This is a genomic window from Pseudomonas sp. ASL4, from assembly GCF_056680395.1.
Genome location: NZ_CM155280.1, coordinates 4,399,997 through 4,630,682, shown reverse-complemented (window position 1 = coordinate 4,630,682; position 230,686 = coordinate 4,399,997). Strand labels below are relative to the sequence as shown.

Genomic DNA, 230,686 nt, shown 5'->3' with positions numbered 1-230,686 from the left:
CGCGCGGGTGATATCGTCCGGTTGCGGCTGGTAATTGTGCGGATTCGCCTCCGCGGGGATCAGCGCAACGACGTCCGCCCGATCACCGACGATGTTGGCCACGAAACTGTAGTAGGGGTGCAGCGTGACGCCGACCTTGAGCCTCTTGCCCACGGGGTGTTCCGGGCTGGCAAGTGCGATGGCGGGAATCAGCAACAGCAGCGCGAGGCAACGGCGCAACAGAGTGCGGTGTTTTACAAAGGCATTCATGGCTGGGTTCCTTTTACGCGTTCGATTTCGCTGGTGCCGTCGTAAGGGATGACCTGTCGCCAGCCGTCGCCGACCAGCGACTCGGCCTTGACGATGGCGGGGTAGGGTGCGCTCGGATTGGGGTGGATCCAGATCGTCGCCTGGTTGGCCCACATCACTCCGGCATGGGCGTGCCCGATGACAAGCAGGTAGGCGCTCTGGCCCGGCACTCTGCCGCCGGAGCCGTAGTAAACGGTGGCGCCCTGGCCCTGGGTGGCTTGCGACACTTCGCTGGGGGGGGGCGTTGGGACAGCGGCGTCGCCGGCATGCCCGTCGGTGTCGGAGTGCTTGTCGGCAGTCAGCGCATGGGACAAATGGGTGCCGGGCAAAATCAGCTGCCAGTGCACCTTGCCATTGGTCTTCCAGAACGCGTCCCGGTAAAAGGGCGGCAGCAGAAGCTCCTGGGCACGATCCAGGGTGATCCAGCCGCCGGTATCGTTGTTGTTCCAGATGATTTCCTCACCTGCGGGCAACAGCGCGCTATGGATGGCCTGATCGACCGTATTCAGGCCGTCGAAGGAGCGAACCTGCCAGCTCAAGGGGGGGGGTGGGCCGACCTTCTGAGGCCGTAGAATCATATAACCGGTCACGCTGGCGATGACTAACAGTGCTGCAAGCAGCATTGCCGCCGATTCCCAACGGCCAGAGCGCGGACGCACCACCTTGATTCCACTGTATGCATCATCGCTGGGCACACCTGTGCGCAATTTGCGACGCCGGACGGGCGATAGACGAGCCATCAGAGAAAAGCGATCCAGCGGCCGAGAACTACCACGCCTGCCCACAGTGCCAACGAACTGAATCCCGCGACACGCGCCTGGCTGGGAGGCGGTAGCGTCGTGTCCCATTCGGCAATCCGGTGAAAGACGCCCAAATGGAATATCCCCATGTTGAGGCCCGCCAGCAGCAACAGACCCATCTTGCACAAGAAAGCAGTGTTCTGCGCATAGGTCGTGCCATTGGCGGAGAACATGAGCAGCCCGGTTATCACGCAAATCCCGAATGCGACCCAGGTGAATGGCAACAGTTCTTGTATGAGTCGTTGCGCGCTTCGGCGATGGGAAGCAACGCCGAGCAGACGCAAATCCACGACGGCGATGGTGCCGAACACCAGCGCGATGCCGATTACATGCATCGATTCAAGGGTTGGAAAGGCAGAACCCGACTCTCTGATAAAGGTGGCGACAGAGGTGTCCTGGAGGGCTTGTAGTGTTGGTTGAATGTCCATGGCGAATACCTTAGGGCTTTCGTTGAAAACGCTCAGATCGTGTAGGCGATCCAGCGACCGCAGAAGATCACGACACACCACAAGCCGATTGACAGCCAGGCTGACGTCTTGACGAGACGGGACGCGTCACCACGTTGTGCATCGTCGGCAGGGCGCAGCAGGCGGCGCCGTAGAAGCGAGGTCAATGCAAACGCACTGATAACCAGCGCCATCTTCAGCCAGAAGGTCGTGTTGACGAGTACGCGATCAGGCTCGGCGATGATCATGATCAATCCCGTGAACAGCAAGACGAGGAGTGCATAGCGCATCCAGGGGTAGTAACGACGGATGACGCTACGCAAGGGTTCGTCCATGGCGAACATCCCCGCCAGTCGCAGATCGGAGATGACCGCAGAGCCGAAGAGCACAGTGATGGTTATGATATGAATGCTCTGGACGGTAGGTATGATCCAGAGAATGTCCCTGATGGAAGTACTCAAGGGTGTGGCGTAGATCCAGGCAATGACGAGTGATGATGACATCTGCTGTTCTTCCAGATTGGTTTAGAAGTCTTGAGGTTTTGCGATCGAGCGCATGGCCGCCGCATCTTCTGGCAGTAGGTACCCTTCCTTGATCGAGAGGGCTTTGGCGTCTTCGAATTTCTGTTCGTAGTTGCTGAAGCTTCCATAACGCTGGCGAAGCTCTTCCTTCGAGTAAGGCACTTTGGTGTCGTAGATCAGTCCGCAGCCGGTCTCCTGATCCGTGAGGTAGGTTGCACTGGGCACCTGGATCCACGGCGGGCGAACTCCCCCTTGCAGGTTGCCGGTAGCGGGGTCGCGCGCCGCGGTCTTGCCATCGCGGGCGACCCGCGGAGCATTCGGCATGGGTTTGCCTTGGCGCACCCATTGGTCCATGCGATCCAGCAGCGACGAGACGATCAGCTCCGCCGGTTCGTCGTACAGCGTCCGGCATCGTGGGTCGTCGCCCTTGCCGACGTCGGCAGCGAACAGTTCGGTATGCTCCGTACCGAGGTCGGCCAGCCGCAGATGCGGCATGCCGGTCACTTCGTAGTAGCGAATCTGCGGGCTGTCGGTGTCCGGCGGCAGGTCGATGCCTTCGATCACGTCATGCATCAGTTCGGACTGGCTGTAGACGGTTACGAACGGGACGCCGTCGGGCGTATGGCGCGGTAGCCGGATGACGTCGCCGCCCACCTCTCCATAGGCCATGCGGCCGGTCATGTAGGCATCGATCAGCGGCCTTGCGTCGGGCATGCGCCATTGCTGGTGCCGACCCTGGTCGAGGTAGTCCATCCAGACCTGCGCGGTCACGGCCCAGCTATTGACATAGACCCGTCGTACGTCGAGACCGGTCAGCGGGCTTTTCGCCGCATTGGTTTTCAGCAGCAACGCCAGTTGCGCCCCGATGCCCTGTGACTGTGGGGCGAACGGATCGGGCGCGGCACCGCGGGTGAAGTGTTCCGGGTCGTAATACGTGCCCAGCGGCGCGTAGCGTGCAAAGTCGAAGCGGCGCATGAACTCGAAGTTCACGATCCGACCGTACTGTGCGATCTGCTCGGCCTCAGCAGCCGGGGTGTCCGAGATGAACTTGGGATCGACTTGCGGCTTGTTCACATTCAGCGTGTAACCGACGTACGCGTAGCCGCGACGTAGTAAATAGTCGCGGGTCAGGATCCATCCCGCGGCGCGCTCGCCGAACCAGCTGAACGGCTCGATCACGACCGTGCCATTGAAGCGCGCGGGGTCAGCCGGTTTGCGTACCAGAATGCGTGTGGTGTAAGGCGCCTCCAGCAGGGTTTTGCCCGAGGCGGTAATGGCCGGGGCAACGCCTTGCAGGTAAAACTCCTCCTCGACGTAGCCGTACTTGTCGAGGTCGATGTGTTCGGTGCCCGGGCGTTTCGCCGACGAAAGCGGCAGCTGTCCGGAGGGTGGCACAGCGATCACCGTGGGCATGCGAGGCACTTCTGCGAACGCGGTCGACGTGACAAGCAGCGACAGCAGGACGCTTTTCAGCGTTGGTCGCAGGAGGCTGATTGTTGTCAGTCTTTCCATTTGGTCAGCTCCGATGGCGATTAATGGCGACTTCACTCGAGACTGAGGGATGCCTTGCCCTCTTTATCGATCACGATCTGATTGTTCTCGCAGACATACTCTTGAATGGTGTAGTTGGACCGTTTGTACTCGAACGTGAAGCGATACGGGACCTTGAGCACCTGTGAGTCCTCGATCACGACCTTGTTTTCCAGGTGGTCCGGCGCCGTCAGCCTGATGCGTTCCGTGATCTTCATGTCCGGACCGTGCGGAACGTCATAGAAGCGCACATCCGTTCGCACGCGCTGTGTCTCCACGACGAGCGTGTCGCCTTCCCAGTGGCCGCGTGAATGGCCTTGATATTTAGGATCCAGTTTTTCTTTTGGTGGCATCGCTTCGTTCAAGAGAATCCGGCGCACCTGCTGGAGATACTCGCCGAGGACGATCACTTGCTTGTCGTCGTGAATGATCTGGATCGGGAAAAGCGCCGCCATCAACGTTGGCATTCCCTCGGGCAGGCATCTCGAGCTCGTGGTGGCCAACGGCGTCCCGGCCTCGTTCGCCACGGCTTCTTTCTTCTTCAACTCGACGTATTCGTCGGCGTAGGGCGCCTTCAGGTCCATCGGTCCACCCGGGTGCACCGGATCGTCCGGGTTCTCACCGAACCAGTCGTCCGGGGTTCTTTCCCAAGTACCACTGATGTCGGGTCGTGTGCCGACGCTGTGTTTGTCGTGCAGAGGTTTCGACGGTGTGGCGCCGTTGCATATCCCGGCGACAGTCACGAGGGCGATGCCCAGGAAGATCATTGCCGTGTTCAGGGTTCTTGTCAGTTTCATTGAAACGCCTCCGTGCTGCTGGTCTGGTCTGTTCGGCTGGGTAGTCATGAAGCTGGGAGGGACTGCTTATCCACCGCCAGTGAGTACGACGTCACCGATCTTGATCTCCACGAGCAGTCCTCCTGGCTCACCGTTTTTCAACGGCTTGAAGGACACCTCGGCGTTGTCGCCAGCCTTGATCGACTCGGCGTTCCAGCCAGTGCGCTGTAACGCGTTGACACTGCCTGTCTCGATCTTGAATCGCTGGGCTGGGGGGCCGGGTGTATCGACGTAAATCGTGATGTGAGGGTTGGTCCAGGCGAAACGCTCGACGACACCCTTGATCGAGACCGTCTGGGTCTGGTCGAAAAGTGCGAACGAGTGGTGGGCACTGGCCACAGGCGCGAGGGCGCTGCAAGCGATGAGGGTCAGAAGGCAAAGCCCCTGACGTAACAGCGGGGGTGGTGAGATAGGGGTCATGACGGGTGCCTCGGTTCTTATGGTTCTTATGGGCCCAGCATAGGGGCGTAGCGTTCAGAGCCCATAGCCCAAAACGGCAACCATTCAAGGCATCGAAGATGTTTTGCAGCGGGGGGATATCGCGCAGGGGAGGGGCGGTTCGCCCCTTGAAAGTGCTGATTTGGGTTACCGCTCTCGCGACCCAAGCCGGAACACTCTTGGCTCGCCTCATAAATATAAAAACAGGAGAGACGTCATGCGCACCCTCAGCTACGCCCCGTTACTTTCGCTGGTTGCACTCTGCACATTTGAGCCGCAGGCACTCGCCTATCAGCTCTACAACGAAAATGATGGAGGAACTGTCCTTAACGCCGACATTTGGGCAGGGTATGGCTTGTTCGGCAGCAACAAAAACTACCTCGCCGACCCGCAGAGGGAGCCCGGCACAATGCGGTGGCAGGAAGGCTTCGCCAAATACGGCCTGAACGGCAAGACAGACAAAATCACTCCCGGCTCCATCTATGGCGGATTTAGCATGATCAGCACGGGGTCATGGGGCGATGGGGATGCGGGTGGGCTCACCGTCGGGGATGAAAGAAAAACGGCTGTGGAAGACGCTTTCCTGGGCTGGAAGTCGGGTGACCTGGTTCCTGCTCTGGGTGAGGACGGCGTTGATTTCTCCTTCGGCCGGCAGCTCGTCACGGTGGACGGCTTCCTGATCACCGATGACGGGTTCGCCCCCGGGAAGGGCTTCAATCCTATCCCAGGCGTCCAGGATGGCCGGTTCAATCGCGGCGGCGCCTTTTACCTTGGCCCGCGGTTGGCATTCGCGAACACGGCAGTCTTGAAACTGGGGGGGGCGGAGGGCCTTCACAGTAGCCTGATGTGGCTCAAATCCGGCAACCCCGGGCAGTCGAAGACTGAAGTGGCTGCCGCCACCCTCGACTACACAACGCCCATTGGCTCGATCGGTTCGACTTACGTGCACGGTCTGGATGTTGATGAGCGATATGCCTTTGGTGATCGGCTTGAGCGCAAGGGCATGGACGTCTATAGCATTCGTGGGCAGGGCAATGCCGGGATCGAGAATGCCGACTTTGCGTTCGAAGTGGTGCGTCAGGAAAAACGTTCAGGGTCGCAGCGGGCGATGTTCTTCGACGCCGGCTACACCTTCGCCGATACAAAATGGCAACCGACGGTGAGCTATCGATATTCGCGCTATTCCGAAGGTTACGACTTTCTGTTCCAGGGAGGTTTTCGCAAGCGATACCAAGGTGAAGTCGCCGCCAATTACGCAGGTTCAGTGACCTCGAACATGGCGATCAACGACGTGCTCCTCTCAGTCAAGCCGACCGAGACATTGACCCTTAACGCAATGGCCTTCAACTACCACCAGCTCTCCCGTACGCATGAGCAGGACTTCGCTGCACGTGAGGTCGACCTTTTTCTGGATTGGATGGTGACGGATAACGTCACACTCTCGCCTCTGGTCGGCTTCTACAAGCCCGAAAAGTGGCTCGGGGACGGTGGTCTGCAGAGCGGGAGCGCATCAACGAACACTTACTTCCAGTTCATCGTATGGGTGGCTTTCTGAACCGCCGCTCGCCCCGTAACAACTGAGTCTGCTGCAGGTATTTTGATCAGGGGCCTGGCGGCCCCTCCGGTCCGAGCCATGAGGCGTTGACGTCTTGCGTCAACGCCTCATCAAGTCACAGCATGCGGCGCAGGACGTCATTTCGAGGGTCCCGGTCGTAAAACCGGTGTTTAAGGGCACCTACGACATGCAACAGGATCAGTGCGAGCAGGGTATAGGCGAGTACTTTGTGCAGCCATTGGAAGACGACGAACCAATCGTCATTTTTCGAAAGAAGCTCCGGCAGGTTGACCCCAAAAAAGAAAACCCCGTCACTCATCGTGTAGGTGCTCGACATTGAGTACCCCATCAACGGCACGATCACGACGAGCGCATACATGACACGCTGCGTAAGCCTTGACAGGAACCTTTCATAGCTCGCCAGCGTTTCCAGCGGCTGCGGAAGCACGGGGGTCCGAAAACGCAGGGCGATCTGAGTCAGGACAACCAGAAACACCAACAGTCCAAAGGATTTGTGCCACGGGTAATAGAGCTCGTACTTGCTCGCCACTTCGTCATTCAGACCGGTCATATGCCAGCCTGCCCAGAGGAGGCCTGCGATGAGCACGGCGCGTACCCAGTGCAACATTCGCAGGGACGTCGGATACCGATCGGTTGTTTGTTGATCTATCGGGTTCATCGTAGTCTCTCCATTGATTATCAACGGCATCAGGGATGCACTTTTGAACGGTCACCCTCGCGGCACAGGGGCCGGAGGGTGATACGGTCAGGACAGGGATCGTGCTCAGGAAGGCAGCAGCACGGTGATGACTTTCTCCTCGGTGTAGGCCACCGCGCCGGCAAACCCGCCTTCACGGCCGATACCGCTGGTCTTCACGCCGCCCCAGGGCAGGTTGGCGTCCAGTGGACTCCAGCAGTTGATACCCACGGCACCGGCCTTCACCGCAGCGGCTACGCGGTGCGCTCGCACCAGGTCGGTCGTCCAGACCGTGGCCGCCAGGCCGTAGGAGGAGTCGTTGGCCAGTGCGATAGCTTCCTCTTCGCTGTCGAACGTGATCAGCGTGCCGACGGGCCCGAAGATTTCGTCTTGGGCGATCGCCATGGCGTTGTTCGCGTTGGTGAAGATAGTCGGCCGGACAAACCAGCCCCGCTCAGGAGTCGATACACCGCCGGCCAGAAGCGAGGCGCCTTGGTCAATACCCAGTTGGATGTATCGGTTAACGCGATCGAATTGCGCTTTCTTGGCCACCGGTCCCATCTGTACGCCGGGCTGGCGAGGGTCGCCCACGTTGACTGCCTGTGCGGCATCGGCCAGCTCTGCGCCGAAGCGATCTGCGATGCTGCGGTGCACCAGGATGCGCGAGCCGGCTGCACAGACCTGGCCCTGGTTTGCGAACAGGCCGAGCGCACACCCGCGCAGCGCGTCTTCGAAAGAGGCATCGTCGAAGACAATCTGTGGGCTCTTGCCGCCCAGTTCCAATGCCACGCGCTTGAACAGTACACCGGCGGTGCGCTGGATTTCGCGTCCGGCCTCGGGGCTGCCGGTGAAGCTGATCTTGGCAACGAGCGGGTGTTCGCACAAGGCGCGACCCACCTCGTTGCCGTAGCCGGTGACCACGTTGATCACGCCATCCGGAAAGCCCGCTTCCTGAGCCAGCACCGCCAGGTGCAGGGCAGACTGCGGCGTTTCTTCCGAAGGTTTGATGACCACGGTGCAGCCTGCCGCCAGCAAAGCGGCGAGCTTCCAGACGGTGATCATCAACGGCGAATTCCAGGGAACGATGGCGCCGACCACACCCACTGGCTCGCGTACCGTGTACGAAAGGGTCTTGGTGCCGAAGTAGCCACCGGTGGGAATGGTGCGTCCCTCAAGCTGGTTGGCCCAGCCGGCGGCGGCATGCAGGTTGGCGATCGCGTTGGGCAAGTCCATCCGGCGCGGTTCGATGGGTGAGCGACCGATGGCGTTGGCATCCATGTCGGCCAGCAATTCGGTGTCGCGTTCAACCAGGTCAGCGAGTTTCGATAGCAATTGACCGCGCTGGGCGCCGTCGAGCTGACTCCAGGCGCCACCCTCAAGTTGGCGATGCGCGGCCGCCACTGCGCGGTCCACGTCCTCAGTCGTGCCCTGTGCGGAGCTGCCGTACACCTGTTCTGTCACGGGGTTGACGAGGTTTATGCGACGGCCGTCGGAGGCTTCGAAGGACGCGCCTTTGATGAAGTGATTCAAGTGCTCAGTCATTTTGGGGTCCATGAGTGATGTGGAGTGGTCGGGTCACGCCTCGAGGGAGGCCAGGGCGTCGCCGAAGATGTCCAGTGCCTTGAAGAACAGCGAGCGTGAGATCGTCAGCGACGGCATGACTCGCATCACGTTGCTGTAGCGACCGCAGGGAATCATCAGCACGCCGTGGTTCAGCAGGTAGCCCATGAGCTGGCCGATTTTTTCGGGCGCCAGGGGAGCCTTGGTGGCTGGGTCTTCGACCAGTTCGATACCGATCATCAGGCCGCGGCCGCGTATTTCACCAACGAACGGGCTGTTGAAGCCACGGATACGTTCCTGCGCCTCCAACCCCAGAGTGTGCGCGCGGTTGAGCAGATCGAGCTCCGAGTCCTGCAGGATGCTGATATTGGTCAGCGCCACCGCCGCGGACAACGAGTTGGCAGCAAAGGTGTTGGGCATCGATCCGTCAGGAATCGCGGCCGCCAGGTCTGAACGCATGATCAGGCCCGCCATTGGCAGGTCGCTGCCGATGCCTTTGCCGAAAGTGAGCATGTCCGGCTTCACGCCCGAGTGCTCGACCGCCCACATCTTGCCGGTGCGCCCTGCGCCGGATTGCACTTCATCGACGATCAGCAGCGTGCCGCTACGGTCGCATGCCTTGCGCAACAGCTGCAGGAATTCTGGCGAGGGAGGCACGTAGCCGCCTTCGCCCTGCACCGGTTCCACGATGACGGCAGCCACGTCATCGGCGGCGGTGTAGGGGGTGTTCAACAGGTAGTCCACGTACTCGCCGGCGATCTGCTCGGCGCTTTTTTGAGTGGTGTCGAAAGGGAAACGGTAGGCATAAGGGTAGGGGGCGTGAATGACCCCACCCATCTGGGCACCGTAGCCCTTGCGGTAGGCCGTGCCTGTCGTCAGGGATCCCGAGGCGTTCCACACGCCGTGGTAGCCACCATGAAAGGCGATGATCTGGTGCCGCCCGGTGATGCGTTTGGCGAATTTGATGGCTGCTTCAAGCGCATCGCTGCCGCTTTGCGTGAAGAAGGTGATGCAGTCGCCACGCAAGCCGTCGGGCGCGATCTCGGAGAGCTTGGCCGCCAGTTCGGTGCGCCGGGTGCTGTTGATTTCCAGGGCATGCATCAGTACTTCGGACTGTTCGCGAATCGCCTGCACCACCTTCGGGTGGCAGCGGCCTACGCTGCTGACGCCCACGCCGGCGGACAGGTCGATGTAGGTGTTGCCATCGGGGTCCTTGAAAGTAGCGCCGAAGGCACGGTCCATGGCTATGGGCATGCGTCCACCGCCGCGTGCCATGGACTCGGTGCGCGCCGACAACGCCAGGGCCTCGCTGGTTTTGGGGCCGGGAAGTGCGCTGGATGTAATCCGCGGGGCATCCGCGAAGTGGAGGGATTCAAGTTTGGCTTCACTCATGACGTTCTCTCTGAATGTCGATTTAAGTGTGCTGATCATCTCCGCGACGTGTCTGTGGCCGGTAGCCCGAATTGGCACATGGATGGACCGCCCAGAGCGCACCTTCCAGTGAATTTAGAATTTCATAAATAATTGTGCATAATTCTCACTATGTGCGAATATCGCATAGGAAGGCGATCTAAAAACAAGAATATTGGCAGAGGCTTTCGACATCATGAAAAATCAAACTATCAGCCATTTCAGAGACGTCCATGTCCATGCGGCTACCGTCCAGGAGTGGAACCAGGACTACAGTCAGCTAACGGCAGGCTCGACCGAGAGTTCGCTGACGCAGTTGTCGACGGCGGGTGTCCACGTCTTTCTCGAGCAGATCAACCAGCGTGTCGTGCAGCACGGCGTGGCTCCCCGAGGCAAGATGTGCTTTGCCGTGCCGATCACCACCCCGGGTTCGATTCGGATGCAGGGACGGGAGGCGGACGATAGCAGCCTGTTCTTTCTTCACGGTGGCGAGGAGTTCATGTTCCATATGCCGATGGGTATGGAACTGCTGTCGATCACCTTTGAACGTGAATTGTTCGAGCAGGCGTTGGCGCAAACGGCTTCGGCGAAGGAGGTCAGCCTGTTGCTGCGTCAGCCGGTGATCAGGGTTTCCACCCCACGCTTTGCATACGCTCGTCGCCGATTGCTGGCGATGTTCTCCCAGGCCCTGGTGTACGAAGAACTCGACAGCACGCGAGACCGGGAACGGGAGCTGGCGCTGGAGCAGGCGATGCTCGGCGAGTTGCTGCAACTCATGACCGACCCGGCCTGCGACAAGCAACAACGCTCCGCAAGCTCCACGCGCAGCTTCATTGTCGAGAAATGCCACCGTCTGGCGACCGCGGAGATGATCGACGTGCCCAGCGTGATCGAGTTGTGCCAGCGACTCCAGGTCAGTCGGCGTACCGTGCAGAACAGCTTTCGCTCGGTTGCCGAGACGACGCCGCTGAATTACTTGCGCTCTGTGAGGCTCAACGGTGTACGCCGGACCTTGATGTCCACCCGCGCGTCGCATCTCTCGATCGGCGATGCCGCTGCCCAATGGGGCTTCTTTCACCTCAGCCATTTTGCGGCGGAGTACCAGGAGCTGTTCGCAGAGTTGCCGTCCCATACCCCCCGCGCTGCCATCACCGGTTGCGCTCATGCCTGAACACCCGCCCGCTGAAAGCAGGGTGTGGTGACCGTTGGCTTCACAAGGATGTAGAAAAAGATGAATAGCCTGCGCCGTCTGCTCATGGTCTTCGACCTGTTCCGCCCGGAACAACCGGTCATCGATGTAGACATCATTTGCCGGGAGCTAGGCTACACGTCCGCCACCGCCTATCGTTATCTGCGAGAACTCGGCGACGCGGGCTTTTTGAAGCGATTGCCGCGCGGTTACGCGCTCGGCCCGCGAATCGTCACGCTGGAGCATCAGATGGCGAACTACGACCCGTTGTTGGCATGCAGCCGGGACCTGGCCGACAAACTGGTCGCCGACACCGGCCTGGATGCGCTGGTTAGCGAGTGGCATGGCGACTCAGTGGTCAACGTACTGATCCATCGTGGCTCCGATGCCGGACCGGTCGGTGGCGACAAGGGGCGGCCGATCGATCTTTTTCACAGCGCGACCTCCCGCGTCGTACTGGCTTATCTGCTACCGCGTCAGATCCGACGCGTCTACGACGCTCACGTGAACCCATCCGAATTGCAGCATCTGGGGCTGGAGTGGAAGCCGTTCATCAAGAGCCTTCTCGCCATCCGCAAACAGGGCTACTGCATCAGCGAAAGTGAGCTGTACCCGGGACGCAGTGGCGTCGCGGCGCCGATCTTCGACGAAAAGCAGCGAGTCCTCGGGAGCATGACCCTGGTGGGGCGCAGTGAGCGGTTCGGTGCGTTTCAGCAGCGCTATCTGTGCGACCTGGTGACCGGCGCGGCGTCGGAACTGACGGCGCGTCTCGCTTCGCAGTGAGGTCCGGGTGGCGGATGGCGCTGTTCAGGTGATGGCGTAACAGGTTACCGATTTGGGATACCGGGGCGTTCATGGTGAGGCATAGGATCGAATCCAGCGTGCGACAAAAACGACAAGCTATATCGGTGACGGTGAACGGCTTGCTGCACCGATCCTACAGCGACTGCCTCATACAATAAGGTCAAGAACATGAGCGTATCTATCCCGATCAACAGTTCGACGGAGTTGAAGCGTGGTGCCTTGGGTGTTGGTTTCATCATCTTTTTCGTGGTGTCGGCGGCGAGCCCGTTAAGTGTCATCGCCGGTGGCTTCCCGATTGGCATCATGCTGGGCAATGGCGCCGGCACGCCGGCGTTGTTGATCCTGGCGTTGCTGGTGTTGCTGGCGTTTTCAGTGGGCTACACCACAATGTCCCGGCACCTAACCAATGCTGGCGGCTTTTATGCGTTCACCTCCCGTGGTTTGGGTGGCCTGGCAGGCGGGGCGGCGGGTGTGTTGGCGATGTTCGCCTACAACATTCTTCAGGTCGGGTTGTATGGCATGTTCGGCGGGGTCGTCAGCGGCACCATGGCAAGCATGTTCGGACTCTTGATGCCATGGTGGTCTTACTCACTGATGGCGATGGCGAGCATTGCGATTTTGGGGTATCGCAAGATAGACCTGTCGGCGCGGCTACTGTCGGTGATGGTGATCGCCGAGTACCTGGCGATCCTGATCCTGGATTTTGCCATCCTCAAATCCGGCGGCGACAGCGGCATCAACCTTGATGCGTTTGATCGCAGTTATGTGTTCAGCGGCACACCGTCAATTGGCTTGCTGTTCTGCTTCGCGGCATTTATCGGCTTCGAGGCGACGACTATTTACGGCGAAGAGGCCAAGAACCCGCAGCGTACTATCCCGATTGCCACCTACTGCTCGGTGTTGCTGATCGGTGGTTTCTACGCACTGTCGGTATGGTCGATGGTGGTGGGCGTGGGTGCGGACAAAATCGTGCCGATGCTGCAGGCCTTGCAGGACCCGACGACGTTTATCTACGGCATGTCCGACCACTTTGTCGGCCCCTGGCTGACTCAGATTATCCGGGTGCTGTTCATGGTCAGTATCTATGCCGGCCTGCTGGCGTTTCATAACGCCGCGGCCCGTTACTTCTACGCGATTGGGCGTGACGGCCTGTTGCCGCACCGCTTGGGTACTACCCATCGCGTGCACCAGAGTCCTCATATGGGATCGGCGTTGCAGAGCCTTATCTCGGCGGTGGTGGTACTGATTTTCGCCGCCATGGATGCCGATCCGATCCTGCAGCTGTTTGCCTGGCTGTCCAACTTGGCCACGCTGTGCGTGATTTTGTTGATGGCGCTCACTTCCGCAGCGGTAATCTTCTTTTTCCGGCGTCACCCCGAACTCAAGGTGGGGATCTGGCGTGGGCGGATTTTCCCCGGTTTCTCTTGTGTTGCCCTGTTGGCGGTCCTGGTACTCGCGGTGGTGCATTTCGATGTACTAACGGGCGCTAGCCTGGCCTTGTCATACAGTCTCTGCGCCATCATTCCCGCGGCCCTGCTGGGTGGCGTGTTCCTGGCGGCTCGACTTCGCAAGGCGTCGCCGGAGCGGTACCAGGCATTGGGTAGCCACAAGCTTTAAGGCCCCACGCAGAACCGTTCAACCAAATCTGCGCTTTGCTTACCAAGGATGGTCTGCGACCTCGCGCGGCTGCGCCTGTCTGCTCAACTTGACCAGCAGCGATGCGATCAACAGCAGGACTGCCGACGCTGTCAGCACGGCAACAAAGCCTGCATCGAACGCCGCACGGGCGAATGCGGTCAGCATCGCGCGGCCTTCGGGTGACAACGTCTCGGCGACGACCAGCGCGTCGTCGAGGCTATCGAATGTCGCGGGGTTTCGGGTCAGCCATGGCGGAATCATCAGGTCCGCCGAATACGCATAAATCGCCGATAACAGACTGCCTGCAAGCGTCACACCCACAGCACCGCCCAGTTCAAAGGACACTTCCTCGATGGAGGCGGCCATGCCGGCTTTATCGGCGGGCACGCTGAGCATGATGGCGCTGGACGAAACGGTCAGTGCGGCGCCAATCGTCAAGCCCAACAGGGCAAGGCTGGCGATTTGCAGGTAAACCGCAGCGTTGTACAGCAAGAGATAGCTCAGCATTGCGGCTGACGACAGCAGCAACGTCCAGAGCAGCATCCGCCGGTTTCCCAGGCGCGGCAGGTAGTAACCGGCAAGCGGCCCTGCGACGAAGGAACCCAGTGGGAGAGGAAGGATAAACAATGCCGCCTCCAGCGGCGACATGCCGAGCACCAGTTGCAGGCGCTGGCTGAACACCAGTTCCGTGCCGATCAACGCAGCGGCCGATACGACTGCTGAAATGACGGCATTTCTGAAGCCCGGTGCAGTGAACAGCGCCAGATCGAGCATCGGCTGTGCGGCACGACGTTGGCGTCGAATGAACAGCGTCAGGAATAGCACACCCAGCACGACCGCCACCAGCATGCTGTCGAAGGAGGGCGCCCGTTTACCGAGTTCCTTGACGGCATATGCCAGGCTGATCAGCCCTATCATGACCTGCAGCGAACCCAGCCAGTCCCATCGTTTTTTGGCATCCCCCGGGTGATTCGGGATCAACACGGCGCCGAGGACCAACGCCACCACCACAATAGGCACGTTGATCAGAAACACCGAGCCCCACCAGAAATGCTCCAGCAGCAGGCCGCCCACCACCGGGCCGAACGCAGCGCCCCCTGAAGCAACCGATGCCCAGATGCCGAATGCCATGGCCTGCTCGCGCGGGTCGGCGAACGTTACCCGGACGATGGCCAGCGTAGCCGGCATCATCATCGCCGCGCCGACAGCCAGAAAGCCGCGGGCGCCGATCAATACGCTGGCCGATGGCGAGAAGGCCGCGATCAGCGAGAACAGGCCAAACACGCTCAGTCCGCCGATAAACAGGCGTTTGTGCCCGAGGCGATCACCGAGTGTGCCCATGCCCAACAGCAGACCGGCAGCGATCAATGCATAGATGTTGATGATCCAGAGCTTTTGCGAGGCCGAGGCATCGAGCTCACGGGTCAGTGTCGGCAGTGCGGTGTACAACACCGTCATATCAATGACGATCAGCAGCAATGCGCTGGAAATAATGGCCAGGATCAGCCAGCGTCGCGGGGGAATCATGGGTGGTGCTCGATGAACGATGGTCGAAAGCCGGCAACTGTAACTCAGTCAAGACGTCAGCACCGGCAGGTAGCCTGTCGTGCTCCTTTACACGCGAAAATGGCCTACAAGCTGCTGTTGATGGTTGGCCATTTCATGGAGTGAGTCACTGGCCGTTGAGGCATCGCTCATCCGTTTGGTCAGTGTTTCGCTGATACTGCGAATGTCACTGACCCGATGGCTGATATCTTCCATGACCGTGCTTTGCTCCAGGGCTGCGCTGGCGATCTGCTGATTCATCTGTTCGATCACATCCACGGCCTGGGAAATATTCTCCAACGCCGCACGGGTCTGTTGCACCTGGATCACGCTGTTGCCGGCTTGCTCGCGGCTCAACTGGGTACTGTGAACCACTTCCTGGCTCAACTGCTGCAGCATCTCTATCACCGTGCGGACTTGTTCGACCGAGCTCTGGGTGTTGCTGGCCAGGTGCCTGACTTCATCGGCCACCACCGCGAAGCCGCGCCCCTGTTCGCCCGCTCTGGCCGCTTCGATGGCCGCATTCAACGCCAGCAAGTTGGTCTGTTGCGCGATGGTGCTGATGACGTCCAGCACCTGGCCGATCTGGGTGCTGCTATTGGCGAGGGCATGCACTTGCTTAAGGGTGGTGTCCAGTCGCTGATCGAGGCTTTCGATGCTGCTCTCGGCGATGGAGAACACCGCTTGACCTGATCGGCTCGCGCTTTCGGCGGCTGTCGCTGCGTCGGCGGCACCGTGGGAGTGGCGCGCCACTTCCTGGGCACTGGCACTCATTTCGTGCAGCGCGGTCGCGGCCAGCTCCACTTCGCGGTACTGGCGTTGCATCCCTGCGCTGACTTCCCGGGCAATCCCCGAGGAGGTATTGGCGCTGTTGCGGGTATCCAGGGAGGCGGTTTGAATGTCGCGAATAATCGGCTGCAACTTGTCCAGAAAACGGTTGAACCCATTGGCCAATTGGCCCAATTCGTCGCGCCGCCCGGCGGGCAGGCGTTGGGTGAGGTCACCATCACCATCGACGATGGCATCAAGCAGACCCGCCACCTTCAGCAGCGGGCGTGTCACCCCGTAGGCGGCCAGCCAGATCAGCAGCATGCCGAGACAGCTGGCCAGTACCCCCAAGCAAAGGTTGAGCCAGTTGGCCTGGTGGCTTTTGTCGTCCAGTTCGCTTTGCATTTGTCGAGCGGAAGCCTGCACCAGGTCTTGGGGAACCTTGATCTCCAGTTGCCAGAGTGGATTGCCCGGCACGGTTTGCAGAGCCTGGCGTATATCGAGGGTGGACCCGGAGACTTCGCCGCTGCGTCCTGCCACCTGGCCGGTGGGCGACACAATGGCGACTTCGCTGTTGCCCTGATACAGGTCCTGGCCGAGGTCGGCAGCCAGCTTTTGCAGAGTGTCGAGGCCAATGTCCATGCCGACCACGCCGAGGATCTTGCCGTTGGCGATCAGAGGGATAGAAACGCTGCTCATCAGGACTTTCTGGCCTTCCACCTCACTGGTGTAGGGCTCCACCACGCAAGTGCGTCTTTGAGCTTGAGGGCATGTGTACCAGACGTTTGTCGGTTCGCTGCCGGGTGGCGCAGTGTCGGTGAAGATTTGCGCTTCGGTGAGCACATCCTGGACCAGTTGTCCCGGCTGGCTCTGTGACCAATACAGCGCAAAGCGGCCTTTTTCGTTGCTCGCCAGTGCACGTTGCCCGACGAAATTGGCGTCTGCGCTCGCCAACGCGTCAGGCAGAAGTATGACGTACAGGCCGAGCACTTTTTCGCGTTTGAGCAGTGTCTGACGGGTCACGCTGATCAGCGCTTCGCGCAATTGCGCAGCCGTGAGGCGTCCATTGAGCGTTTGATCGCGCAGTTGCAAAACCTGTTGCGCGAACCCTTCGCCATACAGCGCCGTTTCGTTGAAAAAGCGTTCGACGTGTTGGCCATGGGCAACGGCCTGGGCTTGCAAGCGCTCCACGGCGGCTTGCCCGAGCAGGTGACTGCTTTGCTCCTTCAGCAATTTTGCACTTTGTTGGTTCTGGTACACCGAGGCGCCTACCAGCGCGCCGACGACAGCCAGCAGGCACAGTCCGCTCAGGAGTGTGATCCGCCATTGGATAGTGAGATGAGCTAAACGCATGACTGAGGCTTCCTGCAGAGGGCTTTGGCTGCGATGGGCTGTGGACCTGGCCCTCGCTTTTATTATCGGTGCCGGCATCTGGGTATAGAGCGGGTGACGCTAGCATGCGGGAGGGAACGGCCAGGCGGTTATCCCGAATCGGCAAGGACTGCCGGATTGCCGGTGCCGCATCGACCTGTTTTGGGGCGGCGCCTCGGATGCTACCGATTTGGGATAGCGAGCGGTTCAGGGGCGGGCATAGGATCGAATTCAGCGCGCGACTAAAACAAAACGCTAATCGGTGCCGATGGAATTCAATCGGGCCACCCCAACAGCGACTGCCTCATACAATAAGGTCAAGAACATGAGTGTACCTATCTCGATCAACAGCTCTACGGAGCTCAAGCGTGGCGCCCTGGGCGTCGGCTTCATCATCTTCTTCGTGGTGTCGGCGGCGAGCCCGTTAAGTGTCATCGCCGGTGGCTTCCCGATTGGCATCATGCTGGGCAATGGCGCCGGTACTCCGGCATTGCTGATCCTGGCGTTGCTGGTGTTGCTGGCGTTCTCGGTGGGTTACACCACCATGTCCCGGCACCTGACCAATGCCGGCGGTTTTTATGCGTTCACCTCACGTGGTTTGGGTGGCCTGGCAGGCGGGGCGGCCGGGGTGTTGGCGATGTTTGCCTATAACATTCTTCAGGTCGGGTTGTATGGCATGTTCGGCGGGGTGGTCAGTGGCACCATGGAAAGTATGTTCGGACTGGTGCTGCCGTGGTGGTCCTACTCGCTGATGGCGATGGCGAGCATTGCGATTCTGGGCTATCGCAAGATCGACTTGTCGGCGCGGGTGCTGTCGGTGGTGGTGATCGCCGAGTACCTGGCGATCCTGATCCTGGATTTTGCCATCCTCAAATCCGGCGGCGACAGCGGCATCAACCTTGATGCGTTCGACCGCACCCATGTGCTCGGCGGCACACCGTCCATCGGCCTACTGTTTTGCTTCGCGGCATTCATCGGCTTTGAGGCCACCACCATTTACGGTGAAGAAGCCATAAACCCTCAACGTACCATTCCGATTGCCACCTACAGTTCGGTGCTGCTGATCGGCGGGTTCTACGCACTGTCGGTATGGTCGATGGTGGTGGGCGTGGGCGCGGACAAAATCGTGCCGATGCTGCAGGCCTTGCAGGACCCGACGACGTTTATCTACGGCATGTCCGACCACTTTGTCGGCCCGTATCTGACTCAGATTATCCGGGTGCTGTTCATGGTCAGTATCTATGCCGGCCTGCTGGCGTTTCATAACGCCGCGGCGCGTTATTTTTACGCGATCGGCCGTGACGGCCTGTTGCACAGTCTGTTGGGCACCACTCACCGCGTGCATCAGAGCCCCCATATGGGCTCGGTGTTGCAGAGCCTGATTGCCGCAGTGGTGGTACTGATTTTCGCTGCATTGGATGCGGACCCGATCCTGCAACTGTTCGCCTGGTTCTCCAACCTCGCCACCCTCTGCGTGATTTTACTGATGGCGCTGACGTCGGTAGCGGTCTGCGTCTACTTTCAGCGTCATCCCGAGCTTAACGTCGGGATTTGGCGCGGGCGCATCCTGCCTGTTTTCTCCTCCCTGACATTAGTGCTCGTGCTGGTATTGGCAGTGGTGCATTTCGACGTGCTGACCGGGGCCAGTCAGCTGCTGTCCTACGGACTCTGCGCCATCATTCCCGTAGCCCTGATCATCGGCGTCATGCTCGCCGCGAGATTGCGAAAGATCGCCCCGCAACGGTTTCTCGCCTTGGGCAGCCACAAGCTTTAAGGCCTCACTCGTTACGGCTCGACTAACCAGACAATACCAGCCTGCCGTTGCTCGGCATGGCTCGTCAGTGTGAGAAAGGAAGGTTTCAAATGCACAACTACAAAATGCTCATCAATGGTGTTCAGGTTGCCGGTGATAAGGGCCAGTTTGACGTGATCAACCCGGCCACCGGTGCTGCATTCGCCCAATGCCCCGCTGGCTCGCTGGCGCAACTCGACCTGGCGGTCGACGCTGCACAGACGGCATTCAAAAGCTGGCGGCACAGCACCCATGCAGACCGTTGCGAGCGCCTGTTGGCGGTCGCGGCGGATATCGAGCGGGAGGCCGAGTCACTGGCCCGGCTGATTGTGCTGGAACAAGGCAAACCGCTGGAACTGGCATTTTCAGAAGTCATGGGTTCCGCCGCCTGGACCCGCTATGCGGCCGGTCAGGAGATTGCCGTGGAGCTGGTGGAAGAAACCCCCACTCAGCGGATCGAGTTGCATCGCAAGCCTTTGGGTGTGGTGGCGTCGATTACACCGTGGAACTGGCCGTTCATGATCGCTGTGTGGCACATCATGCCGGCGCTGCGAGCCGGTAACTGTGTGATCAGCAAACCGTCGAGCCTGACCCCACTGAGCACCTTGCGCCTGGTGGAGATCATCGCCCGCCATGTGCCTCACGGCGTGATCAATTGCCTGACGGGCGAGCAAGGTTTCGGTAGCGCAATCACTTCGCACACTGGCATTCAGAAGATTGTGTTCACCGGCTCGACCGCCACCGGACAAAGCGTCATGCGCGGCGCCGCCAACAACCTCAAGCGCCTGACCCTGGAGCTGGGCGGTAACGACGCGGCAATCGTTCTGCCAGGTACGCCGATTGAGGCGGTGGTCGAGGATATTTTCCAGGCGGCGTTTCTCAACATGGGCCAGACCTGCGCGGCCCTCAAGCGCCTGTATATCCACGAATCGCAGTACCAGGCCTTTGCTGATGCGCTGACCCTGATTGCGGCGCGCCAAGTGGTGGGCGATGGCCTGGAAGCTGGCGTCACCTTTGGCCCGGTGCAAAACCTTGAGCAATTAGCACATGTCGACGCGCTAGTCGCCGACGCACGGGCACAAGGCGCGCGCGTGCTGTGCGGCGGCGCGCGTCTGGATCGCCCCGGCTTCTTTTATCCACCCACCCTGGTCGCGGACGTGACAGATGGCCAGCGTCTGGTTGACGAGGAACAGTTCGGTCCTGTGTTGCCCTTGATCGCGTACCAGGATGTCGAGGATGTGCTGCGGCGCGCCAATGCCGGTGACATGGGGCTGGGCGGATCGGTCTGGGGGCCGGATGTCGAGCAGGCCCAGGCACTGGCCAGCCGCCTGGAAAGCGGCGTTGCCTGGGTCAACTGTCACGCGCAGATCCAGCCGAACACGCCGTTTGGCGGCAGCAAGATGTCCGGGTTTGGCGTCGAGTTCGGCCTTGAGGGGCTGCTGGAGTTCACTGGCCAGCAACTGCTGTTTGTCCGCAAACGTGATACCGAATAAGGAGCTTGAGCATGTACGAAAAATATAAGACCGCCGAGAAGAAATTCTGGCACCCCATGAGTTCCAGCGCCCCGGAGCAACGCTCCAAAACGTTGATCATCGCCCGTGGTGACGGCAACTACATCACCGACATCGACGGCCATCGCATGCTCGATGGTGTGGGCGGGCTGTGGAACGTCAACATTGGGCACAACCGCGCGAGCGTCAAGGCTGCAATCGCCGCGCAGCTGGACGAGCTGGCGTATTACCAGACCTTCGACGGCATTGCCCACCCTCGGGTATTTGATCTGGCCGAACGGTTGACCGCCATGTTTGCCCAGGAGCGCATGACACGGGTGCTGTTCAGTTCCGGCGGCTCCGATGCGGTGGAAACCGCGCTGAAAATGGCGCGTCAATACTGGATCGCCAGCGGCGATCCGGGGCGTACGCGTTTCCTGTCTCTGCGTAACGGTTATCACGGTGTGCACATGGGCGGCACATCGGTGGGAGGCAATGGCGTTTACCACTACAACCACGGCCAACTGTTGGCGGGCTGCCATTTGCTCGACACGCCCTGGTTGTATCGCAATCCCTGGGATTGCCGTGATCCCGAAGCGCTGACCGCGCACTGTATTCGTCAGCTGGAGGATCAGATCGCATTGCTGGGTGCGCAGACCATTGCGGCATTGATCGCTGAGCCGGTGCAAGGCGCAGGCGGGGTGATCGTACCGCCAGCCGATTACTGGCCACGCCTGCGTGAGGTGTGTGATCGCCACGGCATTTTGTTGATCGCCGACGAAGTGGTCACCGGCTTCGGCCGCTCGGGCTGCATGCTTGGCAGTCGCGGCTGGGGCGTCGCGCCGGACATCCTGTGTCTGGCCAAAGGCATCACTGCCGGTTATATCCCGCTGGGTGCCACGTTGTTCAACCAACGTATTGTCGATGGGATCGAGAACGGCCTTGGATTCAGCAGCATGATCATGCACGGCTACACCTACAGCGGGCACCCGACCGCGTGTGCAGCCGCCCTGGCGGTACTCGATATCGTCGAAGCCGAGGATCTGCCAGGCAACGCCGCCAGGGTCGGCGCGCAATTGCTTGAGCAACTCGTACCGTTGACCGAGCGTTATGACGTCGTGGGCGAAGTGCGCGGCAAGGGCTTGATGATTGCCTTGGACCTGGTCGCCGACAAAACCACGCGCCAACCGCTCAACCCCGCAGGCGGCCAGCCGTTGCGGATCGCTGACGAAGTGCGGCGTGCGGGCGTGCTGGTGCGTCCGATAGGCAACAAGATCATCCTCTCGCCGCCGTTGACCCTGACGTCCGACGAAGCTGGCCTGATCGTTTCTGCTCTCGAAGCGGCGCTTGCCACCTGCTGCTAGCCCCCGCGAAATCGGTGCCGCGCTGCCGCACCGATTTCTCGCCAATACCTAAGACAGCCTTTTAAAGGCGCACCACGAGGAGCTTGAGCCATGCGCAATCCATCACATCATCCCGTGCTTGGTAGCACGCTTGTGTGCACATTGGTGCTATGCGCCATCAATCAGGCCCAGGCCTATGAGTTGTACAGTGATCAGAGCCGGCACCTCAACGCAGACATGACCGCCGTATTCGGCCAGTTCAACAGTCGCAAGAACTACGACGGCACGCCCGGGGGATCTACCTGGCGTGAAGGCTTTATCAAATACGGCTTGAGTGGCGACCAGTCGCTGGCAGGCAATGGCACCGCGTATGGGGCGTTCGCCCTGGTCAGCTCCGCCACCTGGGGCGACGGCGACCCGGGCGGCAATTCCCTGGGGACCGAGCGCACAACAAAGATCGAAGACGCCTACCTGGGCTGGCGCTCCGGCGACCTGTTCCCCGCGTTGGGCAAGGAAGGGGTTGATATTTCCGGCGGGCGCCAGGTGGTCAAGCTGGGCCGAGGGTTCCTGATCAACGATGACGGACTGAACCTGGGCAAGGGCCCGGCCGATGGCAAGATGAACCGTGGAGGCGCTTACTACCTGGCTGCACGGCATGCGTTCGATCAAACCGCGCTTTTGCGCCTGGGTGGGCAAGATGGCCTGCACGGCAGCCTGGTGTGGCTCAAGTCTGATAACCGCGTCCAGGCCGAAACCGAACTGGCCGCCGGCACGCTGGATTACACCACCCAGCCGGGTACGATCGGGTTGACCTGGGTACACGGCATCGACGTGAGCGATCAATGGGCCAGCGACTTTCAGCGCCAGCGCAAAGGCATGAACGTCTACAGCGTTCGCGGTGAAGGCGATGCGGGCATCAAGAACGTCAGCCTGGCGTTCGAATACGCCTGGCAGGACAAGGACGCCGGGCCGGAGAAAGCCTGGTACGGCGAAGCGGGCTACACCTTCGCCGATACCGCCTGGGCGCCGAAGGTGACCTATCGCTATACCCGCTATTCACAGAAATGGGATCCGCTGTTCACTGGCTTGAGCATGGGCTACGGCACTTGGTTTCAGGGCGAAGTCGCCGGCAACTACGCCGGGCCGTTCAACAGCAATACCAGCATTCAGCACGTCGGACTGAAGGCAACGCCGCTGGAAAACCTGACCTTGGGCGCGCTGTACTTCGATTTCGACACGGTGCGTAAAAGTAATGCGCTGAACCTCAATGCCCGTGAGCTGGATATCTACGCCGAATGGGCAGTCAACCCGCACTTGATCATTACCCCGCTGATTGGCCTCTACAAACCCGATCAGGACTCAACCACTGGTGGCAATCAAGTCGGCGGCAATGGCACCAACGTGTACAGCCAATTGTCGGTGGCTGTTCCGTTCTGACCGCACATCCGCCGCGTCCACGGCAAGGGACCGGCGGCTTATCCATAGGCTAGGGTGCGGTGGTGTTTGACTGATTGCGCATGTTTTCGGCGATGCGCCGAGTGGTATCCATGACCATTTCGATCACTGTTTCCTGGCGCAGCAGCTTGAAACTCTGAGTGCTGCCAACGGCGGACAGGCTGCCAACCACTTCGTCGATGTCCGTCTGGATGATGGGCGCGGCGATGCCGGTCAAGCCCAGGTTGAGCTCATCATGGGTGAGGCAGTAACCGTCCTTGCGAATCTTTTTCGCAGCCTTGGAGAAGCTCGGCCAGTCATAAGGGCATTCCGGGTCGTTGGCCATGTGCTCGTCGAACAAGCGTTGCAAACGGCGACCTTTCTGAAAGGCGATCAACACCTTGGATTGCGCGCCGCGAAAGAACGGCAGTGGTTGCCCGCGCCCGAACGCAAAGAGGTAGGTGTCGGTGGGTTCGGCGATGTAGGTGTTGATGATGCGACCGTCATAAAAAACGCTCGCAAACACGGCCAGGCCGGTTTGCGCGGACAGCTCGTGCATCAACTCGCGCCCGGCAACGAGGATAGGGTCGTACTGACGCATCATCCAGTCCAGTTCGATGACACGCGGCCCCAAGCCATAACTGCCTGCGTCCACGCGGGTCAGCAGGCCGGCGTCGCACAAATCCTTGACGTAGCGGTACACGGTCGCGCGTGACAGGCCCATGCGCTCGGCAATGGTGTCGGGGTCGATCTTCAATGTCTGTGGACCGAACAGGTCCAGGACACTCAGCAATTTGCTCAGGCTGCTCATTTCGTTCCTAAAGACGGGGGGGAGGGCGCGTGCTTCGTTCCGGCGCAGACCAGAACATCCCGCAGGAGCGCCAAACGCTGGCGCAACACTACCTCAGTGAGAGAAAAACGCAATCTCGGCAGCCTTTCTAGTGCAAATAAAATCACATAAATCTCATAAAGCGAGACGATCATTAAATTAATGCTTGTTGCGCGAGTGTTTGTGTGTGATAAATCTCATCACTGCAAATGCTCAAGCAAGAGGGCTGAAAATGAATGGTGCGCAACTGATAGTGAATGCGGCAGCGGCAAGCGGTATCGAATACTGCTTCGCCAACCCCGGAACCACCGAAATTCCATTGGTGGCGGCCATGGCCAGCGCACCTGCACTGAAGCCGGTGTTGTCGTTGTTCGAAGGGGTGTGCACGGGGGCGGCGGATGGGTATGGCCGGATTGCCGGCAAGCCGGCGATGACCCTGACGCACCTGGGCCCCGGGTTTGCCAATGGCATCGCCAATCTGCACAACGCGCGTCGTGCCAATACCCCCATCGTCAACGTGATCGGCGATCACGCGTCATGGCATGTCAACTACGATCCGCCGCTGGCCAGTGACATCCAGGCCTTGGCCGGGACTGTCTCCGGTTGGGTGCGCACCTCGCGCACGGCGTCGAGTATCGGCGAAGATTTGCAGGAAGCGGTGCGGGCGGCCTGGCAGGCCAAAGGGCAGATCGCCAGCCTGATTTTGCCCATGGACCTGCAAGCCAGCGCGGTGACGCACAACGGTGTGTTCGCCCCGATGCGGGCTCCGGTTCGCCGGTTTGCCGGTGACCGGGTCGAGACGGTGGCGCAGGCCCTGCGTGACGGGCAGCGCCTGGTGTTTATTGTCGGGGATGAGGGGTTGTCGGTCGCGGGTCTGGAAGCAGCGGGGCGCCTGGCCCAACTGCCTGGCGTGCGCATGTTTGCCGAGACCTTTCCACGGCTAAGCTACCGTGGCGGTGGTTTGCCGGATCTGGATCGCCTGCCGTATTTCCCGGAAGTGGCCATTGAAATCCTCGAGCAGTACGACCAGGTCGTGTGTGCCGGGGTGCCGGAGCCCATCAGTTATTTCGGCTACGAAGGCATCCCGTCGCGCCTCGCCGAGCGTGAGCGTCTGCTGACGCTGGCCGATGTCGGTGACGATGTAGCCGGCGCGCTGACGGCGCTGGCCGATGCCCTCAATGCACCGGCTTACGTGCCGATACCGATGGGCATCGAACTGCCGCCGGGTCATGCCGAGCTCACACCTCAGTCCATCGGCCAGGTGTTGGCCGCATCGCTGCCGGACGACAGCATTGTCTCCGTGGAAGGCGGCACCTGCGGCTATCCATTTTTCACCGCTTCCGCTGGCGCCGCGCGACACAGGGTGTTGACCAATACCGGTGGCGCGATCGGCCAGGGCATTCCGGTGGGGTTTGGCGCCGCCTTGGCGGAGCGGGGCAATCGCGTGTTCTGCCTGCAATCCGACGGCAGTGCCCAGTACACCATTCAAACCCTGTGGAGCATCGCCCGCGAGCAGTTACCGGTCGTAATCCTGATTGCCGCCAACCATCGCTACGCCATTTTGCAGAACGAACTGCGCCGCTTCGGCATGACCGAAATGGGGCCGGAAGCGCTGCGCCTGACGGTGCTCGATAGCCCGCGGATTGACTGGAAGGCGCTGGCCAAGGGCTACGGCGTGCCGGCCTGCACGGTGCAAACCAATGCCGAACTGCAACGGGCGCTGGCCAATGCCAATGCCAACGGTGGTCCTTGCCTGATCGAAATGGCGCTGTGAAGGAGTCGATGATGAAACAGTTCGAAGTGCTACCTGCTGTGCAACATTTTCTGTCCCAGCCTGGTCGCCTGTTTATCGGTGGCAGTTGGCAAGACGCCGCCGCTGGCCGGCGGTTTGCCGTGGAAAACCCGGCGACTGAAGAAACCCTGACGGAAGTGGCCCAGGGCGACGCGCGTGACGTAGATGCGGCCGTTGCGGCAGCTCGCGCAGCGTTCAACGGCGTCTGGGCGCTGCAGTCTCCCGCTCAGCGCGGTCTGCTGCTGTTTCGACTGGCGGATCTGCTGGACCAGCACCGCGAGGAGCTGGCGCAGTTGATCACGCTGGAGAACGGCAAACCCATCTCAGCCGCTCGAGGTGAAGCGGCCAGCGCGGCGACCATCATTCGCTACTTCGCCGGCTGGCCGACCAAGATCGAAGGCAGCACGCTGCCCGTATCGCCGGCCAGCGGTGCGCCCATGCTCAACTACACCTTGCGTGAGCCGGTGGGTGTGTGCGCGCTGATCGTGCCGTGGAACTTCCCGTTGAACATGTGCGTGTGGAAGCTTGGCCCAGCGTTGGCGACGGGCTGTGTCGCGGTGCTCAAGCCCGCCGAACAAACGCCGCTGGTCGCGATTCGACTGGTGCAGTTGATCGAGGCCGCCGGGTTTCCACCGGGGGTGGTCAACCTGATCACCGGCCTTGGCGCGGAAACGGGCGGACCGCTGGCGCAGCATCCCGACGTGGACAAGATCGCCTTCACCGGCTCGACCCATGTCGGCCGGCTGATCGCTCAGGCGGCCACCAGCAACATGAAAAAGGTCTCGCTGGAACTGGGCGGCAAGTCGCCGAACATCATCTTGCCGGACGCCGATATCGTGCGCGCCGCCAAAGGCGCGGCCGACGGCATCTTCTACAACCAGGGCCAGGTGTGCACGGCTGCCTCGCGGTTATACGTGCATGCCAGCGTGCTTGATCAGGTGTTGGAAGAACTTGAGCGTCATGCCACCGCACACGTGCTCGGTAATGGTTTGGACCCGGCCACCAGCATGGGCCCACTCGTGTCGGGCCGCCAATTGAGTACGGTCAAAGGCTACCTGCAACGAGGCCAGGAGGAGGGCGCCGAACTGATCTGCGGTGGCGGCCGTCCCGACCACCTGGAGCGCGGCCACTTCATTGCGCCCAGCGTGTTCCTTGATCGCGCCGAGCGTGCCTGTGTCGCCCGCGAAGAGATCTTCGGTCCGGTGCTGACCGTCATGAGCTGGACCGAAATCGACGACCTGGTGCTGCGCGCCAACGATTCGCCTTATGGCCTCGCAGCGGGTCTGTGGACCCGCGACCTGCGCTCGGCGCACCGCGTGGCGGCGCAGCTCAAGGCGGGCTCGGTCTGGATCAACTGCTGGAATGTGGTCGACGCGGCTTCGCCGTTCGGCGGGTACAAGCAATCCGGCTGGGGCCGGGAAATGGGTAAAAACGTGATCGATGCCTACACCGAGACCAAGAGCGTCTTCGTCGATCTGGCCTGATTCGAACAATCAAAAGAGGAAATGCTATGGATCTGGAATTGAAAGGCCGCGTGGCCATCGTCACCGGCGGCGGTATGGGTATCGGCAAGGAAGTCGCACGTTTTCTGTCCGAAGAGGGCTGCAAGGTGGTGATCTGCGCGCGCCGCATGGAGTTTCTCCAACAGGCTGCCGAAGAGATCACGGCTCAGACCGGCAACGAAGTACTGCCGCTGTACTGTGACACCAATCAGATGTCGGCCGTGTCTGACATGGTCGAAGCTGCGCACAAACACTTCGGCCGCATCGACATCCTGGTCAACGGTGCAGCAGCGCCGTCCGGAGTGGTGCGCAATGACATCGAACATGCCGGCGACGATGAGTTGCTGTCGGATCTCAACACCAAGGTGATCGGCTACTTCCGTTGCGCCAAGGCTGTGACTCCGCACATGAAGGCCGGCGGTTTCGGTCGCATCATCAACATCGGCGGCCTCACCGGGCGCAGCAGCAAAGTCCTCTCGGGGATGCGCAACCTAGCGATCGCCCACATGACCAAAACCCTCTCCGACCAGTTGGGCCCTTCGGGCATCACGGTCAACCTGATCCACCCTGGCGTGGTGGACACCCCGCACATCCAGGAGCTGTACGAGCGCGAAGCGATCAAGCAAGGCAAGACTGCGGAACAGGTTGAGCAGGCCTACATCGACGCGACGCCGATTCGCCGCACCCTGGCACCGATGGAAATGGGCTGGCTGATTGGTTTCCTGGCGTCGCCCAAGGCGAGTGCAGTGACCGGCGAATCCATCGGCATTGACGGTGGACTGACCCGTGGCATCTTCATCTGAGGAGCAACAGCGATGAGTAACGGCACTCTTTTAGTTGCCACCGTAGGTCAAGCGGTAATCCGTAGCGCCGACGATGGCCGTACCTGGCATCGCCTGGGCCTGGGGCAGGACCTGGAGTTCGACGCGATCACCCGATCCTTGAGTGTGCACCCCGACGAGCCTGAGGTGATCTACGCCGGTACGGACGTAGGTTTGTGTGTCAGCCGCGACACTGGCGGCCATTGGCAGCGGGTCGATTCGCCGTTCAACGGTCAGACGGTCTGGAAAGTCGCCGTCGATCCGCAGGACGCGCAACGGATTTTCGTCGGCACTGGCGCACCTTCGCGCGCCGTACTGTGGCGGACCCTGGACGGTGGTCTCAGTTGGGATCGTGCGCCGGTGGAGATTCCGGAGTTCTGCGACGGGGTCAGCCGCCCACGGCTGCTGGCTTTCGCCTATGACCCGACCGACCGCAACCAGCTATGGTTCGGCCTTGAAGAGGGTGGGTTATTCCACTCCCGCGACGGTGGCGACAGCTGGACGCGCGTCGATGATCGGCTGCTGTGGGACTACAACTCGGATGTCCACAATATTCTGGTACTGCCCAATCACGGCCAGAAAGTCATCGTGGTGGTCTGCGTCAACGCCGTCTACCGCAGCCTGGATGAAGGGCTGACCTGGACCGGCATTATCGGTCGAGAAGTGTTCGGCCTGTATTACATGCGCGCCATGAACGCGCCGTTGGGCACGCAAAGCGACCTGTACCTGAGTATTTCCGATGGCACGCCCGGTACCACCAGCAAGATCCTGGTGTCCCGTGATGCTGCGCTCAGCTGGGAAGTGCTGCCCCTGCCGCAACAACCCAATTCCTGCGTTTGGGCCATTGCCTTCAACCCGAAAAATCCGCGACAGATCGTTGCGGGAACCAAGTATGGGCACTTGTTCACCTCCGGGAATGGCGGTGATGGCTGGCAGAAACAGTGGCGCGAATTCAGTGAGATCGCTGACGTGCTCTGGACCCCCGCAGTGGCGCAGATCAAGGCAGGGCATCAATCCGTGGTCAAAAAAAGCTGAGGTATCACGCGATGAAAGTCGAAATCCTTCGTACTCACTTATCGCTCTCGGTAAGTGATCCTGATGTGTCGGCACGCTGGTACGCCGACATCCTGGGCATGCATGAAAGTGCCCGAGGCGAAAGCTGGGTCATGATGGCGTTTGGCACCAAACATCACGACATCGCCTTGCTTCGTGCAGAGCCCGGCGCCCATCAGGGCGGGTTGGGGTTGCAACACTATGGATTGGAAATCGCCGGGGACATGACCACCTTGCGCCAGCTCTACGGCATGTTGCTGGGCAAGGGCGTCGAGGTGGTGAAGATCACCGATCACGAAATCGGCCATGGTGTGTATTTCAACGATCCTGACGGTAATCGCATGGAATTTTTCCTTGAGACCGAACACGACGATGCGCGCGGCAAGGCCCGGTTCAAGGCTGCTGGCGCGCCAAGCCGACATTTCAATCTAGATCCACTAGACCCACTAGACCCGCTTTGAGGCAACCCAGATGAAAACCGCGAATTTTGCTTCGTATCACATCCGCAAGTGGTACAGCTTTGTCGAAGAAACCCTGGCCAACGAAAGTGGCCAGTTGGCCGATGGCGAGCCGCTGTTCAAATATGCCGTCGCCGCCGTGATCGCCAACCCCTATGCCGGTCGCTACAGCGAGTCGCTGACAGAGCTGGTAGAACCGTCGCCGCTGCTGGGCGAAGAGTTCGGTCGTCGCATTCAGGCGCTGGCCGGCTCGCGGGATATTGTCAGCTACGGTAAAGCTTGCATGGTGGGCAGCCAGGGCGAATACGAACACGGCAATGCGTTCCTGACCAACCCGGCTGCCGATCCGGTGCGCCTGGCGCTGGGCGGGGGCAAATCCTGGGTGCCGTCCACCGGCAAACGGGGCGGCCCGGGTTCAACCATTGATGTGCCGTTGGCCCATAAGGATGCACTGTATGTACGCTCCCATTACGACAGCATTTCCCTGATGTTTGGCGACGGCCCCGCACCGGATGAGGTGATCGTGATCTGGGCTTTCGCCACGCGCGGGCGCTTGCATGCGCGGCTGGGCGGTCTGCAGGCGGCAGACGTCAAAGGTATTGATGGGCTGCACTGATTTCAGGCGCATGGCTTTAGCGGCGTCGGATTAAAAACACAACAAGAAAGCGGTGAATAGCGATGAAGCAGGAGAAGACCCAAGTTGTCATTGTCGGCGGCGGCCCTAACGGGATCACGGCCGCGCACTATATGGGGATGTACGGTATCGACTGCGTAGTCCTTGAACTTGCCGACGGCGTACTGCCTTACCCGCGCGCAGTGGGCATGGATGATGAAGCACTGCGCGTGTTGCAGGGGATCGGCATTGCCGAACTCGCTGTGCGCGACATGATCTGCGATGTACCGCTGCGCTATTACAATGCTCGCGGTGTGTGTTTCGCCGAGGTCAAGCCGAGTACCGCCCATTACGGCTGGCCAATGCGCAATATTTTCATGCAGCAGTTGCTGGAAGGCACGTTGCGCGAAACCCTGGAGCAGCGTACCAGCGTTGTGTTGCGCCAAGGCCATGAAATGCTCGAACTCGAGCAGGACGGGCAGGGCGTGACATTGCAGGTGCGCGATGCTCAGGGCGAGATTTATCAACTGCGGGCTGACTATGTAATCGGCGCCGATGGCGGACGCTCTACTGTGCGTAAAAAGCTCGGTATCGAGCTGTCTGGGCTGACACATGCGCGCAAATGGGTGGTGGTCGATACGGCCAATGACACCCTCGATGCACCCTACACCGCACTGCATGCCGACCCGGAACGGCCCTTCGTGTGCATCTATCTGCCGTACCAGCAACGCCGCTGGGAGTTCATGCTCCTGGAGGGCGAAGATGAGGCGAAGATGTGTGACGAGAGCACCATTCGCGACTTGATCCGTGGGCATATCGGCAACGCGGTCGATCAGTTGAACATCATCCGCATCCGAGCCTATACCCACCACTCCCGGGTCGCGGTGCGGTTTGTCGAAGGGCGTGTGGCGCTGGTGGGCGATGCCGCGCATATTTCTCCACCCTGGGCCGGGCAGGGCCTCAATTCCGGGCTGCGGGACGTGGCCAACGTGGCCTGGAAGCTGGCGGCGATCATCCAGGGCCGTGCCTCGCACTCGATCCTCGCCAGCTACGACCAGGAGCGCCGTGGGCATGCCACCGAGCTGGTGGCCCTGGCCGACAACATGGGTGCGGTACTGGGAATGACCAACCCGCTGATGGCCGGCGTGCGCGACTGGTTGTTCCAGGCGGTGAACACTGTCGACAACCTGCGCTCGCACCTGCTGGAGTTCAAATTCAAACCCAAGGCCACCATCACCAAGGGCCTGGTCTATCACGAGCGTGCCGAGTTGCGCGAGGACGATCTGGTCGGCCAGCTGTTTGTTCAGCCGTACGTCGAAGACGCCCAGGGCCAGCTTTGTCGCCTGGATGAGGTGCTTGGCAATTCCTATGCGGTGCTGGGTTATCGGGTGAACCCGCGCGAGCAACTCAGCGAGGAAATGGCCGCTTATTGGGCGCGCTGGGACACGCGTTTTATTCAGGTCAATCGTTCGCGCAGTGGCATCGGACGTGGCCAGCCGTTGACGGCCTCGGACGCCATCAGCGTGGAGGACGTGGATAATCGCCTGGGTGAATGGTTCTCCAAGGTACGTGACTGCATCGTAGTGGTGCGTCCGGACCGGTTTGTCGCCGCCATTACCACACCAGAGAGGCTTGAAGGTGTGCTGCGCAAACTGGCGGAGCAACTGTCATGAACAGCGGCAACGCGCTACTAAACCGGCTACATCAGGCGACGCGCACGGTGCTAGCCATTGCGCCACTGGTCCCCGAGGCGATAGATCGGTTTGCGGGTTATGCGCTGCAGCGTGAAGCGCTGGACCACCGCCAAGCCGCAGGCGAGCTACTGAGCGGGTGGAAGGTCGCCTTCGCCGGCAGCACCGTGCAAAAACGCTTTGGCCTTGACGAGCCGGTGTATGGCGGCCTGATGGATACCATGATCGTCGAGCCGGATACGGCAGTGGCGTTCTCGCGGTTGATCCAGCCCAAGCTGGAGATCGAATTGGCGTTTGTGATGGGGCGCACCCTGGTGCCGGGGGACTACCGTGACGAGGATATTCTGGCAGCCATCGGCGACGTGGCGCCCGCGTTCGAGATCGCCGACTGCCGTTGGCAGGGCTGGGATTTCGGAGTGGGTGCCTTTCTGGCCGATAACGCGGCGGCGGGGCTTTATTGTCTGGGACCGCGCATCCCTTTCGATCCTGTAGAGCATGTCAGCGTAGCGTATCGCCTGGAGTGCGACGGCGCGCTCTGCGGTAACGGTGATACGCGCGATCGGGAGGACAGCCCTCAGGCCAATCTATGCTGGCTGATTCGGCGTCTGTTGTCCGACGGTCAACGTGTGGAGGCTGGGCAGGTAGTGCTGTCCGGGGCGTTGTTGCCGCCGATGAATATCCAGCCCGCCACGTACTGCCTGCACATGTTTGGCATGGAACTGGCTTTGGTTTTCACGGCGGACGCCGCCCCTGTGTGAACGATAGCTGCCGTCACGGATGACTGAGTCCCTTTCAGGCCGAAAAAAAACGGGGCCACCGAGGAACGACGACCATGCTTGCTGAAGTTCGAACCTTCAATGACCCTCAACAACACGCTGGCTCCATTCAGGGCTGGCGGCAAGTGTATGACCAACTCGGCCGAGGCTGCCTGACCAGTGAGCTGCGGCAGTTGTCCTCTGACCGCTTTCAAATCTTCCAGGAAGTGCTGGACAAACGTGTGGTGCAGCGCGGCTATGCGCCGAAAGGTCGGCTTTGCGCGGCCATGTCGTTAGGCTGCGCACCGGTGGTGCAGGGGCAACAGGTGGGCACTCACAGCGTGGTGCTGTTGCGTGACGGCGAGGAGTTTGTGTTGCATGCACCTGAAGGCATGCACTTCTTCGCGCTCAACGTCGACACTGTACGCTTTGCCAAACTGGCGGCCTTCGAATTGTCTGACGATCAGCTCAAGCGCCTGAAGACCACGTCTCAACTCAGCGTTGATGACGCGTTACTGTTGCGAATACGCCAGCGTATTCACCCCCTGTTTCGTCACCTTTTGGAACAAACGGACGCTATCAATTCAACAGCTGAGAAAATGCTGGAGGAAGAACTTCTCGGCGCGTTCCTTGATTTGTTCAGCCACGCCACCGATGAGGTACGTTGTCGTCGCGGTAATTTCGCCGTGAGTGCTTACCTGGTGAAGCGTTGCCAAGAGCTGATCGATGCCAGTGGTGATACACCACTGAGCATTCTCGACCTGTGCGAACACCTACGGGTGAGTCGCCGGACCCTGCAGAACAGTTTTCAGGCAGTGACCGGAATGCGTCCGGTCGAATACCTGCGCAATCTGCGCCTCAACGCAGTGCGACGGCGCTTGATCACAACCTCTGCCTGCACTCACAACATCAGTGAGATCGCGGTGGCAATGGGCTTTTTTCATCTGAGCCACTTTGCCGCGTATTACCGGCAATTGTTTGGCGAGTCACCGTCCGAAACGCTCAGGGCAATGCGGTAAAGACCTCAACTGCAAACGCATTTTATAGTGACGGCCCAAGATGTGCGGCCGACGCTTTCCACCCGCCCGATTTCCTTTTCCAATCTGATATTCAAGCGCTCATGAAATTGTTGGTTTCGCTGCGCGAAGCTAGCAACTCGGCTCGCTGGAAGTGCCTTGTCGCATTCGAAGCACAGGGAATTACCGAGGGGCGATGAAGGGCAGGTTTCAGGAAAAAACGATAGAGGAGCGCGTTTGTTTTTGAATGGGAGGGTCAGGCGTAGTTGATCCGGTCGGTGTAGGCGTTCTGGGTCATTTTGCGTTGATAGTCGCAAGGCGTTGTACTGACCAGTTTCTTGAAGTCGCGCAGGAAGTGCGATTGATCGGAAAAGCCCAGGTCGAGGGCCAGCTCCGAAAACGATACATCGTGTTGGGTATTGAGGGTGTCCAGAGCTGCCTGGCAGCGGATGATTCGGCAAAAGGTCTTGGGTGACATGCCGGTGTCCTGGCTGAACTGTCGGTGCAGCGTGCGACTGGTGTACCCGCTGAGTTCTTCCAGTTGCTGAATACGAATATCACCGCGGTGGCGCATTGCCTGCTGAATGACCATGGCCGTGAGTGCTGACGTTCTACCCATCAGGCGGGGGGCGAGGTAGTCGTTGAACAGCCGCATCTGATCGCCCAGCAGCGGTGCTTGAACGATATTTTCGAAGATGCGCTGGGCGAACCCTGAGACCTCCAGCAGGTCGAGTTCCCGTTCGGTCAATTCTTCGGCCAGCACATTGATAAATCCGGGAATGACGCCCGGTGAAAAGCGCACGCCGAAGTAGTGATGGTTCTGGTGTAACTCGACCGCTTGGGCAGCCAGCGGCGTGCCACAGATCCGGGCGGTAGGGCGTGTTGCGTCACAGTCGAAAACAATATCCACGCAACCGTCCGGCACGGCCAGCAGGTTGGCTGATTGAGCCACATCGAAGGCATAGAAATGCGAGATCGCCGGGTGTTCGGAGGGCATGACCGAATACCGTGAAGAGTTGAGCACGAACCAGGGCTGTTCGTTCGCAGTGTGGTGCCTGGGAGGCGGCGCGCACTGTTTGATCATGGTTGCACCTTCGATGAGCAGCGATATGGAAGTTTTCACGCATTAAACGCGCCAACTATTGCGCGCCGGCCAATCGGGCATGTCCGAAATTTACAATACCGCCGAAAAACGCGCCCTGATACTCGAGGTCGACAGAGTGGAGCTGCGCCTACCGCAGCGATATCACCTTCAGCCCGAGAACAACTATGTCTACAAATACAAAAATTGACTTCATCTACCTCTCCGAGCAGGACATGATCCGCGCGGGCGTGACTGACATGCTGGCGTGCGTTAACACCATGGAGGAGATGTTCGGCCTGCTCTATGCCGGTGACTATCGCATGGCCGGTCCGAACAATGACTCCCACGGCGCGATGGTGATCTTCCCGCAGGATTCACCCTTCCCGAACATGCCCAAGCCCACGGCTGACCGACGCATGATGGCCATGCCTGCCTACCTGGGCGGCAGCTTTTGCACCGCAGGCGTGAAATGGTACGGCTCCAATATCGCCAACCGCGAAAAAGGCCTGCCGCGCTCGATTCTGATGTTTACCTTGAACGACCCCGACACCGGCGCACCACTGGCCCATATGTCGGCCAACCTGCTGTCCGCGTACCGCACCGGTGCGATTCCCGGCGTGGGCGCGCGTCACTTGGCACGCAAGGACTCGAAAGTCGTCGGCCTGCTCGGTCCAGGTGTAATGGGCAAGACCACACTGGCGGCATTCATCGCGGTATGTCCGCATATCGACACACTAAAGATCAAAGGTCGTGGCCAGAAGAGCCTCGATAACTTTATCGCCTGGGTCAAGGAAACCTATCCGCAGATAACCACGATCGAAGTGGTCGACACCCTTGAAGCGGTGGTTCGTGACTCCGACCTTGTTACTTATTGTAGCTCCGGTGAGGTGGGCGATCCCACAACCTACCCAATTGTGAAGCGCGAATGGGTCAAGCCAGGTGCCTTCCTGGCGATGCCTGCATCCTGCTCCCTTGACGACGGGATGGAACAGCGCGACGTACGCAAGGTGCTGGACAACACAGGTCTCTACCAAGCCTGGTTTGAAGAACTGCCCAAGCCTGCGCATCACTGCGTGCCGGTGATTGGTGTGCGCTTCATGGACATGATTGCCGAAGGCAAGATGCAGCTCGATGAAGTTGAGGACATCGGCAAGATCATTGCCGGGGCTGCGCAAGGCCGTAGGAACGATGAAGAAATCATCATCATGTCGGTGGGCGGCATGCCCGTGGAAGACGTGGCCTGGGGCACGGTGGTGTATCGCAACGCCATCGAAAAAGGCATCGGCGTCACCTTGAACCTGTGGGAAACCCCGGTTCTGCGTTAAGCCATCCATCACTTATTTTGAAGAGGCATTCCACATGACAAACATCATCAAGCTCAAGACCGGTTCCCCGTTTGAAGAACAGGCCAGCTATTCGCGCCTGGTGGTCGTGGACAACTGGATCTATGTGTCCAACACCGCAGGCCGCAACCCGCAGACCAAGCTGATTCCGGAAGATGTCATCGAGCAGACGCACCAGGTGTTTGCCAACATCGAGGCGGCCCTGGCGGCGGTCGATGCGAGCCTGGCGGACGTGGTGTGTTCGCGGGTGTTCATCCAGGACCCCAAGGATGTACCGGCCGTGATGACCCTGATCGGCGAAAAGTTTCGCGGCGTTGACCCGGCCAGCACCGTCACCTGTCCGCCCTTAGGGTCGACGGTCTACAAGGTTGAGCTGGAAGTGACGGCGTATCGCAATGCGTCGAAGGCGCAAGTTGAAGTCATTCGACTGTCGCAGTAACTGTCACGCGGCCACGCGTAGGCGTGGCTTACTTCATTCGCTTACCGAGTCTTGATCATGGCACCCACAATAGCGCCCGTGAAAACGTCTACCGTGTTTCCCTCCGCAACCTCTGTCGTCATCATTGGCGGCGGGATTATCGGCCTGACTGCTGCGTTGACATTGGCCGAACGCAATATCTCGGTGGTGGTGCTGGAAAAAGGCCATATCGCCGGTGAGCAGTCGTCACGCAACCTGGGCTGGGTACGCAAGACCAGCCGCCATGCGGCCGATATCCCCCTGGCCCTCGCCGCGGACCGCTTGTGGGCGAAGATGCCTGAGCGGGTAGGGGCGGATGTCGGGTATCGCCAGGAGGGCATCATGTTCGTGGGCCGAACCCCATCGCAGATGGCGATGCATGAGGGATGGCTAAAGTCGGTGGAGCATTTGTCACTGGATTCACGGCTGCTCAGCAAACGCGAAATTGGCGAGCTGGTGCCAGGTGGCGTGGGTGACTGGGCCGGCGGCATCTTTACGCCGTCCGATGCGCGTGCCGAACCGACACTGGCAAGCAGTGCTATCGCCAAGGCTGCCATGGCCTTGGGTGTGGTGATTATCGAGCAGTGCGCAGTGCGTACGCTGCAGATGTCCGCCGGCGGGGTCAGTGGCGTGGTCACAGAGAAAGGTGAGATTCGCTGTGATCATGTGCTGCTAGCAGGGGGGATGTGGTCACGGCGCTTTCTGGGCAACCTCGGTGTGTCGTTGCCGACCTTGCCCTTGACTTGCTCGGTGCTGCGTACCCATCCAATGGAGGGGCCGACGGACATTGCTGTCGGCGCACCTGACTTTTCGTTTCGCAAGCATAGGGACGGCGGCTTCATCATTACCCAGCGCGGCAAACTGGATGCCTTCCTGACACTCGATCACTTGTTGCTCGCCAAGCAATATATGCCGCAGTTCCGTGCGCAACGTAGCGTTCTGAACGTGTCGTTGGGCAAACCTTTTTTCAATGACCTGGCGCTTGCCCGGCGTTGGAAATCCGACAGCGTCAGCCCGTTCGAGCGCGTCAGGGTTCAGGACCCGGCCGCCAACCCGCGGCTCAATAACGACGCGATGAACAACCTCATGGCGGCCTGGCCGGTGTTTGAACAGGCGCGGATCGCCCAGGCCTGGGCAGGCACTATCGACGTCACGCCGGATTCGAATCCGGTCATAGGGCCGGTCGCGCAGATACCGGGGCTGACCGTGGCCACCGGATTCTCGGGGCACGGTTTCGGCACCTCGCCGGCTGCAGGCCACCTCGCGGCGGATCTCGTCAGCGGCCATGCGCCGATCATTGATCCAAGCCCTTATCGGTTCGATCGTTTCTAGGTCGACTGGCGCCATGCACTAAGGAAAAACCGATGTCATCTGAAAGCTGTTTCTTCACCAACCGCTCAGGCTTGCGCCTGCACTTTTTGCGCTGGGGTGAATCGACCGGCGTGCCCCTGGTGCTATTGCATGGCTTGCGGGCCTATGCACAAACCTGGGAATCGCTGGTGCAATCTCTGGGTGCGGACTACTGCATCTATGCCCTGGACCAGCGCGGTCGAGGACTGAGTGACTGGGCCTCGCCCGGCAGCTACCACACGCAGTCGTATGTCGAGGACCTCGAGGACTTTGCCACCCATGTTGGCTTGTCGCGTTTTGTATTGCTGGGGCACTCATTAGGGGGCGCCAACGCCCTTGAATATGCGCGGCAAAATCCGCGACGGTTGATTGGCTTGATGATTGAGGACATCGGTCCCGGCTCTTCAAGCCAGGGCGATGGTGCCGCGCGCATTCGCCGCGAGATGAGCCAGACGCCCTTGCAGTTCGATAGCTGGGAGGCGGCCCGCGCATTCTGGCAGGCTTCGCGCCCGGGCTTGTCGGAACAGGGCCTGGCGTCAAGGCTCGCTCATTCGATGAAAGAGAGCGAGGGCGTGATCACCTGGCGCCATGATCAACAGGGTATTGCCGAGGCGCGCCTGAGTATCGATCCGACAGACCTGTGGCCTGCGGTGCGCGCGCTGGATTGCCCGACCCTGTTCATTCGCGGCGGCCGCTCGGACTTTCTGCCGCCCTCGACGTTGCAGGCGATGAGCGCCAGTAATCCGCACGTGCGGACGGCGGAGGTCGCAGGCGCCAGTCACTATGTACATGACGATCAAGGCGAGGTGTTCAACGCGCTGGTCGCAGGCTTTCTCAAAAGCCTTGAACTCCCGGGTCAATGAAACCCACTGCACGTCTGATCGCACTGCTGGCATCGCTGACGGCCTTTGTGCCGTTTTCCATCGATACCTACCTGCCCAGCTTGCCGTAGATCGCCGCTGACCTGTCGAGCAGTACTTCCCAGGTGCAACACACGATCAGTGCCTTTCTCGCCGGGTTGTGCCTGGGCATGCTGTTCTATGGGCCACTGTCGGACCGCTATGGGCGTCGCCCACTGTTGCTGGGCAGTCTCATGCTGTATGGCCTGGCAACCCTTGGCTGCCTGATTGCCGACAGTATCGAACAACTGACTGCATGGCGATTTATCCAAGCCCTTGGCGGGGCCGGCGCACTGGTCCTGGCCAGGGCAATTGCCAGAGACCTGTTCGGTCTGGCACAAGCGGCCAAGGTGTTGTCCTGGATGCATCTACTGACAATGATGGCAACGTTGTTCGCACCCATGATCGGTACCTGGTTGGTGCTGATCGACGGCTGGCGCACCATATTCGCCGCGTTGTTCATCCTGTGCGGGCTGTGCCTGCTGATGGTGAGCGTGGGATTGAACGAGAGCCTGCCGACGCAGGCGCGCGGCACCTCGCTCAAGAGGGCGTTCGCGGCTTACCTGGGCATCGTCCGACAACCTCGGGCGGTGGCGCTGATCCTGTGCATGGCACTGGCCTTTGGCGGCATGTTCGCTTTCATCACCGCCTCACCCTTTGTGTACGTCGTGTACTTCGGTGTCTCGCCGCGTACCTTCAGTTGGCTGTTCGGCCTGAACATTCTAGGCATCATCGTGGTGACCTTTATCAATGCCGGTTGGGTCACTCGCTTCGGGCCACAGCGCATGCTGGGGGTGGGCGCCGTGCTAGCAGGCGTCGCAGGGCTGGCGCTGATGGTGGCGGGGTATACGCAGTGGGGCGGGCTGACGAGCATTGTGCTTTGCATGGTGCTGTACATGGGCGTCACGGGCTTGCTGGGAGCCAATTGCACGGCGAGCCTGATGAGTATGTTCCCGGGGCAGGCAGGGGCGAGTGTCGCCCTGGGTATTTCGGTGCAATTCGCCAGCGGGGCGCTGGCCAGTCTGTGGGTCAGTCGCCTGGCCGATGGCACCCCATGGCCCATGTGCCTGGTGGTGGGAAGCTGTGGGCTTGGCTGCCTGGTTGCGTACGGCATCGCCATCCGTGTGCCTATCAGCCCCCTTCCGGCGCAGGATGACGTGAGGGTGCCGTTTCAACCCTGACGCGGGTCATCGCGCACTCAGTTTTAGACGGTTGCTCGCCGAGCTGGGCCTTGTAGCAGGCGCCAAAATGCCTTAGATGAGTAAAGCCGAAATCGCTGTTCGATTTCTTTAGTGAAAACGACCCCGGAGCTCAAGCTTCAAAAATAAACTACAAGGCCATTGCCGGCGGTTCACCGTTCAACGTCGCCGTCGGGCTGCGGCGCCTGGGTATCGACGCGGCGCTGTTTGCCGGGTTGTCTACCGACTACCTGGGCCGGCGTTTACAGCAAGTATTGCGGGAGGAGGGCGTGCGCTTGGACTACCTTCAGAATTTGGACGCGCCGACCACCCTTGCTATGGTCGCCGTTAGTGCCGATGGCTCGCCGCATTACAGCTTTCGCGGTGAAGGCTGCGCTGATCGTCAGCTGTTGCCGGGGCATTTGCCTGAGTTGGGCGCTGAGGTGCGAGGGCTGCATATCGGCTCGTTCTCGTTGGTGGTGCAGCCGATTGCCGATACACTGCTGGCTCTGGTCTGCCGTGAAAGTGGCAAACGCCTGATCAGCCTTGACCCCAATGTGCGACTCAACCCAGAGCCGAATATCGAATTGTGGCGCGAACGTATCGGCGCTCTGGTCGAACATGCCGATCTGATCAAGGTCAGTGACGAAGACCTGAACCTACTCTACCCCGAGCGTGAGCCGCAGAGCGTGATCGAGGGGTGGCTGGAACATCGCTGCCAACTGGTATTCCTCACCCGTGGCGGTCAAGGGCGCGACAGTCTTCAGCCGCCGTCATGGCACTTGGTCGGTGCCGGCCCGTGTAGTGGTGATGGTCGATACCGTGGGCGCGGGCGACACCTTCCAGGCGGCATTGATCGCTTGGCTGACTGAGCAGCAACTGGATTCGGTGGAGGGCTTGCAACGCTTGAGCCGTGAACAGATCGACGCAATGCTCACCTTTGCCGTCAGCGCCGCTGCCCTGACCTGCGGTAGAACCGGGCCGGACTTACCTTTTCGGCATCAGTTGGATTGATATTTGGTCAGGATTTTGTCGTCGGCACGGCAGTCTTCATGGGCAAGTCGGGTCGTCCTTCAGCCGCTCCCACAGGAATACGCACATTTACTGTGGGAGATCAATTTTGTAGGAAAACCCTATAACTTCACGCCGATGGGTATTGGCAATGATTTTTCAAAAAGGCAAATGCCCCCCAGCAGATGTTCCGAACAAGGATCACCAAAGCCTGGGTTTCTAGAAGCATCTTCAAGCGTCCCGACTCGGCCGTCAGGCGAACTGCAGCACTCGCTGTAGTCCAGAGTGTCATAGTCATTGAAGAGTTTGAGTCACCAACCACCAACCATCAATCTGTTGCCGCTGACCGAAAACTGACCGCGGTACCGCAAGAATTGGTGATGATCTGCTTGATCTTCGCGATGGGGCGCGTCACGCCAGAGGAAGCAGTTGGCGGCCACTAAGAATGGCCCGTAATTTTTGACTCCTCAAACACGACGAGGCTCGCCCTGGACAATTTCGCGCATCAGACTCAGGTAACGACTCGCTCCCAGCCCCAGAGGTCGGTTCTTTACCCAGATGATATCGACCCATAACCGCATCTGACTCGGCATGTTGTCAAACACCACCTCCGTCAATGCGCCCGAAGTAATTAGAGGTTGTACCAGTGGTTGTGGAAGATAAGCCCAGCCCAATCCTTGCTGCACCAGATCCAGCGTTGCCAGATAACTGTCGCTGAGCCAAATCCGCCGCGACAGCACAACACGTGGGTCAGAATCTGTAGGTCCTCCAGTAGCTACTATGATCTGTCGAATGTTCACCAGTTGCTCTTCACCTAAAGGGCTTTTCTTGCCGGCGGCCGCAGGATGATCTGGAGATGCAACTGCTACTAACAACTGGCTTCCCGCTTCAAGAAACGTCTCCCGCTCGTCAAGCCCTGGTCGTTCAAATCCAAGTGCCAATTGCACACGCCCTTCATGGAGCATGCGAATCGCCTCCGGATGGGAAGCGGAGCGAATCTCGATTTCAAGCGTGGGAAACTCTCTGGCGATAATTGACAGCGGACGATTCCATACGCCTGTTTGCAGCTCCGGCGCCATCGCAAGGATCAAGCGCCCCTCCAGCCCCTGATGAAGCTGGAGGGCATGCGCGTCCAGCAGGTTTAACTGGCTCGCGACCTGTCTTGCCTGGGGCTCAAGTGCTTTGGCGGCTGCTGTAGGAATGGCTTTGCGGGTTGATCGGTCAAAAAGCAAGAGATCCAGCTCTGCTTCAAGCTGTGACACCGCCATGTTGATAGCGGAGGGAACCCGGCCTAATTTTCGCGCGGCGGCGGAAAAGGAGCCGCTGTCCACGACCGAGAGGAAAACTTTAAGTGACTCGCTGGTAAACGCCATTATGGATGTCAAATTTTCTGATAATGATCGTCTTTATTTATCAGATTTATTGGCCTAATTTCCACTCCTATTACAAATTAAGTACGTGGGGAACACCATGTTGGGTACGGAATTGAGGGGGCATGTGGCACTTGTCAGTGGTGCCGGAAGTGAAGCAGGTATTGGTATGGCGATCGCTCGCAGGCTAGGTGCATCTGGGGCGAAGTTGATCGTCACCGCCAGCAGCAACCGCATCGCGGATCGGGTTAAAGAGCTACGCCTCGAAGGGTTTGAAGTTGAAGGCCGGCCAACCGACCTCACCGATGAAAGTCAGGTGCGTGAATTCAGCATATGGGCAGAGTCAGTCTGGGGACGGGTCGATATTCTGGTGAATAATGCCGGTATGGCCATGCAAGGAAGCCCTGAGATTTTCTCGGAATTGGCAACTATGGAACTGCATGACTGGAATCTTTCACTGGCAAGAAACTTAACGACAGCTTTTCTTCTGACTCGGGCCGTTTTGCCCGGTATGAAGGCGCGAAATTACGGGCGCATTGTCAATATCAGTTCCACTACGGGCACTCGGTGCAGCAATCCGGGCGAAGCGGCTTATAGCGCCGCTAAGGCCGCGATGGTTGGCATGAGCATGGGGCTTGCACTTGAAGTGGCCAAGCAGGGGGTCACTGTAAACAGCGTTGCTCCCGGCTGGATCACGACGGGATCAACCTCACCCGCTGAAGCAGAGGCGGGGCGTTTCACCCCAATAGGGCGGGCGGGCAGTCCCCGCGAAGTGGCTGCGGCGGTTGCATTTCTGGCGTCGCCTGAATCCAGTTACATCACGGGTGAAGTCATCGTGGTGGATGGCGGGAACTGTCTGGTCGAGAACAAAGCCCCTCCAGCCTGAGGTCAGGACACGGGCGGTTTATTCTTTTTTGGGCGGAAGTAAAACAGAGCGTTTTAACTACTCAAGCCGGCTATTAAGTTTGAATACTCTCCAGCGCGATCAACGAATGATCCTGGGTGGGGCGGCGGCTATCACTGCGATATATTAAATCGCGATATATCACAGAGTTTGTAAGTTCGCTGAGCGGTATTCACCGATCATTTAGGAACTGATAGGAGAATGAATACAGCGATGGATTGTTTTCCTATCTGAACGGTAACGACTTTTAATTAATTTGATAATTAACATAGGGTTTTGATCATGTCGAAAAGTGGAATTTGTGAATCAGCGATTGCTGCCTTTACCGCCTCCGAGCGTGCCCTCTTCATTGAAAACAACCCAACGTCAATGGCGTTGGCCAAGCGTGCTAAGGCTAATCTGTTCAATGGTGTTCCCATGCACTGGATGAGCGATTGGTCGATGCCTTCACCGCTCTTCGTCCAGCGTGCCAAAGGTGCACGCTTCACAGATGTTGACGATCATGAGTACGTTGATTTTTGCCTGGGCGACACAGGCACTATGTTTGGCCATTCGCCGGACCCTATTGCCCGCGCCATCGCAGAGCAGGCGAATAACGGCTTAACGACGATGCTTCCTGGCGAAGATGCGGTGGTCTGCGGAGAGTTGCTGGCTCAGCGATTTGGGCTGCCTTATTGGCAGGTCACCGCCAATGCTACTGACGCCAATCGTTATGTGCTGCGCTGGGCGCGAGCTATCACCAAACGCAATGTGTTGCTGGTGTTCGACGGCTGTTATCACGGCACGGTGGATGACGTGATGGTACGGTGCCACGAGGGCAAAACAGTGCACCGTTCAGGTCTTGTGGGTCAAGCCTACGACTTGACCCAATACAGTCGATCTATCCCCTTCAACGATGTCGCCGCACTAGAGGCTGCTTTAGCCCTGGGCGATGTGTGCGCGCTGATGTGCGAGCCGGCGATGACGAACATAGGCATGGTCCTGCCCGATCCAGGATTCATGCAAAAGTGTCGAGAGTTGACCCTTAAATATGGCAGCCTGCTGGTCATTGATGAGACCCATACTATTTCTACCGGCATCGGTGGATGCACTCGCCAATGGGATTTGAAACCTGACTTTTTTGTGGTGGGTAAACCCATAGCAGGTGGCGTGCCCTGCGCTGTCTTTGGCGTTACCGAGCAAGTTGCGTTGGCAATGCACGACGCGCAGAAGACCGTTAGCGAAGAGAGCGGCGGGCATGGCCACAGTGGTATGGGAACGACGCTGTCCGCCAACGCGCTGGCGATGCGTTGCATGCGAGCCAATCTCGAAGAGGTCATGACAGAGTCTGCCTACCAGAACATGTTGCATTTCGCATCAGGGTTGGCTAAGGGATTTCGATACTTGTTCAAGCAGCACCAACTAAATTGGTCGGTAACAGAGTTGGGGGCTCGTTGTGAGTTTCAATTCTGTGCCACCCCGCCAAGAACAGGCGCACAAGCCGAGGCGGCTTTTCATGACAGCCTTCAAATGGCTCTGCACCTGTATCTAATCAATCGCGGAATCCTGATCACGCCTTTTCACAACATGACGCTGTGCTGTCCACAGACAAGTTCATCGGATATCGACAGGCTGCTCGTTGAGTTGGATAACGCGCTAACCACGCTGCTTGCCATACCTGGGGCTCGGGTCATACCTAAATAGTTGGTCAACTGAAGACTCCACCTTTCTCAAATATTGCCAAGGCGCTTTAATGAGTGCTAAGAGGATTGATATGCAATTTGCTGATAAAAAAGAGGCCGAAGATTATCTGGCCGCCCATCCTGAAGTTCTGAGCATCGAGTTGTTCCTTATCGATGCTAGCGGCGTTCCTCGGGGCAAACTGTTGCATCGCAACGAGCTACTGGCGATCTACGAAAATGGTCGGCCGCTGCCAAGTTCCATTCTCGCCTTGACCGTGCAGGGTGAAGACGTTGACGAGACAGGCTTGGTCTGGGATGTCGCTGACGCCGACTGCTGGACCTACCCTTTACCGGGAAGCCTGACCTTGCAACCTTGGCGCACCAATCCCACCGGCCAAGTGCAGGTGAGCATGCACCCGACCCAAGGTATTCCCGCCGCACCGGCCGACCCGCGACACGTACTGGTGCACACCATCGAGCGGCTGAAAGCCGATGGATTCCATCCGGTAATGGCCGTTGAGTTGGAATTTTACCTGCTGGACCAGCAACGCGACGTCAACGGTCGGCCGCAGCCGGCATTGCAGACCAATGGGGTACGCCCTGTTGCTCCACAGGTTTATGGCGTATACGAACTGGAGCAGCTTCAACCGTTTCTTGATGACCTCTACGCGGCTTGCGCCCTACAGGGGTTGCCCGTGCGTACGGCGATATCCGAGTATGCTCCAGGCCAGGTCGAGTTGACGCTGGAGCATCGTTTCGACGCACTCCAGGCCATTGATGAAGGCGTACGTTACAAACGCTTGGTCAAAGGTGTGGCCAACAAACATGGGCTGCAAGCGTGCTTCATGGCCAAGCCATTCAGCGATCAGGCGGGTAGCGGTATGCATTTGCACGTCAGCCTGGCGGACGAGCAGGGTCACAACCTGTATGCGAGCGAAGACCCACAGGGCACGCCGCTGTTGCGTCACTCCATTGGAGGGATGATGGAGACCTTGTTTGACTCGCTGGCGATATTTTGCCCCCATGCCAATTCATATCGACGGTTCCAGACCGGTAGTTACGCGCCGCTGGCCAAAAGTTGGGGAGTCAACAATCGTACTGTGTCGTTCCGCGTGCCCGGCGGCCCCGCGATAAGCCGGCACATCGAACACCGCATTTGCGGTGCCGATGCCAACCCCTATCTCGCCGCCGCCGCAGTACTTGCGGGCATTCACTACGGCATCACTCATCAAAGCGATCCCGGCGCGGCGATTGAAGGCAATGGCTATGAGCAGGCGACCGATTTTCTACCCACCGACTGGCTTACAGCGTTGCAGGCACTGCAACGTTCAACCTGGGCACATGAGGCGCTGGGAGCCGAATTCCTCAAGGTGTTTCTGGCGATCAAGTGGCGCGAGTACCGTAAATTTAACGCTGAAGTAGGGGAGCAGGACTGGCGCTGGTACCTCACTCACGCATGAGTGTTGGCCCGTCAGTGTTCCTTCATAATGGATTGCTGACGGCAACGACTCAAGCGGCTTAACAGTGATGCTGCCCGGTGTGTAGTCCCGTTTTCGCTGGGTTATCGTTCGTGCATTGAGGATGGCTGTTGGCGCTGATATCGAATTTACCCAGTTGCCGAGATTTTAATGTCAGTCTAGCGCCGGCAGGTGATTCAATTCGGCATCGGCGTCAACATACCGTACTTCCAGAGCGCCGTCGGTAACCTGTCTGAGAGCGCAGACCTTCAGGACGCATCAGCCTCGCCACACGATGCCGACCACAATCTTCAGCGACCTCGCGCAGATCGTCTTGGATTTTGTGATAGCCATAAACTCGGCCGCTCTCCAGGCACGAATGCTCGATCAAACCCAACAATCGCTGGTCGTCTTTGGCGGGTGCAGATTGCGGCTCAGACAACCAGGCGTAATAACAACTGGGATGGACTTTCAGCGTCTGGCAAAGCCTTCGAATGGAATACTCGACAGACTGCTGCTTGATAAAGGCGTACTTCAACAGCACTCCTGGCAAAGCCCGCGGCGACCTTTTCAAGATGTCTTGCTCTTCAGTGACCCGCTTGAGCTCCGCTCGCAGATGGGGCAGTTCAGCGTGCTGGTCATCGTCTTGCTGCCGTACTTCTTGAGGTTTCCTGTAGCGCTTTACACACACGACACGCCAAGTCGGTGCAGCTACATCAGAGACAGGCAGTTTCTTTTCGGTCACTTGATTGACCGCTTGGATTTTGAATTCTTCGGTATAACGTGGGCTGCTCATGTCACCTCCTGATTGGCCTCAGATTAAGGCCTGGAGGTGTCAACGAACCTTGGGGCGATTGGAAGGATGCTACTCAATGGCTAGCTGGTTTAGGCCGCTTTCAGGAGTTGCGCACTTGCCGGGTGGTGACACGCGACACCAGAGGAGGGTAGGTCCTCGCTGAACTGTCAAAGTAATTTTATTAAAGTAAATGTTTTATTGACTAAAAAACAATATCGGATAATTATTCCCCTGCATCTGCTCGCACGCAGAGTCATTTTCAGGGTCAATCCGATGAGTCAGAACACCGTGCCTTCACTGGCCAGTCTTTACATCGAGACTAATGGATCGTCATTCGACGCGCGTCAGGCGCCTTTGCTTATGCAGGGCTTCCCGGCAGAGCCGCAACGCCGCGTCACCTGGAACAATTGGATGCGCCCGCCGTTCAGTCAATGGGGTTTCCGTAATCTGGCGCGCCTGCGTCCCTCCATTGATGTGCAGGCGGGTTCCGGGCCGGTCAGTACGCTTCAAGAATTTCCACAAGCGTTGGATGGGCTGCACTTCGACAGTGAGTGTGGTCTGGGAATCAGCGTCATCGATCACCTGGTGGCCAGTCAGACCGATGCCTTTTTGGTGATGCAGGGCGACACCGTGCTGTTCGAGCGCTACTTCAACGGTCAGCGGCCCCGAGACCGGCACATCATGTTCTCGGTGACCAAGTCGCTGATCGGCACCCTAGGTGAGCAACTGGTTTGTGACGGTGTACTCAACCCAACGTTGCCCGCAGCGTATTACGTGCCTGAATTGGTGGGCAGCGCGTTTGGTGATGCCACCGTACGCCAGCTGTTCGACATGGCCGTGGGCATTGAGTACAGCGAAGTCTATGACGACCCCAACTCGGAGAGTTCGCAATACGGCTATGCCTGCGGTTTTCAGCCTGCACCTGCGCAATACGCCCAGTTCGAGTCGTTGTACCAATACCTGCCGTCTCTAAAAAAACGCGGCACCCACGGTGGCGTTTTTCATTACGTGACCGCCACTACCGAAGCCTTGGCCTGGGTCATGGAGCGCGCCTCGGGCAAGGCCTGCGATCAGTTACTGCAAGAAATCTGGAGCCAATTGGGGTGTGAGCGTGACGGCTACTTTATGGCCGACCCGTGGGGGCGCAGCGTCGCCGGTGCCGGTTTCAGCGCCACTTTGCGTGACATGGCGCGTTTCGGTCGCCTGCTGGCCAACGATGGTCGCCAGGATGGACTGCAACTGCTGTCGACCGAGACGGTCGCACGTCTCTTCGCCGGTGCCGATCCAGCGATCTACGCCAAAGACTCTGACTTCTCCAACTGGACCCCCGGCGCTTCCTACCGCAGCCAGTGGTACGTCTTCAACGACCACAGCCAGGCGATTATGGCCGGTGGTATTCACGGCCAATACCTGTTTGTCGACAAGCGGTCCGGTGTAGTGATCGTCAAGCAGTCATCGCTGACCGACGCCGTCAGCCAATTCGATGCTGACAGTGTGCGCATGCTGCGTGCCATTGCTGCGCACCTTAGCGACTGAAACGCCCCATAAATACAAGAAGTTTGCGTCCTATTCGCCTGGCTCGGCCAGGTGTTGGCGGCGTACTGCGCCGCCATTTCACTGCCCTGTAACAATAATAATCACGCAGGAGCTTCATATGGTTTCGATGACGCGTTTCTCTCGAGCGCTCTTAGCGTTCGGCTTACCCCTGACCACCCACGTTGCGTTGGCTGGCTACACCTTCGAGGACGGCAACCTCAAGGGTGAGGTCAATCTCAGCGCCGGAGGGGCGACTATTTCCACTCGCAACGTCAACTTTGGCAGCGGCCGCGTCGATATGCGCAGCGGCAAAAACGACGGCACGAAAATTGACTGGCAGGAGTTCTACGTAAAGCCAGGCATCAAGCTGGACTATTCGCTGCAGCCCGACTTCAGCCTGCTGGCTGGCGGCTCGCTCGTGGCGGCGACGACCTTGGGCGATGGCGATGCCGGCGGCTTTACGCGCAGCTCTGATGGTGATGTGGCCGCCGAAGAACTCTACGGTGGTTTCCGCTCCGGGGAATGGACGCTGACTGCCGGGCGCCAGAACTACATGATTGGTACTGGCTTCATCGTCATGGACGGCAACCTCGATCAGCTCAAGGACGGCGCCTACTGGCTTGGCCCCAGAACCGCCTTCAAGGATTCGGCCATCCTGGCCTGGGATCATGGGGCATTGAAGAGCCAGGCCTTCACCTTGCGAACCGACGACGATCTGGGTGACTTCCGCATGACGGGCGCCAACTTGGATTACAACCTCGACGATCAAGTGACATTGGGTGCCATGGCGATGAAGGTCAACGCCCTGGGGCCCAAAGGCAGTACGCTGCCAAGGCGTAGGGACGGCATGCTGGTGTACAACGTAAGAGCACTTAATGCCAAGGTGCCGGGAGCGCCCGCCCTGACGCTCAACGCCGAATATGCGCTGGAGAAAGGCAGTGGCGAGGGCGTCGATTACGATGCCAACGCTTGGTATGGCCAGGCAGACTACGCGTTCAATAGCTTGCCTCTGACGCCGGTCATCGGCTATCGCTACGCCAGTTTTTCCGGCGATGACAACCTCACCGACAATCGCCAGAAAGCTTGGGACCCTCTGAGCAAAGGCTTCATCGACTGGAGCACCTGGCTGGTAGGGGATGTCGTCGGTAACTACCTGTTGTTCAACAGCAACGAAAACGTTCAGCAGTTCTCACTCAAAACTCACCTGAACCCCACCCTGACCCTCGGTGCGATTCACTATCAGTTCTGGCTGGACGAGAAAAACTACATGGGCGCCCCCGTCAGCGATCGGCGCTTTGCCGATGAGAGCGTGGTTTTCCTCGACTGGACGCCGACTCCGTCGTTCTATACGTCACTGTCGTATAACTGGGTCAAGCCGCTGGCCGCTGCCAAGCAAGTATTCGGCGATGATCAGAAATTCAGCGCGCTGGAACTGTACTTCACCTACCGCTATTAAGTGTCGCGAGCCCCGCGGCCGCGTAGGAGTGTTTCACTATGAACAAGCATGTACGTAACACCCTGTTGTCCGTTGCGCTGTCGTTGCTGACGGCGGGCGTTTCCCTGGCTGAAGAGCGCACGGTGCGCATCTATAACTGGATCGAATACTTGCCACCGGAGATCCTCAAGAGTTTTCAGGAGGAAACCGGGATCCGTCCGATCTATGACGTGTTCGACAGCGTCGAGACCCTGGAGTCCAAGCTGCTCACCGGCAACTCTGGCTATGATGTTGTCTACCCCGGCAGCGCCAACCTGAGTCACTTGATCGCGGCGGGTGCTGTCCAGCCTCTGGACCGCAGCCAGTTGCCGAACTGGCAGCATCTGGACCCGGAGTTCATGAAAACCCTGGAGGCGGTGGGTGACACGGGCAACCGCTACGCTGCGCCCTACCTGTGGGGCACCACGCTGATCGGCTACAACGTCGACAAGGTTCAGCAGATTCTGGGCGCCAATGTGCAGATGAACACCTGGGACATGATCTTCAAGGAAGAGAACCTCAGCAAGCTGGCCAGTTGTGGCGTCGGTTTTCTCGATGCAGCCAACGAGATCTTGCCCATCGCCTTGCACTACAAGGGCCTCGATCCCAACAGCCAGAAACGCGAGGACTACCCGCAGGCTCAGGCGGCAATGATGAAGATTCGCCCTTACGTCACCTACTTCAACTCGTCGCGCTACGGCATGGACCTCGCCAACGGTGACATCTGCGTCGCCGTTGGCTGGTCGGGCGGCGTGGCGCTGGCCAAAAGCCTGGCCGATGCCGCGGGCAAGGGTGTGAGGGTGGAAATGGCGTTACCCAAGGAAGGCGCGCCGATGTGGTCAGACGTGATGATGGTGCCGGTTAACGCCCCCCACACCAAGGAGGCCCACGAGTTCATCAATTACATCCTGCGCCCGGATGTGATCGCCCGGATCAGCAACAAGATCGGATACCCCAACCCGAACAAGGATGCCACCGCGCTGGTGAACGCCGACATCCGTAACAACCCCAACATGTATGTGCCGGACGAAGCGCGCAAAACCCTGTTCGCTTTACAGCCCATGCCACCAGCCATGGAACGGATCCGCACTCGCACCTGGACCAGCATCAAGACCAATCTCTGATCATTGTGGCCCGGTGCTTTTGTGCCGGGCCACACAGGAGTGTTTGCCATGGCTGAACCATTGGAGTTGATGGGCGCTGCACCCAATCTGCAGCGGGTGCTGACCCTGTGCGTCGATATCGGCCCTGGGCTGATGTTGGGGGAGAGCGTCGAGGGAGTGCGTTGCAACTATCCTATTGTCGGGGGGGATTTCGAAGGGCTGGACTTCAAAGGTCAGGTGTTGGCCGGGGGCGAGGATATCTTCCTGCTGCGCCCTGACGGCGTCGGTCAACTGGACGCACGCTACAGCTTGCGTACCGACCAGGGGGAGTTGATCAACATCCGTAACATCGGCCTGCTGAACATGACCGAATTTGGTCGCCAACTAGAGCGACAAGGCCAGTGGCCGATTCCCGAAACGGAGTACCACTGCACCTGCACACCGGTGTTTCAAGTGCCTAAGGGGCGCCTGGACTGGCTCACCCGTGCAACCTTTATCGGTCAGGTGCATTACCCCAACGCAAGTCAGGTAGTGATTCGCTGCTACCGCTTCTATTGATGCCCGAGATTCACCTCTGCTGTTGAGCACGGCCTCTGTTAACCCTCTTCGCTGGCGCGCATCGCCGGTTGGACGCGTGTGGATGACAGGCAGTGCAGGGAGATGTGACGGGCTCTTTTTCTGATCGGCGACAGGCATGTCGCCATTTTTTTGTGTGGCCACTCGGCACAGGAGACTCGCCATGTTTGTCACTTTACGAGCCCGAATTATTCTACTGGTTGGGCTATGCCTGACACTGTTGGCCTTCGCCCTGATCGGCACCGCAATCAAGGAAATCAGTGGCTTGAGTCAGCGCGCCGAGGGGTTGACCTCTGCCAGCCTGACCCAGGCTATCGAGGAGCGCGTGGCCGAGTCCGTCGGTTTTCAGTCCTCTGGCGTCCAGGAGTTTTTCCGCGATGCCCTGCGCGTCGGTGAGGCTTCATCAGCGGAGGTCATGCGAATCATGTCGCTTAGCCGTAGTGGGGCGCTGACACCAGAGCACGCCAGGGCCTACATCACCGGGCAGTTGCAGGCCAGCTTGCAAGCCAATCCGATGTTTATCAGCACTTATGTCGCCTTCGAGCCCAACGCTTTCGACGGGCAGGACGCGCGCTTTGCCGGACAGAGCGAACTGGGTAGCAACGAGCTGGGGCGTTTTGCACCGGTCTGGTTTCGCCAGAGCGGCGGGAAGATGGAGCAAGTCACGGTGCAAGAAAAGAGCATTGTCGACGACACGCCCATGGCCGACGGCAAGGTGTCCCGCACCTGGTATGACTGCCCGCTACGAACGATGCAGCCTTGTCTGCTGAATCCCTATCTCGATGATGCCTCTGGCAGTCCGATTCTCATGACCTCGCTGACCCTGCCAGTGATCGATCACGGTCGCGTGGTGGCGGTGCTGGGTATCGACATTCAGTTAAGCCAGATTCAAGCCTTATCCCTGGCCGCCAAGGCAGGCTTGCCGGGGCAGGGTGGGGATGTGTGGATTGTCAGCGCCTCTGGACTGGTTGCTGGCAGTACGCTGGACAAGGATGCACTGGGCGGTCAATTCAAGGAACCTGGCGTGGAGTCTTCCGCATTATTGCCAGGACAATCACGGCCGCTGCAGGATTTGCTCGTCAGTCAGGCGTTCTCACCCATTCCAGGGGCCGAGCCTTGGCGCATAGTGGTCAAGGTACCCTCAGAGCAGATGTTCGCACCGCTGCTTAAGTTGCACGAAGCGATGAATGAGCACCTCCTAGCGGCAGTGCAAAAGGAGGTGCTGATGGGCTTGGCGCTGACGGTTTTTGGACTGGTGGTGATCTGGCTCGCGTCCCTGAGCATCGTACGACCACTGCGAGCAATGTCACTGATGGCCGACGATCTGGCCCGTGGCGAAGGCGATCTGGTCAAGCGCCTGGACTACGCCCGTGCCGACGAACTGGGCGGGGTGGCCAGCGGGCTAAACGCTTTTCTTGATGTGTTGCAGCCTATCGTCACCCGTCTCAAGGGCTCGATGACCGAGTTGCGGGCAGCGGCGGCCAGATCTGCCCAAGGCAGCACCGCCAACTTGCAAACCATGGAGCACCAGCGCCAGGACATCGATCAGGTCGCAACGGCTATGTACCAGATGAACCTTTCGGCGCAGGAGATTGCTCGCAATACCGCATCGGCGTCGGAAGCGACGGGGGCTATTTTGCAGGCCATCGACGACGGCACGGGGCTGATCGAAAGAACCACCCAAATAGTTGCCCGTCAGGGCGAGGACCTGGCCAACGCCAACCGTCAGGTCAACCAGCTGTCCGTCAAGAGTGAAAAGATCGGCAGCGTCCTCGACATCATCCGCGACATCGCCGAACAGACCAACCTGCTGGCGCTCAACGCAGCGATCGAGGCTGCACGGGCTGGTGAATATGGAAGAGGGTTTGCCGTGGTGGCCGATGAGGTGCGCAACCTGTCCAGCCGCATTCAGGACTCGATTCAGGAAACGCGCTTGATTATCGAAGACCTGCAGCAGGATACCGTCGTCGTCGTGCATTCGATGACGTTGAACCAGAGTCTGGGCCAAGAACTGGCGGCGCTGTTTGGTGCGTTAGTCGAGTCGCTGTACGGCGTCGGTGAAGGCATAGGTCGGGTGGCTCAGATGAACGTCCAGATTGCCAGCGCTGCCGAAGAACAGAGCGCGGTGTCGGAGCAGATCAACAGTTCGGTCGGTCGCATCCGCCGGCTAAGCGAGGACCTGACGGTCAGCGCACGTGAATCGGCGCAGGAGATTGCCGATGTCAGTGGACAGGCCACAGAGCAAGGACGTTTGCTGGAGCGTTTCAAGACCTAAGGTGAGGGGCACTGTGGCCGGTCATGCCAGCCACGTGCCTGGGCTATCGCGTACAGCCAGTCTCAAAGGAGACTGGCGAGGTCTAGTCGCTCAAGGGTTTGAGCATCCAGCCTCAGCTGCGTCGAACGCGCCAGGCTGTTTAGTTGCTCCAGGTTGGTGGCACTCGCAATGGCAGAGGTAATGCCGGGTTGGTGCATGACCCAGGCCAAGGCGATTTCCGCAGGTGAGACTTGCTGCTCCTGCGCCACCTGATGCAGAGCGTGCAAAATGCGCATGCCGCGCTCATCGAAGTACTTTTCCAGGTCCTCGCGGCGAGCACTATGCGTCAGATCATTAAGGCCTTTGTATTTGCCACTGAGGAAACCCGACGCGAGGCTGAAGTAAGTCAGGACCTCGCAGCCCTCGGCCAGGGCAAAAGCACGCAACTGCTGTTCGAAGTCATGGCGATCATAGAGGTTGTACTCCACCTGAAGGCAGGCGTAATGGGGCAGGGCGTGGCGATCGGCAGAGGATTTAGCGGCCTGTAGATCTTCGAGGGAGTAGTTGGATGCGCCGATCGATCGAACTTTTCCGCAGGCGATCAACGTGCTGTAAGTCTCCAGGGTTTCCTCGTGCGCTGTCGAGGCATCAGGGTAGTGGGAGAAGTACAAATCGATGTAATCGGTTCGCAGTCGACGCAGCGAATCATCCACGGCTTGCAGAATTCTGCCTTTCGAGAGCCCGTGCTGATCGAGCGAGAGTTCGGCCCCGACCTTGGTGATAATCTTCACTTCACTGCGTCGGTGGCTGTTCTGACTCAGCCATTTGCCAATGATGGCTTCCGACTCGCCGCCGCTATTACCACTGGCCCAGATGGAATAGGCGTCTGCGGTATCAAAGGTGTTGATGCCGAGTTCAAACGCTGCATCGAGTAGCTTCAGCGAATCTTGTTCGTTGACGGTCCAGCCAAAGACATTGCCGCCCAGCACCAGGCGTGAACTCTCCATCGTTGAACTGCCCGAATTATCTTTTTTCATACCGGTCCGCCGTTCGATTTAATAATCGGCCCTCTGGTGTTTGGCGTTCAGCCAAACACCCTGCGAGGTGGTTGCATCTGTGTGTTTTCTCAGGCCCGCATGCCGTAAAAGAGCAGCTCGGTGATATGCCTTACCTGAGCGGAGTGGGACTCGACATCCGGCGGTTCCTGGTTGACCAGCCTGAACAACTGCAGGTGTGAATAGTCGTTCAACAGGAAAGCGGCCAGGTCGACGTTGAGGTCAGCGCGTAGCTTGCCAGCCTGTTGCAGCTCTCTGAGCAATCCACTGATTTCAGCCCGGAGCGCATCGTTCATGGCGCGATAGCCTTCGGGCAGTCCGTTGTCGCCGCCAAACAGGATCAGTGGCAGCAGTTCACGCCAGAGGCTGGGGTGCATGACCTCCAGTGCGTAACCGGTCAGCCGCCGCTCCAGGTAACACATGGCATCGACTGGATCCTTAATGTCAGGCATCTGGCTGCGGGCGTCCTTGAGTGCTCGCTGGTCAGCGTCGTGCAGGATTTCCAGAATGATTTCCTGCTTGTTACCGAAGTACTTGAACACGGTGGGCGCCGACACCCCAGCCTGGTTGGCGATTTGTTCGATGGTGGTGTTCTGGAAACCCTGGCGCTCAAACAATTCGATCGCTGCCTTGCTGATGGCTTGGCGTCGTTCGACTTTCTGACGTTCACGTAGTCCGCTCACGGGAGGTCCCTGTCGCTATGAAAAAGGGGGGCGGATGTCGCCCAATCATCCATGCAAAATACTTAATCGAGTAAAACTTTTAAAGCGCTAATTTCTGTAGTGCGCTCTTTCGCGAGAAAGAAAGCCTTCGGAGGTGAAATGAGCTGTTACCTGGATACCGTTATTCACCCATTTTGGGGCGCACTGGGCCATTTCGTAGCACACGGCGAGTGTCACGCAGATCTAAAGATCACCAGTTTTTGAGTCGAAACTCCTTTCCAATTAAGAACTTGAGGCAGTTTTTAGCAGGCTGGCACGGTTTCTGCTTTTTTGAATCCGTGGATAATTGGATACAAAACTGCAAAAGGTGACTTTATGCAATTTGCTCCCACCTATATTGAACGTCAGCCCATGACTGCCGAGGAGGAGGCTTACAACTTTCTGCTGGAAGCGATCTGTGGCGGTCGTTACCGCAAAGGCGACCGTCTGATCGCTGAGGACATTGCCAGCGAAGTCGGCATGAGCCGGATGCCAGTGCGCGAAGCCTTTCGCCGTCTCGATGCTCAAGGCCTGGTCACCCTGCGGCCTAACCGCGGGGCCATAGTCAGTGGCCTGGATTTCGACGAATTGCACGAAGTCTTCGAGATGCGCAGTGCCCTGGAGGGGCTGGCCATCCGCGTGGCCGTTGCCAAGATCGGTGAACGTCAGCTGGCGGCTCTGGAACGCATGCTGGACGAGATGGATGACTACCGCGACGAAAGCGCCGAATGGGTCAGGCTTCATCGTGCCTTCCATGAATACCTGTGCAGCCTCAGCGGCCGTCCTCGGCTGATGAAGCAGATATCGGCGCTGTATTCGCTGATCGAGGCGCCAATGCGCCTGTGGCTGCAACACAGCGAAAAACCCTTGAGCGCTCGCCAGGAACACGCGGTGATCCTTGACGCCATTCGCTCAGGCGATGTCGACCGGGCGGAGGCAATAGTGCGCGAGCACATCGAGGGCACGGTGCCGGCGCTGATCCAGTTTCTGCAATCGGAAAAATAGAATCGGGCTTAAACCCGACAGTGTTTTGACTTTGAGTACTGCCCCGTTACTAAACAACTGGAGTGTCTCGTCATGCATAAACGCCATATGTTACTTGCGGCTGTATCCCTCGGGCTCTGTGCACAGTGGGCGGTTGCCGCGCCCCAAGTGCCGGAGCGACTGCAAAAGGCCGACAAACTCACTTATTGTTCGGGCATGGACTCACCGCCCTTGGTGTCTTTCGATGAGGCGCAAAAACCCAGGGGCCTGACGGTCGATCTGGGGCTGGAAATCGCCAAGCGCCTGGGAGACAAACCGGTGCAATGGCGGGTCATTCCTTTCTCCGGGTTGCTGCCTGCATTGCTCGCCCAGCAGTGCGACATGATCGTCGATCAGCTGTTCGACAAGCCCGAACGCAGGGAGGTGATCGACATCGTCAATTACATGTATTCCAGCCAGTCAGTGGTTGTTCCAAAAGGCAATCCCAAGGGCATCAAAACCCTGGATGGACTGTCTGGGCACAAGGTGGCAGTGCTCAATGGCTCCACGATCAAAACCTTGCTGGATACCGAGAACGAAAAGCTGACCAAAGCTGGCAAGACGCCGATGAAACTGGTGGTTTACAACACTGACACCGACGCCTTTCAGGCTCTGCGTATCAGTCAGGTAGATGCATACGGCACCACAGTGGAAACCGCCGGGTACTACGCCGCAATGGCGCCTGATCTTTTTGAGGAGGGCGTTCCGGCCTTCAGCCGTATTCTCACCGGCTTGGGAGTTCGCAAGGATGATCCGCAGCTCACTGCAGCGGTACAACAGATCATCAGTGACATGCGCAGCGACGGCAGTTACGTGCAGTTACTGAGCAAGTGGCATGTTTCCAGCGACACACTCGACTGAGGCGAACGCTCGATGAATTTCAATTGGGATGTGTTCTGGCAATACCTTTTGCAGCCCAGTGAGGTGTATCTCACCGGACTCTGGCTGACTTGCCTGATCAGTGTGCTGGCGATGGCATTGGGTTGTGTGTTGGGACTGGGGGCAGCGCTGTTGCGTCTGTCGCGCAATCCGTTACTCAATCTGCCGGTGCGGTTTTACGTGTGGCTGATGCGCGGCACGCCACTGTTGGTGCAGATCGTCTTTCTCTACACTGCATTGGCGGCCGGTGGGATCTTCCGTTTCGAGGATGTGAAGCTGTTGGGTTTGGTGGTGCCGGGCAACATCCAGGCAGCGATTATCGCCCTAGGTCTGAACGAAGGCGCTTACATGGCCGAGATCATCCGTGCGGGGATTGGCGCCGTGGACAAAGGGCAGTACGAGGCTGGGCGTTCGCTGGGCATGACCTTCGCCAAACTGATGCGGCGAATTGTTCTGCCTCAGGCGTTCCGGGTCATCGTTCCGCCATTGGGCAATGAATTCAACGTGATGCTCAAGAATACGACACTGGTCAGTGTGATTGGCGTGCAGGAGTTGCTGCTGAGCACGCAAATGGTCACGTCGGCGACCTTCCGGGTATTTGAGCTGTACCTGGTGGTGGCGATTTATTTCCTGCTGCTGACCACCCTCTGGGGCTTCTTCCAGCGTTGGCTGGAAGCGCGATTCGGACAGTCCGATCGACCCGCACCGCCAGCGGCTGGTAGTCGCATGTTCGGTCGCGGCACGCTCAAATTGCTGAGAGGGCGTTAAACATGGCGCACAAAAGTGAAGAACTGATCATCGAGGCTCTGGACATTCATAAGTCTTTCGGCGATCTGGAGATTCTCAAGGGGATTTCCTTGCAGGTGCGGCGCGGTGAAGTGGTGGTGTTGATCGGTGCATCGGGTTCGGGCAAGACCACCTTTATTCGCTGCATCAATCTGCTGGAAGACATTCAGGGCGGGCGCATTCGCGTCAACGGCCGTGCCATGGGTTACCGCGAGCGCGCCGACGGCAGCTTGGTGCGCGATTCCGAGCGTAACATCGCTCGCCAGCGTCGGGACATCGGCATGGTCTTCCAACGTTTCAATCTATTTCCCCACATGACCGCGCTGGAAAACATCATGGAGGCACCGATTCAGGTGCTTGGCGTGCCACGCTCAGAAGCGTTGGAACAGGCCCGGGCGTTGCTCGCCCGAGTCGGTCTGGCGGACAAGGCGATGCATTATCCGTCGATGTTGTCCGGTGGACAGCAGCAGCGCGTGGCGATTGCTCGGGCGCTGGCGATGAAGCCACAGGCCATGCTGTTTGACGAGCCCACCAGCGCCCTGGATCCCGAAACCGTGGGCGAGGTCCTGCAGGTGATGAAGCAGTTGGCCGATGACGGCATGACCATGGTGGTGGTCACCCATGAAATGGGTTTTGCGCGAGAAGTCGCTGACCGCGTGGTGGTCCTCGATCAGGGTGAACTGATCGAACAGGGGCCGCCGGAGCAGATCTTCAGTCGACCGACTCACCCGCGGACCCAGGCCTTTCTCAGTCGCGTGCTGTGATCTTTTCAGTCAGGTCTTTTATCACCGGGTAATGGAACCGGATCACCTCCGGCCAGTGAATCTTTGTTTGGAAGAACTTTTGCTATGTTGAAATTTTCTGCCCACGAATATCCCTATGCGTCGCAACGTCAGAGTGTGTTTGCCCGCCGTGGCATGGTCGCGGCTTCCCAGCCACTGGCTGCCGAGGCCGGCATCGAGATCATGCGCAATGGCGGCAATGCGATTGATGCCGCGATTGCCACGGCAGCAGCGCTTACTGTGGTTGAACCCACTGGCTGCGGCTTGGGCGGCGACGCCTTTGCCCTGGTCTGGAGCAAGAGCCAATTGCACGGGTTGAACGGCAACGGCCAGGCGCCGGCAGCGCTGACTATCGATGCAGTCAAGGCGTGTGGTCACGATCAGATGCCGCTTTATGGCTGGACGCCGGTCACTGTGCCGGGTTGCCCTTCGGCCTGGGCGGAGCTGTCCAAACGTTTCGGCAAGCTGCCCTTTGCCGAGTTGCTTCAGCCCGCCATCAGTCTGGCGAGGGATGGCTTTCCGCTGTCCCCGGTGGTCGCCCAGCAATGGCAGACTGCTCTGGATGAATTCAGCCCACATCGAGACCCAGTACTCGACGCCTGGTTCGACACGTTCCTGATTGATGGTCGTGCGCCAAAGGCCGGTGAATTATTCCGCAACCCGGCGCAAGCCCGAACGCTGGAGGAACTGGCGGACAGCTCTTGCGAAAGCATCTATCGCGGCGACCTGGCTCAGCGTCTGGATGCCCATTCCCGCGCCACCGGCGGCTATCTGCGAGCCAGCGACCTGCGGGACTATCGCGCTCAATGGGTAGATCCGATCAGCATCAACTACCGCGGCTACGATGTGTGGGAAATCCCCCCAAGCGGGCAGGGATTGGTGGCCCTGATGACCCTGAAAATCCTTGAGGGCTTTGACTTCGATCACCGAGACAGCCAGCAGACATGGCATCGTCAGTTGGAAGCCATGAAACTGGCCTACAGCGACGGCCTGCATTACATCACTGATCCGCTGCACATGCGTGTGGCCGTGGCTGACCTTCTCAGTGATGCCTATAGCAGACAACGTCGCGAACAAATCACTGATCAGGCGTGCGAACCCAATCCCGGCGATCCCCACGCTAGCGGCACGGTGTACCTGGCCACGGCGGATGCGGAGGGCAATATGGTGTCCTTCATCCAGAGCAACTACCACGGTTTTGGTTCCGGTGTGGTACTACCAGACAGCGGCATTGCCTTGCAGAACCGCGGACAGGAATTCAGTCTCGACCCCGACCATGCCAACTGCCTGGCACCGGGCAAAAAAACCTTTCACACCATCATTCCCGGTTTCATCAGTAAAGGTGACGCACCGGTGGGGCCGTTTGGCGTCATGGGCGGCTACATGCAGCCCCAAGGTCATGTGCAGGTGGTCATGAATCTGGTGGATTTCGGTCTCAACCCCCAAGCCGCGCTGGACGCCCCGCGGTGGCAATGGCTAGGGGATATGAAGGTCGGCATCGAACACGGGGCGTCTCGGGACTTGGCCGCTTCGCTGGCACGGCGTGGACACCAGATTCAGGTTGATTGCGACCTGATCAATTACGGCCGAGGGCAGATCATTATCCGTGACCCGGACACCGGTGTGCTATGCGGCGGCACCGAGCCGCGAGCCGATTCCCATATCGCCGTGTGGTAACCGGCCGCTGAAAACAAGAAAAGAGACCTCGGTCTCTTTTCTTGTTTTCAGCGGCAGGCGGCGCGGTCAGGGTTTGTCCGTGACTGGGGTTGCCGTCCTCAGTTCGGGCACAGTCTGCGGGGCCGATCGGACAATCACGCTGATGATGGCCAGTGCTGCAATCACCAACCCAGGTGAAGTTGCCAGTAACACCCCAGTGGTGCCGGCACCGGCCGCCAATATCTGCCCTGCGGCCAAAGGCCCGGCCACCGACCCCAGACGACCGATGGCTACCGCGGCGCCGACGCCGGTGGCACGTACCGAGGTCGGGTACGACGGTGGTGCCAGGGCGTAAAGCACCAGTTGCGCGGCCATCACAAACAAACCCGCGCAAAACCCGGCGATGGCCATGGGGACGATGCCCACCGACAAGCCGACCCCGGCCAGCGCTGCCAGCAATGCGGCGTATACGAACAGCACCACCTTGACGCCGTTGCAGCGATCCAGCAGTAACCCGCCAAGTAGCGAGCCGAGGGCGCCGCCGATGTTGAACAGCATCTGCACCAGGCCAGCCTCGGCTTTGCTGAAACCTTGTTCCAGCAGCAGTGATGGCAGCCAGTTGAGCAACATGTACATCACGGTCAGGGTGAAGAAGTAGCTGAGCCACAACGCCAGGGTGACGCGAGCCCGGTCTTCGCCGAATAACGCCTGGCCGGTTGAAGTGCGGGCCATGGTGACGGTGCCTTGTTGCTGGCGAAAGGCGCTGGACTCGGGCAGCAGCAGGATCATCAGCGGCACCACCAGCAAGGGCGCGAGCCCACCGATGATGAAGGTCGTCTGCCAATGCTCGGTGAAGAGCATGGCGACCACCGCCGCCAATGCACCGCCCAACGGCACACCGGCATACATGATGCTGATCGCGGTGCCGCGACGTTGCTCGCCCACGGCCTCGGCACACAGAGCGATCAGGTTGGGCAGGGCGGCGCCCAGGCCCAGGCCAGTCATGAAGCGAGCCAGTAGCAGGCCAGAGAAACTGCTGACGTAGGCGGTGCTGAGGGAGAACACACCGAACAGCAGCACCGCTGCGATGAGGATTTTCTTGCGGCCGATTCGATCGGCAATCCAGCCACCGAAAAAGGCGCCCGGCAGCAAACCGATAATTCCGGCGCTGAATACCCAGCCCATCGATTTCGGGTCCAGGGCAAAGGTCTGGCGCAGGCCCGCGGCGGCAGTACCGGCAGCTTGCAGGTCGAAACCTTCGATCAGTGCAACGATAAAACACAGGGCAATGGTCAGCGTCGTACGACGTGATGGGGTGTCCATGGCGAACCTCATTATTGTTTTTGTTGGTGTGCTGACGGATGAGCGCGAGCCTGTTCTCACGAGGCGATGACAGGTCTTAAATAAGATTAACAAAGATAACTAAAAAATGAATACTAAGAATTGTTTGCTGAAAAACAGAATTAAACCTATTTAAATCAATTAGATGACATCTCTATAAAGATAAATTCTGAAAATAGATAATAATATTAATGTTCGTTTATCGGTCACTTGCGGTTGACGCCATGCCAGGCTGTTTCCATTCTCTGGCCGCAGATCTCCGGGATAACCCCAACGATCCCGTTCAAAAAACAACAACAATAAGTGGACATCGAACATGCCAAACCTTCCTTGGGACGTCCTTGCGGCGGATTCAACCTTACCTGTTCGCGCACGCCACCTGGCCTTGCTGGGCCTGAGTTTGATTGCGCCATCGGCGCTGGCTGAAGGCTTCATCGATGACAGTCACGGCACCTTGACCTTGCGTAATTACTACCTGGATCGGGATTACAAGGACGACGGAGCGAAAACCGCGGCCCGGGAATGGGCTCAGGGTTTCATCATGAATGTGGAGTCGGGCTTTACCCCGGGGAGTGTCGGCTTCGGCCTGGACGTTCGTGGGTTGATGGGGGTCAAGCTGGATTCGGCGCCGGACCGCAGCGGCACCGAGTTGCTGCCGGTGTCCAGCAGCGACAAGCGCGCGGCGGACGACTATTCGCGCCTGGCCATGACTGCCAAGATGCGTGTTGCCCAGACCACGGTGAAAACCGGCGACGTGTCGATCTTCCTGCCATTCGCTTTCGCCAGCCCGTCGCGGCTGCTGCCGCAGACTTTTCGCGGCACCACGCTCAGCTCAAAGGACATCGACGGACTGATCTTTAACACCGGCTACATCGACCGCATCAACAAGCGTGATTCCACCGACTACCAGCCAATGAGCATCGCTTCGCCAAACCGGCGTTTCAACGGCGCGGCCACCTCATCGCACATGGCCTATGTCGGCGGCGATTACCAGGTGAACAAGGACCTCAGCCTGCGCGTGTATCACGCCGAAGTGGCGGACCTGTATCAGCAGAACACCCTGGCGTTGCTGCACACGCTGCAGGTGGGCGAGGGCACGCTGACCAGCGACCTGCGCAGTTTTTTCAGCGATGAAGACGGCAGCGCCAAGGCCGGCAAAGTGGACAACCGCAACCTCTCGGCGCTGTTCGGCTATCGCTTTGGCGGCCATCGTTTGAGCCTTGGCTATATGCACGCCAGTGGCGACACGGCGACGCCCTATGTGTCAGGCACCGAGTTGATGGGCATGAGCGAGCTGACCATGAGTTCGGATTTTCTCAATGCCAAGGAGCGAACCTGGCAGGCGATGTACGACTATGACTTCGCTGCCGCCGGGGTGCCCGGCCTGAAGAGTCGCCTGCGTTATGTGCGCGGTGACCATATCGAACTGGCGGCGTTGAATGCCGACGACCGCAAGGAGCGGGAGTTCCAGATGGAGCTGGGGTATGTGATCCAGAGTGGTCCGCTGAAGAATGTCGGGCTGATGGCGCGCAAGTCGATCTATCGCAATGACTTCCCCGCCGGCGCAGCGTTTCGCGATGAAAACCAGACGCGCTTTCTGGTGCTCTACACCGTGCCGATCTGGTAAGCCGTTTCACTTGTAATGAATCCGGCCGCTCCCCAGGAGCGCGCCGGCGTTCGCGTTTCAGGCCTGATAGACCTTTTTCAGCAACCTGAGCAGTTCTTCGCGTTCCTGGCTGTCGAGAGCGGACGTGGCATCCATGTCGCTCTCGGCGGCAATCAGCTTCAACTCCTTGAGTAGCGTCTCGCCGGTCTTGCTCAGGAATATCCCATAGGAGCGTTTGTCCGGTTTACAGCGTACCCGTACCGCGAGCGCGCGCTCTTCGAGTTTGTTAAGCAGCGGCACCACTTGGGGCGGTTCGATAGCCAGGGCTTTGGCCAGGTCGGACTGCATCAGCCCGGGGTTCTGCTCGATGATCGCCAGTGCCGAGAACTGCGCGGGCCGCAAGTCGTGGGCCGCAAGTCGGCTGATCAGATTCTGGAACAGTTTCAACTGGGCTCGGCGCATGGCGTAACCGATCAGTTCGTCCAATGCGGAGTCCATGGGCGCCTTAATTTCGACGTTGTCGGCCAGGGCTTCGGGGGCAGCGACATTTTTGGACGACTTGGCCATTGCGGGAAAATCCCTCGGGTTTCAGGTTAATAAAGGTATCTAGTTTGACGAGGTTGGACAGGAATAGCTACGTCAGGAGCCTAACACGGCGCCTTTCAATGGAGTTAGATGGCGAAAAATATTTGGTTAATTCAATTAATAGTTAATTGACATAACTAAAATGTCGGTTTAGTTTTTACTCATCGTCAAGCCAAGAACAAGAGAGCATCACCATGAGCAATTACGAAGGTCGCTGGACAACCGTCAAAGTGGAAATCGAGGAAGGCATCGCGTGGGTCATCCTCAACCGCCCGGAAAAACGCAACGCCATGAGCCCGACTCTGAATCGCGAGATGATCGACGTTCTGGAAACCCTGGAGCAGGATCCGGACGCGGGCGTACTGGTGCTGACCGGTGCGGGCGAAGCCTGGACCGCAGGCATGGACCTCAAGGAATACTTCCGTGAAGTGGACGCCGGCCCGGAAATCCTTCAGGAAAAAATCCGTCGCGAAGCCTCTCAATGGCAATGGAAACTGCTGCGCATGTACGCCAAGCCGACCATCGCCATGGTCAACGGCTGGTGCTTTGGTGGTGGTTTCAGCCCACTGGTGGCCTGTGACCTGGCGATCTGCGCCGATGAAGCCACCTTCGGCCTGTCGGAAATCAACTGGGGCATTCCGCCGGGCAACCTGGTGAGCAAGGCCATGGCCGACACCGTGGGCCATCGCCAGTCGCTGTACTACATCATGACCGGCAAGACCTTTGATGGGCAAAAAGCCGCCGAGATGGGCCTGGTCAACGAGAGCGTGCCCCTGGCGCAACTGCGTGACGTGACTATCGAACTGGCGCGTAATCTGTTGGAGAAGAATCCGGTGGTGCTGCGCGCGGCCAAGCATGGCTTCAAGCGTTGCCGCGAACTCACCTGGGAGCAGAACGAAGATTACCTGTACGCCAAGCTCGATCAGTCGCGCCTGCTGGACACCGAAGGTGGCCGCGAGCAGGGCATGAAGCAGTTCCTCGACGACAAGAGCATCAAGCCCGGTTTGCAGACTTACAAGCGCTGAATTTCAGCGTTGAAATCAAGGCGAGCTGGCCGGGCGATCGAGCGTCCGCCAGCTGTTCGCTTCGGCGCCTCGGCGCTACTGTGAACCCCTCGAACGTATTCCCGATAAAGACAATAAAGAGGAATCACCATGCTGGACGTGCCCCTGCTGATTGGCGGCCAGTCGTGCCCCGCCCGAGACGGTCGAACTTTCGAACGGCGTAATCCGGTGACCGGTGAAGTTGTGTCGCGCGTTGCCGCCGCCACCCTGGAAGATGCCGATGCTGCGGTCGCCGCGGCCAAAGCGGCATTCCCCGCCTGGGCGGCCCTGGCCCCCAACGAGCGACGTACCCGGTTGCTGCGCGCGGCTGAGCAGTTGCAGGCTCGCTGCGCGGAGTTCATCGCGGCGGCCGGCGAGACCGGTGCCATGGCCAACTGGTACGGTTTCAATGTGCACCTGGCGTCCAACATGCTGCGCGAAGCCGCGTGCATGACCACCCAGATCACCGGCGAAATCATTCCCTCCGATGTGCCCGGCAGCTTCGCCATGGCCTTGCGTCAACCCTGCGGCGTGGTGCTGGGCATCGCGCCCTGGAACGCGCCGGTGATCCTCGCCACTCGCGCTATCGCCATGCCGTTGGCCTGCGGCAACACCGTGGTGCTCAAGGCGTCGGAACTGAGCCCGGCGGTGCACCGGCTGATCGGTCAAGTGTTGCAAGACGCCGGCCTCGGTGATGGCGTGGTCAACGTCATCAGCAACGCGCCCCAGGATGCCGCGGCGATTGTTGAACGGCTGATCGCCAACCCGGCGGTGCGTCGGGTCAACTTCACCGGTTCGACCCATGTTGGGCGCATCGTCGGCGAACTGTCGGCGCGTCATCTCAAACCGGCGTTACTGGAGCTGGGAGGCAAGGCGCCGTTCCTGGTGCTGGAGGATGCCGACCTGGATGCAGCGGTGGAGGCGGCGGCCTTTGGCGCCTTCTTTAATCAGGGCCAGATTTGCATGTCCACCGAGCGCCTGATTGTCGATGCCAAAGTGGCCGATGACTTTGTCGCCAGGCTGGCGGCGAAGATCGCCACCTTGCCCGCGGGCAATCCCAATGCCGAAGGTTCGGTCCTCGGTTCTCTGGTGGACAGCAATGCCGGTGAACGCATCAAACTGTTGATCGACGATGCCCTCGATAAGGGCGCAACCCTGGTTGCGGGTGGTCAGCTGGAGGGCAGCATTCTGCAGCCGACCTTGCTCGACGGCGTCACCGATGCCATGCGTCTGTACCGCGAAGAATCCTTTGGCCCGGTGGCGGTGGTACTACGAGGCGAGGGTGATGAAGAACTATTGCGCCTGGCCAACGACTCCGAATTCGGCTTGTCGGCGGCGATCTTCAGTCGCGACACCAGCCGCGCTCTGGCCTTGGCTCAGCGGGTCGAATCGGGTATCTGCCATATCAACGGTCCGACTGTGCACGACGAGGCGCAGATGCCCTTCGGCGGAGTCAAGTCCAGCGGCTATGGCAGTTTTGGCGGCAAGGCGTCCATCGAGCACTTCACTCAGTTACGTTGGGTGACCTTGCAGAACGGACCGCGGCACTACCCGGTCTGAGCAGCCGTCGCACCTTTGGGCGACGAACGCTTGAGAGCGATCGTCGCCCGCGTGCAGGCCAGACATAACAATAACGAGGCTGCAGTCGCAGGCTGCCATGCCCCGGTGAACGCATTTGTGCGAGCCGTGGTGTGCCTTGATGGAGAACAAGCACGTGAGTTCCGAATTCAGATCGCCACCCCAGAACGAAGCCAGTGCGCCGCGCTATCGCCACGTATCCATCGGCCGTCCAGCGGTCGAGGTCAGCGAAGAGCAGGGCATTTTGCACATGCGCTCCCTGGAGCCTTTGGCTGAGTTGCCCGCACGCCTGCTCGATCGCCTGGTGCACTGGGCACAGGTGCGCCCGCAACAGACCTTTATCGCTGCTCGCCAGAGCGGCGGCGACTGGCGCCGGGTGAGTTACGCCGAGATGCTGACCAGCGTCCGCGCCATTGCCCAAAGCCTGCTCAGTTATGGGCTTTCGGCCGAACGACCGCTGGCGATCCTCTCGGGCAACGACATCGAGCATTTGCAAATTGCTCTGGGCGCCATGTACGCGGGCATTCCCTATAGCCCGGTCTCACCGGCCTATTCGTTGTTGTCTCAGGATTTCGCCAAGTTGCGGCATGTCTGCGACCTGCTACAACCGGGCCTGGTGTTTGTCAGCGACGCCTCGACCTATCAGCGGGCAATCGATGCGGTGGTGCCGTCTGACACGCCGCTGATCACCGTGCATGGCCAAATACCGGGCCGGAGTCAGATGAGCTTTGCCGGCCTGCTGGAGCAGCCCGGCGGTGCCGAGGCCGATTGCGCCTTCACGGCGACCGGGCCGGACAGCATCGCCAAGTTTCTGTTTACCTCCGGCTCCACCAAGCTGCCCAAGGCGGTGGTCACCACCCAGCGCATGCTCTGCGCCAACCAACAGATGCTGTTGCAGACCTTCCCGGTATTCGGCGAAGAACCACCGGTGCTGGTGGATTGGTTGCCGTGGAATCACACCTTCGGCGGCAGCCACAACGTTGGCATCGTACTGTACAACGGCGGCACCTTTTACCTGGACGATGGCAAGCCGACCGCCCAGGGTTTTGCCGAAACACTGCGCAACCTCAAAGAGGTATCGCCCACCGCCTACCTGACTGTGCCCAAGGGCTGGGAAGAACTGGTCAACGCCCTGGAGCAGGAAGGCGAGTTGCGTGAACGTTTTTTCTCGCGCATGAAGCTGTTCTTTTTCGCCGCTGCCGGCTTGTCCCAGAGGATTTGGGATCGCCTGGACCGGGTCGCCGAACAGCATTGCGGCGAACGCATTCGCATGATGGCAGGGCTCGGAATGACCGAGGCGGCACCGTCTTGCACCTTCACCACCGGGCCACTGTCCATGGCCGGTTATATCGGCCTGCCGGCTCCCGGTTGTGAAGTGCGGCTGGTGCCGGTGGATGGCAAGCTGGAGGGGCGTTTTCGCGGGCCGCACATCATGCCGGGTTACTGGCGCGCGCCGCAGCAGACCGCCGAGGTGTTCGACGAACAAGGTTTCTACTGTTCCGGCGACGCGCTGAAACTGGCCGATGCCCGTGATCCACAACTGGGGCTGATGTTCGACGGGCGCATTGCCGAGGACTTCAAACTGAGCTCCGGCGTGTTTGTCAGCGTTGGCCCGTTGCGCAATCGCGCGGTGCTCGAAGGTTCGCCTTATGTTCAGGATATGGTGGTGGCCGCGCCCGACCGCGAATGTCTGGGTGCGCTGGTCTTTCCTCGGCTGTACGAATGCCGACGTCTGGCCGGCTTGAGTCCGGACGCCAGCGATGCCGAGGTCCTGGCCAGCGTGCCGGTGCGTCAGTGGTTCGGTGATTGGCTGCAACGGCTCAACCGCGACGCCACCGGTAATGCCAGCCGCCTGGAATGGATCGCGCTGCTCGACGAGGCCGCGTCTATCGATCGCGGTGAAATCACCGACAAAGGCTCGATCAACCAGCGGGCGGTCTTGCAATGGCGTGCCGACAAGGTTGAGGCGCTGTATCGAGGCGAAGACCTCTCTATCCTGCGCGCCGGTCCACGGTCTTGAGTTACGCAGGGCAGTATTCGGCCTTCACCGATGTGGCGATTCTTGAGGCCGTGCGCACGCCCTGGATTGACATTGGCGGTGCGCTGGCCCAGGTATCGCCCATCGACCTGGGCATCAAGGTCGGTCGTGAAGTGCTGGCCCGTGCCGAGCTCGATCCAAGGACAGTCGACACTGTGCTGGCGGGCTCCATGGCCCAGGCCAGCTTCGATGCCTACATGCTGCCACGCCACATCGGTCTTTACAGCGGTGTGCCGCAACAGGTGCCGGCGCTGGCGGTGCAGCGCATCTGCGCCACCGGCTTCGAGCTGCTGCGCCAGGCCGGGGAGCAACTTCGCGACGGCGCAGAACTGGCGCTGTGTGTGGGCGCCGAATCCATGTCGCGCAATCCGATTGCTGCCTACACCCATCGAGGCGGATTTCGTCTCGGTGCGTCGGTGGATTTCAAGGATTTCCTCTGGGAAGCGCTATACGACCCGGCACCGGGACTGGACATGATTGCCACGGCGGAAAACCTTGCCAGGCGTCATGGCCTGAGTCGCGAAGCGGTGGATACCTATGCCCTCAACAGCCATGAGCAAGCGTTGCAAGCGCAGACCTCTGACTGGTTCGCCGATGAAATCGTCGCAGTGCGCAACGAGTCGTTCGAGCTGGACGGCTATCAGCCTAGGGGCATTACGCTGCCGCGTCAGGTAGACGCAGCCACCCTCGACAGCCATGTTCGGCGCACTGATTTCCTCGCGTTGGCGAAGTTGCGGGCTATTCATGCGGGGGGCGTGCAAACCGCCGGCAACAGCTGTGCAGTGGTGGATGGCGCGGCGGCGGTGCTGGTCGGTCGCGCATCGGCGGGTACGCGACCGGCACTGGCAAACCTGCTGGCGACGGCGGTGGTTGGCGTGGCCCCGGAGTTCATGGGGATCGGCCCGGTTCCGGCGATCCAGCTGCTGCTGCAACGCAGCGGGTTGGTGCAGGACGATATTGCCCTGTTTGAAATCAACGAGGCGCAGGGCGCGCAGGTGCTGGCAGTGGCCCAGGCGCTGGAGATGGACATCAATAAGCTCAACCGCCGAGGCGGTTCCATCGCCCTCGGCCATCCATTGGCCGCCACCGGACTGCGTCTGGTGATGACCCTGGCCCGACAGTTGTGCGAGCAGAATCTGCGCTACGGAATCGCCGCTGCCTGTGTCGGTGGCGGGCAGGGCATGGCCGTGCTGATCGAGAACCCGCAGTACCGCGACTGAGCCCTATAGCCTCTTGCGCGCTGGCAAACTGGAAACCGCGATCTTCTTTTTTGCGTATTTGCTGCTGTGCGAGTTGATCTCCAGCTTGTGCAAGGCTTGCGTTACTATGGCCGCCCACGTTTTCTGGAAGTTGCCTGGATGAGTAAGCCCGGTCAGTTGGTGCTGGTAGCGCTGCGCAAGATGATCGCCTCGGGCGAGCTGGCTGCTGGCGAACGACTGATGGAAATCCCCACGGCGGAGCTGTTCGGGGTGTCCCGGATGCCGGTGCGTATGGCTTTTCGGACCCTCGAACAGGAAGGGTTGCTGGTGCGGTTCGGCGGTCGAGGGTTTCAGGTGCGCTCGGTCAGTGCTGATGACATTGCCGGTGCCGTTGAAGTACGTGGAGTGCTCGAAGGCCTGGCGGCCCGTCAGACTGCCGAGCGCGGACTCTCGGCAGAGGGGCGCGCGATCCTGGAACTATGCCTGCTGCAAGGTGACGAGCTATTCGACAAGGGCTATGTCACAGAAGACGATCTGGAAGTCTACCATGACCTCAACATGCGCTTCCATCAGGTGATCGTCGAAGGCAGCCACAACCCGGCCATCGCCGATGCGCTGGTGCGCAATGACCACCTGCCGTTTGCTTCGGTGACCGCGCTGGCAGTGGATCGCAACGACATGGCCCGCGAGTATCGGCGTTTCAACTACGCCCACATGCAACATCATGCCGTCTTCGATGCCTTGATCAATCGCCAGGGTGCTCGCGCCGAAGCGATCATGCGCGAACACGCCAACGCTACCCTGCGCTATGCCGAGATATTTGGTTCTGCGACAGCCAATGAGCGGATGAAGGTCATTCACCGCTCTGAGTGAGGCTCGGCCTTTTCAGAGGTCCAGCACCAGCAGCGGTGATTTTGAGCGTGAGCAGCACGGTGTGAACTGATCATTAAGTGCCTGCTCATTTTCGGTGAGGAACAGGTCGCGGTGATCCGGCACTCCCTCCAGCACCCTGGTCAGGCACGTGCCGCAAATGCCTTGTTCGCAGGACATGGCGATATCGATGCCATGGCTTTCCAGTACTTGAACCACGGTCTTGTCGGCCGGGATTTCGAAGACCTGGCCGGTGCTACCAACCTTGACCGAAAAGCTCCCATCGTTACTGGTATCAGTGGGCGTGGCGGCAAAGTATTCGCGGTGCAGCGAGTCGTCCTGCCAGCCTTGAGCCCTGGCGCTGTCCAGCACGTGCTGCATAAAACCGCCCGGACCGCAAACATACAGATGAACGTTTTCTCCTGGCTGGGCCAATACCCTGGCCGCGTTCAGCGCTGTCTCGGGTTGCTCATCGAAATGCAGAAATACCCGGTCGGCGAAAGACGAGTTCTTGATTCGTTCGACAAAGGCTGCACGCTCGCTTGAGCGTGCGCAGTAATGCATTTCGAAGTCCGCATTGCTGTGGGCAAGACGTTCAGCCATGCACAGAATCGGCGTGATACCGATGCCGCCGGCAAACAACAGGCTGCGCGTGGCCCGGTGTGCCAGCGGGAACAGATTGCGTGGCTCGCTGATGCGCAGACGATCCCCGGTGTTGATCTGTTCGTGCAGGCATTGTGAGCCGCCACGCGAGGCCGGATCCTTGAGCACGCCGATCAGGTAACGGTGGCGCTCTTCGGGGTGATTACACAGGGAGTATTGACGGATCACTCCACCGGGCAGGTGCACATCAATGTGCGCGCCGGCACTGAAGCCGGGCAGTGCGCTGTCATCGACGCGGGCCAATTCATAGCTGCAGATGTCCTGAGCTTCGTTTTTGCGCGATACCACCACCACATCGATCATGCTTCATCCTCGGAGCGTTGCCACCACAGTGGTCACTTCTGGTTATTTTGAAATTGTGTTGCGCAAGGGGCGGGCACGGCATGGCGTGCCTTGACCAGGTTATTGTGCGGTGGCGATCAATTGCGGCTCGGAGGCTCGCTCGCTGGCGATGATTCGTTCCAGGACGCGGCGGGACTGCACGCCGCCCGCATCGATATTGAGCTTGAGCACGTTGCGCTGGGGGTGGTCCAGCAGGTTTTGCTGCTGGCGTTCGAGCATCTCCAGGTCTTCGCTGAAAATCTTCCCCTGACCCTCGCGAATGGTCGCGGTGAGTGCTTCATCCTGAGGATTGAAGTTGCGCGCCATGCCCCAGAAGTACCAGATGGAGGTGTCGGTTTCCGGGGTGATGAAGTCGACCACGATGCTTGAAGCTTTGAACTCAGCGTCGGCGTGATAGCCGCCTTTGCCGGCATGGGCGACACCCACTTCGATCAGTACGTGACTGGGTGGCGAGAAGCGGCAGATTTGCCAGCGGTCCACCGGCACATCGTCGGCCAGATTATTGCCGCGCAAGGCCATGCGCCAGAACGGCGGCGCCATGATGTTTTCCATGTGCCGTGCGGTGACCACTTCATCGCCCTCGACCGTCGTGGTCGGGGCGGCCTCATCGATTTCTTTCTGGCCGATGCTGGACGCATGTACGTAGGTCTCGTGCGTCAGATCCATGAGGTTGTCGATCATCAGGCGATAGTCGCAGCCGATGTGGAACAGACCGCCGCCGTACGCCCATTGATCGCTCACGGCCCACTCCAAGTGGTGGATCAGCGTCGGGTCGGCCTTGTCCTGTTCTCCAGGCCAGACCCAGATAAAATCGTAACGTTCGACCACCGCGAAAGTCTTGTTGCAAGGGAAGCCGCGCACTCGTTGTCCTGGCATTTCGACAGTTTTTCCGTCGCAACCCATGACCAGCCCGTGATAGCCGCACACCAGGTTGCCATTTTCTACATAGCCCAATGACAGCGGCGCGCCGCGGTGCGGGCAAAAGTCCTCGACCGCTGCGACCTGGTTTTCCTGGCCGCGATAGAAAACGATTTTTTCGCCGCAGATCTGCCGCCCGAGTGGTCCTTGTGCAATTTCATCCGGGGTGCAGGCGACGTACCACGTGTTTTTTGGGTACATGGAAATTCTCCAAGTCAGCGCTTGTTTTTGTTTTGATGGATCCATTAGGCGGCAATCGAATGCCGCAAGTCAACCTTGCTCGATGCCATTAATGCTAGTCATTAGGCTTTAATAGCATGTTTTATTTATATTGAGTTTGTTTTAATTATTTCTAATGGATCCATTGAATAATGTTCATGTACAAAAAAACCGCCAGTGGCGGTTTTTTTGTGGCTGATAGACGTGGATGGCTGTGCGCTTCAGGATGGCCGTTCTGTCGACGCCTGTTGGTACTTCTTCAGCCGATAGGCAAACTGCGCACGACTCAACCCCAGCAGTCGTGCAGCCGCAGCCAGATTGCCTTCGCTCTGTTGCAGCGCTTCGTCGATCAAGCGCGACTCCAGTCCTTCAATGGAGAAGCCTTGTTCCAGCCGGGTCAAGGTTTCCAGCAAGGCCGGGCGAGGCTGTGCGCTGGCGGGACTCTGGTCGATGGCCGCGAGGCTGCCCTTGTCGTCCAGAGAGTACAGCTCCTGTGGTATTGGCTCGTTGCGAAACAGGTGGACCAGGTCGATGGCTTGACCATCCTCGCTGGCGATCAGACCGCGCTCTACCAGGTTCTGCAGTTCCCGCACGTTGCCGGGGAAGTCGTAGCGTAGCAATGCTTTGAGTGCGCGCATGGTCAGCCCGGCGGGTTTGCGCGCGTAGTCCTGGCAGAAGCGCCGCAGGAACGCATTGACCAGTAACGGGATGTCGTCGCGTCGTTCACGCAGTGGCGGCAGGGTGATGGGGAAGACGTTCAAGCGGTAGAACAGGTCCTCACGAAAGTCTCCAGCCGCTACCGCTTTGCGCAAGTCGACGTTGGTTGCCGCCACCACCCGTACATCGACCTTGATTGGCTGACCACCACCGACTCGCTCTATCTCACGTTCCTGTAAGGCCCGCAGTAGCTTGCCTTGTCCGGGCAGGCTGAGGCTGGCGATCTCATCGAGAAACAGGGTGCCGCCGTGGGCCCGTTCGAAGCGCCCGGGGCGCGAATGGGTGGCACCGGTATAGGCGCCGCGTTCGACACCGAACAGCTCCGCCTCGATCAGATTGTCCGGAATCGCGGCACAGTTGAGCGCCACGAACGGTGCCAGATGGCGTGGGCTGCACTGATGCAACTGGCGGGCAAACAGCTCCTTGCCGACCCCTGACTCGCCGCTGAACAGCACCGTCGCCGGCGTTGGAGCCACGCGTTGCAAGGCGAGGGTGGCGGCATTGAAGGCGGCGCTGGCTCCGATAGGTTTTGGCCCTCCAGGCATTTTGCTCTCGTCATCGGGGGCGGGTGCTGGTGCTGGACGCTGCCTGGGAGCGACGCTTGATGGCGAGGCGGTGAGATAACTCAGGTCCTGTTCGACATCGCCCCATTGTTCGGCGGTCTTGCCGACCACTCGGCAGGTCTCGTGGCCCATGCCCCGGCATTCGGTTTCACGGAAGATCACCAGGCGGCCGAACAGCCCGCTGACATAACCGATGGCATAGCCCAGTTCGGTCCAGCACACCGGGTCCTGGCCGATCCCGTAGGCGGCGATATGTTCGTCGGCCTCGCAGGAGTGATGCCAGAGGAACTCGCCTTCGTAAAAGCCGGAGTCGGCGTCGAACTTGAAGTGCAGGGGTTCGACCTTGGTCATGCCCTCGAGGGTGTGCAGGCGAGTGCCAGCGGAGAAAATCGCTGCGGCATCGGCGTCCGGCCAACGCTCGCGGATCAGCCGTGCATCGCGTGCGCCTGACAGGTAGCCGGTGCGGGTAAACAGACCACGGGTCTGTTCCAGACCCTGGCGATCGATGATCTCGCGCCGCAGTGCGCCGAAGGATGAACTGTGCAATAGCAGCATGCGCTGATCGTTGAGCCAGATGCGTCCGTCGATCGGGGAAAAGAACAGGCATTCGGTCAACTCGGCCAGGGTCGGTGAGTTGCCCTCGGCCAGCTGGGTACTGTCCCCGCGGGGCGAGAAATGCTCCTCCCGTATCGCGAGACCGGGAAACAGCAAGTGGGGGTTATTCATTGTTATGCCCCTGAGCGCAATGACTGATCGAAATGAGTAACTTCAAAAATAGTTATTAAACATAACTTTATCATTTGAACAAGTGACCCGGTGCTGGCGGAGCGTCGAGACCATCGCCCGATCTTTGAGTACTCATCTTGAGCCCACAGGCCAGAGCCTTCGCCATCTAAATAATGGTGGCACGCAGGAAATCGGCACAGCCCTTGCTCTAGTGCTTTCACGACGCAGACGACTTCACCGCTTCAGCAAGGCGTCGTCGGGCGATGACAAACACAAGAGCCGGGAGGCCGAAATGTCGGTAAGTGAACCCTCTGATTTTCTGCGGGACGAGTTGTGGTGTGAACGCGTTTTCAATGGCGACTGGATACGTCCGTTGGGCGGCAGCAATACCGTACGTGAGCCGGCCACCGGCGAGGTGCTGACTGTCACCGGCCTGGCCGATGCTGCGGACATCGCGTTTGCCAGTCTCAACGCTGCCCGTGTCCAGCCGGGCTGGGCGGCATTGGGGCCGCGTGAGAGGGCGGAGATCTTTCGCAAAGCCGCAGCACTGGCCCAGCAACACTTTGCCGAGCTGGCGCTGTACATCGCTCGGGAAAGCGGCGGCAGTCTGTTCAAGGGTGAGCATGAGGTCCGTGAGGCGATCGTCTTGCTGCATCAGGCGGCCGGACTGCTGTCGCAACCCCATGGCCTGGTTCTTCCGAGCGAGGCGGGGCGTTTGTCCTATGCACGCCGGTTGCCCCATGGCGTGGTCGGAGTAATTTCTCCGTTCAACTTTCCTCTGGTGCTCTCCCTGCGCTCGGTAGCACCCGCGCTAGCGGCCGGCAACGCCGTGGTGCTAAAGCCCGATCCGCAGACCCCGGTCAGTGGTGGCTTCATCATCGCCCGGTTATTTGAGGCAGCCGGTCTGCCCAAGGGGTTGCTGCAGGTTTTGCCGGGCGCAGCGGTGGCCGGTGAGGCGCTGTGCCGCGACCCGCATGTGCGGATGATTGCGTTCACTGGCTCCACCGCAGCGGGACGCAAAGTCGCGGAGGTGGCCGGGCGTCATCTGAAAAAAGTGGCCCTGGAGTTGGGCGGCAAGAACTCGCTGATCGTGCTCGAAGACGCTGATCTCGACCTGGCGGCCAGCAACGCCGCCTGGGGGGCCTGGTTGCATCAGGGGCAAATATGCATGGCCACCGGACGCATCCTGGCCCATGAGTCGATCGCTGAAGAGCTGGTCCGCCGACTGGCAGAGAAAGCACGGGCGATCACCGTCGGCAATGCCGCTCGTGGCGAGGCGGTGCTGGGGCCTTTGATCAACAAACGACAGTTGCAACGTGTGCATGAAATCGTCACGGAGAGTGTAAGGGCCGGGGCAATTCTGGAAACCGGCGGCGAGTTTGAACAGCTCTTCTACCAACCTACGGTTCTTTCAGGCGTGCGTCCGGGCATGCGTGCGTTCGACGAGGAGATCTTTGGTCCGGTGGCCACGGTGGTGAGTTTTGCCAGCGACGAGGAGGCCATCGAGTTGGCCAATCGCACCGAGTATGGCCTGTCCGCGGGGATCATCTCGCCTTCGGTTGGGCGCGCGATGGCAATTGGCGAGCGACTCAATTGCGGTCTGCTGCACATCAACGATCAGACGGTGGCTGACGAATGCGTCAATCCATTCGGTGGGCGTGGCAGTTCAGGAAATGCCGGCAGCGTTGGCGGCCCGGCGGACTGGGACGAGTACACCCAATGGCAATGGGTGACGGTCAAGGATAAGGCGCCGCGCTACCCATTCTGATGGGGCCAGGGCCGACGAGGGTGGTCGGTGCACCGGGCGAGTACACAAAAACAATAAGAGGACACAACATGAAACTCGACAACAAGATTGTGCTGGTGACCGGGGTCTCCTCGGGTATCGGTGCAGCCACTTCAAGCCTGTTGCGCGGCCACGGCGCCCAGGTGATTGGCGTGGATCTGAAGGCCCCGCACATGACCCTGGACGGCTTTGTCCAGGGCGATCTGAGCAGTGCCGAGAGCATCGACCGGCTGTTGCCGCAGTTACCGGCACGGATCGACAGCCTGTGTAACATCGCCGGGGTCCCGGGCACTGCAAACCCGCAACTGCTGGCGCAAGTCAATTACCTGGGGTTGCGCCACCTGAGCAGTGCGCTACTGCCGCGCATCACGGCTGGCGGCAGCATCGTCAACATCGCCTCGATCCTTGGTGCCGAATGGCCGCAACGCCTGGACCTGCACAAGGCGCTGGCGCGCATCGACAGCTTCACCGCCGCGCAAGCCTGGCTGGCCGAACACCCGGTACCGGACGAGACCTGCTACCAGTATTTCAAGGAAGCCTTGATCGTTTGGAACTACCTGCAGGCCCAGCCCTGGTTTCTGGAACATTCGGTGCGCATGAACAGCGTGGCGCCAGGCCCGGTGTTCACGCCAATCCTCGGCGACTTCGTGAGCATGCTCGGTGAGGCCCGGACCCAGGCTGATGCTCATCGCATGAAGCGCCCCGGTTATGCCGATGAGGTGGCGGCGGTGATCGCTTTCCTGTGTGCCGACGAGTCGCGCTGGATCAACGGCGTCAACCTGGCGGTCGATGGCGGCCTGGCCTCCACCTACATCTGAAACGGACACCCGTAGACAGCGGCGCAGGCCGCTACCCGAGCGTGTTGGCTGGCGCCATGCGTGCAAAGCCATGCCAAAAATAAAAATAATGAGGAGCGTCCATGGACAACGTTAAACGTTGCTTTCGTTTCAAGCACTGCGCCCTGTTTCTGGCGTTATGCAGCGCAGGCGTGATGGTCGAAAGGGTCGAGGCCATGCAAATGGACCTCGGTGATTCCGACTGGAAACTGCGCTGGGACAACACCATCAAATACAGCCAGGCCTGGCGTCTACAGGGTCAGGACAGCCGTTTGGTCAACGCGCCGACCGCCAACGGCCTGTATCCCTCGATCCAGAGCCAGGGCGATAAAAACTTCAGTAGCGGTCTGGTCTCCAACCGTCTGGACCTGTTTTCCGAAATGGACCTCAGTCGGCAAAACTACGGGCTGCGTGTGAGTGGCGCAGCCTGGTACGACGATATCTACAACAAGGATACCGACAGCAGCGAGCAAACGCATTTCCTCAGCGAGACCCGTAAGCTTCATGGCCGCGACGGCGAAATCCTCGACGCCTTTGTGTTCCTGCGCGGAGACCTCGGCGAAGACTCCCAGGGCGTGGTGCGGCTGGGTCGGCACAGCTTGATCTACGGTGAAAGCCTGTTCTACGGCGGCAACGGGATTGCCAATGCCCAGGGCCCGACCGACGTGGTCAAGTTGCTCAGCGTGCCGGGGACCCAGTTCAAGGAGATCCTGCGTCCGGTCAATCAGATCTCCGGGCAGTTGCAGATCAACCCACAGTTGTCGGTGGGCGCTTACTACCAGTTCGAGTGGGAACGTTCCAACCTGCCCGGTGCCGGCAGCTACCTGAGCGATGCCGATGCCATCGGCTACGGCAGCGGTCCGCTGCGCGAGGTGTTTGGCAACGACACCGTGAATGGCGGCGATCTGAAACCAAGGAATTCGGGGCAGGGCGGTATGCAGATTCGCTTCAAACCGACCGGGACCGAGCTGGAGCTGGGTTTTTACGCCGCGCAGTATCACGACAAAACCCCGATTGGGCTGTACGCCTACCTCGACGGCGCAGCGGCGGCGGCCACCGGGTTGCCGATCCTGAGTTCTTATCGTCAGGTCTACGCCGAAGATATCAAGACGGCTGGCGTCAGCTTCTCCACCGCCTATGGCCCGTTCAACTTTGCCGGTGAAACCTCCGTGCGCTGGAATGCGCCGCTGGTGAGCAATCTGCAAGTGGTGACACCGGGCACGGATGCAGATGGCGGCGACAACTCGCTGTTTGCTCGGGGCAAAACCGCGCACGCCAACCTGTCGGCGATTTACCTGTTATCACCGACGGCTTTCTGGGACGGCGGCTCGGCACTGGCCGAACTGGCCTGGAACCGCACCCTGAGCGTCACCGAGAACGCCGCGGCGCTGGATTCCAACACGACCCGCGATGCGACGGCGTTACGCGTGTTGGTGGAGCCGGCGTACTTCCAGATTGTCGACGGGATCGACCTGACCGTGCCGATCGGAATGGGCGTGGTGCTCGACGGGCGCTCTTCGGCCGTCAACAAATCGGGCTTCGGCAATACCCATTCCGGCGACTGGAGTGTCGGGCTCAAGGCTACTTATCTGCAGCGCTGGGATGTTGGCCTCAACTACGTGAACTTCTTCGGTGCGCCAAAAGCCGGGCTGCGCGAGGACGGGAATTTCAGCTACGGGCAGTCGCTGGCCGACCGCGACTTCGTCTCGCTCTACGTGAAAACCTCATTCTAATAAGGTGGATTCGCCATGCAGAACAAAACATTTCTCAACACGTGTGTCCTCACCCTGGCTCTTGCCGGCATGAGCCTGACACAGGCAGCGGTGTCGCCTGAGCAGGCTGCACGCCTGACGTCCGGGCTGACGCCCCTTGGCGGTGAGCGGGCCGGCAACGCCGATGGCAGCATTCCGGCCTGGGACGGTGGTTACACCAAGGTCGCGCCGGGCTACAAGGCGGGCGATAAACGTCCCGATCCATTCGCCGGCGAGAAACCGTTGTACTCGATCAAGGCCTCGAACATGGAGCAGTACGCCAGCGAGCTGGCCGAAGGCACCAAGGTTCTGTTGAAGAAATACCCGGACTACCGGCTGGACGTTTACCCGACCCATCGCTCGGCAGCAGCCCCGCAATGGGTCTATGACAACACCGCCAAGAATGCCCTCCGCGCCACGCTGGACGTTGAGACCGAGAAAGTCGCCAGCGCCTACGGCGGCATCCCGTTCCCGATTCCGGACAACGGCGCGCAAGTACTGTGGAACTATCGGCTGTCCTGGCAGGGCGGCGATACCATCAGCTCGCCTTTCGACACCTGGCTGATGACGGCGGGCGGCAAGAAAGTCCAGGCGACCCGTGCCCAGTACACCTACCAGTTTCCCTACTACGTCGAAAACGGCAGCCCAGAAAATTTTTCCGGCAAATACCTGATTGGCAAACTGTTGACCGAACTGCCGTCGTCCAAGGCAGGCGAAGGCCTGATGACCCATTGGGACCTGGACCCGGCCAACCGTGCGGCCTGGCAGTACCTGGTTGGCCAGCGCCGGGTGCGTCGGGCGCCGAACATTGCCTACGACACCCCGGACTTCGTCACCTCCGGGGTCGGTCTGTTCGACGAAGCGTTCATGCTGTTCGGGCCGACCGATCGCTACGACCTCAAGCTGATGGGCAAGAAAGAACTGATCGTCGCCTACAACAACAACCGCGCCGGTCTGGCCAAGAGCGACGAGTTGGTCAAACAGAACTTCCTCAATCCCGATCTGGTGCGCTGGGAGAAGCATAGGGTCTGGGTGGTCGAGGCCACGCTTAAATCCGGTAAACGCCATGTGGTGCCGCGTCGGACTTACTACATCGACGAGGACTCCTGGCAGATCCTGTTGGCCGACGGGTATGACGCCCAGGGCAAACTGGGACGCCAGATGTATTCGCTGACGCTGCTGGCACCGGACCTGCCGGCGCTCACCGCACAGGTCATGTGGGGCAGCTACAACCTCGACACCGGCGCCTACTTCCTCAACTCCTCGAGCAATGATCTGGCGGTTCAGTACCAGAAAGTCGCGAAACCTTCGGCCTCCTACTTCACGCCGGATGCCATGGCCAACGAAAACATGCGTTGAACCCTGGGTGGCTGTGGCGGGCGAGAAGCTCGTCGCGGTCGCGAGCGATTTTCCAAGCGGGATAAAGACATGAACGTTGAAAAAATCTTTGCGAGTTTTCGCCTGCGATGGGGTGTCTGTGCCCTGGCGTTGTGTCTGTTGGCGAGCACGTCCATGGCTGCGCAGGCCGCGACGTTCGCGGTGCTGCAGCAGCCGGCATTGCTGACCGCCAAGGCCCCGCGCGCGGTATTGCTCGGGTTGGCCCGGGCCGGGGAGCGTTTGGTGGCGGTCGGAGAGCGGGGCATCGTGCTGCTCTCGGACGACTCGGGGAAAAGTTGGCGCCAGGCCAGTGTGCCGGTCAGCGTCAGCTTGACGGCGGTGCAATTCGTCGATGCCGAGCAGGGTTGGGCGGTCGGTCATCTGGGTGTGGTGTTGCACAGCGAGGACGGCGGTGAAACCTGGCACAAGCAACTCGACGGCGAAGGTGCTGCCAAGTTGGCAGTGCAGGCAGCGCAGCGTGATGCCGATCAGTCGGATGGCGCCAGCAACCTGGAACAGGCACGGCATCTGATGAGCGACGGACCGGACAAGCCGTTTCTCGACCTGTACTTCAGTGACCGGCTGCATGGCTACATCGTGGGTGCCTACAACCAGATCTACCGCACTGACGACGGCGGGCAAAACTGGCAACCCTGGATGCGACATGTGGACAATCCGCAGGGCCTCAACCTGTATGGCATCCGTGCCTCGGGCAATGACCTGCTGCTAGTGGGTGAGCGTGGTTTGCTGTTGCGTTCGACTGATGCCGGGCATTCGTTCCAGGCCTTGAAATCACCTTATGAAGGCAGCTTTTTCGGTTTGCTTGGCACCCGCAGCGGCGCCTTGATTGCCTATGGATTGCGCGGCAACGCCTGGTGGTCCGATGACCGTGGCAACCGTTGGCGGCGCCTCGACACCGGCGTCGACTCAACGCTGGCGACCGCCATCGAACTGCGTGACGGCAGCCTGCTGATGGTCAGCCAGAGCGGTGAACTTTTGTTCAGCCATGACCAGGGCCGCAGCTTCGACAAACGTCAGAGCCTCAGCAGTGCGACGGTCGCGGCCCTGCAGCAGGCGGCCGACGGCAGTCTGGCCAGCGTCGGTTTGAGTGGCGTGGCCGCTGACCAGGATCCGCGGGCGTCCGGCAAACCTTGAAACTTCACGGTGTAGCGCTATCGGGCCGAGGCCCGTGCAACAGGAGTCAGACTTGAAAGACGACAAAACCCAAACCGTGATCGGCCGCCTGGAAGACTTTGACCAGGCTTCGGGCAACTTCGCCGAGCGAGCGATCTTCAACCATCGACCGCTGGTGATCCTGCTGTGTCTGTTGGTGACTCTGCTGCTCGGTTGGCAAGCCACGCGCATCGGCATCAACGCCAGTTATGAGAAGACCATCCCGACCGGACACCCTTATGTCGCCAACTTCCTGGAAAATCGCAGCGAGTTGAGTGGCCTGGGCAACTTGTTGCGGATCGCCGTGGAGGTCAAGCAGGGCAACATATTCAGCAAGGACTACCTCGACACCCTGGCCAGGCTCAACGATGAGCTCTACCTGCTGCCGGGCGTCGATCGACCTTACATGAAGTCGTTATGGACCCCGACCACGCGCTGGACCGCGGTGACGGAGGAGGGCCTCGATGGCGGTACGGTGATCCCCGACGACTACGATGGTTCTGCCGCCAGCATCGAACAAGTGCGGACCAACGTCGCCCGTTCTGGCGAGGTCGGCCAGTTGGTGGCCGGCAACTTCAAGTCCAGTGTGATCTTCGTGCCCTTGCTCGAAATCAGTCCGCAGACCGGAAAAGCCCTGGACTACGGCGAGTTTTCCCGGCAACTGGAAGTCCTGCGGGACAAGTACCAGACCGATGATCTGCGGATTCACATCACCGGTTTCACCAAAATTGTCGGCGATCTGATCGAGGGGTTGACCCAGGTACTGCTGTTCTTCGTGGTGGCGGTACTGGTGACCGTGGTGGTGCTCTATGGCTACACCCGTTGCGCGCGCAGCACCTTGGTGGTGGTGACGTGCTCGCTGGTGGCGGTACTCTGGCAGCTCGGTCTGCTCGCCATCCTCGGTTATGAACTGGACCCTTATTCGGCACTGGTGCCGTTTCTGGTGTTCGCCATCGGCATGAGCCATGGCGCGCAAAAGATGAACGGCATCATGCAGGACGTCGGTCGCGGCACCCACCGAGTGGTGGCCGCGCGTTATACCTTCCGCCGACTGTTCGCCGCCGGCATGACCGCGTTGCTCTGCGATGCAGTGGGCTTCGCGGTGTTGCTGCTGATCAATATCCGAGTGATCCAGGATTTGGCGATCACCGCCAGCCTCGGCGTGGCCGTGCTGATTTTCACTAACCTTATCCTGCTGCCGATCTTGCTCAGTTATATCGGTGTCAGTCCGGCAGCGGCACAACGCAGCCTGAGTTCGGAAACCGCCGAGCTGCAGGCGCAGATCAAGCATCCGTTGTGGCGTTTTCTCGATCTGTTTACCCAGCGGCGCTGGGCCGTTGGCGCCATGCTGGGCGGCCTGCTGCTGGCCGCGTTCGGTTTTGCCGTGAGCCTGCACCTGAAGATCGGCGATCTCGATCCCGGCGCACCGGAGTTGCGGGCCGACTCGCGGTACAACCGCGACGCGCTGTTCATGACTCGCAACTACGCAGCCAGCTCGGATATTTTCGTGGTCATGATCAAAACCCCGGAAGATCAGTGCACGCGTTACGCGAGTCTGTCCGCGGTGGATGCGCTGGCCTGGCGGCTGGAGCAATTACGGGGAGTGGAGTCGACCACCTCCATGGCGGCGCTGAGCAAGATCGCCACGGCCGGTTACAACGAAGGTAACTTCAAATGGTATGAGCTGATCCCCAATGACGGCGCGTTGGGTGCGGTGCAGACCCGCGCGCCGCGAGAGCTTTTCAATCAGGGCTGTTCGATGCTGTCGCTGTACGTTTACCTGGCCGATCACAAGGCCGATACCCTGAACCGGGTAGTGGAGGCCAGCGAGAAATTTATCGCTGAGCATCAGGTGCCAGAGGTCAAATTCATGCTGGCCGCGGGCAGTGCCGGGATCGAAGCCGCGACCAATATCGTGGTGAAAAAATCCATGCACGAGATGTTGTTCTGGGTCTACGGTGCGGTCAGCCTGTTATGCCTGCTGACCTTCCGTAGTTGGCGCGCAACCCTCTGCGCGATGCTGCCGCTGATGCTCACCTCGATTCTTTGCGAGGCGCTGATGGTGAGTCTGGGGATGGGCGTGAAAGTGGCGACACTGCCGGTGATCGCACTTGGCGTGGGCATCGGCATCGACTACGCGCTCTATGTCTTGAGCGTGATCCTCGCTCGAATGCGCGCCGGTGACACCTTGGCTCAAGCCTATTATCAGGCGCTGCTGTTCACCGGCAAGGTGGTGTTGCTGACCGGCATGACACTGGCGGTCGCGGTGTCGACCTGGGCCTTCTCGCCGATCAAGTTCCAGGCCGACATGGGCATCCTGCTGGCTTTCATGTTCCTGGTGAACATGCTCGGCGCCTTGATCCTGTTGCCGGCATTGGCCTGGCTGCTGCTGCCGCAGAAGGTCTTCGCAAAAAAGCCTGAAACGAGTCTGCTTGCGCAGTTAGTCAAGGAGAGCTGAAGGGCTCGGCAAAGAGGCACACCGCGACAACGCCCCGGGTAAATCCGCAGCGTTGTCGCGGTCGGTGCCGCAGCGAGAACTGCCCCGACCCAGGCGCCAACGGCTGGCGAGTATGAGAACTTCGCTCCTTTGTAAAAGTGGCTCAGTGCGGCGGTTTCAGTCGCGCGGCGAAAGAGCTTTTCATCGCCCAGCCAGCCCTGAGTCGGCAGATCGCCAAGTTAGAAGAGCAGTTGCAGGTGGCACGGTTTATTCGGCATGGAAGGGGAGTGGAACTCACCGCCGCCGGCGCGCGCCTGCTCGAACGCGCGGACGTGATGCTGCGCTATATGGAAGAAACCGCCGACCATGTGCGCAACAGTGCGTTTGAAGAGCGTGGGAATCTGGCGGTTGGGTTGCCGCCTGCAATCGTTACCATCGTTGGGCCGCAGTTGATTCGGCGTTTTCACGAACGCTGGCCGAAGGCGTCATTGCATGTACTGGAAGGCTTGAGTACTTCGCTGCAGGAGTGGTTGCTGGATGGCCGGAGCCAGGTGGCGGTGGTGTACAACCAGCCGCTGCTTGAGGCTTTCGATGTGCGACCGATTTTCAGCGAGCGGATGGTATTGGTCGGACCACCAGGGGAGTCGCCAAAATCGGTGCGTATCATGGGCCTGGCGGATTTTCCGCTGATCCTTCCTGGTTTACCCCATAGCAACCGACGCCTGATCGAACAGGTAGCGGCGCAAAACGGATTCCAGTTGAATGTCGTATTCGACGTGGACAGCGTCAGTTTGACCAAACGCATGGTTGCCGAAGGCATGGGCTATTCGATTCTTGCCCACGCCGCAGTCCAGGAGGATATCGCCAATGGCATTCTGGTGGGGCATGCCATTGAGAGACCCGGCATCCGGTCTACCGTTTCGCTCACTACGCTCAGGTAGCGCAGAAACAGTCGCCTGGCGTTGAGTTGGGAAAAAATTCTGTTGGAAACTTTAGAAGAGCTTGTGACGGTTGGAGCCTGGAAGGAGGCTACTCTTTGGCTTGGTAGAGAGGGCGCGTGAGAGAGCATCACGTAAGCATCGTAGCGAAAATTCAGTGGATGGCGCACCGCTTGTTTCGCCCATTCTCCGAATGACGTGATGAGTTGTCCATAGGCGTTAATGGGAATAAGTTTTAATTGCGAATGGTTTTGTATAGCATGCACGGGTCTTTATTGGCGTTTTTACCCTGTGCATTGGCCTATTCGTAAAGGTTTTCCTCTCCATGCGTCGAACCCTGTTTTCCATTTGTGTACTGCAAGCGTTGTCGTCTTCCTCATGGGCTGAACAAACGGATGTAGCCCCCTCAACGCTTGAGCTGGACGCCACCGATGTTATCGGTACCGCGAGTTACGAAAGGGCGGACGGGCCGGTTCAGGGTTATCGGGCAACGCGCTCGGCCAGCGCCACGCGCACCGACACGTCGATCCATGAAACCCCGCAATCGATCAGTGTGGTCTCGAAGGACGCGGTCGAGGATCTCGGAGCGACCCGTTTGCAGGAAGCGCTGGACTACGCCGGGGGCGTGGGGCGGGCGAACAATTTTGGTGGGCAGGGCCTGACCACATTTACAGTTCGTGGCTTCACCACTGGCGAGTTTTACCGCAACGGTTTTCCGATCAATCGCGGCTACCCGAACATGCCGGATGCCAACTCTATCGAGCGCCTTGAAGTGCTGCGCGGCCCGGCAACCTTGCTCTACGGTCGAGGTGATCCTGGCGGGACGTTTAAGGTAGTTTCCAAACAGCCGCTACCCGAGCGCACCGTCATCTTGGGCAGTCAATTGAACGATCAGGGCATGAAGCGCGGCACGCTGGACGCTTCCGGCCCGCTCGACGAAGAAGGCCGCCTGGCTTATCGACTGAACGTAGTGGGCGAGGGCGGCGACACCTTCCGCGATCACGTCGAAACCGAACGCTACGGTATCACTCCTGTTCTGACGTGGCAGGCAACCGATGCGACCAAGCTCATTTTCGAAGGCGATTTCATGCGCAACAACGCGCCTCTGGATCGAGGCGTTACGCGTTACGCCAGACAGATTGGCACCGCCTCCCGCGACAGTTTTTTCGGCGAAAAAGACGTTGGCAAATTGCACAACGACAACAACATGGCGCAACTGCGTTTCGAACACATGCTCAATGACGACTGGACGCTGGGGGGCGGCTTCCAGTGGCTTGATGGTTCGCTCAAGGGCAACGCGGTCGAGGCCAACGGTATTGCCGATGACGGCTGCACCTTGGGGCGCAACTTCAACTATCGCAAACTGGAGTGGACCGACAAGGACACCCAACTCAATTTGACCGGCCATTTCGATACCGCTGGTTTGCAGCACACTTTGCTCACTGGTATCGAGTACGAAGATTACGACTACAAGTCGATCATTCAACGCTCCAGCGGTGCTGTCGGCGCGTACCCGATCGACATCTTCGATCCGGTGTACGGCCAGCCGCGTCCGGCGCTGACTCGAACGCCGACTCATGACAAGGAAAACCTCAAGACGTATGCCGCGTTCGTGCAGGATCAGGTGGCACTGACCGACAAACTGAAAGTGCTGGCAGGGGCGCGTTTCGAACGTTTCGAACATGACTACGAAACCTACGTGCCGGGCGGCAAGAGCTGGCAGGCCAGTGACAACGCGGTGACCCCGCGCATTGGCGTGACCTACGATTTGACCGAGACATTAGCGGTCTACGCCGACACCGCGCGATCGTTCAAGCCCAACACCGGCGCAAGCCGTCTCGGCGGTGGGTTTGCGCCGGAGAAGGGCAAGTCTTACGAAATGGGTATCAAGTGGGAAGCACTGGATGAGCAGTTGAGTGTCGATGCGGCGATCTATCAGATCGAGAAGCGTAACGTTTTGACCTCCGATCCCGTTGATTCGACCTTCAGCGTTGCTGCCGGTGAAGTGCGAAGCCGCGGTTTCGACGTCAACGTCGCCGGTAACCTCACCCCCGAATGGCGCGTGATCGGCGGCTACGCCTATGTTGATGCCGCGGTGACCAAAGACAACGTGCTGCGCTCTGGCACGCGCCTGCTGAACATCCCGAAAAACAGCTTCAGCCTTTTGAATATGTATGAGTTCCAGGACGGCACCCTCAAGGGACTCGGCCTGGGCACCGGACTCAAGTACGTCGACGAGCGCGCTGGGCAAACCGCCAACACGGCGTTTTCGATGGGCAGCTACACCGTCGTCGACTTGCTCAGCTTCTACAAGATCAATGACAAGGTGCGGCTCAATCTCGACGTGAAAAACCTGTTTGATCGCGATTACGAAGAAGGCGCGTTCGGCAACGTATACGCCTATCCGGGTGCGCCACGAACCGTGCAAGTCGGTATTTCCTACACCTTGTAACGCGCCTTGCTGGCGCACGCTGCGCTTGCTCGATGAGGTCGGATACGCCGCTCTCTATCTTCATTGGTATTCCGGTCCAGGTGTCTGGATCTGGCCCTGTCGAGCGATCAGTATGTCGAAATCAGACTTAAACATGTAGTGAGCAGGTTATACGGATTTAAGACGAGTCCCGTACGGTTGCGCATAAATTTGTCGCCGTGTGGTCGTACTCCCTGGAGCTGGGTGTTCGTGCCCCAGGCCGAAATAACCGATCGCTTTAGTGCGCCAGTTAAAGCTGGCGGCGGAAAGTCGATGAAAGTTCGATACTGGTAAGAAATGGCGAATCAACCAGACCCCGAGTCATGCATGTTGCACCGTGAGGTGCAGGGTGAAGCGTTGACAGGGGAAACCGATGGGCCAGCCATTGAGCCGCATAATCAGGAATCCAGGATGTCGATGCTGTTAAGCGAAACAGAAGGCAATTCGGAGCATGGCGTTAACCGGCCAGCAGATTGCCAGGTTTTCACACAGTCTGTACTGAGCGGCGTTTTTGTTTGCGCGTAGTTTGTTGGGCTGCGTCGAAAGAGAGATCACAACCTCTGTTTCCGTTCCGGCGCTTCCTGCGGAAGCTGCCTCTAAACCCGTTCTTCAGGCCTGTAGGTGTAGGCAAGAGACCATTCGAAAAGTTAGGCGCTGGTCGAAAAGCAATACTTCATCCAGGGTGTGGGCTGAAGTGTGGGCTGGCAGGTTTTTTCTAAAAGCCAGAAACGACAAAGCCCTGAAAAATCAGGGCTCTGTCGTATATAAGATGGCGGAGGCGATGACATCTCTTATTGTGTCTCAAGTCCACCAAATCATCCTGGCGTATCAAGATATCAATGAGCTTGTCGCCTAACAGGTTCCAACTGCGACCCGTTTCTGCTTCATGCGGTGCTCTACTGCGTTCCAGTCGTACCATTGGAAAAGTCCACTTACCGAAGGGCCCCTTTCGCGTGGATGACCACACTCGAATTTTCCATGGCGATTACTCGGTGGAAACCGGTAGCAACGCTCATTACTGAGTCTGCTCGCAGACTGAGGGTACACATAGAGGTAGAAAAATTTTCGACCTAAAAATTTCCCTTTATTTTCAATAACAATGAGAAAGGTTCGATTCCGGCTTCGGCACCATCTTAAATCAAGGGTTTGCGGGCGAAAGCTGATGCAAACCCTTGTTTGTTTCTGGGTCGCAAAAATAGACATGGGTCGCAACTCACTTGGTTGGCGACACTTTTTTGCTCTTGCCCGCCACATCAGAAAGAACACTCCAGTGGTTGTTGCTCGGACGGCTCGTGCTCCATGTCCGTTCACTTGACTCAAGTAACGGCCAACGTCGTTTGAGGATGTTAAAGCTGTTCCGGACAGGCGGGCTGAGCGTGCAGCGCTTTTTCGTTTCTGGTAGTCAGCAAAAAGCCTGGACGTTGCCAGGCTTCATTGGAAAATCACTCAGCGCGAATAAAGCTTCCTCACTTGCTCCGTGCGTTCGAGAGAGAATTTACTCTTTCGCCTTTGAACCCAACTCCAGAAGGCGTGTATGGGGTGAAGAAAGGCTGCAAGTACGCAAACCAGCATGATGATGAAGAGTGAAATCAGCGGGAAGCTTTCGTGCGAGAACATGGTGGGTTACTCCTGTATTCACTATGTCGGAATACTTGAGGGTAGTCAGCTAAGCCCATGTTTGCATGAACATTCTTTAAAGGTTTGTTCATTTTTAATGACTTGAAATATGCATCTTTAGCTGTTATTCGCGTAATTTTGCCACTCAGTCATGAGTCAATCGCCAGAGCTGATCCGGCTCGTGCTTGATTGGATCAGCATTACGTTATGGTCGATTCCTGCCTGTTACGTCTGACAGAAATCGACCAGAACGAGATTTACCTGACCGGGCAACCAAACCTGTGTTGGCGTAGGCCGCCATCACTCGCTCGAGCCCAACCAAATAGCTGGTTTTAGCGCTTGATCAGGGAAATCTTCGTGCCTTCGATGCTGACCCCGGCCATTAACCCTTGCTGGTCGAAGATGAACGCGTACGCGTCGTCTTTCAGCGTCGAGCTGGACAGGTTTTTCGAAATCCCTTCATCAACCACAACAACAGTTGGCCCTACACCGATTTCCCAACCTTTGGTCTCACTTACATATTTCACAGCTTTGTCGGTCATCAGAAAAACCACATAGCCGTACGACTGAGCGCCTGCCTGCAGCCCCCATGATCCGGTGACGGAGTTGTAATAACCCGCTACTTTCGAGCCTTTCAATAGTTCACCTTCGCCATAGCTGCCGCCGAACACAAGGCCCGCCTTGATGATATTGGGGAAGACAAGCACCGCTTTGGCTTTGTGCGAGATGGTTTCGGCGAAAGGAGTGGCTTTGTAGAGATTTTGCAACGCTTGCCGAGAGCTGGCATTCAGATCTTCGGCGGTGGCTGCACTTGCATTGTTCAGGAGGCTCGCCGATGCCAATGAGGCAGTCGCGAGGAAGAGCGATAGGAAGAACCGCATTGATTGAGTCATTTCCGTACTCCGATAAGGGAGCATTGGATGAGAGCAGTAGACAGCGCCTGCGTCAGGCAGGAACCAAATCTACTGAAAGTTACCCGGCGCACCCTAAAGTGTGTGAATCGCAAGCTTCGCTCTTGAAGGAAGCAGGCCAAAGGCTGCTGATCAGTCGCGATGCCGTCAATTGTATTGACCACTGTGTAACGGCCGGGTTCGTCGTCAGAAGTTGCTTTTGGCCAATAGCAGTGATTCCGGTGTTCAACTACGCATTGGTTTTTGTTGATTTTGTAATGCCTGGAAGGGAGTAGGTCGGAATTTTGCATTGCGATTACGCTGTGGAGAGCTGAGCGTGGGAATAGGCTGTTTGGCTGGCGGAGCGCCGGAGGCAGCAAGCCCTGCTTGGCATCGTAAGAAAGTGCCGGTTCAGTTCCGTCTTCGGGCACCCCTATATATCGAAGGCCTGCATGAGGTTTATCATGCAGGCCTTTGTCGTTTTCGTTTCGCTATTTTTGACAGCATGGAGCTTCAGTTTTGATTTCAGTGATGAAAAAAGCAGTATTTGTATTCGGCGCATTGTTGGGGCTGAGCTACATCCCGATCTCCGTGGCCGAGGTATTTACCGATCGAGAAATCGCCGTCAAGGTCATCGCGGGGCAGAGGGCTTGTTCCCACGTGTACCCTGCGGGCACCTATTCCTTTCAGAACTTCATGAATAACCCGGAAATGGAGCTGGCGGATGAGGTAAAAGCAGAAACACTCACTGCCGAAAAATCGGCGGACTATCAAGAAGAAATACGCTTGGCTCAGGAGGAGATGGAGAGTGACGTGACCGGTAGAGCGGCACTTTCCCTTCTTTGCTCGTACTACAAAGCGCTCAAAGGATTTAGTTTTTGGCGTGGGTAAGGTGGACTTTGTGCTGCAGGGTAAATACATCGGGCCGATCAGATCGGCCCGAGAATGAGGGTCTAGACGAATGCCTGGCCGCGAAATCCGCGCGGCAATCTTTGCCGCCCGGTCATGGCGGTCAGCCGCTGAACCCACTCCGCGCGCCAATCATTTGCAGTATGAGTAACCTTGGCTTTACGCGCCGCGCGTCGTGCAGCATTGCGCTCGTCTTTGCGCGCGTCCTTGAACGCATCGGTGTTGCGGCAGCTTCTGCATTTGACCTGGGTGAGTACGTTACTCGAAACCAGTTTGGTGCCTGTATGACCGCAGGCAAGATGCCCGCCAACTTTGAAGTGAGTGACCATTGGAACGTCTCCTTCGTGACGTGTGTTCGTTTGACCTCCCGCCGCCGGCGGCGTTCGTTAATGAAATTCAGGGCAAAAAAAAGCCCGCATGCGGGCGGGCCAAGGGATTCTTCAAAGGAGTAGGGCCACAGTAGGGCGTGCGTTGTGAACGCTGTGTGAAAGGAATGTCGCAAAAAAAAGCCCAGCACCAGGCCGGGTTGCGTTGTGGCAGGAGGCTATCAGGCAGGCAGGGTCTCGGTGACAAGATTGTCGCCGTTCATGCTTCCTGAATCAGGCCTGTCCTTGAGTCGGGGTGTCCGGTTTGAACTATCTGAACCGTGGCAGCGGCGGTTCGACAGGGCGCAGCGAAGACAGCGTGCTGCGAATCAGCGGTGCGTCTTTCTCGATGTCGTTCAGTCGGTCACGAATTTTCAGGGCCGTAGGGTGCCCGCCTTGATGATCGACCCAGTCGGCAATTTCCTTGCAAGCGGCCGCGAGGCGAGCCTGACGAGAGTCAAGCAGGGTGAGCAGGGTGGTGATGGACTCTTTTTCGGACATGGCAAACACCTCCTTCGAAGGAATCTGACAAGTGGCAGCAAAAAGCCCGCGGGTGCGAGCTCTCTGCTGATGGGGTCGCTGGTCCTTCAGCTGATTTCAGTATAGACCCGGTAAAAAATTATGAACTTTTTCAGCTTTGCCGAGCTGTCACTTGTGAGCGGGCATTGAGCTGGCGGCATTCACGTCGGGCATCTTCTTCAACATCGAAACCGTCACCGATGAAGCCGCGGGTGCGGGTGTCAGCGATGCGGTACCAGACGGCGGCATCGGGTGGCGCGTGGCTGACTTCTCCGGCTCGGCGGCCATGGATGATGATTTTGTTGCAACGCTTCACAACGAAAATGTCTTCCATGGCACCACCGCCGCTAATTCGTGTTCAGATCAACTATAGAAGCCCTTTGCAATCGTGCAAAAAATAGTCAGGTCAGTTCGTCGGCTGGCTGCCTGATGGATCGGCGACAGGTTGTAACTGCCAACCCTCTGGGTGCCAATTCAAAGTGTGGGTCGGTGCCAGCGCCGTGAGAAAGGCCTGATCGTGGGAAACCGCGATGATCGCGCCGGGAAAACTCCGTAAGGACTGTTCGAATGCCTCTATGGATTCAAGATCGAGATGATTGGTCGGCTCGTCGAGCAATAACAATTGCGCCGGTATTTTGCGCCAGAGCGCGATGGCGATGGCCGCTTTGAGCCGTTCGCCGCCACTGAGCGAGCCGCTCGGCCGGGTGACGCGGCGTGCATCCAGTTGCAACTGAGCCAGGTGACTGCGCAATGTACCCTCGGTCAACGGTGTGTCGAGCAGGCCCAGTTGCTCGACGATGGAGCGTTGATCGTCTACTAAGGCCAGTTGCTGATCAAGAAAAGCACTGGGGACATGGGTGATGCATTGCCCACTGCGGGGCGGATAGTCGCCGGCCAGCATGCGCAACAAGCTGGATTTGCCGCAGCCATTTGGGCCGCTGACGGCAATGCGCACAGGGCCTGCAAGTGACAATGTCAGGCGGGACGCAGACCAGGGCGGCTGTGCATCCACCAGCGTTATTACCTGTCGAGTTGTCGGTACCACGGTGCCTGGCAGACTCACCACCACGCATTCTTCTGGCAGCACCTTGGCATTGGCTTCCCGCACCTGTGCGTCGAGCCCGTTTTTACGGGTTTTATGCGCTTGACGCACCGGCCCCATGGCGTCCCTTGCCGAGCCTTTCATCTTGGCCCGCTCAAAGCCTGAGACATTGGCGATGTCAGCTTTTTTAAGTGTTCCAGCCGCGTGTCGCTGGATCGTGTCGTGCTCGCGTTGCAATCGGCTACGTTCGCGAATGCGTTCGGTTCTGGCCTGGTCGAGGACCATTCGAGCGGCGCTCTGGTCGATCTCCCGTTGTGCCCGAAACGCCGGGTAGTTACCGCCAAAGACCTTCGCGCCGTGCGGGGTCAGCTCGATGATTCGTTGCATGCGGTTCAACAGCTGCCGATCATGGCTGATCACGATCAAACCGCCGCGCCACTGTTCAAGCGTATGCATGAGCCAGCGGCGTCCGTCAGCGTCCAGATGGTTGGTGGGCTCATCCAGCACCAGCATCTGCGCGTCGCTGAGAAGAGCGCCGATCAAGGCGACACGAGCTTGCTGTCCTGCGCTAAGGGTGTGTGCCAGATGTTCGGGACCGATTTCGCCCAGGCCAGCCTCATCCAATAGCAGGCGCAAGCGTTCGGGCAGGTCCCAGCGGTCTGCCAGGGTGTCGAAATCTTCGCTGGTGGCATCGCCGAGATTCAGTCGGGCAAGAGCCTGGAACGCTGGTGCGCAACCGGTGGCGCTGGCGACGGTTTGCCCTTCGATGATCGGAAACGTTTGTGGCACATACGCAATGTGGCCCTGACAAGTCAGGCTTCCGGATGAAGGGGCGAGTTGCCCGGCAATCAACCGCGCAAGGACGCTCTTGCCAATGCCATTACGGCCGACGATCGCGGTGGGAACGCGGTCGAAACTCAGGCTCAGTGAATCGAAAACAGTTTCGCCGTTGGCGAACTGAAAACCCAATTGGTTCAGGGAAACGAGTGCAGGCAGACGCGTGACGTGAGTCATCGGCACCTCCAGAAAATGTCGAAAAACCAACAAGCGCCGTTGGCAGCTTGTCGCGAGAACATTTTGGAAGGCTTAGTTGTTCACGTTTGCGGTCGTCCTGAGAGATGAGCAGGCCGCAAGCCTAGTCGAGGAATCCAACTCGATCAAGGTCCCGCGTAGGAGCTGCCGAAGGCTGCGATCTTTTGACCCTGTTTTTAAAAGTCAAAGTCAAAAGATCGCAGCCTTCGGCAGCTCCTACGGGAAATGTGGCGTCTAAGGCGCGGCGCTGAGCATTTTCTCCAGGTACATCGCCAGTCCGACTTCTTCGGCCCGGAGCCCTTTTCGTACCCGCGGCCGAGGCAATTGGGCCAATGCGCCGAGCAGAAATCCATCCACCACCGCCGGGTGGATGTAGCATTTGCGGCACACCGCCGGAGTGTTGCCCAGCTGCTTGGCGACATTTTTGACCATCTCAACCACATGCCGCTTGGCGTCGGATTCCGGCTCCCATTGCAGTTCTCGCAATAGCGCCAACGCCAGAGCGCTGCCGGCCCAGGTGCGGTAGTCCTTGGCAGTGAAGTCGGCACCGGTGAGGGTTTGCAGGTAGGCGTTGACGTCGGAGGAGCTCACGGTGTGGCGCTCGCCGTTTTCGTCCAGGTACTGAAACAGGTTTTGCCCGGGGATTTCCAGGCAGTGCTTGACGATCCGCGCCAGGCGTCGGTCTTTCACGGTGATCTGATGTTCGACGCCGCTTTTGCCACGGAACTGGAACTTGATTGCACTGCCATTGACCTCGACATGCCGACTGCGCAGGGTGGTCAGGCCATAGGAGCGGTTGTCCCTGGCATATTGGGTGTTGCCGACGCGGATCAGCGTCGCATCGAGCAGCGTGATGACCGTGGCCATGACCTTGTCGCGGCTGAAGCCAGGCGCTGCCAGCAGGGCTTCCAGCTGTTTGCGCAGTTTCGGCAGGGCCAGGCCGAAATCCCTTAGGCGCGAGTACTTGTCGGCATCACGCACCTCGCGCCAGCGCACGTGATAACGGTATTGCTTGCGACCCCGGGCATCGCGGCCGGTGGCTTGCAGATGGCCGCGCGGGTCGGCGCTGATCCACACGTCGGTGTAGGCCGGCGGCACTGCCAGGGCGTTGATGCGTTTGATTTCGACAGGGTCGCTGATGCGTTGACCCGCCGGATCGAAGTAACAGAATTTGCCGCGCAGTTTTTTGCGGGTGATGCCGGGCTGAGTGTCATCGACGTAATGCAGGTCGGGCGGCAGCACATCGGTCAGCGCGGTATCGGGCATGGCGGTGGTCCTGGGCAGCAATTCGAGGGCTTGTACAGCCATTGACCGCGCGCTGTCGCCGTGGTGCCAACGAATTCAGGCCAGTACGGCCACCGCTTTGATCTGGGCCCAAAGTTGTTGGCCGGGATGGATGCCCAGTTGATCGCGGGAGTAGCGGGTGATTCGCGCCAACAGCGGTGTGCCGCCAGCCTCAAGGCGAATCAGCACGTGGGCCGCGTTGTCGGCGCCCAGTTCACTGACCACTGTGACCGGCAAGCGATTGAGGATACTGCTGTGTTCGACGCTGTGCAGGCTCAAGCTGACATCCCGCGCCTGCACTTTGCAGCGCAAGGCTTGCCCTTCGGTCATTGGCGAATGGGCGACCCGAATGCTCAGGGCGGTGTTCGGCAGTTGCAAGGTCAGCAGTTGATAGTCGGCATCGTAGGCACTGACGTGGCCCTCGATCACTACGCCGGCGTCGTCACCCATTGCCAGCGGCAGGTCGAGGCGGGCCAGGGTTTCGCCGATCGGGCCGCTGGCCAGGGCCTTGCCTTCACTGAGCAGGACAATGTGGTCAGCCAATCGCGCGACTTCATCCTGGGAATGGCTGACGTAGAGCACCGGAATATCCAGTTCATCGTGTAGCTGTTGCAGATACGGCAGGATTTCGTTTTTGCGTTGGCTATCCAGCGCCGCCAGCGGCTCATCCATCAGCAACAGTTTCGGGCTGGTGAGCAGGGCGCGAGCGATGCCGATGCGCTGGCGTTCGCCACCGGACAGGTGCTGCGGATGACGGTCCAGCAGATGGCTGATGCCCAGCAGTTCGGTGGCGTGCGCCATATCGACCCGGCGTTGCTGCTTGGGGATGCGTTTGAGGCCGAATTCCAGGTTGGCCAGCACCGACAGGTGCGGGAACAGGCTCGCCTCCTGGAAGACGTAACCGATTGCACGTTTGTGCGGCGGGACGAAAATCTTCTTGCTGCTGTCTTGCCAGACTTCATCGTTGACCTGGATGAAGCCTTCTTCGGCTTGCTCCAGACCAGCAATGCAGCGCAGGCAGGTGGTTTTGCCCGAGCCGGAGTGGCCAAACAACGCAGTGACGCCACGGCCAGGCAGTTGCAGATCCACATCCAGGGCAAACCCCGAATAGTGCAGTTTCAGGCGCGTTTGAATCATCGATCAGCTCCAGCCAGCTTTGGTTTTACGGCTGGAGTAGAGTGCCAGCAATACCAGGAAGGAGAACACCAGCATCGCCCCGGCCAGCCAATGGGCCTGGGCGTATTCCATGGCCTCGACATGATCGTAGATCTGCACCGACACCACACGAGTCTTGTCCGGAATATTGCCGCCGATCATCAGCACCACGCCGAACTCGCCGACCGTATGGGCGAAGCCGAGAATGGCGGCGGTGATGAAACCGGGGCGGGCCAGCGGCAGGATCACGCTGAAAAACGTGTCCCAAGGATTGGCGCGCAAGGTGGCGGCCACTTCCAGTGGGCGAGTACCGATGGCGGAAAAAGCGTTTTGCAGCGGTTGCACCACAAACGGCATCGAATACAACACCGAGCCGATCACCAACCCTGCAAAACTGAATGTGAGGGTGCCCAGCCCCAGTGACTGGGTGAACTGACCGACGAAGCCGTGAGGCCCGAGCGCCAGTAACAGATAAAAGCCAATCACCGTGGGCGGTAGGACCAGGGGCAGGGCGACGATCGCCCCGACCGGGCCGCGTAACCAGGAACGGGTGCGCGACAGCCATAACGCAATTGGAGTGCCGATAACCAAGAGGATGACGGTCGTCAGGGACGCCAGTTTCAGGGTCAGCCAGATGGCGGAAAAATCGGCACTCGATAGCGTCATTTAGAGTTGGTAACCGTAGGACTTGATGACAGCAGCGGCTTTCGGACCCTTGAGGTATTCAACCAGTGCCTTGGCGGCCGGGTTGTCTTTGCCTTTGTTGAGGATCACCGCGTCTTGTTTGATCGGGTCGTGCATGCTCGCCGGAACGATCCAGGCCGAACCGCTGGTGACTTTGCCGTCTTTGTAGATCTGCGACAAGGCCACGAAGCCCAGTTCGGCATTACCGGTGGAGACAAACTGGTAAGCCTGAGTGATGTTCTGACCTTCGACGATCTTGTCCTTGACCTTGTCGGTCAGGCCTTCTTTGGCGAGCACCTGAGTCGCAGCCAGGCCATAAGGCGCGGCTTTCGGGTTAGCGATGGACAGGTGCTGATATTCGTTTTTCTTCAGCACGTCGCCCTTGGCATCGACGTAACCTTCCTTGGCCGACCACAGCACCAGGGTGCCGATGGCGTAGGTGAAGCGCGAACCTTTGACGGTGTCGCCTTCGGTTTCGAGTTTTTGCGGGGTGGTGTCGTCTGCCGAGAGGAACACTTCGAACGGCGCGCCATTTTTGATCTGGGTGTAGAACTGACCGGTCGCGCCATAGGCCGCTACCAGTTTGTGCCCGGTGTCTTTTTCGAAATCGGCGGCGATCGCCTGGATCGGCGCGGTGAAGTTGGCAGCAACCGCCACCTGGACTTCATCCGCCTGGGCCGAGCCCAAAGCGAATACAGCGAGCAGGCTCGCCAGGCAAGTAGGGGCGAAACGTGAGGCACGAATGGTCATGAAACGGCTCCGTGGTAGGCAAGTGCAGTGGGCAGTTTTTATAGGGGGTGAACTGCGCCGATGCGAGGGGTGAAACGCTATATATCGGAATATATAGCGAAATGCCTGTAAACGGAACTTTGCCGGCGTGGCTGAATGTTGACGCTGCACCTGTGGCGAGGGAGCTTGCTCCCGCCGGAGCGCGAAGGGCCCCCGCTTGTTCCCGGAAAAGAAGGGGACTGCTGTGCAGTCCGACGGGAGCAAGCTCCCTCGCCACAATTTTTGTATTCGCGTTGGGAGATTTAGCGGCCAGTTAGTTTCGCCAGCGCTTCTTCAGCCAAATACTTTGTTAGCTCAGCCGTCGTCAGTTCAACGCCCAGAGTGAACGCCTGCCCAGCCCACAGATTGGCGAATTGCGCCGGTTCCTTGGCCCGCAACGGCATCAGTGCACCACCGGCCAGCGGAAAGGCTGGTGCCTTATCGCTCATCGGCCCCAGTTCACGCATCACCCGATTCAGAATCCCCCGCGCCGGGCGCCCGGTGAACAGGTTAGTGATTGCCGTCTCGCTGTCCTTGGCCGTGCGCAACGCCTTGTGGTGGGCCGCGCTGATCTTGGCTTCCGGGGTGAACAAATACGCTGTACCCACCAGCACCGCCGAGGCGCCCAGGTGAAACGCTGCGGCAATCCCTCGAGCGTCACCAATCCCGCCCGCGGCAATCACCGGGACTTTCACCGCGTCGACGATCTGCGGCACCAGTGCAAAAGTGCCCACCTGACTGCTTAAGTCTTTACTGAGAAACATCCCGCGATGACCGCCAGCCTCGTAACCCATGGCGATGATCGCGTCGCAACCGTGTTGCTCCAGCCAGATCGCTTCTTCAACATTCGTCGCCGATGACAGAATCTTTGCGCCGGTGGCTTTTACCCGATCCAGTAGCGACTTCTCTGGTAGCCCGAAGTGAAAACTCACGACCGTCGGACGAAATTCCTCGATGACTGCGCAAGCCGCGTCATCGAACGGCGCCCGATTGGATACCGGCGTCGGTGCGTCGAAATCGATGCCCAGTTCGCGATAGTACGGCTCCAGCAGATTTTTCCAGTCCCGGGCCTTTTGCTCATCGGCGGCTGGCGGTTGATGGCAGAAGAAGTTGACGTTGAACGGGTGCTGGCTGTGCTGGCGAATGGTTTTCAGCTCTTCGCGCAACTGCTCGATACTCAACATCGCGGCGGGCATTGAACCCAGCCCACCGGCGTTGCTCGCCGCAATTACCATCGATGAATCGGTCGCGCCGGCCATGGGCGCCTGAATAATCGGCAGTTCGATCCCGAGCAGGTCAAGAATGCGGGTGTCTGGCCATTGGCTCATTTGAAAGCTTCTCCGACGTCAAAACAGGGCAGGGACGGTAGTGCCGGTTTTGTATCAGCAATGATGGCTGCCAGGCCAGTTGGTTTTTCTGAATGGTCGGCGTCGGTTTTTCTGAAAGGCCTGAGTCGCAGCTTATGCCTTGGGCAGCCAAGGTGCAGCGAGTGCCAGCCCTCCAAGGCCGCCACGACGGACACAGGCCAGTACCGGCATCCACGCCAGATCGGTCAGACGAACCTGGGCACCAGGCACCACGCGCACTTCTCCGGAGGAACCACCCGCCGGGCCTGCATCGGGAATATAGACAGAGAACCAGTCGTGCTGTTGCTCAAGCACCAGGCAGAACAGGCAGAACAGGCAAACATCGGCAGCAGTTTGTGAATCGGTCCGCGCAACAGGCGCACGGCTTTTTCCAGCAGCAAAAAGATCAGCACCAGTGGCAGGATGCAGTCCCCCGGCCACTGTGGTTTTGATAAAACGAAACATGACTGCCCCTTTCAACGGTTATTCAACGGGATTTCAACGACGATGCAGTCCGCCGCCGCCGCCACCGCTAAACGAGCGATTCATGACCTGGGAAGAGTTGTGATAGTTGTTGAAGCGTTCGTTGCCGGCAGAGCGCGCCGCTGAATCGCGGTTGAGGTTCTGAACCTGTTGGGTATTTGCAGGATTGACCCGCGTCGCACCGCCCTTGACCATCGACTGCCAGCCGTCGTTGGTCTTTTTGTAGACGTTACCGTCATGCCCGGCGTAGACATTGTCGCCAATCTTGGCGGCGCTGCTATTGCGCCCTTGGACACCTTTGTACTGGGTGGTGTTGCCGGTGTTGGGGTTGTAGACCGCACCGCGGCTGGCAGTGACTTGAGTGCCATTGCGTACGTTGCCCGCCGTGACTTTCTGACCGGCAATGACCCCGCCGTTGGGACCTGCCGCGACCCCGCTGCGTCCCGCCGCATAGTTGCCGGTGTAGACGTTGTGCACTGCGCCGCGCTGGCCAGCCGTGGCGACACCTGTGCGTGAGTTGTAGGAAGAACCGACCTGGCCGGCCCAGCGATTGCCGGTCCAGGCGTTGTAGCCGGCACCGTAGTGGCTGACCGAGGCGCGATCACCCCATTGGCGGTAGATGTTGCCCGTGCTGCCGGCCCAACCCCCCGGACCCCAGGCCACCGCGCCGCCGTGATAACCATAGGCCGCGCCACCCCAAGGCATTGGCGCTGGATACAGGCGTGGTCCCCAAGCGTAACCCCAGCCGTAATTGCCCCACCAAGGGTAGGCGCCCCAGCCCCAGCCCATAGCCACGGTGCTGCCTCCCCAACTCCAGCCGAAACCGAAACCGAAGGTCCAGCCAGTCCAGGGCGTGTAGCGAATCGCGACGCCAAAACCGTAGGTCACTGGCGGCCCGTACCAAACGTTGCCGACCCAAGGTGTGTAAGGGTAACCGGTGCCATAGACCACCACACCGCTGGCCGGGTCCACCGTAGAGCCTTGGTACCCCGGCGTGTAACCCACCACCACGGTGTCGCCGTTGGCTTCATAGACTTTGACATAGGTGATGTAGTGCATCGGTGAACTGGGCGGAATCGAGTAAATCATCGCCGGCACCGAAGTCGCCACCGACCATGGCCCCAGAACCGAAGTGGCGCTGAACCAGATACCGTTCTCGACCGCATACCAGCTATTGGCATCGACCATGATGATCGGCGTTGGCGTGTTCACCACATATTGCAGCGGCGTACCGCTGATAGGCTTGAGTTGCGGTTGACCATCGAACTGCGGCGCGGTCATTTTCACCTGGCTTTTCTTTATTGCCGAGGTCTGCGGGATGGTTGCCGCAATCGCTGCTTCCCGGGCCTGAGGTGTGCCGGCCACCGAGGCTTTGACGTTCTCTTTGGCGCTGTCATCGGGGATGTTGGCGAAGTCGGCCGGTAATTTGTCCGCCGGGGCGAAGGTCCAGGGCCCTTTCAAGTCAGCCGCTTTGAACCAGCGTCCGGAGATCAGCACATAGCTGTCCTGATCGCCGACTTCCTTGAAGATATGCCCGGTGGTGTTGGTCACATAGAGCAGTTGGGTGCCCTGGATCGGCTGCCATTGAGGTGCGCCGTCGGTGACGATCAATTCAGTGGGCGCAGTTGCGATATGAATCTGTGGGATCGGTGGCTTGGCCAGTGTCGGAATTTTGTCCTTCGGGTCGCTCTGACCTGTTAGCAGATCCACCTGACGACTCTGGATTGCCGCTTTCTTGGCTTTTTCCAGATCGGCTGAAGGCGAGGGCAGTGGTGTGTACTGGCCGCCCAGTTCATCGGCCACCATCCAGCCATCGAACACATGCAGATAATGTTTGCCCTGGGCATCCTTGAGCAGCAACGGACGGGTGTTGATGACCCGCTGCAACGCAGTGCCGTCCACCGGCCGGTAAGCCGGCTCGCCATCGATGTACACCAGCAGCGCCGGGACGTCGGAAGTGATGATGGTCGGCGGGGTATTTTCAATGGGGTCGCTGCTGGATTTCTGCTCGGCAGCGAGTACGCCGACGGCGGCTTCGAGCTGATCCAGAGAAATGGTTTTCTTGCGGCTCGCCGCGTCTTTTTTCAGCGCGGCGACCCAGCTATCTGCCTGCGCTGCGCTGGATGGGAAGTCTGCTTTGGTGAGGGTGTATTGATCGAGAACGACCCAGCGTGTGGCCTTGTCCACCAGGGTGTGAGCGCTGAACTGCACAATGCCGTAGGTGGATTTGCCATCGGCCCCGGTGGCCTCGACCGCTGCCCGCGCCTGCAGGGTATAGCCGTCCCAACTGTCGAGTTGCGGCTGATAGATCGTCAGCTTGGTATCGCCGGCGGTCAGTACCTGCGGCCAGGTCGGGCTCGCGGGAGCCTGTGCGGCGGGAGTTGCCGAAGCGGCTGGCGGTGCGGCCTGGACGCTACCGAAAGCCATCAGGCAAAGCATCAGCAAAACGGTTAGCGAGCGAGGATAAGGCATTGTCAGCTCCATCGACGGGGCGGTTTTTCAGGTATTTCAGGGCCGCGAAAAAAGCATAGCCGCCGGTATCGGAAATGCTCGGTGGATTTAGGGATTGGATGAAAGTCGGGTAGGGCAATGTGTTGCTTTGTGTTATTTCAAGGACACCACACCTTCAACGAATCCATTGGAGACAGCGATGTTCAAAGGCATTTTGATCGACAAAGACGACAGCGGTTACCGGGCCACGCTGCAAGAGATCAGTGAGGATCAACTGCCCGAGGGCGACGTGACGGTGCGCGTGGCGTACAGCACGCTGAATTTCAAGGATGGCCTGGCGATCACTGGTAGCAGTCCGGTGGTGCGAAAATTCCCCATGGTGCCGGGGATTGATCTGGCAGGCAGCGTCGAAGTCAGTGAGCACCCGGACTACAAGGTCGGTGACCAGGTCCTGCTCAACGGCTGGGGAGTAGGCGAAGGACATTGGGGCGGACTGGCGCAGAAAGCGCGGCTCAATGGCGACTGGCTGATTCCACTGCCGAAGGCCTTCACGGCGGCTCAGGCCATGGCAATCGGCACGGCCGGTTACACGGCGATGCTCAGCATTCTGGCGCTTGAGCACAACGGTGTAACCCCGGAGCAAGGCGAAGTGCTGGTGACAGGCGCCAATGGTGGGGTCGGCAGTTTCGCTATCGCACTATTAAGCAAACTTGGCTATCGGGTGGTGGCGTCCACCGGCCGCACCTCGGAACACGACTACCTCAAACAGTTGGGCGCCAGTGAGATCATTGATCGCGCGGCCCTGTCCGAACCGGGGAAACCCTTGGCCAAGGAACGCTGGGCCGCCGTGATCGATTCGGTCGGCAGCCACACCTTGGCCAACGCCTGCGCCAGCACTAAGTCCAACGGCACCGTCGCCGCGTGTGGTCTGGCGCAAGGCATGGACTTTCCGGCCTCCGTTGCCCCGTTCATTTTGCGCGGTGTAACCCTCGCCGGGATCAACAGTGTGACCCAACCTAAAGCAAAACGAGTTCTGGCCTGGAATCGTCTGGCCGAGGATCTGGACTTCGCCTTGCTGCCACTGATTAGTCGCGAAATTGGCTTGAGCGAAGCCATCGAAGCCGCTCCGCGCTTGCTCGCGGGTCAGTTGCGAGGAAGGGTTGTCGTCGACGTCAATCGCTGACAATGTAGGCGCCGTTGCGGCTCGTCAGGGCCGCAAATCCCAATCAAAGGAGTGGCGCGGCAATGGAAGGCAAACAGGTTTACGTGCAGCCGTTCAGCGCTTCACGATCCAGCAACTGGCGCTTACGCTCCACGCCCCAGCGATAGCCCGACAGGTTGCCGTCGCTGCGTACCACTCGGTGACACGGGATCGCCACTGCAAGGCTGTTCGCACCGCAGGCCTGGGCCACGGCGCGCACCGCTTTTGGCGAGCCGATGCGCTGGGCGATGTCGGCGTAACTGGCGGTGCTGCCGACGGGAATCTCGCGCAAGGCTTGCCAGACACGCTCCTGAAACGCCGTACCACGCACGTCCAGTGGCAAGTCCAGGCCGATGGCCGGTGCTTCGATGAAACCGACAACCTGGGCGATCAATTGCTCAAATCCGTGATCGGCGCCAATCAGATTGGCCCGGCGAAACTTGTCCTGCAGATCGCACACCAATTGGTGTGGGTCGTCACCCAGAAGAATTGCGCAAACACCCCGATCACTTTGCGCCACCAGAATCGCTCCGAGCGAGCACTGGCCGACGGCAAAACGAATGTCGTTATTCTGGCCTTCGGCGCGGTAGTCGCCGGGCTTCATGCCCAGCAATTGATCGGCGGCTTCGTAGAAGCGGCTGTTGGAATTGAAGCCCGCGTCATACAAGGCATCAGTCACCGAGCCGCCATCGCTCAAACGCTCGCGAACCCGGCGTGAGCGGTGGGCGCTGGCATAGCCCTTGGGCGTCAGGCCGGTAACGGCTTTAAACACGCGATGGAAATGGAAACTGCTCAGGCCTGCGGCGTCGGCCAGTTCACTCAGCGCCGGCAGATTCTCGGCCGATTCGATCTGACGGCAGGCAGCTGCCACCGTGGCGGCATGTTGGGCGGCGAGGTCAGTTTGATCCTTTGCAGTGCGTTTGCTGGGGCGGTAACCCGCGGCCTGGGCCTGCTCGGCCGTCTCGAAAAATTCGACGTTCTGCGGTTTCGGCAAGCGCGCCAGGCTGCTGGGGCGGCAATAGATACCAGTGGTTTTCACCGCGTAGACAAACTGCCCGTCAGCCGACGGGTCGCGAGCTACAACGGCGGCCCAGCGTGGGTCGTTTTCGGTGGCGATCTGGTTCGAAGAGGTGGTCATGGCTTCATGTCCGTTGACGGGTTTCAAACAGATTAAGCAGTCGGTCGTGATGCAGCACTCCGTGTCTTGCGGTCAAACTCGACGATTTCATCCAGCAATACGAAACGTAAAGTTGATCCGTTGCTCGCCCAGTCGCGGATGCTGTCCGTCCTTGATTGGCAACACACCGTGGTAACGCAAACGATCGACACCGCCCCAGACCACGATGTCACCGTGAAACAACGGCACCCGCTGGCTCTTGTCGCTACGTTCGAAACCGCCAAACAAAAACATCGCAGGTAAGCCTAGCGACACTGAAACGATCGGCGCGGCGTAGGAACCTTCGTCTTTATCCTGATGCAATGACATCTTGGCCCCTGGGATGTAGCGGTTGATCAGGCAGGAATCAGGCACAAAGTCCTGAAATCCTGCTTCTTGCGCCGCCGTTTGCGCCAATTCGAAAAACACCTCGGGCATTTCGGGCCAGGGTTGCCCGGTTTGTGGATCGTTGCGGGTGTAGCGGTAGCCGCTGCGGTCGGTGGTCCAGCCTAGTGTGCCGCAACTGCTCAGCGCCACCGACATGGTAAAGCCGCCGGGCGTGACCATTTGCCGAAACGGCGCGGCCGCCAGAACCTGTGCCAGTGCCGGCAACAGTCGGTCGATCAGGGGCAGTGCAAAGCCTCTGAGGACGTAGGACTGTTCGCCGATCTGCTCGCGCCTGGGCGGCTGCTCGGGCTCGAGGTCGACGAATAAATCGAGGGTGATCGGGGTCATTGGGTCATAGCGCATCGTGAAAGATGATTCCAAGGGTATGCCGTTTTCCGCTGTGCAGGCGACTGACGCCGTGGCGCAGGGTCACGCGGTAATAACCGCGAACGCCTTTGACCGGGCGCTGGTTGACGGCAAAGATCAATCCGTCACCTTTCTTTAGTCCGATTACCTGAGGGCGCGACTGCATGCGCGGGCGCTGCTCGGTCAGCACGAACTCGCCGCCAGTAAAGTCTTCATCCGGTTCTGACAGCAGAATCGCCACTTGCAGTGGGAAAACGTGTTCGCCGTACAGGTCCTGATGCAAGCAGTTGTAGTCCTGAGGGCCGTATTGCAGCAACAACGGTGTCGGCCGCTCCTGACCGGCGGCATGGCAGCGTTCGAGAAACGCTTCGTGGTTGTCGGGGAAACGGGTCGGCAGGTCCATGTGCTCGTACCAGCGATTGGCGATGGGCACGAGACGAGGGTAGAGCGCACAGCGCAGCCGGGCGACCGTGTCCGGCAACGGGTATTTGAAGTACTTGTACTCCCCGCGCCCGAAACCGTGACGGGCCATCATCACCTGCGAGCGGAATGGCTCGTGCCGTGAGTAGAGTGCGCTCACTTCGTCGCAAGCCTCGTGGCTCAACAACGAGCGAATGATGGCGCAGCCGTCCTGGTCGAGTTGTTGTTCCAGCAAGGTCCAGTCTGGCGTAGAAAAGCCGTCGATAGAGTGAGCCGGGAAAGTAGACATGTTCTGACGCCTTAACCAAAGGTTGAGGCGGCCAGTCTGGCAGGCGGCGATTGAGCGAACACTCCGGCGCTTGCGGTCGAATATCAGGCGGGGGAGCAGACGTCCATGTTGCCGCTCCCGATCTCGTTACAGCGCTTTGCTGACGCTGATGTCGCTGATCACGTCTTCGCTTGAACCGTGAATCGCGTCCAGCGCGGCTTTGGCTTCTTCCTCAGTACCCTTTTCAAGCTGGGCAAATTCGAAGCGGCGTTCGCCGTTGAGTTTGTATTTGATGACGTACTTGGTCGTTTGGGCCACGGTCATGACTGCCTGTTCACGTGTATGGGCGTACTCAGCTCAGTTTTGTGCTGGAACGGCGGACGATTTTGATTGAGTGAGTCAGGGTCGGCTTGCGCGTCACGCTGATGGCCTTGCGGCTGTTGACCATGTCGATGGTGATGTTCCAGAAACCGGTGCTCGGTGCAGTAATTCGTGCCGGGAAGGTGTCGAACGCTCCGCCGTGATAAGTGTGGCGGCCGCCATTCTTGAAGCTGCGGAAGTTGGCGTCGTTCATCAAGCGGATGTTGCAGGTTTGGGAGCACTGGATGACGACAATGTCGTCCTCATTGAGGTGCTCGCGCTGGTGGATAAATTTCATGAGGCGCCTCCAGAAGGGCTTTTTCTACAAAATCAAAACGATAGCAGGGCAATGGGCGCAGTTTATCAGCCCGAACAGGTTATTATCTGGCTGTCGACGTCGTGTTTGACAATTAAAAACAGTTATTCGGAATTCTATGAGCGATAAAAGCAACGAGCCTCGGAGAAAAACAGCATTTACGCTGTCGGAGGGTCTTTATCGGAGGTTTTGTATGAAGTGGGGTGTTCTGGTCCTGCCTTTGGCGCTAGCGGTGAGTGGTTGTGCAAATGTCGCAGAAATCAACGAGTCGCTGCCGACCATGAGTGTGATCTCAGGCAAAAAGCCCCATGAGTACGCGCAGTGCCTGGTCGAGAAGCTGGCGTCCAGCCGTGGCGCCTTGCAGCTTGAGCCGCACAAGGACGGTGTGCGAGTGATCGTACCCGGCAAATTTTCCTCGGGTCCGGCGGCCGTTTTCGATATCGAAGAACGCTCCAGTGGCAGCAGCATCAAGTTGCATGAGCGCATGTCCAACGTGCCAGTACGTCCTAAGGATGTACAGGGCGCCGCCAACGCGTGCATTTCCGGCTGATGGACTATCGGCAGTCAGCCTGATGCCGCCAAAGCGTTGCTTTGGCGGCATTGTCATTTCTGGAGTCACGCATGAAGCGCGAGCAAATACGGGAACGCCATGCAGAGGGCCATATCTCTGCCACGCACGTTATTCAGAACCCGGCCAATTCCGGGGAATGGATCGTGTTTTTCAAGAAGAGCGCCGGGCGCAGCTATTTTCTGGTGGATGAAAACGATGAAGTTGAATCGTTCGCCCGCCTGGACGATTTGATCGAGACCGTGCGCGGCCTCGGGATCAAATTTGCCGAAATCCACATGTAGGGCAGGGCGCCCTACTTGCAGACCACCACTACGCTGCGGTTCTTGAAGTTGCCGACATCCACACCCAGGGTCTTGTCGCTTTCCTTGGTGGCGGGGCTGCCGTTGGTGCTGACGATTCGGTAGCCGGTGCCAGCACACGAGTCATCGGCTTTTTCGTAGCAGGTGGCCCAGGAGTTGGCTTCTCCGGAGCAGTCGATGCTCAGGCCCTGCTCGCCGTTTTTCAGGTAAGTGCTTTCTGATGTGGCGCAGCCAGTGAGCGCCAGTACCGCAATCAGTGCCAGAAATTTGTTCATGTCGTTGTCGTCGTCAAGGGAAGGGCTAAACGCTATGACAGCGCCGGAATTGAAAGGTTATGGCGAGTGGCCAGTCCTGCGAAAATAAACCATAAAAAAGCCCTGCTTCAAGGCAGGGCTGCGTTCGTGTCAGGAACCGTTCAGGATTTGTCCTTGCCGCGCCGCTTTGGGCCTGCAGGTTGATCCTGCAACACCGATGCCACTTCAATCGCCAACGCTTCGGTCGGGAAAGGTCCGGCGATATTCTCGCCAGCGACGCTGTCTACCCACCATTGGCCGTCTTTCGCCTGATTGATCAAGTACCCGTTGACGCTTTTTGCTACCGACATCTATCTGCCTCGTTGGCTGGTTCAATCGCGCCATGATACCGCCAAATGCACTCAACAGGTGCTGATGGGCGTATGGTGGTGCAGATTCTGCGCCTGGTTGAAGACGGTGCACAATGCCCGGTCTCTGCTATCTATTAATAGGCAACGGAACGACTTGCGGAACTATCCGCCAGAATATTTCTCTATGATGGCATCGGTTAGCCAGTGCGGGGCATTGTAAGGTGCACGCCGCCTGATTAGACTGCGCCGAAACTCGTACAACACAGCCCTTTCAAGGACTTATATGATCAAGAAATGCTTGTTCCCAGCAGCCGGTTACGGTACTCGCTTCCTGCCAGCGACTAAAGCCATGCCCAAAGAAATGCTGCCGGTGGTAAACAAGCCACTGATCCAGTACGGCGTCGAAGAAGCACTGGACGCAGGCTTGACCGAAATCTCCATCGTGACCGGTCGTGGCAAGCGCGCTCTGGAAGACCACTTCGATATCAGCTACGAGCTGGAAAACCAGATCAAAGGCACTGACAAGGAAAAGTACCTGGTCGGTATCCGCAAGTTGCTCGACAACTGCTCGTTCTCCTACACGCGCCAGACTGAAATGAAGGGCCTGGGTCACGCGATCCTGACCGGTCGTCCGCTGATCGGCGACGAACCGTTCGCTGTGGTGCTGGCGGATGACTTGTGCGTAAACCTCGAAGGCGACGGCGTACTGACCCAGATGGTCAAGCTGTACAAACAGTACCGCTGCTCGATCATCGCGATCCAGGAAGTCGACCCGCAGGAAACCAACAAGTACGGCGTCATCGCTGGCGACCTGATCGGTGACGATCTGTACCGCGTACGCAACATGGTTGAAAAACCAGCGCCTGAAGATGCACCGTCGAACCTGGCAATCATCGGTCGTTACATCCTGACGCCGGACATCTTCGACCTGATCAAGCAAACCGAGCCAGGCAAGGGCGGCGAGATCCAGATCACCGACGCCCTGATGAAGCAGGCGCAGAACGGTTGCGTGATCGCCTACAAGTTCAAAGGCAAGCGTTTTGACTGCGGTGGCGCTGAAGGCTACATCGAAGCGACCAACTTCTGCTTCGAGAACTTCTACAAGACTGGCAAGGCTTACTAATAGCGCCTGACCCGACTTGTACTGAGAAAGCCACCTTCGGGTGGCTTTTTCATTTTCCGGCCCCATATTGTTTGCAGTGCTTGCCCAGCGGGCGTCTGCGGGTATGCTGATGGCCTGCCGAGGAGATAGAAATGGCCTACGATTTTGACCTTTATGTGATTGGCGCCGGTTCTGGCGGCGTGCGGGCTGCGCGATTTGCAGCCGGTTTTGGCGCAAAAGTCGCCGTGGCTGAAAGCCGCTACTTGGGTGGCACCTGTGTGAACGTCGGCTGCGTGCCGAAAAAACTGCTGGTCTACGGCGCACACTTCGCCGAAGACTTCGAGCAGTCTTCCGGTTTCGGCTGGACGCCTGGCGAGGCGAAGTTCGATTGGGCGACGCTAATCGCCAACAAGGACCGCGAGATCAATCGCCTGAACGGCATCTATCGCAACCTGCTGGTCAACAGCGGCGTGACGTTGCATGAGGGGCACGCCAAGATCATCGACCCGCATACCGTCGAGATCAACGGCGAACGCCACACCGCCGAACACATCCTGATTGCTACCGGCGGCTGGCCGCAAATTCCGGAGATTCCGGGACACGAGCACGCAATCAGTTCCAATCAGGCGTTCTTCCTCAAGGAACTGCCGAAGCGCGTTCTGGTGGTGGGTGGCGGTTACATCGCGGTGGAATTCGCCGGGATCTTCCACGGCCTGGGTGCTGAGACCACGTTGTTGTATCGCGGCGATCTGTTCTTGCGCGGCTTCGATGGCGCGGTGCGCAAGCACTTGCAGGAAGAACTCACCAAGCGCGGCATGGACTTGCAGTTCAACGCGGACATCGAGCGCATCGAGAAGCAGGCCGACGGCAGCCTGAAAGCGACGCTCAAGGATGGTCGTGAACTGGAGGCTGATTGCGTGTTCTACGCCACGGGTCGACGTCCGATGCTGGACAACCTCGGGCTGGAGAATACCGGCGTCAAACTCGACAAGAAAGGTTTCGTCGAAGTGAATGAGCAGTATCAGACCGCCGAGCCGTCGATTCTGGCGTTGGGTGATGTGATCGGTCGCGTGCAACTGACTCCGGTGGCGCTGGCCGAAGGCATGGCTGTTGCGCGACGCTTGTTCAAGCCAGAGCAGTATCGCCCGGTGGATTACAAGATGATCCCGACGGCCGTGTTCAGCTTGCCGAACATCGGCACCGTCGGTCTGAGCGAAGAAGAAGCCCGGGAAGCCGGGCTCCATGTGGTGATCTATGAAAGCCGTTTCCGGCAGATGAAGCTGACCCTGACCGAATGTCAGGAGCGCACGCTGATGAAACTGGTGGTGGACGCCAAGACCGACAAGGTTCTGGGCTGCCACATGGTCGGCCCCGACGCCGGCGAGATCGTGCAGGGTCTGGCAATTGCCTTGAAGGCGGGTGCCACCAAGCGCGACTTCGACGAAACCATCGGCGTGCATCCAACGGCCGCCGAAGAGTTCGTCACCATGCGTACGCCGGTCGCGAGTTAATCGTCCTTCGCTGTGTCTGGCGCGGTCGCAACGACCGCCGCCAGACGCACGCTTTCATCCAGGCTGGCCTGGGTCTTCGCCAATTCGATTTCCAATGACTGATTGATCTGCGACTGCTCGTCGACGTTCTGCTTGAGCGCCTGACTTTCCAGCAGGGCAATGCGCAAGCGTTCCTGGAGGAGGGTGCGTTCACTGTCGACGCGGTTGGCTTGCTCCAGCAGTTGATCCTGCCGACTGTTGGCTTGCTTGAGTTGCTCCTGCAACAGGCTCAGCTCTCGCAGCGTTCCGCGGTTTTCGGTCAGCAAGCGTTCGTTGTCGCGGTGCAACTGCGTGATCTCATCCTGGCGGACGAGGGCGCTTTGCTGGGCCTGACGCAATTCCATCTGAATTTGTTGTACCTGGCCTTCGTGACGGCGCTGTTCCTGCTCGCGCTGTTCCTTGACGGCATTGCGATAGTGTTCAAGCGCATCGCGGGCGTGCAGGTGTTTTTCTTCGAGGGAGCGGATCTGCTCGTCCTTGTCTTTCAAGCGTAACTCGAAATCGGACAGCGCCTGATTCAGCCCCGCATTGCGGGTCTGCTCGGTCTGCAGCATCGAGCGGGTTTCCAACAGCGCATCGGATTCCTGCGTCAGTGCCAGGCTTTGAATCTCGTATTGCTGGTGCAGTTCGGTGTTCGCCTCGCGGGCTTCATCGAGCTGTGTTTCCAGCGCTTTTCGTTGGCGATCAAACTGCTCGCGCGCTTGGTCGATGGGTTCTTGCGCTTGCTCTTTCAGGCGTTGCGCTAGGCGCGAAACCAATCCTGCCAGCTCATCATCGATGGGTTCGGACGTCTCTTCAGCACGCTCCGGGCCGCCATCCAGCTCCTTTAGATAGCGATGAATTGTGGTTTTCGAGCCTGTATTGCCCATCTCGATCCGTACTGCGTCGATGCTTGGGTTTTCGCCACGGGCGAGGATCGCCAAACGTGCCGCTTGCACCACTGCTTTATTTACACCGCCACGAGCCATGAGTTCTCCTACGATTTCGTACTGTGGTACGTAACATCAATTATACAATGTACCATTCAACTTTAAAAGTTAAATCCTTTTAGTTCTTGACGCGGGATATACTGGTATTACCCCGTGTGATGAGCGTTGCGCACGGTTTTCACCCGCCAAAGCGGTACGTTTTCGAGAGCAGAGCCCATGACCGATCTGGATCGCTACCTGCAAGCCGCCACCCGCGACAACACTCGTCGTAGCTACCGGGCGGCCATCGAGCACTTCGAAGTCAGTTGGGGCGGGTTCCTGCCGGCGACCAGCGACAGCGTTGCGCGCTATCTCGTCGCGCATGCAGGCCTGTTGTCGATCAATACCCTGAAGCTGCGCCTCTCGGCATTGGCGCAATGGCACAACAGCCAGGGCTTTGCCGATCCGACCAAGGCGCCGGTGGTGCGTCAGGTGTTCAAGGGCATTCGCGCGTTGCACCCGGCGCAAGAGAAACAGGCCGAGCCGTTGCAGCTTCAACACTTGGAGCAAGTGGTGGCCTGGCTTGAGCAGGAAGCGCAAACCGCCCGTGCTGACGGTGATCAGCCCGGGTTGCTAAGAGCGAGGCGCGACATGGCGCTGATCCTGCTGGGCTTCTGGCGTGGCTTTCGCAGTGATGAGCTGTGCCGCTTGCAGATCGAACACGTGAAAGCCATCGCTCAGTCGGGTATCACGCTCTATCTGCCGCGCAGCAAGAGCGATCGGGAAAACCTCGGCAAGACTTTCCAGACCCCGGCGTTGCAGCGTTTGTGCCCGGTGCAGGCCTACATCGACTGGATCACCGAAGCCGCGTTGGTCCGTGGGCCGGTGTTCCGTGGCATTGACCGTTGGGGCAACTTGAGCGAGGAGGGCTTGCACGCCAACAGCGTGATTCCATTACTGCGCCAGGCGCTGGAGCGTGCCGGCATCCCCGCCGAGCACTACACCAGCCACTCCTTGCGGCGCGGCTTTGCGACCTGGGCTCACCAGAGCGGTTGGGATTTGAAGTCGTTGATGAGTTACGTGGGCTGGAAGGATATGAAGTCCGCCATGCGCTATGTTGAGGCCAGCCCGTTTCTCGGGATGACGCCACTCGCGGAAAAATCCATTGGCGCTGCTCAGTAAGTTTTCTTCTATTAATACGTTCCGCTAATAGCGAAAACCAATGAGCAGCATGAGGTTTGCCAATGAGCCATCCGGCCATCGGATGGGTAGGATTCACCCCATCAACTTCTTAACCAAACTTTTCAACCCTGACGGAGAGTCACCGATGCCTATCATCAACAGCCAAGTTAAACCGTTCAAAGCTACCGCCTACAAAAATGGCGACTTCGTACAAGTGTCGGATGCTGACCTGAAAGGCAAGTGGTCTGTCGTGTTCTTCTACCCAGCTGACTTCACCTTCGTTTGCCCGACCGAACTGGAAGACCTGGCTGACAACTACTCCGCGTTCCAGAAACTGGGCGTCGAGATCTACAGCGTTTCTACTGACACCCACTTTGCTCACGCTGCCTGGCACAACACTTCGCCAGCTATCGGCAAAATCCAGTACACCATGATCGGCGACCCGACCCACGCCATCTCCCGCAACTTCGATGTGCTGATCGAAGAAGTTGGTCTGGCTGACCGCGGCACCTTCGTGATCAACCCAGAAGGCCAGATCAAAATCGTCGAACTGAACGACGGCGGTGTTGGCCGCGACGCTTCCGAGCTGCTGCGCAAAATCAAGGCTGCTCAGTACGTTGCTGCTCACCCAGGCGAAGTGTGCCCAGCCAAATGGAAAGAAGGCGAGGCCACTCTGGCTCCGTCCCTGGACCTGGTCGGCAAGATCTAAGTCTGTGACACACGCATCACCGGGGCGGGTTTCCGCACCTCAGTAAGCTGCAACCGCCCAATAAAAACGCCCGGGCGAGATTCGCTCGGGCGTTTTTTTTCGCCTGCTTTTCATGAAACTGCATAAAGGAAATCGCCCGTATGTTGGACGCCAATCTTAAAGCCCAGTTGAAATCGTACCTGGAACGGGTCACCCAACCGATCGAGATCGTCGCCTCCCTCGACGACGGTGCGAAATCCCAGGAAATGCACGAACTGCTGAAAGAAGTTGCCAGTCTTTCTACTCAAATTACCTTGCTCGATAACGGTGACGATGCACGTAAGCCATCGTTCTCGATCAACCGCCCGGGTGCCGATATCAGCCTGCGTTTTGCCGGCATCCCGATGGGCCACGAATTCACCTCGTTGGTGTTGGCCTTGCTGCAAGTCGGCGGCCACCCTTCGAAAGCCAGCGTTGAAGTGATCGAACAGATCCGCTCGCTCAAAGGCCAGTTCAGCTTCGAGACTTACTTCTCGCTGTCCTGCCAGAACTGCCCGGACGTGGTCCAGGCGCTGAACCTGATGGCCGTGCTCAACCCGAACATCCACCACGTCGCCATCGACGGTGCGTTGTTCCAGGCCGAAGTCGACGATCGCAAGATCATGGCGGTGCCAAGTATCTACCTGAACGGCGAAATCTTCGGTCAGGGCCGCATGGGCCTGGAAGAAATCCTCGCCAAGATCGACACCAGCGGTGCCGAGCTTCAGGCCGAGAAGATCAGCGCCAAAGAAGCCTTTGACGTGTTGATCGTCGGCGGTGGCCCGGCCGGTGCTTCGGCTGCGATCTACGCTGCCCGTAAAGGCATTCGTACCGGCGTGGCCGCTGAGCGTTTTGGTGGGCAGGTGCTGGACACCATGGCCATCGAGAACTTCATCTCCGTGCAGGAAACCGAAGGGCCGAAACTGGCCAGCGCCCTGGAAGAACACGTCAAACAATACGACGTCGACATCATGAACCTGCAACGCGCTACTGCGCTGATCCCAGCGAAGAATGTCGGCGAGTTGCATGAAGTTCGCTTCGAAAGCGGTGCCAGCCTGAAAACCAAGGCGTTGATCCTTGCCACCGGCGCCCGCTGGCGCGAAATGGGTGTGCCGGGCGAGCAGCAATACAAAGCCAAAGGCGTTTGCTTCTGCCCACACTGCGACGGCCCGCTGTTCAAGGGCAAACGTGTGGCGGTGATTGGCGGCGGTAACTCCGGCGTTGAAGCGGCCATCGACCTGGCCGGCATCGTCAGCCACGTCACGCTGCTGGAATTCGACAGCAAGCTGCGCGCCGACGCTGTGCTGCAACGCAAACTGTACAGCCTGCCGAACGTCAACGTCATCACCAGCGCGCTGACCAGCGAAGTGAAAGGTGACGGGGAGAAAGTGACCGGTCTGGTCTACAAGGATCGCGATTCGGGTGAGTTCAACACGGTCGAGCTGGAAGGGATCTTTGTGCAGATCGGTTTGCTGCCTAACACCGACTGGCTTAAAGGCATCGTCGAGTTGTCGCCGCGTGGCGAGATCATCGTCGATGCTCGTGGTGAAACCTCATTGCCGGGCGTGTTCGCTGCCGGTGACGTGACCACCGTGCCGTACAAGCAGATCGTGATTGCAGTGGGCGAGGGTGCCAAGGCTTCCCTGAGCGCATTCGATCACCTGATCCGGACCTCGGCCCCGGCTTAAACGCCAGCGCTGAAAACACAAAACCCCATGAGTGATCATGGGGTTTTTTGTGTCTGGCGCGTCCCCAATGTGGGAGCGGGCTTGCTCGCGAAAGCGGTATGCCAGGCAACATTGATGTCGACTGACGCCCTCTATTCGCGAGCAAGCCCGCTCCCACAAGGGGATTTGTGCCGAGTCTTACATCGGCGCTGGCTGAATGATCTCAACCCAGTAAGCATCCGGGTCCTTGATAAACGCCAGGCTCTTCATCCGGCCATCGTTCAAACGCTTCTGGAAATCACAACCCAGTGCTTCAAAACGCTCGCATGCTGCACGAATGTCCGGCACTGAGATGCAGATATGACCGAAGCCACGCGGGTCGGTGTTGCCGTTGTGGTAGGCGAATTCCGGATCGTTCTCGGTGCCGTGGTTGTGGGTCAGCTCCAGAATGCCGGGAATCGACTTCATCCACTCGGTACGTGCTGCGGCGTCGGCCGGGATCTGGTTTTTATCGACCAGCGCGAGGAAGTACAGACTGAATTCGGCTTCCGGGAAGTCGCGCTTTTCAACCAGCGAGAAACCGAGGATGCGCGTGTAGAAATCCAGCGACTTGGTGATGTCCTTGACCCGCAGCATGGTGTGGTTGAAGACGAACTTCTGAGTGGCGGTGTCAGGTTGGGCAGTCACGCCCGGGAAGGTGTTCAATTCGTGCAGGCTCATGGGCCCTCCGGAAAATAAGTGGGGCTGGCGAATGGTCGCAATGATACGCAAGCGTCCGGGCATCGCCAAACCAAAACGGCCAGCTATTGCCTGGCGGCCGAGTGAGGCTCAGACTTTGTGGTTCAATCTGTGAGTACCCCTCGTAATGATCCGACCGTTCAAATCGCTGTTCGTTTTCATGGGTTTGTTTGCACTGGCCACTGCGGCGCAAGCAGACACCCCGAGCATTGCCTGGCCAAGTGGCTGGGAGGTGGAGGCCGTAGCGCCCAATGACACCACGCCGCAGGTATCCCGCCAACGCGCGGTGAAAAACGATGCCGATGGCAACCAGGTATTGGTGATGGAGCTGACGATGACCCAAGTCGAAAGCGGCCATCAGGTGAATTTACAGGGCGTGTTGCTGGAGATGCGCAAGTCGGTGCAGAAGGACTTCTTCCAGGGCGGCTATCAAAGTGTCTGCAACAAGATTCACCCGGCCACGTTGAGTCAACTGCCAGCACTTGAAACCACTTGTACGGTTACCCAGAACGGTCGACACGTGCTGTCGCAAACATTGGTCGCTGCGGTGGAGGCGGACAAGGCCTATGTTCTTTCCTATGCCGGGCAAGCTGAGGTTTATAAGGCAAGTCAGGACGAAATACAGGCTGCCCGTAACAGCTTGAAACTGTAGATGAAGAATTGAGTCGGCGATCGATTGCGCCAAGCCCCGGCCTCTTTAGATACCCAAAGGGATTAAGCACAAAGTTAGCCGGAAAGTATTGAGTTCTTGCAGCGGCGACATCCCCGTTAGAAGCAATTTCCAACTTTATCGACGACTATCGTTGCATTTGTTAGATGTCATCCACAAAAAAAGCCCTGCATTAGCAGGGCTTTTTTTGTTGTTGCAAAGGGTTAGCCGCGCAACCAGGAATCAACGGTAGCTGCACCGTACTGTTCCTTCCAGGCTTTCAGGCCACGGTGGTTACCGCCCTTGGTTTCAATCAGTTCACCTGTGTGCGGGTTGTGATAGACCTTGACCACACGGGCGCGACGGGTTTTAGGCGCGGCTTGTTGAAGCCCCGACTTTGACGGGTTCGGGTCGAGGATGGCGACGATGTCGCGCAGGCTCTTGCCGTAGGTTTTCATCAGCCCCTGGAGCTTTTCTTCGAATTCGATTTCTTTCTTGAGCCCGGCATCGTTCTTCAGGGACTCCAGCTGCTTGAGCTGTTCTTGAAGGGCCTTTTCAGCGGCACGAAATTCAGCGAGTCTGGACAATATCTTTACTCCAATAGTGTGTTTGGCTGATACCAACCGCAAACAAAGCTATAAGCCAAGAGCCTTGAAGCGACTCGGTGATAATGGCTCACCTGCCAATTTTGCACAGGTAAGAAAAATTGTAGTAGTTAATTGGCCAAGAGTAAATCCTGTCTTTTTCTTCATGTAACAACAGCAGTGTTTTGATGCAATTTGGTGCAAGATTTCGTTATTTGCCAAGCCGGTTAATGGTGACTTAATGCATTAATGAAGTCGGCGCCGGGCATTGGCCGGCCAAACAGGTAGCCTTGCAGAAAGTTCACGTGGTGCGCCGTCAGATAATCGCTTTGCGCCTCGGTTTCTACACCTTCGGCAACAATTCCCAAGTCTAGCTTGGCCGAGAGTTCGATAATGCTGTCCAGAATGTGCCCGGAAAGAGCATCGGCACCGATCATCGCAACGAAGCTCTGATCGATTTTCAGGAAATCCACATTGAACTGTCGCAGATAACCCAGGCTTGAATGGCCGGTACCAAAGTCATCGATCGCGATCATCACGCCCAACCCGTGAAGCTGCTCGAACAACTGATGAGTGATGTCTGTCGGCTCGATGAGTTCACGCTCGGTCAGTTCCAGCACCAGGCTGATGCTGCCCGGCACGAAGGCCCCGAGGAATTCGCGGCAGTCTTGCACCAATGCCAGGTCCTGACAGTGGCTGGCTGTGATGTTGATGCCGATGTGAAACGGCTTGTCGAACGATGCCGACACCGGCGCCAGCAGGGCGCAGGTTTGCTGCATCAAGGCGCGGGTCATCGGTACGATCAGCCCCGAGTGTTCTGCAAACGGGATAAACAGATCCGGCCGCACCAGGCCTTCCTTGGGATGATTCCAGCGCATCAGCACCTCGGTGCCACTCCACTTTTTGGTATCGCCATGCACCACCGGCTGAAAATATGGAATGAACTCCCCAGCCTCCAGCGCCCGCTGCAGCTCAACACTAGGTGATGAGGCACGTTTTTGCAGGACATGCCCAATCAAGCCCGACACCACGCCGAAAAAAATCAGCAGGCTGAACAGCGGCGGATACTCACTGCTCATGTAGCGCCAGGTTTCGCCCTCGGGAAAACCGGCGGCTACGGTAAAGGCATACGGCCCGGAAACCCGCGTGCTTTGCGCCACCGGCAAGGCGGGCAAGGCGCCTTCATGGACTTTTCCGTCGGCGGATAACCAGTTATTGCCCACTTGCAGCAACAGCGAAGTCCGGCGCCCGATCAGGCGCAGCACGTTGCTCAGGTGATAACCGTCGAGCGTGGTTAGCGCGCCTTTTTTGTCATCACTGAGGCGATACACCAGTAGCGCGGTGTTGGGCGTCACCGGGTTGCCGTTCATTAACCACAACTGCCCTCGGGTATAGTCGCCCGGGTTAACCTGCTGCTGATAGTCCCCAAATAACGAGCTGCAATAGAGGTTGTTGTCATACACCAGATTGGTCGAGCGCACGAAGGGGCGGCGCGTCACCTGCTCTCGCAGGGCCAGTTTGGCGTCGTTGCAACTGCCACCGGCGAGGGGCAGCAACACCTGCGCCGCCTCCGCTGTGTTGTCGAGCATCAGATTGAATTGGCGCAGGGCTTCGTCGGCGGTTTGCTCGGTGCTTTGTTTCAGTGCGCGTTCGGCTTGCATATAGAGGATGGCGAACCCCAACAGCACCGGCAGTACGCCGCTTAAAACGGTCACAGCAATCCGGATGCTGCGCTTGCGGCGGGACTTTACGGTCAGTGGCATCTGCGAAACCTGCGGCGATGGAATAAGGCTTTCAATGGCCATGATAGTTGGCTGTTTGCGCTTATGCCGCTCAGCGGTAGCTCAGGCTCGAAGCCAGTTTGATAAAGGCCAGCGTTGCCGGCGAAGACTGTCGTTGATCCAGCACCGCCAACCCGATTTGACGTTTGACCGACGGTGACAGCGGTATCTTCACATAGCGGCGGTCGTTGCCTTCCGGCAATGAGCTTTCGGCGACGACGGTCAGGGCATCGCCACGGCCTACGGTGTCCACGGTGCTGAGCAATTGCGAGCAGCGAAAGCGGATGTTCGGCGTCAATCGGGCGGCATTGAACAGGCGGCAAACCAGCTCCGAAGAGCCGGCCTCGGTCAGCACGAACGGGTCATGGCACAAATCGCTCAAACTCAGGCTGTCGCGCTTTGCCAAGGGATGATCGGCGGGCAGCAGCGCGACCATTTGGTCCTCCAGCAGCGCAAAGGTGTCGAAGCGTTCCTCGGGCAGCACTACAAAACCAATGTCGATGCGCCGCTCTTCCAGCCACTGAATCACCTGTCGATCCGGGCCTTCGTCTATATGCACTTCGATGCCGGGATGAGCCGCACGGTACTGCTTCAGGATCGTTGGCAGCAATTTTATCGATGATGTCGGACCGAACGAGCCGATGCGCAGTGTGCCGCGTTTCATCCCTCGAGCATCGGCGGCTTCCTGGCGCAAGGTGTTGGCCAGCCCGAGCATCGCCCGAGCGCGCAGCAACAGTTGCTGGCCGATGTCGCTGAGTTCGACCAACGACTGATGCCGGTGCAGCAACTCGACGCCCAACTCTTGTTCGAGTGACTTGAGGGCGTGAGAAACCGCCGATTGCGAGATCCCGAGGCGATTGGCCGCAGCCGTGAAGCCGCGCAGTTCAGCAACCAGCGAGAAGATTTCCAGTTGAGTCAGGGTCATGAGTGTTTACTCATTTTACGATGATCGAGCATTAGCCAGATGATACGGCATCTTTTCTTCTGGTGACTTATGAGTAGCTATGAGCGAAACCCGACAAAGCCGTCGGATGTGCCGGTTTACCTGAAGCTGGCAGCGGTGACCATGATCTGGGGCGGGACCTTTGTCGCCGGGCGCTTCCTGGCCGGCAGTCTCAGTCCGTTGTTTGCCGCCAGCCTGCGATTTTTGCTCGCCAGCATCGCGTTGTTGCTGTTTGTGTGGCTGGCCCAGGTGCCGCTGCTGCGACCAAGCCTGAGGCAATGGTTACAATTGGCATTGCTGGGATTTTTCGGCATCTTCTTCTACAACCTGTGCTTCTTTTACGGGCTGCATTACATCAACGCGTCACGGGCGTCGTTGATCGTGGCGTTGAATCCGGCGGTGATTGGCTTGGCGTCGTGGCTGCTGTTAAAGGAACGCTTGGGCCGGGCGAAAGTGGCTGGAATTGCGATCTGTATCGCCGGGGCCAGTATCGTGATCGTCAGCCGAAATCCGCAATTGCTGGCGACCAATGCCGATGCGTGGATCGGCGATCTGCTGATTTTCGGCTGCGTCCTGAGTTGGGGCGTTTACTCGCTGTTTTCCAGGGAACTGAATCAAACATTGGGGCCGGTGCAGACGGTGACCTACTCGATTTTGTTGGGCACGGCGATGCTCTGGGCGACCAGTGCGCTGCGGGGCGAACTGAGTGTGGATACGCTTGTCAGCCTCGGCCCGCAACAATGGCTGAGCCTGATGTACCTCGGCGTGCTCGGCTCGGCGCTGGCCTATATTGGCTACTACGACGGCATCCGCAAGATCGGCGCGACCCGCTCGGGCGTGTTCATTGCCCTGAATCCGCTGACCGCCGTGATCCTCGGCGCGTTGCTGTTGGGCGAGCAACTGACATTGACCATGTGCCTGGGCGGCGGGCTGATTTTGACGGGGATTTACCTGTGCAACAAACCGCTTGCGCCGTCCACGAAAAAGGGGATTTGATACAGAAGGCGGACAAACCGTTTTACGCTGTGTAGAATCGGTTTACGCATACAATAATAAACGTCTTCTGGCAGCAGAAGCCTCGCCCGCAAGAGCCTTGGGTCGACAATGAAGAGTTTTGGGTTTCAATTGATCTACGGTGACTTCCTCGCCCGCAGCGTTCGGGGCATCTCCTGCGCGCCACCCGCCAGTCTCAGCATTGCTAGCAACTAACGATCCGTTAATTCAGCCGTTAATTTTAAAAGCAGATGATGAGGCGCCAACCATGGCAGATTTATACGAAAACCCAATGGGCCTGATGGGCTTTGAATTCATTGAGTTTGCATCGCCGACCCCGAACACCCTGGAGCCGATCTTCGAGATCATGGGCTTCAGCAAGGTCGCGACCCACCGCTCCAAAGACGTGCACCTGTATCGCCAGGGCCAGATCAACCTGATCCTCAACAACGAACCTCACAGCGTTGCTTCGTATTTCGCGGCCGAGCACGGTCCGTCGGTGTGCGGCATGGCGTTCCGCGTCAAGAATGCCCAGCAGGCGTTTGCCCGTGCCTTGGAACTCGGCGCCCAGCCGATTCATATCGAAACCGGCCCGATGGAACTGAACCTGCCGGCGATCAAAGGCATCGGCGGCGCGCCGCTGTACCTGATCGACCGTTTCGGCGAAGGCAGCTCGATCTACGACATCGACTTCGTGTTCATCGAAGGCGTGGACCGCAACCCGGAAGGGGCTGGCCTGAAGATCATCGATCACCTGACTCACAACGTGTATCGCGGTCGCATGGCCTACTGGGCCAACTTCTACGAGAAGCTGTTCAACTTCCGCGAAATCCGTTACTTCGACATCAAGGGCGAATACACCGGCCTGACCTCCAAGGCGATGACCGCGCCGGATGGCATGATCCGCATCCCGTTGAACGAAGAATCGTCCAAGGGCGCCGGGCAGATCGAAGAGTTCCTGATGCAGTTCAACGGCGAAGGCATCCAGCACGTTGCGTTCCTCAGCGACAACTTGATCGACACCTGGGATCGCCTGAAGAAAATCGGCATGCGCTTCATGACCGCGCCGCCAGAAACCTACTACGAAATGCTCGAAGGCCGTTTGCCGAACCACGGTGAGCCGGTCGATCAACTGCAAATGCGCGGGATCCTGCTGGACGGTTCGTCCGAGTCGGGCGACAAGCGTCTGTTGCTGCAGATCTTCTCGGAAACCCTGATGGGGCCAGTGTTCTTCGAATTCATCCAGCGTAAAGGCGATGATGGCTTCGGCGAAGGCAACTTCAAGGCGTTGTTCGAATCGATTGAGCGGGACCAGGTGCGTCGCGGTGTGCTCGCTACCGAGTAAGCCGCTAGTGTTGTAAAAAATGTGGGAGCGAGCTTGCTCGCGATAGCGTCTTCAGATTCAACACGGATGTTGGCTGACAGACCGCTATCGCGAGCAAGCTCGCTCCCACTTTGTTTTTTGGGCGCCTAAGGTCTGCGGTTGCGCATCATGTGTTTGAACCCTTCAAACACCAGAACCACCACTGCCAACCAGATCGGAATGTAGGTCAGCCATTCGCCAGGCTTGATGCTTTCCCCCAGCAGCAACGCCACGCCGAGCAACAGCACCGGTTCAACATAGCTCAACAACCCGAACAGGCTGAACGGCAACAGTCGGCTGGCAATGATGTAGACCACCAGCGCCGAAGCACTGATCAACCCCAGTACAGGGATCAGCAGCGACAGCCACGGGTATTGATCGAATACGCCGAAACCTTGTTCACCGCCCCAGACGAACCAGAACGCCACCGGCAGCATCAAGGTCATGTCCAGCCACAAACCGCCGAGGTTGTCGGTCTTCAGCCACTTGCGCAGCACGAAGTAGGTGGGATAACCGACCACCACCAGCAACGTCGCCCAAGAAAAACCGCCAACCTGGTACAGCTCGTTGAGCACGCCGAGGGAGGCAAAAAACACCGCGACTTTTTGCAGGTAGGACAAACGCTCGCCGTAGGCAATCCGCCCGGTCAGCACCATCGACAATGGCAGCAGGAAATAGCCCAACGAGACGTCGAGGCTGTAGCCGTTGAGCGGCGCCCACATAAACAGCCAGAGTTGCAGGCCCAGCAGCGTCGCAGACACGATCAGGGCAGCGAGCAGTTTCGGTTTGCCGGTCAGGCGCTTGAGGATCTCGACCGAGCGCCGCCATTCGCCGGACACCACCATGAACACTGTCATGCAGGGCACGGTCAGCAACATCCGCCAGCCGAAGATTTCTACGCCGCTCAACGGGGTGAGCAACGAGGTGTAGTAATACATGACGGCAAACAGCACCGAGGCTGTGACCGATAAAGCGATACCTTTAGACAAACTGTCCTCGCGGGGTTGAACGTGAAACGGGGTGCGGAGGATACGTGGTTTTAGCGTAGAACATTGTCCGATTGATCAAGAACGAACATGGATTCTGCATTCAACACAAAACCCTGTGGGAGCGGGCTTGCTCGCGAAGGCGGCGGGTCAGTCAATATTGATGCCGGCTGATCCACCGCTTTCGCGAGCAAGCCCGCTCCCACATTTGATCCCGGTCATCTACAGATTTGCCGAACGACACAATCCCCCCGTAGGAGCGAAGCTTGCTCGCGAAGGCAGTTTCACATCCAACATTGATGTTGGCTGGAAGTCCGCTTTCGCGAGCAAGCTTCGCTCCTACAGGATGTATGTCTTCAGGTATTGCGGGGTTTACGGCCGGACACGAAGTGGCTCACGTCATTGAATCCCGGTGTCGAGGAGTGCCCAGGCGTTACCAGCGAATCGATAAACGCCTCATCTTCTGCCGTGATCTTCACCGCTTGGGCCTTGGTGTATGCGTCCCATTGTTCCTCAGTGCGCGGCCCGACGATGGCCGAGGTCACGGCGCTGTTGTTCAACACCCAGGCGATGGCGAATTCGACGATGCCTACGTCACGCCCCTGGGTGTATTGCTGGATTTGCTGGGCAATGCGCAGCGATTCAACGCGCCATTCGGTTTCGAGGATGCGTTTGTCCTGACGCCCGGCGCGGCTGTTGGCGTCCGGCTTCACGTCCGGTGCGTATTTGCCGCTGAGCACGCCGCGGGCCAGTGGACTGTAAGGCACAACACCCAAGCCATAGGCGTGAGCCGCAGTAATCTGCTCGGTCTCAGCCTGGCGATTGACGATGTTGTACAGCGGTTGGCTGATCACCGGCCGATCGACGCCGAGTTTGTCGGCCACGCGGATCACTTCGGCGATGCGCCAGCCACGGTAGTTGGACAGGCCCCAGTAGCGGATCTTGCCTTGGCGAATCAGGTCGCCGATGGCCGAGATCGTCACTTCCAGCGGCGTGCTGTGGTCTTCGCGGTGCAGGTAATAGATGTCGACATAGTCGGTGCCCAGACGCGTCAGGCTGGCGTCGATGCCGTTGAACAGGTGCTTGCGGCTCAGGCCGCTGCGGTTCGGCACGCCGTCCACCGGGCCGAAACCGACCTTGGTGGCGAGTACCCATTCGTGACGGTTGCCGGCAATGGCTTCACCGACGATTTCTTCAGAGCGGCCGCCGGTATAGACGTCGGCGGTGTCGATGAAATTGATGCCCTGGTCCCAGGCCTTGTCGATGATCCGCAGGGAATCTTCGGTGCTGGTCTGTTCGCCGAACATCATGGTGCCCAGGGTCAGGGTGGACACCTGCAACCCCGAATGACCCAGTGTGCGGTAACTCATGACGAAATCCTTTTGCCGATGGGAAAGGCGTCAATCAAATACCAGAACGGCCGCTTGGATCAAACTGATTTATCGAACAGCGCGAATCAAATGTGGGAGCGGGCTTGCTCGCGAAGAGGTCATGTCAGTCGACATCTATACTGCCTGACACACCGCATTCGCGAGCAAGCCCGCTCCCACATTGGTCCGCGCAATATCAGGCGCGAAGGGTTCGCGTCATCCGCAACGCCAACACACTCCCGCACACGATCACACCCGCCAACAGATACAACGCCGCATCCGTCGACCCGGTACTGTCCTTGACCCAACCAACAAGGTACGGGCTCAGGAAGCCCGCCATCTGCCCCATCGAGTTGATCAACGCCAAACCACCCGCCGCCGCGCCCGCGCTCAGCAGCGCTGTCGGCACCGGCCAGAACATTGGCAGGCCGGTGAGGGCGCCCATGGTCGCAATGGTCAAGCCGAGAATCGCAATCGCCGGCGTAGTGGCGAAGTTCACCGCGATCAACAAGCCCACTGCGCCCATCAGCATCGGCACCACCAGGTGCCAGCGACGCTCTTTGCGCAGGTCCGCCGAACGACCGACCAGCAACATAAACACTGCCGCCAGCAGGTACGGAATCGCGCTCAACCAGCCGATTACCAGGTTATCGCTGAAACCGAGGTTCTTGATGATCGACGGCAGCCAGAAGTTGATCGCGTAAACGCCGCTCTGGATGCAGAAGTAGATCAGACCGAACGCCCAGATCGCCGGGTTCTTGAACACCGCCGCCAACGAGTCCGTGGTGGTTTTCGGCTTGCTGGCCAAGTCTTCAGCGTGGTCGGCTTCCAGCACGGAACGCTCGTGCGGGGTCAGCCACTTGGCATTAGCGTAACTGTCACTGAGCAGGAAGTAGGCGAGGACGCCGAGGATTACCGTCGGAATGCCTTGCAGCAAAAACATCCACTGCCAGCCCGCCAAACCTGCGTGGCCGGCGCCGAAGTGGTTAAGAATCCAGCCAGAGAACGGGCTGCCAAGCAGGCCGGACACCGGGATCGCCGACATGAATAGCGCCATGATGCGGCCACGGCGGAAGGTCGGGAACCACTGCGAAAGATAGAGCACCACGCCCGGGAAGAACCCGGCTTCGGCCGCGCCGGTGAACAAGCGCAAGGTGTAGAACTCGGTCGGTGTGGTGACGAACAACAGGCAGGTCGACAGCGAGCCCCAGACGATCATCATCAGCGCAATCCAGCGCCGTGGGCCGAACCTGGTCAGCGCCAGGTTGCTCGGCACGCCGCATAGTACGTAGCCAATAAAGAAGATCCCGGCCCCGAGGCCGTACACGGTTTCGCTGAATTTCAGTGCGTCGAGCATCTGCAGTTTGGCAAATCCAACGTTCACCCGGTCGAGGTAGTTGAACAGGTAGCAGATGAAGATGAAGGGGATCAAACGCAGGGTAATGCGTTTGTAGACGGCGTTTTTATCGTCAGCGATGGCCTGGATAGCTGCGGCGCTCTGTGACATGGCGGCTCTCTCTTTATTATGATTTTTTGCGATGCAAAGGGTAACGTTGATCGCCCTGTGAGTCTCGGCCACCCTTCGGGTGATTGTCTTTGTGCCTGAGCACAGGGTTTGCCAACAAGGCCTGTGCGGGTGAACAACCCGTCCCACCACGTTTTCAAGGATTTGCCCAATGTTTGAACTCGATCACGACCTGGCCCAGGACATCGTAGACCGGGCGATGGCCATCCTGCCTTACAACGTCAACGTCATGGACAGTCAGGGGCTGATCCTCGGCAGCGGCGAGCCCGAGCGCATCAACACTCGCCACGAAGGTGCGCAACTGGTGCTGGCCAACGGGCGGGTGGTGGAGATCGACGCACAAACGGCGATTCACCTCAAAGGCGTACAACCGGGCATTAACCTGCCGCTGTTGCTCGATCAACGGCTGATCGGCGTGCTGGGCATTACCGGCGAACCGGAGCAACTACGCACTTACGCCGAACTGGTGCGCATGACCGCTGAAATGCTGGTGGGCCAGCGCAACCAACAGGCCGAGCAGCAATGGCGGCGTCAGCGCTGCGATGATTTGCTCGCGTTGCTGCTGACCGACGCCGGGGATTCGCCGCGCTTGGTCGACGAGGCGCAACAATTGGGGCTCAAGCCACAACTGACGCGGGTGCCGTATCTGTTTGAGTTGGGCATGGAGCACGGGCCGGGGCAGACCGTCGAAGCCCTTAGTGCCTGGTTGATCAGTCGTTACCCGGACAGTTGGTGCGTCAGTTCGGCCAAGTCGTCGCTGCTGTGGTGTCGGCCGGCGAATCAGGTGATTGAGCATGAACGCTTGCTGGAAAAACTCGATGGCCTGGGCTGGAACATTCTGCGTATCGCCGTGGGCGGGCAGGCCGATGGGTTGCCGGGTTTGCGCCGTTGCTATCGTCGGGTCGGGGATTTGTTGGCCTATGGGCGCGATGTGTTGCCGCGTTCACGGTTGTTGACGCTGAACCGTTATCGACTACCCGTGATGCTCTGGCGCCACCGCAACGACGATGCGCTGGACGAATTGCTCAAGCCGTTGCGCAAAGTCATCGCCAAGGACAACAACGGCCAACTGCTGGCGACATTGCGTTGCTGGTGCGACCACGACGGCCAGAGCCAGGCCTGTGCCGATGCGTTGGGCATCCATCGCAACAGTTTGCGTTATCGAATGGAGCGGATTGCCGAGCTGAGTGGGGTTGATCCATTGCGGCTGGATGGGATGTTGGCGCTTTACCTGGGTGTGCAACTGCTTCCGCAAACCGACTGAGAGATGTGGCGACTGGAAGGACGCCATCAATAATGACTTTGTATAAATGAACAATAAACGCCATACCCGCTTGTGCAGCGGACCGGCGTCATCGTTCCGGGCAACTGGCAGCATGGAGGCATTGGAACTGGAGAATTCTCATGAAAATCGTCATCGCCCCCGATTCGTTCAAGGACAGCCTGAGTGCCCAGGGCGTAGCCGATGCCATCGCGCTCGGGTTGGCCGAGGTCTGGCCGGATGCGCAATTGGTCAAATGCCCGATGGCCGACGGCGGGGAAGGGACGGTCGAGTCGATTCTGGCGGCGTGCGCCGGTGAATTGCGTCGCACCAATGTGCGCGGCCCGCTGGGCGCATCGGTCGAAGCGGCTTGGGGTTGGTTGCCACACAACCACACAGCGATCATCGAAATGGCTGAAGCGAGCGGCTTGCAACTGGTGCCACCGGGGCAGCGCGATGCCTGCATTAGCAGCACGTTCGGCACTGGTGAACTGATCCGCGCCGCGCTGGATGCCGGGGCGCAACGGGTGATCCTGGCGATTGGCGGCAGCGCCACCAATGACGGCGGCGCCGGGGCGATGCAAGCCTTGGGCGTGAAGTTGCTCGACGCGCAGGGCCAAATCCTCGCCCCCGGTGGCTTGGCACTGGCACAACTGGCCCGCATCGACTTGAGCGTTATCGATCCACGCCTGAACACAGTGCGCTTCGACATCGCCGCCGACGTCAACAATCCGCTGTGCGGTCCCCACGGCGCCTCGGCGATTTTCGGCCCGCAAAAAGGTGCGTCACCGCAGCAGGTCCAGCAACTGGACCAAGCCCTTGGGCACTTTGCCGATCTGTGCGCACAGGCACTCGATAAAGACGTACGCGACGAGCCGGGCAGCGGCGCGGCGGGTGGTCTGGGGTTTGCGGCCAAGGCGTTTCTCGGTGCGCAGTTTCAGGCTGGTGTAGAAGTGGTCGCCGAACTGGTGGGGCTGGCTGACGCCGTCAACGGTGCGGACCTGGTGATTACCGGCGAAGGCCGATTCGATGCGCAGACCTTGCGCGGCAAGACACCGTTTGGTGTGGCGCGGATTGCACGGCAGCAGGGTGTGCCGGTGATTGTCATTGCTGGAACGCTGGGTGAGGGTTATCAGGCATTGTACGAACACGGCATCGACGCTGCATTTGCATTGGTGAGCGGGCCAATGACACTGGAGCAGGCGTGTACCGAGGCGCCGCGGTTGTTGCGGGAGCGGGCGGCTGATATTGCGCGGGTTTGGCGCATCGCAACCAGGCCAATCTGACTTCGACCCTGTGGCGAGGGGGCTTGCCCCCGTTGGGGCGCGAAGCGGCCCCCTACAATCGCCCTGACATACCGCACCGTATGGTTTTACGACTGTTTCGCAGCCGGACGGGGGCAAGCCCCCTCGCCACAACAGTGGTGTCTTCCATGATGCGAGTGTTTCACCGCTGAAACACTCGTAACCCCTTGAAATATATTTCCACTTGCCCCGAAAAAAACCTCAAGTCCGGCCGATAACCCTCATAGGCGCGCACGAAACCAATTCCAACTGCAGCGCCAAGCTGATCCGGCCGGCCTCCATGCCCGCCCGACAGCTATCACGGCACGGATGCTCGAAGCCTCAATCACCGAGAATCATCCTATGTCCTTGCGTAATCTGAACATCGCGCCTCGAGCTTTCCTGGGTTTCGCCTTCATTGCCTTGCTGGTTATCGTGCTGGGCGTGTTTGCCGTGAATCGTATGTCGCTCATCCGACAGGCGTCCGTGGACATGGAAAGCAATCAGCTTCCCAGCGTCGGTTTTTTGGGCAACATCACTGAAAACGTCCTGCGCCTGCGCATTCTCTCGTTCCGTATTTTGATCAACCGCGATACGGCCTCGTTGCAGGACGCTGATACCCGGATCTCGGTGTTGGTGGACAAGGTCAAGCAGGCGCAGGCAAGTTACGCGGCACTGCCGGCGGGCGGCGAAGAGGCGGCTTTGTACAAGACGTTCGCTGCCACGCTGGACAACTACCTGCAAGCCCAGCGCGAGATGATGGATCTCTCACGCCAGAACAAGGTTGAAGACATGCACACCCTGATCAATACACGGATCAAGGATGGCACCGACCTGATGGGCGAGCAGTTGAATAAACTGATCGCCATCAACAAGGCCGATGCAACGGCTGCCGATGCCGAGGCTCGCGATCAGTACGCCTTTGCCACCAACGGCATCATCGCCGTCTCCGTGGTCGCGGCCCTGATGACTGTGCTGCTGGCCTGGTTGCTGACCCGCAGCATCGTCGAACCGTTGAACCGTGCCGTGCAGGCAGCCGAAACCATTGCTGGCGGCAACTTGACCAAAACCATCGAAATCGATGGCAAGGATGAACCGTCCCGCCTGCTCGGCGCTTTGTCGGTCATGCAAGCCAACCTGCGCAAAACCATCGAGCAGATCGCCGGTTCCGCCACTCAGTTGGGTGCCGCCGCTGAAGAGCTCAGTGCAGTCACCGAAGAAGCCTCGCGCGGCCTGCAACAGCAGAACAACGAAATCGAACAGGCCGCCACTGCAGTCAATGAAATGACCGCCGCCGTCGAAGAAGTGGCACGCAACGCGGTGTCGACCTCCGAAGCCTCGAACCAGTCGACCCAGGCTGCCCGTGAAGGTCGCAACCGCGTGGTGGAAACCGTTGACGCGATCCAGACTATGACCCACGACGTGCAAAACACCTCGGTGATGATCGAAGGCCTGGCGGCTCAGGGTCGCGACATCGGCAAGGTACTGGACGTGATCCGCGCCATCGCCGAGCAAACCAACTTGCTGGCGCTCAACGCCGCAATCGAAGCGGCTCGTGCCGGTGAAGCCGGACGTGGTTTCGCGGTGGTGGCAGACGAAGTTCGGGCGCTGGCCCACCGCACCGCGCAATCGACCCAGGAAATCGAAAAAATGGTCGCCGGCATTCAGAACGGCACCGGTGAAGCAGTCTCCTCGATGCAGCAAAGCAATCAGCGCACCCACAGCACCCTGGAATTGGCCCGCGCCGCCGGGGTTGCGTTGGAGCAGATCACCCAATCGATCCATATGATCAACGAGCGCAACCTGGTCATCGCCAGTGCTTCGGAAGAACAGGCCCAGGTGTCCCGCGAAGTCGATCGCAACCTGGTCAACATTCGTGACCTGGCTATCCAGTCCGCCGCCGGTGCCAACCAGACCAGCACCGCGACGCATGAACTGTCGCGTTTGGCGGTGGATTTGAATGCGATGGTGGCGCGATTTGTAATTTGAGATAGGGTTGTGACTGGAACACGCGCGATAGGAGAAGTACATGCGCTATTCAGCCCTGACCCAACGCATCGCCGGTGACGGAGCGGCGGCCTGGCAGATTCATGATCGAGCGCTGGAGTTGCGCGAGCAGGGCGTTGATGTACTGCTGCTATCGGTGGGCGATCCGGATTTCGATACGCCCAAGCTTATTGTGCAGGCTGCGATCGACAGCCTGCTGGCCGGCGACACTCATTACTCCGACGTACGCGGCACCCGGGCGCTGCGTAACAGCATCGCCAGCCGGCATCGGAGACGCAGCGGTCAGGCGGTGGATGCCGGGCATGTGATCGTGTTGCCGGGTGCGCAATGCGCGGTGTATTCGGTAGCGCAATGCCTGCTCGATCCGGGCGATGAAGTGATCGTCGCCGAACCGATGTATGTCACTTACGAAGGTGTTTTCGGGGCCTGCGGGGCAAAAGTGGTTCCGGTGGCGGTGCGTCCGGAGAATGGTTTTCGGGTGGATCCGGCCGATGTCGCGGCGCTGATCACCCCCAAAACCCGGGTGATTCTGCTCAACAGCCCAAACAATCCGTCTGGTGCCAGCCTTCCATTGTTGATCTGGCAGGAACTGGCGGTGCTCTGCGTTCGTCACGACTTGTGGCTGATCAGCGATGAGGTCTATAGCGACTTGCTGTACGAAGGTGAGCACATCAGCCCGGCCAGTTTGCCCGGCATGGCCGAGCGCACCGCGACCATTAATAGCCTGTCAAAATCCCACGCCATGAGCGGTTGGCGGGTCGGTTGGGTGATCGGTCCAAAACCCTTGGCCGAACACTTGGTGCACCTGTCGTTGTGCATGCTGTTTGGGATTCCGGATTTTGTGCAGAACGCTGCGCAAGTTGCACTGGACGGGGACTTGCCGGAAGTGGCGCAAATGCGTGAAGAATATCGCCAGCGCCGGGACCTGGTGTGCGCACGATTGAGCACGTGCCCTGGCATCCGGCCGATCAAGCCTGATGGCGGGATGTTCGTGATGGTCGATGTACGCCAGACCGGGCTGTGTGCCCAAGGGTTTGCCGAGCGGTTGCTGGAAGGGTATGGGGTGTCGGTGCTGGCGGGCGAGGCGTTCGGGCCGAGTGCGGCAGGGCATATTCGACTTGGGTTGGTGGTGGATCAGGTGAAACTGGCGGATGCGTGTCGGCGGATTGCGCTGTGTGCGGCGGATCTGCTTGAGGCTCGGCGGGCCTGACGGAAATGTGGTGGGTTTGAGGGCCTCTTCGCGGGCAAGCCTCGCTCCTACAAGGATACGCATCCCCCTGTAGGAGCGAGGCTTGCCCGCGAAGGCGCCCTGACAGGCACCAAATTTCTTAAGCCTTCCACGCCTCGGCATTCACCAGATTCACCGGCCGCTCACCCGCCAACGCCATCAGCAGATTGTCCACCGCACACTTGGCCATCGCTTCCCGCGTTTCATGGGTCGCCGAACCAATGTGCGGCGTCGCCACCACGTTGTTCAACTGCATCAACGGCGAATCCTGGTTCAGCGGCTCTCGCTCAAACACATCCAGCCCGGCCGCGCGAATTTTCCCGTCCTGCAACGCCTGGATCAGCGCTGCTTCGTCCACCACTTTGCCCCGTGAAATATTGATAAAGATCGTTTCAGGGCCCATCAAGGCGAACTGTTCGGCGCCAATCAACCCTTCGGTTTCAGCGGTCAGCGGCAAGGTCAGGCAGACAAAATCCGCTTGCTGCAACAGCTCCGGCAGGGTGCGGTATTGCGCATTGAAGCGCTGTTCGACAGCCGGTTTCGGCGAGTGGCTGTGATAAATCACCGGCATGCCAAACCCGAAATGCCCACGCTGGGCCAGCGCTTCACCGATGCGGCCCATGCCGATGATGCCCAGCGTCTTGCCGTGCACATCGGTGCCAAACTGCGCTGGGCCGATGTTGCGGCTCCACTGGCCGGCGCGAACCAGGTTGGCCAGTTCTACTACGCGTCGGGCGGTGGCCAGGATCAGCGCGAAACCGGTGTCGGCCGTGGTTTCGGTCAGCACGTCGGGAGTGTTGCTGAGCAGGACCCGTCGTTCGGTCAGGTAATTGATGTCGTAGTTGTCGACGCCCACCGAGACGCTGGCAATCGCTTCCAGATTCGGTGCGAGGTCGAGCAATGCAGCGTCCAGTTTCAGACTCGCACCCAGCAAGCCCTGAGCCTGGGGCAGGGCCGCGCGCAACTTGGCGAGGCCCTCGGCATCCAGGCTTTCGATCAGGGTCACGTCGGTCTGCTCATGCAAGCGAGCCATCAGCAGCGGCGAGAGTTTCTTGTACAGCACAACCTGCTTTTTCATCGTCATCGTCTCAACTTCAATTCAAGGGTGAGCAGCCATCGGCCGTTTCACAACAGCCTTGGCCACGACCCGGTCACTGGCGCCGGGCTTGAGGAAAATCGTCAGCACCACCGAGAGCATCAACGCGCCGCTCATCAACAGATACGACGCGCCGGGCGAACCGGTGGTGCTGTTCAAATAGCCGACCAGATAAGAACCGCCAAACGAGCCAAGTGCGCCCATGCTATTGATCAGCGCCATGGCGCCACCGGCAACGTTGGCCGGCAGGATCTCCGGGACGATCGCAAAAAACGGCCCGTAAGGTGCGTACATGCAGGCGCCGGCGATCACCAGCAAGGTGTAGGACCACCAGAAGTGTTCAGCGCCCAACGCGTAAGAGCCGTAGAACGCAATCGAGGCGATGAGCAGCGGCGGCCACACAAAGCGTTTGCGCTTCTGCAATTTATCCGAGCCCCAGGACACCGCAAGCATGCCGATCACCGCTGCCAGGTACGGCAGCGCCGAGAGCCAGCCGGCTTCGACCATGTCCATCTGCAAACCAGCCTTGAGGATCGACGGCAGCCACAGCACAAAACCGTAGACGCCAATGCTCCAGCAGAAAAACTGCAAGGCCAGCACGATCACTTTCGGCGAGCGGAAGGCTTCGGCGTAGTTCTTCACGGCTTTGATGCCAACCTGTTCGGCGGCCAAGGCGCTTTCCAGGTCTTGTTTTTCCTGGTCGCTGAGCCACTTGGCCTGGGCTGGACGCTCATCGGCCAGACGCCACCAGATAAACGCCCAGATCACCGCCGGCAGACCCTCGACGATGAACATCCAGCGCCAACTGAAATGCTGCACCAGATAGCCCGACACCACCGACATCCAGAGCATGGTCACCGGGTTGCCGAGGATCAGAAAGGTGTTGGCCCGGGAGCGTTCGGCACGGGTGAACCAGTGGCACAAGTACACCAGCATCGCCGGCATTACCGCCGCTTCGACCACGCCGAGCATGAAGCGAATGACGATCAGCCAATAGGCGTTGGAGACGATCCCGGTCAGGGTGGCCAGGCCGCCCCAGAGGATCAGGCTGACGAAAATCAGCTTCTTGACGCTGTGCTTCTGGGCATAGATCGCGCCGGGCACCTGGAAGAAAAAATAGCCGAGGAAGAACAGCGCACCGAGCATCGATGACAGACCCGGTGTGATCATCAGGTCGGCGGCCATCCCGGAGGCGGCGGCGAACCCGTAGTTCGCGCGGTCGAGGTACGCCAGGCTGTAGGTGATGAATACGATGGGCATGATGTACCACCAGCGGCGGGCGGCGAGTGTTGCAGTTTTCATGATGGTGCTCCTGAGCTTGTTGTTTTTGTCGCAGCAGGTAACGGTTTAAATCTTCAGTGGTTGGGCGGGCCTCTTCGCGAGCAAGTCGAATCGTCGCACCGTTCGCTCCTACAGGAGATGTGCTAACCCTGTAGTAGCGAAGCTTGCTCGCGAATGGCGTCCTGAAACTCGGCGGGTAACTCACGGCGGGTCGGCAATCCCTCCATATCCCCCCGACTCTGCACTGCACGACTGCCAATCCAGTTGGCGCGCTTCACGGCGTCGGCAAAACTGTGGTTTTCCAGCAGAGCGCTGATCATCCCTACGGCAAAGCCATCGCCAGCCCCGACAGTATCGACAACCGTTTGCACCGGTACGCCAGCCACAAAACCCTGATCCAGATGTGTGCGGTAATAAGCGCCGTGCGGCCCGAGTTTGATCGCCACGGCTTCGGCACCTTGGTCGAGGTAAAACGCCGCAATGTCCGCCGGGTCTTCAAACCCGGTCAGCAAACGACCCTCGCTCAAACCCGGCAGCACCCAATGGGCGAGGGCGGCGAGGCGGTTGATCTCGGTAATCATCTGTTGCTCGCTGGCCCACAGGCTCGGGCGCAGGTTCGGGTCGAAAGACACGCTGCGACCGGCCGCGCGCATGCGGGTCATTAATTCGAAGGACATTTCCCGAGCGCTGGCCGACAGTGCCGGCGGAATGCCGGTGGCGTGCAAGTGCCGGGCGTTGAGCAGTTGCGTGGTAATCGACTGCACCGACAAATGGCTGGCTGCCGAACCACGGCGGAAATATTCGACCACCGGGTCGCTGCCATCATCGGTACGCGACTTGAGCTGAAACCCGGTGGGGTGCGCCGGGTCGATAGCGACATGGCGGCAATCCAGGCCTTCTTTCTCCAGCGTATCGATCACAAAGCGACCCAGGGAATCAGCGCCGACCCGGCTCAGCCAGGTAACGTTGAACCCCAGTCGCGACAAGCCGATGGCGACGTTGCTGTCGGCCCCGGCAATGCGTTTATGAAAATGGCCAACCTCGGCCAGGTCGCCGTTCTGCTCGGCGACGAACATCGCCATGGTTTCGCCGAACGACAGAATATCGATCTCAGACATGCGTGCTCTCCAACCGTGATTGACCGAGGCGGGCGAGGGTGGCGACATGCTCGGTGGTCAGTTGCACCAGGTCATCGCCTTGCAGCGGATATTCCGCCGCCCGCATTACGCCTTGGGCCATATGCCGCAGCAGTTGTTCCCATAAATGCAGGTCGGCGGCGCCGGGCGGTATCGCCACCAATTTACCGTCGGCCCGGCGGACCACCGCTTTGCAATGCACGTAACCGACATGCCGACCGAGCAACCGCGCGGCGCTGGCGGCGGACTGGTCCTGCCATTGCCAGTTGCCGATGTCGAAGGTCATTTTGATCGGCAGGTTGTGCTGCTCGACTTCATTGAAGAAACGCTGGAACGGTTCGATGCGCCCGCCGTGCAAGGTCTGGTCGTTTTCGACCAGCAGTTGCACCGGGCTCTGGCTCAGCTGCCGCGCCAACGCCTGGAGATCGTTGTTGTCGGTGAAGTAGCCGAGGGAGACTTTCAGCCATTTGGCGCCGAATGTTTGGGCCCGTTGCAGGGTTATGGCCAGCTCGGGATTGGGTTTCGATTGACCGGCGAGCCACAGCTCAATGGGCGAGGAGTAGACGCTTTCCAGGCCTTGGGCCTGGGTGGCGTCGGCCAGTTGCGTCGGGTCTTCAACCGTCAACAACTCTTCGCGCCATTCGATGCGCGTGGCGCCGGCGGCGGCCAATACGTCGACAAAACTGCCTTGACCGAGTTGACGGACCAGGTCGGCGCCGTAGCTCGACAGGCTGATGGAAACGGGTGGTTTATTCATTGTTATCTACCTCTGAAACCGGTTTCATTTCTGTTCAAAAAAAGGGATTGCCTTCAAGCGGGCGGCGTTTTCAAGGACGCCTTCGCGAGCAAGCCCGCTCCCACAAGGGATTTGTGTACGCCGCCGATCCAATGTGGGAGCGGGCTTGCTCGCGAAGAGGCCGGAACATTCACTGAAAATCCCCACGCGTGGACCCACGTACCACCAACCGCGCCGCAAAATCCACCGTCCGCACCGGCCCGATATCCCCGCGCAACCGTTTGAGCAAACACTCAAACGCACTCGCACCAATCTCCGCCGTCGGCTGGGCGAGGGCGGTAATCCCGCTGCCTACCAACGGATACCAATCCAGATCATCGAGGGCGATCAGCCCGACATCCTCGAACAACTTGCAGTCCAATTCACGCAACGCATGGGTACTGGCCAGCGCCGCAATCCCGTTGGCACAGAACAGCGCTTTCGGCCCCGGGCCGGGTGCATCGAGGAAGGTTTTCAAATGTGAGTTCAGGTCGCTGCCGGTTTCGACCACAGCCCCTTGTAGCGCAGGGCGTTGCTGAATCTGCGCCTTGAAACTGCTCACCCGCTCGATCCGCGAACTGGTCCCGTCAAACGGTTCAGTCACCAGCAACACATCGCGGTAACCGCGCTCTTCAAGGTGGGCGAGGGCCAGTTCAACGGCGGCCGGGTTATCCAGACCGACCAAATCACTCTCGAGCTGCTCAACCTTGCGGTCTACCAATACCAGCGGCATTTCCCGATGCAGTTCGCGCAGTTCATCGCGGTGATGACCCAAGGTGTTCACGATCAAGCCTTCGATGTTGTACGAGCGCAGCAACGCCAAGTGCTGACGTTCCTGCTCGTCATCGCGATCGGTGTTGCACACCACCAAGCTGTAGCCGTGCTGGCGGCAAGCGGTTTCCACGCCATGCATCACGGCAATCGAATAAGGGTTACGGATATCGGCCACCAGCATGCCAATCAGGCGAGTTCGCCCGCGTTTAAGGCCACGGGCCATTTGGTTGGGGCGATAGCCCAACTCGCTGATGGCTTGCTCGATGCGCAAGGCAGTGGCATCGGAGAGCAGCGCGCGGTCGTCGCCGATAAAGCGCGACACGCTGGCCTTGGACACGCCCGCGTGTTCGGCGACATCGAGCATGGTGACGCGGCTGCGCTGGGCGGCGGAGAAATCGTTCACGGGAGGACGACCTTATTGTTGGAATATTCATAGGGCTCCAGCTGCACTGAAACCGGTTTCAGGAAACCTTAAAAAGCCCCCCTTCGTCAAGGCTGCCATTGCTATCGAATGACGCTGCGTATCACCAAATCCGACAAACGGTCTAATAACCTGTCAGATGTGACAGTAGTCGATGGAAAGATTGTGGCGCTTAATCAATCCGCGTCAGTAAAACTATTGCAGTAAAAAGTCGTGTTCGAGGAAGACTCCTTATGTCGAGTACTAAAAAACCAACCACTGATAAAAGTACCCCGGTGTCAGCTTCCTCGGGAACAAGCGGCGGTGTTCTGTCTTATGACGCGCCCGATGTTGTTGAAGTTGACGCGGATGGTGTGTTGCTCCCCATAGCAATCAGAAACGGTTTAACGGTAGTCATTCCTTTATGGCCAAACCATGCCCGTGATAACACCAGGACGGATGAGCTGCGTATTTATCTAGATGATGTGCTTGTATTCAGTCAGGGATACCCAGGCCCCATAACTCAGCCGGAATTCAGAATACTCATCGAGCCACGCTTTTTGACTGGCGACAGTGTTGAACTCTCGTACGAAACGATAACAGAAGGCAATCTGGCCTTTTCCTTGAAAAAGCCATTAATTATTCGCCTGCTGCAGTTGTCAGAACCCACTTTTACCAGTGCATCATTGTTCGGCTATTTGAACTGTAAGTCGGAGCCCAGGATCTGGGATGCAGTCCCGGTGAAAATCCCTGTGCCTACAAGGGTCACTTGGCGTGCCGGTGACGAATGCCGCGTGACGTGGCAGGGATATGCCTCCCTTAATCTCTCGGGACCGATAATAGTCGATGGTACATTTAGTAGGATATTGACGGCTGGCGAAGTATCCCAAGGCATGGAGTTTAATATAACGCCATTTAATCGCTATATAGAGCCACTGGAGGAGAATGCCTCGGCGTCGGCGACGTATAGATTGTATCGATCAGGCGTCGTTATCGCGGGATCAGCGGTGGCGCATGTAAAGGTCGATAGAAAAGAATCTGGAAAGCCAGGCTTCTGCACTTCCGAAGCAGACCTGAAGACTTAGTGCCTGTCACCTGAAGGAAGTTAGTTTGTAGGCGTGGCGCCGGGCCAATCCGAGCATTACGGGGCAGTGCACTCTTTCAAACTGATAGTAGTAACGATGCATCACTGTTTAATAATGGAGATTATGCAATGACCATTGACATGAACTTGAATGCTGCACAACAAATTTCCGAAGATTCGCGCAAAGCGTTAAGACTGAAACGACTGTCTGAAGGTTCGTTGGCTGATTCACCTGCGCCTAATATCGTTGGTGTTGCCGAAGGTGCACTGTGTCCGGTCGGCATTTTAAAAAGCATGACGGCGCAAAATGGAACCACTACTGCGGCACGTCAGCCGGACTTGCCGATTACCGTTACTGTTCATGATTGGGAATTTCCGGATCCCAGAGATGAAATTGTCATCGAAGGTTATGCATTTCAAGCCGGTGTAGATGATCCGTTGCGGCCTGAACTATGGAGTTGGGTTGAGTGGTATCGTCAACCCGCGCCCCCCTTACCTCGCCCATCTCAATGGAATGTAACGTTGCCTGCCGGGCTTCTGACAGATCTTCCCGCCGCAGGCAGTGCTTCTCCAACCCAATGGAAAGTGCAAAGTTCCGGCTCATTGGACGGTAACCCGCAGTACTCCCTTATTACGACAATCTTCGTCGATACCTATGCGCCTTTTCACAACAAAGGCACTGCAGCGCCGTTGCGACCAACACGCCTGGATTTTCCACTGCCGCCACGCGGTGAAATTAACAGCGCTTACCTTGCTTCCATCGCCACGACGGGCATGGAGTTCACGTTGCCGGTGGGTGATGCCAACTGGGATTTCAAACCGACGGACAAGGCTTTCATATACCTGAGTTCCACTCTGCGACCCACACGACAACTGATGCCGACGCTGACGGTGAACCCTGTACCCGCAGATGGACGCGTCTCCATCCCTGTCGCCGAAGTCGCCAAACTGGACAATGGCACTGTCTGGTTAATCATGGCGTATGAAGACGTCGCAGGTAACCGCAGCCTAGATATGCTGGCGCAAAGTCGCACGGTGGGCTTCGTCCCGCTTCCTGTACTGGCACCGCCCGTCATTGATGTCGCCAACACCCCCGGAGACAATCTGATTGACCTGGCCGATGTGCGGTTCTATTTGCCCGGCGACCTCCCCATCAAAGTTCGCCGGCCACTGAACACTCAGGACACGGATCGCGCCTCCGTGCATTTCGAAGGTTTTGACTCTCTTGATCTGACGCCAGCCAGTCAGGAATTTGGAACAAATACTGAGCTGACATTCACCATTGCCTGGACGGAGCTGAAGCTGATCTATTTCACTTTGACGGGTAGTGATCCGGATGCCCGTGAAGTCAATGCGCCTGTTTTTTGGACCTTGACTCGCGGCACAGTCCCGACAGACTCCCCGAAGGCAACGCCCGATCTGGACTTTTCATACCCGGGTGAAGAAAACGACGATGAGCCCGATCTGATCAATCGCAAGCTCGCACTGGTTGAGGTCCGCGGTGCCGTAAGTCCTCTCAATATCCTGAATCCGGAAGACCTTCTGACAGATCCGAATGTCACCATTTCACTGCCAGCATCGCCAAATGAACTGGGCAACAATGTGGTGTGTACCTGGTACTACGATGGTCGGCCTGTAGCCGAGTTTTCACCTGCCGGGATCACCCAATACACAGGGAAGCTTCCAGTCCTGAGGGTGATTGAAGGCGGGCCCGGGCCCAAGTTGACCTACTGGGGTTTTTCCTACATCGGTGGCGTAAACCCGCAACGAAGTCTCGATCAAACGGTCACCGTGACGACGGTCAAGAAAGCGGTACCGCCGCCGGTAGTTCAACGACTGTTTGAGGGCAACACCATTAATTGCCCTACATTGGGCTTTATCCGGGGTGTTATTCCGCCTCTTCCCGCAGCAGATTTCAGAGTCGCCGCCGACCCTGTGCTGGCTGGTTTGCAAAGCATCACCATGCATTGGACCGGAACCACGGATGCAGCAGGGCTAAATCCTATTACGGGCACGGACCAGGATATTTCCGTAACCGTTACCGGTACTGAAGCGACGAGCGGCTTCGGCGGGGCTGTCGGTGAATACCTCACCAAGATCAAACCGATTCAAACGCGCCCCCCTGTTCCTCCAGCACCTGCACCTGCCCCCACCTACGGTGCTCTCTGGTATACGGCAGTCTGGACTGATGGGTCCCGAACTGACTCGGATCGCGCGGTCTATCGAATTTCGCTAGTCAACGGTAATCGTGAGTATTGCGATGAAGTAAGGCCGTAATCGCTTATACCCAAGCCAAAGAGGTACACCAACACCTCTTTGGCTCGGCGAGGTAATCGGTAAAATTTGTGACTTGATCTGTGGGATTATTCACCGTGCAGTAAGCGATTATTCCTACATCTAGTCGAGCAAATAATCTGTAGTCTTGCCGGCGTTTTAGGGCGGACTGTTCTTATTGAATAGAGGTTCAGACCGTAAATGTGACTTCTCTTCGAGCGATTACTTTATGCCTTCTCGCATGATGTTTCTTACAGATATATCTACTCCCAGTGTCAGTAAAATTTCCGTACTGGCGCTATCTCTTCTTTTTACCTCTTATACCCAGGCACGCCCGATCAATACGGATGAGACAATCAATACGGGCGCTACACCTGAAGACTTCATTATTGGCAGCGGCGCCACATTGACTGTCAACAATGCGACGACGTTAAATGTTACTGCCAATGCCTCGCAACTAGTAGTCAATACCGGCACTTTGCAGGACATTAGCGCCAACAACAAATCTACCGTCACACTGAACAACGCGACTGTGGTCGCTCGTGCCGGTCGAGCAGGGGTCACTATCACCAATTCCAATGCAACCATTACCGACAGCACCATTACCAGCGATGTCACGGGGCTGCAGGTCGCGCGTGTTGTCAACGCGCCGCTGCCTACCGTCGTTGACTTGATCGGCAGTTCTGTAACGGGCGGCGCAACAGGCGCTGTGGTCAGTGCAACAACGGTTTTGAACCTGCGCAATTCGAATCTGACCGCATCGAGCTCGACCGGTATGGGGCTGCGACTGACGGGGGGCGATGTTTTTGCAGTGGGCGGTAGCATTGTCGGTGGGCAAAATGGTGTGCAATTGGGGGGTGACAACTTTACTGAGAGCAACAACCAACTCGTGCTTGACGGTACCCGTGTCGAAGGGGTGAACGGTGCGGCCATTTCCGTGGCCCCCACCGGGCGTTCAGTGGTGACCGAGGTCCAAGTACTCAATGGCGCTGACCTGATCAGTGGCAACGGTAATCTTTTGGAGGTCGGCAACGCAGGCAAAGTGAACCTGACGGTCGATAACAGCGCATTGACGGGCAATGTACAAGTTGACATCGGAGCTACTACAAACGTGGTGTTGCAGAACAACAGCTCGCTGACCGGCAACCTGCAAAATATATCGAGCCTGCTGTTGAACAATAAAAGTTCGCTGACGGGGGATGTCGTATCCCCGACAGGAAGTGCGACCACTGTCAGCCTGGATAATCGTTCTACATTGACGGGTAACCTGCAGAATGTAGCGAGCGCCTCCCTGGATCACCTGAGCGTTCTCAAAGGCGATATCGTGAATGAGGCAGCCACCCCGTCCTCGGTGTTGCTCGACGGTGGTTCGACGCTGGAAGGGCAAATCGTCAATTCATCCCGGGTTGCCATTAATAACCAGGCCCAGTGGAATATGACGGGTAGCAACCAGGTGAATTCGCTGGCGCTGAACGGCGGTACCGTGCGTTTTGCCGACAACCCGGCTTTTTCAAAACTGGACGTGGCCAATTTGTCCGGCAGTGGCGTATTTGCGATGCGAGCTGATCTGGTGACCGGCACCGCCGACTTCTTGAATGTGACCGGTACAGCCTCGGGCAATCATCAGTTGCAAGTCACCACCACCGCCACTGGCAATGAGCCCACCGTTGAAACACCCGTTCAAGTCGGTCATATCGCTGCCGGTGACGCCGCTTTTTCTTTGTCCAACGGTCCTATCGATGCTGGCGCCTTTACCTATAAATTGTTGAAGGAAGGTGAGGGCTTGTTCCTGACGCCGGACAAAGAAACAGTCAGTACAGGCACCAATGCGGTACTGGCCATCGCCGGTACAGCTCAAACGGTGGCTTACGGTGAGCTGAGCACCCTCAATAGCCGTCTCGGAGATCGGCGTTTAAGCGGTACTGAACCCAGTGTCAGTGCTCGTTCGGCCGGTCAAGACCAGACCGGGGTGTGGATGCGCACCTATGGCAATAGATACAACGTGGCCAACGCCTATGGTGACGGTTACTCTCAGACTCAACAGGGCGTTTCGGTCGGGGCCGACGCGCCACTGCCCTTCGGTGACGGTCAGTGGCTGCTGGGTGGTTTCGGCGGATACAGCAAGACAGACCTGGATTTGAAGCGAGGCAGCAGCGCCACCATTGATAGCTACTATCTGGGGGGTTACCTGACTTGGTATGACGCGGCAACCGGTTACTACGTAGACACCGTGGCCAAGGTTAACCAGTTCGATAACAGCGCGAATGTGACCATGAGTGACGGGACACGAACCAAGGGTGACTACAAAAACCTGGGGCTGAGTGGGTCGGTTGAAGTCGGTAAACACATCGAACTCAGCAACAGCTTCTTCGTGGAGCCTTTTACCCAGGTGGCTGCGGCTGTGTTTCAGGGCAAGGATTACACCCTGGATAACGGCCTGAGCGTCAGTAACGACAATACCCGTTCGTTACTGGGCAAGGTGGGCGCTACGGTAGGGCGCGAGATCGCCCTGGACAACGGAGGCAAATTGCAACCACGGGTCAAAGCTGCAGTCTCCCATGAGTTTGTGAAAAATAACGTCGTCAGTGTCAACGACAATAATTTCAATAACGATCTTGCTACAACCAGCCTCGAACTGGGGGCGGGCATCAACTGGACGCCGGCTCGGAAAAGCTGGCAGGTGTACGCGGAAGTGGGCAGTAGCAAAGGCAAGACCATTAGCCAGGACTGGAGCGCAAGTGCGGGGCTGAGTTACAGCTTTTAAAAGTCATATTCGAAAAAAGGAAGCTGCGGCTTCCTTTTTTTTTGCGCTTCAGAAGGTGTCCAGTAAAAGGCCGGGGCGAACAACTCGCCCCGGAGTATCGCTGCAGATAAATCATTTCGAATAGTAGATGTCACCCGAAATCAGGAATGAAGGTTCCCCATAACTACTGACTGTCACATCAAGTTTGCCGCAGATAGTATTGAGTTCATCACCCCTGCGTTCCAGAGTAAGAATGACTGCGCCTTTCTCCGCTACGTGGATGAAGGGCTCACTGTCGGACGTGTCGACATAGTCGACATAAATACCTTTATTGGTATCGCTAATAGGGAAGTCGCCACTCTCGGCGTCGTGAGGAAAAATGATCGTAATAGTTTTATTGACGACCTTATCTTCAGAAACCCGCTCCGTGTGCACGGCGGTGAATGTCCAGGTTTTACTTTCAAATCCCGGATAGTCGGTAAGTTCCAGTGTGAAAAACTTGGCTTCGAAATCCGTAACAGATCCGTCACGCACGACTTTGGCAACGAGTGAGTTTACTAGCGTGAGCTCGCTTTTTATTGCAGACACTGCGTTCATGAATTTTTCTCCAGGGTTGAAATGGGTACATATCCATAAGCCGACTCCAGGCTAGAGCATGGACAGTCGTATCAGAGCGCACTGGGGGTGAAGCTGTAAACTGTCAGACTTGACAGCTTTACAGAAACGGTATTTCGTGAGTTGCTAATGGAGGGTAGATAGGGCAAGCGCGTAAACAGACTAAATCCAGATACACGACCATACGGAAACTAACAGCATAATTGCCATGCATTGATTGAATCGCAACAGCGCCCCGGGTGAACGCAGAAGTCGGGTCGATCCCGCGCCCAGTGCCGCCCAGGCGCTCAGACAAGGAAGGGACACCAGCAAAAAAACCAGGGAAAGCAACATGACCTGTTCCGTTCGTTCACTCGTGCTGTTGGCAAACACGCTGACGACCGCCAACGCCATCATCCAGGTCTTGGGATTGACCCACTGCAATCCCGCAGCCCCCCAAAGCCCTAACCGTCGCCCGGGTGTAGCGGCGTTGATCGGCCCAACGGGTGTTTTGAAAATCCGCCACGCCAGGGATGTCAGCCAAATCACGCCGATCCACTTCATCGCCTGCTGCACCCCGGGATTGGCACTCAGGGTTTGCCCGAAGCCACTGCCCACCAGCAATACAATCAATGCTGCGCTGACGCAGGCCCCGAAGACGATAGGCAGCGCGGCCTTGAATCCATAACGGGCGCTATTGCTCAGCACAAGAATATTGGTCGGCCCTGGCGTGATAGAGGCGACAAACGCAAATAGCAAAAACGGCAGCAGGGCGGGAAAAGTAGGCAGCATGACCTTTTTACTCCAGTGAATGATCGATGGCTTCGATCTTCACAAGGTGTGGGTCACGCGTCTGGAAGATTTGAGCACCGCTTGCGGTACATCGCCGGGGTCAGCCCATAGGCGCGAACAAACCAGCGCCCCAGATGGCTTTGATCGGCAAACCCCAACTCCATCGCCACCGTCGCCGGTTGCAAGCCGCTGGCGAGCATGCGCCGGGCCTTGGACAGGCGCAGTTGTACCAGGTACGCGTGTGGGGCCAACCCATAAGCTGCCTTGAAGGCGCGGGTCAGGCGAAAGCGATCTACGCCAGTGGCGGCGGCCAATTGATCGAGGCCGATGTCGAGATGGGCGTTGGCATGCAAGTACTCCCGGGCTTTTTGCGCCACCAGCGGCAAGCGTGGATCTTCGCTGTAGCGGGTGCGCCAGTGCAGATGACGGGTCAGGTGTTCGAGCAAACCGTCGAGGGCGGTCTGACGAACGATTTTCAGCTCGCCACCGTGCAAGGTCTGGAAGGCCAGGCTGGTGGCCTGGGCCAGTTGCGGGTCGGGGGTCAGGGTGTTGGCGAAACTCAGTTGGCTGTTGAGTGGGGCGTCTTCGAACAGCTCGCCCAATTCCCGTTCCAGCCATTGCGGGTCGAGGTACAGCATGCGGTAAGTGAAGCCGTCCTCGGTGGGCGCTTCACCGTCGTGGATGTCGCCCGGTTCCAGCAGAAACACCTTGCCCGGCGTGCTTTGATGCCTGGCCCGCCGGCAGTTGAATTGCTGTACGCCTTGCTCCGTCACGCCCACCAGATAACTGTCATGCCAGTGCGGGTCGTAGGCGTGGCCCTCGAAATGCGCGCGCAAGGTTTCGATGCCGGTGTCGGTGTCCTGGGCCAGGTCGATCCAGTTGTGCGAAGTCATGCTGCACCTGTGAGACGGTTTACCGACTTATTTAACGCCTGCAACCCGGTGGCTGCCTAGAACGTTTGTGCAGCCACTAACCGAACAGTCCCGCCGCGATGTTGATCGAAAACCCGAGAATCGCCGTGTTGAACACAAAACCGATCAGCGATTGCGCCAACACAATCTTGCGCATGGTTCGGGTGGCCACGCCGACATCCGCCGTCTGCACCGCGACGCCGATGGTGAACGAGAAGTACAGAAAGTCCCAGTAGTTGGGAGTGGTCAGGCCCTCGGCAAAACGCAGTGCCGGCTCCTTGCCGTCCCAGGTGTAGAACAGGCGGGCGTAGTGCACGCTGAAAATCACCCCGATCAGCAACCATGAACCAATGACCGTCGCCGCGGTAAAGGCGTAATGCAGCAGCTTGCGCGATGTTTCCAGGTCTTTGCTGCCGGCCAGTTCGAAGGTGATGGTCGCCAGGCTGGCAATCGCCGCAATGCTCACCATGAACAGCACCAGCCCGGCGTTTTCGTCTTCGATCTCCGCAAGGCGTTTGACGTCCGGTGCCTTGGCACGCGTGGCGAGCCAGACCATCAATACGAGGTAAGTCCAGACCCCGGCGTTCCAGCCGATGAGGATTTTGCTGATGATCGAATCGGCCGGAGCCAGAATGCCGACCGCGATGCCAAGTGTGGCAGCGGCGGTCAGGCGAGGGTGGGTGCGGGCGAGGAGGGGCATAAAGGCTCGATGGGTCAGTTGCTTTGCAACACCTTAGCGCAGGGCGATGCGCCGTGACCACAAGGCTGAAGCCAAGTGCCCTTGTAGGAGCGAGGCTTGCCCGCGAAAGCGGTGTGTCAGGCAACATCAATGCTGACTGACACGGCCTCTTCGCGGGCAAGCCTCGCTCCTGCGGGGACTTAGGTGTCTTTATGGCGCTTGCCCACCAGTTTCATCACCACCACAAAAAACACGGGTACAAACAGCACCGCCAATGTAGCGGTAATCATCCCGCCGATCACTCCGGTGCCAATCGCTTGCTGGCTCGCGGAACTGGCCCCGGTGGCAATTGCCAGCGGCACCACGCCGAGGATGAACGCCAGTGAGGTCATCACAATCGGCCGCAACCGCAACCGCGCGGCTTGCAGCGTGGCGTCGATCAGGTCGTGGCCTTCGTCGTACAGGCTCTTGGCGAATTCGATGATCAGGATCGCGTTCTTCGCCGACAGGCCGATGATGGTAATCAGCCCGACCTTGAAGAACACATCGTTCGGCATCCCGCGTAACGTCACCGCCAGTACCGCACCGAGCACGCCGAGCGGCACCACCAGCAACACCGACGTCGGAATCGACCAGCTCTCATACAGCGCCGCCAGGCACAGGAACACGATCAGCAGCGACAAACCGAGCAGAATCGGCGCCTGACTGCCGGACAGACGTTCCTGCAACGACAGGCCGGTCCATTCCTGGCCCAACCCCGCCGGGCCTTGCGCCACCAGCCGTTCGATTTCCGCCATGGCTTCACCGGTGCTGTGGCCGGGTGCCGGCTCACCGGAAATACTGATGGCCGGGTAACCGTTGTAACGGGTCAGTTGCGCCGGGCCCTGTGTCCATTTGGCCTGGACGAAAGCCGACAGCGGCACCATTTTGCCGTCGTTGTTGCGCACGTGAATCTTCAGCAGGTCCGCGACCTGGCTGCGCTGATCACCTTCGGCCTGAACCACAACGCGCTGCATCCGTCCCTGATTGGGGAAGTCATTGATGTAGGCCGAACCGACCGCCGTGGACAGCACGCTGCCAATATCCGCAAAGGAAACCCCAAGCGCGTTCGCCTGCTTGCGGTCGACTTCCAGTTGCACCTGCGGCGCTTCGGCCAGGGCGCTTTCGCGCACGTTGGCCAGGATCGGACTTTTTTCGGCCGCTGCCAGTAACTGACTGCGAGCCTGCATCAACGTGGCATGGCCGAGGCCGCCGCGATCCTGCAGGCGGAACTCGAAACCACTGGAGGTGCCGAGGCCGTTCACGGGTGGCGGCAGCACGGCAAAGGCCACGGCGTCCTTGATCTGGCTCAGGGCGATGTTGGCCCGGTCGGCAATCGAACTGGCCGAGTCATTGCTGCTGCGCTGCGACCAGTCCTTCAACGTGGTAAACGCCAGCGCCGCGTTCTGGCCGCTGCCGGAGAAGCTGAAACCGAGAATCACCGTGCTGTCGCCCACACCGGGTTCCGTGGCGTTATGCGCTTCGATCTGCTCCACCACCTTCACCGTACGATTTTTGCTTGCGCCTGGCGGCAGTTGAATATCGGTGATGGTGTAACCCTGGTCTTCCACCGGCAGGAACGAGGAGGGCAGGCGACTGAAGCAAACGCCCAGACCAATCAGCAGCACGCCGTAGATCAACAGATAACGCCCCGTGCGCTTCAACGCATAGGCGACCCAACCTTGATAACGCTCGGTCAGTTGTTCGAAGCGGCGGTTGAACCAGCCGAAGAAACCGCCCTTGGCATGGTGTTCACCCTTGGCAATCGGTTTGAGCAGGGTGGCGCAGAGTGCCGGGGTCAAGGTCAGGGCGAGGAACGCCGAGAACAGGATCGAGGTGGCCATCGACAGTGAGAACTGCTGGTAGATCACACCCACCGAACCCGGCATGAACGCCATCGGGATGAATACCGCCACCAGCACCAGGGTGATGCCGACGATGGCGCCGGTGATCTGCTTCATGGCCTTGCGCGTCGCCTCCTTGGGCGACAGGCCCTCGGTGACCATGATCCGCTCGACGTTCTCCACCACCACAATGGCGTCGTCCACCAGAATGCCGATGGCCAGTACCATGCCGAACATGGTCAGCACGTTGATCGAAAAACCCAGCGCGAGCATGGTCGCAAAGGTGCCCATCAACGCCACCGGCACCACCAGGGTCGGGATCAGCGTGTAACGGATGTTTTGCAAGAACAGGAACATCACCGCAAACACCAGCAACATTGCTTCGCCAAGGGTGTAGACCACTTTGGTGATCGAGACCTTGACGAATGGCGAGGTGTCGTACGGGATCTTGTATTCCACGCCTGCCGGGAAGTAGCGCGACAGTTCGTCCATTTTCGCCCGCACCAGCGTCGCGGTGCTCAGGGCGTTGGCGCCCGGTGCCAGCTGCACGCTGACGGCGGTCGACGGTTTGCCATTCAGGCGAGTGGAGAACTGATATTCCTGACTGCCGATTTCGACCCGTGCCACGTCACCGATGCGCACAGTCGAACCATCGGGGTTGGCCTTGAGCACGATGTCGGCGAACTCTTCAGGCGTCGACAACTGGCCTTTGACCAGGATGGTCGCGGTGATTTCCTGAGTGGTGCGGGTCGGTAGGTCGCCGATGCTGCCGGCCGACACCTGGGCGTTTTGCGCAACGACAGCGGCATTCACATCGGCGGGCGTGAGGTTGAAACCGATCAGCTTTTGCGGGTCGATCCAGATCCGCATGGCACGCTCGGCACCATACAATTGCGCCTTGCCGACGCCGTCCAGACGCTTGATCTCGTTCATCACGTTGCGCGCCAGATAATCGCTGAGCGCCACGTCGTTGAGCTTGCCGTCATTGGAGGTCAGGGTGATCAGCAGCAGGAAACCGGCGGAGACTTTCTCCACTTGCAGCCCTTGTTGCGTGACCGCTTGCGGCAGGCGCGATTCGACGATTTTCAGACGGTTTTGCACATCCACCTGAGCCATTTCCGGATCGGTGCCCGGTTGGAACGTTGCGGTGATGGTGGCGCTGCCAAGGCTGCTCTGGGACTCGAAATACAGCAGGTGATCAGCGCCGTTGAGTTCTTCTTCGATCAGGCTGACCACGCTCTCGTCCACGGTTTGCGCCGAAGCGCCCGGGTACACGGCGTAGATTTCAATTTGCGGCGGCGCGACCACCGGGTACTGCGCCACCGGCAACTGCGGAATGGCCAGGGCACCGGCCAGCAGGATGAACAACGCGAGCACCCAGGCAAACACCGGGCGGTCGATAAAGAACTGCGGCATAAAAAAGCGTCCTGCTTACTGACCAGTCACCTGGGCAAGTGGAAGAGGGGTGTCGTCGATCTGGACTTTGTCACCGGGCTTGGCGTGTTGCAGGCCTTCGGTAACGATGCGGTCGCCCGGCTTGAGGCCACCGGTGACGATCCAGCGATCGTTCTGCACCGCGCCCAGTTGCACCGGTTGCTGGCCGACACGCTGATTGGCGTCGAGCAGCAGCACCTGGGCAATCCCGGCGCTGTCACGCTGGATGGCCCGTTGCGGCACGCTGATGCCTTGCTGGTTCACGGCTTGTTCCAGTCGCACGCGAACAAAGCTGCCAGGCAGCAGGTCGAGGTCCGGGTTAGGGAACTCGCTGCGCAGGATGATCTGCCCGGTACCCGGATCGACGGTGATGTCAGCAAACAGCAGTTTGCCCGGCAGCGGGTAGAGGCTGCCGTCATCCTGAATCAGCGTGGCCTTGACCTGGTCCTGGCCGACCTGCTGCAACTGACCGGAACGGAAGGCCCGACGCAGGTCGTTGAGTTCCCGGGTCGATTGGGTCAGGTCGGCGTGAATCGGGTTCAGTTGCTGGATCAACGCCAGCGGGGTGGTTTCGTTCTGTCCGACCAGCGCGCCTTCGGTGACCAGGGCACGGCCGACGCGCCCTGAAATCGGCGCAGTTACGGTGGCATAACCGAGGTTCAGTTTGGCTCGCGCCACGGCTGCCTTGTTGGCGGCCACGTCAGCGGCGGTTTGCCGGGCATTGGCCCGGGCGTTGTCATAGTCCTGGCCACTGATGGCATTGCCGTCGATCAACTGTGAATAGCGCTGCTCTTGCAGTTTGGCCTGGAACGCATTGGCCTCGGCCTTGCGCAAAGAGGCTTCGGCGCTGTCGAGGTCAGCCTTGAAGGGTGCAGGGTCGATGCGGAACAGTACGTCGCCCTGTTTCACATCGCTGCCTTCACGGAAGGTGCGCTGCAACACAACGCCGGCCACCCGGGCGCGGACTTCGGCGATACGCGGCGCAGCAATCCGCCCGCTCAGTTCGCTGGTGATCGCCAGTGGCCGCGCTTCGATGGTTTCGATGCGCACGGTGGCCAGTGGTGCCGCTTCTTCAGCGGTCGAGGACTTGTCACAAGCGCTCAGTGTCAACGCCAGTGCAATCAGGCTGAGCGTGGCAAGCAGATTCTTTGACATGTGAATACCCCAATAATGACCCCCAGCATCCTACGGGGAGGCGACGAGAGTAGCGGTGAAGCTTTGTAGGCGCTGTGTGAAATTGTGTAAGGGTTTTACTCGCGGGTGCGTGAGGGCGTATATCCTTGGCGCCTTGATTTTTTTCAGCGACTGGCAGGCCGCCTTCGCGGGCAAGCCTCGCTCCTACAGGAGAATGTGATACCTCTGTAGGAGCGAGGCTTGCCCGCGAAGAGGCCCGAACAGTCGCCACCGCACTTTCTGGAAACACCCCATGCCCAACATCCTCCTGGTCGAAGACGACACCGCGCTCTCCGAATTGATCGCCAGCTACCTGGAACGCAACGGTTACTCCGTGAGCGTGATCAGCCGCGGTGACCATGTGCGCGAACGTGCCCGGGTCAATCCGCCGGACCTGGTGATCCTCGACTTGATGCTGCCCGGGCTTGATGGCCTGCAAGTCTGCCGGTTGCTGAGAGCCGACTCGGCGACCTTGCCGATCCTGATGCTCACCGCACGGGACGACAGCCACGATCAAGTGCTGGGCCTGGAAATGGGCGCCGACGATTACGTCACCAAACCCTGCGAGCCGCGGGTGTTGCTGGCACGGGTGCGCACCTTGTTGCGGCGCAGCAGCCTCGGCGAACCGCAGACCGCCAACGATCGCATCCTGATGGGCAACCTGTGCATCGACCTGTCCGAGCGCACCGTGACCTGGCGTGAACAACTGGTGGAGCTGTCCAGCGGTGAATACAACCTGTTGGTGGTGCTGGCCCGGCATGCCGGTGAAGTGCTGAGCCGCGACCAGATCCTGCAACGCCTGCGCGGTATCGAATTCAACGGTACGGATCGCTCGGTGGACGTGGCGATTTCCAAGCTGCGGCGCAAGTTCGATGATCACGCCGGCGAGGCCCGCAAGATCAAGACTGTGTGGGGCAAGGGTTACCTGTTCAGTCGCTCCGAGTGGGAATGCTGAATCGATGTTCAGAATCCTGTTTCGCCTGTATCTGGTAACGATCGTCTCGTACAGCGCGGCGATTTATCTGGTGCCGGATGTGGTGATCAAGCTGTTCCATGAGCGCTTTGTCTCCTACAACCTCGACTATTCCCGTGGCTTGCAGACGTTGATCGTCAAGCAGTTCCACGCCGTGCCAGTTGAACAGTGGCCAGCCTTGGCCGCCGAAATGGACAAGGAATTCCAGCCGCTGCAAATCGTGCTGGCCCGCAATGACGATGCGGATTTCACCCTTGATGAGCAGGAGCGTTTGCAGCGCGGCGAGAACATCGTGCGTATTGGCGATTGGGGTTGGCGGACCTTGGCGGTCGCACCGCTGAACGAGCAGGCGGTGGTGCAAATGGTGGTGCCGCCGGATCCGATGGACGTCAATTTGTTGTACTGGAGCATCAACGTGCTGATCGGCGCGACGATGCTCGCGTGCCTGCTGCTGTGGCTGCGCCCGCACTGGCGCGACCTCGAACGTCTGAAAGGCACCGCCGAACGCTTTGGTAAAGGCCACTTGAGCGAGCGCACCCAGATATCCAAAAACTCAAACATCGGCAGCCTGGCCAACGTATTCGACACCATGGCCGGTGACATTGAAAACCTGCTCAACCAGCAGCGGGACTTGCTCAACGCAGTGTCCCACGAACTGCGCACGCCGCTGACACGGCTGGACTTCGGCCTGGCCCTGGCGTTGTCCGATGACATGCCGGCGCCAAGCCGCGAACGCCTGCAAGGGTTGGTCGCGCACATTCGTGAACTGGATGAATTGGTGCTGGAGCTGCTGTCCTATAGCCGCTTGCAGAATCCGGCGCGCTTGCCGGAGCAGGTTGAAGTGTCGCTGGATGAGTTTATCGACAGCATTTTGGGCAGTGTCGATGAAGAGTTGGAATCACCGGACATCGTCATCGACGTGCTGCTGCATGGTCAGCTCGAGCGCTTCACCCTCGACCCACGCCTGACCGCGCGCGCCCTGCAAAACCTGCTGCGCAATGCGATGCGCTACTGCGAAAAGCGCATTCAGATTGGCGTGCAAGTGTGCCCCAAAGGCTGCGAGATCTGGGTCGATGATGACGGGATCGGCATTCCGGAAGATGAGCGGGAGCGGATTTTCGAACCGTTTTATCGGTTGGATCGCAGCCGGGATCGCGCCACTGGAGGCTTCGGTCTCGGGCTGGCGATCAGTCGCCGGGCGCTGGAAGCGCAGGGCGGGACGTTGACGGTTGAAGCGTCGCCGCTGGGTGGGGCTCGGTTTCTCCTGTGGTTGCCGACACCGGCCTGAATCCAGAGTCCACTCTGAACTGTGGGCCACAACGCTGCCCCTGTGGCGAGGGAGCTTGCTCCCGCCGGGCTGCGAAGCGGCCCCAATTCCAGCGAATACCGTGTCTCCTGACACACCGCATTCAAAGGTTTTGCGACTGCTGCGCAGCCGAGCGGGAGCAAGCTCCCTCGCCACAGGGATCAGGTCTCACCCCAAAATTTCATTCGCTGAAATTAGTTTCACCCCGGCCACCTGCATCCGCTCAATCGCCGCAGCCAGCGACCCATCGAGATCAATCGCCCGGCATGCATCCAGCACTACAAACGCATTGAACCCGGCCGCTCGTGCATCGAGCGCCGAAAACATCACGCAGAAATCCAGCGCCAGCCCAACCAGATAAACCGTATCGATCCCACGTTCCTTCAAGTAGCCGGCCAGCCCGGTGGTGGTCGTGCGATCGGCTTCCAGGAACGCGGAGTAACTGTCGATATCCGGATTGCAGCCTTTGCGAATGATCAGTTGCGCATGTGGCAAATCCAGATCGGCGTGCAAATCGGCACCGGGTGTACCCCGAACGCAATGAACCGGCCACAGCGTCTGCTCACCGTAGGGCAACTGAATGGCGTCGTAGGGCTTGCGACCCGGATGGCTGGGGGCAAACGAGGCATGCCCCGCCGGGTGCCAGTCCTGAGCAATGATCACCTGACTGAACTGCCCACCGAGGCGATTGATCAATGGCACGATCAAGTCGCCTTCGGGCACCGCCAGTTGGCCGCCGGGGATGAAGTCGTTCTGTACGTCGATCACCAGCAGGGCTGTACGCGAAGCGTGGAGAGATGGATGTGGCATGGGGTGATTCCTCCTTGGAAGTCAGTCGATAGGATAGTGACGATTTGCGTTATGCGCTCAGCCGACTTCTCAAAACCTTGGCGATGTCCTCAAGGTCCGCCATCGAGTTGTGCCCGATCAACATCCACGCGTGTTCCGTGTCAGCCCAGTAGACAACGTTCATGTTGTGTCTACGTTCCTGGGCAAAATGCCGGCTGCCACTGTTGGAACGGGTGACGCACAGCGCCATCGGGCCGTGGGCCGGGTCCAGATAGGTGATTTGCGCGATGGGCACGCCGTCGTATTCGAGAATTTGTGCACGCTTGAAATCCAGGCGCGGCAGGGTCAGTTGCGCCGGCGCCAGGTTCAGGCCCAGACGGGCGTCGATGGTGCGCAGTTGGGCACGCTGGGTTGCCTCGTCGGTGGGCAAGTGCTCCAGGGTTTGCGGTACATAGAGCGACATATAGTCAGCCACCAGCCCGCGCCAGTTGGTTTTTTGCTGACTCAACTGCCAACCGAGGAACAACCGGTCCGCCAGCACACCGCTCACTACAAGGCCAGCCGCTGCGGCCAGAAACCAGCGCCGACTAAGTGCCGGGCGGGCAGGGCTGGGCAAGGTGTCGAGCATGGCGTGCAAGCGATCCATTGGCGCTTGCTGACCCAATTCGTCGTAAGCATCCTTGAACGGCAGGCTGCTGCGGGCCAGCCATTGCAGGCGCAGGTTGAGCGCCGGGTCTTCGTTAATGGCGGCGTCGATGCGGGTGCGCTGTTCAGTGTCGAGTTGGTCGTCGAGGTAGGCCACCAACTGTTCATCCGAAAGGATCGTCGGGCGTAGGGGGTCGGTCATCGACGTTCTCCAGAGGTAGAACTCGGTACAGCGTGCAGGGGTGGGTACTCCGCAAGTTTCAGGCGGGCGGTAGCCAGTCGGCTCATGACGGTGCCGATCGGCACTTGCAGCACCTCGGCCACTTCGCGGTAGGACAGGCCTTCGACGTAGGCCAGGTACACCGTTTCGCGTTGGGTTTCGGGCAAGGCATCGACGCGCCGGATGACCTGCGCGGCCAGCACATGGGTTTGCGCCGCGTGCTCGCCGTCGAACGACAGCGCCTCGTCGGCATTCACCAAGCCCTGGCCCAGGCGCACACGGCGGGCGCGCACTTCATTGAGCCAGATCGAGTGCAAGATACTCAGCAGCCAGCGGTCCATGCGCGTACCGGGCACAAACTGCCCGGCCCGTTCGAGCGCCCGTACGCAGGTGGCTTGCACCAGGTCTTCGGCCACATGCCGTTGTCGGGACAGCAGCAAGCCGTAACGCCATAAACGCGCCAGATGCTGGCCCAACTCTGCTCTAAATGCCTGATCGCTGGCGATGGCGACCTCCGTCCGTTCGGTGTCAGGTTTTCGATGAATCGTTGATGGCTTCGGCCAGGTCCTGGTATTCCTCGCAGGTGCTGCCGCAGATCGACTTGATGTGCTGCAACTGCTCCTGGGCCAGGTCGATACGACCTTTGATCACATAGGCCTCGCCGAGGTATTCGCGTACTTGCGCATACTGCGGGTCGAGTTTGACCGATTGCAGGTAATAGCCGATGCCTTCGTCGGTGCGGCCTAGTTTACGCGTGGCGTAGCCGCGATAGTTCAGTGCCTTGGCGGTGTTGGGATTTTTAAGCGTATCGAGCAGGGCCAGGGCTTCTTCGTAGCGACCGTCCTTGGCCAGGCGATAGGCGTAGTCCACCCGGTCGTTATCCGGCACCAGGCTGCTGGTTTGCAGCACACACTTGTTCGATTTGCTGTCGAACACCTGGCCTTTGGGGCAATTGGGCTTGGCGGGTGCGGCGTCGTCACCGTGGGCGAACACCAGCGTGCTGGACAGCGCTGCGACCAACAGCAGCGGGGTGGCGAAAACAGCGAAACGGATATTCATGGGCGAAACTCCATTCAAAAAACAGAATTCAAGGGTAGGCATCCATAGAACACCCGGCCTCGGTGTTTTATTCGTTTCAGATCGAATCGCTTCCCGGCAGCATCCGGCGCAGTGTGCCGTCGCGCAGGCCGTAATGGTGAACCAGCGCCATCACCGCATGCAGCCCGGCCAGAATCACAAGGGCCCAAGCCACCTGTTCATGCAGGCCACCGAACACCGACTTCATACTCTTATCGAACGTCATCAGGGTTGGGACATCGAACAGCCCAAAGAAGTTGAACGGTTCGGCCTGAGCCCAACGAAACAGGAAACCCAGCACGATCTGACTCAACAGCAGCAGATACAACGCCAGATGCGCGGTTTTCGCCGCAATGTTCATCAGGCCTTGATTGAGCGCAGGCAAACGCCGGCCTCGGGACAGGCGCCAGAGCAGCCGACCGATGACAATCACCGCCAGCAGGATGCCGCAGGAAATGTGCACCGACTGCAACCCCTTGCGCAGGGGCGTGCCTTTGGCCAATTGGTCCCAGATTTGCGAACTGGCAAACAGGAAAATCACCAACACGGCGGTCAGCCAGTGCAGGCTCATGGTCAGGCGGTCGTATCGAGTTGGCGGGTTGTTCAGGGTAGTCATGGGCAATCCTCTAAGGCGATGGCAGGTGAACACCGCTGTATGAACAATTATTCATTTCTTTGTGAAGGTCTTTGCAGGGAAAGCATTAAGCCAGACGCTATGCTCGACAGCATTGATGTGTATCGGGAGAACTGTGATGAGAGAACACATTCACCATGCTGCCGCCGATGGCTATAAAACCGGCGCCGACACCTACGTGCGTGGCCGCCCGGATTATCCACCGCAAGTGGCCGATTGGCTAACGGGCACCTTGGGTCTGGATGACGACAAAACCGTGATTGACCTCGGCGCCGGCACCGGCAAGTTCACCGGGCGGCTGGTGGCCACAGGCGCACAGGTAATTGCCGTGGAACCGGTGCCGCAGATGCTGGAGAAGTTGTCCGCCGCTTATCCGCAAGTGCTGGCCGTCAGTGGCACGGCCACCGATTTGCCGCTGCCGGACGCCTCGGTGGATGTGGTTGTTTGCGCCCAGGCGTTTCACTGGTTTGCGAGCCCGGCAGCGCTGACCGAAATTGCCCGGGTGCTCAAGCCGGGCGGCAGGTTGGGCCTGGTGTGGAACCTGCGCGATACCCGGGTGAGTTGGGTGCCAAAACTGGATTCGATCGTCAATGCGCTGGAAGGTGATACCCCGCGCTATTACACCGGTGCGTGGCGGTTGGCGTTTCCGCACAAGGCGTTTGGGCCGTTGCAGGCTCAGCATTTCGCTCATGGGCACACGGGCTCGCCCGAGGATGTGATTTTCAATCGGGTGAGATCGACCAGTTTTATTGCTGCGTTGCCGCAAGCGCAGCGGGACAGGGTGGATGCGCAGATTAGGGCGTTGATTGACGGCGAGCCGGAGTTGCGCGGCAAGGACGTCATCACCGTGCCGTATGTGACAGCAGCATTTGTGGCGGTGAAGGGCAGTTAGATCAGCGTTGCTCGCGATGAGGCCCGACCGGCCACCACACATCCCAGGTCAGTCCCGCATTTGGCCGAACCACTGCCTTACTCCCCCCCGTGATGCCTTGTTATAGTTCGGGCTTCATTTCTGCCCGGTAAAGGATCACTGCCATGTCTCAGTACACCGCGTTCACCGTCGAACTCGCTGACAAAATCGCCCATGTGCAGATCAACCGCCCGGACAAGATCAACGCGATGAACGCGGCGTTCTGGAGCGAGATCATCGAGATCTTCCAGTGGATCGACGACACCGACGAAGTGCGGGTCGTTGTGCTCAGCGGCGCCGGCAAACACTTTTCCTCAGGCATCGACCTGATGATGCTGGCCGGCGTAGCCAACGAGCTGGGCAAGGACGTCGGCCGCAACGCGCGCCTGCTGCGCCGCAAGATCCTCGCCCTGCAAGCCTCCTTCAACGCCGTCGACAATTGCCGCAAACCAGTGCTCGCGGCGATCCAGGGTTACTGCCTGGGCGGCGCCATCGACCTGATCGCCGCTTGCGACATGCGTTACGCCGCTGAAGACGCGCAATTCTCGATCAAGGAAATCGACATCGGCATGGCCGCCGACGTTGGCACCTTGCAACGCTTGCCGCGGATCATCGGTGACGGCATGCTGCGTGAACTGGCTTACACTGGTCGCCAGTTTGGTGCCGAGGAAGCGCACGGCATGGGCCTGGTCAATCGCGTCTACAGCGATGCTTCCAGCCTGCTCGACGGCGTGATGGGCATTGCCCGCGAGATCGCCAGCAAGTCGCCGATTGCGATTACCGGCACCAAAGAGATGATCAGCTACATGCGCGACCATCGTATCGACGACGGCCTCGAATACGTCGCCACCTGGAACGCCGCCATGCTGCAATCCACCGATTTGCGCGTGGCCATGGCCGCCCATATGAGCAAACAGAAACCCGAATTTCTGGACTGATGAAAAATGACTTCACGCTGGACCACCGCAGTACTGGACACCGATCAACCCGGCGGCTGGGCCGTGGCACGCAGCCCCGAAGGCTTTCTGTTCGATGACAATGGCGCGCTGTTCCCACGGGAATGGCTCAAGCGCCAGGACTTGTCGATCCTGGCGGAACACGGTATCGGTCACCTTGATGGCGAACCGGTCTATCTGATCGAGTTGAGTAGCCACAGCGAAGTGCCGGGCTGCAACTGGAAAGGCCTGCGGGCGTTCATGCTGGAAGGCGATCACACGGTGTACCGGATTCTCGGTTATGCCGCGCAGATCGGCACCTGGTACCGCGAACACCGTTTTTGCGGTAACTGCGGGCAGGCGACCCAACAGGTTCCCCGTGAGCGGGCGATGTACTGCGAGCCTTGCGATATCCGCTATTACCCGCGGATTTCACCGAGCATGATCGTGCTGGTCACCCGTGGCGATGAAGTGTTGCTGGCCCGTTCGCCACGCTTTGTCACCGGGGTCTATAGCACGCTGGCCGGGTTTGCCGAACCGGGGGAGTCGGCCGAGGAATGCCTGATTCGCGAGGTTCGCGAAGAAGTGCAGATCGAGGTCAAGAATATCCAGTACATGGGCAGCCAGTGCTGGCCGTTCCCGCACTCGATGATGCTGGGCTTCCACGCCGAATACGCCGGTGGCGAGATCGTCTGTCAGGAGGACGAGATCGAAGACGCCCAGTGGTTCAACATTCACGCGATGCCGCCATTGCCGGCATCACGCTCGATTGCCCGTTATCTGATCGATGTCTACCTGGCGCGGCGCTTAGGCCACGCTGAACCAGTGCTGCCAGGCTAGGCGCACGGTCAGGCCCAGCACCACGGTGATGAACACCGGGCGAATGAACTTGGCTCCGCCGCTGATGGCGGAGCGTGCGCCGAAGAATGCACCGACCATCACCGAAAGGCCCATGCTCAGGCCGATGACCCAGTCCACTTGACCCGAAAATACGAACACCGACAGCGCCGCAATGTTGCTGACGAAGTTCATGCTGCGGGCTACGCCGCTGGCTTTCACCAGGTCAATGGGGTACATCAGCATGCTGCTGACGGTCCAGAACGCACCCGTGCCGGGGCCGGCCACACCGTCATAGAAACCGAGGCTGAAGCCTTGGGTCGATTGCCACTTTTTCTTGATCGGAGCGTCGCTGTCCAGCGGCGCTTTTGGCGTGCCACCAAACAACAGGTAGATGCCACAGGCGAAGACAATCACCGGCAGCATCTTGTTCAGCCATTCCGCCGGCAGATAGTGGGCGACCACCGCACCGGTCAGCGCGCCGACCAGGGTGCCGATAATGGCGTGCACCCACTGTTTGGGGTGGAACAGCTTGCGGCGGTAGAAGGTGAAACTGGCGGTGGCCGAGCCGAAGGTCGAACTCAGTTTGTTGGTGCCCAGCACCAGGTGCGGCGGCAGGCCGGCGGTCAGCAAGGCAGGTGTGGTCAACAGACCGCCGCCGCCGGCAATGGCGTCGATGAAACCGGCAATGAAAGCGACGAAGGCCAGAATGGCCAGAGTGGTGAGGTCAACGCTAAGTTCGAAAGGCATGGAATCGGCTTATTCGGCGGGGCGCAGAAAGTGGGCTGCGGGGAAGGCCGATATCTTACCTATATCCAACCTTTGCGGCGACCCGTCTGGCCTCTTCGCGGGCAAGCCTCGCTCCTACGGGGAACACGATCAACCGTAGGAGCGAGGCTTGCCCGCGAAGGCATCATCCCAGCCAATACATCACTTAACCTGAGGCCCATTCCCGATCTGCCACACAAACGGCGGCTCAGCCCCGTTAATTTCCCAATCCCCGATAATCCGGGCCTTGTAGATCACCGGGTTATGCGACGACACCGTCCGCGCATTGCGCCAATGCCGATCCAGGGATTTACCCTGACGAATATCCGACGCCCCGAGCGCATTGAACAGTTCGCTGGTAGCGCGTTGAATCAGTTCCGTCACCACCACTTGAGCCTTGGCCGATTCGATCTCTGCTGCAACATTCGCCGCCCGCTCCAACACCTCATCACCAGAGAAACGTGCCTCGTAAGCGCGCTGTGCCGGTTGTGCGGCTTTTAGCGTGCTGGCCTCGGCGGCATACACCAACGCCGAGATTTCCCCGACCACTTGCTGCACTTGCGAATCCTGACTGACATGCTGGGCGTTGCCATGGCTGTAGATGCGTTTGCGCTCGCGCACTTGATGCGCCACATCGCGCAACGCCGCGCGGCCGATCCCGGCGAGGGTCGCCAGCAGCACCAATTGATAGAACGCCGTCTGGTATTTGAAGCGGGTGGCGAAGTCGATGATGTTTTCGGCGTCCACTTCGGCATCGGTAAACCGCGACGTACCGCTGCCGGTGGTGCGCTGGCCGAAACCGTCCCAGTCATCGCTCTGCACAATGCCAGGCTGGCGGGTGCGCACCGCAGCAATCACGTCGCCGCCGGTATCGCTGCGCTGGGCGTAGACGTCGATCCAGTCAGAGAAAATGCTGCCGGTGCTGTAGAACTTCTCGCCGTTGAGCCGCCATTGATCGCCGTGGGGCGAGACTTTGGTGATCACATCGCCGATGGACACGCTGCCAATTTCGGTCCACGCGCAGCCGACGATGTCGCCGGCCACGAAGCGCTTGAACCAGACATCCCGAGCCGGGCCGGGCGCAGCGTTGAGGCGGTCCTCGGCAAACGCGAAATGTCCGCGCAAGGCTTGGGGGACGTTGGAATCGGCTTCGGCCAGTTCGATCAGCAGTTCAAATAATTGCGGGACCGAAGCACCGCCGCCGCCATATTCCACCGGGACCCGGATGGCACCGAAACCGGCGTCCTTGAGCCATTGGATGGGTTCGTAAGGCAGGCTGCGGGTTTGTTCGCGTTCAACGGCGCCGGCGGCGATTCGTTCGAAGATCGGCCGGAAGCGTGCGGCCAGGGTTTCGTAGTCGGTGCCGGTGGATAGGGGGTTGATAACGTGGTGTTCGGTCATGGGACGGTTCCTCGGGGCGGCAGTAAAAGGCTTTGAGTCTGCCAAGAGCGATTGCATGGTCCATGCCGAAGTTGTCAGGCCATGGTTTGTTGGAGGATGTAGGTTTTAACGAGGTATGAACTGTTGCTGTACCAACAGCGCAGCAGCAAATTGCCCCTGACACACCCTCGACCTATGGCAAAAGGCATTCCTGTGGAGAGGGAGTTTGCTCCCGCTTGAGTGCGCAGCGCTCACAATATTTTGGGGCCGCTGCGCAGCCCAGCGGGAGCAGGCTCCCTCGCCACAAGTGTCATACGCCACAAGGAATCAGTGCTGGCACGGTTGCTGCTCTGGTCCAAGGACTTCCCAAAAGTCCCGAGGACAAGCCTATGAGTCAGCAAGCCGTCAAATTTGCCTATTGGGTGCCGAACGTCAGCGGCGGGCTGGTAGTCAGCAAGATCGAGCAACGCACCCACTGGGGCATTGATTACAACCGCAAACTGGCGCAACTGGCCGAAGAGGCCGGGTTTGAATACGCCTTGACCCAGATTCGTTTCACCGCCGGTTACGGCGCCGAGTTCCAGCATGAATCGGTTGCCTTCAGCCACGCGCTGCTGGCGGCCACGACCAAACTCATGGTGATCGCCGCGATCCTGCCCGGCCCGTGGCAACCAGCGCTGGCGGCCAAGCAACTGGCGACCATCGATCAACTGACCAATGGCCGGGTGGCGGTGAACATTGTCAGCGGCTGGTTCAAGGGTGAATTCCAGGCAATCGGCGAGCACTGGCTGGAGCACGACGAGCGTTATCGCCGTTCGGAAGAATTCATCCGCTCGCTCAAGGGCATCTGGAGCCAGGACAACTTCACCTTTCGCGGCGACTTCTACCGCTTCGACAATTACAGCCTCAAGCCCAAGCCACTGGGTCAACCGGAAATCTTCCAGGGCGGCAGTTCCCGCGCCGCACGGGACATGGCGGCGCGGGTGTCGGACTGGTATTTCACCAACGGCAACACCCCCGAAGGCATCAAGGCTCAGGTCGACGACATTCGAACCAAGGCTGCGGTGAACAATCATTCGGTGAAGGTCGGGGTGAACGCTTTTGTCATTGCCCGTGACACCGAAGAGGAAGCGCGTGCGGTGTTGGCGCAGATCATCGACCAGGCCGATCCGGAAGCGGTGAATGCCTTTGGCGACGCAGCGAAACAGGCGGGCAGGGCGTCACCGGAAGGCGAGGGCAATTGGGCCAAGTCGACGTTTGAGGATCTGGTGCAGTACAACGACGGGTTCAAGACCAACCTGATCGGCACGCCGCAACAGATTGCCGAGCGCATTGTGGCGTTGAAAGCGGTGGGCGTGGATTTGGTGTTGGCGGGGTTCCTGCACTTCCAGGAAGAAGTGGAGTACTTCGGCAAACGCGTGTTGCCGTTGGTGCGTGAGCTAGAGGCCAAGGCCGGCGTGAAGCAGCAAGCTGCGATCGCCTAAACACCACAAACCCCTGCGGGAGCGGGCTTGCTCGCGAAAGCGGTGTGTCAGTCGACATTAATGTCTACTGACACGGCCTCTTCGCGAGCAAGCCCGCTCCCACATTGGAGCTGTGTGGAATTACAGACCGAGGTCCGACAGGCCCGGGTGATCGTCCGGACGACGTCCCAACGGCCAATGGAATTTACGGTCGCTTTCCTTGATCGGCAGGTCGTTGATGCAGGCGTAACGGTTGAACATCAGGCCTTGCTCATCGAACTCCCAGTTTTCGTTGCCGTAGGAGCGGAACCAGTTGCCCGAGTCGTCGTGCCATTCATAGGCGTAGCGCACGGCGATGCGGTTGCCGGTAAAGGCCCAGAGTTCCTTGATCAGTCGGTAATCCAACTCCTTGGCCCATTTACGGGTCAGGAAACCCTTGGCTTCTTCGCGGTTGTTGGCGAACTCGGCGCGGTTCCGCCATTTAGTGTCCAGGGTGTACGCCAGGGACACGCGCTGCGGGTCGCGGGAATTCCAGCCGTCTTCGGCCAGTCGAACTTTTTCGATGGCCGATTCACGGGTGAATGGCGGTAATGGCGGACGAACTTCGGCATTAGATGACATTTAAATGTCTCCTTCTCAAAGTAAAGTTCAAGCAAGTTGTCGGGCTTGATTAAGCGGTTACAGGTCCAATAACTTTCGCGCCATGCATTGCGCATTATCGGCGGCACTGTGATCACCCATCACAAGCGCAACGGTAATGGCACCATCGATCAGGATCAGCAGCTGTTGGGCCAATGCCTGCGGGTCGGTAGCGCCATGTTCGGTGCAGAGCTCGCGCACGTAGTCGAGCAGCTTTTGTTTATGCTCTTTGGCGACCAGCCGAACCGGGTCTTGCGGGTCGCCGGTTTCGCCGCTGGTGTTAATGAAGGCGCAGCCGCGAAAGCCTTCCGAGTCGAACCAGGCCTTGAGCACGGTAAACAGGTTAAGGAGCCGGTCGGCCGGGGTCGCGGCTTTATCGACTTCAGTCCTGAACCAGAGCATCCAGCGCACATCGCGGCGTTGCAGGGCCGCGACGGTGAGCTCCTCCTTGTTGGCGAAGTAGCGGTAGATACTCTTTCTGGAGACGCCGGCAGTTTTCACCAGGAGATCCATGCCGGTGGCTGCGATGCCACTTTTGTAGATCAGCTTTTCGGTGACGTCCAGAATGATGTCGCGTGTGTCGTTGCTAGTGATTTCGTTCATGCGACAAACAGTAGAACGATCGTTCTCCTTGGTCAAGCAGGTATTTGCATCGCACATGAAATCGCCATCGCGAGCAAGCTCGCTCCCACATTTAAAATGCATTCCCCCTGTGGGAGCGAGCTTGCTCGCGATGGCGGTATTACTGACACCGAGAAGACCCAAACCCACACATGGTGTAAGCTCTCGGGTTCTTCGGATTCGAACTTTTTGCGAGCCTTATGCCGTCGCTTTTCAAACGCTCTCTGCTGCCCAAACTGCGCAGTTTTCCGCTGACCGCCGATGCCGTGACCATTCTGTCCGGCGCCGCCGAGTACCGTCGTTGCCTGCTTGAGAAAATCGCCCAGGCGACCCAGCGCATTTATATCGTCGCGTTGTACTTGCAGCAGGACGAAGCCGGCCAGGAAATCCTCGATGCCTTGCACGCCGCCAAACTGGCGCGTCCGGAACTGGACGTGGTGGTGGTCGTCGACTGGCTGCGCGCCCAGCGTGGCTTGATCGGCGCCGGCAAGCAGCCGGGTAACTCGGCCTGGTATCAGGAAATGACCCGCACTCACGCAAGCGAAGTCCCGGTGTACGGCGTGCCGGTGCAAACCCGCGAGCTGTTCGGTGTGCTGCACTTGAAGGGTTTGGTGATCGACGATTGCGTGATCTACAGCGGCGCGAGCCTGAACAACGTTTACCTGCACAAATTCGACAAGTACCGCTACGACCGTTATCACCTGCTGCAGAACAGCGCGCTGGCCGATTCCATGCAGCACCTGATCCAGCACGGCCTGATCGCCTCCAAAGCGGTGCATCGCCTCGACCTGCCGAACCTGCCGACCACCCGCAGCCTGCGCAACGACATCGGCGACCTGCGCAGCCGTCTCAAACACGCGACCTACGACACCACCCAAGGCAGCACCGCCAAAGGTGAACTGTCGGTCAGCCCGTTGCTCGGCGTCGGCAAGAACAATCCGCTGAGCCGGGTGATTTGCGAGTTGATCGCCAGCGCCCAGCATCAGCTGACCATCTGCACGCCGTACTTCAACCTGCCGTTGGCGGTGACCCGGGAAGTCAACCGGGCCCTGGCACGTGGGGTGAAGATCGACATCATCGTCGGCGACAAGACCGCCAACGACTTCTACATCCCGCCGAGCGAGCCGTTCAAGGTGATCGCCGCGCTGCCGTACCTCTACGAGATCAGCTTGCGCCGCTTTGCCAAGCGTCATCAGCACAACATCGACAGCGGCCAGTTGAACCTGCATTTGTGGCGTGATGGCGACAACACCTATCACCTCAAGGGCATGTGGGTCGATCAGCGCTACACCTTGCTGACCGGCAACAACCTCAACCCGCGGGCGTTCCGTCTCGATCTGGAAAACGCCTTGCTGATTGATGACCCGAAAAGCGAGCTGATGGAGCCGCGCCGCAAAGAGCTGGCGGAGATCTTCGAGAACACCCGGCGTATCGAGCGTTACCTGGACCTGGAAACCCTGCCGGAATACCCGGGGGCGGTGGCCAAGTTTCTCAAGCGGGTGAGCCGAGTGCGGATCGAGCGATTGCTCTACCGGATGTTGTAAGCCCAAAAAGCAAAAGATCGCAGCCTCCGGCAGCTCCTTGTATCTCGACTATTGCTCCGTCAGGAGCGATAGTTCTCGACTGATCATCGAGGGAGGGACCTGGAAGCCGTGCAGCTCCTTAGGCTTTTTGCCTGTGACGTAGATCGTGCTCCAACCCTCCGCACTCACTCGTATAGTTCGAACGGTATCTTGGGCCCGCCTCTGGCTAGAGCCCGCATTCGCAAGGTCGGACAGAGTGCAGTGATGATCGCAATTGATCTGATTGGGAGAGTGTTATGTCCAGTTTCGTCGGCGTCGATGTCGCTAAAAACACCTTTGATATCGCTACACATCTGCCAAATGGCAAGCATAAAACCAAGGCCAAACTGGCTAACAATTCCAAGGGTTTCAAAGAGTTTGAAGTTTGGTTGCAGAAGCAGGCCGAGCCTTCGACCCTGATCGTGATGGAAGCGACCAGTGTCTATCATCTGGAGCTCGCCGAGTTCGTCTACAACAAGGGTTATCGGGTCTGCGTGGTGAATCCGGCCACGACTCACGCGTATGCGGGCAGCGAGTTACGTCGGATCAAAACCGACAAGAGTGATGCCAAGCTGATCGCCGACTTCGCTAAAGAAAAAAATGAAAAGCTCAAGCTTTGGGCTCCGGAACCGCTGAAGTTCCGCCAACTGAAGGCCATGGTTCGTCGCCTGGATGACCTTCAAGAGATGGAGCAAATGGAGCGTAATCGTCTGGACGTGTCCGACGAAAAGGTCAAAGAGTCGATCAACTCGGTGATTGGCCACATCGAAAAAGAAATCGTTGAAACCCACAAGGCGATCAAAAAACATATCGATGACGACCCCGACATGCGCCAGATGCGCGACTTGGTCGTGACCATCGACGGCATTGGCGAGAAAACGCTTGAGCGGTTGCTGGCTGAGCTGGGCGACCTGCGCAAGTACGACGACCCTCGAAAACTTGTCGCGGCTGCTGGCCTGAATCCAGAACTCCAGGAATCAGGGCTCCTCAAGGGCCGCAGCCCGATCTCGAAGATCGGCTCAGCGCGCTTGCGCGCAGGCCTATACATGCCGGGCTTGGTCGCGTTGCAACACAACAAAGCAATAATCGCCATGAAAGATCGCCTGAAGGCCAACGGCAAGGCCCCCAAGCAGATCATCTGTGCTGCCATGCGCAAGCTGCTGCATTACGTTTACGCAGTGCTCAAATCGGGCCAGCCATATGACCCTGAATTTGCGCTTGCTCGGTGAGATTCAAGACGGTATCTACATTAGAGGGTGTACACCCTGTAGGAGCTGCCGGAGGCTGCGATCTTTTCGCAAACAACGCCGATATTTAGTTCAGACCCAGCTTGCCACGCAGCGTCGACAAGTCTTCAGCCAAGGTGTTAACCGGGCCAACCAGCGCCTTACGGTCAGCCTCTTTCACTTTGTCATACGTTTCGAAACCGCCATCCTTGGTTTTGTACTTGGCCAGGATCTTGTTCACAGCAGCGAAGTTCTTGTCGACTTTGGCGACGAAGGCTTTGTCTTGCTGCTCGATCTGCGGACGGAACAGGTCGACGATTTTCTTCGCGCCGTCGATGTTGCCCTGGAAGTCATACAGGTCGGTGTGGCTGTAACGGTCTTCTTCACCGGAGATCTTGGTGGCAGCGACTTCTTCCAGCAGTGCAGCAGCACCGCCAACGACTTTTTCAGGCGGGAAGGTCAGGCCGGCAACGCGGGTTTGCAGGTCTTTGACGTCATTGTTCAGCTTGTCCGCCAGCGCGCCCAGGTCCTTGGTGCTCTTTTCCGAGAACAGGGTGTATTCGATGCGGTGGAAACCGGTGAAGTCATCGGCTTTCACGCCTTTTTCGTGGTCGTCGACACGGGAGTCGATGGACGCATCCAGGTCACTGAACAGCTCGGCAATCGGCTCGATCGACTCGTAGTAAACGCGGGTCGGTGCGTAGAGCTTTTGCGCGGTGGCCAGGTCGCCTTTTTTCACTGCATCAGTGAACTGTTGGGTGTGGCTGCCCAGTTGGTCCAGTTGTTCGGTGACGTAGATCTTGTAGTCCGAGACTGGCCCCACCAGATCCAGCGGCGCCGTCGCCGCGAAAGCCGAAAACGGGGTGTTGAGCAAGCCAAGGGTCAGCAGTAAAGCGAGTGGCGACTTTTTCATGGGACGGTACCGTGTTGGGGGTTGTTATGCGTTTGTTGTTGGTTGTGTAGCGTTCAGCAGCGAGCGACCGATAAAGTCCTTGTCGCCCGTCACACCCGGCAACGTGAAGAAGTACCCGCCGCCCACTGGCTTGAGGTATTCCTCCAACGGCTCGCCGTTGAGTCGGGTTTGTACGGTGATGAAGCCTTTTTGCAGGTCAGCCTGGTAGCAGATGAACAGCAGGCCCATTTCGAGTTGGCCGTTCTTGTTCACGCCGTTGGAGTAGTTGAACGGCCGGCGCAGGATCAGGTTGGCCTGGGTTTCGGCGGTGCGCGGGTTGGCCAGGCGAATGTGCGCGTCGAGCTTGGTCAGCTTGCCTTCAGGGTCCTTGGCGTAGTCCGGGACTTCGGTTTCGTGCTGGCAGCCCATGGGCGCGCCGGTGCTCTTGACCCGACCGAGGATGCTTTGCTGTTCCTGCAATGGCGTGCGGTCCCAGCGTTCGACGAAGTTGCGGATGATCCGCACGGCTTGGTAGCTGCCATTCGCGGCCCAGGCCGGTTCATCGCTGTCAGGCTGGACCCAGACGATCGCGTCCATGGCTTTGCCATCGTTGGAATCGGGGTTGGCCGAGCCATCGCGAAAACCAAGGAAGTTGCGCGCGCTCTGCGCCGGCACACCGGGTTTTGCCGGGGCTTGCGGCGGTACGCTGCCTTCCTGCTTCCAACGCACCAGCAGCAGGTCCGGCAGGTTTTTCACGATGTCACGCAGGGCGTGGATGTTGGTGTCGGTGGTGTTAGAGCAGAACTGCAAACTCAAGTCACCGTGGCAGCAATCGGCTTCCAGGGCATCGTTGGGGAAACCGACCATGCGGATCAGTCGCTTGGGTTTTGCACTGGCCAGGCCGAAGCGCTCGTCGAACAACGACTCGCCGACCGACACCGTAATAGTCAGGTTGTCCGGGGTGACCACCGGGCCGAGAATCCCCGAATCCACCGGCGGCAGTTTCGGATCAACCTGCGTGACTTCGCCGCCCTTCATCAGGAACGCGATGCGCTCGTTGAGGGTGCGGAACAGTCGCTCCAGGTCTTCACGATCGCTGGCCAACACATCGAACGACACCAACATGCCCGACGCCGGGCGCGGGGTGGTGATACCGGTCTGGTGCTTGCCATGGAAATCGTGGCGGTCTTCGGTCTTGTCGCTGCTCGGTGCTTCGGTAACCTGTGCAGGGCTGGCGGCGGCCATCGCCGGGCAGCTCAATGCAGTGCCGGCCAATGCGACACCGGCGGCGCCCATGCCCATTAATACGCGGCGACGCTGGGCTGAAAACTGTTCTAAATCTTTCATGTAAAAGGCGTCTTCTGCTTAAAGGCCGGAAAGGCCGAGGGCTGGATCGATTCCATCGAGTACGTCGGCCAAAGCCTTGGCCTTGTCAGCAATTTGCTTGCGCTGCTCGGCACTGACCGTGTCGTAGCTGGCGTAGCCATCCTTGACCTTGAGTCCGTTGAGTTCGGCGTCGAAAGCAGTGAGGGCCGCGTCGATTTTCGGCAACAGGTCGGCGGCGGACTTGGTCAGCAATGGCCGCAGCAGGTCGACGACTTTGCGCGCGGCATCGAGGTTGGCGGCGAAACCGTTCAGGTCGGTGTGGCTGTAGCGTTCTTCTTCGCCGCTGCTGGCGCGCACTTCGGCGATGCTCTTGAGATTGCGCACCACAATGCTCACCAGTTGCTCCGGCGGCAGCGACTGCGCGAGCAGTTGCTGTTTCAACGTGGTGATGTCGATGATCAATTGCATAGCCACCGGCGCCAGGGCGTCGAGTTTGCGTTGCTGAAACAGTGCGTATTCGAGGCGGTGGAAACCGACGAAGGCCGGGTCCTGTTCGCGTTTCTCGAAGTAATCGGCGCGGGCGTTGATTGCATTGTCCAGCTCGGCCAGACGCTGGGCGGCCGGGGCGATCCGTTGATAAGCGGCGCGGGCCGGCACGTAAAGGGCCTGGGCCTGGCTCAGATCGCCGGCTTCGATGGCTTGTTCAAGGGCGGTCACGGCTTTGATCAGCGCGCTGCTCTGGCTGCTCAGGTACACACGGAATTCCGACAGCGGACCGATAAACGCGACCATCGATGGACGCGCCTTGGCGGCGGCATCTGAGGCGGCGGTCGGGGTCACGTGCAAGGTGCCGCGCGGGTTGCTCAGCAAACCGCAGGTGATCGCGTAGTCGCCGGGCGCCAGGTTGGCGTTGATCACCTGGCTCAGGCCGGGCGCAATGTTTTCCCGTTCTTCGAGCACCAGCACGCCGTCGAGGATTTCCCATTCCACGGCACGGTCGGAGCGGTTGACGATGCGGAAACTGCTGCGCCCGGCCGGGACCGTCAGCGCATTCGGTTCGCAACTTTTAGGGTGAATGTTCACCACCACTTCGTCGTGGTTGGTCTGGCGCTTGGCAGCGGCCATTTTCGAGGCGTAGTAGAACAGGCCACCGGCGGCAATCATCACGATCACCGAACCGGCCACCGCCCAGCGCAACGCGCGGGGAGGGAAAGCCACGGGAGGAGTAGGCGTTGACATGAAAGCCCTTACTGGCTGGAAACGGAAGTTGCTTGCTTGGTGGGCTCGGCAGCCGGGAGGAAGAACATCACCAGCGCCACCACCAGATAAATCAGATACGCCCCGAGGGTGCTGACGGTCGGCGCGTCCTGGTAACCGAACATGCCGGCCAGCACCGAGCCCAGCGGGCCGTCCATCGGCAGCGTGGCGCTGAAGTCGAAGAGCACGGTTTGCAGGTGATTCCAGACGCCCGCTTCATGCAGCGCTTGCACCGAGTTGGAGAGGATGCCGGCGGCGACGACCAGGATGAACAAACCGGTCCAGCGGAAGAACGCGCCGAGGTTGAGGCGCATGCTACCGGTGTAGATCAGGAACCCAACGATGATCGCCAGAATCAGGCCGAGCAGGGCGCCGATCGGTGCGGCGGGGCCTTCACTCTGCTGAAACACCGCGAGCAGGAAGAACACCGTTTCCAGACCTTCCCGGGCCACGGCGAAAAACACCATAGCGATCAGCGCGGTGACCTGATGCTTGGAGCCGGCCAAGGCGTGATCGAGGGAGACATGCAGGGAATGCTTGATCGAACGCGCAACTTTGCGCATCCAGAACACCATGGAACTGAGGATGCCGACAGCCACCAAACCGACGATGCCTTCGAACAGTTCCTGTTGTTTCTGCGGGAATTCGGCGCTCATGAGTTCCAGGCCACCACCAACCAGCAAGGCCAGTGCAGCGGCGAGGAACACGCCGATCCACACGGCAGGCATCCACTGGCCGCGGCCGGTTTGCTTGAGGTAGCTGGCGATGATGCCAACGATCAGCGCGGCTTCAATGCCTTCGCGCAGCATGATCAGAAAGGGAACAAGCATTCAGCACCGTGGTGTCGTTAGAGAGGATGCTAATTTGTAACATAATGACACTCATTCTCAAACAAGTCTGATTGACTTTTATCTGAACCTAAGCTGAACGGCTCAAAAGATCACCTCCGTCCTTTGTGGGAGCGGGCTTGCTCGCGAAGGGGTTGTGTCAGTCGGCATTGATGTTGGCTGACACTCCGTCTTCGCGAGCAAGCCCGCTCCCACAGGGATCTGCGCTGGGCTAATATGCCCACCACTCCAAGAACAAGGCTCACCCCGCTAAATGTCGGAAAAAGACACCATCGCCATTCAACTGGTGCGTGAAGCCCTGTTGCAAAGTTGCGCCCCGGGGGCTGCCACCGAAGAGGTGTTGCACAAAGTCGGTATCGATCCGGCGCTGTTAAACTCGCCCGACGCCCGAGTCCCGGCCACCGCGTATGCACGGTTGTGGCGTCTGCTGGCCCGGCGCGGGGACGATGAGTTTTTCGGCATGGACCCGCGCCAGCTCAAATCCGGCAGCCTTGAGTTCTTGTGCCGCTGCGCCATGGTCCAACCGAACCTCGCCGCTGGGCTCACCTCGGGCCTGAGCTTTTTGTCGTTGATGCTCGAACACCTGCCCGCGCAACTGGTGCACCAGCAAAGCCTGGCCGAAATCGTCTTGCTGGAAGATGAGCAGGACCCGCGCCGGGCCTTTACCTATTTCACTTATTGGATGATCGTCCACGGCGTCGCCTGTTGGTTGGCGGGGCGGCGGATTCCGATTCTGGCCATCGAACTGCGCTGCCCGGCGCCGGATTTCTGCGATGACTATCAGGTGATGTTTTCCGAGAACCTGCGCTTCGACCGTCCCCGCACGCGGATGATTTTCGCCGCCGATTGCCTGGACCTGCCGATCAAGCGCAGCCCGGAAGAACTCAAACGGTTCCTGGCCCACGCACCGGCCAATATCCTGGTCAAATACCGCGACCCGGAAAGCCTGGCCAGCCGGATCAAACACGATCTGCGACAACTGCCCGCCGAGCAATGGCCGGAAACCGAGGCTTTGGCCCAGCAACTGTGTATGTCGGCCTCGACCCTGAGGCGGCGTCTGGCTGAAGAAGGGCAGACTTGGCAGGGCCTGAAGGACAGCGTGCGCAAGGAATTGGCCATCGTCTGGCTGGCAGAACCTTCGATCAGCTTTGCCGAGATTGCGGCGCGGTTAGGGTTTGCCGATACGAGTTCGTTTTATAAGGCGTTTCGCAAGTGGTCAGGGTCGAATCCGGGGCATTACCGGAGTTTGATTCTTAACGAAGCGAGCTGAGCCAGCACTTGCGTTGATGGGGCCGGCCTCTTCGCGGGCAAGCCTCGCTCCTACAGGGATCGCGTAAACCCTGTAGGAGCGAGGCTTGCCCGCGAAGACGCCTGACCAGACAACACACCTCTCAAATTTTGGCCAAACCAGTCACGCAACTTGATAGCTTTGACCATTGCCCCACACCCCGCGCAGCGCGAGTATTCCTGTGTTAATTACGGTTCCCCCAACCTAATAAAAATGCAGAGGGATTCTGGCAATGCGCGATTACTTGTCTGCTACATCACCGTTCGATTACCAGCACACTGTGGAGGCCGCACTTGCCGGCGATTTGACTGCGCTTAACGCCTGCGTCGAGTGTTGCGACCGTCACGCGTTGCCAGGTCGCATCGCGCTGTTCTGGGAGGGTCGTGACGGCGCAAGCGCGACGTACACCTTCAGCGATTTGCAGGACAAGGCTGCGCGTTTCGCCAATTTCCTTCTCACACAGGGCGTGCAGAAGGGTGACAAGGTCGCCGGCCTGCTGCCACGCAACATTGAATTGCTGATCACTGTATTCGCCACCTGGCGCATCGGCGCGGTCTATCAGCCGCTGTTTACCGCGTTCGGCCCGAAAGCCATCGAACATCGCTTGAACAGCTCCGGTGCCAAAGTGGTCGTGACTGACGCGGTCAATCGGCCGAAACTCGCTGAAGTCGCCGATTGCCCAACCATCGTTACCGTTGGCGGCGCTAAAGGGCAGGGGATTGTCCGTGGCGATTACAGTTTCTGGGCCGAACAAGCCAATTATTCCCCCGAGTGCGAACCGGTACTGATGACCGGCGAAGACCCATTCCTGCTGATGTTCACCTCGGGCACCACCGGCCCGTCGAAAGCGCTGTCGGTACCGCTTAAAGCCATCGTCGCTTTCCAGAGTTACACCCGCGACGCCGTGGACTTGCGCCCGGAAGACGCGTTCTGGAACGTTGCCGATCCGGGCTGGGCTTATGGCATTTACTTCGGCGTGACCGGGCCGATGTCGATGGGGCACCCGATCACCTTCTACGATGGCCCGTTCACCCTCGAAAGCACCTGCCGGGTGATCAACAAATACAACATCACCAACCTGACCGGCTCGCCGACCGCTTACCGTCTGCTGATTGCCGGTGGCAACGAATTCGCTCGATCGATCAAAGGCAAGTTGCGCATCGTCAGCAGCGCCGGCGAGCCGCTGAACCCGGAAGTGATCCGCTGGTTCGCCGACAACCTCGACGTGGTTATCCACGACCACTACGGCCAGACCGAGCTCGGCATGGTCCTGTGCAACCACCACGGCCTGAAGCACCCGATCCACATGGGCGCCGCCGGTTTTGCTTCGCCTGGCCATCGGATTGTGGTGCTTGATGACGACTACAACGAACTGAGCGTCGGCCAGCCGGGCATTCTGGCCATCGACCGTACCCAGTCGCCGATGTGCTGGTTCAACGGCTACGAAGGCGCCCCGACCAAGGCCTTCGTCGGCAACTATTACCTGAGCGGCGACACCGTCGAGTGGAACCCGGACGGCAGCATCAGCTTCGTCGGCCGTAGCGACGACGTGATCACCACCTCCGGCTACCGCGTCGGCCCGTTCGACGTCGAAAGCGCGTTGATCGAACACCCGGCCGTGATCGAAGCCGCAGTGGTCGGCAAACCCGATCCGGAACGCACCGAACTGGTCAAAGCCTTCGTGGTGATTGGCGAGCAATACCGCGCCACGCCGGAACTGGCCGAAGAACTGCGCCAACACGTGCGCAAGCGCCTGGCCGCGCACTCGTACCCCCGTGAAATCGAATTTGTCAGCGAGTTGCCGAAAACCCCAAGCGGCAAATTGCAGCGCTTTATCTTGCGCAACCAGGAAATCGCCAAGGCTCAAGAGGCCGCGGCTCACAAAGCTTCTGCTTGAATCGAAGGAAACAATGATGCAGATCGAAAACAAGGTTTTTCTCGTCACCGGCGGCGCATCTGGCCTCGGTGCCGCCACCGCTGAAATGCTGGTGGCTGCCGGCGCCAAGGTGATGCTGGTGGACATGAACGCCGAAGCCGTCGCGGCCCAGGCTGAGCGTCTCGGCGCACACAGCGTCGTGGCCGACATCAGCAACGAAGCCGCTGCCGAAGCCGCCGTCGCCGCGACGGTGAAAGCCTTCGGTGGCCTGCACGGTCTGGTGAACTGCGCCGGCATCGTCCGTGGCGAGAAGATTCTCGGAAAAACTGGCCCGCACGCCTTGGCCAGTTTCAGCCAGGTGATCAACGTCAATTTGATCGGCAGCTTCAACATGCTGCGCCTGGCCGCAGCAGCCATCGCCGAAACCGAAGCGGACGCTGATGGCGAACGCGGCGTGATCATCAACACTGCTTCGGCAGCAGCTTACGACGGCCAGATCGGCCAGGCAGCGTATGCCGCCTCGAAAGGCGCGATTGTCAGCCTGACCTTGCCCGCCGCCCGTGAACTGGCGCGCTTCGGCATCCGTGTGATGACCATCGCGCCGGGCATCTTCGAAACCCCGATGATGGCCGGCATGACCCCGGAAGTCCGCGCGTCCCTGGCCGCTGGGGTACCGTTCCCGCCGCGTCTGGGCAAGCCGGGCGAATATGCCGCGCTGGTCAGGCATATCATTGAAAACAGCATGCTCAACGGCGAGGTGATCCGTCTCGACGGTGCCTTGCGTATGGCCGCCAAGTAAGGAGGATTTTTCATGAGCCTTTCCAACGATCCGATTGTTATTGTCAGCGCCGTCCGCACCCCGATGGGCGGCTTCCAGGGCGAACTGAAAAGCCTGACCGCGCCGCAGCTCGGCGCCGCCGCGATCAAGGCTGCGGTTGAACGCGCCGGTGTCGCCTCAGATGCCGTCGACGAAGTCCTGTTCGGTTGCGTGTTGCCCGCCGGCCTCGGCCAGGCGCCTGCGCGCCAGGCAGCACTGGGCGCCGGGCTGGATAAATCGACCCGTTGCACCACCGTAAACAAAATGTGCGGTTCCGGCATGGAAACCACCATCCTCGCCCATGACATGCTCGTCGCCGGCAGTGCCGACGTGGTGATCTCCGGCGGCATGGAAAGTATGTCCAACGCGCCATACCTGCTGGACCGCGCCCGTAGCGGTTATCGCATGGGCCATGGCCGGGTGCTGGATTCGATGTTCCTTGATGGTCTGGAGGATGCCTACGACAAGGGCCGCCTGATGGGGACCTTCGCCGAAGATTGCGCCGAGGCCAACGGTTTCACCCGTGAAGCCCAGGATGCGTTTGCCATCGCTTCGACGACTCGCGCCCAACAAGCGATCAAGGACGGCAGCTTCAAGGCTGAAATCGTGCCGCTGACCGTCACCGTCGGCAAAGAACAAGTGCTGATCAGCCACGACGAACAGCCACCGAAAGCCAAACTCGACAAGATCGCCTCGCTGAAACCGGCGTTCCGCGAGGGCGGCACTGTGACAGCGGCCAACTCCAGCTCGATCTCCGACGGCGCGGCGGCACTGGTGTTGATGCGTCGATCCGAAGCGCAGAAACGCGGCCTCAAGCCATTGGCGGTGATTCACGGCCACGCGGCGTTTGCCGATACACCGGGCCTGTTCCCGGTGGCGCCGGTGGGTGCGATCAAGAAACTGATGAAGAAAACTGGCTGGTCCCTGGACGAAGTCGAGTTGTTTGAGGTGAACGAAGCGTTCGCCGTGGTCAGTCTGGTGACCATGTCCAAACTGGAAATCCCCCATGAGAAGGTCAACGTTCACGGCGGCGCTTGCGCCTTGGGCCACCCGATTGGTGCGTCCGGCGCGCGAATTCTCGTGACCTTGCTCTCGGCCCTGCGCCAGAAAGGCCTGAAGCGCGGCGTTGCAGCGATCTGCATTGGCGGCGGTGAAGCGACGGCCATGGCCGTGGAATGCCTGTATTGAGACTGACGCTATCCCCATGTGGGAGCGGGCTTGCTCGCGAAGAGGCCGTGTCAGTCGACTTAAATGCTGAATGACACACCGCATTCGCGAGCAAGCCCGCCCCCACAGGTCCGGCGTTTCAACCAGGCATTTTGTGCGAAAGGCTCATATTTAAGGATTTGCCATGATTCCCAATGACGAACAACTGCAGATCAGCGAAGCGGCCCGGCAATTCGCCCAGGAACGGCTGAAACCGTTCGCCGCCGAATGGGACCGCGAGCATCGCTTCCCGAAAGAAGCCATCGGCGAAATGGCCGAGCTGGGCTTCTTCGGCATGTTGGTGCCGGAAGACTGGGGCGGTTGCGACACCGGTTACCTGGCCTACGCCATGGCCCTGGAAGAAATCGCCGCGGGCGACGGCGCGTGCTCGACGATCATGAGCGTGCACAACTCGGTGGGTTGCGTGCCGATCCTCAAGTACGGCACCGACGATCAGAAAGAACGCTTCCTCAAACCACTGGCCAGCGGTTCGATGCTCGGCGCCTTTGCCTTGACCGAACCGCAAGCAGGTTCCGACGCCAGCGGCCTGAAAACCCGCGCCCGGCTGGAAGGCGATTACTACGTACTCAACGGCTGCAAACAGTTCATCACCTCCGGGCAGAACGCCGGGGTGGTGATTGTCTTCGCCGTAACTGACCCGAGCGCCGGTAAACGCGGGATCACCGCGCTGATCGTGCCCACTGATTCGCCGGGCTACAAAGTCGCGCGGGTCGAGGACAAACTCGGGCAGCACGCCTCCGACACTTGCCAGATCCTCTTTGAAGACGTGAAGGTCCCAGTGGCCAACCGCTTGGGCGAGGAGGGCGAAGGTTACCGAATCGCCCTGGCCAACCTCGAAGGCGGACGCGTAGGCATCGCTTCGCAATCGGTGGGCATGGCACGCGCCGCGTTTGAAGCGGCCCGTGACTACGCCCGCGAGCGCGAGAGTTTCGGCAAGCCGATCATCGAACACCAAGCTGTCGCGTTCCGTCTGGCGGACATGGCGACCCAAATCGCCGTCGCCCGGCAGATGGTGCATTACGCTGCCGCGCTGCGTGACAGCGGCAAACCGGCCTTGGTCGAAGCTTCGATGGCCAAGCTGTTTGCCTCGGAAATGGCCGAGAAGGTTTGCTCCGCCGCGTTGCAAACCCTCGGCGGTTACGGTTACCTGAACGACTTCCCGCTGGAGCGGATCTACCGCGACGTACGGGTGTGCCAGATCTACGAAGGCACCAGCGATATTCAGCGCATGGTTATTTCGCGCAATCTTTGAGAAGACCCCCCGTAGGAGCTGCCGCAGGCTGCGATCTTTTGACGTTGATTTTAAAAAGCGAGATCAAAAGATCGCAGCCTCGTTTCACTCGGCAGCTCCTACAGGGGATCGAGCCTTATGCAAAACAGGAGTTATTTATGAGTTACGAAACGATTTTGCTGGAAACCCACGGTCGTGTAGGCCTGATTACCCTCAACCGTCCGCAAGCCTTGAACGCGTTGAACGCGCAGATTGTCAGCGAGCTGAACCACGCCCTCGATGGCCTGGAAGCTGATTCGAACATCGGCTGCATCGTGCTGACCGGCTCGAAAAAAGCCTTCGCCGCCGGTGCCGACATCAAGGAAATGGCCGAGCTGACCTACCCGCAAATCTACCTCGACGACCTGTTCAGCGACAGCGATCGCGTGGCCAACCGCCGCAAGCCGATCATCGCCGCCGTCAACGGCTTCGCCCTCGGTGGTGGCTGTGAACTGGCGCTGATGTGCGACTTCATCCTGGCCGGCGATAACGCCAGATTTGGCCAACCGGAAATCAACCTCGGCGTGCTGCCGGGCATGGGCGGCACCCAGCGCCTGACCCGCGCCGTGGGCAAGGCCAAGGCCATGGAAATGTGCCTTAGCGGCCGCTTGATCGATGCGGTGGAAGCGGAGCGTTGCGGGATTGTCGCGCGGATCGTGCCGGCGGATGAGTTGCTGGAAGAAGCGCTGAAAGTCGCGACGCTGATTGCCAAGAAGTCGCTGCCGATTGCGATGATGGTCAAGGAAAGCGTGAACCGGGCGTTTGAAGTCAGCCTGTCAGAAGGTGTGCGCTTTGAGCGTCGGGTGTTCCATGCGGCATTTGCGACGCAGGATCAGAAGGAAGGGATGGCGGCGTTTATTGCCAAGCGTGAGGCGGAGTTCGTCGGAAAGTAGTTCGGCGTATCCAATGACGCCATCGCGAGCAAGCTCGCTCCCACATTTGGTCTCTGGTGGACACAGCATTTTTGAACACCAGAGAACCCTGTGGGAGCGAGCTTGCTCGCGATGTTTTTAGGGCTTCACACCAAGTAGTTTTTCAACTCCCGGGCAATCACCATCCGCTGTATCTCGCTCGACCCTTCATAAATCTGCGTAATCCGCGCATCCCGGTAGTAACGCTCCACCGGGTAATCCTCCAAATATCCATATCCGCCATGAATCTGCATCGCCGAAGAACAGACTTTCTCGGCCATTTCCGATGCAAACAATTTGGCCTGTGAGGCCTCCGACAGACACGGTTTGCCGGCACTGCGCAACCGCGCAGCGTGCAGGATCAGCAAGCGTGCGGCGTTCAACCGCGTGTGCATGTCCGCCAGCATATTGGCGATGCTCTGGTGCTCGTTGATCGGTTTGCCGAACTGCACCCGATCCCGGGAGTAGGCCAGCGCCGCTTCAAATGCTGCACGGGCGATGCCCAACGCTTGCGCGGCGATGCCGATGCGGCCGCCTTCGAGGTTGGAGAGGGCGATGGCCAGGCCTTTGCCGCGATCACCCAGCAGGTTGGCTTCTGGGATGGTGCAGTTGCTCAGGGTTACTGCGCAGGTATCGGAAGCGCGAATGCCCATTTTGTGTTCGGTGCGATCAACGATAAAACCAGCGGTGTCGGTCGGCACGAGGAATGCCGAGATGCCTTTCTTGCCCAGGTCCGGATCAGTCACCGCAAACACAATCGCCAGTTTCGCCCGCTTGCCGTTGCTGACGAACTGCTTGGCGCCATTGATCACCCACTGGCCATCCCGCAGTTCGGCGCGGGTGCGCAGGTTGTGGGCTTCGGAACCGGCTTGCGGTTCGGTCAGGCAGAAGCAGCCGATGGCTTGACCGCTGGCCAGGTCCGGCAGCCAGGTTTTTTTCTGTGCTTCAGTGCCGTAATTCAGCACCGGCCCGCAACCCACCGAGTTGTGGATGCTCATCAACGCGCCAGTAGCGCCGTCGCCAGCCGAAATCTCTTCCACGGCCAAGGCGTAGGCGACGTAATCGACATAGGTGCCGCCCCATTCCTCGGGCACGACCATGCCCAGTAGACCCAGCTCCCCCATCTTCGCCACCAGACCGTCATCGATCCAGCCAGCCTTTTCCCAGGCTTGTGCGTGGGGCGCGATTTCGCCACGGGCGAAGTCCCGGGCCATATCGCGGATCATCACTTGCTCTTCGCTCAATTCAATATCGTGCATGGCTCAGCTCCCGCTCTGCTCAAAACCTGTGAAGAAACTCTCGACGTGCTCGGCGTGCAGCGCCTGCAGGGTCGGCGGGTTCCAGCGCGGGTTCTTGTCTTTGTCGATCAACAAGGCGCGCACGCCTTCGATCAGGTCGCCGCGCTCGAACCACTGGCGGTCCAGGTGCAGTTCAAGGGCGAAGCATTGTTCAAGGCTCAAGTGGCGGCCGCGACGGAGCATTTCCAGGGTCACGCCCATGGCCAGCGGCGAACGGCTTTCCAGCAGATCGGCGGTGGTTTTCGCCCATTCGTGACTGTCGGCGACGGTCACTTCGCGTAGTTGTTCCACAATACTCGCCACGTCCGGCAGGGCGAAGAAGTGGTCGATGGCCGGGCGCAGCGCAATCAATGGCGCGTCAGGCAGTTGCTGCGTGGCGAGCTTGGCCAGCACACCTTGCAGGTCCTTGAGCGGTGTTTCGTGCCATTGGAGGTGATCGAGTTGTTCGTCCAGGGTGCCGAGTTTATCGCTTTCCAGGTACCAGTCGGCCAAGCCGCAATACAGCGCATCGGCGGCGCGGATCTGCACGCCGCTGACACCGAGGTATATCCCCAGCTCACCAGGAATCCGCGGCAGGAAGTAGCTGCCGCCCACGTCCGGGAAGTAACCGATGGCCACTTCCGGCATCGCCAGGCGACTGCGCTCGGTCACCACCCGCATATCCGCGCCTTGCACCAGGCCCATGCCGCCGCCCAGTACAAAGCCGTCCATCAAGGCCAGGACCGGTTTGCAGTAATTGTGGATAGCGAGGTCGAGGGCGTATTCCTCGACGAAGAAGTCTTCGTGCAGGCTGTCGCCGTTTTTGAAGCTGTCGTACAGCGAGCGGATGTCGCCACCGGCACAGAACGCTTTCTCACCAGCGCCGCGCAGCACCACTGCGTTGACCTGTGAATCCTCGGCCCAGGCGTCGAGCTGGTTCTGCAGGCGGCGGACCATGTCCAGGGTGAGGGCGTTGAGGCCGGCGGGGCGATTGAGGGTCAGGTGGCCGATGTGGTTGCGAACCTCGGCCAGCACTTCGTTTGTCGTGGCATCCCTGGCTTGAGCCTGCGGAGATGGAACCTGAGCAGTCATCGATAACTCCCTGCTTTTATTGTTCTTTATAGAGAAGCTCGCGCGCGAGCGATGCTGGATCGTATCAGTGCAAATTTGTGATGTACAACCGGCATACGTGCAGGTCCCGTCTGCATTTTTGCAATGCCGGTGATGAATGTGCGCGCCAATACGCCCGCCGGTGACCTTCGCGACCGAATCGGCTGTGTGAACAGCTCAAACAGCGCAAGCGGGGTGTCTGCGCCGGCCCTTACGACACCAGCAGCCAATCGTCTGTTGGCATTCTGGCTGCGGGTTTGAAGCCGTCTGTGCCGAGGGTTTCAGGCCGGGTGTCGGCTGCGGGGCACCCTGTGCAAAACAATAAGAACGCTGTTGCGGTGCGAGCCGCATCGACTCTCTGTTCCTGCCCATAAAGGTAGCCGGGTTCGCCAGGCTGCGATAACTCCAAACAAATCGGGACTCAAGAAGATGAAAACTGGATGGCTGACCTTATCGGTATTGGCTTTGCTGTGCTGCACCACCGGCGCCAACGCCAAAGAATGGAAAGAGCTGCGCTTCGGCGTCAACCCAAGCTACCCACCGTTTGAATCGACCACCGCTGATGGCGGCGTGCAAGGCTTTGGCGTGGATCTGGGCAATGCAATCTGCGCCGAACTTAAGTTGACCTGCGTCTGGGTCAGCAATGACTTCGACGGGCTGATCCCGGCACTGAAGGCCGGCAAGTTCGACGCCATCGAATCGTCAATGACCGTCACCGAAGCGCGCAAGAAACAGATCGACTTCACCGATCGTCTGTACGCCGGCCCGACCGCCATCGTCACCCGCAAGGATTCCGGCTTGCTGCCGACCGCCGAGTCGCTGCACGGCAAGACCATTGGTTACATGCAAGGCACCATCCAGGAAACCTACGCCCGAGCCAAACTGGCGCCCGGCGGCGTGAAACTGCGCGCTTATCAGAATCAGGATCAGGTCTACGCCGACCTGGTGTTCGGGCGCCTAGACGCGTCGATCCAGGACAAGATGCAAGCGCAAATGAGCTTCCTGACTTCACCTCAAGGCGCTGACTTCAAGAACAGTGAAGGCATCAGCGATCCGCTGGTGCCGTCGGACATCGCCATTGGCATCCGCAAGGACAACGAAGAACTCAAAGGCATGCTCAATGCCGCCATCAAGGCCCTGCACGACAAGGGCATCTACGCACAGATCCAGCAGAAGCACTTCGGCGATCTGGACCTCTACAACAACTGATCCTCGCGCCCCGAGCGCTGTGCCGCGGTAACCGGCACAGCGTTTCAACGTGGGCGCCTCAAGACAGGTGACTGGCGTGAATTCCTTCCTGAATCTGATCGGGCTCGATGTTTCGGCCCTGCAAGGCTATGGCCCATTGTTGCTGCACGGCACCTGGGTCACCCTGAAATTATCGGCGCTGTCGCTGTTGGTGAGCATGGCGCTGGGCCTGCTCGGGGCGGCGGCCAAGCTGTCGCCGCTCAAGCTGTTGAACCTGCCGGCGACGTTCTACACGACGCTGATCCGTGGCGTGCCTGACCTGGTACTGATGCTGTTGATTTTCTACAGCCTGCAAGGCTGGCTGAGCAGCCTGACCGAAGCGATGGGCTGGCCGTACATGGAAATCGACCCGTTCGTGGCCGGGATCGTCACCCTCGGTTTTATCTACGGCGCGTATTTTACCGAGACCTTTCGCGGCGCAATCCTCAGCGTGCCTCGTGGCCAGCAGGAGGCTGCGGCGTGTTTCGGTTTGAACCGCTGGCAGCGTTTCCGCTTTGTGGTGTTCCCGCAAATGATGCGGTTCGCCTTGCCGAGCCTGGGCAACAACTGGCTGGTACTGCTCAAAGCCACGGCGCTGGTGTCTATCATCGGTTTGTCGGACCTGGTCAAAGTCGCCCAAGAGGCGGGCAAGAGCACCTTCAACATGCTCGATTTCCTGCTGCTGGCGGCGGCGCTGTACTTGCTGATCACCAGCGCCTCGAACTATGTCCTGCGGGTGCTGGAGCGCCGCTATAACCAAGGCGTGCGGGGGATGGCGCGATGATCGAATTGATTGCCGAATACTGGAAACCCTTCCTGTTCAGCGATGGCTACAGCCTGACCGGGTTGGCCATGACCTTGTGGTTGCTGGTGGCGAGCATCGTGATGGGGTTCTTCCTGTCGTTGCCGCTGGCGATTCTGCGCACCTCGCGCTGGGGCCTGTTGCGCTGGCCGGTTCAACTGTTCACTTACGTGTTTCGCGGCACGCCGCTGTATATCCAGTTGCTGATTTGCTACAGCGGGATCTACGGCATCGCGGTGGTGCGTTCGCAACCGTTGCTCGAAGCGTTTTTCCGCGACGCGATGAATTGCACTTTGCTGGCGTTCACCCTCAACACCTGCGCCTACACCGTGGAGATTTTCGCCGGGGCGATCCGCAGCATTCCCTACGGTGAAATCGAGGCCGCCCACGCCTATGGCTTGAGTGGCTGGCGCTTGTATCTGCGGCTGATCCTGCCCTCGGCGTTGCGTCGGGCGCTGCCGTATTACAGCAACGAAGTGATCCTGATGTTGCACGCTACGTCGGTGGCGTTCACCGCGACCATCCCGGACATCCTCAAAATCGCCCGGGATGCAAATGCCGCGACCTTCATGACCTTTCAGGCATTCGGCATCGCCGGGTTGCTGTACCTCGCGATGTCGTTCGGCCTGGTCGGGGCGTTTCGCCTGGCGGAAAAGCGCTGGCTGAACTTCCTCGGTCCCGCTCACTAATTTATTTGTCCAGAGCTGCGCCGTAACAGGCGCGGTGGCAGGAGAGGTTTGCATGAACAAATTGACGGTCGAAAACCTGTTTAAACGCTTCGGTGACAATGAAGTGCTCAAGGGCGTCTCGTTGAACGCCAAGGCAGGGGACGTGGTGAGCATGATCGGCGCCAGTGGTTCGGGCAAAAGCACCATGCTGCGCTGCATCAACTTTCTGGAACGGGCGGACGATGGCGCCATCGAGCTCGACGGCGAACGCATCGTTACTCGCCCCGGCATAGGTGGCATGCGCGTCGCCAATCCGGCACAGTTGCAGCGCTTGCGCACGCGTCTGGCCATGGTGTTCCAGCATTTCAATTTGTGGAGCCACCTGACCGTGCTGGAGAACATCATCCTGGCGCCGTGCCGGGTGCTCGGGATCAGCCGCAAAGCCGCCGAAGAAAGTGCCCGGGCCTATCTGGACAAGGTTGGCTTGCCGCAACGAGTCGCCGATCAATACCCGGCGTTTCTCTCCGGCGGCCAGCAGCAACGGGTGGCGATTGCCCGGGCGCTGGCGGTGGAACCGGAGATTCTATTGTTCGACGAGCCGACCTCGGCACTCGACCCGGAACTGGTGGGCGAAGTGCTCAAGGTGATTCAGGCGCTGGCCGAAGAAGGCCGGACGATGTTGATGGTGACCCACGAAATGGGCTTCGCCCGGCAGGTGTCCACTCAGGTGTTGTTCTTGCACCAGGGACGGGTTGAAGAGCAGGGTGATGCGACTATCCTCGATCAACCCAGCAGCGAACGTTTACAGCAATTTTTATCAGGCCGTTTGAAGTGAGAGACGTACATGGCGGATATCCGCGATCTGTCGATCGTGCTTGATCGTATCGATCAAGCCATTATCGAAGTGCTGCGCCACGAAGGGCGCATCACCTATCAAAAGCTTTCCGAGCGCGTGCACCTGACCCCCAGGCCCTGCCTGGAACGGGTGCGCAAACTTGAACAGCTCGGGGTTATTCGCGGGTACGGGGCGATTCTCGACGAAAAGAAGCTGACACCGGGGCTGTCGCTGCTGGTGTTGGTGGCGTTGTCGAACCAGAGCGGGCGGGCAGCGCAAAAGGCTTTTGAAGCCAAGGTTCGTGCGTGTCCGCAAGTGCTGGAGTGTCGGTTGATCAGCGGCGCGTTTGATTACAGCCTGCGCATGCGCTGCCGGGACATGGAGCATTACCGGGTGCTGACCGAGGTCTGGTTTGATGATCCGGATCTGCACATCGACAAGTTGGTGAGCCATCCGGAATTGGCGATGGTCAAGACCACGATGGAGTAAGCACCAAACGACACACAACCTGTGGGAGCGGGCTTGCTCGCGAAGGCGTCATGTCAGTCAACATTGATGTTGGATGACACACCGCTTTCGCGAGCAAGCCCGCTCCCACATTGGTTTTGTGGGGTTCCGGATACCCGTATTTTCAGGATTCCCGACCCTCGCCGAATCGGCTGCCCCATCCAAAATCTTCAGCCGTTTCCATCACCCGCAACCCCCTTATCAACCGGGTTTTCCCGCCTCCGAAACAGACAATGAGCCTCTCTCAACCCTCATTGAATCTGTGCCCATGCAAACCACCAATACCGTTTTGATGATTCGCCCGACACGTTTTTCCTTCAATCAGGACACGGCGGCGAACAACCGTTTCCAGCGCCCGGCGGCAGTGGCCGAAGACGTCCAGCTCAAGGCCCTGCAAGAATTCGATGGCTATGTCGCCGCACTGCGCGGGCACGGCGTTGAAGTGTTGGTGCACAACGACGCCGAAGCGCCGCACACCCCGGATTCGATCTTCCCCAACAATTGGTGGAGCAGCCACCCCGACGGCACGCTGGTGCTGTACCCGATGCAGGGCCACAACCGGCGGCTGGAGCGGGACAAAGGTGTGCTCGACTGGTTGCGGGATGAGTACCGGGTGGAACAGCTCCTCGACTTGTCCAGCCTTGAACAGCAGGAAGTGTTCCTCGAAGGCACCGGCAGCATGGTGCTGGATCGTCAGCAACGGATTTGCTACGCCGGTTACTCCACCCGCACCCACGCCAAAGCGTTGGATCAGGTAGTCAGTCATCTGGGTTACGAGCTGTGCGCGTTCAACGCGATGGACCGTCAGGGCGTCGCGATTTACCACACCAACGTAATGATGAGCGTCGGCACACGCCTGGCCATCGCCTGCCTGGCGTCGGTCACCAATCCCGGCGAACGCCTGGCCCTGCGTAAACGTCTGGAAGACAGCGGCAAGCAAGTCATCGCTCTCGATTGGGCGCAGCTGGAATCCTTCGCCGGCAACATGCTGGAAGTCCACAACGCGGCGGGCGAGCCGGTGCTGGTGATGTCGCGCACCGCCTGGCAGTCGCTGGATAGCGCTCAACAGCGTTTGATCGAAACCCACACCACGCCGCTACCGGTAAACATCGACACCATCGAACGCATCGGTGGCGGCAGTGCGCGCTGCATGTTGGCCGAGGTTTTCCTGCCCAAACAACGAGCACTCAAGGAGCACCAGCGATGATCGTCCGTCCCGCCACACCTAACGATTTACCGGAACTCCTGGCGCTGGCCCATAGCGCCGGCACTGGTTTGACCACGTTGCCCGCCGACGCCGCACGCTTGCGCCAACGCCTGGAATGGGCGGCGAAAACCTTTGCCGGCGACGCTGAGCGCGCCGATGCCGATTACCTGTTTGTGCTGGAAAACGATGCGCACGAAGCGATCGGCATCTGCGCCCTGGCCGGTGCCGTCGGGCTGCGCGAGCCTTGGTACAACTATCGTCTGGGGTTGTTTGTGGCGGCCTCGAAAAAACTCGGGATCAATCAGCAGATGCCGACGCTGTTCCTGGGCAACGACATGACCGGCCATTCGGAACTGTGTTCGCTGTTCCTGCACGCCGATCATCGCAGCGGACTCAATGGCCGTTTGCTGTCCAAGGCGCGGTTTCTGTTTCTGGCGGAGTTTCGTGAGAAGTTTGGCGACAAGGTCATCGCCGAGATGCGCGGTTACTCGGACGACGAGGGCGTTTCACCGTTCTGGGAAGGCTTGGGGCGGCACTTTTTCAAGATGGATTTTGCCGACGCCGACTACCTGACCGGGCTGGGTAACAAGACCTTTATCGCTGAGCTGATGCCCAAGTTCCCGTTGCCGACCTGTCTGCTGCCGGAAGAGGCGCGCTCGGTGATTGGTCGGGTGCATCCGAACACCGAACCGGCGCTGGGCATGCTCAAGGCCGAAGGGTTTGAGCATCGGGACTACATCGACATCTTTGACGGCGGGCCGTTGATTGAATGCGCCACCGGGGATATTCGGGCGGTGCGCGATAGCCAGGTGCTGCAACTGAGCATCGGCACGCCGGGGGAGCAAGCGGCGACTTATTTGATTCACAATCGCCAGTTTGCTGACTGCCGGATTACTGCGGCTGCGGCGCGGGTGGCGGCAGGGACGTTGATTGTGGATGCGCAGACGGCTAAGGCGCTGGGGTTGGGTGTGGGAAGTTCGGTGCGGGCGGTGAGTCTGGCGGTGCCGGTGCAGCAACAATCGGCAGCCTGACCGGTTTTTTGGCCCGACACCGTACATGTGGGAGCGGGCTTGCTCGCGAAGGGGCCGTGTCAGTCAACAATGATGCAACATGACACACCGCTTTCGCGAGCAAGCCCGCTCCCACATGGGGTTCTGTGTTGTGTCAGGTTCTGCTGCTGAGCACTTCACCAATGCTGCGCCGCTTGGCATGCAGCTCACTGGCATGGATCAGCTGTTCAAGGTCTTGTGGCGTGACGTCGATGAAGGCCTCCATCTCCGCCAACGCCCGTTGTAAATCCTCGGCGGTGATGGCCTGGCTGTCGGCCGACGGCATGACCGGTTCCGGCTCGGCGGGTCGTTTGGGATAGCGAATGAGCGTCAAGTTGTTGTACGCCAGCGCGCTGAGCAGCATCGCCGAGGCGCCGAGCATCACAGGGCCGAGGGCTTTCCAGTCCAGGGCGATGGTTGCCGGGTCGGCCAACACCAACAGCAGCGCCAACGCTCCGGCCGGGGGATGCAGGCAACGCAGCCAACACATCAACATCAACGCCATACCCGCTGCCAGGCACGCGCTGCCCAAAGTTCGCCCGAGCACATGAGCGACCAGCAGTGAAATCACCCCGGCGCTCAAGTAACCACCCAAAATCGACCAGGGCTGGGCGAGGGCGCCGGAAGATACGGCGAACAACAACACCGCCGACGCACCCAACGGACCGACCAAGTGCTGCGCCACTTCAATGCCGAATACCTGGCTGCACAGCCAGACGCTGAACAGCGTGCCCAGGGACATACCGATGGCTGCGCGGCTCCATTCCGAGGGGCGGGTGTTGATGGCGGCGGGTAACCAGCGAGCAAGCATGATGACAATCGATCCGTTGACAGAACCCTTGGCCCAAAAACATGAGCCAAAAAAAAGGCTTAGCTGGGAAACCCAGAAAGCCCTTGAAGTTGTTCCAACTATTGGGGGAGGAACGGGCACAGTGTGCCGTTCATTCCTGATGCTGACAAATTCATATTAATGCAGCTTCAGTGCATTATTTTTGCAGTATCGCCACCCGCCGGCCCGCCATGAAGCACAGGGTTCCGCCCATCGCGGTCAATGCGCAGAGGGCGTAGAACATTGTCGGCGCCGGGGTGTGCATTAACAGGTAGCCACAAATCACCGGGCTCAAGGCACCGCCCAACGCCGCGAGGTTTTGCGCGCCGTAGTAACTGCCGCGCAGTTCTTCCGGGGCCAGGGTGTCGACGAAGAGGAATTCCGCCGGGTAAATGATCATTTCACCGAGGGTGAAAATGAACATCGCCACACACCAGCTCACCAGACCGTCGGCCAGGCTGAAACCGATCAAACCCAAAATGAACAAGCCGGTGCCGCCAGCAATCCAGTAGCGCAGTTGCTCACGTTTGAGGAAGCGGCCGATCTGGTATTGCAGCAGGATCACGCTGATAGCGTTGCAGGCGAGCAGGGCGGCCATGGTTTCCAGGGCGCGCTTGGAGTCATGGGTCACCAGCAGGTATTGCGACAGGTACAAGGTGAAACGGCCATGGACCACGGTGCTGAACAGGCAGCCGCAGGTGAACATGATCAAGGTGCGGTCGTTTTTGAGGGTGGTCAGGGTCTTGAGAAAGCTCTGGGGCTGGCCGAGGGTGGTTGTCTGCGCCGGGTCTTTCGGAATCCCGCTCATCAAGAAGATACTGAAGAACGCGATGCCGCCAGCAATCAGGAACGGTGCAATCGGATACACCCCGGCGATCACCACACCGAGCATCGGCCCGGTGGCGTAGCCGATATTGGTCAAGGTGTAGCGCAGGGAAAACGCCTTGGCCCGTTGGCCCATGGGCAGGTTTTCGCTGAGGATCGCTTTTGAGCCGATCAGAAATAATGCGGAGGCGGTTTCGGTGATCACCAGGGTCGCGGTGGTCAGGTACAGGTTCTGGGCGAAGGTCAGCAGCACGAAGCCGATGGCGCTGGAGAGCATGGCCAGGATCAACAGCCGACGCTTTTCCAGACGGTCGATAATGTAACCGCCGTAAAGGGCGAGCAGGGTGGCGATGAACACCGCGATGCCCAGCAGCAGACCAACGTCCTGTTGGTTGAGACCGAGTTTGTTGCTCAGGAATAGTGTGAGCAACGGGCTGGTGATGGCGCGGCTGACGACGATGGTCAGCGAGCAAATCATCAACCGGCGGATAACGAGCGAGTAAGTGGCCACGGTGGTGCAAATATCCTTATTCAGATGTTAACGAGGTGTCGCCGCCAATCGCGAGCAGGCTCAAGCAACGCCTTTCTCATGTCAGCCACCGATCAAGCAGGCAAACCGATTCCAACTCTTCAACCCGCCACAACTGCTCAAGCAATTCTTCAGCCTGGTGCCGCGACATCACTCGCTCAGCCAGACTGAAAAACTTCTCCTCCAGCGCCCCATCACTCAACGGATTCCCCGGCGCCCCCAACGGCACCTCAACACACAGGCTCGCCTGCCGACCGTCCACGGTCCGCACGCTCACGACGGGCTCGCCATCCTCTGACAGTTGCGAGTCCACTTCAAGCCGGATACGCGACATCCAGTGCGCCATTCGTGGGTCGCTGCGTTGAGCCTCGTCATACGCTTCCAACCGGCAATGCCCCAGGACCAGCCGCGCCGCAAGCGCATACCGCAAACTCATCTGCGCTGCCGCCAGACTGGCGACTTCCTGCCCGCCGCACATGTCCTGCAAAAACCCGCACAGCGACACCTGAATGTCTTCGACTTGATCAGCGCTGACCTGCAACTGCGCCAGCAACAGCCCCAGCGCATCAATCGCCGAGTGCGTCCCGCGGCACGCCGCGTAAGGCTTGATCGAGCAGCGGGCGAGTTTCCATACCCGGCCCAAGTCAGCGTCCAGCGCCTCAGGCACGGCGGTATTACCCGCTAGCGTCTTGAGAAATCCACCCCAGACGTCTTCAAACAACTTCGTCGGCCCGGTGATGCCGCACTGGGCAAAGCGTGCGGCCAGCAAACCACCTTCGGCCGCTCGACCAGTGTGGAGTTTTTTGCTTTGCGAGCCGTCATGAATGAACGCCCAAAGTCCGCCGCTGAAGCTGCCGGCGATACCAAGCGCTGACAAGGTTTGTGCCGCATCGAGGCCGAGAATCCGTGCACTCGCCGCCGCTGCACCGAACACGCCGCAGGTTGCTGTGGAGTGCCAGCCAGCGCCGTTATGCGCCGAGTAGCTGCCGCAGGCTTCCAGCACCCGACGGCCGATTTCATAGCCAATGACCACGGCGGTGATGAACTCCCGGCCGCTGACGATTCTTTCCGACATCGACACTGCTGCCATGATTGCCGGCAGCACGACGGCGCCGGAATGATCGCAGCCACCGGTATCGTCCAGTTCCAGGGCATGGGCGGCGATGCCATTGAGCATCGCCGCCTGCGCAGCACCGACCCGCCAATCGGTGCCCCAGACCGGCGTGTTGCCGGTTTCACCTTCAAACACTGCCCGTGCCTGTTTCGCCACTTCACTGCCAGCCCCGGCCAGGGTCGCGCCGAAGGTATCGAGAATATGCCGCTTGGCTCGCTCCACCAGCGCCACCGGCAAATCCTCAAATCGCGTATCGACACAAAACTGCGCCAGGTGCTCCATTCGAAGCACCCCACTGTAGGAGCTGCCGAAGGCTGCGATCTCTTGATCTTGCTCGCTCATACCCCGTAATCCCGATAATGCCGCTCGTAAACAGCCGCCGGGTGATCTTCGGCCACAGCCGCCGGCGAATCCGCCCACCACTTCGATACTTCGCCCGCCGTGGCGATCCAAACGTCGTTGTGCTGCTGAATCCCTTCCAGCAACTCGCGCAACACGCCGATGCGTCCTGGCGTTGCGATGATTTCCGGGTGCAGTCGCAGTACGTAACACAGGCCGAATCGGTGAAACCCGGCGAAGTCCATTTGCAGGTTGCCCAGGGTATGGCTGTAGGAGGCGATTCGCGATTGCGCCGGTGGCACGGCCGGGCTGAGGTTGAAGGCGAAGTAAGGTTCGTCTTCCAGTTCGTAATGCAGCGGCAACTCGATCACCTCGGGCGCCGTAGGGTGAGAGAACGGCAAATCATCGCCTCGCCACGACGAAGACCAGCGGATACCTTGATCCCGCAACGCCTCGATAAACCCCGGCGCACCGTTGCCGGCCGGGATGCGAAACCCGGTCGGCCGTTGGCCGGTCAGCGTGGTCAAGGCTTCGCAGCCCTTGGCGATCTCGGCGCTTTGCTCGGCCAGGGAAAGATTGTCGTAGTTCTGATGGCGATACCCGGCACAGGCAATCTCATGTCCACCGGACTGGATCGCCCGAAGATGCTCGGGGTTTTCCTCGGCGACGATGCCGGGAATGCACCAGCTACTGGTGACGCCGAGTTCTGCGAACAACCCGAGCAAACGGTCGACGCCGCGTTGGCTGCCGTACCGCCAGACGGACAGGGTCTTGTCACGCCCGGCGACCTCCGGAGCCTGGGTCAGGATGCCGTGGATGTCGTTGTAATCGACGGTCAATACGACGGCGCAGCGATAGCCGTCGGGCCAGACTGTGGAATCAACCATGGTGATGCTCCTTCAGCCACCACTGGGCGACATCGCGGCAGGTGGCGAACCACACGTCATCGCGCTGGCGCATGTGGTCGAAGAGTTTTTCCAGCAACAGGATGCGTCCCGGCTTGCCGGTGATTTTGGGGTGGAACAGGGTGGTCAGGCACAGCCCTTCGTTCATGGCGCCGTCGTATTCGCGGCGCCAGTTGTCCAGGGTCAGCTCGTAGCTTGCGGTGCGGTCCAGCCCGGAAGGGAAGTCCGGCGCACGGGTGTAGGCGAGGGAGGCGTAGTCGTCCATTTCCCAACGGCCGGGGATTTCCACCAGCGGTGTGTCGAAGCCGGGAACATTGACGAGGTACGGGCGGTCATCGCCGCGCATGCTGCTGGAATAGGTCACGCCGGCCTCCACCAGCATCGCCGGGGTTTCGGCGCGCCAGTCGCCGGACGGCGTGCGAAAACCTTCGGCGCGGATGTTCAGGTGCTTCCAGAACACCTCGCGGGATTTCTTCATCACGTCCTTTTGCTGATCCAGCGTCAGGGCGTAAAAGGATTCGTGTTTGTAGCCGTGGTACGCCACCTCATGCCCGCGCTCGACAATCGCCTGGCACTGTTTCGGCCAGTTCTCCACGACCCAGGCCGGGACGAAGAACGTTGTCGGGATCTGGAACGCGTCGAGCAAATCGAGGATTCGCGGCAGGGCGCGGTAGGGCCCGTACCCGCCGAAGCCAAAGTACTCGGGCTTGTGCCAGATCGAGCCGTTAAGCATCGCATCGCCGGTGGGGCCATCGAGGTCGAAGGCCAGGGCGAGACAGGCTTTGTGCTGGTCGGGCCAGGTGGGTTGGGGTGAGGAGGACATCTTTGCGCTCCAACAATTTATAAGTAAACGACGAACCCTGTGGGAGCGGGCAAGCCTCGCTCCTACAGGGCAAGCATCCATCCCTTGCAGGTTTATTTGCCGGCGTTGATGGTCACCGTTTTGATCGCACCCAGTTCCAGGTCCCATTTCTTCAGGATGGTCTGGTAGCTGCCGTCATCGATCATGCTCTGCAACGCCACTTTCACCGCTTCACTCAGCTCAGGCTTTTTCTTGCTCAAACCCATGCCGGAGAACTGCACGGAAATCGGTTGGCCTACGGTTTTGTAGGTGTCCTTTTCCTGAGTCTTCAGGTACGACAAGGTCTCGCTACCCTGCATCGCCGCATCGATCCGGCTCTGACGCAGTTGCGCACGGGCATCCGCCGAGCCCTCAGTGCCGACCACCACAATCGCCGGTTTGCCGGCTGCTTCACAGTGAGCCTTGCTGTATTCAGCAATCTCCGCCGGGAAGGTGGTGCGTCGGCTGGTGCCGACTTTCTTGCCACACAGGTCGGTGATCTCGTTGGTGTCCTTGTTTTTCTGCAAGGTGTAGAACTGCGGGCCGCTGGTGAAGTAGTCGACGAAGGTCACGCTGGCCTGACGTTCGACAGTGTCGGTCATCCCCGACAGGACCATGTCGACGCGGTCAGTGGTCAGCGCGTTGATCATTTGCTCGAAGCCGGTTTCCTGCCATTTGATTTTCACGCCCAGGCGCTCGGCCAGGGCGTTGCCCAGGTCGTAGTCCAAACCGGTCAGGGTGTTGGTGGCCGGGTCTTTGAAATCCATCGGCGGATAGTTCGGCATGATCGCTACGACGATCTCGCCCTTGGCCTTGATGCTGGCCGGCAACTCGGCGGCAAACGTGACGCTGGAAGCCATCAGGCCGGCGAGTACTGCTGGAATAACGAAATTCTTCATGGTCGTTCTCTTATGAGTGTTGTGAGGCGGCTCTTGTTTTCCAAGCACGGCACCTAGGTTCGAACGGCAGAAATGAAGCTTTGGGTGCGCGGGTTTTGTGGGCTTATTAGTATTTCTTCGGGGCTTCCAGCCTCCACGATCTGCCCGCCGTCCATAAACACCATGCGGTTGGAAACCTCGCGAGCGAAGCCCAGTTCATGGGTGACGACGATCATGGTCATGCCGGTTTGCGCCAGATCGCGCATCACCGACAGCACCTCACCGACCAGTTCCGGGTCGAGTGCCGAAGTGGGTTCATCGAACAGCATCAGCTTGGGCCGCATCGCCAGGGCGCGGGCAATCGCCACCCGTTGCTGCTGGCCGCCAGAGAGTTCAATCGGGTAGCTGTTGCGTTTGTCGGCCAGGCCGACGCGGGCGAGCAATTCCAGGGCTTCTTCGTGCGCTTCTTTGGGCGAGCGCTTGAGCACCTGGCACGGGCCTTCGATGATGTTTTGCAGCACAGTCATGTGCGGGAACAGGTTGAAACGCTGGAACACCATGCCGGTGGCCAGGCGTTGCCGGGCGATCTGCGATTCGTTGAGTTCGTGCAATTTGTTGCCGACCACGCGGTAACCCACCAGCTCGCCGTCGACCCAGAGGCCGCCCTTATCAATTTTCTCAAGCTGATTGACGCAGCGCAGCAAGGTGCTTTTGCCCGAGCCGGACGGGCCGATGATGCACAGCACTTCGCCTTGCTCGACTTCGATGTTGATGTTCTTGAGCGCGTGGTACTGGTCGTAATATTTGTTCAGGCTCACAGCCTTGACGATGCTTCTCATGTCGGATTCCTCAAGAACGCTTGCCGGCGCCGCGAGCGAAACGACGCTCCAGACGGCTTTGACCAAAGGACAGAACGGTGACGGCGGCCAGGTACCAGATACCGGCGACGATCAGCAACTCCATGACCCGGGCGTTGGCGTAGTAGATGTTCTGGGCGTTGTAGAGCAGTTCCGAGTACTGGATGACGCTCGCCAGCGAGGTCATTTTCACCATGCCGATGAACTCGTTGCCGACTGGCGGAATGATGATCCGCATCGCTTGCGGCAAGATGATCCGGCGTAGCGCCTGCAAGCGCGGCATGCCGATCGACTTGGCGGCTTCGTACTGGCCGGTGTCCACCGACAACAGGCCGGCGCGCACCACTTCAGCGGTGTAGGCGCCCTGGTTGATGCTCAAGCCGAGCAGGGCGGCCACGAACGGCGTCATCAGGCTCACGGTGTCGAGTTCAAACAGGCCAGGGATTCCGATGGTAGGAAAAATCAGCGCCAGGTTGAACCACAACAGCAGTTGCAGGATCAGCGGCGTACCGCGGAACAGCCAGGTGTAGGTCACCGCCACGTAGCGCAGGATCGGGTTGGCCGACATGCGCATAATCGCAGTAATCACCCCGAAGACGATGCCCAGCGCCATTGCCAACACTGCCATGACGATGGTGTTGAACAAACCCCACATAATCGCCTGCGAGGTGACGAACTGGCCGATGTAGGACCATTCGATCTTGCCTTCGGCAAAGGCGCGGACCAGGCCGAGAATGGCGATGACGATCACGGTGGCGAAGAAAATCCGCCCGTAATAGCGCCGTGGCACATGGTGGTACTGGGTGATATCGAACTGGTTGTCCGCCAGTTTGCGCTCCGCCTGGAGTCGTTCTGCCTGAGTCTGGCTCATGATGTTTCTCCGTACACTGGTATTTCAGATCGGCACGATCACTGTGGGAGCGAGCAAGCTCGCTCCCACAGGTGCTTCGTCTTGGCTTAAAGACGAAAGCCCTGATAGTTCTCGGTCCACTGCTGCTGGGCGGCGAGGGCGGTTTTCAAGCGACCGATCTGCTCGCGCACCTGTTGCGGCGCGGTGCCGCCCCAGCCACTGCGTGCAGCGATGGCGGCTTCCAGCGTCAGGCTGTCGCGCACTTCCGGGGTCAGGCGTGGATCAATCTCGGCCAGCAGCGCCGGGGAGGCTTCCCACAATTCGATGTCGTGTTTCTCACAGGCCTGGACCAGCGCGCCGGTGATTTCATGGGCTTCCTTGAACGGCACGCCGCGCATGGCCAGCCAGTCGGCGACTTCGGTAGCGAGGGTGAAGCCCAATGGCGCCTGACGCCGCAGTTCTTCAACGTTGACCTTCATGGTCGCGACCATCCCCGCCATGGCCGGCAGTACCAGCAGCAGGGTGTCGACGCTGTCGAGCACACCGTTTTTGTCTTCGCTGAGGTCGCGGTTGTAGGACAGCGGCAGGGACTTGAGCGTCGACAGCAGTCCGGTGAGGTTGCCGATCAAGCGGCCAGCCTTGCCGCGAGCGAGTTCGGCGATGTCCGGGTTTTTCTTCTGCGGCATGATCGAACTGCCGGTGGCGTAGGCATCGTCCAGTGCGACCCAGCGAAATTGCCGCGACGACCACAGGCAAAACTCTTCGGCGAGGCGGGAAATATTGATCCCGAGCATGCTGGCGATAAACAGGAATTCGGCGACGTGGTCACGACTGGCTACAGCGTCGATGGAGTTTTCGCACACGCCGCTGTAGCCCATTTCCTTCGCGGACTGCTGCGGCAGGCGAGCGATGGCGGAACCGGCCATGGCCGCCGCGCCGAGTGGCGACAGCGAGGTGCGCACATCCCAGTCCACCAGGCGTTGTACGTCACGCAGCATCGATTGGGCGTGAGCCAGCAAGTGGTGAGCGAAAACGATCGGTTGCGCCTGCTGCAAGTGGGTGAAACCCGGGCAGATGCTTTCGATGTGTTGTTCTGCCTGATCCACCAGCGCTTGCTGCAAGGCCAACACTTCAACGGCCAGGGTGCGGACGTGATCACGCAGAAACAGGCGCAGGTCGTTGGCGGTCTGGTCGTTACGCGAGCGGCCAGCACGCAGCTTGCCGCCAAGGGCGCCGAGGCGTTCGGTCAGCAGGCGTTCGATGAAGGTGTGGACGTCTTCATCGTCCAGGGTCGGGGCGATGCTGCCGGCGCGGAAGTCAGCGCCGATCTGATCCAGAGCGCCAAGCATGGTCTGGGTTTCTTGCTCGCTCAACAGACCGGCGCGTTGCAGTTCCCCGGCATGCGCCTTGGAACCGGCCAGGTCGTATGGGGTGAGGCGAAAGTAGCGCTCAGGACAACGGGACAGGGCCGCCAGGGCTTCGGACGGGCCGCTTTTGAAGCGAGCACCCCAGAGACGGTCGGTGGTTTGAGACATTGTTATTTTCCTCGTCGGTAAAGCGAACTGAATACGGTCTGTAAAGCCCTGAACACTCGCCGGAAATTATTCGGGCGTGGTTAGGCCAAAGCAGTTTTCAAGAGGGCAGTTTCATCGTTACGAGAGCTGATCGAAGTGTCAGCTTTTAATGGTGCGGAATCAGTGAGTTGGCACTCAGGTACGGAATTTATTAGCGGTTGCCAAGCCTGGTTTTCTGTGTTCATTATTATTAGCCAGCGTTATTTTTGTTGTTGGACACAGAGTGTTGAATAGGGCGTCAGAGGTAAATAAGCATTATGGAAACCCCACTTTCCAATTCCGGAAACCCGCCGCCAAAACCGCCTCATCGGGCACCGTTGGCGCTCAGTGGTCTGGACTTTAAATTGCTCAAAGTGTTTAAGGCCGTGGTCGAGGCCGGCGGCTTCAGCGCCGCCCAGAACGAGCTGAATGTGGGTCTGGCAGCCATCAGCAAACAGATCTCCGACCTTGAGATTCGCATCGGCATGCGCCTTTGCACCCGCGGTCGAGAGGGGTTTCACCTGACCGAAGAAGGGCGTCTGGTGTATCAGGCGTCAATTGATTTATTTGCCTCGGTCGATAACTTTCGTGATCGCCTTAGTTCTGCGCAGAATGAACTGATTGGCGACTTTGGTGTAGGGGTTATTGATAACACCATCTCCGATCCTAATTCGCCGTTAGTTGCAGCGCTTAGACGAATTAATGAGGAGTCGCCGAGAGTAAGGTTTCAACTTCAAGCTTCGCAACTGGATGAAGTTGAACGTGGCGTAGTGGAGGGAAGACTAGTCGCGGGGATCGTGCCGGTTTATCAACGACGGGAGGAGTTCGATTACTACGCGCTGTATGAAGAACGCTCCGAGGCTTACTGCGCGGTCGGGCATCCGTTGTTCTCAGTGCCAGAGGCGGAGATCGGCACCAATGTGCTCAAGGACTACGAGTGCATCAACCACCGTTACGCGATACACCGCGACAAACTGAATTTCGCCCACTACGACAGCTTTTCAGCCTCGGCGACCCAGGTGGAAGCTGTAGCGCTGCTGGTCAAGACCGGCCGTTTTGTGGGCTTCTTGCCGCAACATTACGCTCTAAACCTGGTGGCCCAAGGACAGTTTCGGGCGGTCCGCCCGGACCTGATCAGCATCGTGACGCCGTTCAATCTGATCCTGCGGCACAACACTGTACGCAGCCCGCTGGTCAAGGCGTTTGCCCTGGCGCTGGGGGTCGATTTAAAGGTGCCGGCCTGAGGATTAAACACATTGCGCAACGCCGTTCGGCAGGCAAACCGTGGGCGACTTCGTTGCTCAATACCGCCCTTAAACGTGAGTCCAGATATGCGTGGCTTAGTGTTTCAAAGCCCAAGCGTTGATAAAACGCTTCATTCCACGGCAGGTCGCGAAACGTGGTCAGGGTCAGACCGTAGAGTTCTCGTTTTCGCGAGTATTCAATTGCCGCCAGAAGTAACTTGCGACCAATACCCTGGCCCTGAAAGTGTTGGCTGACAGACAGTTCCTGAATATGCAGTTGGTTGTCGACTTCAATGGCGCTGAGAAACCCCGTAAGTGCGCCATCGGCGGATTGCGCGACCCAAACATCTGCGGTTTCTATGGCGTGCAGGTGTTGTTGTGTGTCTGTGACCGAAGCGTCGGCTAACCAGGCGAGTGCAGGGTCGGCGCGAAACAACGCCGCTGCCGAACGCTCGATGGCGGGGAGGGAGTCTGCGTCGGTGGGTTGGGCACGGCGGAGGGTGATGATGTTCATGCGGGCATGATAAACGCGTAGGAGTTGCCGAAGGCTGCGATCTTTTGATCTTAAAAGGTCAAAAGATCGCAGCCTGCGGTAGCTCCTACATGGATCGCGTCAGGGTTTGAGATGCAGCAAGACGTAATCGTTTTTATCAAAACGTCCAGTTAGCGCGGGTTCCAACATTCCCAACGACGTGCCTTTCAAGGCCTTGTAGTCGTTCTGATCCATGATCACCCAGGCAGGCGCCGCGATACTGTCCAAGTCCTGAGCCGATTCGGTGAAGACCGGTTGCAGGTCTTGTTCGATATTGACCATAAACTTGATCGCCTTGGCATCTTTACCCATGCCAAACAACACCAGCGGAGCGGGTTCCTGCTGAACCTGTGCAAAAGCCGCACGGCTGAAGCTGCGCGAATCGTAGAGCTGACGCTCCACTGGTTCGAACACCAGGATGTAAACCGACCACAGCCCCAGTACTGCGCAAAACGCCAGTGCTTGCGCCCGCCATGCAGGCCGGAACAGCGCGGCGATGGCTATCGCTTGCAGCACGCCGAGCACGATCAATACCGGCGCCAGGCCAGTGAGCTGTTCGGGGAAGCGCCGCTGGCCAATCACCAATGCGACGATCAACAAGCCCGGGATCAGCAGCCACAACCCTTGCATCACACCACGCAAGGCGCTGAACAAACGGCCCCGCGTCGCCTGAAACGGATACGCCGCGATGATCGCTGCCATTGGCAGCATCGGCAGCACGTAACGGGCTTTTTTCGCCAGGGGAATCGACAGGCCGACCATCACGATCAACCCGGCGGCCGCGCAGTACAGCACCAGGCGCAGTTGCGGCCCGGCTTCGCGTGGTGTGGTCAGGCAAATGGCGGCCAGCGCCAACAAGCCCAATGGATAGGCCAGCGCATAGTTGCCCATTGAACTGGTGAAGTAATACAGCGAATCGCTGGCGCCCTCACTGCCATCCATGCGCCCCATGAACTGCATGCGAATGACATCCTGCATGAAGGCTGGACCACCGCTGATCTTGGCCAGCAGCAACAGCAAACCGACACACACCACCAGCAGCCCGGCCGCGAGTAGCCCGAAGCCGAACAACCGTTGCCACTGACGATTGAGCAGGAAGTAGCTGCACAACATGCCGGTAGGCACCACCAGGCCAATCGGCCCACGGATCCCGAAGCCCAGCAGCAGCAAGGCAAAAATCAGCAACCAGCGACGGGGAGCACCGAATTGATCTGCGGCATAACCGAGGTAGAACACGGAAAACGCCACCGCGGCGAGCATCAGGTCCAGGGACACTGCCCGTGTTTCGGTGACAAACGTGTTGGTCAGCAAGAGCAGGGCGATGCTCAGCAACGCCCAGCGAGTGGAGTAGGGCGCCAGCAGCCGGTACATCAACGTAACGATTACGGAACCTGCAATCGCACTCGGCAGCCAGGCACTAAACGCATTCACCTGTCCGAATGGCAGCGATAGAAACCAGATGAACAAGGTGGTCACCGCCGAATAGTCAGCGTAAGGCTGACCATAGGTGGTCGGGAAAAACGTCGGTCCGTGGCGCAGCATTTCCTGGGCAAACAACACGAACCGCGAATCAAAGCCGATTGCCGTCTGCTGATAAACCCCGACCATGAACAACAGCAGTGCCAACAGCCCCAGAACCAGGGACTGTCGGCGGATCATGTCGGTTGGTTGAACCACCACCGTCAGGCAACCACAGGTGCGGAAGGCCATTGCTGATGAGGAATCGGCAGTTTGCGAGATTCACCGCGACCCATCGGGAAGTACAGGAAGCCGCTGCGCGCCAGGCGCTCTGCGTCATACAGGTTGCGGCCATCGAAAATCACTGGTGCTGCGAGGCGCTCACGGATCAGGTCGAAATCCGGTGCCTTGAATTGCTGCCACTCGGTGCAGATGATCAGCGCATCGGCGCCGGTCAGTACCGATTCCGGTGTGCCCATGAGCGCCAGCTTCGATTCGTGCGGATACAAATGCTGGGTTTCCTGCATCGCTTCCGGGTCGAACGCGCGTACATTGGCGCCCGCCGCCCACAGCGACTCCATCAGTACGCGGCTAGGTGCGTCGCGCATGTCATCGGTGTTCGGCTTGAACGCCAGGCCCCACAAGGCGAAGGTCTTGCCAGCCAGATCACCCTTGTAGAACGCATTGACGCGCTCGAACAGCTTGTGTTTCTGGCGCTCGTTGATTGCTTCCACCGCTTGCAGCAGGTCGCTGGAGCAGTTCGCTTCCTCGGCGCTGTGAATCAGTGCGCGCATGTCTTTCGGGAAGCACGAACCGCCGTAACCGCAGCCCGGATAGATGAAGTGATAGCCGATGCGCTGATCGGCACCGATGCCCAGACGCACGGATTCGATGTCGCAACCCAGGTGCTCGGCCAGCTCGGCGATCTGGTTGATGAAGCTGATTTTCGTCGCCAGCATGCAGTTGGCGGCGTACTTGGTCAGCTCGGCGCTGCGCAGGTCCATGAACATGATGCGGTCATGGTTGCGGTTGAACGGCGCGTAGAGCTCGCGCATCACTTCACGTACTTCGTCACGCTCGCAGCCGACGATGATGCGGTCCGGACGGCGGCAGTCGGCAACGGCGGTGCCTTCCTTGAGGAATTCCGGGTTGGAGACGATATCGAACTCCAGTTCGCGGCCGTCCAGTTTGCCCAGGATATGTGCGCGCAGGGTGTCGCCGGTGCCAACCGGAACGGTGGATTTTTCCACCAGGATCACTGGCTGCACGCGGTGGCGGGCTACCGCATCACCGACCGACAACACGTAGCTCAGGTCTGCCGAACCGTCTTCACTGGACGGTGTACCAACGGCGATGAACAACACTTCGCCATGTTGCACGGCAAGTTTTTCATCGGTGGTGAACTGCAGGCGCTTGGCCTCCAGGCTTTCCTTGACCAGACTGGCCAGCCCCGGTTCAAAAATGCTGACATGGCCTTGCTTGAGCAATTCCACCTTTTTGGCATCGATGTCCATGCAGATCACATCGTGGCCGACTTCGGCCAGAACGGCAGCCTGAACGAGGCCAACGTAACCACTACCAAATACACTGATTTTCATGGGGCATTCCTAAGAACAGGTGCGCGAGCAGGTCGAGAGTTGATGGTGATGACCCCGAGGATGACAAGGGCCACCCCGAGGCTTTTTGCAAGACTGAAATGTTCGTTAAATGCCGGCAGACTAGCGGCCAGCAGGTACACCAGCGCATAGCTGATGCTGAGCAGCGAATAGGCCCGTCCCAGTGGCACGTCCCGCAGAGCGAGCAGCCAACTGAGCATCGACAGCGCGTAGGCAAGGATCGCCGCCAGCACCACGCCGATGGCGGTCAGGTCGACGCTGCCATTGCTCAGTGCTGTCAGCCATTGATCGGGGTGCGGCAGGCGGCTCATGCTCCAGCGCATGCCAAGCTGGGCGGCGCTGGCCAACATGACGCTGCCCAGGGCAAAGGTAATTCCACGGCGCAGGTTCATGTTTGTTGCCCCAGCAAAACCACGCCACCGATTACCAGTACGACGCCCAGCCAATGGCGACGGTCGACGGTTTCGTGAAAGACGAAGCGGGCGACCAGGGTAATGAGTACGAAATTGAGGCTGAGCATCGGATAGGCGACACCGACTTCCAGGCGCTGCAACACCAGCAGCCAGACCAGAAGGCCAAAACCGAGCGAGAACAACGCCAGCCACAGCCACGGCGAGCGAAGTTTCTCGCCCAAGCCGGTCGTTTTACCGCGCCAGCTTTCCACTGCGTACTTCTGGGCCACCTGGCCCAGGCAGGTCAGCAGGCACGCGGTCAGCAACAGAATCAGGCTCATGACGCATCCTGAGGGATGATCAGAATCACCAGATTGCCTTGCTCATAGCGCTTGCCATCTTTAGGCAGCAATTCGAGTTCTTGCAGTTCGTCGTCACCCTTGACCCGCATGACCACGCCGACCGAACCGGTCTTGCGAGCTTCTTGCATCCACTGTTGCACCTGATCCGTGGTGATCCGTCGATTGCCGGTGTCAGGAAAGTCCAGGCCGTATTTAAGCTCGCCGACCGTGTTGTACAGCGCCACTTGTGGACGTCCCAGGCGCCAGGACAGTGCTGCCGCTGCGCCCAGATCATTGCTCAGCAGTTGGCCGGTCTGACCCAGTTCCTGAACGTGTTCGAGGATGAACTGGTCAGGCATCTTGTTGGAGACCACCGAGTTGGGCAGTCCTGCGGGTATCAGTCCGATCAGGATGAGACTGCCAAACGCCGGTGCTGCCCAGCATTGCAGGGGCCGGAAGGCTTGCAGCAAATTGGCCATGATCCAGCCGATCAGCGCGATAAACACCAGAATCAGATGATGCAGCTCAAGTTCGTACACCGGCTTCTTCAGTTGCACGTAGACCAGCGCGAGCAATACGACGACGCCCATCACCAGGTTCAGCAAACCGTTGATTCCCAGCGCCCGACCTTGTTCAAGCTTCAAACGGTCCGCCAGCGCGTTGCCGAGCAACAGCGCCAAGGGCAACAGGCAGGGCAGGATGTAGGCCGGCAATTTGCCCTTGCTCAGGCTGAAGAAAATCAGCGGCATAACCATCCACAACAACAGAAAGCCGATGCTCGCCTGGCGACGGCTCTGCCAGGCTTGTTTCAACGCCGTTGGCAGCAACACCGCCCAAGGCAGGCTGAACGCGACCAGCAGCGGCAGGTAATACCACCAAGGCGCGTCATGCTGGGCGTCTTCGCCAGCGAAGCGCTGAATGTGTTCGTGCCAGAAGAAGAACCGCCAGAAGTCGGGCTCCTGAGAGTGCACGGCCAAGACCCACGGCAGGCTGATTGCGATGGCCACGACCACAGCAACCGGGCCGTAGACCAGCAGTTCACGCCAGCGTTTTTGCCAGATCATCCACGGCAAGGCGATCAGCACCGGCAGCAGCCAGGCCAAAAAACCCTTGGTCATGAACCCCATGCCGCAGGCCAGCCCCAACGCGGCCCAGCCCAACAGGCGCTGACCACGGCTCTTGCTGTCCAGTGCAAACCACAGGGCAACCAGGCTTGCGTTGACCCAGAAGGTGAATTGCGGATCGAGGTTGGCATAACCGGCCTGGCCGGCGATGACGGTGAAACTCATGTACAGCAAAGCGCAGGCAAAACTTTTGCGCGGGTCGTTCCACAGGCGTCGGGCGATCAAATAGCACAGCAACACGCTCAGCCCGGTGGTCAGGGCTGAGGCGAAACGTACGCCGAACAGATTGTGGCCAAACAACGACTGGCCGATGGCAATCATCCAGTAGCCAGCCACCGGTTTTTCAAAGTAGCGCAAGCCCATGAAATGCGGCGACACCCAGTTGCCGCTCAGGAGCATGTCCTGGCTGATCTGGGCGTAGCGGGTTTCGTCGGGAATCCACAAACCGTGGGTACCCAACGGCAACAGATAGGCAAGCAGCATAACGACCAGCAACACCGGTAATGCCCAGCGTTTACTCATGCGCCTTGCACTCCCAGCCAGCCTTCACGGCCTTCAAGGGCGCCGCGAACTACGCGGCCGGCCGGCAGGGTAGCGAGTGACTCGGGCAACAAGTCGCCCAAGGGTTGGAAATGAATGTCGCGCTGGCGTGCATCGGCCAGCAGCTGACGAAAATCGTTGGCCATCAGAATCCCTTCTACCTCGGCATGGATCGTGTAGACGTTCAGTTTTTCGGGGGTAAAGCGGTCCAGGATGAAAGCGTTGAAATCTTTGGCAACCACGGTTGGACCGACCACCTCGTCAAAGGTAGGCAGGTCCACCGGGATTTGTGGCGCACCGAGGCGGCCATCGGCCAATGTCGGCTGGAACAGGCTCTGGCCCCGGCAATCGCTGTTATAGCGAAAGCCGAAACCTTGCTTGGCTTCGATCACACGCTCGTCAGCCCGCCAACCGGCAGAAGCCGAGCAGTCGACTTTTTGCCCGAGGATATCGCTGAGGCAATCAACGCCCCGGCGAATCTGCTCGATCAATTGCGCATCGCTCCAGCGCCCGGCGTTGGCTTGCCAGCCATGGTGATCCCAGGCGTGCAGGCCGACTTCATGACCGGCGTCCCGGGCCTGACGCATCAGGTGCCCGAGGTCGCGACCAATGGGTTTGCCTGGCCAGGCAGTGCCGGCCAGCAAAATATCCCAGCCATACAGGCCGGCGGCGTTGGAACGCAGCATCTTCCAGAGGAATTGTGGGCGGATGAGGCGCCACAAGTGGCGCCCCATGTTGTCCGGCCCGACGCTGAAGAAAAACGTCGCCTTGACCTGAGCCTCATCGAGCATTTCCAGCAACCGGGGCACCCCTTCACGGGTGCCTCGGTAGGTGTCGACATCGATACGAAGGCCTGCCTGCATTAGCGCTTGTCCGCGATTTCGAGCATGGCTTCGCGCAGGAAGAAGTCCAGCGTGTTGCCGATGGTTTCGCTCATTTCAACGGTAGGCTCCCAGTCCAGCAGGCGCTTGGCGTTGGCAATGCTTGGCTTGCGGTGTTCCACGTCCTGGTAACCGGCACCGTAGAACGCCTTGCTTTCCACGTCGCGGAAACCGGCGAACGGAGGGAAGTTGGCACGCAGTGGGTGCGCTTCGAACTGACGCAGCAGCTCTTCGCCCAACTGACGGATGCTGGCTTCGTTTTCCGGGTTGCCGATGTTGATGATCTGACCGTTGCACGCGTCGTTTTCGTTGTCGACGATGCGTGCCAGGGCTTCGATGCCGTCAGCGATGTCAGTGAAGCAGCGCTTCTGCTCGCCACCGTCGAACAGACGGATCGGCGTACCTTCCACCAGGTTCAGGATCAACTGGGTGATGGCACGGGAGCTGCCGATACGGGCCGAATCCAGACGGTCCAGACGCGGGCCCATCCAGTTGAATGGACGGAACAGGGTGAAGTTCAGGCCCTTGGCGCCGTAAGCCCAGATCACGCGGTCCAGCAGTTGCTTGGAGACCGAGTAGATCCAGCGCTGCTTGTTGATCGGACCAACGATCAGGTTCGAGGTGTCTTCGTCGAAGTTCTTGTCCTGGCACATGCCATAGACTTCGGAGGTCGACGGGAAAATCACGCGCTTGTTGTACTTGACGCAGTAGCGAACCAGTTTCAGGTTCTCTTCGAAGTCCAGTTCGAATACGCGCAGCGGGTTGCGGGTGTATTCGATTGGCGTTGCGATGGCTACCAGCGGCAGGACCACGTCGCACTTCTTGATGTGATATTCGATCCACTCGGAGTGAATGCTGATATCGCCTTCCACGAAGTGGAAGTTCGGGTGGCTGCGCAGGCGCTCGATGGCGTCGGAACCGATGTCCAGGCCGTAGACGTCGTACTTGTCGTCACGCAGCAGGCGCTCGGACAAGTGGTTACCGATGAAGCCGTTGACGCCCAGGATCAGTACGCGAGTACGACGTGGAGCACGGCCGGATTCGGCACCGCGCAATACGGAACCGTCTACCAGGCCCAGTTCAGCAGCCAGTTGCGGGCCGCTGAGGTACAGGCCGTTATCGTTACGCTGACCGGAAGTGATGACCAGCGAGTCTTCGCCGCAAGCGATGCGCAGCGGATCAACACTGATTACACGGCCAGGTGCTTGACCTTCGTTGCCCTTGGCGACTTCAGCGCTCCAGACAATCAGTTTGTGCTCGCCCACTGCGCAGAACGCGCCCGGGTATGGCTGAGTGACGGCGCGAACCAGGTTGAACAGCTCTTCAGCCGGTTTCTTCCAGACCAGTTTGCCGTCGGCCGGAGTGCGGCGACCAAACACGGTAGCTTTGGATTCGTCCTGGGCGGTCTCGGTGACTTTGCCTTGCAGCAGGGCTGGCAGGGTGTCACGCAGCAGGGAAGCGGCGGCTTCGCGCAGTTTGCCATGCAGGCTCAGGGCGGTATCGGCACGGTCGATGGCGACCTTGTGCTGAGCGATGATTGCGCCAGCATCGGCACGTTTGACCATGCGGTGCAGGGTCACGCCGGTTTCGGTTTCGCCGTTGACCAGCACCCAGTTGGCCGGTGCGCGACCACGGTAGGTTGGCAGCAGCGAGCCGTGCAGGTTGAACGCGCCTTTGCTGGCGGTGGCCAGCAGTGGCTCGCTCAGCAGATTGCGGTAGTAGAAAGAGAAAATGTACTCAGGGTTGAGCTTGGCGATGCGCTCGATCCACAGCGGGTGGTTGACATCTTCCGGCGCATGAACCGGGATGCCTTTGCGAGCGCACAGCTGCGCAACGGAGCCGTAGAAGGCGTTTTCCTTCGGATCATCGGCGTGGGTGAATACCGCGCCGATTTCAAAACCTGCGTTTAACAGGGCTTCAATGCCGGCACAGCCGATATCGTGGTAGGCGAAGACAACAGCTTTTGCGCTCATGAGTGAACCTGATCTGAAGAAGTGGAAGTGAGACCGTCAACGGTAACAACGGGAGCAGGGGAAGCGGGTTCGTTACGCAGGACCTTCTCGATGAAGAACCGTGGACGCGCCCGAACATCGCTGTACATGCGGCCCAGGTATTCACCCAGAAGGCCCATGCCGATGAATTGGCCGCCGGTGAAGACGAACAGCACGGCGAACAGCACGAAGGTACCGCCGCCAGCCCAACCAGAGCCGAAGGCCAGGCGCAAGACGATCAGCGCAATGGCAAACAGTACGCCAAGGCCCGCCATGCAGAAGCCGACGATGCTGAGCAGACGTAGAGGGGTGGTGGTCATGCAGGTGATCAGGTCGAACATCAAGTTGACCAGACGCATCGGGCTGTACTTGGATTCGCCGTGTTCACGTTCGGCGTGGGTCACCAGGATTTCCGTGGTGTGCCGGGCGAAACTGTTGGCAAGGATTGGAATGAAGGTGCTGCGTTCGCGGCAGGCGAGCATTGCGTCGACGATGGTGCGGCGGTAAGCACGCAGCATGCAGCCGTAGTCGCTCATGGCCACGCCGGTGGAACGTTGCACGGCCAGGTTGATCAACTTCGATGGCCAGCGGCGCAAGGCCGAGTCCTGACGGTTGTTGCGCACGGTGGCGACCACGTCATAACCGAGTTCGGCCTGGGCCACCAGTCGCGGGATTTCTTCGGGCGGGTTCTGCAGGTCAGCGTCGAGGGTGATGACCACATCGCCCTTGCACTGTTCGAAACCGGCCATGATCGCCGCGTGCTGACCGTAGTTGCGGTTGAGAATGACCGCCACGACGTGGCTGCCTTGACGATTGGCAGCATCTTCGAGCAGTTGCGCCGAATTGTCGCGACTGCCGTCGTCCACCAGCACGATTTCGTACTCGTGGGTCAGTTGCGCGCAGGCTGCTTCGGTGCGACGCAACAATTCGGGCAGGCTTTCTTCTTCGTTGTAGACCGGAATAACGATCGACACGCAGTTGATTGGATAAGGTCTCAAAGGCTTCTGTCCATAATGTTTTCGATGGCACCAACAACGCGATCAACGTCGTCGGTGGTCATGTCGGGGAACAAGGGAATCGAACACAGCCGCGCCGAGTTCCATTCGGTATTGGGCAGATAGATGTCCGGGAAACGTTGACGATAATAGGTGTGCAGGTGCGTGGCAATAAAGTGAATGCCTGTTCCGATATTTTGTTCCTGCAAAGCCTTCATGAACGCTTCACGATCCAGCCCGCAACGTTCGGCGTCGATACGCAGAATGAACAGGTGCCAGGCGTGTTGTTGCGGATACGTCGGAATGGTCAACGGCTGCACGGGCAGGCCTTCCAGGCGCTGCAAGTAGGTCTGGGCCAGTTGCGTGCGTTTGGCGTTGATTTCGTCCAGTCGCTCCAGTTGCACCAGGGCGATGGCGGCATTGATGTCGGCCAGGTTGTACTTGAAGCCTGGCTCGATAACCTGGGCCTGCGGCTTGCGCCCGCCAGTCAGTCGATCGTAGGCGTCAACGCCCAGACCGTGGAACTTGAGCATACGCACACGAGTGGCGAGGGCTTCATCGTCGGTGACGAACATCGCGCCTTCGGCGCAGGTCATGTTCTTGATCGCGTGGAACGAGAAGATCGCCGTGCCTTGGGAACCGACGTGACGACCTTTGTAGAAAGTGCCGGCCGCGTGGGCCGCGTCTTCGATGACGGCGATCCCGTGCTTGTCAGCCAGGGCATAGAGCGGATCGAGGTCGAACGCCGCGCCGGCGTAATGCACCGGAATGATCGCCTTGGTACGGGGCGTTATCGCCGCTTCAATGCTTTGCAGGTCGGTCATCAGGGTGTCGCGATCGACATCGACAAAAACCGGTGTTGCCCCCAACAGGCAGATCATGTTGGCGGTGGACACCCACGTCTGGGACGGGGTAATGACTTCATCCCCGGGACCGATGCCCAGGGCCAGCAAGGTGATGTGCATGCCACCGGTAGCGGACGACAATGCCACGGCATGCTTGCAACCGACGTAGTTGGCGAAGTGTTCTTCCAGTGCCTGGTTTTTTGGCCCGGTTGTGATCCAGCCGGAGCGTAATACTTGCTCGACGGCCGCAATTTCTTCATCGCCGATACTGGGGCGAGAGAAGGGGAGAAAAGCCTGACTCATGGGGACCTCGGGTCTGAAGCGTCAACGGAATTTCAGCTGTGAAAGTTTGGATCCACTCAAAGCGTAGACGCTAAAACGAAAGCTGCATCAATTAGTTACCGCGGAAATGTGACAAATTACGTGGTTGACTTTCGGCTCCTTGCTCGTCAGGTTGGAATTGAGAATCGATGGCTATCCGATCCGTTCAGATTAAGCGCGAAAATGTGAAAGGGACATGAAAAACCGGTCGGTGAATCGTTTTTCTGAAGTTCAGACAGCCAAAGTTCAGACTTCTACCGTTTATCGCGCCTTATCAGTGGCTTGCGTTCGGAGCGCAACCCCTTACAGCAAGTAGTAAAACTCATTAGTTGTTGTGTTGAACCGTTTTCATTCAAGGTTTTTTCGTTTGATTGACTTATCTGCTACCGACTCCATAGCTACCAAAGCCAACCCGCTGGCCCTATATCTGACCCGCCTTGCGCAGTCCAGTCAACTAACCATGCGGTATGTTTTGCAAGACGCGGCGGATCGACTGGGTTTTGAAGACATGAACATAGAGGAAATTCCCTGGCACGAACTCCAGCCTGAGGACGTCGTGGCGTTAGTGGCTGCTTTGCGCACTGATGGTTACGCGCCTAATACGTCTTCGCTGTATGTGAACGCGGTGCGCGGGGTCATGAACGAAGCCTGGCGCATGAGCCTGATCAGCCAGGAGCACTTACTGAAAATGCGCTCAGTCAAAGGCATTGCCGGCACGCGGCTGGCCCAAGGGCGCAACCTCAAGCGCTCGCTGATCAAAGAACTAATGGAGGTCTGTGCCGCCGATCCGCGGCCACAAGGGCTGCGGGACGCGGCGATCATTGCGGTGCTGTATGGTTCGGGGATGCGCAAATCGGAGTCGGTGAACCTGGACCTGAACCAAGTGGATTTCACCGAGCGCAGCTTGCGGGTCACCGCCAAGGGCAACAAACAGTTGATCAAGTACGCGCCGGCCTGGGCGTTCGCCAAACTGGAGGCGTGGCTGGAGTTACGCCGTTCGCAATTAGGGGAAGGCCAGGAGGACGATCCATTCCTGTTCAACCGCATCCGCCGCGGCAGCCACATTACCCGCGAGCGCATCACCAAACATGCGATCTATTACATCGCCAGGCAGCGCGGCGCCCAGGTGGGGGTGAAGATCATGCCCCACGACTTCCGGCGCTCATTCATCACCCGAGTGATCGAAGAGCACGATCTGTCGATAGCCCAGAAACTGGCCCACCACAGCAATATCCAGACCACCGCCAACTATGACGTGCGCGATGACAATGAGCGCCGCCGGGCGGTGGACCGCTTTGACCTGTGAGCGATGTCAGCCAGTCAGCACATGGGCATTACCGAGCGTTGTGACATGAACGGCACTGCCAGCCGGCGGGGCGTGCATGCCGGAGCTGCGAACCAGTAATGATCGGCCCGGCTCGGATTTACCAGGCAGCAACTCCACCGTCAAAGTGCAGGTGTTGCCACCGAAGTCGCGATCGGTGACCACGCCAGGACAGCCAAGGGAATCTGTTGGCGAGCTGTTGATCTGTAATTGCTCGGGTCGAAGCATGATCTGCGCCGAGCCGTTGCGGTCCGGGCTATTGACCGGAATACGGCCAAGGTCGCAATGGGCCCAGCCGGCCTCGATCCGTGCAGGCATGACCACCGCATCGCCGAGAAACAGCGCGGTTTGCTCGTCGTCCGGGTAGCGGTACAAATCCATCGGATGGCCTGATTGCACCAGCCGGCCCTGACGCATCACCGCCAACTGATCAGCAAACGACAACGCTTCGCTTTGATCGTGGGTCACCAGAATGGTGGTCACGCCGGCATCTGCGAGTAGGCGGGCGACCATTTTGCGCATGGCTGCGCGCAACCCGGTGTCGAGCGCCGAGAATGGTTCATCCAGCAGCATCAGTCGTGGCTGCTGGGCCAATGCCCTGGCCAGGGCAACCCGTTGTTGCTGACCGCCAGACAGTTCATGGGGCCAACGCTTGGCCATGTTCGAATCCAGGGCGACGCTGTCCATCAGTTCGGCGATACGATCCTGCCGGGTCGGGCCCTTGTCCGCCAGGCCGAAACCGATGTTGGCGGCGACGGTCATGTGCGGGAACAAGGCGCCGTCCTGGGGCACATAACCGATCAAACGCTGGTGCGCCGGTACCGAATGCGTGCCGTCGACCAGTATCTGGCCGTTGAGCGAGAGGCTGCCCGAGTCCGGGAATTCGAAGCCGGCAATCATCCGCAGCAAGGTGGTTTTGCCTGAACCGGACGGCCCGACGATCACCGTTCGACTACCAGTTGGCACCGACAGGTTGATGTTTTCCAGGGCGCGCTGAGTGCCAAAGGATTTGTGGATCGAGTTCAGTTCGAGGGCGTTCATCGGCCAGCCGTGCGTTTGGATTGGTGATAAAGAAGGCCGGTCAGTGGCAACGACAGCAAGATCATGATCAACGCGTAGGGCGCTGCCGCCGCGTAGTCGATTTCACTGGTCATGGCCCAGAATCCGGTGGCCAGGGTGCGTGTGCCGTTCGGTGCCAACAGCAGGGTGGCGGTCAACTCGTTGGTGATCGCCAGGAACACCAGCGCGGCGCCGGCAGCAGCACCCGGAGCCGCGAGGCGCAAGGTGATCAGCCAAAGAGCCCGGCCGGGGGATCGACCGAGGCTGCGGGCCATGTTCTCCAGTTCCACCGGTGCCTGAGCGATGCCGGCACGCAAACTCACCAGTGCCCGGGGCAGAAACATCAGCAGATAAGCCAGCAGCACGGTGATGGTGGTCTGGTAGATCGGCCGGGCAAAGTGAATCGTCACCGTCACCAAGGCCAGGGCAACCACAATGCCGGGCAACGAACTGGTGATGTAGTTGCAGCTTTCCAATACTCGTTGCAGACGGCCCGGCGAGCGGATCGACAACCAGGCAATCGGGATCGCCGCACAGGTGGTGAGGGCTGCGCCAGCGACACCCAGCAGCAAAGTCTGTTGCAGGGCCGGCAGCAAATCAGCCGCCTGCCAGACTTCACTGCCCCCGGCGATCAGCCATTTGCTCAGAGTGATCAATGGAACGCCCAACGCCAGAGCGCAAGTCACGATTTGCAGCGTGAGGGCGAGCAGGGTGGTGTTGGCATCCAGACGCACGATGCGCTGATCCCGAGCACTGCCTGAGCCAACCCTGGCGTAACGAGCGCTGCCGCGCGCAGCCGATTCGGCGGTCAGCATGGCCAGGCAACACAGCGCCAGAACCCCGGCCAGCATGTTCGCGGCAGGGCCGTTGAAGGTGGATTTGAATTGATCGAAAATCGCGGTCGTAAAGGTATCGAAACGAATCATCGCGTACAGACCGTATTCAGCCAGCAGGTGCAGGCCCACCAGCAACGCTCCGCCGCAGATGGCCAGGCGCAATTGCGGCAGCACCACCCGGAAAAACACGGCCCAGGGCTTGAGGCCGAGGGATTCGGCGACGTCTTCGATGGCCGGGTCGAGCCGGCGTAAGGTCGCGGCAACCGGTAGATAAAGAAACGGGAAGTAAGCGATCACCGACACCAGCACGCCGGCCGGTAATCCATGAATCGACGGTACCAGGCTGACCCACGCGTAACTGTGAACGAACGCCGGCACGGCCAGTGGCGCAGTGGCCAGTAGCGACCACCAACGCCGTCCTGGCAGGTTGGTTCGTTCGGTCAGCCACGCCAGCGCAACGCCCAATACGACACACAAGGGCAGGGTGATCACCACCAGCATCACGGTGTTGATCAGCAATTCGGCTACCCGCGGCCGAAATACCAGCGTTTCGATGGCGGCCCAGCCGGTTTGCCAGGACACGCCCATCACGAAAATAATCGGCAGCAGCGACAACAGCGACACCAGTACCGATAAACTAGTCACCCACGCGCCTCCGCGACCAATAAACAGGCCACGGGAGCGTCTTAGTGAGTTCGCGGGTATCGCCGAAGCGATACCCGACGGCAGTGTTTCAGGCATCAATTAGAGCAGTCCGGCCTGGGTCATGAGTTCCACCGCTTTTTTGCTGTCGAGCTTGGAGGCATCGACGGCCGGTGCGTCAAGTTGCGAAAGCGGCGTCAGTTTCGGGTTCGATTCAGCGTTCTGGCCCACAGCGTATTCAAACGAGTTGCCGTTTTTCAGAATCGCCTGGCCGTCCTTGCCGGTAATCCACTTCAGGAAAGCCTGGGCTTGTTCCTTGTGTTTGCTGGAAGCCAGAACACCGCCACCGGAGATGCTGACAAACGCACCCGGGTCTTTGTGCTTGAAGTAGTGCAGGCTGGTGTCTTTGCTGTTTTCGCCGGTCTTGGCCTGATCGACGAAGCGGTAGTAGTGGTAGATCACGCCGCTGTCGATTTGCCCGGCATTCACGGCTTTCAGCACCGCGCTGTTGCCACGGTAAGCCGTGGAGTTGACTTTCATCGCTTTCAGCCAGTCCAGCGTTGCGGCTTCACCCTTGAGTTCAAGCACGGCAGCGACGATCGCCTGGAAGTCGGCGCCACTTGGCGACGCGGCCCAGCGGCCTTTCCAGCTCGGCGAGGCGAGGTCCATCAGCGATTTTGGCAGATCTGCTTCAGTCAGCTTGGCTGGGTTGTAGACAAACACCGTGGAGCGCGCGGCGATGCCAACCCATTTACCGTGGGCCGGACGATAAGGTGAGCCAATTTGTTCCAGGGTGGTTGGCGCAACCGGGGCGAACAGCCCTGCGTTCTCTACAAGGACCATGGCCGGGGAGTTCTCGGTCAGGAATACGTCTGCCGGGGAGGCAGCGCCTTCCTGGACGATCTGGTTACCCATTTCGGTGTCGTCGCCGTTGCGCACGGTGACTTTGATCCCGGTTTCCTTGGTGAAACCCTCGACCCAGGATTTGGTCAGGCTTTCGTGCTGCGCGTTGTAGACCACGATGCCGTCAGCCTCGGTGGCGGCGTAGACGTGCCCAGCGCTGACCAATGCAGTCGCCAGCAGTGCTTTTTTCAGAAAAGAAGGAATACGGGTAGTCATGCTGAGCCAGCTCCGGATTTTTTTTGATTTTTACATGCGCAATGCTTGCAGAGAGATTCTCATTAACTCTAGATCAATAGGAATCATTTGCATGTTTGAGGCGCGGCGAATGTAGATCCGAGAATGTGAAAAAAATGTCAAAAAAAACGTTAATCCGTGTGATGACGCAATCGGGAAGGTGTCTGGAAACGAACTGTGGGAGCGAGCCTGCTCGCGATGGCGGCATGACAGTCAACGATGATGTTGAATGTAATGGCCTCATCGCGAGCAAGCTCGCTCCCACAGGGTTATCGGTACAGGTCAGGATTGGGGAATAAACGCCACACTCTGGTCTTCACGACCATGGAACATTCGCTCACCGTTGGTGGGCGTGGTGGTGATGACCTGATGGTCGGCACTCAGGTAGTTCAGGGGTAGGTCACCGCCATTGCGGTATTGCGCCACAATGATGGTGCGCTGAGGATCCCAATGCTGGCCGCTGGTGGTCTCAAGCCAAGCCATCAACGCAGCGCTGTCGCCGGTGCGGGGGAAGTCCTGGTTTTCCTGCACGTAATAGAACGGCGCGCCCCCGGTTTGCAGGTACATCGGCACTTTGTTATCGACTTCGATCATAACCATGCGCCACTCGTTCAACGGCGCACGCTTGCTGGCCTCGAGCTTGACCGTCTCACCGAACTGGACCACGCCGCCACCGCCGTTGGTCCATGGATAGAGCACACCCAGCACCGCAAGCATCAGCACCGTGGCCGCGCCAACGCCGATCTTCATTTTGCGACTGCCAAACCGACCCGCCGCGTTGCGTTCCGCCATTCGCTTGGTAATCCACCACGCGCCAAGCAATTGCGCGAATGGCACCAGTGGCAACACGTAATAACTGCGGCGACTACCGCTGGCGGTGAAAAACAGCATCAACAGGCCCAGGCCCCAGATCAGCCACCGGGTATTGGGTTCGACATTGCGCCAGTGACGTATGGCGACCCACAATCCGATGATCCAGCACGGCGCCCAGGGCAGGGTGTAGACCGGCAGGTAAATCAGATAAGTGTAAATCGGGCCAATGTTGTCGAACGGCTGGAAAAACCGCACGACGTTTTCCCGCAGTACCAGGCCCAGGCCACTTTCGCCGTAGGTCGGCGCGCCGTAGAAGTGGGACAGGATGAATGGCGTCATGTAGAACACGCCGGCAATCACCAGGGCCAGACAGAGCCGCAGGTTGAGGTGGCGCTTCCAGCGACCTTCCTGCAACAGATGAGGCAACAGCACCAGGCCCGGCAAGATGAAGCCGATCAAACCCTTGAACAGCGAGGTCAGCGACAACAGCAGGAAAAACACCAGGTAGCGACCCAGGCGCGTGTCGTCCGGTCCACGCCAGTACCACCAGACCGCCGCGAGTACGCCGCACACGGTCAAGATGTCGGCCGTGGCAACCCTCGCCCAGAATATGAAGTAGAAAGTCGTCGCCAGCATCCAGCCAGCGATCAGGCCGGTGCCTTTGCGAAACAATTGTTCGCCGATCAGGTACACCAGCCAGACGCTCAGCCACGCCGATATCACCGACGACAGACGCAGCGACCAGTGACCCAGGCCGCCGGTCAGCCACGCCGTGGCGGTGATCAGCCAATAGGACGGCAGCGGTTTATCGTAATACGGCCCGCCCTTGAGATAAGGGTCGAAGTAGTCACCACTCTGGAGCATCTGCAGGGCGATGTTGGCCCAGCGGGTTTCCGCGCCCCACAACTCCCGAGTGCCCAAACCCAACAACAACATCAGCGCAGTCGCGCCCAGCAGGAGCCACAGCGCGCCCCTGTCACTTGCCCAAAACTTCATTGAGGGTTTCCCTGTAGAACTTTAAGTAGTTGCATACATTGGTAGAGGTGGCGAACACCGCATTTGTGGCGAGCGAGCTTGCTCGCGCCGGGCTGCGAAGCGGCCCCAAAATCCTGCGAGCGCTGCGCACTCGAGCGGGAGCAAGCTCCCTCGCCACAGGCAGCCGCTCCCACAGGTTTAATTTTTGTTGTTACAACTCAGGGCTGGGTTTGCGGGAAGATCAGAATTTCCAGGTTGCCGCGCTGGTAGCGTTTGCCGTCCACGGGCAACAAGGCGACTTCCTGAACTTCCTGAACACTGTTGACCCGCATCACCACCCCGACCGAGCCTTTCTTGCGCGCTTCGGTCATCCATTGGCCGACGTTATCCATGGTGACTTTGCGCGAAGCCATGGCTGGGTCGTCGAGACCATATTTCAGCTCACCGATAGTGTTGAACAGATCGACTTGCGGACGCTTCAACCGCCAGGACAACGCCGACGCCGCGCCCAGGTCGTTACTGAGTAATGAGCTCGTCTGACCCAAGGCATCCAGGTGTTCGGCGATAAACTGGTCAGGCATCTTGCTGTTGACGATCTTGCCGGGCATCGCGGCCGGCAGCAGCGCCACCAGCAGAAAGATCCCCAGCGCCGGCGCCGCCCAGAGCGTCAATGGCCGCGAGACTTGCACTGCGTTGGCGATGATCCAGCCGGCCAGCACGATGTAGCCAAGGGACAGGCTGAACATCTCCGTGTTTTCGAAAATTTCCCGGGTCGCTTGTACGTAAACCAAGCCGATCAGCGCAGCGCTGGCCAGCACCACATTGAGTACACCGTTAATACGCAGGGCCCGGCCTTTCGCCTGTTCAATCAGACCCACCACGGTATGCCCCATCAGCAACGCCAGCGGCAGCAGGCACGGCATGATGTAGGTCGGCAACTTGCCCTTGCTCAGGCTGAAAAACGCCAGCGGCAACAGCATCCACAGCAGCAGAAAGCCAATCGCCGGTTGGCGCTTGTTCTTCCAGGCCTGGATAAAGGTCGATGGCAGCAACGCGGCCCACGGCAGGCTCGATACCACCAGCATTGGCAGATAGAACCACCACGGACGGGTGTGTTGTGCATCTTCGGCGGCGAACCGGCGAATGTGTTCGTGCCAGAAGAAAAACCGCCAGAAGTCCGGTTCCCGATAGTGAATGGCAAGCACCCACGGCAAGCAGACCACGGCCGCCACGACGACCGCTATCGGCCCGTAGCGCAACAATTCGCCCAAGCGTCGCTGCCACAGCATGTAGGGCAGGGCGATCAACACCGGCAACAGCCAGGCGAGGAATCCCTTGGTCATGAAGCCCATGCCACACGCGGCGCCCAATACGGCCCACGCACCAATTCGTTCTTTGGACGATGAGCTATCGATGGCAAACCACAACGCAACCAGGCTCAGATTGACCCAGAGCGTGAACTGCGGATCGAGATTCGCATAACCGGCTTGCCCGGCGATCAACCCAAAACTCATGTAGAGCAACGCACAGGCGCCACTTTTACGCGGGTCGTTCCAAAGGCGACGGGCAATCAGGTAAGTCAGCCAGACGCTCAGCCCGGTGCTCAACGCCGAGGCGATTCGTACACCAAACAGGTTATCGCCGAACACGGCCTGGCCGATGGCGATCATCCAGTAGCCGGCGATGGGTTTTTCGAAATAGCGGATGCCCATGAAGTGCGGGGACACCCAATTGCCGCTCAGGAGCATCTCCTGGCTGATCTGGCCGTAGCGGGTTTCGTCGGGGATCCACAAACCGTGGGTGACCAGTGGCACTAAATAGAACACCACGAAGGCCAGTAGCAAGCCGGGAACGATCCAGCGTTCGGCGGCTGTGGGTTCTGGCGTAGGGCGGCGGGACGCATGCGCCGCAGGATGTTGCAACAGATTGTTATGGGACGTCATGAATCGACCTTAACGCAGGGACGTTGCTTGGTTCAGCGAGGAGCTCGGCGCAATCCTGCGCAGGCACAACGCTGGTTTGAGTGAATGCAGGCATATCGGCAGCTGAATGTGCGTGTTTTCCCTGAATCCAGAGAACTATCAACCTTCCCGGCTGAACGGTTCCTGAAGGAATTCAAGCTTGGAATCCGCCAATGTCCAGTTATTCAAGTAAAAGACAAACTTTCTTACATAGATCTGTCAATGAGCAGCAAACTAATTAGCTTGCTACTCATTGCCGTTGATTATTTTGACCTTGTATTACGTTTGGCATCTAACAAGTGATTCACTGCGCGTTCGTTACTTCAGCGTTTTTTTCGCGCAACAGCGAATGCCAATCACCGTCATTCAGTATACCCAGCACCTGAAGTTGTCCGTTAGCGTCAATGCTGACAAACAAGGAGCTGCTGTATTCGCTGGCGGCAGCGTGCTTGAAACCGGTCTGCTTTTCAAAATCACCGATGCAGCCGCTGTGTGTGACCAGTACCGAATTGCGATGGGGAACCTTGTGCGCGACGACATCGTTACGCAGGGTACTGCCACAACTGGCCAGCCATTCCTGAGTTACCGCTGCTTTACCAAACATGGCGTGTGCCGATTGCTCGGTGCGGGTCACCGGGCTGACGAAGACATCAGTCTGTGCCATGCCCAGGCTCACAAAGCCTTGGCCTACCGCCGCGGAAGCCTGGCTGCCGAGTTGGGTAATGCCGTCGGCCGGACCCAGGCACGGGTTACTGGAACGGTCGCAACGTTCGGCGTGGCGAACCAGCACCACCACGTCACCGGCCTGCCAATGCTTGATCAGTTCGGCCTGGACCTTGGAGCTTGCACTGCCAAGATCTGTCGGGGATCGATGCCACCACATGAAGCCCGTCACCAGGACGGCCACCGTCAATAAGGCTGACACACTGATGATTTTGGTGAGTCGCGATGGCGATCCTCGACGGGACGGCATTGCGGATGTCACTGATTCGACCACGGTCTTGCCCCTTTGAATAACCCGAAAACTGCACGCAACGCAGCCTTGGCCGGGAAAGTTTCGACGAAAATTGAAGTTGCTTAGTCGTACTTCTAACGATGAGCAACACACTAAGGGGCGGGGCGTATGAGCGCGGTGAAACGAATGTGAAAAATTTGCGGAAATTCATTGTTATTCAAGAAACCCTCTCCCTTTAGTTTCAGTGACAGCAGCGTAGTCCATTGACGAGTAATGATACGGAGTATTTGAAAATCACTATCAAATACGCCGTGTAGATTATTTCAAGTTGTTTCCGGGGAGGGTCTGCCAAGCAAATCGACTCGGCAGCCAGGCGCCGCATCACTGACGGCCAGCTCCATGTCGTGCAGGCGCGCCACCGCTGAGACCATGCTCAGTCCAAGGCCGTTACCCGGCGTATGCCGGCTGGATTCGGCGCGGTACAGCCTGCGCAATACCGCTTCGCGCTCAGCCGGCGCAATACCCGGTCCGTTATCCGTCACGCGAATCCCCACAGCAATCTGGTCAGCGATCACCGTCAGGTGAATGTCGCTATGGTCCGGTGAAAACTTGATCGCGTTGTCCAGCAAGTTGCAGACAGCATCGAACAACAGTTGCGCATCACCGGCTATAACGGCCGGCATCTGGCTGCTATTGAATGTCAGGCTGATGCCGCGTTCCTCGGCCAGCGGTTCATAGAGCTCCGCAGCATCGGCCGCTATTACATTCAAATCCAGCGGCGCAAAGTGACTGCGGCGCGCGCTGTTTTCGATTTCCGAAATGCGCAGCAAGGCTTTGAACGTTAACAGCAGGCCCTTGGCTTCGGTGAGCGCCGCGTCAATGCTGGTGGCATATTGGGCTTCATCCAGACCACGCCGTTGGGCGCGCTCAAGGCCTGCGATCAGCCGCGTCAGCGGAGTGCGCAGGTCATGGGCGATGTCATCGCAGACACCTTTGACTTCGCTCATCAACCGTTCCAGCTCATCCAGCATGCCGTTGACCACGCCAGCCAGACGGTCGATATCGTCGTTGTTACCAAGGATCGGCAGCCGACCGGTCAAGTCACCCTCGATGATGCCTTTGATTGAACGACTCAGTTTATCCAGGCGCCGGTGGGCCGAGTAACCCAGCAGCACCGCACCGAACAGACCGACTACCAGCAACAGAACACCGCCGGAATACAAAGCATTGATCAGCAGTTCATCGAACTCGCGAATATCGTGCATATCCTGGGCGACCAGCAACGTCTTGCCGTCGGGCAGGCGATGCACCATGAACCGTACCGGACGATGGTGGCCATTATCCTTGAGCCAGCGAAACTCCTGCGGTTTGTCGTATTCGGCGAACGGCGGCAGGCGATGAATCGCTCCGGCGATAAACTTGCCTTGTTCGTCGAACAGGCTATGAGGCAGTCGGCCTTCGACATCCTGCACGGCATGCTTGCGAATCTCGGCCAACTGCAACTCCGGTGATTGCAGGCTGCGGTTTTCGACTTGCCGATAGAGCGCCGTATCGGCTTCGGTTTTCAGGTAGAACGCCGTTTGCCAATAGATGTAGCCGAACAGCGCCAGGAACGAGCAACCGAATAGCCCAAGAAACAGCAGGCCAGTGCGAAAACTGATGGTGCGCGGTATTTCACTCAGGTGAACGGAGTACATAGCCGGCTCCACGAATGGTGTGAATCATCGGCAGATCGCTTTCGCCATCCACCTTGCGTCGCAAGCGGCTGATGTGGACCTCGATCACATTCGTGCGCTCGTCGTAGGCGTAACTCCACACCGCTTCAAACAACATGGTACGCGTGATGACTTGCCCGGCATTGCGCATCAGATGCTCAAGCAAGGCGTACTCGCGAGGCACCAGTTCGATGACCCGTTCACCACGGCGTACCGTTCGCCGCAACAAATCGATTTCCAGGTTGGCGACTCGCAGTCGGGGTTCCTGAGTCGTCGCGGGCGGCTCTGCACGGCGCCGGCACAAGGCATCGAGGCGTGCTGTCAGCTCGATGAACTCAAACGGTTTGGTCAGGTAGTCGTCACCCCCGGCGCGCAAGCCGCGAACCCGCTCGTCCAGCGCACTCAAGGCGCTGAGAATCAGCACCGGAGTGCTCACGCTGGCCGCTCGCAATGCGGTGAGCACACCTAAACCATCCAGGCCGCCAGGCAACATGCGGTCCAGGACGATCAGGTCGAAGGGTTCACTCAAGGCTTTCAACAGGCCTTCGCGGCCATTGTCGACACAGCTCACCGTGAAGCCGTGATCACACAGGGCCGCTTCGATTTCGCGGGCAGTAGGCAAGTCGTCTTCGACGACCAAAACATGGGTCATGGCAGTTGAACCGGTCACGTAGTCGGGACAGAGGTGGCATAGTGTGTCAAAGCCTTGGGCGAAGCTACGTTCCCGCCGGTTAAATAAAAGTTTAGGTTGGATTTCATGGAGACCGTTCCTTGCGCATTCTTGTGGTTGAAGACGATGCCCAGACCGCCGCGTACCTGCTGCGCGGGTTGACGGAAAGTGGCCATGTCGTCGATATCGCCAGCGACGGCAACAGTGGCCTGGACATGGCCCTGGAAGCGATTCACGACGCGTTGATTGTCGATCGACGCTTACCCGGGCTCAACGGCATCGAGTTGATCAAGGCCTTGCGAAGTCGTGGCCAGCGGGTGCCGATCCTGATGCTCAGCGCCCAGGCGTCCACCGCGCAAAAGGTCGAAGGCCTGCAAGCCGGTTGTGACGATTACCTGGCCAAACCTTATGCATTCGCCGAAGTGCTGGCGCGTCTGGATGCCTTGATGCGCGGCCGCGATCAATCGAACGGGCCGGTACGTCAGCTAGAGGTCGGAGAGTTGCGACTCGACTGCGCCACGCGTACCGCCGTGCGCCAGGGACGGGTTATTGCCTTGCAGCATCGCGAAGCCCTGTTGCTGGAAAAACTCATGCGCCACAGCGGCCAGGTGGTGACCCGCGACATGCTGCTCGACAGCGCCTGGGACTACGCTTTCGACCCCAACGACAACGTGATCGACAAACACATCCATCGCCTGCGGCGAAAACTCGATGAAGGTTTTGATGACTCGCTGATCAAGACTGTGCCCGGCGTCGGCTACAGCTTTCAGGTCAACACGCCGCAAGATTAAATAAAAGTTTATCTACCGACGAACGCTCTGGCAGGCACTCCTCGCTATCTTCGCCTCATTCGTGGACTAGTCCACAGAGGCTCAAGCGGGAGATAGCTAGCCCATGTCCGTTGCAACCTTGGCGGTGCGCACCTTACGTTCCGCGCGTTATTCACCGATGTCTTTGATGTTGCTCGGCGTGCTGGCGCTGAGCGGCTGCTCGATGGTGCCCGAGTATCGGCAACCCGAGTTGCCCGTGGCCGCACAGTGGGATGGCACGCCAGACAGCCAATCGGCGCCGGGCGGGCAGTGGTGGCGCGAGTTTCACAGCACCGAACTCGACTCGCTGATCACCCGTGGCCTGGCCTCCAATTACACCCTCAAGGCTGCGGTCAGTCGGATTGACGAGGCGCGTGCTTCAGCACAAGTCGTGGGCGCCGGCCAATACCCGGCGCTGAATCTGGGGGGCAATTTCCAGCGTCAGAACAACTACGGCACCACGGCAAAACGCAGCGTCTTTGCCGAAGCCACCTACGAGGTGGATTTCTGGGGCAAACAGCGTGCGGCAGCCGATTCCGCCGACGCCCTGGCCAACGCCAGTGTGTTCGACGCCCATACATTGCGTATGACTCTGGGCGCGAGCATTGCTGACAGTTACTTCCAGGTGCTGTCGCTGGAAGAACGCCTGCGTCTGGCCCAGTCGATTGCTGACGATGCCCGGCAAGTGCTCGACCTGGTGGAAGTCCAGGCCAGCCAGGGCGCGGTGTCGAATCTCGAAGTCGCTCAGCAACGCAATGCCATGCAGACCTTTGAAGCGGCGATGCCAGGGTTGCGTCAGCAACGGGATTTGGCGCTGTACCAATTGGCGGTACTGGTCGGCGCGCCACCCCAAGGCTTTCATCTGCAAGGTAACGGGCTCGACACCTTGCAAGTGCCGCAGCCTTCGACCGGCCTGCCGATTGGCTTGTTGCGTCAGCGTCCAGACATTCAAGCAGCCGAGGCGAGGCTGACGTCGGCGAACTTCGATGTCGGTGTGGCCCGTGCCGCGTTTCTGCCCAACCTCTCACTGGACCTGCTGGGCGGTATCGATACGATCGCCGGCGGACAGATCTGGAGCGCTATCGGCACCCTAAGTCAGCCGCTGTTCGCCGGTGGCCAGCTCAAGGGCCAGCTGCATTTCGACGAGGCTCATGTGCAGGAGCTGACCGCCAATTACCGTGAGTCGATCATCGAGGCGCTGCAAGACGTCCAAACCCAGGTCAGCGCCGCCCGTGAGCTGGACAAGAGTTACGCCTTGAACCAATCGGCCGTCGATTCGGCCCGCGAAGCCGCGCGGCTGGCACAGGTTCGCTACCGGCTGGGCTCTACCGATTTCCAGACCTTACTGATCGTTGAGCGCACCCAGTACCAGGCCGAAGACACGCTGTTGCAGGTGCGCCTGCAACACCTTCAGGCCGCTGTCGGTTTGTTTCGCGCCTTGGGCGGGGATTTTTCCGCCGCCACCATCGCTTCCAATTCTCCTTCCCAGGTGGCTCACCCATGAATGTTCTACACCCACGTCGTCGCGTTGCTCTCTGGGGCCTGGTGATTGTGTCGCTCGGCGCAGCCCTCGGCGGTTTTCAATGGATCAAGCGGGCCCAGGCAGCGCCGGCGAAGTCTGAAGCAGCGGCGGTGCCGGTGCAGATGACCCAAGTCAGTCGTCAGGACTTGCCGGTCTGGATCAGTGCCATCGGCAATGTGCAGGCCCTCAACAGTGTGAATGTGCGGGTGAGGGTGGACGGCGAGCTGCAAAAAATCCTGTTCAATGAGGGACAAACCGTCACCGCCGGCAGCCTGTTGGCGGTGATCGACCCGAGGGTTTATCAGGCCCAGGTTGCTCAAGCCCAAGCCTTGGTCGCCAAGGATCAGGCGCAGTTGGCCAATCTGAGGGTCAGCCTGGACCGAGCCAGCAAACTGGCCGCTGCCAAGGCCGGCCCGACCCAGGACGTTGATACTTTTCGCGCTAATCTGGCGGCCCAGCAAGCCACCGTGCAGGCGGATCAAGCAGCACTGGATACCGCGCGCCTGCAATTGGAATTCACCCAGGTCAAGGCGCCGTTGACCGGCCGCACCGGCCAGCGCCTGCTCGACGTCGGTTCCATTGCCCATGGTGCTGAGGCTACGGGGCTGGTGACGATTACCCAGATGAATCCGATCTCCGTGGCTTTCGCGGTGTCCCAGGATGATCTGGCAGAAATCCTCGAAGAAAACGCCAAAGGCGCGTTACAGGTTGTCGCGATGACGCGCGACGGTCACCAGGAAATCGCCCATGGCCAACTGAGTTTCATCGACAGCCAGGTGGCCGCTGCCAGTGGGCAGATCCAGCTCAAGGCCCAATTCGACAATGCCGCCGGTCAACTGTGGCCGGGGGAATTGGTGAGCGCACGGTTGCTGGTCCAGACCCGCCGCGACGTCACCGTGGTGCCGGCCGATGCGGTGCAATTCGGGCGTCAGGGCAACTTTGTCTATGTGGTCGATGCTGATCAGCGGGTGCAGCCGCGCCTGGTCGATGCCGCGACGGTGGTTGAAGGCAAACAGTGGATTCGCCAAGGCCTCGCGGCCGGCGAAACCGTTGTGGTGCAGGGGCAATCCCGCGTCGCGCCTGGGCTGAAAGTCACGCCGGTCACGCCTGACAATTCGGCGGCACTGGTGGAGGCTTCACAATGAATGGGCTGGCCGGTCTGATTCAACGGCGCGTCGGTCTGAGCTTGCTGGCCCTCGGGGTCATGCTGCTGGGCGCCTTCGCCTATTTTCAACTGCCGGTGGCGCCATTGCCGACAGTGGACTTCCCGACCATCCAGGTCACCGCCAAACTGTCCGGGGCGAGCGCCGAGACCATGGCGTCCTCAGTGGCCACGCCACTGGAGCGGGCGTTTGCCGCTGTACCGCAAGTCACGTCGATGACCTCGTCGAGTGCAGCAGGTAAAACCCAGATTGTGCTGCAGTTCGACCTGTCGCGGGATATCGATGGCGCCGCCCAGGATGTGCAAACGGCAATCAACACGGCGACACCCAATCTGCCCAAGACCATGTCCAGCGCGCCGACCTTCAACAAGGTCAACCCGGCTGAAGGCACCGTAATGTCCCTGGCCGTTACCTCACCGACCCGCACGCTGCCGGAACTTGATCGCTACGCCGACAATTACATCGCCCAACGTCTGTCGCAGATGCCCGGCGTGGGCCTGGTGGATTTTCACGGCGAACAGAAACCCGCCGTGCGGGTGCAGATCGATCCCGATGCGCTGGCCGCTCGTGGTCTGACCCTGGAAGACGTGCGCAGCGTGATTGGCGTCAGCACCCTGGATCAGCCCAAAGGCAGCCTGGACGGACAACAACGGTCGATCACCCTCGGGGCGACCGACCAGTTGCTCGACCCGCAGCATTACAGCGACCAGATCATTGCCTATAAAAACGGCATGCCGATCAAGCTCGGCGATCTGGGCCGGGTGATTGCCGGCGCTGAAGACACCCAGCAAGCCGCGCAGTTGGGCGCCGAGCCAACCGTCATTGTCGACATCCACAAGCAACCGGGTTTCAACCTGTTGTCGACGATCGCCACGATCAAGGCAAAACTTCCCGAACTGACCGCCTCATTGCCGCGAGATGTGCAGGTTCAGGTGGTGGGCGACCGCACCCAGACTATCGAAGCCTCGGTCAATGACATGCAATTCACTTTGCTGCTGTCGATTGCACTGGTGGTCGTGGTGATTTTTGTGTTCTTGCGCAAAGCCACCGCGACGCTGATCCCCAGCCTGACCATTCCGTTGTCCCTGGTGGCGACGTTCGGGGTGATGTACCTGTTGGGCTACAGTCTCGACAACCTGTCGATCATGGGCCTGGCGATTGCCGTCGGGTTTGTTGTGGACGACGCCATTGTGGTTATGGAAAACATCGTCCGACACCTTGAAATGGGCAAATCGCGCCTGCAATCGGCGGTCGATGGTTTGCGTGAGGTGGCGTTCACTATTGTCTCGATGACGGTGTCGCTGATCGCGGTGTTCTTGCCGATTCTGTTGATGTCCGGGATTGTCGGCCGACTGATGCGTGAGTTTGCGGTGACCGTCAGCGTGGCGATCATCATGTCTTGCATCGTTTCGCTGACCATCACCCCGATGCTCTGTGCCTGGCTGCTCAAGCCCCACGCCGAAACCGAGGAAGGACGTTTTGCCCTGGCTTGTGAGCGGGTGTTCACTGGGTTGCACAATGGCTATCGACGCAGCCTCGACTGGGTGCTTGATCACCAGCGGCTGACGTTGGCGGTGGCCGTGGCGACGCTGGCGGCGACGGCGGTGTTGTATGTCGCGATTCCCAAGGGCTTTTTTCCGCAGCAGGACAACGGTTTGATTCAGGGCGTCGCCGAAGCGGCGCCGGATATCTCACCTATCGCCATGCGGGCGCAGGTCAACCGTGTTGCCGAAGTGATCGGCCAGGATCCGGCGGTGGCTCGGGTGTATTTCTGGATCGGCCCGAACCCGACGGTCAGCCAAGGCAAGGTGATGATCAACCTCAAGCCGTTCAGCGAGCGCACCGCCAGCGCCGGCGAGGTCATCCGCCGCTTGCAACCGGCCCTCGACAAGTTGTCCGGGATCAAGGTCTACATGCAGGCCAACCAGGACATCCAGATCGGTGGCCGGGCCAGTAAAACCCAGTATCAGTACACCTTGCAGGACCCGGACAGCGCCGAGCTGGACCACTGGAGCGGCGTATTGCTGGAAAAACTCAAGACGTTGCCACAGTTGCAACACGTGACGTCCGACCAGCAACAAGCCATTGCCCAATCGACCCTGGTCATCGACCGGCCGACGGCGGCACGCCTCGGGGTGACGGTGCAGGCCATCGACGATGTGCTGTACGACGCCTTCGGCCAACGGCAGATTGCGACGATGTTCACTCAGTTGGATCAGAACCATGTGATTCTGGAACTGGACCCAAGCTGGCAAACCTCCACCGCGACGCTTGCGCATCTGTTTGTGCGCTCAAGCTCTGGCGCCCTGGTGCCGCTGAGCCTGCTGGCGAACGTCAAGATCGAGCAAGTGCCGATCATCATCAACCATCAGGGCGTGTTCCCGGCCATTACGCTGTCGTTCGACCTGGCACCCGGCCACGCGTTGAGTGAGGCGGTCAGCGCAATCAACCAGGCGTCCCTGGCCGTGGCGATGCCCGACACCGTCGTCGGTAGTTTCCAGGGCACCGCCCAAGCCTTTCAGGATTCACTGAAATCGCAGCCCTGGTTGATTCTGGCGGCCATTCTCACGGTCTACATCGTGCTCGGTGTGCTATACGAGAACGCCATTCACCCGCTGACGATCATCTCGACGCTGCCATCTGCCGGTTTCGGTGCGCTGCTGGCGCTGATCATTTGCGGTCAGGACCTGTCGGTGCTGGGGATGATCGGCATCATTCTGTTGATTGGCATCGTCAAGAAAAATGCGATCATGATTGTCGATTTCACCCTGCAAGCTCAGTTGACGGGCATGTCACCCCGTGAGGCCGTCCGGGAAGGTTGCTTGTTGCGTTTGAGACCGATCCTGATGACCTCGCTGGCAGCCTTGCTCGGGGCTGTGCCGCTGGCGTTCGGACACGGTGCCGGTTCCGAGTTGCGCCAACCGCTGGGTATTGCGATTGTCGGTGGCTTGGCGGTTTCACAAATTCTGACGCTTTACACCACGCCCGTGGTCTATCTTTGGTTCGAACGTCGGCGCCGCAGGACGCAGCCCGACACCGCAGGTGTCCCAGTTTGAAACCGGCAGTGGAGCCACGCATGGGTATGGATTTCAAACAGAGCCTGACCAAACGGATTGTGATCGTATTTGCCCTGATGAGCGCCTTCGTCGCCGGGATCTTTGCGCTGGGCATTATCGCCACGGTGCATGTGGTCGAGCGCAAGCTGACGACCACCAGCCTCGGTGGCGGGCTAAACCGCCTGCTGCTGATGGATGACACCAGCGACTGGAGCCATCGACCTGAAAAGGACGAGCTGTTTTTTGTCCAGGGCGGGCAGGGGGCCTTGTCCATGGACTCTGAACTGGAAGCGCTGGCCCCGGGTTTTCAGGAAATCGAGTATCAGGGCGACGACTTCTACGCCATGGCCGAGGTGGTGGGCGGGCGCAAATACGTGTTGCTGCGTAACCAACTCAGTCTCGAACAACGTGAGCATGTGTTGTTCGCGGTGGTGATTGTCGGTTTCGTCTTGAGCATTGCGCTGGCGGTCACCCTGGGCTGGCTACTGGCGCGACGGGTGATGGCCCCGGTGATTCGACTGGCACGCCAGGTGCGCCATCGCGATCAGTTGTTGGACTTGGCGCCTCCGCTGCACCCCGATTATGCGGTGGACGAGGTCGGGGAACTGGCGCTGTCGTTCGACCAGACCCTGGGGCGGCTGCGTGCCGCGTTGGGCCGGGAAAAGCTCTTTACCAGCGATGTCAGCCACGAGTTGCGCACACCGTTGATGGTACTGGCCAGTTCCTGTGAATTGCTGCTGAGCAATCCCTCGCTGGACCCTCGTTCATCGGCGCAGGTCAGTCGTATTGCCCGGGCCAGCCACGAGATGCAGCAGTTGGTCGAAACATTTCTGATGCTGGCTCGCGCTCGAGAGGATTCCGGCACCGGTGCTAGCGCGACCTTAAAAGAAGTCGCCGATAGCCTGGCCGATATTTGGGGGCGATTGATCCGGGAAAAGGGTATCGAGTTCATCTACGATGCCACCCACACCTCAGCGCAGCAGCATAACCTGACGTTCCTGCAATCGGTCATGAGCAATTTGCTGCGCAACGCCTGGCACTACACCGATCGTGGCTACATCCGGCTGACGTTGTGTGAACACGGTTTCAGTGTCGAAGACAGCGGCATCGGTATTCCCGAAGAAAAGCGCCACGCGATGTTCCAGCCATTTGTCCGGGGTGATGAAAGCCGGGGAGAGGGGCTCGGGTTAGGGCTTTCACTGGTTCAGCGCATCTGTACCAAGCAGCAATGGCGGGTGGCGCTCAGCAGCCTTGAGCCAAACGGTTGCTGTTTCACCGTTGAGCTGATGCCGCACGACTTGTAGGAGCAAAGCTTACTCCTACAAGGATGGTGTTTATCACAGGGCCGCCGGGCAACCCCGTTGCGCGGCGGCCGCTTGGCTGATCACCGCGGCCAGGCGTTTGACGTTGTTCTGCTGGGCGGTCACCAGATCGTCGATGGACGGCCCTGACGGCGTCTGCAACGTGCTGCGGCAGGTGACCAGCGTGTTATCGCCGGCGCCGAGTGGGCGCAGGCGCCATTTGACGTCGATCAAGCCGTACTGACCTGGAATCGAGTCGAAGCGCTGCACATCCACCCGCAGCGACACTTTGTGCTGCGGGTTGGCGTTCGACAGTTGGTCCACCAGAGCGCTGCGCAATTCATCCGCAAGGCTTGCACCCCACCAGTCGGTTTCGAGGATCGCCAAGCCACTGTTGCCTTGGCGAATGACGATCTGCGGACGATCCACCTGAGGCGGCACGCTGATGCCTTCGATCTTGATCTCGTCGCCGCTGCCGCGTGCAGGTTGTGCCGGGGTCAGGGTGTGAAAGTGAATCGGATCGCTGCGGCACGCCGTGAGGAGTAACAACGCAGCAACCAACGTAAACTTTGGCGAAAAAGCCATGGGTGTTGCTCCTGTGGTCAGTTACGCGGTGGCCCTTGCAGGTCCGACGGCGCCGCGTTGTCGGGGCGGCCGCGAATCAGCGATTCCGGGTGCCGTCCCAGGTAGTCCGAGAGTTCACG

Annotated in this window: 198 protein-coding genes and 8 pseudogenes (2 of these 206 cut by a window edge); 100 read left to right on the top strand and 106 right to left on the bottom strand. The window is 59.3% G+C overall.

Annotated features, from left to right (window positions below; all coding sequences use genetic code 11):
- From AC1MEW_RS20780 to AC1MEW_RS20750, 7 genes are all read right to left on the bottom strand, one after another.
- On the bottom strand, positions 1-249 hold the start of the coding sequence (locus tag AC1MEW_RS20780) for a metal ABC transporter solute-binding protein, Zn/Mn family (RefSeq protein WP_480423447.1). It extends 684 nt beyond the left edge of the window; 249 of the gene's 933 nt are visible here — the first part of the coding sequence; its start codon is at positions 247-249; its stop codon lies beyond the left edge, outside the window.
- Positions 246-911: a DUF6162 family protein gene (locus AC1MEW_RS20775; protein WP_480423446.1), complete on the bottom strand. Its 666-nt coding sequence runs from the start codon at positions 909-911 to the stop codon at positions 246-248. Before AC1MEW_RS20775 ends, AC1MEW_RS20780 begins: the two co-directional genes overlap by 4 nt.
- A 116-nt stretch (positions 912-1,027) precedes the next feature.
- A complete protein-coding gene (locus AC1MEW_RS20770; RefSeq protein ID WP_480423445.1) occupies positions 1,028-1,516 on the bottom strand; it encodes a DUF6644 family protein in 489 nt (162 codons plus the stop codon).
- 32 nt (positions 1,517-1,548) lie between these two features.
- Positions 1,549-2,037: a DUF6644 family protein gene (locus tag AC1MEW_RS20765; RefSeq protein ID WP_480423444.1), complete on the bottom strand. Its 489-nt coding sequence runs from the start codon at positions 2,035-2,037 to the stop codon at positions 1,549-1,551.
- 21 nt (positions 2,038-2,058) lie between these two features.
- The gene (locus AC1MEW_RS20760; protein ID WP_480423443.1) at positions 2,059-3,567 is read right to left on the bottom strand and encodes an alpha/beta hydrolase domain-containing protein; all 1,509 of its coding nucleotides are present in this window, start codon (positions 3,565-3,567) and stop codon (positions 2,059-2,061) included.
- A gap of 32 nt (positions 3,568-3,599) precedes the next feature.
- Entirely contained in the window at positions 3,600-4,382 is a 783-nt protein-coding gene (locus AC1MEW_RS20755) for a hypothetical protein (RefSeq protein ID WP_480423442.1), read from the bottom strand.
- A 66-nt stretch (positions 4,383-4,448) separates the two neighbouring features.
- Positions 4,449-4,841, bottom strand: a complete 393-nt coding sequence (locus AC1MEW_RS20750) for a DUF6152 family protein (protein ID WP_480423441.1) — start codon at positions 4,839-4,841, stop codon at positions 4,449-4,451.
- Between the two features lie 235 nt (positions 4,842-5,076).
- Here AC1MEW_RS20750 and AC1MEW_RS20745 point away from each other — a divergent pair, with 235 nt between their 5' ends.
- The gene (locus AC1MEW_RS20745) at positions 5,077-6,414 is read left to right on the top strand and encodes an alginate export family protein (protein ID WP_480423440.1); all 1,338 of its coding nucleotides are present in this window, start codon (positions 5,077-5,079) and stop codon (positions 6,412-6,414) included.
- A gap of 115 nt (positions 6,415-6,529) precedes the next feature.
- Here the strand turns inward: AC1MEW_RS20745 and AC1MEW_RS20740 are convergent, their stop codons facing one another.
- The 3 genes from AC1MEW_RS20740 to AC1MEW_RS20730 all read right to left on the bottom strand — a co-directional run bounded on the left by AC1MEW_RS20740 (position 6,530) and on the right by AC1MEW_RS20730 (position 10,063).
- Positions 6,530-7,093 (bottom strand): cytochrome b, encoded by a 564-nt coding sequence (locus AC1MEW_RS20740; protein WP_480423438.1) that lies wholly within the window; start codon positions 7,091-7,093, stop codon positions 6,530-6,532.
- 105 nt (positions 7,094-7,198) lie between these two features.
- Entirely contained in the window at positions 7,199-8,653 is a 1,455-nt protein-coding gene (locus tag AC1MEW_RS20735) for an aldehyde dehydrogenase family protein (RefSeq protein WP_480423437.1), read from the bottom strand.
- Between the two features lie 33 nt (positions 8,654-8,686).
- Positions 8,687-10,063, bottom strand: a complete 1,377-nt coding sequence (locus AC1MEW_RS20730) for an aspartate aminotransferase family protein (RefSeq protein ID WP_480423436.1) — start codon at positions 10,061-10,063, stop codon at positions 8,687-8,689.
- Positions 10,064-10,277: 214 nt separating this feature from the next.
- Between AC1MEW_RS20730 and AC1MEW_RS20725 the strand changes: the two genes are divergently transcribed.
- From AC1MEW_RS20725 to AC1MEW_RS20715, 3 genes are all read left to right on the top strand, one after another.
- Entirely contained in the window at positions 10,278-11,252 is a 975-nt protein-coding gene (locus AC1MEW_RS20725; RefSeq protein WP_480423434.1) for a helix-turn-helix domain-containing protein, read from the top strand.
- A gap of 60 nt (positions 11,253-11,312) precedes the next feature.
- Positions 11,313-12,053, top strand: a complete 741-nt coding sequence (locus AC1MEW_RS20720; RefSeq protein WP_480423433.1) for an IclR family transcriptional regulator — start codon at positions 11,313-11,315, stop codon at positions 12,051-12,053.
- Positions 12,054-12,242: 189 nt separating this feature from the next.
- Positions 12,243-13,691 (top strand): APC family permease, encoded by a 1,449-nt coding sequence (locus tag AC1MEW_RS20715; protein WP_480423431.1) that lies wholly within the window; start codon positions 12,243-12,245, stop codon positions 13,689-13,691.
- Positions 13,692-13,730: 39 nt separating this feature from the next.
- Here the strand turns inward: AC1MEW_RS20715 and AC1MEW_RS20710 are convergent, their stop codons facing one another.
- The 3 genes and pseudogenes from AC1MEW_RS20710 to AC1MEW_RS20700 all read right to left on the bottom strand — a co-directional run.
- Entirely contained in the window at positions 13,731-15,239 is a 1,509-nt protein-coding gene (locus tag AC1MEW_RS20710) for an MFS transporter (protein WP_480423430.1), read from the bottom strand.
- 87 nt (positions 15,240-15,326) lie between these two features.
- Positions 15,327-15,866 (bottom strand): annotated as a pseudogene (locus AC1MEW_RS20705) (methyl-accepting chemotaxis protein); the annotation flags it as partial.
- A 366-nt stretch (positions 15,867-16,232) separates the two neighbouring features.
- Positions 16,233-17,378, bottom strand: a pseudogene (locus tag AC1MEW_RS20700) (cache domain-containing protein); the annotation flags it as partial.
- Positions 17,379-17,721: 343 nt separating this feature from the next.
- On the opposite strand from AC1MEW_RS20700, the gene AC1MEW_RS20695 reads away from it, so the two are divergent.
- The 4 genes from AC1MEW_RS20695 (at position 17,722) to AC1MEW_RS20680 (ending at position 23,458) form a co-directional block, all read left to right on the top strand.
- On the top strand, positions 17,722-19,170 hold the full coding sequence (locus tag AC1MEW_RS20695) for an APC family permease (RefSeq protein WP_480423429.1): 1,449 nt from the start codon (positions 17,722-17,724) through the stop codon (positions 19,168-19,170).
- Between the two features lie 89 nt (positions 19,171-19,259).
- Entirely contained in the window at positions 19,260-20,681 is a 1,422-nt protein-coding gene (locus AC1MEW_RS20690; protein ID WP_480423428.1) for an aldehyde dehydrogenase family protein, read from the top strand.
- Positions 20,682-20,692: 11 nt separating this feature from the next.
- Positions 20,693-22,042 carry an aminotransferase class III-fold pyridoxal phosphate-dependent enzyme gene (locus AC1MEW_RS20685; protein WP_480423427.1) on the top strand — a complete coding sequence of 450 codons (1,350 nt, stop codon included), beginning with the start codon at positions 20,693-20,695 and terminating at the stop codon, positions 22,040-22,042.
- Between the two features lie 90 nt (positions 22,043-22,132).
- Positions 22,133-23,458: an alginate export family protein gene (locus tag AC1MEW_RS20680; RefSeq protein WP_480423426.1), complete on the top strand. Its 1,326-nt coding sequence runs from the start codon at positions 22,133-22,135 to the stop codon at positions 23,456-23,458.
- Between the two features lie 49 nt (positions 23,459-23,507).
- Here AC1MEW_RS20680 and AC1MEW_RS20675 read toward each other — a convergent pair whose 3' ends face one another.
- Positions 23,508-24,266 carry an IclR family transcriptional regulator gene (locus tag AC1MEW_RS20675; RefSeq protein ID WP_140678227.1) on the bottom strand — a complete coding sequence of 253 codons (759 nt, stop codon included), beginning with the start codon at positions 24,264-24,266 and terminating at the stop codon, positions 23,508-23,510.
- 250 nt (positions 24,267-24,516) lie between these two features.
- On the opposite strand from AC1MEW_RS20675, the gene AC1MEW_RS20670 reads away from it, so the two are divergent.
- From AC1MEW_RS20670 to AC1MEW_RS20630, 9 genes are all read left to right on the top strand, one after another.
- Positions 24,517-26,058, top strand: coding sequence for an acetolactate synthase large subunit (locus tag AC1MEW_RS20670; RefSeq protein ID WP_480423424.1), 1,542 nt, complete (start codon positions 24,517-24,519; stop codon positions 26,056-26,058).
- An 11-nt stretch (positions 26,059-26,069) separates the two neighbouring features.
- Entirely contained in the window at positions 26,070-27,560 is a 1,491-nt protein-coding gene (locus tag AC1MEW_RS20665) for an aldehyde dehydrogenase family protein (protein ID WP_480423423.1), read from the top strand.
- Between the two features lie 26 nt (positions 27,561-27,586).
- Complete coding sequence (locus tag AC1MEW_RS20660) at positions 27,587-28,381, top strand: SDR family NAD(P)-dependent oxidoreductase (protein WP_111449704.1); 795 nt, start codon at positions 27,587-27,589, stop codon at positions 28,379-28,381.
- 12 nt (positions 28,382-28,393) lie between these two features.
- Positions 28,394-29,434, top strand: coding sequence for a VPS10 domain-containing protein (locus AC1MEW_RS20655; RefSeq protein ID WP_480423421.1), 1,041 nt, complete (start codon positions 28,394-28,396; stop codon positions 29,432-29,434).
- A gap of 11 nt (positions 29,435-29,445) precedes the next feature.
- Entirely contained in the window at positions 29,446-29,913 is a 468-nt protein-coding gene (locus AC1MEW_RS20650) for a VOC family protein (protein ID WP_064617305.1), read from the top strand.
- Positions 29,914-29,923: 10 nt separating this feature from the next.
- Entirely contained in the window at positions 29,924-30,526 is a 603-nt protein-coding gene (locus AC1MEW_RS20645) for an amino acid synthesis family protein (RefSeq protein ID WP_480423419.1), read from the top strand.
- Between the two features lie 62 nt (positions 30,527-30,588).
- Positions 30,589-32,196, top strand: coding sequence for a bifunctional 3-(3-hydroxy-phenyl)propionate/3-hydroxycinnamic acid hydroxylase (locus AC1MEW_RS20640; protein WP_480423417.1), 1,608 nt, complete (start codon positions 30,589-30,591; stop codon positions 32,194-32,196).
- Positions 32,193-32,972, top strand: coding sequence for a 2-keto-4-pentenoate hydratase (locus AC1MEW_RS20635; RefSeq protein ID WP_480423415.1), 780 nt, complete (start codon positions 32,193-32,195; stop codon positions 32,970-32,972). The genes AC1MEW_RS20640 and AC1MEW_RS20635 overlap by 4 nt, the downstream gene beginning before the upstream one ends.
- A 74-nt stretch (positions 32,973-33,046) precedes the next feature.
- A complete protein-coding gene (locus AC1MEW_RS20630; RefSeq protein ID WP_480423414.1) occupies positions 33,047-33,988 on the top strand; it encodes a helix-turn-helix domain-containing protein in 942 nt (313 codons plus the stop codon).
- Positions 33,989-34,241: 253 nt separating this feature from the next.
- On the opposite strand, the gene AC1MEW_RS20625 is transcribed toward AC1MEW_RS20630, so the two are convergent.
- Positions 34,242-35,069, bottom strand: coding sequence for an AraC family transcriptional regulator (locus tag AC1MEW_RS20625; protein WP_140678241.1), 828 nt, complete (start codon positions 35,067-35,069; stop codon positions 34,242-34,244).
- A gap of 185 nt (positions 35,070-35,254) precedes the next feature.
- On the opposite strand from AC1MEW_RS20625, the gene AC1MEW_RS20620 reads away from it, so the two are divergent.
- The 6 genes and pseudogenes from AC1MEW_RS20620 (at position 35,255) to AC1MEW_RS20595 (ending at position 41,310) form a co-directional block, all read left to right on the top strand.
- On the top strand, positions 35,255-36,394 hold the full coding sequence (locus AC1MEW_RS20620) for an ornithine cyclodeaminase family protein (RefSeq protein ID WP_111449697.1): 1,140 nt from the start codon (positions 35,255-35,257) through the stop codon (positions 36,392-36,394).
- A gap of 34 nt (positions 36,395-36,428) precedes the next feature.
- The gene (locus AC1MEW_RS20615; protein ID WP_480423412.1) at positions 36,429-36,851 is read left to right on the top strand and encodes a RidA family protein; all 423 of its coding nucleotides are present in this window, start codon (positions 36,429-36,431) and stop codon (positions 36,849-36,851) included.
- A 57-nt stretch (positions 36,852-36,908) separates the two neighbouring features.
- Positions 36,909-38,201, top strand: coding sequence for an NAD(P)/FAD-dependent oxidoreductase (locus AC1MEW_RS20610; protein ID WP_480423411.1), 1,293 nt, complete (start codon positions 36,909-36,911; stop codon positions 38,199-38,201).
- Positions 38,202-38,233: 32 nt separating this feature from the next.
- A complete protein-coding gene (locus AC1MEW_RS20605) occupies positions 38,234-39,082 on the top strand; it encodes an alpha/beta fold hydrolase (RefSeq protein WP_480423409.1) in 849 nt (282 codons plus the stop codon).
- A pseudogene (locus tag AC1MEW_RS20600) lies at positions 39,079-40,299 on the top strand (multidrug effflux MFS transporter). Before AC1MEW_RS20605 ends, AC1MEW_RS20600 begins: the two are co-directional and overlap by 4 nt.
- A gap of 95 nt (positions 40,300-40,394) precedes the next feature.
- A pseudogene (locus AC1MEW_RS20595) lies at positions 40,395-41,310 on the top strand (carbohydrate kinase family protein).
- Between the two features lie 464 nt (positions 41,311-41,774).
- Here AC1MEW_RS20595 and AC1MEW_RS20590 read toward each other — a convergent pair.
- Positions 41,775-42,680 carry a LysR family transcriptional regulator gene (locus AC1MEW_RS20590; protein WP_480423408.1) on the bottom strand — a complete coding sequence of 302 codons (906 nt, stop codon included), beginning with the start codon at positions 42,678-42,680 and terminating at the stop codon, positions 41,775-41,777.
- A 97-nt stretch (positions 42,681-42,777) separates the two neighbouring features.
- Here AC1MEW_RS20590 and AC1MEW_RS20585 point away from each other — a divergent pair, with 97 nt between their 5' ends.
- The 3 genes from AC1MEW_RS20585 to AC1MEW_RS20575 all read left to right on the top strand — a co-directional run bounded on the left by AC1MEW_RS20585 (position 42,778) and on the right by AC1MEW_RS20575 (position 46,702).
- Entirely contained in the window at positions 42,778-43,563 is a 786-nt protein-coding gene (locus tag AC1MEW_RS20585) for an SDR family NAD(P)-dependent oxidoreductase (protein ID WP_480423407.1), read from the top strand.
- A 300-nt stretch (positions 43,564-43,863) separates the two neighbouring features.
- Entirely contained in the window at positions 43,864-45,264 is a 1,401-nt protein-coding gene (locus tag AC1MEW_RS20580; RefSeq protein WP_480423406.1) for an aspartate aminotransferase family protein, read from the top strand.
- Between the two features lie 70 nt (positions 45,265-45,334).
- Entirely contained in the window at positions 45,335-46,702 is a 1,368-nt protein-coding gene (locus AC1MEW_RS20575; RefSeq protein WP_480423404.1) for a glutamine synthetase family protein, read from the top strand.
- Between the two features lie 226 nt (positions 46,703-46,928).
- On the opposite strand, the pseudogene AC1MEW_RS20570 reads toward AC1MEW_RS20575, so the two are convergent.
- Positions 46,929-47,495, bottom strand: a pseudogene (locus AC1MEW_RS20570) (IS3 family transposase); the annotation flags it as partial.
- A gap of 273 nt (positions 47,496-47,768) precedes the next feature.
- On the opposite strand from AC1MEW_RS20570, the gene AC1MEW_RS20565 reads away from it, so the two are divergent.
- From AC1MEW_RS20565 to AC1MEW_RS20540, 6 genes and pseudogenes are all read left to right on the top strand, one after another.
- Complete coding sequence (locus tag AC1MEW_RS20565; protein ID WP_480423402.1) at positions 47,769-49,031, top strand: serine hydrolase domain-containing protein; 1,263 nt, start codon at positions 47,769-47,771, stop codon at positions 49,029-49,031.
- A 118-nt stretch (positions 49,032-49,149) separates the two neighbouring features.
- Positions 49,150-50,487: an alginate export family protein gene (locus AC1MEW_RS20560; protein WP_480423399.1), complete on the top strand. Its 1,338-nt coding sequence runs from the start codon at positions 49,150-49,152 to the stop codon at positions 50,485-50,487.
- A 38-nt stretch (positions 50,488-50,525) separates the two neighbouring features.
- On the top strand, positions 50,526-51,629 hold the full coding sequence (locus AC1MEW_RS20555) for a polyamine ABC transporter substrate-binding protein (RefSeq protein ID WP_480423397.1): 1,104 nt from the start codon (positions 50,526-50,528) through the stop codon (positions 51,627-51,629).
- 48 nt (positions 51,630-51,677) lie between these two features.
- Complete coding sequence (locus AC1MEW_RS20550) at positions 51,678-52,166, top strand: DUF3237 domain-containing protein (RefSeq protein WP_480423395.1); 489 nt, start codon at positions 51,678-51,680, stop codon at positions 52,164-52,166.
- Between the two features lie 136 nt (positions 52,167-52,302).
- Positions 52,303-53,553 (top strand): annotated as a pseudogene (locus AC1MEW_RS20545) (PDC sensor domain-containing protein); the annotation flags it as partial.
- Positions 53,554-53,640: 87 nt separating this feature from the next.
- Positions 53,641-54,459: a methyl-accepting chemotaxis protein gene (locus AC1MEW_RS20540; RefSeq protein ID WP_480427299.1), complete on the top strand. Its 819-nt coding sequence runs from the start codon at positions 53,641-53,643 to the stop codon at positions 54,457-54,459.
- Positions 54,460-54,521: 62 nt separating this feature from the next.
- Here AC1MEW_RS20540 and AC1MEW_RS20535 read toward each other — a convergent pair whose 3' ends face one another.
- Together AC1MEW_RS20535 and AC1MEW_RS20530 are read right to left on the bottom strand one after the other, a co-directional pair.
- Positions 54,522-55,475, bottom strand: a complete 954-nt coding sequence (locus tag AC1MEW_RS20535; protein ID WP_480423394.1) for an aldo/keto reductase — start codon at positions 55,473-55,475, stop codon at positions 54,522-54,524.
- An 89-nt stretch (positions 55,476-55,564) separates the two neighbouring features.
- Positions 55,565-56,176 (bottom strand): TetR/AcrR family transcriptional regulator, encoded by a 612-nt coding sequence (locus AC1MEW_RS20530; protein ID WP_140678297.1) that lies wholly within the window; start codon positions 56,174-56,176, stop codon positions 55,565-55,567.
- 354 nt (positions 56,177-56,530) lie between these two features.
- On the opposite strand from AC1MEW_RS20530, the gene AC1MEW_RS20525 reads away from it, so the two are divergent.
- From AC1MEW_RS20525 to AC1MEW_RS20505, 5 genes are all read left to right on the top strand, one after another.
- Positions 56,531-57,199, top strand: a complete 669-nt coding sequence (locus tag AC1MEW_RS20525) for a GntR family transcriptional regulator (protein ID WP_480423392.1) — start codon at positions 56,531-56,533, stop codon at positions 57,197-57,199.
- Between the two features lie 72 nt (positions 57,200-57,271).
- Positions 57,272-58,078, top strand: coding sequence for an ABC transporter substrate-binding protein (locus AC1MEW_RS20520; protein WP_201180449.1), 807 nt, complete (start codon positions 57,272-57,274; stop codon positions 58,076-58,078).
- Between the two features lie 12 nt (positions 58,079-58,090).
- Positions 58,091-58,864, top strand: coding sequence for an amino acid ABC transporter permease (locus AC1MEW_RS20515; RefSeq protein WP_480423390.1), 774 nt, complete (start codon positions 58,091-58,093; stop codon positions 58,862-58,864).
- A gap of 2 nt (positions 58,865-58,866) precedes the next feature.
- A complete protein-coding gene (locus AC1MEW_RS20510) occupies positions 58,867-59,646 on the top strand; it encodes an amino acid ABC transporter ATP-binding protein (protein WP_150632613.1) in 780 nt (259 codons plus the stop codon).
- Positions 59,647-59,730: 84 nt separating this feature from the next.
- Positions 59,731-61,341, top strand: coding sequence for a gamma-glutamyltransferase family protein (locus AC1MEW_RS20505; protein WP_480423387.1), 1,611 nt, complete (start codon positions 59,731-59,733; stop codon positions 61,339-61,341).
- 66 nt (positions 61,342-61,407) lie between these two features.
- On the opposite strand, the gene mhpT is transcribed toward AC1MEW_RS20505, so the two are convergent.
- The gene (gene mhpT / locus AC1MEW_RS20500) at positions 61,408-62,643 is read right to left on the bottom strand and encodes a 3-(3-hydroxy-phenyl)propionate transporter MhpT (protein ID WP_480423385.1); all 1,236 of its coding nucleotides are present in this window, start codon (positions 62,641-62,643) and stop codon (positions 61,408-61,410) included.
- A gap of 334 nt (positions 62,644-62,977) precedes the next feature.
- Between mhpT and AC1MEW_RS20495 the strand changes: the two genes are divergently transcribed.
- Positions 62,978-64,288, top strand: a complete 1,311-nt coding sequence (locus tag AC1MEW_RS20495; RefSeq protein ID WP_480423383.1) for an OprD family porin — start codon at positions 62,978-62,980, stop codon at positions 64,286-64,288.
- A gap of 57 nt (positions 64,289-64,345) precedes the next feature.
- On the opposite strand, the gene AC1MEW_RS20490 is transcribed toward AC1MEW_RS20495, so the two are convergent.
- Positions 64,346-64,834 carry a MarR family winged helix-turn-helix transcriptional regulator gene (locus AC1MEW_RS20490; RefSeq protein ID WP_480423381.1) on the bottom strand — a complete coding sequence of 163 codons (489 nt, stop codon included), beginning with the start codon at positions 64,832-64,834 and terminating at the stop codon, positions 64,346-64,348.
- Between the two features lie 212 nt (positions 64,835-65,046).
- On the opposite strand from AC1MEW_RS20490, the gene AC1MEW_RS20485 reads away from it, so the two are divergent.
- From AC1MEW_RS20485 to AC1MEW_RS20465, 5 genes are all read left to right on the top strand, one after another.
- Positions 65,047-65,877, top strand: a complete 831-nt coding sequence (locus AC1MEW_RS20485; RefSeq protein ID WP_140678313.1) for a p-hydroxycinnamoyl CoA hydratase/lyase — start codon at positions 65,047-65,049, stop codon at positions 65,875-65,877.
- Positions 65,878-66,006: 129 nt separating this feature from the next.
- Positions 66,007-67,455 (top strand): aldehyde dehydrogenase, encoded by a 1,449-nt coding sequence (locus tag AC1MEW_RS20480; RefSeq protein WP_480423378.1) that lies wholly within the window; start codon positions 66,007-66,009, stop codon positions 67,453-67,455.
- A 154-nt stretch (positions 67,456-67,609) separates the two neighbouring features.
- Positions 67,610-69,493: a feruloyl-CoA synthase gene (locus AC1MEW_RS20475; RefSeq protein WP_480423376.1), complete on the top strand. Its 1,884-nt coding sequence runs from the start codon at positions 67,610-67,612 to the stop codon at positions 69,491-69,493.
- Positions 69,490-70,731: a thiolase family protein gene (locus AC1MEW_RS20470; protein ID WP_480423374.1), complete on the top strand. Its 1,242-nt coding sequence runs from the start codon at positions 69,490-69,492 to the stop codon at positions 70,729-70,731. The genes AC1MEW_RS20475 and AC1MEW_RS20470 overlap by 4 nt, the downstream gene beginning before the upstream one ends.
- Before the next feature lie 138 nt (positions 70,732-70,869).
- Complete coding sequence (locus AC1MEW_RS20465) at positions 70,870-71,583, top strand: GntR family transcriptional regulator (protein WP_480423372.1); 714 nt, start codon at positions 70,870-70,872, stop codon at positions 71,581-71,583.
- 12 nt (positions 71,584-71,595) lie between these two features.
- Here AC1MEW_RS20465 and AC1MEW_RS20460 read toward each other — a convergent pair whose 3' ends face one another.
- The 3 genes from AC1MEW_RS20460 to AC1MEW_RS20450 all read right to left on the bottom strand — a co-directional run bounded on the left by AC1MEW_RS20460 (position 71,596) and on the right by AC1MEW_RS20450 (position 75,728).
- The gene (locus AC1MEW_RS20460) at positions 71,596-72,546 is read right to left on the bottom strand and encodes a PDR/VanB family oxidoreductase (RefSeq protein ID WP_480423371.1); all 951 of its coding nucleotides are present in this window, start codon (positions 72,544-72,546) and stop codon (positions 71,596-71,598) included.
- A gap of 99 nt (positions 72,547-72,645) precedes the next feature.
- Positions 72,646-73,704 (bottom strand): Rieske 2Fe-2S domain-containing protein, encoded by a 1,059-nt coding sequence (locus tag AC1MEW_RS20455; RefSeq protein WP_480423370.1) that lies wholly within the window; start codon positions 73,702-73,704, stop codon positions 72,646-72,648.
- Between the two features lie 239 nt (positions 73,705-73,943).
- Positions 73,944-75,728: a sigma 54-interacting transcriptional regulator gene (locus tag AC1MEW_RS20450; RefSeq protein WP_480423369.1), complete on the bottom strand. Its 1,785-nt coding sequence runs from the start codon at positions 75,726-75,728 to the stop codon at positions 73,944-73,946.
- A 292-nt stretch (positions 75,729-76,020) separates the two neighbouring features.
- Between AC1MEW_RS20450 and AC1MEW_RS20445 the strand changes: the two genes are divergently transcribed.
- From AC1MEW_RS20445 to AC1MEW_RS20405, 9 genes and pseudogenes are all read left to right on the top strand, one after another.
- Positions 76,021-77,496 (top strand): benzaldehyde dehydrogenase, encoded by a 1,476-nt coding sequence (locus tag AC1MEW_RS20445; protein WP_480423367.1) that lies wholly within the window; start codon positions 76,021-76,023, stop codon positions 77,494-77,496.
- Positions 77,497-77,564: 68 nt separating this feature from the next.
- Positions 77,565-78,332 carry a coniferyl-alcohol dehydrogenase gene (locus AC1MEW_RS20440; RefSeq protein WP_480423365.1) on the top strand — a complete coding sequence of 256 codons (768 nt, stop codon included), beginning with the start codon at positions 77,565-77,567 and terminating at the stop codon, positions 78,330-78,332.
- A 101-nt stretch (positions 78,333-78,433) separates the two neighbouring features.
- Entirely contained in the window at positions 78,434-80,083 is a 1,650-nt protein-coding gene (locus tag AC1MEW_RS20435; RefSeq protein WP_480423363.1) for a DUF1302 domain-containing protein, read from the top strand.
- Between the two features lie 15 nt (positions 80,084-80,098).
- Positions 80,099-81,460 carry a DUF1329 domain-containing protein gene (locus AC1MEW_RS20430; RefSeq protein ID WP_480423361.1) on the top strand — a complete coding sequence of 454 codons (1,362 nt, stop codon included), beginning with the start codon at positions 80,099-80,101 and terminating at the stop codon, positions 81,458-81,460.
- Between the two features lie 69 nt (positions 81,461-81,529).
- Positions 81,530-82,633 (top strand): WD40/YVTN/BNR-like repeat-containing protein, encoded by a 1,104-nt coding sequence (locus tag AC1MEW_RS20425; RefSeq protein ID WP_480423360.1) that lies wholly within the window; start codon positions 81,530-81,532, stop codon positions 82,631-82,633.
- A 52-nt stretch (positions 82,634-82,685) separates the two neighbouring features.
- Positions 82,686-85,109, top strand: a complete 2,424-nt coding sequence (locus AC1MEW_RS20420) for an efflux RND transporter permease subunit (protein ID WP_480423358.1) — start codon at positions 82,686-82,688, stop codon at positions 85,107-85,109.
- Positions 85,110-85,246: 137 nt separating this feature from the next.
- Positions 85,247-85,336: pseudogene (locus AC1MEW_RS20415) on the top strand (LysR family transcriptional regulator); the annotation flags it as partial.
- Positions 85,337-85,375: 39 nt separating this feature from the next.
- Entirely contained in the window at positions 85,376-86,029 is a 654-nt protein-coding gene (locus tag AC1MEW_RS20410) for a LysR substrate-binding domain-containing protein (protein WP_480427296.1), read from the top strand.
- 322 nt (positions 86,030-86,351) lie between these two features.
- Positions 86,352-88,478 (top strand): TonB-dependent siderophore receptor, encoded by a 2,127-nt coding sequence (locus AC1MEW_RS20405; protein ID WP_480423356.1) that lies wholly within the window; start codon positions 86,352-86,354, stop codon positions 88,476-88,478.
- 1,967 nt (positions 88,479-90,445) lie between these two features.
- Here the strand turns inward: AC1MEW_RS20405 and AC1MEW_RS20400 are convergent.
- On the bottom strand, positions 90,446-91,006 hold the full coding sequence (locus AC1MEW_RS20400) for a lipid-binding SYLF domain-containing protein (RefSeq protein ID WP_201255392.1): 561 nt from the start codon (positions 91,004-91,006) through the stop codon (positions 90,446-90,448).
- A 516-nt stretch (positions 91,007-91,522) separates the two neighbouring features.
- Between AC1MEW_RS20400 and AC1MEW_RS20395 the strand changes: the two genes are divergently transcribed.
- Positions 91,523-91,894, top strand: coding sequence for a hypothetical protein (locus tag AC1MEW_RS20395; protein ID WP_480423355.1), 372 nt, complete (start codon positions 91,523-91,525; stop codon positions 91,892-91,894).
- 62 nt (positions 91,895-91,956) lie between these two features.
- Here AC1MEW_RS20395 and AC1MEW_RS20390 read toward each other — a convergent pair whose 3' ends face one another.
- The 11 genes from AC1MEW_RS20390 to AC1MEW_RS20340 all read right to left on the bottom strand — a co-directional run bounded on the left by AC1MEW_RS20390 (position 91,957) and on the right by AC1MEW_RS20340 (position 103,062).
- Entirely contained in the window at positions 91,957-92,241 is a 285-nt protein-coding gene (locus AC1MEW_RS20390) for a hypothetical protein (RefSeq protein ID WP_201255394.1), read from the bottom strand.
- A gap of 306 nt (positions 92,242-92,547) precedes the next feature.
- The gene (locus AC1MEW_RS20385; RefSeq protein WP_054050531.1) at positions 92,548-92,778 is read right to left on the bottom strand and encodes a hypothetical protein; all 231 of its coding nucleotides are present in this window, start codon (positions 92,776-92,778) and stop codon (positions 92,548-92,550) included.
- Between the two features lie 130 nt (positions 92,779-92,908).
- Complete coding sequence (locus tag AC1MEW_RS20380; RefSeq protein ID WP_201255395.1) at positions 92,909-93,130, bottom strand: hypothetical protein; 222 nt, start codon at positions 93,128-93,130, stop codon at positions 92,909-92,911.
- 72 nt (positions 93,131-93,202) lie between these two features.
- A complete protein-coding gene (locus AC1MEW_RS20375) occupies positions 93,203-94,852 on the bottom strand; it encodes an ABC-F family ATP-binding cassette domain-containing protein (protein WP_480423353.1) in 1,650 nt (549 codons plus the stop codon).
- A gap of 252 nt (positions 94,853-95,104) precedes the next feature.
- Positions 95,105-96,136, bottom strand: a complete 1,032-nt coding sequence (locus tag AC1MEW_RS20370; RefSeq protein ID WP_322270893.1) for a DNA topoisomerase IB — start codon at positions 96,134-96,136, stop codon at positions 95,105-95,107.
- A gap of 75 nt (positions 96,137-96,211) precedes the next feature.
- Positions 96,212-97,291, bottom strand: coding sequence for a molybdenum ABC transporter ATP-binding protein (gene modC / locus AC1MEW_RS20365; protein ID WP_480423351.1), 1,080 nt, complete (start codon positions 97,289-97,291; stop codon positions 96,212-96,214).
- Between the two features lie 3 nt (positions 97,292-97,294).
- Positions 97,295-97,975: a molybdate ABC transporter permease subunit gene (gene modB / locus AC1MEW_RS20360; protein ID WP_322268405.1), complete on the bottom strand. Its 681-nt coding sequence runs from the start codon at positions 97,973-97,975 to the stop codon at positions 97,295-97,297.
- Positions 97,976-98,743, bottom strand: a complete 768-nt coding sequence (gene modA, locus AC1MEW_RS20355; RefSeq protein ID WP_242486247.1) for a molybdate ABC transporter substrate-binding protein — start codon at positions 98,741-98,743, stop codon at positions 97,976-97,978.
- Between the two features lie 281 nt (positions 98,744-99,024).
- Complete coding sequence (locus tag AC1MEW_RS20350; RefSeq protein ID WP_480423349.1) at positions 99,025-100,089, bottom strand: NAD(P)H-dependent flavin oxidoreductase; 1,065 nt, start codon at positions 100,087-100,089, stop codon at positions 99,025-99,027.
- A 132-nt stretch (positions 100,090-100,221) separates the two neighbouring features.
- Positions 100,222-100,572 (bottom strand): hypothetical protein, encoded by a 351-nt coding sequence (locus AC1MEW_RS20345; protein WP_480423348.1) that lies wholly within the window; start codon positions 100,570-100,572, stop codon positions 100,222-100,224.
- Between the two features lie 33 nt (positions 100,573-100,605).
- Positions 100,606-103,062: an autotransporter gene (locus AC1MEW_RS20340; RefSeq protein ID WP_480423347.1), complete on the bottom strand. Its 2,457-nt coding sequence runs from the start codon at positions 103,060-103,062 to the stop codon at positions 100,606-100,608.
- Positions 103,063-103,240: 178 nt separating this feature from the next.
- On the opposite strand from AC1MEW_RS20340, the gene acuI reads away from it, so the two are divergent.
- Positions 103,241-104,224 carry an acrylyl-CoA reductase (NADPH) gene (gene acuI, locus AC1MEW_RS20335; RefSeq protein ID WP_480423345.1) on the top strand — a complete coding sequence of 328 codons (984 nt, stop codon included), beginning with the start codon at positions 103,241-103,243 and terminating at the stop codon, positions 104,222-104,224.
- Positions 104,225-104,303: 79 nt separating this feature from the next.
- Here the strand turns inward: acuI and ada are convergent, their stop codons facing one another.
- The 5 genes from ada to AC1MEW_RS20310 all read right to left on the bottom strand — a co-directional run bounded on the left by ada (position 104,304) and on the right by AC1MEW_RS20310 (position 107,497).
- Positions 104,304-105,380 carry a bifunctional DNA-binding transcriptional regulator/O6-methylguanine-DNA methyltransferase Ada gene (gene ada / locus AC1MEW_RS20330; RefSeq protein ID WP_201255400.1) on the bottom strand — a complete coding sequence of 359 codons (1,077 nt, stop codon included), beginning with the start codon at positions 105,378-105,380 and terminating at the stop codon, positions 104,304-104,306.
- An 87-nt stretch (positions 105,381-105,467) separates the two neighbouring features.
- Complete coding sequence (gene alkB, locus AC1MEW_RS20325; RefSeq protein ID WP_322268408.1) at positions 105,468-106,148, bottom strand: DNA oxidative demethylase AlkB; 681 nt, start codon at positions 106,146-106,148, stop codon at positions 105,468-105,470.
- A complete protein-coding gene (locus tag AC1MEW_RS20320) occupies positions 106,138-106,860 on the bottom strand; it encodes a 2OG-Fe(II) oxygenase (RefSeq protein WP_201255402.1) in 723 nt (240 codons plus the stop codon). The genes alkB and AC1MEW_RS20320 overlap by 11 nt, the downstream gene beginning before the upstream one ends.
- Before the next feature lie 126 nt (positions 106,861-106,986).
- Positions 106,987-107,163 carry a hypothetical protein gene (locus AC1MEW_RS20315; protein ID WP_201255403.1) on the bottom strand — a complete coding sequence of 59 codons (177 nt, stop codon included), beginning with the start codon at positions 107,161-107,163 and terminating at the stop codon, positions 106,987-106,989.
- Between the two features lie 28 nt (positions 107,164-107,191).
- Entirely contained in the window at positions 107,192-107,497 is a 306-nt protein-coding gene (locus AC1MEW_RS20310; protein WP_101208500.1) for a DUF1883 domain-containing protein, read from the bottom strand.
- 211 nt (positions 107,498-107,708) lie between these two features.
- On the opposite strand from AC1MEW_RS20310, the gene AC1MEW_RS20305 reads away from it, so the two are divergent.
- Complete coding sequence (locus AC1MEW_RS20305; RefSeq protein WP_201203832.1) at positions 107,709-108,065, top strand: hypothetical protein; 357 nt, start codon at positions 107,709-107,711, stop codon at positions 108,063-108,065.
- A gap of 71 nt (positions 108,066-108,136) precedes the next feature.
- Positions 108,137-108,367 (top strand): hypothetical protein, encoded by a 231-nt coding sequence (locus AC1MEW_RS20300; protein WP_201203830.1) that lies wholly within the window; start codon positions 108,137-108,139, stop codon positions 108,365-108,367.
- A gap of 11 nt (positions 108,368-108,378) precedes the next feature.
- On the opposite strand, the gene AC1MEW_RS20295 is transcribed toward AC1MEW_RS20300, so the two are convergent.
- On the bottom strand, positions 108,379-108,660 hold the full coding sequence (locus tag AC1MEW_RS20295; RefSeq protein WP_201196760.1) for a hypothetical protein: 282 nt from the start codon (positions 108,658-108,660) through the stop codon (positions 108,379-108,381).
- Positions 108,661-108,800: 140 nt separating this feature from the next.
- Positions 108,801-108,989, bottom strand: a complete 189-nt coding sequence (locus AC1MEW_RS20290; protein ID WP_054050563.1) for a hypothetical protein — start codon at positions 108,987-108,989, stop codon at positions 108,801-108,803.
- A gap of 283 nt (positions 108,990-109,272) precedes the next feature.
- On the opposite strand from AC1MEW_RS20290, the gene galU reads away from it, so the two are divergent.
- Complete coding sequence (gene galU / locus AC1MEW_RS20285) at positions 109,273-110,112, top strand: UTP--glucose-1-phosphate uridylyltransferase GalU (protein WP_201196763.1); 840 nt, start codon at positions 109,273-109,275, stop codon at positions 110,110-110,112.
- A 131-nt stretch (positions 110,113-110,243) separates the two neighbouring features.
- A complete protein-coding gene (gorA, locus tag AC1MEW_RS20280; protein WP_480423339.1) occupies positions 110,244-111,602 on the top strand; it encodes a glutathione-disulfide reductase in 1,359 nt (452 codons plus the stop codon).
- Here the strand turns inward: gorA and AC1MEW_RS20275 are convergent.
- Positions 111,599-112,609 carry a DNA-binding protein gene (locus tag AC1MEW_RS20275; protein WP_322268413.1) on the bottom strand — a complete coding sequence of 337 codons (1,011 nt, stop codon included), beginning with the start codon at positions 112,607-112,609 and terminating at the stop codon, positions 111,599-111,601. The two genes, gorA and AC1MEW_RS20275, sit on opposite strands and share 4 nt — an antisense overlap.
- Before the next feature lie 177 nt (positions 112,610-112,786).
- On the opposite strand from AC1MEW_RS20275, the gene AC1MEW_RS20270 reads away from it, so the two are divergent.
- The 3 genes from AC1MEW_RS20270 (at position 112,787) to ahpF (ending at position 116,146) form a co-directional block, all read left to right on the top strand.
- Positions 112,787-113,731 carry a site-specific integrase gene (locus AC1MEW_RS20270; RefSeq protein ID WP_201203822.1) on the top strand — a complete coding sequence of 315 codons (945 nt, stop codon included), beginning with the start codon at positions 112,787-112,789 and terminating at the stop codon, positions 113,729-113,731.
- A gap of 145 nt (positions 113,732-113,876) precedes the next feature.
- Positions 113,877-114,440 carry an alkyl hydroperoxide reductase subunit C gene (gene ahpC / locus AC1MEW_RS20265; protein ID WP_201203821.1) on the top strand — a complete coding sequence of 188 codons (564 nt, stop codon included), beginning with the start codon at positions 113,877-113,879 and terminating at the stop codon, positions 114,438-114,440.
- A gap of 140 nt (positions 114,441-114,580) precedes the next feature.
- Positions 114,581-116,146, top strand: a complete 1,566-nt coding sequence (gene ahpF, locus AC1MEW_RS20260) for an alkyl hydroperoxide reductase subunit F (RefSeq protein WP_480423336.1) — start codon at positions 114,581-114,583, stop codon at positions 116,144-116,146.
- 177 nt (positions 116,147-116,323) lie between these two features.
- Here the strand turns inward: ahpF and gloA are convergent, their stop codons facing one another.
- Entirely contained in the window at positions 116,324-116,845 is a 522-nt protein-coding gene (gloA, locus tag AC1MEW_RS20255) for a lactoylglutathione lyase (RefSeq protein WP_133836447.1), read from the bottom strand.
- Between the two features lie 145 nt (positions 116,846-116,990).
- Here gloA and AC1MEW_RS20250 point away from each other — a divergent pair, with 145 nt between their 5' ends.
- Positions 116,991-117,515, top strand: a complete 525-nt coding sequence (locus AC1MEW_RS20250) for a DUF4946 domain-containing protein (RefSeq protein ID WP_201203819.1) — start codon at positions 116,991-116,993, stop codon at positions 117,513-117,515.
- 221 nt (positions 117,516-117,736) lie between these two features.
- Here AC1MEW_RS20250 and AC1MEW_RS20245 read toward each other — a convergent pair whose 3' ends face one another.
- The 3 genes from AC1MEW_RS20245 to AC1MEW_RS20235 form a co-directional block, all read right to left on the bottom strand.
- The gene (locus AC1MEW_RS20245; RefSeq protein WP_201203818.1) at positions 117,737-118,099 is read right to left on the bottom strand and encodes a histone-like nucleoid-structuring protein, MvaT/MvaU family; all 363 of its coding nucleotides are present in this window, start codon (positions 118,097-118,099) and stop codon (positions 117,737-117,739) included.
- Between the two features lie 224 nt (positions 118,100-118,323).
- Positions 118,324-119,859 (bottom strand): EAL domain-containing protein, encoded by a 1,536-nt coding sequence (locus AC1MEW_RS20240; protein ID WP_480423334.1) that lies wholly within the window; start codon positions 119,857-119,859, stop codon positions 118,324-118,326.
- A 70-nt stretch (positions 119,860-119,929) separates the two neighbouring features.
- Positions 119,930-120,802, bottom strand: coding sequence for a LysR family transcriptional regulator (locus AC1MEW_RS20235; RefSeq protein WP_201255406.1), 873 nt, complete (start codon positions 120,800-120,802; stop codon positions 119,930-119,932).
- Positions 120,803-120,871: 69 nt separating this feature from the next.
- Here AC1MEW_RS20235 and AC1MEW_RS20230 point away from each other — a divergent pair, with 69 nt between their 5' ends.
- Positions 120,872-121,816: a DMT family transporter gene (locus AC1MEW_RS20230; protein ID WP_480423332.1), complete on the top strand. Its 945-nt coding sequence runs from the start codon at positions 120,872-120,874 to the stop codon at positions 121,814-121,816.
- A 265-nt stretch (positions 121,817-122,081) separates the two neighbouring features.
- On the top strand, positions 122,082-123,158 hold the full coding sequence (gene hppD, locus AC1MEW_RS20225) for a 4-hydroxyphenylpyruvate dioxygenase (RefSeq protein WP_201203810.1): 1,077 nt from the start codon (positions 122,082-122,084) through the stop codon (positions 123,156-123,158).
- Between the two features lie 125 nt (positions 123,159-123,283).
- Here the strand turns inward: hppD and rarD are convergent, their stop codons facing one another.
- From rarD to AC1MEW_RS20210, 3 genes are all read right to left on the bottom strand, one after another.
- Positions 123,284-124,165 carry an EamA family transporter RarD gene (gene rarD / locus AC1MEW_RS20220; RefSeq protein WP_201203808.1) on the bottom strand — a complete coding sequence of 294 codons (882 nt, stop codon included), beginning with the start codon at positions 124,163-124,165 and terminating at the stop codon, positions 123,284-123,286.
- Positions 124,166-124,518: 353 nt separating this feature from the next.
- Entirely contained in the window at positions 124,519-125,532 is a 1,014-nt protein-coding gene (locus AC1MEW_RS20215) for an aldo/keto reductase (RefSeq protein WP_201203800.1), read from the bottom strand.
- Positions 125,533-125,728: 196 nt separating this feature from the next.
- Positions 125,729-127,039, bottom strand: coding sequence for an MFS transporter (locus tag AC1MEW_RS20210; RefSeq protein WP_201203798.1), 1,311 nt, complete (start codon positions 127,037-127,039; stop codon positions 125,729-125,731).
- Between the two features lie 169 nt (positions 127,040-127,208).
- On the opposite strand from AC1MEW_RS20210, the gene AC1MEW_RS20205 reads away from it, so the two are divergent.
- From AC1MEW_RS20205 to AC1MEW_RS20185, 5 genes and pseudogenes are all read left to right on the top strand, one after another.
- On the top strand, positions 127,209-128,321 hold the full coding sequence (locus tag AC1MEW_RS20205) for a sugar diacid recognition domain-containing protein (protein WP_201203797.1): 1,113 nt from the start codon (positions 127,209-127,211) through the stop codon (positions 128,319-128,321).
- Between the two features lie 140 nt (positions 128,322-128,461).
- Positions 128,462-129,604 (top strand): glycerate kinase, encoded by a 1,143-nt coding sequence (locus AC1MEW_RS20200; RefSeq protein WP_201255407.1) that lies wholly within the window; start codon positions 128,462-128,464, stop codon positions 129,602-129,604.
- Between the two features lie 327 nt (positions 129,605-129,931).
- Positions 129,932-130,684, top strand: a pseudogene (locus AC1MEW_RS20195) (MCP four helix bundle domain-containing protein); the annotation flags it as partial.
- A gap of 42 nt (positions 130,685-130,726) precedes the next feature.
- Entirely contained in the window at positions 130,727-131,590 is an 864-nt protein-coding gene (locus AC1MEW_RS20190; protein WP_416195338.1) for a methyl-accepting chemotaxis protein, read from the top strand.
- Positions 131,591-131,630: 40 nt separating this feature from the next.
- Entirely contained in the window at positions 131,631-132,818 is a 1,188-nt protein-coding gene (locus AC1MEW_RS20185; protein WP_201255409.1) for a pyridoxal phosphate-dependent aminotransferase, read from the top strand.
- 118 nt (positions 132,819-132,936) lie between these two features.
- On the opposite strand, the gene AC1MEW_RS20180 is transcribed toward AC1MEW_RS20185, so the two are convergent.
- The 5 genes from AC1MEW_RS20180 to AC1MEW_RS20160 all read right to left on the bottom strand — a co-directional run bounded on the left by AC1MEW_RS20180 (position 132,937) and on the right by AC1MEW_RS20160 (position 138,301).
- Entirely contained in the window at positions 132,937-133,914 is a 978-nt protein-coding gene (locus AC1MEW_RS20180) for an NAD(P)-dependent oxidoreductase (protein ID WP_322268414.1), read from the bottom strand.
- 21 nt (positions 133,915-133,935) lie between these two features.
- Positions 133,936-135,234: an MFS transporter gene (locus AC1MEW_RS20175; protein ID WP_201255411.1), complete on the bottom strand. Its 1,299-nt coding sequence runs from the start codon at positions 135,232-135,234 to the stop codon at positions 133,936-133,938.
- A gap of 122 nt (positions 135,235-135,356) precedes the next feature.
- Positions 135,357-136,331, bottom strand: coding sequence for a sugar kinase (locus tag AC1MEW_RS20170; RefSeq protein ID WP_201255412.1), 975 nt, complete (start codon positions 136,329-136,331; stop codon positions 135,357-135,359).
- On the bottom strand, positions 136,324-137,106 hold the full coding sequence (locus AC1MEW_RS20165; RefSeq protein WP_201203789.1) for a sugar phosphate isomerase/epimerase family protein: 783 nt from the start codon (positions 137,104-137,106) through the stop codon (positions 136,324-136,326). The genes AC1MEW_RS20170 and AC1MEW_RS20165 overlap by 8 nt, the downstream gene beginning before the upstream one ends.
- 169 nt (positions 137,107-137,275) lie before the next feature.
- The gene (locus AC1MEW_RS20160) at positions 137,276-138,301 is read right to left on the bottom strand and encodes a LacI family DNA-binding transcriptional regulator (RefSeq protein WP_480423327.1); all 1,026 of its coding nucleotides are present in this window, start codon (positions 138,299-138,301) and stop codon (positions 137,276-137,278) included.
- Between the two features lie 251 nt (positions 138,302-138,552).
- On the opposite strand from AC1MEW_RS20160, the gene AC1MEW_RS20155 reads away from it, so the two are divergent.
- From AC1MEW_RS20155 to AC1MEW_RS20145, 3 genes are all read left to right on the top strand, one after another.
- Positions 138,553-139,383 (top strand): hypothetical protein, encoded by an 831-nt coding sequence (locus AC1MEW_RS20155; protein ID WP_480423325.1) that lies wholly within the window; start codon positions 138,553-138,555, stop codon positions 139,381-139,383.
- Positions 139,384-139,511: 128 nt separating this feature from the next.
- Positions 139,512-141,659, top strand: coding sequence for a hypothetical protein (locus tag AC1MEW_RS20150; protein WP_480423324.1), 2,148 nt, complete (start codon positions 139,512-139,514; stop codon positions 141,657-141,659).
- Between the two features lie 226 nt (positions 141,660-141,885).
- Positions 141,886-144,420 carry an autotransporter outer membrane beta-barrel domain-containing protein gene (locus tag AC1MEW_RS20145; protein WP_480423321.1) on the top strand — a complete coding sequence of 845 codons (2,535 nt, stop codon included), beginning with the start codon at positions 141,886-141,888 and terminating at the stop codon, positions 144,418-144,420.
- A 111-nt stretch (positions 144,421-144,531) separates the two neighbouring features.
- Here the strand turns inward: AC1MEW_RS20145 and AC1MEW_RS20140 are convergent, their stop codons facing one another.
- The 6 genes from AC1MEW_RS20140 to AC1MEW_RS20115 all read right to left on the bottom strand — a co-directional run bounded on the left by AC1MEW_RS20140 (position 144,532) and on the right by AC1MEW_RS20115 (position 151,847).
- Positions 144,532-144,996, bottom strand: a complete 465-nt coding sequence (locus AC1MEW_RS20140; protein ID WP_201255416.1) for a hypothetical protein — start codon at positions 144,994-144,996, stop codon at positions 144,532-144,534.
- Between the two features lie 180 nt (positions 144,997-145,176).
- A complete protein-coding gene (locus AC1MEW_RS20135; protein ID WP_480423319.1) occupies positions 145,177-145,785 on the bottom strand; it encodes a LysE family translocator in 609 nt (202 codons plus the stop codon).
- A 53-nt stretch (positions 145,786-145,838) separates the two neighbouring features.
- Positions 145,839-146,678 (bottom strand): AraC family transcriptional regulator, encoded by an 840-nt coding sequence (locus tag AC1MEW_RS20130; RefSeq protein ID WP_322268422.1) that lies wholly within the window; start codon positions 146,676-146,678, stop codon positions 145,839-145,841.
- A gap of 76 nt (positions 146,679-146,754) precedes the next feature.
- Positions 146,755-147,396 carry a DUF1345 domain-containing protein gene (locus AC1MEW_RS20125; RefSeq protein WP_201255419.1) on the bottom strand — a complete coding sequence of 214 codons (642 nt, stop codon included), beginning with the start codon at positions 147,394-147,396 and terminating at the stop codon, positions 146,755-146,757.
- Between the two features lie 179 nt (positions 147,397-147,575).
- Positions 147,576-150,674, bottom strand: a complete 3,099-nt coding sequence (locus tag AC1MEW_RS20120) for a multidrug efflux RND transporter permease subunit (RefSeq protein WP_480423316.1) — start codon at positions 150,672-150,674, stop codon at positions 147,576-147,578.
- 15 nt (positions 150,675-150,689) lie between these two features.
- Complete coding sequence (locus AC1MEW_RS20115; protein ID WP_480423315.1) at positions 150,690-151,847, bottom strand: efflux RND transporter periplasmic adaptor subunit; 1,158 nt, start codon at positions 151,845-151,847, stop codon at positions 150,690-150,692.
- 271 nt (positions 151,848-152,118) lie between these two features.
- On the opposite strand from AC1MEW_RS20115, the gene AC1MEW_RS20110 reads away from it, so the two are divergent.
- Both AC1MEW_RS20110 and AC1MEW_RS20105 read left to right on the top strand, forming a co-directional pair.
- A complete protein-coding gene (locus tag AC1MEW_RS20110) occupies positions 152,119-152,820 on the top strand; it encodes a response regulator (RefSeq protein WP_027923024.1) in 702 nt (233 codons plus the stop codon).
- 4 nt (positions 152,821-152,824) lie between these two features.
- Positions 152,825-154,126, top strand: a complete 1,302-nt coding sequence (locus AC1MEW_RS20105) for an ATP-binding protein (protein WP_480423313.1) — start codon at positions 152,825-152,827, stop codon at positions 154,124-154,126.
- A gap of 186 nt (positions 154,127-154,312) precedes the next feature.
- Here AC1MEW_RS20105 and pncA read toward each other — a convergent pair whose 3' ends face one another.
- From pncA to AC1MEW_RS20080, 5 genes are all read right to left on the bottom strand, one after another.
- Complete coding sequence (gene pncA / locus AC1MEW_RS20100; RefSeq protein WP_201255421.1) at positions 154,313-154,954, bottom strand: bifunctional nicotinamidase/pyrazinamidase; 642 nt, start codon at positions 154,952-154,954, stop codon at positions 154,313-154,315.
- Between the two features lie 49 nt (positions 154,955-155,003).
- Positions 155,004-155,780, bottom strand: a complete 777-nt coding sequence (locus tag AC1MEW_RS20095; protein ID WP_480423311.1) for an anti-sigma factor family protein — start codon at positions 155,778-155,780, stop codon at positions 155,004-155,006.
- Entirely contained in the window at positions 155,777-156,274 is a 498-nt protein-coding gene (locus tag AC1MEW_RS20090) for an RNA polymerase sigma factor (protein WP_201255423.1), read from the bottom strand. The genes AC1MEW_RS20095 and AC1MEW_RS20090 overlap by 4 nt, the downstream gene beginning before the upstream one ends.
- A gap of 52 nt (positions 156,275-156,326) precedes the next feature.
- Positions 156,327-156,857, bottom strand: a complete 531-nt coding sequence (locus AC1MEW_RS20085) for a tetratricopeptide repeat protein (protein WP_201255424.1) — start codon at positions 156,855-156,857, stop codon at positions 156,327-156,329.
- A gap of 76 nt (positions 156,858-156,933) precedes the next feature.
- Entirely contained in the window at positions 156,934-157,491 is a 558-nt protein-coding gene (locus AC1MEW_RS20080; protein ID WP_322268426.1) for a cytochrome b, read from the bottom strand.
- A 136-nt stretch (positions 157,492-157,627) separates the two neighbouring features.
- Between AC1MEW_RS20080 and AC1MEW_RS20075 the strand changes: the two genes are divergently transcribed.
- From AC1MEW_RS20075 to nudC, 3 genes are all read left to right on the top strand, one after another.
- On the top strand, positions 157,628-158,401 hold the full coding sequence (locus tag AC1MEW_RS20075) for a class I SAM-dependent methyltransferase (protein WP_322268427.1): 774 nt from the start codon (positions 157,628-157,630) through the stop codon (positions 158,399-158,401).
- Between the two features lie 143 nt (positions 158,402-158,544).
- Positions 158,545-159,357, top strand: a complete 813-nt coding sequence (locus AC1MEW_RS20070; protein WP_201203768.1) for a crotonase/enoyl-CoA hydratase family protein — start codon at positions 158,545-158,547, stop codon at positions 159,355-159,357.
- Between the two features lie 6 nt (positions 159,358-159,363).
- A complete protein-coding gene (nudC, locus tag AC1MEW_RS20065) occupies positions 159,364-160,194 on the top strand; it encodes an NAD(+) diphosphatase (protein ID WP_201203763.1) in 831 nt (276 codons plus the stop codon).
- On the opposite strand, the gene AC1MEW_RS20060 is transcribed toward nudC, so the two are convergent.
- Together AC1MEW_RS20060 and AC1MEW_RS20055 are read right to left on the bottom strand one after the other, a co-directional pair.
- Positions 160,162-160,941, bottom strand: a complete 780-nt coding sequence (locus AC1MEW_RS20060; RefSeq protein ID WP_480423306.1) for a TSUP family transporter — start codon at positions 160,939-160,941, stop codon at positions 160,162-160,164. The genes nudC and AC1MEW_RS20060 overlap by 33 nt on opposite strands.
- Before the next feature lie 180 nt (positions 160,942-161,121).
- The gene (locus AC1MEW_RS20055; RefSeq protein WP_201257223.1) at positions 161,122-162,360 is read right to left on the bottom strand and encodes an acyl-CoA dehydrogenase family protein; all 1,239 of its coding nucleotides are present in this window, start codon (positions 162,358-162,360) and stop codon (positions 161,122-161,124) included.
- A gap of 368 nt (positions 162,361-162,728) precedes the next feature.
- Here AC1MEW_RS20055 and sfnG point away from each other — a divergent pair, with 368 nt between their 5' ends.
- Positions 162,729-163,823 carry a dimethylsulfone monooxygenase SfnG gene (gene sfnG / locus AC1MEW_RS20050; protein ID WP_480423305.1) on the top strand — a complete coding sequence of 365 codons (1,095 nt, stop codon included), beginning with the start codon at positions 162,729-162,731 and terminating at the stop codon, positions 163,821-163,823.
- 120 nt (positions 163,824-163,943) lie between these two features.
- Here sfnG and AC1MEW_RS20045 read toward each other — a convergent pair whose 3' ends face one another.
- Positions 163,944-164,423, bottom strand: coding sequence for a nuclear transport factor 2 family protein (locus AC1MEW_RS20045; RefSeq protein WP_201203757.1), 480 nt, complete (start codon positions 164,421-164,423; stop codon positions 163,944-163,946).
- A 57-nt stretch (positions 164,424-164,480) separates the two neighbouring features.
- The gene (locus AC1MEW_RS20040) at positions 164,481-165,044 is read right to left on the bottom strand and encodes a TetR/AcrR family transcriptional regulator (protein ID WP_201205272.1); all 564 of its coding nucleotides are present in this window, start codon (positions 165,042-165,044) and stop codon (positions 164,481-164,483) included.
- A 218-nt stretch (positions 165,045-165,262) separates the two neighbouring features.
- Between AC1MEW_RS20040 and pssA the strand changes: the two genes are divergently transcribed.
- On the top strand, positions 165,263-166,606 hold the full coding sequence (gene pssA / locus AC1MEW_RS20035) for a CDP-diacylglycerol--serine O-phosphatidyltransferase (protein ID WP_322268429.1): 1,344 nt from the start codon (positions 165,263-165,265) through the stop codon (positions 166,604-166,606).
- Between the two features lie 275 nt (positions 166,607-166,881).
- Positions 166,882-167,853 carry an IS110 family RNA-guided transposase gene (locus tag AC1MEW_RS20030; RefSeq protein ID WP_480423023.1) on the top strand — a complete coding sequence of 324 codons (972 nt, stop codon included), beginning with the start codon at positions 166,882-166,884 and terminating at the stop codon, positions 167,851-167,853.
- A gap of 85 nt (positions 167,854-167,938) precedes the next feature.
- On the opposite strand, the gene efeO (AC1MEW_RS20025) is transcribed toward AC1MEW_RS20030, so the two are convergent.
- The 4 genes from efeO (AC1MEW_RS20025) to efeU are packed head-to-tail and all read right to left on the bottom strand — an operon-like array spanning position 167,939 to position 172,155.
- The gene (gene efeO, locus AC1MEW_RS20025; protein WP_201203752.1) at positions 167,939-168,763 is read right to left on the bottom strand and encodes an iron uptake system protein EfeO; all 825 of its coding nucleotides are present in this window, start codon (positions 168,761-168,763) and stop codon (positions 167,939-167,941) included.
- A gap of 24 nt (positions 168,764-168,787) precedes the next feature.
- On the bottom strand, positions 168,788-170,089 hold the full coding sequence (gene efeB / locus AC1MEW_RS20020; protein ID WP_201203750.1) for an iron uptake transporter deferrochelatase/peroxidase subunit: 1,302 nt from the start codon (positions 170,087-170,089) through the stop codon (positions 168,788-168,790).
- A gap of 18 nt (positions 170,090-170,107) precedes the next feature.
- Positions 170,108-171,307 (bottom strand): iron uptake system protein EfeO, encoded by a 1,200-nt coding sequence (gene efeO / locus AC1MEW_RS20015; protein ID WP_201203748.1) that lies wholly within the window; start codon positions 171,305-171,307, stop codon positions 170,108-170,110.
- Positions 171,308-171,315: 8 nt separating this feature from the next.
- A complete protein-coding gene (gene efeU / locus AC1MEW_RS20010) occupies positions 171,316-172,155 on the bottom strand; it encodes an iron uptake transporter permease EfeU (protein ID WP_201203747.1) in 840 nt (279 codons plus the stop codon).
- Positions 172,156-172,426: 271 nt separating this feature from the next.
- Between efeU and AC1MEW_RS20005 the strand changes: the two genes are divergently transcribed.
- The 6 genes from AC1MEW_RS20005 (at position 172,427) to AC1MEW_RS19980 (ending at position 179,544) form a co-directional block, all read left to right on the top strand.
- The gene (locus AC1MEW_RS20005; protein ID WP_201257224.1) at positions 172,427-173,443 is read left to right on the top strand and encodes an AraC family transcriptional regulator; all 1,017 of its coding nucleotides are present in this window, start codon (positions 172,427-172,429) and stop codon (positions 173,441-173,443) included.
- Between the two features lie 250 nt (positions 173,444-173,693).
- Complete coding sequence (locus AC1MEW_RS20000; RefSeq protein ID WP_201203745.1) at positions 173,694-175,358, top strand: AMP-binding protein; 1,665 nt, start codon at positions 173,694-173,696, stop codon at positions 175,356-175,358.
- A gap of 16 nt (positions 175,359-175,374) precedes the next feature.
- Positions 175,375-176,136: an SDR family NAD(P)-dependent oxidoreductase gene (locus AC1MEW_RS19995; RefSeq protein WP_480423300.1), complete on the top strand. Its 762-nt coding sequence runs from the start codon at positions 175,375-175,377 to the stop codon at positions 176,134-176,136.
- A gap of 12 nt (positions 176,137-176,148) precedes the next feature.
- Positions 176,149-177,342 carry an acetyl-CoA C-acyltransferase gene (locus AC1MEW_RS19990; protein WP_480423298.1) on the top strand — a complete coding sequence of 398 codons (1,194 nt, stop codon included), beginning with the start codon at positions 176,149-176,151 and terminating at the stop codon, positions 177,340-177,342.
- A gap of 163 nt (positions 177,343-177,505) precedes the next feature.
- Positions 177,506-178,633, top strand: coding sequence for an acyl-CoA dehydrogenase (locus AC1MEW_RS19985; RefSeq protein ID WP_480423296.1), 1,128 nt, complete (start codon positions 177,506-177,508; stop codon positions 178,631-178,633).
- A 137-nt stretch (positions 178,634-178,770) separates the two neighbouring features.
- Complete coding sequence (locus AC1MEW_RS19980; protein ID WP_201203740.1) at positions 178,771-179,544, top strand: enoyl-CoA hydratase; 774 nt, start codon at positions 178,771-178,773, stop codon at positions 179,542-179,544.
- A 125-nt stretch (positions 179,545-179,669) separates the two neighbouring features.
- On the opposite strand, the gene AC1MEW_RS19975 is transcribed toward AC1MEW_RS19980, so the two are convergent.
- Both AC1MEW_RS19975 and AC1MEW_RS19970 read right to left on the bottom strand, forming a co-directional pair.
- The gene (locus tag AC1MEW_RS19975; protein ID WP_201257227.1) at positions 179,670-180,821 is read right to left on the bottom strand and encodes an acyl-CoA dehydrogenase family protein; all 1,152 of its coding nucleotides are present in this window, start codon (positions 180,819-180,821) and stop codon (positions 179,670-179,672) included.
- A gap of 3 nt (positions 180,822-180,824) precedes the next feature.
- On the bottom strand, positions 180,825-181,931 hold the full coding sequence (locus tag AC1MEW_RS19970) for an enoyl-CoA hydratase/isomerase family protein (RefSeq protein WP_201203736.1): 1,107 nt from the start codon (positions 181,929-181,931) through the stop codon (positions 180,825-180,827).
- Positions 181,932-182,378: 447 nt separating this feature from the next.
- On the opposite strand from AC1MEW_RS19970, the gene AC1MEW_RS19965 reads away from it, so the two are divergent.
- The 7 genes from AC1MEW_RS19965 (at position 182,379) to astA (ending at position 188,226) form a co-directional block, all read left to right on the top strand.
- Positions 182,379-183,158: a transporter substrate-binding domain-containing protein gene (locus AC1MEW_RS19965; protein WP_480423293.1), complete on the top strand. Its 780-nt coding sequence runs from the start codon at positions 182,379-182,381 to the stop codon at positions 183,156-183,158.
- 76 nt (positions 183,159-183,234) lie between these two features.
- On the top strand, positions 183,235-183,960 hold the full coding sequence (locus AC1MEW_RS19960; RefSeq protein ID WP_201257229.1) for an ABC transporter permease: 726 nt from the start codon (positions 183,235-183,237) through the stop codon (positions 183,958-183,960).
- Positions 183,957-184,667, top strand: coding sequence for an ABC transporter permease (locus AC1MEW_RS19955; RefSeq protein ID WP_201257230.1), 711 nt, complete (start codon positions 183,957-183,959; stop codon positions 184,665-184,667). Before AC1MEW_RS19960 ends, AC1MEW_RS19955 begins: the two co-directional genes overlap by 4 nt.
- Before the next feature lie 52 nt (positions 184,668-184,719).
- On the top strand, positions 184,720-185,481 hold the full coding sequence (locus AC1MEW_RS19950; RefSeq protein WP_480423290.1) for an ABC transporter ATP-binding protein: 762 nt from the start codon (positions 184,720-184,722) through the stop codon (positions 185,479-185,481).
- A gap of 9 nt (positions 185,482-185,490) precedes the next feature.
- Positions 185,491-185,970, top strand: coding sequence for an Lrp/AsnC family transcriptional regulator (locus AC1MEW_RS19945; RefSeq protein WP_007974731.1), 480 nt, complete (start codon positions 185,491-185,493; stop codon positions 185,968-185,970).
- A gap of 286 nt (positions 185,971-186,256) precedes the next feature.
- Complete coding sequence (gene ctlX, locus AC1MEW_RS19940; protein WP_201257232.1) at positions 186,257-187,195, top strand: citrulline utilization hydrolase CtlX; 939 nt, start codon at positions 186,257-186,259, stop codon at positions 187,193-187,195.
- A complete protein-coding gene (gene astA, locus AC1MEW_RS19935) occupies positions 187,192-188,226 on the top strand; it encodes an arginine N-succinyltransferase (protein ID WP_201257233.1) in 1,035 nt (344 codons plus the stop codon). Before ctlX ends, astA begins: the two co-directional genes overlap by 4 nt.
- 133 nt (positions 188,227-188,359) lie before the next feature.
- On the opposite strand, the gene AC1MEW_RS19930 is transcribed toward astA, so the two are convergent.
- The 9 genes from AC1MEW_RS19930 to argH all read right to left on the bottom strand — a co-directional run bounded on the left by AC1MEW_RS19930 (position 188,360) and on the right by argH (position 197,746).
- On the bottom strand, positions 188,360-189,055 hold the full coding sequence (locus AC1MEW_RS19930; RefSeq protein ID WP_322268435.1) for an HPP family protein: 696 nt from the start codon (positions 189,053-189,055) through the stop codon (positions 188,360-188,362).
- Between the two features lie 175 nt (positions 189,056-189,230).
- Entirely contained in the window at positions 189,231-190,409 is a 1,179-nt protein-coding gene (locus tag AC1MEW_RS19925) for an MFS transporter (RefSeq protein ID WP_201203732.1), read from the bottom strand.
- Positions 190,410-190,485: 76 nt separating this feature from the next.
- Positions 190,486-191,883, bottom strand: coding sequence for an MmgE/PrpD family protein (locus AC1MEW_RS19920; RefSeq protein WP_480423286.1), 1,398 nt, complete (start codon positions 191,881-191,883; stop codon positions 190,486-190,488).
- Complete coding sequence (locus AC1MEW_RS19915) at positions 191,880-192,767, bottom strand: polysaccharide deacetylase family protein (RefSeq protein ID WP_480423284.1); 888 nt, start codon at positions 192,765-192,767, stop codon at positions 191,880-191,882. Before AC1MEW_RS19915 ends, AC1MEW_RS19920 begins: the two co-directional genes overlap by 4 nt.
- Positions 192,760-193,608 (bottom strand): polysaccharide deacetylase family protein, encoded by an 849-nt coding sequence (locus AC1MEW_RS19910; RefSeq protein ID WP_201254960.1) that lies wholly within the window; start codon positions 193,606-193,608, stop codon positions 192,760-192,762. Before AC1MEW_RS19910 ends, AC1MEW_RS19915 begins: the two co-directional genes overlap by 8 nt.
- Before the next feature lie 92 nt (positions 193,609-193,700).
- Positions 193,701-194,525, bottom strand: a complete 825-nt coding sequence (locus AC1MEW_RS19905) for an ABC transporter substrate-binding protein (protein WP_201254961.1) — start codon at positions 194,523-194,525, stop codon at positions 193,701-193,703.
- Between the two features lie 53 nt (positions 194,526-194,578).
- Entirely contained in the window at positions 194,579-195,343 is a 765-nt protein-coding gene (locus tag AC1MEW_RS19900) for an amino acid ABC transporter ATP-binding protein (protein WP_480423282.1), read from the bottom strand.
- A gap of 10 nt (positions 195,344-195,353) precedes the next feature.
- A complete protein-coding gene (locus tag AC1MEW_RS19895) occupies positions 195,354-196,232 on the bottom strand; it encodes an amino acid ABC transporter permease (RefSeq protein WP_201254963.1) in 879 nt (292 codons plus the stop codon).
- A gap of 86 nt (positions 196,233-196,318) precedes the next feature.
- Positions 196,319-197,746, bottom strand: coding sequence for an argininosuccinate lyase (argH, locus tag AC1MEW_RS19890; RefSeq protein WP_480423280.1), 1,428 nt, complete (start codon positions 197,744-197,746; stop codon positions 196,319-196,321).
- Positions 197,747-198,042: 296 nt separating this feature from the next.
- Between argH and AC1MEW_RS19885 the strand changes: the two genes are divergently transcribed.
- Positions 198,043-199,008, top strand: a complete 966-nt coding sequence (locus AC1MEW_RS19885) for a LysR family transcriptional regulator (RefSeq protein WP_480423278.1) — start codon at positions 198,043-198,045, stop codon at positions 199,006-199,008.
- Here the strand turns inward: AC1MEW_RS19885 and AC1MEW_RS19880 are convergent.
- The 10 genes from AC1MEW_RS19880 to arnB form a co-directional block, all read right to left on the bottom strand.
- A complete protein-coding gene (locus AC1MEW_RS19880; protein ID WP_480423276.1) occupies positions 198,959-199,522 on the bottom strand; it encodes a GNAT family N-acetyltransferase in 564 nt (187 codons plus the stop codon). The genes AC1MEW_RS19885 and AC1MEW_RS19880 overlap by 50 nt on opposite strands.
- 99 nt (positions 199,523-199,621) lie before the next feature.
- Positions 199,622-201,250, bottom strand: a complete 1,629-nt coding sequence (locus tag AC1MEW_RS19875) for an ArnT family glycosyltransferase (protein WP_480423275.1) — start codon at positions 201,248-201,250, stop codon at positions 199,622-199,624.
- Complete coding sequence (locus AC1MEW_RS19870; protein ID WP_201196867.1) at positions 201,223-202,596, bottom strand: UDP-glucose dehydrogenase family protein; 1,374 nt, start codon at positions 202,594-202,596, stop codon at positions 201,223-201,225. Before AC1MEW_RS19870 ends, AC1MEW_RS19875 begins: the two co-directional genes overlap by 28 nt.
- A complete protein-coding gene (gene arnF, locus AC1MEW_RS19865) occupies positions 202,593-203,006 on the bottom strand; it encodes a 4-amino-4-deoxy-L-arabinose-phosphoundecaprenol flippase subunit ArnF (protein ID WP_201203717.1) in 414 nt (137 codons plus the stop codon). The genes AC1MEW_RS19870 and arnF overlap by 4 nt, the downstream gene beginning before the upstream one ends.
- Positions 203,003-203,347 (bottom strand): 4-amino-4-deoxy-L-arabinose-phosphoundecaprenol flippase subunit ArnE, encoded by a 345-nt coding sequence (gene arnE, locus AC1MEW_RS19860; protein WP_201203716.1) that lies wholly within the window; start codon positions 203,345-203,347, stop codon positions 203,003-203,005. Before arnE ends, arnF begins: the two co-directional genes overlap by 4 nt.
- On the bottom strand, positions 203,344-204,993 hold the full coding sequence (arnT, locus tag AC1MEW_RS19855) for a lipid IV(A) 4-amino-4-deoxy-L-arabinosyltransferase (RefSeq protein ID WP_480423273.1): 1,650 nt from the start codon (positions 204,991-204,993) through the stop codon (positions 203,344-203,346). Before arnT (AC1MEW_RS19855) ends, arnE begins: the two co-directional genes overlap by 4 nt.
- Positions 204,990-205,874: a 4-deoxy-4-formamido-L-arabinose-phosphoundecaprenol deformylase gene (gene arnD / locus AC1MEW_RS19850; protein ID WP_201203714.1), complete on the bottom strand. Its 885-nt coding sequence runs from the start codon at positions 205,872-205,874 to the stop codon at positions 204,990-204,992. The genes arnT (AC1MEW_RS19855) and arnD overlap by 4 nt, the downstream gene beginning before the upstream one ends.
- Entirely contained in the window at positions 205,874-207,865 is a 1,992-nt protein-coding gene (arnA, locus tag AC1MEW_RS19845) for a bifunctional UDP-4-amino-4-deoxy-L-arabinose formyltransferase/UDP-glucuronic acid oxidase ArnA (protein WP_201203712.1), read from the bottom strand. The genes arnD and arnA overlap by 1 nt, the downstream gene beginning before the upstream one ends.
- Positions 207,862-208,881 carry an undecaprenyl-phosphate 4-deoxy-4-formamido-L-arabinose transferase gene (gene arnC / locus AC1MEW_RS19840; protein WP_201203710.1) on the bottom strand — a complete coding sequence of 340 codons (1,020 nt, stop codon included), beginning with the start codon at positions 208,879-208,881 and terminating at the stop codon, positions 207,862-207,864. The genes arnA and arnC overlap by 4 nt, the downstream gene beginning before the upstream one ends.
- Positions 208,878-210,026, bottom strand: a complete 1,149-nt coding sequence (arnB, locus tag AC1MEW_RS19835; protein ID WP_201203708.1) for a UDP-4-amino-4-deoxy-L-arabinose aminotransferase — start codon at positions 210,024-210,026, stop codon at positions 208,878-208,880. Before arnB ends, arnC begins: the two co-directional genes overlap by 4 nt.
- 385 nt (positions 210,027-210,411) lie before the next feature.
- On the opposite strand from arnB, the gene AC1MEW_RS19830 reads away from it, so the two are divergent.
- A complete protein-coding gene (locus AC1MEW_RS19830; protein ID WP_416195271.1) occupies positions 210,412-211,350 on the top strand; it encodes a site-specific integrase in 939 nt (312 codons plus the stop codon).
- Between the two features lie 6 nt (positions 211,351-211,356).
- Here AC1MEW_RS19830 and AC1MEW_RS19825 read toward each other — a convergent pair whose 3' ends face one another.
- The 8 genes from AC1MEW_RS19825 to AC1MEW_RS19790 all read right to left on the bottom strand — a co-directional run bounded on the left by AC1MEW_RS19825 (position 211,357) and on the right by AC1MEW_RS19790 (position 222,113).
- Positions 211,357-212,409 (bottom strand): ABC transporter ATP-binding protein, encoded by a 1,053-nt coding sequence (locus AC1MEW_RS19825; protein ID WP_201203706.1) that lies wholly within the window; start codon positions 212,407-212,409, stop codon positions 211,357-211,359.
- Complete coding sequence (locus AC1MEW_RS19820) at positions 212,406-214,004, bottom strand: ABC transporter permease (RefSeq protein WP_480423272.1); 1,599 nt, start codon at positions 214,002-214,004, stop codon at positions 212,406-212,408. Before AC1MEW_RS19820 ends, AC1MEW_RS19825 begins: the two co-directional genes overlap by 4 nt.
- A gap of 3 nt (positions 214,005-214,007) precedes the next feature.
- Positions 214,008-215,024: an iron ABC transporter substrate-binding protein gene (locus AC1MEW_RS19815; RefSeq protein WP_201254969.1), complete on the bottom strand. Its 1,017-nt coding sequence runs from the start codon at positions 215,022-215,024 to the stop codon at positions 214,008-214,010.
- Positions 215,025-215,324: 300 nt separating this feature from the next.
- Positions 215,325-216,851, bottom strand: a complete 1,527-nt coding sequence (locus tag AC1MEW_RS19810) for an ArnT family glycosyltransferase (RefSeq protein WP_480423271.1) — start codon at positions 216,849-216,851, stop codon at positions 215,325-215,327.
- Between the two features lie 197 nt (positions 216,852-217,048).
- The gene (gene arnT / locus AC1MEW_RS19805; protein WP_201254971.1) at positions 217,049-218,773 is read right to left on the bottom strand and encodes a lipid IV(A) 4-amino-4-deoxy-L-arabinosyltransferase; all 1,725 of its coding nucleotides are present in this window, start codon (positions 218,771-218,773) and stop codon (positions 217,049-217,051) included.
- Between the two features lie 322 nt (positions 218,774-219,095).
- Complete coding sequence (gene pmrG, locus AC1MEW_RS19800; RefSeq protein ID WP_201254972.1) at positions 219,096-219,764, bottom strand: lipopolysaccharide core heptose(II)-phosphate phosphatase PmrG; 669 nt, start codon at positions 219,762-219,764, stop codon at positions 219,096-219,098.
- A 305-nt stretch (positions 219,765-220,069) separates the two neighbouring features.
- Entirely contained in the window at positions 220,070-221,443 is a 1,374-nt protein-coding gene (locus AC1MEW_RS19795; protein ID WP_201254973.1) for a sensor histidine kinase, read from the bottom strand.
- On the bottom strand, positions 221,421-222,113 hold the full coding sequence (locus tag AC1MEW_RS19790) for a response regulator transcription factor (RefSeq protein ID WP_480423269.1): 693 nt from the start codon (positions 222,111-222,113) through the stop codon (positions 221,421-221,423). The genes AC1MEW_RS19795 and AC1MEW_RS19790 overlap by 23 nt, the downstream gene beginning before the upstream one ends.
- A gap of 119 nt (positions 222,114-222,232) precedes the next feature.
- Between AC1MEW_RS19790 and AC1MEW_RS19785 the strand changes: the two genes are divergently transcribed.
- From AC1MEW_RS19785 to AC1MEW_RS19765, 5 genes are all read left to right on the top strand, one after another.
- Entirely contained in the window at positions 222,233-222,922 is a 690-nt protein-coding gene (locus AC1MEW_RS19785) for a response regulator transcription factor (protein WP_322268443.1), read from the top strand.
- A gap of 103 nt (positions 222,923-223,025) precedes the next feature.
- A complete protein-coding gene (locus tag AC1MEW_RS19780) occupies positions 223,026-224,444 on the top strand; it encodes an efflux transporter outer membrane subunit (protein ID WP_323570485.1) in 1,419 nt (472 codons plus the stop codon).
- Positions 224,441-225,607: an efflux RND transporter periplasmic adaptor subunit gene (locus AC1MEW_RS19775; RefSeq protein ID WP_322268444.1), complete on the top strand. Its 1,167-nt coding sequence runs from the start codon at positions 224,441-224,443 to the stop codon at positions 225,605-225,607. The genes AC1MEW_RS19780 and AC1MEW_RS19775 overlap by 4 nt, the downstream gene beginning before the upstream one ends.
- Positions 225,604-228,681 carry an efflux RND transporter permease subunit gene (locus AC1MEW_RS19770; protein WP_480423267.1) on the top strand — a complete coding sequence of 1,026 codons (3,078 nt, stop codon included), beginning with the start codon at positions 225,604-225,606 and terminating at the stop codon, positions 228,679-228,681. Before AC1MEW_RS19775 ends, AC1MEW_RS19770 begins: the two co-directional genes overlap by 4 nt.
- Before the next feature lie 26 nt (positions 228,682-228,707).
- On the top strand, positions 228,708-229,985 hold the full coding sequence (locus tag AC1MEW_RS19765) for a sensor histidine kinase (RefSeq protein ID WP_322270896.1): 1,278 nt from the start codon (positions 228,708-228,710) through the stop codon (positions 229,983-229,985).
- A 33-nt stretch (positions 229,986-230,018) separates the two neighbouring features.
- Here the strand turns inward: AC1MEW_RS19765 and AC1MEW_RS19760 are convergent, their stop codons facing one another.
- Complete coding sequence (locus AC1MEW_RS19760) at positions 230,019-230,567, bottom strand: PqiC family protein (RefSeq protein WP_480423266.1); 549 nt, start codon at positions 230,565-230,567, stop codon at positions 230,019-230,021.
- 17 nt (positions 230,568-230,584) lie between these two features.
- Positions 230,585-230,686, bottom strand: the end of a protein-coding gene (locus tag AC1MEW_RS19755) for a PqiB family protein (protein ID WP_201203692.1). Its footprint extends 1,554 nt past the window's final position; 102 of the gene's 1,656 nt are visible here — the last part of the coding sequence; its start codon lies off the right edge, out of view — the gene reads right to left on this strand; its stop codon occupies positions 230,585-230,587.

Bases quoted from the DNA above. Each gene is read 5' to 3' on its own strand.
- AC1MEW_RS20775 (WP_480423446.1), bottom strand. From the start codon at position 911: ATGCTGCTTGCAGCACTGTTAGTCATCGCCAGCGTGACCGGTTATATG.
- AC1MEW_RS20770 (WP_480423445.1), bottom strand. From the start codon at position 1,516: ATGGACATTCAACCAACACTACAAGCCCTCCAGGACACCTCTGTCGCC.
- AC1MEW_RS20765 (WP_480423444.1), bottom strand. From the start codon at position 2,037: ATGTCATCATCACTCGTCATTGCCTGGATCTACGCCACACCCTTGAGT.
- AC1MEW_RS20760 (WP_480423443.1), bottom strand. From the start codon at position 3,567: ATGGAAAGACTGACAACAATCAGCCTCCTGCGACCAACGCTGAAAAGC.
- AC1MEW_RS20755 (WP_480423442.1), bottom strand. From the start codon at position 4,382: ATGAAACTGACAAGAACCCTGAACACGGCAATGATCTTCCTGGGCATC.
- AC1MEW_RS20750 (WP_480423441.1), bottom strand. From the start codon at position 4,841: ATGACCCCTATCTCACCACCCCCGCTGTTACGTCAGGGGCTTTGCCTT.
- AC1MEW_RS20745 (WP_480423440.1), top strand. From the start codon at position 5,077: ATGCGCACCCTCAGCTACGCCCCGTTACTTTCGCTGGTTGCACTCTGC.
- AC1MEW_RS20740 (WP_480423438.1), bottom strand. From the start codon at position 7,093: ATGAACCCGATAGATCAACAAACAACCGATCGGTATCCGACGTCCCTG.
- AC1MEW_RS20735 (WP_480423437.1), bottom strand. From the start codon at position 8,653: ATGACTGAGCACTTGAATCACTTCATCAAAGGCGCGTCCTTCGAAGCC.
- AC1MEW_RS20730 (WP_480423436.1), bottom strand. From the start codon at position 10,063: ATGAGTGAAGCCAAACTTGAATCCCTCCACTTCGCGGATGCCCCGCGG.
- AC1MEW_RS20725 (WP_480423434.1), top strand. From the start codon at position 10,278: ATGAAAAATCAAACTATCAGCCATTTCAGAGACGTCCATGTCCATGCG.
- AC1MEW_RS20720 (WP_480423433.1), top strand. From the start codon at position 11,313: ATGAATAGCCTGCGCCGTCTGCTCATGGTCTTCGACCTGTTCCGCCCG.
- AC1MEW_RS20715 (WP_480423431.1), top strand. From the start codon at position 12,243: ATGAGCGTATCTATCCCGATCAACAGTTCGACGGAGTTGAAGCGTGGT.
- AC1MEW_RS20710 (WP_480423430.1), bottom strand. From the start codon at position 15,239: ATGATTCCCCCGCGACGCTGGCTGATCCTGGCCATTATTTCCAGCGCA.
- AC1MEW_RS20695 (WP_480423429.1), top strand. From the start codon at position 17,722: ATGAGTGTACCTATCTCGATCAACAGCTCTACGGAGCTCAAGCGTGGC.
- AC1MEW_RS20690 (WP_480423428.1), top strand. From the start codon at position 19,260: ATGCACAACTACAAAATGCTCATCAATGGTGTTCAGGTTGCCGGTGAT.
- AC1MEW_RS20685 (WP_480423427.1), top strand. From the start codon at position 20,693: ATGTACGAAAAATATAAGACCGCCGAGAAGAAATTCTGGCACCCCATG.
- AC1MEW_RS20680 (WP_480423426.1), top strand. From the start codon at position 22,133: ATGCGCAATCCATCACATCATCCCGTGCTTGGTAGCACGCTTGTGTGC.
- AC1MEW_RS20675 (WP_140678227.1), bottom strand. From the start codon at position 24,266: ATGAGCAGCCTGAGCAAATTGCTGAGTGTCCTGGACCTGTTCGGTCCA.
- AC1MEW_RS20670 (WP_480423424.1), top strand. From the start codon at position 24,517: ATGAATGGTGCGCAACTGATAGTGAATGCGGCAGCGGCAAGCGGTATC.
- AC1MEW_RS20665 (WP_480423423.1), top strand. From the start codon at position 26,070: ATGAAACAGTTCGAAGTGCTACCTGCTGTGCAACATTTTCTGTCCCAG.
- AC1MEW_RS20660 (WP_111449704.1), top strand. From the start codon at position 27,587: ATGGATCTGGAATTGAAAGGCCGCGTGGCCATCGTCACCGGCGGCGGT.
- AC1MEW_RS20655 (WP_480423421.1), top strand. From the start codon at position 28,394: ATGAGTAACGGCACTCTTTTAGTTGCCACCGTAGGTCAAGCGGTAATC.
- AC1MEW_RS20650 (WP_064617305.1), top strand. From the start codon at position 29,446: ATGAAAGTCGAAATCCTTCGTACTCACTTATCGCTCTCGGTAAGTGAT.
- AC1MEW_RS20645 (WP_480423419.1), top strand. From the start codon at position 29,924: ATGAAAACCGCGAATTTTGCTTCGTATCACATCCGCAAGTGGTACAGC.
- AC1MEW_RS20640 (WP_480423417.1), top strand. From the start codon at position 30,589: ATGAAGCAGGAGAAGACCCAAGTTGTCATTGTCGGCGGCGGCCCTAAC.
- AC1MEW_RS20635 (WP_480423415.1), top strand. From the start codon at position 32,193: ATGAACAGCGGCAACGCGCTACTAAACCGGCTACATCAGGCGACGCGC.
- AC1MEW_RS20630 (WP_480423414.1), top strand. From the start codon at position 33,047: ATGCTTGCTGAAGTTCGAACCTTCAATGACCCTCAACAACACGCTGGC.
- AC1MEW_RS20625 (WP_140678241.1), bottom strand. From the start codon at position 35,069: ATGATCAAACAGTGCGCGCCGCCTCCCAGGCACCACACTGCGAACGAA.
- AC1MEW_RS20620 (WP_111449697.1), top strand. From the start codon at position 35,255: ATGTCTACAAATACAAAAATTGACTTCATCTACCTCTCCGAGCAGGAC.
- AC1MEW_RS20615 (WP_480423412.1), top strand. From the start codon at position 36,429: ATGACAAACATCATCAAGCTCAAGACCGGTTCCCCGTTTGAAGAACAG.
- AC1MEW_RS20610 (WP_480423411.1), top strand. From the start codon at position 36,909: ATGGCACCCACAATAGCGCCCGTGAAAACGTCTACCGTGTTTCCCTCC.
- AC1MEW_RS20605 (WP_480423409.1), top strand. From the start codon at position 38,234: ATGTCATCTGAAAGCTGTTTCTTCACCAACCGCTCAGGCTTGCGCCTG.
- AC1MEW_RS20590 (WP_480423408.1), bottom strand. From the start codon at position 42,680: ATGGCGTTTACCAGCGAGTCACTTAAAGTTTTCCTCTCGGTCGTGGAC.
- AC1MEW_RS20585 (WP_480423407.1), top strand. From the start codon at position 42,778: ATGTTGGGTACGGAATTGAGGGGGCATGTGGCACTTGTCAGTGGTGCC.
- AC1MEW_RS20580 (WP_480423406.1), top strand. From the start codon at position 43,864: ATGTCGAAAAGTGGAATTTGTGAATCAGCGATTGCTGCCTTTACCGCC.
- AC1MEW_RS20575 (WP_480423404.1), top strand. From the start codon at position 45,335: ATGCAATTTGCTGATAAAAAAGAGGCCGAAGATTATCTGGCCGCCCAT.
- AC1MEW_RS20565 (WP_480423402.1), top strand. From the start codon at position 47,769: ATGAGTCAGAACACCGTGCCTTCACTGGCCAGTCTTTACATCGAGACT.
- AC1MEW_RS20560 (WP_480423399.1), top strand. From the start codon at position 49,150: ATGGTTTCGATGACGCGTTTCTCTCGAGCGCTCTTAGCGTTCGGCTTA.
- AC1MEW_RS20555 (WP_480423397.1), top strand. From the start codon at position 50,526: ATGAACAAGCATGTACGTAACACCCTGTTGTCCGTTGCGCTGTCGTTG.
- AC1MEW_RS20550 (WP_480423395.1), top strand. From the start codon at position 51,678: ATGGCTGAACCATTGGAGTTGATGGGCGCTGCACCCAATCTGCAGCGG.
- AC1MEW_RS20540 (WP_480427299.1), top strand. From the start codon at position 53,641: ATGACCGAGTTGCGGGCAGCGGCGGCCAGATCTGCCCAAGGCAGCACC.
- AC1MEW_RS20535 (WP_480423394.1), bottom strand. From the start codon at position 55,475: ATGAAAAAAGATAATTCGGGCAGTTCAACGATGGAGAGTTCACGCCTG.
- AC1MEW_RS20525 (WP_480423392.1), top strand. From the start codon at position 56,531: ATGCAATTTGCTCCCACCTATATTGAACGTCAGCCCATGACTGCCGAG.
- AC1MEW_RS20520 (WP_201180449.1), top strand. From the start codon at position 57,272: ATGCATAAACGCCATATGTTACTTGCGGCTGTATCCCTCGGGCTCTGT.
- AC1MEW_RS20515 (WP_480423390.1), top strand. From the start codon at position 58,091: ATGAATTTCAATTGGGATGTGTTCTGGCAATACCTTTTGCAGCCCAGT.
- AC1MEW_RS20510 (WP_150632613.1), top strand. From the start codon at position 58,867: ATGGCGCACAAAAGTGAAGAACTGATCATCGAGGCTCTGGACATTCAT.
- AC1MEW_RS20505 (WP_480423387.1), top strand. From the start codon at position 59,731: ATGTTGAAATTTTCTGCCCACGAATATCCCTATGCGTCGCAACGTCAG.
- mhpT (WP_480423385.1), bottom strand. From the start codon at position 62,643: ATGGACACCCCATCACGTCGTACGACGCTGACCATTGCCCTGTGTTTT.
- AC1MEW_RS20495 (WP_480423383.1), top strand. From the start codon at position 62,978: ATGCCAAACCTTCCTTGGGACGTCCTTGCGGCGGATTCAACCTTACCT.
- AC1MEW_RS20490 (WP_480423381.1), bottom strand. From the start codon at position 64,834: ATGGCCAAGTCGTCCAAAAATGTCGCTGCCCCCGAAGCCCTGGCCGAC.
- AC1MEW_RS20485 (WP_140678313.1), top strand. From the start codon at position 65,047: ATGAGCAATTACGAAGGTCGCTGGACAACCGTCAAAGTGGAAATCGAG.
- AC1MEW_RS20480 (WP_480423378.1), top strand. From the start codon at position 66,007: ATGCTGGACGTGCCCCTGCTGATTGGCGGCCAGTCGTGCCCCGCCCGA.
- AC1MEW_RS20465 (WP_480423372.1), top strand. From the start codon at position 70,870: ATGAGTAAGCCCGGTCAGTTGGTGCTGGTAGCGCTGCGCAAGATGATC.
- AC1MEW_RS20460 (WP_480423371.1), bottom strand. From the start codon at position 72,546: ATGATCGATGTGGTGGTGGTATCGCGCAAAAACGAAGCTCAGGACATC.
- AC1MEW_RS20455 (WP_480423370.1), bottom strand. From the start codon at position 73,704: ATGTACCCAAAAAACACGTGGTACGTCGCCTGCACCCCGGATGAAATT.
- AC1MEW_RS20450 (WP_480423369.1), bottom strand. From the start codon at position 75,728: ATGAATAACCCCCACTTGCTGTTTCCCGGTCTCGCGATACGGGAGGAG.
- AC1MEW_RS20445 (WP_480423367.1), top strand. From the start codon at position 76,021: ATGTCGGTAAGTGAACCCTCTGATTTTCTGCGGGACGAGTTGTGGTGT.
- AC1MEW_RS20440 (WP_480423365.1), top strand. From the start codon at position 77,565: ATGAAACTCGACAACAAGATTGTGCTGGTGACCGGGGTCTCCTCGGGT.
- AC1MEW_RS20435 (WP_480423363.1), top strand. From the start codon at position 78,434: ATGGACAACGTTAAACGTTGCTTTCGTTTCAAGCACTGCGCCCTGTTT.
- AC1MEW_RS20430 (WP_480423361.1), top strand. From the start codon at position 80,099: ATGCAGAACAAAACATTTCTCAACACGTGTGTCCTCACCCTGGCTCTT.
- AC1MEW_RS20425 (WP_480423360.1), top strand. From the start codon at position 81,530: ATGAACGTTGAAAAAATCTTTGCGAGTTTTCGCCTGCGATGGGGTGTC.
- AC1MEW_RS20405 (WP_480423356.1), top strand. From the start codon at position 86,352: ATGCGTCGAACCCTGTTTTCCATTTGTGTACTGCAAGCGTTGTCGTCT.
- AC1MEW_RS20400 (WP_201255392.1), bottom strand. From the start codon at position 91,006: ATGACTCAATCAATGCGGTTCTTCCTATCGCTCTTCCTCGCGACTGCC.
- AC1MEW_RS20390 (WP_201255394.1), bottom strand. From the start codon at position 92,241: ATGGTCACTCACTTCAAAGTTGGCGGGCATCTTGCCTGCGGTCATACA.
- AC1MEW_RS20385 (WP_054050531.1), bottom strand. From the start codon at position 92,778: ATGTCCGAAAAAGAGTCCATCACCACCCTGCTCACCCTGCTTGACTCT.
- AC1MEW_RS20380 (WP_201255395.1), bottom strand. From the start codon at position 93,130: ATGGAAGACATTTTCGTTGTGAAGCGTTGCAACAAAATCATCATCCAT.
- AC1MEW_RS20375 (WP_480423353.1), bottom strand. From the start codon at position 94,852: ATGACTCACGTCACGCGTCTGCCTGCACTCGTTTCCCTGAACCAATTG.
- AC1MEW_RS20370 (WP_322270893.1), bottom strand. From the start codon at position 96,136: ATGCCCGATACCGCGCTGACCGATGTGCTGCCGCCCGACCTGCATTAC.
- modC (WP_480423351.1), bottom strand. From the start codon at position 97,291: ATGATTCAAACGCGCCTGAAACTGCACTATTCGGGGTTTGCCCTGGAT.
- modB (WP_322268405.1), bottom strand. From the start codon at position 97,975: ATGACGCTATCGAGTGCCGATTTTTCCGCCATCTGGCTGACCCTGAAA.
- modA (WP_242486247.1), bottom strand. From the start codon at position 98,743: ATGACCATTCGTGCCTCACGTTTCGCCCCTACTTGCCTGGCGAGCCTG.
- AC1MEW_RS20350 (WP_480423349.1), bottom strand. From the start codon at position 100,089: ATGAGCCAATGGCCAGACACCCGCATTCTTGACCTGCTCGGGATCGAA.
- AC1MEW_RS20345 (WP_480423348.1), bottom strand. From the start codon at position 100,572: ATGTTTCGTTTTATCAAAACCACAGTGGCCGGGGGACTGCATCCTGCC.
- AC1MEW_RS20340 (WP_480423347.1), bottom strand. From the start codon at position 103,062: ATGCCTTATCCTCGCTCGCTAACCGTTTTGCTGATGCTTTGCCTGATG.
- acuI (WP_480423345.1), top strand. From the start codon at position 103,241: ATGTTCAAAGGCATTTTGATCGACAAAGACGACAGCGGTTACCGGGCC.
- ada (WP_201255400.1), bottom strand. From the start codon at position 105,380: ATGACCACCTCTTCGAACCAGATCGCCACCGAAAACGACCCACGCTGG.
- alkB (WP_322268408.1), bottom strand. From the start codon at position 106,148: ATGCGCTATGACCCAATGACCCCGATCACCCTCGATTTATTCGTCGAC.
- AC1MEW_RS20320 (WP_201255402.1), bottom strand. From the start codon at position 106,860: ATGTCTACTTTCCCGGCTCACTCTATCGACGGCTTTTCTACGCCAGAC.
- AC1MEW_RS20315 (WP_201255403.1), bottom strand. From the start codon at position 107,163: ATGACCGTGGCCCAAACGACCAAGTACGTCATCAAATACAAACTCAAC.
- AC1MEW_RS20310 (WP_101208500.1), bottom strand. From the start codon at position 107,497: ATGAAATTTATCCACCAGCGCGAGCACCTCAATGAGGACGACATTGTC.
- AC1MEW_RS20305 (WP_201203832.1), top strand. From the start codon at position 107,709: ATGAAGTGGGGTGTTCTGGTCCTGCCTTTGGCGCTAGCGGTGAGTGGT.
- AC1MEW_RS20300 (WP_201203830.1), top strand. From the start codon at position 108,137: ATGAAGCGCGAGCAAATACGGGAACGCCATGCAGAGGGCCATATCTCT.
- AC1MEW_RS20295 (WP_201196760.1), bottom strand. From the start codon at position 108,660: ATGAACAAATTTCTGGCACTGATTGCGGTACTGGCGCTCACTGGCTGC.
- AC1MEW_RS20290 (WP_054050563.1), bottom strand. From the start codon at position 108,989: ATGTCGGTAGCAAAAAGCGTCAACGGGTACTTGATCAATCAGGCGAAA.
- galU (WP_201196763.1), top strand. From the start codon at position 109,273: ATGATCAAGAAATGCTTGTTCCCAGCAGCCGGTTACGGTACTCGCTTC.
- gorA (WP_480423339.1), top strand. From the start codon at position 110,244: ATGGCCTACGATTTTGACCTTTATGTGATTGGCGCCGGTTCTGGCGGC.
- AC1MEW_RS20275 (WP_322268413.1), bottom strand. From the start codon at position 112,609: ATGGCTCGTGGCGGTGTAAATAAAGCAGTGGTGCAAGCGGCACGTTTG.
- AC1MEW_RS20270 (WP_201203822.1), top strand. From the start codon at position 112,787: ATGACCGATCTGGATCGCTACCTGCAAGCCGCCACCCGCGACAACACT.
- ahpC (WP_201203821.1), top strand. From the start codon at position 113,877: ATGCCTATCATCAACAGCCAAGTTAAACCGTTCAAAGCTACCGCCTAC.
- ahpF (WP_480423336.1), top strand. From the start codon at position 114,581: ATGTTGGACGCCAATCTTAAAGCCCAGTTGAAATCGTACCTGGAACGG.
- gloA (WP_133836447.1), bottom strand. From the start codon at position 116,845: ATGAGCCTGCACGAATTGAACACCTTCCCGGGCGTGACTGCCCAACCT.
- AC1MEW_RS20250 (WP_201203819.1), top strand. From the start codon at position 116,991: ATGATCCGACCGTTCAAATCGCTGTTCGTTTTCATGGGTTTGTTTGCA.
- AC1MEW_RS20240 (WP_480423334.1), bottom strand. From the start codon at position 119,859: ATGCCACTGACCGTAAAGTCCCGCCGCAAGCGCAGCATCCGGATTGCT.
- AC1MEW_RS20235 (WP_201255406.1), bottom strand. From the start codon at position 120,802: ATGACCCTGACTCAACTGGAAATCTTCTCGCTGGTTGCTGAACTGCGC.
- AC1MEW_RS20230 (WP_480423332.1), top strand. From the start codon at position 120,872: ATGAGTAGCTATGAGCGAAACCCGACAAAGCCGTCGGATGTGCCGGTT.
- hppD (WP_201203810.1), top strand. From the start codon at position 122,082: ATGGCAGATTTATACGAAAACCCAATGGGCCTGATGGGCTTTGAATTC.
- AC1MEW_RS20215 (WP_201203800.1), bottom strand. From the start codon at position 125,532: ATGAGTTACCGCACACTGGGTCATTCGGGGTTGCAGGTGTCCACCCTG.
- AC1MEW_RS20210 (WP_201203798.1), bottom strand. From the start codon at position 127,039: ATGTCACAGAGCGCCGCAGCTATCCAGGCCATCGCTGACGATAAAAAC.
- AC1MEW_RS20205 (WP_201203797.1), top strand. From the start codon at position 127,209: ATGTTTGAACTCGATCACGACCTGGCCCAGGACATCGTAGACCGGGCG.
- AC1MEW_RS20200 (WP_201255407.1), top strand. From the start codon at position 128,462: ATGAAAATCGTCATCGCCCCCGATTCGTTCAAGGACAGCCTGAGTGCC.
- AC1MEW_RS20190 (WP_416195338.1), top strand. From the start codon at position 130,727: ATGCAAGCCAACCTGCGCAAAACCATCGAGCAGATCGCCGGTTCCGCC.
- AC1MEW_RS20185 (WP_201255409.1), top strand. From the start codon at position 131,631: ATGCGCTATTCAGCCCTGACCCAACGCATCGCCGGTGACGGAGCGGCG.
- AC1MEW_RS20180 (WP_322268414.1), bottom strand. From the start codon at position 133,914: ATGAAAAAGCAGGTTGTGCTGTACAAGAAACTCTCGCCGCTGCTGATG.
- AC1MEW_RS20175 (WP_201255411.1), bottom strand. From the start codon at position 135,234: ATGAAAACTGCAACACTCGCCGCCCGCCGCTGGTGGTACATCATGCCC.
- AC1MEW_RS20170 (WP_201255412.1), bottom strand. From the start codon at position 136,331: ATGTCTGAGATCGATATTCTGTCGTTCGGCGAAACCATGGCGATGTTC.
- AC1MEW_RS20165 (WP_201203789.1), bottom strand. From the start codon at position 137,106: ATGAATAAACCACCCGTTTCCATCAGCCTGTCGAGCTACGGCGCCGAC.
- AC1MEW_RS20155 (WP_480423325.1), top strand. From the start codon at position 138,553: ATGTCGAGTACTAAAAAACCAACCACTGATAAAAGTACCCCGGTGTCA.
- AC1MEW_RS20150 (WP_480423324.1), top strand. From the start codon at position 139,512: ATGACCATTGACATGAACTTGAATGCTGCACAACAAATTTCCGAAGAT.
- AC1MEW_RS20145 (WP_480423321.1), top strand. From the start codon at position 141,886: ATGCCTTCTCGCATGATGTTTCTTACAGATATATCTACTCCCAGTGTC.
- AC1MEW_RS20140 (WP_201255416.1), bottom strand. From the start codon at position 144,996: ATGAACGCAGTGTCTGCAATAAAAAGCGAGCTCACGCTAGTAAACTCA.
- AC1MEW_RS20135 (WP_480423319.1), bottom strand. From the start codon at position 145,785: ATGCTGCCTACTTTTCCCGCCCTGCTGCCGTTTTTGCTATTTGCGTTT.
- AC1MEW_RS20130 (WP_322268422.1), bottom strand. From the start codon at position 146,678: ATGACTTCGCACAACTGGATCGACCTGGCCCAGGACACCGACACCGGC.
- AC1MEW_RS20125 (WP_201255419.1), bottom strand. From the start codon at position 147,396: ATGCCCCTCCTCGCCCGCACCCACCCTCGCCTGACCGCCGCTGCCACA.
- AC1MEW_RS20120 (WP_480423316.1), bottom strand. From the start codon at position 150,674: ATGCCGCAGTTCTTTATCGACCGCCCGGTGTTTGCCTGGGTGCTCGCG.
- AC1MEW_RS20115 (WP_480423315.1), bottom strand. From the start codon at position 151,847: ATGTCAAAGAATCTGCTTGCCACGCTCAGCCTGATTGCACTGGCGTTG.
- AC1MEW_RS20110 (WP_027923024.1), top strand. From the start codon at position 152,119: ATGCCCAACATCCTCCTGGTCGAAGACGACACCGCGCTCTCCGAATTG.
- AC1MEW_RS20105 (WP_480423313.1), top strand. From the start codon at position 152,825: ATGTTCAGAATCCTGTTTCGCCTGTATCTGGTAACGATCGTCTCGTAC.
- pncA (WP_201255421.1), bottom strand. From the start codon at position 154,954: ATGCCACATCCATCTCTCCACGCTTCGCGTACAGCCCTGCTGGTGATC.
- AC1MEW_RS20095 (WP_480423311.1), bottom strand. From the start codon at position 155,780: ATGACCGACCCCCTACGCCCGACGATCCTTTCGGATGAACAGTTGGTG.
- AC1MEW_RS20085 (WP_201255424.1), bottom strand. From the start codon at position 156,857: ATGAATATCCGTTTCGCTGTTTTCGCCACCCCGCTGCTGTTGGTCGCA.
- AC1MEW_RS20080 (WP_322268426.1), bottom strand. From the start codon at position 157,491: ATGACTACCCTGAACAACCCGCCAACTCGATACGACCGCCTGACCATG.
- AC1MEW_RS20075 (WP_322268427.1), top strand. From the start codon at position 157,628: ATGAGAGAACACATTCACCATGCTGCCGCCGATGGCTATAAAACCGGC.
- AC1MEW_RS20070 (WP_201203768.1), top strand. From the start codon at position 158,545: ATGTCTCAGTACACCGCGTTCACCGTCGAACTCGCTGACAAAATCGCC.
- nudC (WP_201203763.1), top strand. From the start codon at position 159,364: ATGACTTCACGCTGGACCACCGCAGTACTGGACACCGATCAACCCGGC.
- AC1MEW_RS20060 (WP_480423306.1), bottom strand. From the start codon at position 160,941: ATGCCTTTCGAACTTAGCGTTGACCTCACCACTCTGGCCATTCTGGCC.
- AC1MEW_RS20055 (WP_201257223.1), bottom strand. From the start codon at position 162,360: ATGACCGAACACCACGTTATCAACCCCCTATCCACCGGCACCGACTAC.
- sfnG (WP_480423305.1), top strand. From the start codon at position 162,729: ATGAGTCAGCAAGCCGTCAAATTTGCCTATTGGGTGCCGAACGTCAGC.
- AC1MEW_RS20045 (WP_201203757.1), bottom strand. From the start codon at position 164,423: ATGTCATCTAATGCCGAAGTTCGTCCGCCATTACCGCCATTCACCCGT.
- AC1MEW_RS20040 (WP_201205272.1), bottom strand. From the start codon at position 165,044: ATGAACGAAATCACTAGCAACGACACACGCGACATCATTCTGGACGTC.
- pssA (WP_322268429.1), top strand. From the start codon at position 165,263: ATGCCGTCGCTTTTCAAACGCTCTCTGCTGCCCAAACTGCGCAGTTTT.
- AC1MEW_RS20030 (WP_480423023.1), top strand. From the start codon at position 166,882: ATGTCCAGTTTCGTCGGCGTCGATGTCGCTAAAAACACCTTTGATATC.
- efeO (WP_201203752.1), bottom strand. From the start codon at position 168,763: ATGAAAAAGTCGCCACTCGCTTTACTGCTGACCCTTGGCTTGCTCAAC.
- efeB (WP_201203750.1), bottom strand. From the start codon at position 170,089: ATGAAAGATTTAGAACAGTTTTCAGCCCAGCGTCGCCGCGTATTAATG.
- efeO (WP_201203748.1), bottom strand. From the start codon at position 171,307: ATGTCAACGCCTACTCCTCCCGTGGCTTTCCCTCCCCGCGCGTTGCGC.
- efeU (WP_201203747.1), bottom strand. From the start codon at position 172,155: ATGCTTGTTCCCTTTCTGATCATGCTGCGCGAAGGCATTGAAGCCGCG.
- AC1MEW_RS20005 (WP_201257224.1), top strand. From the start codon at position 172,427: ATGTCGGAAAAAGACACCATCGCCATTCAACTGGTGCGTGAAGCCCTG.
- AC1MEW_RS20000 (WP_201203745.1), top strand. From the start codon at position 173,694: ATGCGCGATTACTTGTCTGCTACATCACCGTTCGATTACCAGCACACT.
- AC1MEW_RS19995 (WP_480423300.1), top strand. From the start codon at position 175,375: ATGCAGATCGAAAACAAGGTTTTTCTCGTCACCGGCGGCGCATCTGGC.
- AC1MEW_RS19990 (WP_480423298.1), top strand. From the start codon at position 176,149: ATGAGCCTTTCCAACGATCCGATTGTTATTGTCAGCGCCGTCCGCACC.
- AC1MEW_RS19985 (WP_480423296.1), top strand. From the start codon at position 177,506: ATGATTCCCAATGACGAACAACTGCAGATCAGCGAAGCGGCCCGGCAA.
- AC1MEW_RS19980 (WP_201203740.1), top strand. From the start codon at position 178,771: ATGAGTTACGAAACGATTTTGCTGGAAACCCACGGTCGTGTAGGCCTG.
- AC1MEW_RS19975 (WP_201257227.1), bottom strand. From the start codon at position 180,821: ATGCACGATATTGAATTGAGCGAAGAGCAAGTGATGATCCGCGATATG.
- AC1MEW_RS19970 (WP_201203736.1), bottom strand. From the start codon at position 181,931: ATGACTGCTCAGGTTCCATCTCCGCAGGCTCAAGCCAGGGATGCCACG.
- AC1MEW_RS19965 (WP_480423293.1), top strand. From the start codon at position 182,379: ATGAAAACTGGATGGCTGACCTTATCGGTATTGGCTTTGCTGTGCTGC.
- AC1MEW_RS19955 (WP_201257230.1), top strand. From the start codon at position 183,957: ATGATCGAATTGATTGCCGAATACTGGAAACCCTTCCTGTTCAGCGAT.
- AC1MEW_RS19950 (WP_480423290.1), top strand. From the start codon at position 184,720: ATGAACAAATTGACGGTCGAAAACCTGTTTAAACGCTTCGGTGACAAT.
- AC1MEW_RS19945 (WP_007974731.1), top strand. From the start codon at position 185,491: ATGGCGGATATCCGCGATCTGTCGATCGTGCTTGATCGTATCGATCAA.
- ctlX (WP_201257232.1), top strand. From the start codon at position 186,257: ATGCAAACCACCAATACCGTTTTGATGATTCGCCCGACACGTTTTTCC.
- astA (WP_201257233.1), top strand. From the start codon at position 187,192: ATGATCGTCCGTCCCGCCACACCTAACGATTTACCGGAACTCCTGGCG.
- AC1MEW_RS19930 (WP_322268435.1), bottom strand. From the start codon at position 189,055: ATGCTTGCTCGCTGGTTACCCGCCGCCATCAACACCCGCCCCTCGGAA.
- AC1MEW_RS19920 (WP_480423286.1), bottom strand. From the start codon at position 191,883: ATGAGCGAGCAAGATCAAGAGATCGCAGCCTTCGGCAGCTCCTACAGT.
- AC1MEW_RS19915 (WP_480423284.1), bottom strand. From the start codon at position 192,767: ATGGTTGATTCCACAGTCTGGCCCGACGGCTATCGCTGCGCCGTCGTA.
- AC1MEW_RS19910 (WP_201254960.1), bottom strand. From the start codon at position 193,608: ATGTCCTCCTCACCCCAACCCACCTGGCCCGACCAGCACAAAGCCTGT.
- AC1MEW_RS19905 (WP_201254961.1), bottom strand. From the start codon at position 194,525: ATGAAGAATTTCGTTATTCCAGCAGTACTCGCCGGCCTGATGGCTTCC.
- AC1MEW_RS19900 (WP_480423282.1), bottom strand. From the start codon at position 195,343: ATGAGAAGCATCGTCAAGGCTGTGAGCCTGAACAAATATTACGACCAG.
- AC1MEW_RS19895 (WP_201254963.1), bottom strand. From the start codon at position 196,232: ATGAGCCAGACTCAGGCAGAACGACTCCAGGCGGAGCGCAAACTGGCG.
- argH (WP_480423280.1), bottom strand. From the start codon at position 197,746: ATGTCTCAAACCACCGACCGTCTCTGGGGTGCTCGCTTCAAAAGCGGC.
- AC1MEW_RS19885 (WP_480423278.1), top strand. From the start codon at position 198,043: ATGGAAACCCCACTTTCCAATTCCGGAAACCCGCCGCCAAAACCGCCT.
- AC1MEW_RS19880 (WP_480423276.1), bottom strand. From the start codon at position 199,522: ATGAACATCATCACCCTCCGCCGTGCCCAACCCACCGACGCAGACTCC.
- AC1MEW_RS19875 (WP_480423275.1), bottom strand. From the start codon at position 201,250: ATGGCCTTCCGCACCTGTGGTTGCCTGACGGTGGTGGTTCAACCAACC.
- AC1MEW_RS19870 (WP_201196867.1), bottom strand. From the start codon at position 202,596: ATGAAAATCAGTGTATTTGGTAGTGGTTACGTTGGCCTCGTTCAGGCT.
- arnF (WP_201203717.1), bottom strand. From the start codon at position 203,006: ATGAACCTGCGCCGTGGAATTACCTTTGCCCTGGGCAGCGTCATGTTG.
- arnE (WP_201203716.1), bottom strand. From the start codon at position 203,347: ATGAGCCTGATTCTGTTGCTGACCGCGTGCCTGCTGACCTGCCTGGGC.
- arnT (WP_480423273.1), bottom strand. From the start codon at position 204,993: ATGAGTAAACGCTGGGCATTACCGGTGTTGCTGGTCGTTATGCTGCTT.
- arnD (WP_201203714.1), bottom strand. From the start codon at position 205,874: ATGCAGGCAGGCCTTCGTATCGATGTCGACACCTACCGAGGCACCCGT.
- arnA (WP_201203712.1), bottom strand. From the start codon at position 207,865: ATGAGCGCAAAAGCTGTTGTCTTCGCCTACCACGATATCGGCTGTGCC.
- arnB (WP_201203708.1), bottom strand. From the start codon at position 210,026: ATGAGTCAGGCTTTTCTCCCCTTCTCTCGCCCCAGTATCGGCGATGAA.
- AC1MEW_RS19825 (WP_201203706.1), bottom strand. From the start codon at position 212,409: ATGAACGCCCTCGAACTGAACTCGATCCACAAATCCTTTGGCACTCAG.
- AC1MEW_RS19820 (WP_480423272.1), bottom strand. From the start codon at position 214,004: ATGCCTGAAACACTGCCGTCGGGTATCGCTTCGGCGATACCCGCGAAC.
- AC1MEW_RS19815 (WP_201254969.1), bottom strand. From the start codon at position 215,024: ATGACTACCCGTATTCCTTCTTTTCTGAAAAAAGCACTGCTGGCGACT.
- AC1MEW_RS19810 (WP_480423271.1), bottom strand. From the start codon at position 216,851: ATGAAGTTTTGGGCAAGTGACAGGGGCGCGCTGTGGCTCCTGCTGGGC.
- arnT (WP_201254971.1), bottom strand. From the start codon at position 218,773: ATGACGTCCCATAACAATCTGTTGCAACATCCTGCGGCGCATGCGTCC.
- pmrG (WP_201254972.1), bottom strand. From the start codon at position 219,764: ATGCCGTCCCGTCGAGGATCGCCATCGCGACTCACCAAAATCATCAGT.
- AC1MEW_RS19795 (WP_201254973.1), bottom strand. From the start codon at position 221,443: ATGTACTCCGTTCACCTGAGTGAAATACCGCGCACCATCAGTTTTCGC.
- AC1MEW_RS19790 (WP_480423269.1), bottom strand. From the start codon at position 222,113: ATGACCCATGTTTTGGTCGTCGAAGACGACTTGCCTACTGCCCGCGAA.
- AC1MEW_RS19780 (WP_323570485.1), top strand. From the start codon at position 223,026: ATGTCCGTTGCAACCTTGGCGGTGCGCACCTTACGTTCCGCGCGTTAT.
- AC1MEW_RS19775 (WP_322268444.1), top strand. From the start codon at position 224,441: ATGAATGTTCTACACCCACGTCGTCGCGTTGCTCTCTGGGGCCTGGTG.
- AC1MEW_RS19770 (WP_480423267.1), top strand. From the start codon at position 225,604: ATGAATGGGCTGGCCGGTCTGATTCAACGGCGCGTCGGTCTGAGCTTG.
- AC1MEW_RS19765 (WP_322270896.1), top strand. From the start codon at position 228,708: ATGGATTTCAAACAGAGCCTGACCAAACGGATTGTGATCGTATTTGCC.
- AC1MEW_RS19760 (WP_480423266.1), bottom strand. From the start codon at position 230,567: ATGGCTTTTTCGCCAAAGTTTACGTTGGTTGCTGCGTTGTTACTCCTC.